At 50.1% G+C, this 230,686-nt stretch carries 195 protein-coding genes and 20 pseudogenes (1 of these 215 cut by a window edge); 111 read left to right on the forward strand and 104 right to left on the reverse strand.

What is annotated here, in order from left to right; all coding sequences use genetic code 11:
* Nucleotides 1-69: 69 nt before the first annotated feature.
* Nucleotides 70-498: a hypothetical protein gene (locus ACFQJB_RS13110; protein WP_379728073.1), complete on the forward strand. Its 429-nt coding sequence runs from the start codon at nt 70-72 to the stop codon at nt 496-498.
* Nucleotides 499-513: 15 nt separating this feature from the next.
* Here ACFQJB_RS13110 and ACFQJB_RS13115 read toward each other — a convergent pair whose 3' ends face one another.
* Nucleotides 514-1,170: a hypothetical protein gene (locus tag ACFQJB_RS13115; RefSeq protein WP_379728075.1), complete on the reverse strand. Its 657-nt coding sequence runs from the start codon at nt 1,168-1,170 to the stop codon at nt 514-516.
* A 108-nt stretch (nt 1,171-1,278) separates the two neighbouring features.
* On the opposite strand from ACFQJB_RS13115, the gene ACFQJB_RS13120 reads away from it, so the two are divergent.
* Both ACFQJB_RS13120 and ACFQJB_RS13125 read left to right on the forward strand, forming a co-directional pair.
* The gene (locus ACFQJB_RS13120; RefSeq protein ID WP_379728077.1) at nt 1,279-1,545 is read left to right on the forward strand and encodes a hypothetical protein; all 267 of its coding nucleotides are present in this window, start codon (nt 1,279-1,281) and stop codon (nt 1,543-1,545) included.
* 1,540 nt (nt 1,546-3,085) lie between these two features.
* Nucleotides 3,086-3,436: a hypothetical protein gene (locus ACFQJB_RS13125; protein ID WP_379728079.1), complete on the forward strand. Its 351-nt coding sequence runs from the start codon at nt 3,086-3,088 to the stop codon at nt 3,434-3,436.
* Between the two features lie 102 nt (nt 3,437-3,538).
* Here the strand turns inward: ACFQJB_RS13125 and ACFQJB_RS13130 are convergent, their stop codons facing one another.
* Together ACFQJB_RS13130 and ACFQJB_RS13135 are read right to left on the reverse strand one after the other, a co-directional pair.
* A complete protein-coding gene (locus tag ACFQJB_RS13130) occupies nt 3,539-3,844 on the reverse strand; it encodes a PIN domain-containing protein (RefSeq protein WP_379728081.1) in 306 nt (101 codons plus the stop codon).
* A gap of 135 nt (nt 3,845-3,979) precedes the next feature.
* Nucleotides 3,980-4,237, reverse strand: a complete 258-nt coding sequence (locus tag ACFQJB_RS13135; RefSeq protein WP_379728083.1) for an AbrB family transcriptional regulator — start codon at nt 4,235-4,237, stop codon at nt 3,980-3,982.
* 271 nt (nt 4,238-4,508) lie between these two features.
* Between ACFQJB_RS13135 and ACFQJB_RS13140 the strand changes: the two genes are divergently transcribed.
* The 4 genes from ACFQJB_RS13140 to ACFQJB_RS13155 all read left to right on the forward strand — a co-directional run bounded on the left by ACFQJB_RS13140 (nt 4,509) and on the right by ACFQJB_RS13155 (nt 12,670).
* Nucleotides 4,509-6,170: a transcriptional regulator gene (locus tag ACFQJB_RS13140; protein ID WP_379728085.1), complete on the forward strand. Its 1,662-nt coding sequence runs from the start codon at nt 4,509-4,511 to the stop codon at nt 6,168-6,170.
* Between the two features lie 266 nt (nt 6,171-6,436).
* A complete protein-coding gene (locus tag ACFQJB_RS13145; RefSeq protein WP_379728087.1) occupies nt 6,437-7,894 on the forward strand; it encodes a hypothetical protein in 1,458 nt (485 codons plus the stop codon).
* A 20-nt stretch (nt 7,895-7,914) separates the two neighbouring features.
* Complete coding sequence (locus ACFQJB_RS13150) at nt 7,915-11,613, forward strand: RecQ family ATP-dependent DNA helicase (protein WP_379728089.1); 3,699 nt, start codon at nt 7,915-7,917, stop codon at nt 11,611-11,613.
* Nucleotides 11,614-11,617: 4 nt separating this feature from the next.
* Nucleotides 11,618-12,670 (forward strand): DNA-processing protein DprA, encoded by a 1,053-nt coding sequence (locus tag ACFQJB_RS13155; RefSeq protein ID WP_379728091.1) that lies wholly within the window; start codon nt 11,618-11,620, stop codon nt 12,668-12,670.
* A 149-nt stretch (nt 12,671-12,819) separates the two neighbouring features.
* Here the strand turns inward: ACFQJB_RS13155 and ACFQJB_RS13160 are convergent, their stop codons facing one another.
* Nucleotides 12,820-13,647: a hypothetical protein gene (locus tag ACFQJB_RS13160; protein ID WP_379728093.1), complete on the reverse strand. Its 828-nt coding sequence runs from the start codon at nt 13,645-13,647 to the stop codon at nt 12,820-12,822.
* The gene (locus ACFQJB_RS13165; protein ID WP_379728095.1) at nt 13,644-14,228 is read right to left on the reverse strand and encodes a hypothetical protein; all 585 of its coding nucleotides are present in this window, start codon (nt 14,226-14,228) and stop codon (nt 13,644-13,646) included. The genes ACFQJB_RS13160 and ACFQJB_RS13165 overlap by 4 nt, the downstream gene beginning before the upstream one ends.
* Before the next feature lie 334 nt (nt 14,229-14,562).
* On the opposite strand from ACFQJB_RS13165, the gene ACFQJB_RS13170 reads away from it, so the two are divergent.
* The gene (locus tag ACFQJB_RS13170; RefSeq protein ID WP_379728097.1) at nt 14,563-15,555 is read left to right on the forward strand and encodes a hypothetical protein; all 993 of its coding nucleotides are present in this window, start codon (nt 14,563-14,565) and stop codon (nt 15,553-15,555) included.
* A 24-nt stretch (nt 15,556-15,579) separates the two neighbouring features.
* On the opposite strand, the gene ACFQJB_RS13175 is transcribed toward ACFQJB_RS13170, so the two are convergent.
* The 8 genes from ACFQJB_RS13175 to ACFQJB_RS13210 all read right to left on the reverse strand — a co-directional run bounded on the left by ACFQJB_RS13175 (nt 15,580) and on the right by ACFQJB_RS13210 (nt 25,205).
* Nucleotides 15,580-16,062, reverse strand: a complete 483-nt coding sequence (locus ACFQJB_RS13175) for a hypothetical protein (protein ID WP_379728099.1) — start codon at nt 16,060-16,062, stop codon at nt 15,580-15,582.
* Between the two features lie 277 nt (nt 16,063-16,339).
* Nucleotides 16,340-17,062 carry a hypothetical protein gene (locus tag ACFQJB_RS13180; protein WP_379728101.1) on the reverse strand — a complete coding sequence of 241 codons (723 nt, stop codon included), beginning with the start codon at nt 17,060-17,062 and terminating at the stop codon, nt 16,340-16,342.
* A 1,140-nt stretch (nt 17,063-18,202) separates the two neighbouring features.
* Nucleotides 18,203-19,753, reverse strand: coding sequence for a GLUG motif-containing protein (locus ACFQJB_RS13185; RefSeq protein WP_379728103.1), 1,551 nt, complete (start codon nt 19,751-19,753; stop codon nt 18,203-18,205).
* 392 nt (nt 19,754-20,145) lie between these two features.
* The gene (locus tag ACFQJB_RS13190; RefSeq protein WP_379726828.1) at nt 20,146-21,291 is read right to left on the reverse strand and encodes an ISH3 family transposase; all 1,146 of its coding nucleotides are present in this window, start codon (nt 21,289-21,291) and stop codon (nt 20,146-20,148) included.
* 283 nt (nt 21,292-21,574) lie between these two features.
* Complete coding sequence (locus tag ACFQJB_RS13195) at nt 21,575-22,969, reverse strand: PAS domain S-box protein (protein WP_379728105.1); 1,395 nt, start codon at nt 22,967-22,969, stop codon at nt 21,575-21,577.
* A gap of 279 nt (nt 22,970-23,248) precedes the next feature.
* Nucleotides 23,249-23,998, reverse strand: coding sequence for a hypothetical protein (locus ACFQJB_RS13200; protein WP_379728107.1), 750 nt, complete (start codon nt 23,996-23,998; stop codon nt 23,249-23,251).
* Nucleotides 23,999-24,414: 416 nt separating this feature from the next.
* Nucleotides 24,415-24,591, reverse strand: a complete 177-nt coding sequence (locus ACFQJB_RS13205; protein WP_379728109.1) for a pentapeptide repeat-containing protein — start codon at nt 24,589-24,591, stop codon at nt 24,415-24,417.
* A complete protein-coding gene (locus ACFQJB_RS13210) occupies nt 24,591-25,205 on the reverse strand; it encodes a pentapeptide repeat-containing protein (protein ID WP_379728111.1) in 615 nt (204 codons plus the stop codon). The genes ACFQJB_RS13205 and ACFQJB_RS13210 overlap by 1 nt, the downstream gene beginning before the upstream one ends.
* A gap of 202 nt (nt 25,206-25,407) precedes the next feature.
* On the opposite strand from ACFQJB_RS13210, the gene ACFQJB_RS13215 reads away from it, so the two are divergent.
* Nucleotides 25,408-25,737: a hypothetical protein gene (locus ACFQJB_RS13215; protein ID WP_379728113.1), complete on the forward strand. Its 330-nt coding sequence runs from the start codon at nt 25,408-25,410 to the stop codon at nt 25,735-25,737.
* A 54-nt stretch (nt 25,738-25,791) separates the two neighbouring features.
* On the opposite strand, the gene ACFQJB_RS13220 is transcribed toward ACFQJB_RS13215, so the two are convergent.
* On the reverse strand, nt 25,792-26,844 hold the full coding sequence (locus tag ACFQJB_RS13220; RefSeq protein WP_379728115.1) for a PQQ-binding-like beta-propeller repeat protein: 1,053 nt from the start codon (nt 26,842-26,844) through the stop codon (nt 25,792-25,794).
* A 756-nt stretch (nt 26,845-27,600) separates the two neighbouring features.
* Between ACFQJB_RS13220 and ACFQJB_RS13225 the strand changes: the two genes are divergently transcribed.
* Nucleotides 27,601-27,909, forward strand: coding sequence for a hypothetical protein (locus ACFQJB_RS13225; protein WP_379728117.1), 309 nt, complete (start codon nt 27,601-27,603; stop codon nt 27,907-27,909).
* A gap of 619 nt (nt 27,910-28,528) precedes the next feature.
* On the opposite strand, the pseudogene ACFQJB_RS13230 reads toward ACFQJB_RS13225, so the two are convergent.
* Nucleotides 28,529-28,850: pseudogene (locus ACFQJB_RS13230) on the reverse strand (DNA polymerase I); the annotation flags it as partial.
* Nucleotides 28,851-29,054: 204 nt separating this feature from the next.
* Between ACFQJB_RS13230 and ACFQJB_RS13235 the strand changes: the two are divergent.
* The 5 genes from ACFQJB_RS13235 to ACFQJB_RS13255 all read left to right on the forward strand — a co-directional run bounded on the left by ACFQJB_RS13235 (nt 29,055) and on the right by ACFQJB_RS13255 (nt 33,892).
* Nucleotides 29,055-29,906, forward strand: a complete 852-nt coding sequence (locus ACFQJB_RS13235) for a hypothetical protein (RefSeq protein ID WP_379728119.1) — start codon at nt 29,055-29,057, stop codon at nt 29,904-29,906.
* Nucleotides 29,907-30,432: 526 nt separating this feature from the next.
* A complete protein-coding gene (locus tag ACFQJB_RS13240) occupies nt 30,433-30,708 on the forward strand; it encodes a helix-turn-helix domain-containing protein (protein WP_379728466.1) in 276 nt (91 codons plus the stop codon).
* Between the two features lie 73 nt (nt 30,709-30,781).
* On the forward strand, nt 30,782-31,411 hold the full coding sequence (locus tag ACFQJB_RS13245) for an IS630 family transposase (RefSeq protein ID WP_379728121.1): 630 nt from the start codon (nt 30,782-30,784) through the stop codon (nt 31,409-31,411).
* A gap of 427 nt (nt 31,412-31,838) precedes the next feature.
* Nucleotides 31,839-33,266 (forward strand): AAA family ATPase, encoded by a 1,428-nt coding sequence (locus ACFQJB_RS13250; RefSeq protein ID WP_379728468.1) that lies wholly within the window; start codon nt 31,839-31,841, stop codon nt 33,264-33,266.
* Nucleotides 33,267-33,763: 497 nt separating this feature from the next.
* Nucleotides 33,764-33,892, forward strand: a complete 129-nt coding sequence (locus ACFQJB_RS13255) for a hypothetical protein (protein ID WP_379728123.1) — start codon at nt 33,764-33,766, stop codon at nt 33,890-33,892.
* A 186-nt stretch (nt 33,893-34,078) separates the two neighbouring features.
* Here the strand turns inward: ACFQJB_RS13255 and ACFQJB_RS13260 are convergent.
* The 3 genes and pseudogenes from ACFQJB_RS13260 to ACFQJB_RS13270 all read right to left on the reverse strand — a co-directional run bounded on the left by ACFQJB_RS13260 (nt 34,079) and on the right by ACFQJB_RS13270 (nt 35,983).
* Nucleotides 34,079-34,759 (reverse strand): annotated as a pseudogene (locus ACFQJB_RS13260) (IS6 family transposase).
* Between the two features lie 125 nt (nt 34,760-34,884).
* Nucleotides 34,885-35,145 carry a PQQ-binding-like beta-propeller repeat protein gene (locus ACFQJB_RS13265; protein ID WP_379728125.1) on the reverse strand — a complete coding sequence of 87 codons (261 nt, stop codon included), beginning with the start codon at nt 35,143-35,145 and terminating at the stop codon, nt 34,885-34,887.
* On the reverse strand, nt 35,066-35,983 hold the full coding sequence (locus ACFQJB_RS13270) for a PQQ-binding-like beta-propeller repeat protein (RefSeq protein WP_379728127.1): 918 nt from the start codon (nt 35,981-35,983) through the stop codon (nt 35,066-35,068). Before ACFQJB_RS13270 ends, ACFQJB_RS13265 begins: the two co-directional genes overlap by 80 nt.
* Nucleotides 35,984-36,040: 57 nt before the next feature.
* Here ACFQJB_RS13270 and ACFQJB_RS13275 point away from each other — a divergent pair, with 57 nt between their 5' ends.
* Nucleotides 36,041-36,502 carry a hypothetical protein gene (locus ACFQJB_RS13275; RefSeq protein WP_379728129.1) on the forward strand — a complete coding sequence of 154 codons (462 nt, stop codon included), beginning with the start codon at nt 36,041-36,043 and terminating at the stop codon, nt 36,500-36,502.
* A 133-nt stretch (nt 36,503-36,635) separates the two neighbouring features.
* On the forward strand, nt 36,636-37,280 hold the full coding sequence (locus tag ACFQJB_RS13280) for an SIMPL domain-containing protein (RefSeq protein ID WP_379728131.1): 645 nt from the start codon (nt 36,636-36,638) through the stop codon (nt 37,278-37,280).
* A gap of 812 nt (nt 37,281-38,092) precedes the next feature.
* Here ACFQJB_RS13280 and ACFQJB_RS13285 read toward each other — a convergent pair.
* The 7 genes and pseudogenes from ACFQJB_RS13285 to ACFQJB_RS13315 form a co-directional block, all read right to left on the reverse strand.
* A complete protein-coding gene (locus ACFQJB_RS13285) occupies nt 38,093-39,238 on the reverse strand; it encodes an ISH3 family transposase (RefSeq protein WP_379726828.1) in 1,146 nt (381 codons plus the stop codon).
* A complete protein-coding gene (locus ACFQJB_RS13290; protein WP_379728133.1) occupies nt 39,208-40,356 on the reverse strand; it encodes a vWA domain-containing protein in 1,149 nt (382 codons plus the stop codon). The genes ACFQJB_RS13285 and ACFQJB_RS13290 overlap by 31 nt, the downstream gene beginning before the upstream one ends.
* A gap of 71 nt (nt 40,357-40,427) precedes the next feature.
* Nucleotides 40,428-40,898 carry a hypothetical protein gene (locus tag ACFQJB_RS13295; protein ID WP_379728135.1) on the reverse strand — a complete coding sequence of 157 codons (471 nt, stop codon included), beginning with the start codon at nt 40,896-40,898 and terminating at the stop codon, nt 40,428-40,430.
* Nucleotides 40,899-41,933: 1,035 nt separating this feature from the next.
* Complete coding sequence (locus tag ACFQJB_RS13300) at nt 41,934-42,674, reverse strand: hypothetical protein (protein ID WP_379728137.1); 741 nt, start codon at nt 42,672-42,674, stop codon at nt 41,934-41,936.
* The gene (locus ACFQJB_RS13305) at nt 42,671-43,138 is read right to left on the reverse strand and encodes a hypothetical protein (protein ID WP_379728139.1); all 468 of its coding nucleotides are present in this window, start codon (nt 43,136-43,138) and stop codon (nt 42,671-42,673) included. Before ACFQJB_RS13305 ends, ACFQJB_RS13300 begins: the two co-directional genes overlap by 4 nt.
* Nucleotides 43,135-43,470, reverse strand: coding sequence for a hypothetical protein (locus ACFQJB_RS13310; protein ID WP_379728483.1), 336 nt, complete (start codon nt 43,468-43,470; stop codon nt 43,135-43,137). The genes ACFQJB_RS13305 and ACFQJB_RS13310 overlap by 4 nt, the downstream gene beginning before the upstream one ends.
* 106 nt (nt 43,471-43,576) lie before the next feature.
* Nucleotides 43,577-44,173 (reverse strand): annotated as a pseudogene (locus tag ACFQJB_RS13315) (hypothetical protein); the annotation flags it as partial.
* A gap of 265 nt (nt 44,174-44,438) precedes the next feature.
* On the opposite strand from ACFQJB_RS13315, the gene ACFQJB_RS13320 reads away from it, so the two are divergent.
* Nucleotides 44,439-44,681: a winged helix-turn-helix domain-containing protein gene (locus ACFQJB_RS13320; RefSeq protein ID WP_379728141.1), complete on the forward strand. Its 243-nt coding sequence runs from the start codon at nt 44,439-44,441 to the stop codon at nt 44,679-44,681.
* A gap of 89 nt (nt 44,682-44,770) precedes the next feature.
* On the opposite strand, the gene ACFQJB_RS13325 is transcribed toward ACFQJB_RS13320, so the two are convergent.
* Nucleotides 44,771-44,956, reverse strand: coding sequence for a hypothetical protein (locus tag ACFQJB_RS13325; protein ID WP_379728143.1), 186 nt, complete (start codon nt 44,954-44,956; stop codon nt 44,771-44,773).
* 340 nt (nt 44,957-45,296) lie between these two features.
* Between ACFQJB_RS13325 and ACFQJB_RS13330 the strand changes: the two genes are divergently transcribed.
* Entirely contained in the window at nt 45,297-45,545 is a 249-nt protein-coding gene (locus tag ACFQJB_RS13330; protein WP_379728145.1) for a hypothetical protein, read from the forward strand.
* Nucleotides 45,546-46,083: 538 nt separating this feature from the next.
* Here ACFQJB_RS13330 and ACFQJB_RS13335 read toward each other — a convergent pair.
* The 5 genes from ACFQJB_RS13335 to ACFQJB_RS13355 are packed head-to-tail and all read right to left on the reverse strand — an operon-like array spanning nt 46,084 to nt 55,597.
* The gene (locus ACFQJB_RS13335; RefSeq protein WP_379728147.1) at nt 46,084-46,914 is read right to left on the reverse strand and encodes a PD-(D/E)XK nuclease family protein; all 831 of its coding nucleotides are present in this window, start codon (nt 46,912-46,914) and stop codon (nt 46,084-46,086) included.
* Nucleotides 46,915-46,916: 2 nt separating this feature from the next.
* Complete coding sequence (locus tag ACFQJB_RS13340) at nt 46,917-51,206, reverse strand: DUF1998 domain-containing protein (RefSeq protein WP_379728149.1); 4,290 nt, start codon at nt 51,204-51,206, stop codon at nt 46,917-46,919.
* Nucleotides 51,110-52,288: a DEAD/DEAH box helicase gene (locus tag ACFQJB_RS13345; RefSeq protein WP_379728151.1), complete on the reverse strand. Its 1,179-nt coding sequence runs from the start codon at nt 52,286-52,288 to the stop codon at nt 51,110-51,112. The genes ACFQJB_RS13340 and ACFQJB_RS13345 overlap by 97 nt, the downstream gene beginning before the upstream one ends.
* Nucleotides 52,254-54,077 (reverse strand): hypothetical protein, encoded by a 1,824-nt coding sequence (locus ACFQJB_RS13350; RefSeq protein ID WP_379728153.1) that lies wholly within the window; start codon nt 54,075-54,077, stop codon nt 52,254-52,256. Before ACFQJB_RS13350 ends, ACFQJB_RS13345 begins: the two co-directional genes overlap by 35 nt.
* A gap of 35 nt (nt 54,078-54,112) precedes the next feature.
* The gene (locus tag ACFQJB_RS13355) at nt 54,113-55,597 is read right to left on the reverse strand and encodes a hypothetical protein (protein ID WP_379728155.1); all 1,485 of its coding nucleotides are present in this window, start codon (nt 55,595-55,597) and stop codon (nt 54,113-54,115) included.
* Nucleotides 55,598-56,007: 410 nt separating this feature from the next.
* Between ACFQJB_RS13355 and ACFQJB_RS13360 the strand changes: the two genes are divergently transcribed.
* Nucleotides 56,008-56,157, forward strand: a complete 150-nt coding sequence (locus tag ACFQJB_RS13360) for a hypothetical protein (RefSeq protein WP_379728157.1) — start codon at nt 56,008-56,010, stop codon at nt 56,155-56,157.
* Nucleotides 56,158-56,502: 345 nt separating this feature from the next.
* Here ACFQJB_RS13360 and ACFQJB_RS13365 read toward each other — a convergent pair whose 3' ends face one another.
* The 4 genes from ACFQJB_RS13365 to ACFQJB_RS13380 all read right to left on the reverse strand — a co-directional run bounded on the left by ACFQJB_RS13365 (nt 56,503) and on the right by ACFQJB_RS13380 (nt 66,359).
* The gene (locus ACFQJB_RS13365; RefSeq protein WP_379728159.1) at nt 56,503-60,333 is read right to left on the reverse strand and encodes a DNA translocase FtsK; all 3,831 of its coding nucleotides are present in this window, start codon (nt 60,331-60,333) and stop codon (nt 56,503-56,505) included.
* Between the two features lie 875 nt (nt 60,334-61,208).
* Nucleotides 61,209-62,594 carry a hypothetical protein gene (locus ACFQJB_RS13370; RefSeq protein ID WP_379728161.1) on the reverse strand — a complete coding sequence of 462 codons (1,386 nt, stop codon included), beginning with the start codon at nt 62,592-62,594 and terminating at the stop codon, nt 61,209-61,211.
* A gap of 553 nt (nt 62,595-63,147) precedes the next feature.
* Entirely contained in the window at nt 63,148-64,233 is a 1,086-nt protein-coding gene (locus ACFQJB_RS13375) for a hypothetical protein (RefSeq protein ID WP_379728163.1), read from the reverse strand.
* Between the two features lie 71 nt (nt 64,234-64,304).
* A complete protein-coding gene (locus ACFQJB_RS13380) occupies nt 64,305-66,359 on the reverse strand; it encodes a Druantia anti-phage system protein DruA (RefSeq protein WP_379728165.1) in 2,055 nt (684 codons plus the stop codon).
* Between the two features lie 416 nt (nt 66,360-66,775).
* On the opposite strand from ACFQJB_RS13380, the gene ACFQJB_RS13385 reads away from it, so the two are divergent.
* The 3 genes from ACFQJB_RS13385 to ACFQJB_RS13395 all read left to right on the forward strand — a co-directional run bounded on the left by ACFQJB_RS13385 (nt 66,776) and on the right by ACFQJB_RS13395 (nt 68,673).
* Nucleotides 66,776-67,120 (forward strand): hypothetical protein, encoded by a 345-nt coding sequence (locus ACFQJB_RS13385; RefSeq protein ID WP_379728167.1) that lies wholly within the window; start codon nt 66,776-66,778, stop codon nt 67,118-67,120.
* Nucleotides 67,121-67,275: 155 nt separating this feature from the next.
* Nucleotides 67,276-67,491, forward strand: a complete 216-nt coding sequence (locus tag ACFQJB_RS13390; RefSeq protein ID WP_379728169.1) for a hypothetical protein — start codon at nt 67,276-67,278, stop codon at nt 67,489-67,491.
* Nucleotides 67,492-68,484: 993 nt separating this feature from the next.
* Entirely contained in the window at nt 68,485-68,673 is a 189-nt protein-coding gene (locus tag ACFQJB_RS13395; protein WP_379728171.1) for a hypothetical protein, read from the forward strand.
* 21 nt (nt 68,674-68,694) lie between these two features.
* On the opposite strand, the gene ACFQJB_RS13400 is transcribed toward ACFQJB_RS13395, so the two are convergent.
* From ACFQJB_RS13400 to ACFQJB_RS13435, 8 genes are all read right to left on the reverse strand, one after another.
* On the reverse strand, nt 68,695-70,497 hold the full coding sequence (locus ACFQJB_RS13400) for an ATP-binding protein (RefSeq protein ID WP_379728173.1): 1,803 nt from the start codon (nt 70,495-70,497) through the stop codon (nt 68,695-68,697).
* A 6-nt stretch (nt 70,498-70,503) separates the two neighbouring features.
* The gene (locus ACFQJB_RS13405; protein WP_379728175.1) at nt 70,504-71,142 is read right to left on the reverse strand and encodes a DNA double-strand break repair nuclease NurA; all 639 of its coding nucleotides are present in this window, start codon (nt 71,140-71,142) and stop codon (nt 70,504-70,506) included.
* Nucleotides 71,139-71,789, reverse strand: coding sequence for a hypothetical protein (locus tag ACFQJB_RS13410; protein ID WP_379728177.1), 651 nt, complete (start codon nt 71,787-71,789; stop codon nt 71,139-71,141). Before ACFQJB_RS13410 ends, ACFQJB_RS13405 begins: the two co-directional genes overlap by 4 nt.
* Complete coding sequence (locus ACFQJB_RS13415) at nt 71,782-72,906, reverse strand: hypothetical protein (RefSeq protein WP_379728179.1); 1,125 nt, start codon at nt 72,904-72,906, stop codon at nt 71,782-71,784. The genes ACFQJB_RS13410 and ACFQJB_RS13415 overlap by 8 nt, the downstream gene beginning before the upstream one ends.
* Before the next feature lie 77 nt (nt 72,907-72,983).
* Entirely contained in the window at nt 72,984-73,769 is a 786-nt protein-coding gene (locus ACFQJB_RS13420; protein WP_379728181.1) for a hypothetical protein, read from the reverse strand.
* On the reverse strand, nt 73,736-74,500 hold the full coding sequence (locus ACFQJB_RS13425) for an AAA family ATPase (protein WP_379728183.1): 765 nt from the start codon (nt 74,498-74,500) through the stop codon (nt 73,736-73,738). Before ACFQJB_RS13425 ends, ACFQJB_RS13420 begins: the two co-directional genes overlap by 34 nt.
* On the reverse strand, nt 74,500-75,036 hold the full coding sequence (locus ACFQJB_RS13430; protein ID WP_379728185.1) for a hypothetical protein: 537 nt from the start codon (nt 75,034-75,036) through the stop codon (nt 74,500-74,502). Before ACFQJB_RS13430 ends, ACFQJB_RS13425 begins: the two co-directional genes overlap by 1 nt.
* Nucleotides 75,037-75,182: 146 nt before the next feature.
* Nucleotides 75,183-75,698, reverse strand: a complete 516-nt coding sequence (locus tag ACFQJB_RS13435; RefSeq protein ID WP_379728187.1) for a metallophosphoesterase — start codon at nt 75,696-75,698, stop codon at nt 75,183-75,185.
* 134 nt (nt 75,699-75,832) lie between these two features.
* Between ACFQJB_RS13435 and ACFQJB_RS13440 the strand changes: the two genes are divergently transcribed.
* Nucleotides 75,833-76,678 (forward strand): TM1812 family CRISPR-associated protein, encoded by an 846-nt coding sequence (locus ACFQJB_RS13440; RefSeq protein WP_379728189.1) that lies wholly within the window; start codon nt 75,833-75,835, stop codon nt 76,676-76,678.
* 2 nt (nt 76,679-76,680) lie between these two features.
* Nucleotides 76,681-77,061 (forward strand): hypothetical protein, encoded by a 381-nt coding sequence (locus ACFQJB_RS13445; RefSeq protein WP_379728191.1) that lies wholly within the window; start codon nt 76,681-76,683, stop codon nt 77,059-77,061.
* Nucleotides 77,062-77,119: 58 nt separating this feature from the next.
* Here the strand turns inward: ACFQJB_RS13445 and ACFQJB_RS13450 are convergent, their stop codons facing one another.
* Both ACFQJB_RS13450 and ACFQJB_RS13455 read right to left on the reverse strand, forming a co-directional pair.
* Nucleotides 77,120-77,461, reverse strand: a complete 342-nt coding sequence (locus tag ACFQJB_RS13450) for a hypothetical protein (protein ID WP_379728193.1) — start codon at nt 77,459-77,461, stop codon at nt 77,120-77,122.
* Between the two features lie 48 nt (nt 77,462-77,509).
* Nucleotides 77,510-78,136, reverse strand: coding sequence for a CBS domain-containing protein (locus ACFQJB_RS13455; protein WP_379728195.1), 627 nt, complete (start codon nt 78,134-78,136; stop codon nt 77,510-77,512).
* A 146-nt stretch (nt 78,137-78,282) separates the two neighbouring features.
* On the opposite strand from ACFQJB_RS13455, the gene ACFQJB_RS13460 reads away from it, so the two are divergent.
* Both ACFQJB_RS13460 and ACFQJB_RS13465 read left to right on the forward strand, forming a co-directional pair.
* On the forward strand, nt 78,283-78,912 hold the full coding sequence (locus tag ACFQJB_RS13460; RefSeq protein WP_379728197.1) for a vWA domain-containing protein: 630 nt from the start codon (nt 78,283-78,285) through the stop codon (nt 78,910-78,912).
* A gap of 110 nt (nt 78,913-79,022) precedes the next feature.
* Entirely contained in the window at nt 79,023-79,556 is a 534-nt protein-coding gene (locus tag ACFQJB_RS13465) for a protein-tyrosine phosphatase family protein (RefSeq protein WP_379728199.1), read from the forward strand.
* Here ACFQJB_RS13465 and ACFQJB_RS13470 read toward each other — a convergent pair.
* The gene (locus ACFQJB_RS13470) at nt 79,515-80,021 is read right to left on the reverse strand and encodes an HD domain-containing protein (protein WP_379728201.1); all 507 of its coding nucleotides are present in this window, start codon (nt 80,019-80,021) and stop codon (nt 79,515-79,517) included. The two genes, ACFQJB_RS13465 and ACFQJB_RS13470, sit on opposite strands and share 42 nt — an antisense overlap.
* Before the next feature lie 147 nt (nt 80,022-80,168).
* Here ACFQJB_RS13470 and ACFQJB_RS13475 point away from each other — a divergent pair, with 147 nt between their 5' ends.
* Nucleotides 80,169-81,893 carry a pentapeptide repeat-containing protein gene (locus ACFQJB_RS13475; RefSeq protein ID WP_379728203.1) on the forward strand — a complete coding sequence of 575 codons (1,725 nt, stop codon included), beginning with the start codon at nt 80,169-80,171 and terminating at the stop codon, nt 81,891-81,893.
* A gap of 10 nt (nt 81,894-81,903) precedes the next feature.
* Complete coding sequence (locus ACFQJB_RS13480; RefSeq protein ID WP_379728205.1) at nt 81,904-82,236, forward strand: hypothetical protein; 333 nt, start codon at nt 81,904-81,906, stop codon at nt 82,234-82,236.
* 60 nt (nt 82,237-82,296) lie between these two features.
* Here ACFQJB_RS13480 and ACFQJB_RS13485 read toward each other — a convergent pair whose 3' ends face one another.
* Both ACFQJB_RS13485 and ACFQJB_RS13490 read right to left on the reverse strand, forming a co-directional pair.
* Entirely contained in the window at nt 82,297-83,163 is an 867-nt protein-coding gene (locus tag ACFQJB_RS13485; RefSeq protein WP_379728207.1) for a hypothetical protein, read from the reverse strand.
* Between the two features lie 174 nt (nt 83,164-83,337).
* Nucleotides 83,338-83,829, reverse strand: coding sequence for a hypothetical protein (locus tag ACFQJB_RS13490; protein WP_379728209.1), 492 nt, complete (start codon nt 83,827-83,829; stop codon nt 83,338-83,340).
* A gap of 159 nt (nt 83,830-83,988) precedes the next feature.
* On the opposite strand from ACFQJB_RS13490, the gene ACFQJB_RS13495 reads away from it, so the two are divergent.
* Together ACFQJB_RS13495 and ACFQJB_RS13500 are read left to right on the forward strand one after the other, a co-directional pair.
* Complete coding sequence (locus tag ACFQJB_RS13495) at nt 83,989-84,969, forward strand: HNH endonuclease (RefSeq protein WP_379728211.1); 981 nt, start codon at nt 83,989-83,991, stop codon at nt 84,967-84,969.
* Nucleotides 84,970-85,106: 137 nt separating this feature from the next.
* Entirely contained in the window at nt 85,107-85,517 is a 411-nt protein-coding gene (locus tag ACFQJB_RS13500) for an iron-sulfur cluster assembly scaffold protein (RefSeq protein ID WP_379728213.1), read from the forward strand.
* Nucleotides 85,518-85,633: 116 nt separating this feature from the next.
* On the opposite strand, the gene ACFQJB_RS13505 is transcribed toward ACFQJB_RS13500, so the two are convergent.
* The 3 genes from ACFQJB_RS13505 to ACFQJB_RS13515 form a co-directional block, all read right to left on the reverse strand.
* Nucleotides 85,634-86,242, reverse strand: a complete 609-nt coding sequence (locus ACFQJB_RS13505) for a protein-tyrosine phosphatase family protein (protein ID WP_379728215.1) — start codon at nt 86,240-86,242, stop codon at nt 85,634-85,636.
* A gap of 37 nt (nt 86,243-86,279) precedes the next feature.
* Nucleotides 86,280-87,182, reverse strand: a complete 903-nt coding sequence (gene uvsE, locus ACFQJB_RS13510) for a UV DNA damage repair endonuclease UvsE (RefSeq protein ID WP_379728217.1) — start codon at nt 87,180-87,182, stop codon at nt 86,280-86,282.
* Nucleotides 87,183-87,662: 480 nt separating this feature from the next.
* A complete protein-coding gene (locus ACFQJB_RS13515) occupies nt 87,663-88,670 on the reverse strand; it encodes a hypothetical protein (protein ID WP_379728219.1) in 1,008 nt (335 codons plus the stop codon).
* Between ACFQJB_RS13515 and ACFQJB_RS13520 the strand changes: the two genes are divergently transcribed.
* Entirely contained in the window at nt 88,653-89,480 is an 828-nt protein-coding gene (locus ACFQJB_RS13520) for a spore cortex biosynthesis protein YabQ (RefSeq protein WP_379728221.1), read from the forward strand. The two genes, ACFQJB_RS13515 and ACFQJB_RS13520, sit on opposite strands and share 18 nt — an antisense overlap.
* Complete coding sequence (locus tag ACFQJB_RS13525) at nt 89,477-92,017, forward strand: UvrD-helicase domain-containing protein (RefSeq protein ID WP_379728223.1); 2,541 nt, start codon at nt 89,477-89,479, stop codon at nt 92,015-92,017. The genes ACFQJB_RS13520 and ACFQJB_RS13525 overlap by 4 nt, the downstream gene beginning before the upstream one ends.
* 289 nt (nt 92,018-92,306) lie before the next feature.
* Here the strand turns inward: ACFQJB_RS13525 and ACFQJB_RS13530 are convergent, their stop codons facing one another.
* Entirely contained in the window at nt 92,307-92,633 is a 327-nt protein-coding gene (locus ACFQJB_RS13530) for a hypothetical protein (protein ID WP_379728225.1), read from the reverse strand.
* 935 nt (nt 92,634-93,568) lie between these two features.
* On the opposite strand from ACFQJB_RS13530, the gene ACFQJB_RS13535 reads away from it, so the two are divergent.
* Nucleotides 93,569-94,771, forward strand: coding sequence for an AAA family ATPase (locus ACFQJB_RS13535; protein WP_379728227.1), 1,203 nt, complete (start codon nt 93,569-93,571; stop codon nt 94,769-94,771).
* Between the two features lie 61 nt (nt 94,772-94,832).
* Nucleotides 94,833-96,941, forward strand: coding sequence for a hypothetical protein (locus ACFQJB_RS13540; RefSeq protein ID WP_379728229.1), 2,109 nt, complete (start codon nt 94,833-94,835; stop codon nt 96,939-96,941).
* A gap of 389 nt (nt 96,942-97,330) precedes the next feature.
* Here the strand turns inward: ACFQJB_RS13540 and ACFQJB_RS13545 are convergent, their stop codons facing one another.
* Nucleotides 97,331-97,705: a hypothetical protein gene (locus ACFQJB_RS13545; RefSeq protein WP_379728231.1), complete on the reverse strand. Its 375-nt coding sequence runs from the start codon at nt 97,703-97,705 to the stop codon at nt 97,331-97,333.
* A gap of 135 nt (nt 97,706-97,840) precedes the next feature.
* Between ACFQJB_RS13545 and ACFQJB_RS13550 the strand changes: the two genes are divergently transcribed.
* Nucleotides 97,841-99,085 carry an RNA-guided endonuclease InsQ/TnpB family protein gene (locus tag ACFQJB_RS13550; protein WP_379728233.1) on the forward strand — a complete coding sequence of 415 codons (1,245 nt, stop codon included), beginning with the start codon at nt 97,841-97,843 and terminating at the stop codon, nt 99,083-99,085.
* On the opposite strand, the gene ACFQJB_RS13555 is transcribed toward ACFQJB_RS13550, so the two are convergent.
* A complete protein-coding gene (locus tag ACFQJB_RS13555) occupies nt 99,082-99,294 on the reverse strand; it encodes a hypothetical protein (protein ID WP_379728235.1) in 213 nt (70 codons plus the stop codon). The genes ACFQJB_RS13550 and ACFQJB_RS13555 overlap by 4 nt on opposite strands.
* 17 nt (nt 99,295-99,311) lie before the next feature.
* Nucleotides 99,312-100,961, reverse strand: a complete 1,650-nt coding sequence (locus tag ACFQJB_RS13560; protein WP_379728237.1) for a hypothetical protein — start codon at nt 100,959-100,961, stop codon at nt 99,312-99,314.
* Nucleotides 100,962-101,101: 140 nt separating this feature from the next.
* Between ACFQJB_RS13560 and ACFQJB_RS13565 the strand changes: the two genes are divergently transcribed.
* The gene (locus tag ACFQJB_RS13565; RefSeq protein ID WP_379728239.1) at nt 101,102-103,342 is read left to right on the forward strand and encodes an AAA domain-containing protein; all 2,241 of its coding nucleotides are present in this window, start codon (nt 101,102-101,104) and stop codon (nt 103,340-103,342) included.
* 71 nt (nt 103,343-103,413) lie between these two features.
* Here the strand turns inward: ACFQJB_RS13565 and ACFQJB_RS13570 are convergent, their stop codons facing one another.
* Both ACFQJB_RS13570 and ACFQJB_RS13575 read right to left on the reverse strand, forming a co-directional pair.
* Nucleotides 103,414-103,875 carry a hypothetical protein gene (locus ACFQJB_RS13570; RefSeq protein ID WP_379728241.1) on the reverse strand — a complete coding sequence of 154 codons (462 nt, stop codon included), beginning with the start codon at nt 103,873-103,875 and terminating at the stop codon, nt 103,414-103,416.
* Between the two features lie 986 nt (nt 103,876-104,861).
* The gene (locus tag ACFQJB_RS13575; protein ID WP_379728243.1) at nt 104,862-106,826 is read right to left on the reverse strand and encodes a pentapeptide repeat-containing protein; all 1,965 of its coding nucleotides are present in this window, start codon (nt 106,824-106,826) and stop codon (nt 104,862-104,864) included.
* A gap of 201 nt (nt 106,827-107,027) precedes the next feature.
* On the opposite strand from ACFQJB_RS13575, the pseudogene ACFQJB_RS13580 reads away from it, so the two are divergent.
* Nucleotides 107,028-107,694, forward strand: a pseudogene (locus ACFQJB_RS13580) (transposase); the annotation flags it as partial.
* Between the two features lie 26 nt (nt 107,695-107,720).
* On the opposite strand, the pseudogene ACFQJB_RS13585 reads toward ACFQJB_RS13580, so the two are convergent.
* From ACFQJB_RS13585 to ACFQJB_RS13605, 5 genes and pseudogenes are all read right to left on the reverse strand, one after another.
* Nucleotides 107,721-108,826 (reverse strand): annotated as a pseudogene (locus tag ACFQJB_RS13585) (IS630 family transposase).
* Nucleotides 108,827-109,435: 609 nt separating this feature from the next.
* A complete protein-coding gene (locus ACFQJB_RS13590) occupies nt 109,436-110,005 on the reverse strand; it encodes a pentapeptide repeat-containing protein (protein WP_379728245.1) in 570 nt (189 codons plus the stop codon).
* A gap of 132 nt (nt 110,006-110,137) precedes the next feature.
* Nucleotides 110,138-110,479, reverse strand: coding sequence for a hypothetical protein (locus ACFQJB_RS13595; RefSeq protein WP_379728247.1), 342 nt, complete (start codon nt 110,477-110,479; stop codon nt 110,138-110,140).
* A gap of 304 nt (nt 110,480-110,783) precedes the next feature.
* Entirely contained in the window at nt 110,784-112,094 is a 1,311-nt protein-coding gene (locus tag ACFQJB_RS13600) for a HEAT repeat domain-containing protein (protein ID WP_379728249.1), read from the reverse strand.
* 337 nt (nt 112,095-112,431) lie between these two features.
* The gene (locus ACFQJB_RS13605; protein WP_379728251.1) at nt 112,432-112,746 is read right to left on the reverse strand and encodes a hypothetical protein; all 315 of its coding nucleotides are present in this window, start codon (nt 112,744-112,746) and stop codon (nt 112,432-112,434) included.
* A 91-nt stretch (nt 112,747-112,837) separates the two neighbouring features.
* Here ACFQJB_RS13605 and ACFQJB_RS13610 point away from each other — a divergent pair, with 91 nt between their 5' ends.
* Nucleotides 112,838-113,017: a hypothetical protein gene (locus tag ACFQJB_RS13610; RefSeq protein ID WP_379728253.1), complete on the forward strand. Its 180-nt coding sequence runs from the start codon at nt 112,838-112,840 to the stop codon at nt 113,015-113,017.
* Between the two features lie 268 nt (nt 113,018-113,285).
* Here ACFQJB_RS13610 and ACFQJB_RS13615 read toward each other — a convergent pair whose 3' ends face one another.
* Nucleotides 113,286-113,429: a hypothetical protein gene (locus ACFQJB_RS13615; protein ID WP_379728255.1), complete on the reverse strand. Its 144-nt coding sequence runs from the start codon at nt 113,427-113,429 to the stop codon at nt 113,286-113,288.
* 103 nt (nt 113,430-113,532) lie between these two features.
* Nucleotides 113,533-113,946: a hypothetical protein gene (locus ACFQJB_RS13620; protein WP_379728257.1), complete on the reverse strand. Its 414-nt coding sequence runs from the start codon at nt 113,944-113,946 to the stop codon at nt 113,533-113,535.
* Between the two features lie 393 nt (nt 113,947-114,339).
* On the opposite strand from ACFQJB_RS13620, the gene ACFQJB_RS13625 reads away from it, so the two are divergent.
* The gene (locus ACFQJB_RS13625) at nt 114,340-114,765 is read left to right on the forward strand and encodes a hypothetical protein (protein ID WP_379728259.1); all 426 of its coding nucleotides are present in this window, start codon (nt 114,340-114,342) and stop codon (nt 114,763-114,765) included.
* A 68-nt stretch (nt 114,766-114,833) separates the two neighbouring features.
* On the opposite strand, the pseudogene ACFQJB_RS13630 reads toward ACFQJB_RS13625, so the two are convergent.
* Nucleotides 114,834-115,958, reverse strand: a pseudogene (locus tag ACFQJB_RS13630) (ISH3 family transposase).
* 172 nt (nt 115,959-116,130) lie between these two features.
* A complete protein-coding gene (locus ACFQJB_RS13635) occupies nt 116,131-117,255 on the reverse strand; it encodes a protein kinase domain-containing protein (RefSeq protein WP_379728261.1) in 1,125 nt (374 codons plus the stop codon).
* 163 nt (nt 117,256-117,418) lie between these two features.
* Between ACFQJB_RS13635 and ACFQJB_RS13640 the strand changes: the two are divergent.
* The 5 genes and pseudogenes from ACFQJB_RS13640 to ACFQJB_RS13660 all read left to right on the forward strand — a co-directional run.
* A pseudogene (locus tag ACFQJB_RS13640) lies at nt 117,419-118,000 on the forward strand (IS630 family transposase); the annotation flags it as partial.
* Between the two features lie 601 nt (nt 118,001-118,601).
* A complete protein-coding gene (locus tag ACFQJB_RS13645; protein WP_379728263.1) occupies nt 118,602-119,042 on the forward strand; it encodes a hypothetical protein in 441 nt (146 codons plus the stop codon).
* A gap of 20 nt (nt 119,043-119,062) precedes the next feature.
* Nucleotides 119,063-120,106, forward strand: coding sequence for a tubulin-like doman-containing protein (locus ACFQJB_RS13650; protein WP_379728265.1), 1,044 nt, complete (start codon nt 119,063-119,065; stop codon nt 120,104-120,106).
* A complete protein-coding gene (locus ACFQJB_RS13655) occupies nt 120,003-122,054 on the forward strand; it encodes a hypothetical protein (protein WP_379728267.1) in 2,052 nt (683 codons plus the stop codon). The genes ACFQJB_RS13650 and ACFQJB_RS13655 overlap by 104 nt, the downstream gene beginning before the upstream one ends.
* Nucleotides 122,055-122,106: 52 nt before the next feature.
* On the forward strand, nt 122,107-123,513 hold the full coding sequence (locus tag ACFQJB_RS13660; protein WP_379728269.1) for a hypothetical protein: 1,407 nt from the start codon (nt 122,107-122,109) through the stop codon (nt 123,511-123,513).
* A 143-nt stretch (nt 123,514-123,656) separates the two neighbouring features.
* Here ACFQJB_RS13660 and ACFQJB_RS13665 read toward each other — a convergent pair.
* Nucleotides 123,657-124,295, reverse strand: a pseudogene (locus ACFQJB_RS13665) (site-specific integrase); the annotation flags it as partial.
* Nucleotides 124,296-124,353: 58 nt separating this feature from the next.
* Between ACFQJB_RS13665 and ACFQJB_RS13670 the strand changes: the two are divergent.
* Nucleotides 124,354-125,238 carry an IS1595 family transposase gene (locus ACFQJB_RS13670; RefSeq protein ID WP_379728470.1) on the forward strand — a complete coding sequence of 295 codons (885 nt, stop codon included), beginning with the start codon at nt 124,354-124,356 and terminating at the stop codon, nt 125,236-125,238.
* A gap of 2 nt (nt 125,239-125,240) precedes the next feature.
* Here ACFQJB_RS13670 and ACFQJB_RS13675 read toward each other — a convergent pair.
* Nucleotides 125,241-125,513: pseudogene (locus tag ACFQJB_RS13675) on the reverse strand (site-specific integrase); the annotation flags it as partial.
* 329 nt (nt 125,514-125,842) lie between these two features.
* Here ACFQJB_RS13675 and ACFQJB_RS13680 point away from each other — a divergent pair.
* Entirely contained in the window at nt 125,843-126,076 is a 234-nt protein-coding gene (locus ACFQJB_RS13680; protein WP_379728472.1) for a transposase, read from the forward strand.
* 357 nt (nt 126,077-126,433) lie between these two features.
* On the opposite strand, the gene ACFQJB_RS13685 is transcribed toward ACFQJB_RS13680, so the two are convergent.
* Together ACFQJB_RS13685 and ACFQJB_RS13690 are read right to left on the reverse strand one after the other, a co-directional pair.
* Nucleotides 126,434-127,408, reverse strand: coding sequence for a hypothetical protein (locus ACFQJB_RS13685; RefSeq protein ID WP_379728271.1), 975 nt, complete (start codon nt 127,406-127,408; stop codon nt 126,434-126,436).
* Between the two features lie 446 nt (nt 127,409-127,854).
* On the reverse strand, nt 127,855-128,424 hold the full coding sequence (locus tag ACFQJB_RS13690; protein WP_379728273.1) for a hypothetical protein: 570 nt from the start codon (nt 128,422-128,424) through the stop codon (nt 127,855-127,857).
* A 942-nt stretch (nt 128,425-129,366) separates the two neighbouring features.
* Between ACFQJB_RS13690 and ACFQJB_RS13695 the strand changes: the two genes are divergently transcribed.
* Together ACFQJB_RS13695 and ACFQJB_RS13700 are read left to right on the forward strand one after the other, a co-directional pair.
* Nucleotides 129,367-130,365 (forward strand): transposase, encoded by a 999-nt coding sequence (locus ACFQJB_RS13695; RefSeq protein ID WP_379728275.1) that lies wholly within the window; start codon nt 129,367-129,369, stop codon nt 130,363-130,365.
* A gap of 525 nt (nt 130,366-130,890) precedes the next feature.
* Nucleotides 130,891-132,164: pseudogene (locus tag ACFQJB_RS13700) on the forward strand (IS4 family transposase).
* A 128-nt stretch (nt 132,165-132,292) separates the two neighbouring features.
* On the opposite strand, the gene ACFQJB_RS13705 reads toward ACFQJB_RS13700, so the two are convergent.
* The 3 genes from ACFQJB_RS13705 to ACFQJB_RS13715 form a co-directional block, all read right to left on the reverse strand.
* The gene (locus ACFQJB_RS13705) at nt 132,293-132,589 is read right to left on the reverse strand and encodes a hypothetical protein (protein WP_379728277.1); all 297 of its coding nucleotides are present in this window, start codon (nt 132,587-132,589) and stop codon (nt 132,293-132,295) included.
* Between the two features lie 481 nt (nt 132,590-133,070).
* Nucleotides 133,071-134,033 carry a pentapeptide repeat-containing protein gene (locus tag ACFQJB_RS13710; RefSeq protein ID WP_379728279.1) on the reverse strand — a complete coding sequence of 321 codons (963 nt, stop codon included), beginning with the start codon at nt 134,031-134,033 and terminating at the stop codon, nt 133,071-133,073.
* The gene (locus tag ACFQJB_RS13715) at nt 134,015-134,983 is read right to left on the reverse strand and encodes a pentapeptide repeat-containing protein (RefSeq protein WP_379728281.1); all 969 of its coding nucleotides are present in this window, start codon (nt 134,981-134,983) and stop codon (nt 134,015-134,017) included. The genes ACFQJB_RS13710 and ACFQJB_RS13715 overlap by 19 nt, the downstream gene beginning before the upstream one ends.
* A gap of 1,057 nt (nt 134,984-136,040) precedes the next feature.
* Between ACFQJB_RS13715 and ACFQJB_RS13720 the strand changes: the two are divergent.
* Nucleotides 136,041-137,350, forward strand: a pseudogene (locus ACFQJB_RS13720) (IS4 family transposase).
* Between the two features lie 131 nt (nt 137,351-137,481).
* Here ACFQJB_RS13720 and ACFQJB_RS13725 read toward each other — a convergent pair.
* The gene (locus ACFQJB_RS13725; RefSeq protein ID WP_379728283.1) at nt 137,482-137,844 is read right to left on the reverse strand and encodes a vWA domain-containing protein; all 363 of its coding nucleotides are present in this window, start codon (nt 137,842-137,844) and stop codon (nt 137,482-137,484) included.
* 44 nt (nt 137,845-137,888) lie between these two features.
* On the reverse strand, nt 137,889-138,122 hold the full coding sequence (locus tag ACFQJB_RS13730) for a hypothetical protein (protein WP_379728285.1): 234 nt from the start codon (nt 138,120-138,122) through the stop codon (nt 137,889-137,891).
* 380 nt (nt 138,123-138,502) lie between these two features.
* On the opposite strand from ACFQJB_RS13730, the pseudogene ACFQJB_RS13735 reads away from it, so the two are divergent.
* Nucleotides 138,503-138,955 (forward strand): annotated as a pseudogene (locus ACFQJB_RS13735) (IS5/IS1182 family transposase); the annotation flags it as partial.
* Nucleotides 138,956-139,505: 550 nt separating this feature from the next.
* Here the strand turns inward: ACFQJB_RS13735 and ACFQJB_RS13740 are convergent.
* Together ACFQJB_RS13740 and ACFQJB_RS13745 are read right to left on the reverse strand one after the other, a co-directional pair.
* A complete protein-coding gene (locus tag ACFQJB_RS13740; protein ID WP_379728287.1) occupies nt 139,506-139,637 on the reverse strand; it encodes a hypothetical protein in 132 nt (43 codons plus the stop codon).
* A gap of 125 nt (nt 139,638-139,762) precedes the next feature.
* On the reverse strand, nt 139,763-139,870 hold the full coding sequence (locus tag ACFQJB_RS13745) for a helicase-related protein (protein ID WP_379728289.1): 108 nt from the start codon (nt 139,868-139,870) through the stop codon (nt 139,763-139,765).
* 73 nt (nt 139,871-139,943) lie between these two features.
* Here ACFQJB_RS13745 and ACFQJB_RS13750 point away from each other — a divergent pair.
* From ACFQJB_RS13750 to ACFQJB_RS13800, 11 genes and pseudogenes are all read left to right on the forward strand, one after another.
* Nucleotides 139,944-140,500, forward strand: a pseudogene (locus ACFQJB_RS13750) (transposase); the annotation flags it as partial.
* 7 nt (nt 140,501-140,507) lie between these two features.
* Nucleotides 140,508-140,891 (forward strand): annotated as a pseudogene (locus tag ACFQJB_RS13755) (ISH3 family transposase); the annotation flags it as partial.
* Nucleotides 140,892-141,584: 693 nt separating this feature from the next.
* Complete coding sequence (locus ACFQJB_RS13760; RefSeq protein WP_379728291.1) at nt 141,585-143,036, forward strand: hypothetical protein; 1,452 nt, start codon at nt 141,585-141,587, stop codon at nt 143,034-143,036.
* Nucleotides 143,037-143,065: 29 nt separating this feature from the next.
* Nucleotides 143,066-143,650, forward strand: coding sequence for a hypothetical protein (locus tag ACFQJB_RS13765; protein WP_379728293.1), 585 nt, complete (start codon nt 143,066-143,068; stop codon nt 143,648-143,650).
* A gap of 283 nt (nt 143,651-143,933) precedes the next feature.
* Nucleotides 143,934-144,500, forward strand: coding sequence for an AAA family ATPase (locus ACFQJB_RS13770; RefSeq protein ID WP_379728295.1), 567 nt, complete (start codon nt 143,934-143,936; stop codon nt 144,498-144,500).
* A gap of 263 nt (nt 144,501-144,763) precedes the next feature.
* A complete protein-coding gene (locus ACFQJB_RS13775; protein ID WP_379728297.1) occupies nt 144,764-145,516 on the forward strand; it encodes a methyltransferase domain-containing protein in 753 nt (250 codons plus the stop codon).
* A 382-nt stretch (nt 145,517-145,898) separates the two neighbouring features.
* Nucleotides 145,899-147,005 (forward strand): hypothetical protein, encoded by a 1,107-nt coding sequence (locus ACFQJB_RS13780; protein WP_379728299.1) that lies wholly within the window; start codon nt 145,899-145,901, stop codon nt 147,003-147,005.
* Nucleotides 147,006-147,421: 416 nt separating this feature from the next.
* Complete coding sequence (locus ACFQJB_RS13785; RefSeq protein ID WP_379728301.1) at nt 147,422-147,856, forward strand: hypothetical protein; 435 nt, start codon at nt 147,422-147,424, stop codon at nt 147,854-147,856.
* 149 nt (nt 147,857-148,005) lie between these two features.
* Nucleotides 148,006-148,482, forward strand: a complete 477-nt coding sequence (locus ACFQJB_RS13790) for a hypothetical protein (protein ID WP_379728303.1) — start codon at nt 148,006-148,008, stop codon at nt 148,480-148,482.
* A gap of 187 nt (nt 148,483-148,669) precedes the next feature.
* Nucleotides 148,670-150,105, forward strand: a pseudogene (tnpC, locus tag ACFQJB_RS13795) (IS66 family transposase).
* A gap of 133 nt (nt 150,106-150,238) precedes the next feature.
* Nucleotides 150,239-151,065 (forward strand): annotated as a pseudogene (locus ACFQJB_RS13800) (IS1595 family transposase); the annotation flags it as partial.
* Between the two features lie 102 nt (nt 151,066-151,167).
* Here the strand turns inward: ACFQJB_RS13800 and ACFQJB_RS13805 are convergent.
* The 3 genes from ACFQJB_RS13805 to ACFQJB_RS13815 are packed head-to-tail and all read right to left on the reverse strand — an operon-like array spanning nt 151,168 to nt 155,654.
* Nucleotides 151,168-152,406, reverse strand: a complete 1,239-nt coding sequence (locus ACFQJB_RS13805; protein WP_379728305.1) for a hypothetical protein — start codon at nt 152,404-152,406, stop codon at nt 151,168-151,170.
* On the reverse strand, nt 152,360-154,174 hold the full coding sequence (locus tag ACFQJB_RS13810; RefSeq protein ID WP_379728307.1) for a hypothetical protein: 1,815 nt from the start codon (nt 154,172-154,174) through the stop codon (nt 152,360-152,362). Before ACFQJB_RS13810 ends, ACFQJB_RS13805 begins: the two co-directional genes overlap by 47 nt.
* A gap of 4 nt (nt 154,175-154,178) precedes the next feature.
* Nucleotides 154,179-155,654: a hypothetical protein gene (locus tag ACFQJB_RS13815; protein WP_379728309.1), complete on the reverse strand. Its 1,476-nt coding sequence runs from the start codon at nt 155,652-155,654 to the stop codon at nt 154,179-154,181.
* Nucleotides 155,655-156,284: 630 nt separating this feature from the next.
* Between ACFQJB_RS13815 and ACFQJB_RS13820 the strand changes: the two genes are divergently transcribed.
* The 3 genes from ACFQJB_RS13820 to ACFQJB_RS13830 all read left to right on the forward strand — a co-directional run bounded on the left by ACFQJB_RS13820 (nt 156,285) and on the right by ACFQJB_RS13830 (nt 158,517).
* Nucleotides 156,285-156,491 (forward strand): hypothetical protein, encoded by a 207-nt coding sequence (locus tag ACFQJB_RS13820; protein WP_379728311.1) that lies wholly within the window; start codon nt 156,285-156,287, stop codon nt 156,489-156,491.
* A gap of 282 nt (nt 156,492-156,773) precedes the next feature.
* Nucleotides 156,774-157,235, forward strand: coding sequence for a pyruvoyl-dependent arginine decarboxylase (locus ACFQJB_RS13825; protein ID WP_379728313.1), 462 nt, complete (start codon nt 156,774-156,776; stop codon nt 157,233-157,235).
* Between the two features lie 145 nt (nt 157,236-157,380).
* Complete coding sequence (locus ACFQJB_RS13830) at nt 157,381-158,517, forward strand: protein kinase domain-containing protein (protein WP_379728315.1); 1,137 nt, start codon at nt 157,381-157,383, stop codon at nt 158,515-158,517.
* 33 nt (nt 158,518-158,550) lie between these two features.
* Here the strand turns inward: ACFQJB_RS13830 and ACFQJB_RS13835 are convergent, their stop codons facing one another.
* Nucleotides 158,551-159,123 carry a hypothetical protein gene (locus ACFQJB_RS13835; protein WP_379728317.1) on the reverse strand — a complete coding sequence of 191 codons (573 nt, stop codon included), beginning with the start codon at nt 159,121-159,123 and terminating at the stop codon, nt 158,551-158,553.
* A gap of 1,433 nt (nt 159,124-160,556) precedes the next feature.
* Between ACFQJB_RS13835 and ACFQJB_RS13840 the strand changes: the two genes are divergently transcribed.
* From ACFQJB_RS13840 to ACFQJB_RS13855, 4 genes are all read left to right on the forward strand, one after another.
* Complete coding sequence (locus ACFQJB_RS13840; RefSeq protein WP_379728319.1) at nt 160,557-161,300, forward strand: vWA domain-containing protein; 744 nt, start codon at nt 160,557-160,559, stop codon at nt 161,298-161,300.
* A gap of 51 nt (nt 161,301-161,351) precedes the next feature.
* Nucleotides 161,352-161,624, forward strand: coding sequence for a protein phosphatase 2C domain-containing protein (locus ACFQJB_RS13845; RefSeq protein ID WP_379728321.1), 273 nt, complete (start codon nt 161,352-161,354; stop codon nt 161,622-161,624).
* Nucleotides 161,590-163,137: a protein phosphatase 2C domain-containing protein gene (locus ACFQJB_RS13850; RefSeq protein ID WP_379728473.1), complete on the forward strand. Its 1,548-nt coding sequence runs from the start codon at nt 161,590-161,592 to the stop codon at nt 163,135-163,137. Before ACFQJB_RS13845 ends, ACFQJB_RS13850 begins: the two co-directional genes overlap by 35 nt.
* Before the next feature lie 242 nt (nt 163,138-163,379).
* Nucleotides 163,380-165,431 carry a PQQ-binding-like beta-propeller repeat protein gene (locus ACFQJB_RS13855; protein WP_379728475.1) on the forward strand — a complete coding sequence of 684 codons (2,052 nt, stop codon included), beginning with the start codon at nt 163,380-163,382 and terminating at the stop codon, nt 165,429-165,431.
* Between the two features lie 219 nt (nt 165,432-165,650).
* Here the strand turns inward: ACFQJB_RS13855 and ACFQJB_RS13860 are convergent, their stop codons facing one another.
* Entirely contained in the window at nt 165,651-166,001 is a 351-nt protein-coding gene (locus ACFQJB_RS13860; RefSeq protein ID WP_379728323.1) for a calcium-binding protein, read from the reverse strand.
* 329 nt (nt 166,002-166,330) lie between these two features.
* Here ACFQJB_RS13860 and ACFQJB_RS13865 point away from each other — a divergent pair, with 329 nt between their 5' ends.
* Both ACFQJB_RS13865 and ACFQJB_RS13870 read left to right on the forward strand, forming a co-directional pair.
* Complete coding sequence (locus ACFQJB_RS13865) at nt 166,331-166,504, forward strand: hypothetical protein (protein WP_379728325.1); 174 nt, start codon at nt 166,331-166,333, stop codon at nt 166,502-166,504.
* Nucleotides 166,505-166,685: 181 nt separating this feature from the next.
* Nucleotides 166,686-166,853 carry a DUF1931 domain-containing protein gene (locus ACFQJB_RS13870; RefSeq protein WP_379728327.1) on the forward strand — a complete coding sequence of 56 codons (168 nt, stop codon included), beginning with the start codon at nt 166,686-166,688 and terminating at the stop codon, nt 166,851-166,853.
* A gap of 385 nt (nt 166,854-167,238) precedes the next feature.
* Here ACFQJB_RS13870 and ACFQJB_RS13875 read toward each other — a convergent pair whose 3' ends face one another.
* The 4 genes from ACFQJB_RS13875 to ACFQJB_RS13890 are packed head-to-tail and all read right to left on the reverse strand — an operon-like array spanning nt 167,239 to nt 171,093.
* Nucleotides 167,239-168,291, reverse strand: a complete 1,053-nt coding sequence (locus ACFQJB_RS13875) for a HEAT repeat domain-containing protein (RefSeq protein WP_379728329.1) — start codon at nt 168,289-168,291, stop codon at nt 167,239-167,241.
* Between the two features lie 23 nt (nt 168,292-168,314).
* A complete protein-coding gene (locus tag ACFQJB_RS13880) occupies nt 168,315-169,007 on the reverse strand; it encodes a hypothetical protein (protein WP_379728331.1) in 693 nt (230 codons plus the stop codon).
* The gene (locus ACFQJB_RS13885) at nt 169,004-170,086 is read right to left on the reverse strand and encodes a vWA domain-containing protein (protein ID WP_379728333.1); all 1,083 of its coding nucleotides are present in this window, start codon (nt 170,084-170,086) and stop codon (nt 169,004-169,006) included. Before ACFQJB_RS13885 ends, ACFQJB_RS13880 begins: the two co-directional genes overlap by 4 nt.
* Nucleotides 170,041-171,093 (reverse strand): hypothetical protein, encoded by a 1,053-nt coding sequence (locus tag ACFQJB_RS13890; RefSeq protein WP_379728335.1) that lies wholly within the window; start codon nt 171,091-171,093, stop codon nt 170,041-170,043. Before ACFQJB_RS13890 ends, ACFQJB_RS13885 begins: the two co-directional genes overlap by 46 nt.
* Nucleotides 171,094-171,592: 499 nt before the next feature.
* Between ACFQJB_RS13890 and ACFQJB_RS13895 the strand changes: the two are divergent.
* Both ACFQJB_RS13895 and ACFQJB_RS13900 read left to right on the forward strand, forming a co-directional pair.
* A pseudogene (locus tag ACFQJB_RS13895) lies at nt 171,593-171,952 on the forward strand (AAA family ATPase); the annotation flags it as partial.
* 408 nt (nt 171,953-172,360) lie between these two features.
* A complete protein-coding gene (locus tag ACFQJB_RS13900; RefSeq protein ID WP_379728476.1) occupies nt 172,361-172,996 on the forward strand; it encodes a DUF4143 domain-containing protein in 636 nt (211 codons plus the stop codon).
* Between the two features lie 11 nt (nt 172,997-173,007).
* Here ACFQJB_RS13900 and ACFQJB_RS13905 read toward each other — a convergent pair whose 3' ends face one another.
* On the reverse strand, nt 173,008-174,174 hold the full coding sequence (locus tag ACFQJB_RS13905) for a Fic family protein (RefSeq protein WP_379728337.1): 1,167 nt from the start codon (nt 174,172-174,174) through the stop codon (nt 173,008-173,010).
* Nucleotides 174,175-174,393: 219 nt separating this feature from the next.
* Between ACFQJB_RS13905 and ACFQJB_RS13910 the strand changes: the two are divergent.
* Together ACFQJB_RS13910 and ACFQJB_RS13915 are read left to right on the forward strand one after the other, a co-directional pair.
* Nucleotides 174,394-175,181: pseudogene (locus tag ACFQJB_RS13910) on the forward strand (PHP domain-containing protein).
* Nucleotides 175,182-175,184: 3 nt separating this feature from the next.
* Nucleotides 175,185-176,048, forward strand: a complete 864-nt coding sequence (locus ACFQJB_RS13915; protein WP_379728339.1) for a metallophosphoesterase — start codon at nt 175,185-175,187, stop codon at nt 176,046-176,048.
* 142 nt (nt 176,049-176,190) lie between these two features.
* Here the strand turns inward: ACFQJB_RS13915 and ACFQJB_RS13920 are convergent, their stop codons facing one another.
* Nucleotides 176,191-177,438, reverse strand: coding sequence for an RNA-guided endonuclease InsQ/TnpB family protein (locus tag ACFQJB_RS13920; protein WP_379728341.1), 1,248 nt, complete (start codon nt 177,436-177,438; stop codon nt 176,191-176,193).
* Between the two features lie 556 nt (nt 177,439-177,994).
* Between ACFQJB_RS13920 and ACFQJB_RS13925 the strand changes: the two genes are divergently transcribed.
* A complete protein-coding gene (locus ACFQJB_RS13925) occupies nt 177,995-179,578 on the forward strand; it encodes a methyl-accepting chemotaxis protein (RefSeq protein ID WP_379728343.1) in 1,584 nt (527 codons plus the stop codon).
* A 10-nt stretch (nt 179,579-179,588) separates the two neighbouring features.
* On the opposite strand, the gene ACFQJB_RS13930 is transcribed toward ACFQJB_RS13925, so the two are convergent.
* The 3 genes from ACFQJB_RS13930 to ACFQJB_RS13940 all read right to left on the reverse strand — a co-directional run bounded on the left by ACFQJB_RS13930 (nt 179,589) and on the right by ACFQJB_RS13940 (nt 183,655).
* Nucleotides 179,589-180,566 (reverse strand): transcription initiation factor IIB, encoded by a 978-nt coding sequence (locus tag ACFQJB_RS13930; RefSeq protein WP_379728345.1) that lies wholly within the window; start codon nt 180,564-180,566, stop codon nt 179,589-179,591.
* Nucleotides 180,567-180,832: 266 nt separating this feature from the next.
* Nucleotides 180,833-182,083, reverse strand: coding sequence for a saccharopine dehydrogenase family protein (locus tag ACFQJB_RS13935; RefSeq protein WP_379728347.1), 1,251 nt, complete (start codon nt 182,081-182,083; stop codon nt 180,833-180,835).
* Nucleotides 182,084-182,290: 207 nt separating this feature from the next.
* On the reverse strand, nt 182,291-183,655 hold the full coding sequence (locus tag ACFQJB_RS13940; RefSeq protein WP_379728349.1) for a PAS domain-containing sensor histidine kinase: 1,365 nt from the start codon (nt 183,653-183,655) through the stop codon (nt 182,291-182,293).
* 362 nt (nt 183,656-184,017) lie between these two features.
* On the opposite strand from ACFQJB_RS13940, the gene ACFQJB_RS13945 reads away from it, so the two are divergent.
* The 17 genes from ACFQJB_RS13945 (at nt 184,018) to ACFQJB_RS14025 (ending at nt 201,626) form a co-directional block, all read left to right on the forward strand.
* Complete coding sequence (locus ACFQJB_RS13945) at nt 184,018-185,097, forward strand: sensor histidine kinase (RefSeq protein WP_379728351.1); 1,080 nt, start codon at nt 184,018-184,020, stop codon at nt 185,095-185,097.
* Between the two features lie 272 nt (nt 185,098-185,369).
* Nucleotides 185,370-187,736 (forward strand): ATP-binding protein, encoded by a 2,367-nt coding sequence (locus ACFQJB_RS13950; RefSeq protein ID WP_379728353.1) that lies wholly within the window; start codon nt 185,370-185,372, stop codon nt 187,734-187,736.
* 74 nt (nt 187,737-187,810) lie between these two features.
* Nucleotides 187,811-189,448, forward strand: coding sequence for a response regulator (locus tag ACFQJB_RS13955; RefSeq protein ID WP_379728355.1), 1,638 nt, complete (start codon nt 187,811-187,813; stop codon nt 189,446-189,448).
* Between the two features lie 136 nt (nt 189,449-189,584).
* On the forward strand, nt 189,585-190,889 hold the full coding sequence (locus ACFQJB_RS13960; RefSeq protein ID WP_379728357.1) for a methyl-accepting chemotaxis protein: 1,305 nt from the start codon (nt 189,585-189,587) through the stop codon (nt 190,887-190,889).
* Nucleotides 190,890-190,898: 9 nt separating this feature from the next.
* Nucleotides 190,899-191,342, forward strand: a complete 444-nt coding sequence (locus ACFQJB_RS13965) for a chemotaxis protein CheW (protein WP_379728359.1) — start codon at nt 190,899-190,901, stop codon at nt 191,340-191,342.
* Between the two features lie 93 nt (nt 191,343-191,435).
* Nucleotides 191,436-191,948, forward strand: coding sequence for a hypothetical protein (locus ACFQJB_RS13970; protein WP_379728361.1), 513 nt, complete (start codon nt 191,436-191,438; stop codon nt 191,946-191,948).
* A gap of 77 nt (nt 191,949-192,025) precedes the next feature.
* On the forward strand, nt 192,026-192,253 hold the full coding sequence (locus ACFQJB_RS13975) for a hypothetical protein (protein WP_379728363.1): 228 nt from the start codon (nt 192,026-192,028) through the stop codon (nt 192,251-192,253).
* Nucleotides 192,250-194,382 (forward strand): PAS domain-containing protein, encoded by a 2,133-nt coding sequence (locus tag ACFQJB_RS13980; RefSeq protein WP_379728365.1) that lies wholly within the window; start codon nt 192,250-192,252, stop codon nt 194,380-194,382. The genes ACFQJB_RS13975 and ACFQJB_RS13980 overlap by 4 nt, the downstream gene beginning before the upstream one ends.
* A 158-nt stretch (nt 194,383-194,540) precedes the next feature.
* Nucleotides 194,541-195,302: a DICT sensory domain-containing protein gene (locus ACFQJB_RS13985; RefSeq protein ID WP_379728367.1), complete on the forward strand. Its 762-nt coding sequence runs from the start codon at nt 194,541-194,543 to the stop codon at nt 195,300-195,302.
* A gap of 372 nt (nt 195,303-195,674) precedes the next feature.
* Entirely contained in the window at nt 195,675-196,400 is a 726-nt protein-coding gene (locus ACFQJB_RS13990) for a histidine kinase (RefSeq protein WP_379728369.1), read from the forward strand.
* Nucleotides 196,401-196,742: 342 nt separating this feature from the next.
* Nucleotides 196,743-197,132 carry a hypothetical protein gene (locus tag ACFQJB_RS13995; protein WP_379728371.1) on the forward strand — a complete coding sequence of 130 codons (390 nt, stop codon included), beginning with the start codon at nt 196,743-196,745 and terminating at the stop codon, nt 197,130-197,132.
* Entirely contained in the window at nt 197,129-197,401 is a 273-nt protein-coding gene (locus ACFQJB_RS14000) for a hypothetical protein (RefSeq protein ID WP_379728373.1), read from the forward strand. The genes ACFQJB_RS13995 and ACFQJB_RS14000 overlap by 4 nt, the downstream gene beginning before the upstream one ends.
* Before the next feature lie 66 nt (nt 197,402-197,467).
* Complete coding sequence (locus tag ACFQJB_RS14005) at nt 197,468-198,904, forward strand: lamin tail domain-containing protein (RefSeq protein ID WP_379728375.1); 1,437 nt, start codon at nt 197,468-197,470, stop codon at nt 198,902-198,904.
* Nucleotides 198,904-199,209: a DUF3006 domain-containing protein gene (locus ACFQJB_RS14010; protein ID WP_379728377.1), complete on the forward strand. Its 306-nt coding sequence runs from the start codon at nt 198,904-198,906 to the stop codon at nt 199,207-199,209. The genes ACFQJB_RS14005 and ACFQJB_RS14010 overlap by 1 nt, the downstream gene beginning before the upstream one ends.
* A gap of 100 nt (nt 199,210-199,309) precedes the next feature.
* Complete coding sequence (locus ACFQJB_RS14015; RefSeq protein WP_379728477.1) at nt 199,310-199,576, forward strand: metallophosphoesterase; 267 nt, start codon at nt 199,310-199,312, stop codon at nt 199,574-199,576.
* Entirely contained in the window at nt 199,573-200,118 is a 546-nt protein-coding gene (locus ACFQJB_RS14020; protein ID WP_379728379.1) for a hypothetical protein, read from the forward strand. Before ACFQJB_RS14015 ends, ACFQJB_RS14020 begins: the two co-directional genes overlap by 4 nt.
* A 146-nt stretch (nt 200,119-200,264) precedes the next feature.
* Complete coding sequence (locus tag ACFQJB_RS14025) at nt 200,265-201,626, forward strand: protein adenylyltransferase SelO (protein ID WP_379728381.1); 1,362 nt, start codon at nt 200,265-200,267, stop codon at nt 201,624-201,626.
* 643 nt (nt 201,627-202,269) lie between these two features.
* On the opposite strand, the gene ACFQJB_RS14030 is transcribed toward ACFQJB_RS14025, so the two are convergent.
* Nucleotides 202,270-202,734, reverse strand: coding sequence for a group I intron-associated PD-(D/E)XK endonuclease (locus ACFQJB_RS14030; protein WP_379728383.1), 465 nt, complete (start codon nt 202,732-202,734; stop codon nt 202,270-202,272).
* Between the two features lie 486 nt (nt 202,735-203,220).
* Between ACFQJB_RS14030 and ACFQJB_RS14035 the strand changes: the two genes are divergently transcribed.
* From ACFQJB_RS14035 to ACFQJB_RS14055, 5 genes are all read left to right on the forward strand, one after another.
* Entirely contained in the window at nt 203,221-203,802 is a 582-nt protein-coding gene (locus ACFQJB_RS14035; RefSeq protein ID WP_379728385.1) for a hypothetical protein, read from the forward strand.
* Between the two features lie 2 nt (nt 203,803-203,804).
* Nucleotides 203,805-204,242: a hypothetical protein gene (locus ACFQJB_RS14040; protein WP_379728387.1), complete on the forward strand. Its 438-nt coding sequence runs from the start codon at nt 203,805-203,807 to the stop codon at nt 204,240-204,242.
* A 197-nt stretch (nt 204,243-204,439) separates the two neighbouring features.
* On the forward strand, nt 204,440-204,634 hold the full coding sequence (locus ACFQJB_RS14045; protein WP_379728389.1) for a hypothetical protein: 195 nt from the start codon (nt 204,440-204,442) through the stop codon (nt 204,632-204,634).
* 32 nt (nt 204,635-204,666) lie between these two features.
* The gene (locus ACFQJB_RS14050; RefSeq protein WP_379728391.1) at nt 204,667-205,320 is read left to right on the forward strand and encodes a hypothetical protein; all 654 of its coding nucleotides are present in this window, start codon (nt 204,667-204,669) and stop codon (nt 205,318-205,320) included.
* Between the two features lie 68 nt (nt 205,321-205,388).
* Nucleotides 205,389-206,417, forward strand: coding sequence for a Cdc6/Cdc18 family protein (locus ACFQJB_RS14055; protein ID WP_379728393.1), 1,029 nt, complete (start codon nt 205,389-205,391; stop codon nt 206,415-206,417).
* Nucleotides 206,418-206,438: 21 nt separating this feature from the next.
* Here ACFQJB_RS14055 and ACFQJB_RS14060 read toward each other — a convergent pair whose 3' ends face one another.
* The 4 genes from ACFQJB_RS14060 to ACFQJB_RS14075 form a co-directional block, all read right to left on the reverse strand.
* Nucleotides 206,439-206,867, reverse strand: coding sequence for a dual specificity protein phosphatase family protein (locus ACFQJB_RS14060; RefSeq protein ID WP_379728395.1), 429 nt, complete (start codon nt 206,865-206,867; stop codon nt 206,439-206,441).
* An 83-nt stretch (nt 206,868-206,950) separates the two neighbouring features.
* Complete coding sequence (xseB, locus tag ACFQJB_RS14065) at nt 206,951-207,130, reverse strand: exodeoxyribonuclease VII small subunit (RefSeq protein WP_379728397.1); 180 nt, start codon at nt 207,128-207,130, stop codon at nt 206,951-206,953.
* Entirely contained in the window at nt 207,127-208,365 is a 1,239-nt protein-coding gene (gene xseA / locus ACFQJB_RS14070; protein ID WP_379728399.1) for an exodeoxyribonuclease VII large subunit, read from the reverse strand. Before xseA ends, xseB begins: the two co-directional genes overlap by 4 nt.
* A gap of 209 nt (nt 208,366-208,574) precedes the next feature.
* Nucleotides 208,575-208,844 carry a hypothetical protein gene (locus ACFQJB_RS14075; RefSeq protein ID WP_379728401.1) on the reverse strand — a complete coding sequence of 90 codons (270 nt, stop codon included), beginning with the start codon at nt 208,842-208,844 and terminating at the stop codon, nt 208,575-208,577.
* Between the two features lie 316 nt (nt 208,845-209,160).
* Between ACFQJB_RS14075 and ACFQJB_RS14080 the strand changes: the two genes are divergently transcribed.
* From ACFQJB_RS14080 to ACFQJB_RS14090, 3 genes are all read left to right on the forward strand, one after another.
* Nucleotides 209,161-209,538 carry a hypothetical protein gene (locus tag ACFQJB_RS14080; RefSeq protein WP_379728403.1) on the forward strand — a complete coding sequence of 126 codons (378 nt, stop codon included), beginning with the start codon at nt 209,161-209,163 and terminating at the stop codon, nt 209,536-209,538.
* 460 nt (nt 209,539-209,998) lie between these two features.
* Entirely contained in the window at nt 209,999-210,922 is a 924-nt protein-coding gene (locus tag ACFQJB_RS14085) for a hypothetical protein (RefSeq protein WP_379728405.1), read from the forward strand.
* Nucleotides 210,923-210,924: 2 nt separating this feature from the next.
* The gene (locus ACFQJB_RS14090; RefSeq protein ID WP_379728407.1) at nt 210,925-211,233 is read left to right on the forward strand and encodes a hypothetical protein; all 309 of its coding nucleotides are present in this window, start codon (nt 210,925-210,927) and stop codon (nt 211,231-211,233) included.
* Nucleotides 211,234-211,262: 29 nt separating this feature from the next.
* Here ACFQJB_RS14090 and ACFQJB_RS14095 read toward each other — a convergent pair whose 3' ends face one another.
* Both ACFQJB_RS14095 and ACFQJB_RS14100 read right to left on the reverse strand, forming a co-directional pair.
* Entirely contained in the window at nt 211,263-211,745 is a 483-nt protein-coding gene (locus ACFQJB_RS14095) for a hypothetical protein (RefSeq protein WP_379728409.1), read from the reverse strand.
* The gene (locus ACFQJB_RS14100) at nt 211,742-212,353 is read right to left on the reverse strand and encodes a winged helix-turn-helix domain-containing protein (protein ID WP_379728411.1); all 612 of its coding nucleotides are present in this window, start codon (nt 212,351-212,353) and stop codon (nt 211,742-211,744) included. Before ACFQJB_RS14100 ends, ACFQJB_RS14095 begins: the two co-directional genes overlap by 4 nt.
* Before the next feature lie 289 nt (nt 212,354-212,642).
* Here ACFQJB_RS14100 and ACFQJB_RS14105 point away from each other — a divergent pair, with 289 nt between their 5' ends.
* Entirely contained in the window at nt 212,643-214,793 is a 2,151-nt protein-coding gene (locus tag ACFQJB_RS14105; protein WP_379728413.1) for a type B DNA-directed DNA polymerase, read from the forward strand.
* 596 nt (nt 214,794-215,389) lie between these two features.
* Here the strand turns inward: ACFQJB_RS14105 and ACFQJB_RS14110 are convergent.
* From ACFQJB_RS14110 to ACFQJB_RS14120, 3 genes are all read right to left on the reverse strand, one after another.
* The gene (locus tag ACFQJB_RS14110; RefSeq protein WP_379728415.1) at nt 215,390-215,764 is read right to left on the reverse strand and encodes a hypothetical protein; all 375 of its coding nucleotides are present in this window, start codon (nt 215,762-215,764) and stop codon (nt 215,390-215,392) included.
* A 39-nt stretch (nt 215,765-215,803) separates the two neighbouring features.
* The gene (locus ACFQJB_RS14115) at nt 215,804-216,928 is read right to left on the reverse strand and encodes a tyrosine-type recombinase/integrase (protein WP_379728417.1); all 1,125 of its coding nucleotides are present in this window, start codon (nt 216,926-216,928) and stop codon (nt 215,804-215,806) included.
* Between the two features lie 292 nt (nt 216,929-217,220).
* A complete protein-coding gene (locus ACFQJB_RS14120) occupies nt 217,221-217,811 on the reverse strand; it encodes a DJ-1/PfpI family protein (RefSeq protein ID WP_379728419.1) in 591 nt (196 codons plus the stop codon).
* Between the two features lie 221 nt (nt 217,812-218,032).
* On the opposite strand from ACFQJB_RS14120, the pseudogene ACFQJB_RS14125 reads away from it, so the two are divergent.
* The 4 genes and pseudogenes from ACFQJB_RS14125 (at nt 218,033) to ACFQJB_RS14140 (ending at nt 222,837) form a co-directional block, all read left to right on the forward strand.
* Nucleotides 218,033-218,906: pseudogene (locus ACFQJB_RS14125) on the forward strand (ParA family protein).
* Nucleotides 218,903-219,307, forward strand: coding sequence for a hypothetical protein (locus ACFQJB_RS14130; protein ID WP_379728421.1), 405 nt, complete (start codon nt 218,903-218,905; stop codon nt 219,305-219,307). The pseudogene ACFQJB_RS14125 and the gene ACFQJB_RS14130 overlap by 4 nt, the downstream one beginning before the upstream one ends.
* 748 nt (nt 219,308-220,055) lie before the next feature.
* Nucleotides 220,056-221,329, forward strand: a pseudogene (locus tag ACFQJB_RS14135) (orc1/cdc6 family replication initiation protein).
* Nucleotides 221,330-222,012: 683 nt separating this feature from the next.
* Nucleotides 222,013-222,837, forward strand: coding sequence for a response regulator (locus ACFQJB_RS14140; RefSeq protein WP_379728423.1), 825 nt, complete (start codon nt 222,013-222,015; stop codon nt 222,835-222,837).
* A 104-nt stretch (nt 222,838-222,941) separates the two neighbouring features.
* Here ACFQJB_RS14140 and ACFQJB_RS14145 read toward each other — a convergent pair whose 3' ends face one another.
* Nucleotides 222,942-223,229, reverse strand: a complete 288-nt coding sequence (locus ACFQJB_RS14145; protein WP_379728425.1) for a PadR family transcriptional regulator — start codon at nt 223,227-223,229, stop codon at nt 222,942-222,944.
* A gap of 487 nt (nt 223,230-223,716) precedes the next feature.
* Between ACFQJB_RS14145 and ACFQJB_RS14150 the strand changes: the two genes are divergently transcribed.
* Nucleotides 223,717-225,693, forward strand: a complete 1,977-nt coding sequence (locus ACFQJB_RS14150) for a beta-propeller domain-containing protein (protein ID WP_379728427.1) — start codon at nt 223,717-223,719, stop codon at nt 225,691-225,693.
* Between the two features lie 208 nt (nt 225,694-225,901).
* On the opposite strand, the gene ACFQJB_RS14155 is transcribed toward ACFQJB_RS14150, so the two are convergent.
* A complete protein-coding gene (locus ACFQJB_RS14155; RefSeq protein ID WP_379728479.1) occupies nt 225,902-226,318 on the reverse strand; it encodes a winged helix-turn-helix domain-containing protein in 417 nt (138 codons plus the stop codon).
* Between the two features lie 219 nt (nt 226,319-226,537).
* Here ACFQJB_RS14155 and ACFQJB_RS14160 point away from each other — a divergent pair, with 219 nt between their 5' ends.
* The 3 genes from ACFQJB_RS14160 to ACFQJB_RS14170 all read left to right on the forward strand — a co-directional run bounded on the left by ACFQJB_RS14160 (nt 226,538) and on the right by ACFQJB_RS14170 (nt 227,718).
* Entirely contained in the window at nt 226,538-227,026 is a 489-nt protein-coding gene (locus ACFQJB_RS14160) for a hypothetical protein (RefSeq protein ID WP_379728429.1), read from the forward strand.
* Nucleotides 227,027-227,120: 94 nt separating this feature from the next.
* Entirely contained in the window at nt 227,121-227,552 is a 432-nt protein-coding gene (locus tag ACFQJB_RS14165) for a TRAM domain-containing protein (RefSeq protein WP_379728431.1), read from the forward strand.
* A 25-nt stretch (nt 227,553-227,577) separates the two neighbouring features.
* On the forward strand, nt 227,578-227,718 hold the full coding sequence (locus ACFQJB_RS14170) for a hypothetical protein (RefSeq protein ID WP_379728433.1): 141 nt from the start codon (nt 227,578-227,580) through the stop codon (nt 227,716-227,718).
* A gap of 161 nt (nt 227,719-227,879) precedes the next feature.
* Here the strand turns inward: ACFQJB_RS14170 and ACFQJB_RS14175 are convergent, their stop codons facing one another.
* The gene (locus ACFQJB_RS14175; protein ID WP_379728435.1) at nt 227,880-228,956 is read right to left on the reverse strand and encodes a tubulin/FtsZ family protein; all 1,077 of its coding nucleotides are present in this window, start codon (nt 228,954-228,956) and stop codon (nt 227,880-227,882) included.
* 800 nt (nt 228,957-229,756) lie between these two features.
* Here ACFQJB_RS14175 and ACFQJB_RS14180 point away from each other — a divergent pair.
* Nucleotides 229,757-230,686 carry the start of an ATP-binding protein gene (locus ACFQJB_RS14180; RefSeq protein WP_379728437.1) on the forward strand. The gene runs 2,121 nt beyond the window's last position, so 930 of the gene's 3,051 nt are visible here — the first part of the coding sequence; the start codon lies at nt 229,757-229,759; its stop codon lies beyond the right edge, outside the window.

The raw sequence follows: 230,686 nt of genomic DNA on the forward strand, positions 1-230,686 counted from the left end.
AGAGTGGCCGAAAGCCAGTACCTGACTCCATTCCAAATATGATGCTTGAGTTGGTATTGGCTACTAACAATGGCGAACAGCATCAAGAAATCAGCCGGCGGGTTGGCTCTCCAGATCACGAAAGAGGCACGCAAGGCAGGGCTAGCCGTTGAAGATAGCGAAGGAACAGCTACTCGACGTGCCGAAGTCTACGTATACGGGTTTGATGATCTGCTATTGCTCATTGACAGTGAGAATGTGGCTGTCTCCCATCGAGCAGAATTAGTCGCTGCTGCTGCTCGCGATAGTAGTTCAATCCATCGAGGAGAGGTTGCGACGGTTGAAATTGCAGGAAACGGCTATCAGATCCAACTCCCTGGCTGCCGAGATGCTGGGTTTGAGGTCGGTGACAGTGCACCGGTGGCAGTTGGGAAGGCCGTGATCTTCGTCTACAATGGGAGTAAGCGTCGGCTCGCCCAGGATCTCTTGAGTATCCATACTGAACAAGTTAGTAGCTAATACTAACAAATTTCACTAGTGGTTGGGCGGTTGGAGATTCTTCATCGAGAAGTCGGACTTAGGGACGAACCGGCCTGCCAATCGTGCGAGCTCACGAGTCCGTTGAACATCGGCAAGGTTGTGTTTGAGGAGTGGCAGCCACTCAGACGCCTCAAAGGCGGCCACAGCTTCTTCGCTATCTTCGAATGGGGCACACGTTTCATCGGTAAGCAAAGCATCGTAGACGCCAACAAGGTCGCTGTGACACTTTGTATCGAAGCGATCCACGATCTGCATCATATCTGCGTAGGCAAGGTCGCCGAACGGCCACGACATATCGTGCTGGAGGAACCGTGTGCGACAGAACGGGAGATCGAAGCCACCATTCCACGTCTCGCCGTTGAAAGCGGTGAGATAGTGGCGGTCGCCATCTAGCTGCTCGGTCGCAAACGAGGCTACTGTGTCTAGTAACTCTCGTTCGTCAGCGACGATATCCAACTGGACTGTCCCGCTCGAACATTCGTCGAGTGTGCCGACAAGCAGTTTCCGATCAATATCATCTCGTCCGGCAGTATTGAGCACGAGTGATTCGCCGAGTGTGTGACTAAAGCCAGCGGCTGTGATCACCGCATCGTCTTCGAATCCGGAGGTCTCGATATCGAACGCAACCGGAGAGAGTTCGGAATCACTCATCGAGAAGATTGATGATGGGCTCGTTCTCAAATCGCTCTCGTGAGACACCAGCTTCTTTAAGAGCAATCGCCACGATATCTGACGATTCTTCTTTGATCCCATCGTCACATGATCACTAACCAGCCACGTGTTGAGTACGTCGTCGACCATCTCAACCGGGGCCACAAGTTTCCCTATTTCTTTTTCAATGCTATGTTCAACGGTGTAAACAACGAAGAAGTAAAGCCCTCCTTGGCCGTGTTCGGCCAGTTTTTCATGCTCTTCAAGGATGCGGTCGTGGTGTGGCTTCCAAATTCGGAACTGTCCATATCCTCCCTCCTCACCAGAAGCCGTCTCATACCTGTCTATGCAGGATTTAACTTCAACTTCGTATGACATGTTATCGGTTGACAACACATAATCATCATACCACGATTCGAAGGAAACTGATCTGAACCCTAGCTGATTCATGACGACATGCGCGAGGCGTTCAGCATTGTATCCTCTGCTGGATGCAGTTTCCCGCCCACGTCCGTCGCAGGTGTTTGATCTATCGTGCCATCGGACGTCTTCTAATCTTACTTCTGGGTTAGAAACAACAGAGCACGCCGAGGAGTCACTCATGATTCTACCCTCTTGATGAGCCAGTAGCTGGGAGCCAGATCGATACTGAAAGTGTCCCGTACTACCGCGTTCTTTGCGTCGAATTCTCCGTTCTGAGCGTGTCGGTGGTGGCAACTTTTCGAGCCGTCTTCAGCACGGACAATCTGACGGTTCCGATCGTCCGTGGAATCAGCACGCTGGGAGTTATCCCCGCGATCTCTATGTACGTCGAGAGGGTGAACGATACCGGTCTCACCCACACTACGGTTCGCTGTGATCTCGGCACCCCTGAGTGTGCGATCTATCTGCTGGTCGGCGACTGTTGCCAGAACAGCGTTGTGGCTCGCTGTAGGCGTCGTCGGAGCAGCTGTCAGTGAGAGGCCTCCCAGAAGCGGCCGATCCGATGGGTGCCTCCAGGGATAGTGATCACACTGCTCCAAGTGGTGGCAGCTGTTGATTTTATCGCCCACGCAGTTGGGCTGCTGGTCAATCAGGTGTGGCTGCCAACAGCGTTGCTTGGAAGGCAATTCCATTCCGGCTGTGACCGCTGTTCTTGTGGCGGCCAATGTGGGTGCTAGCATTGGCGTTGTGAGACGACGCCACCAACGCGTGTCGAGGCTCACTCTCAGTCGTCGATGTTGATACCTCGCTATTTCGTCCAGTAGCGTCGTTATGTAACACCATATGATGGCCGCCACTAATAGTTTTGGTATCAAAAGTATTAGTACCGAACCGGCTAAGAAGATAGATAGAAATTACTAGGTATGGGATCACCTGGGCCAAAGCGGCAGGTGTCCGATACGCGATTACTATTCGAGATCCTCATCTCTGAAGATCGATCCGTATTAGCTGCTGAAATACAATCAAACGTTGCTCTTGGAACGGTGCAAGCTGTCCGTGACCGTCTCAATAATTTGGCCACAGATACGGGGTTTGTTGAAGTCAAAACTGTATCTAGCCGTAATATGTACCGTCTTACTGCAGCGGGCCGACAACGAGTGGCGGTAGCTGTTCGTGAAAATCTTGAGTGATCGGCCGATTACAACTATTCCCACCGAAGCGTTCCAGAATTTTAGTCCGGCTCAGTTGTGGGTTGATTTCGCGGTTGTGTGGGCATCTCACTTCGTAAAGCTCTATGTAGCCGGTGACCAGGGATTTTCTCTACCTTGCTGCTCCTCTCTCAGCTTCGTATCGTCATCTGTTATCCGTTCGAGTCTCGACATAATATAAACAAAAAGATTTGCAGCCAAATCTAATTGGTGGTTGTTATAATGTGCTATCTGAAATAAAAGCGAATGACTAAGCCGCAAGGCGATAGCAAATAATTAGAGCTATGGATACCGAGAAAAGAAAAAAATTCACGTCATATATCCCTCAAGATAGGTACGATCAAATTGAGGAATTAGCTACCAATTTGGATGTTTCAAAAAGCAAGGCCCACAATATGATATTGACGGCCGGATTATCAAATTGGGAAACTACCATTCGGATCGTCCAGTTGGAAGCAAAACTTGATCTCATAATAGAGTCCTTCGCCGAAGAACCGGCCGCTAGAGAGAAAATGAAAGAGGCTGTTGAAGACTTTTACGAGGAGAAATCAATGGATGTCTCAACGAGTGACACACAAGAACCAACTGATGCAATGAAGTCAGTCGGGATCACGCCCGAAGAGTGGAGCAATTGAAGTACCACGGGCACGGTGGCCCGTGGCTTCCGCGTTTACTCCACCGAGCTGATAAATCGATCCCAGACGGCGGCGAGTAACTGACTTTGCTTCACAGAACTCTCAATCTGGCTTGAATGGGTTTGTCGCCGTCGTGAGTCGGGTCACATCATCAAACACGTCGAAATCATCGTCAAACGAGTAGATGTATTCGATGTCTTCACTCTGCATGTACGCAGCGAGGATCGAATCGACCCATTCTGGCCCTGATGACGCCTCATATATCCGGAACAACTGTTCGCCGTATAGATTAACGGCTTTCGAGCCGTAGACAAATTCGAACCCGCGACTCGATTGCAGGCGATCAAGAGTCTCGGATGCAGCCCTTGCTGATACGTTTCTGGAGTGGATGGAGAATTTCGGGGACAACGTAGTTTACCAGTCTCGCACGGGGCAACTCCCCGGTATCGATCCCGCTGAATATCGCCGCAGCGGTGTCGTGACGCTCCGCATTCGCATTTCGCGCGGCGAGAACAATATTTGAATCAATACAGACTGCCTGCATTACTCGCTCCAAGCACTCTCAGCCGCAGCTTCGCTCTCCCATGCCGGCCCGTCGAACGGGTCGGCGTCTTCGAACGCACCGTATTCTTCGTGGACGATCTCAAGCGAAAGTTCTCCATCTGAGATAACCCACCGAACTGTATCTCCCGGCTCAAGCGCGTCATCGAGTGCGTGCCGAATTGGTGCTGGGATCGTCGTTCCATAACTGTCGTTGATCGTGGATTCCGCCTCCACGCGTGGGTCTGAGTCACTTGACATACGCAGTTGTTGTACCCCGAGTGCAATAAATTGGGCGGCTAATTGGTGGTTCAAACTGTATCGCTCAGTTGTAGTAGATTGGCTTGACTATATTCAAACTGACAGTAACACGTTAGTAGGTTCTACTAATAACCGGTTCCGGTGACAATGAAGATGCCAGGTACGAAATTGAAGCGGATACAACATCGGGCATACTGTATTTGGAGTTTAGTATAAATTTTATTCCAATCTAAGCGATATATTTATAAATAAATCGGTCAAATTGGAATATATGAGACGGACAGCAATACAAATCATCGAGTGTCTACGCGACCGATCGTACGCTGTCGGCGAGTTAGCTGATGCGATCGACAAGAGTCAGAATTGGACTTCGGAGGTCGTGAGCGACCTAGCTGACGAGCATCTCGTAGAACGGGATAATGGCGTACAGCTGGCCGATACGTATGAAGCAACGCTCTGTGCTGACTTGATCGATAGATATGCACTCAGTAAAGTGCTGACAGGAACGAAAGAAGATGTTCTCAGTGCACTCCTTTCGGATCCGAAAACCATCGGCGAGTTACAACAAGCGGGCTTTGCAAAATCGACGCTTTATGAACATCTAAACGAGATCCAAGAAACCGGCGCGATCGCCAACACCGATAACGGGTATGCTATTACTGATGAGACACTGCGCTCATTTCTCAGGGCCAGAACGCGAGGCAACCCGTTTGAAACAGTGTATCAAGCAAACGGAGCCCGACTCATCGAAACGAGAAATGACGATGACGATGGGACACCGACTGCGTTCTCTGCGTTCACTCGCTACGGTGTTGAGTTTCACTCCGCGACAACCTACCACTATGAGGGAGATCGGCAACTCGATCTTGAGGCGGTCTTGATCCATGCAGTGGCTGTTGCAGAAACCAAGAAACAGATGGCGATGGCTGGCGTCTTCTATCTCACCCACCGCGGGACGCTTGATACCAGTGAGTGCTGGCGGCTGGCCAACAAGTGGGAGTGTGTCGAGCAGTGGGCGGATCTGTTGGCCTATGTTGACCAGCGAGCGGTTCACGACGCCGATCTATTTCTTCCGTGGGCGGAATTCATTGATCTTGCCAATGACTACGGCGTCTACCCCCGCGGGCAGCATCCGGAAGATAGTCTCCAGCGGGGCCTCGAAGAACTTGGCGAGAGCCTTGCAACGAGTGTTGATGTGTATCTCCTCGGCGGTGGCAACCTCATCTTGCGGGGTCTGAAAGACGCAACAAAGGATGTCGACCTTGTCGTTGAGGACAAACAGACGTTTCTGACGACGGCTGAGACACTACAGGAGTTAGGCTACGAGGAACGAGGAGCGTTGGAGACAGCATACGCCCAACTCGATCCGAACATCGTTCTTGAGAAGGAGGGGTTTCCACGATGGGATATTTTTGTCGAGGCGGTCGCAGGCCAACTCCAGCTGACCGAGGCGATGATACAGCGGTGTGATGAGTCACTCACGTATGGGAATCTCACCGTTCATCTGCTCTCGTTAACGGATATCTTTCTGTTCAAATCGATCACAGAGCGGGAAGGCGATCTCGAAGATGTTGCATTGATTGCTAAGCAAGCGTCGCTTGATTGGGACGGGATCTTCGAGGAGATCAAAACACAGGAGCGACTCACGAAGCAATTGTTTTCCTTTGCGGTACTGGATACGCTTGATATCCTTGCGGAGCGGTATGATATTGTCGCGCCAATCAAACGAGAGCTTGTTTCCTACTGTCTTGAGAATGCATTGCTTGTCTCATTGGAGACGCCAAAAACAATCGAAGACCTCCGTACGGAACTCGACTTCCCCGACCACCGAATCTACAACAAACTTCGGCAGCTGGAGGACGACAGACAGATTTCTGTTGATCGGAGTGGTCGCCTCAACACGTATCAACGGGATGGGCCACTCGATCGTTGATATCTCTGTTCTGTTGAATTTTGCTCGAAAAGTGGGAAGAGCAAACCGAATTTCGCACACTATTTGCGTATGAAATCTTGAATCACAATAGAGAAGTCTCATAGTCTATATCTTCGCATCTAAAGTCATTCCCCGCGATACCGGTAGGTCTTCACAGGTGTCGCAGCTTCCGCGTGTGTCACTCCAACCTGATCGAAACCACGAAACGAGAAATCATTCGCTCTCTTCAAAAATATTATATACCAATTACATTAAAATCCACATCAATGGTAGATTTTGGCACGCATGAACATAATGACTTGATCTCAATAGAGGTCAGAATAGACGAAATCCTTCGATCTGAAGGAGACAACCGTGCGTACAAATTTACTGTATCTACCACAGACGAAACGCAACTCAAGTTGAGCATCTGGGATGAGTGTCCAGCTGTAGATACTGATTGGAAGGTCGGAAATTGGTATCGGCTGGAGGGTGCGTTAGTGAAGAAATGGTCTTCTACGATCGAATTAAATGGGGCGAACAAAACGACCGCAGAACAAATCGATATACCAGACGCCGCAGATGACTATTCCAATACCGGTCATAATTTCACCTCGAATCAAGACACGAGCTTGATGCATGTAGGGCCGGTGAATTACGCCTCATCGAATATCACAGCGAGGCGGAAACAAGAATTTCAGCGGGCACTCGATGCGGCGATTGAGACCGCTATTCAACAGGACGTTGACTCGATTGTCTTAACCGGACAACTATTTGCAACGCAAAGCCCGGCAAAAAAGGATATTCGGGCCCTGCGCGAGTCACTCAATGAATTGCGTAACAATGACATTCCACTTTTATTAGCGGGGTCGCCACGCGATAATGAATTTGCGTTGGTAGATGAATTGACTGCGGATGGCCTGGTGAAACCATTGTCCAGTTCACCTGTTGTAATCGGTGATGTGGCGATCTATGGAACTTCTCCGGTTGACTCTAAAAATGTGCTGTCTGAGATTCGTACACTCGATCCAATGCCCCATAACGTGGAGTCGGCAGTCCTTGCAGTGCCCGGTACAATTGCTCCACCGGTGTCTGATACAGGGTTGAGTGTTGACGACATACAGTCAGCTTCTTCAGTTCCATTTGAGGCGATTATGGCTGGCGATCGCCGACATCGTCAATCACATGCCCCAACCGAGGTCTCTGACTGTCAAGTGTTCCAAGCTGGGCCAATTGAATACCTACTACGAAAGTGGGCACTTGAAGAGCCACCAGAGTATCCTTGTTCAATCCGGATTATTGAGCCATCAACAACTGAGCAGGTCTCAATCCCGCATCGTCCATTTGTGTTGTACCGTATTGAAAGCCCTAGTGCTGAAGATCTTCAACTGCTAAAAAACGGTATTGAAGCAGCTGACCGAACTGTATTGATGCAGTTGGCAGGCCCCAAAGGCTCTGAGCCTCTCTCGAAGAACAGCTTGGAGAAGTGGTTACAGGAACAGACATCGGTGAGTAAGATCTGGGATGAACGATCAAAGTCAACAGAAGATCAGCCGCTTTGCGTAGAAACTCTCACATCCGAGCCCCCGTGGAATTATCCAATAACCTACCCACCGAATCCCGTGAAACGTCCTCTACAGAAGGCCCCTCTACGTCCCCAGAAACGGAAGGCGGTGCAACCGATCCAGACTCTCAGACAGCAGATTCAAGACTCTATTTTGCTCCCTGTGATAACCCTATTTTAGCTCAATATTTTGAAGAGACTGTGCTTACTGGAATCACTGGAAAGATTGATATAGATGTCACAGCCGACAACGCAAGTGATCCATTCCATGTCTGGGGAATCCCTGAGCAAAAGGCAGAGAAATATAGAAACATGGGAGCTGGTGACTTTGTTCTATTTTACACTGATAATGGAAAGTATGAGTATGCTGCCGAGATTACTGCCATAGAGCAGAATCCAAACGTAGTCGAGTCCCTGGAACGAGCATTCTCAAACAACGACATTGACACAAAAGCCCTCGATCGGTGGGACTACTGTCTGTATTTGCAATCACCATTCGACGTGGCTATTGAGGGCGAAAGTGTTCATGGGTACGCTGGTCACACACGTAACAAACCTTTCAATTTCTCAAGATTAAATAAACAGGGACGAGAAGCGATCAGACAGGAATACGGGAGTATTAGAAGTTATCTTCAGTCTCACGGTGTTGAAGATCACAGAGATACGCTCAAGAACAATGACTCCGAAATCGACACCGAGTTTGATTCTTCAGAGGAGGTGATTGAGTTAGTCTCTGAAAAAACCGGGGCGACTACATCCTCTATTGGGCGTGACGTGTCAAAATTAGATAAAAGGGACATTTCACTCTCTACTATATTTACCGTTCTACGAAAAAAATATGATTCAGATAGTACTTCATCAATTCTTTCAGTTGATGCGGTAGGGGTAGTACGTGCTGCTCGCTTCCAAGAGGCAGGGTATACCACGATCACAGACTTAGCTACGACCCCGGTTTCTGAGCTTTCTGCTGTTACTGAAATCTCAAAAAGTGCAGCGGAGGTAATGAGAGGTCATGCAAAAGAATTGCAATCCGATGAGAACACCGCAGAGCAAATCGCATCGCAATCTGGTTGTGATATTGAGTCAGTGGAAAAAACACTGAAAGTTGTAGGTGCAACAGGCGTTCCACGTTCAGAGGCCCGGCAAATCGTAACTGACCTCCATACGAATCTATCGTTACTTGATATCGACGGGCTACAACGTCGAGCCGCATATCACCTCGTTGATCACGGCTACAAGACGCCAAGTGCTATTGCAAGAGCAGATGCGGATGAGCTTATTGAAGTCCCGCAAATCGGGGAAGGAAATGTAGATACTATTCAGGACAATGCTGCAGACATTGCAGATACAGACGATGACGACCCAGAGGATCACTCAGAGACACAAACTTCAGAGAATCCTTCGGACGACGGTGTAGATAATTCCGATCCGACCTTCGGGGATCCTCCAGCAATTGAAAAATTAGCAGCAATTAGCGGGCTAGATCAGGGTCATATCCAAGATACACTCAGACAGATTGAATTCGCTGGCTGTTCACCTGAGGAAGCAAGAGAGTGGTACTGTCAGTATCTTGCAGATATGCTCCGTGAGCAGGGCATATTTGCTCTTGAGGGTGTAGGGCCATTGAGTGGGCGACAGCTGGTAGAATCTGGCATCACTCAAATCGATGATCTTCAAACCGCTGTTCCAGAACGGATCGCAAGCGAAACTCAATTTTCAGTTGACCGAGTAAAGGAGCTTCAGCAGGCAGCCCGAGATGAAAGATACGAGAGTTTAGACGCAGATACTTCTGAATTGACTGACTATCTAATCAAGACATACAGCACAGAAATCACTGACAAACGGATTACCCGAAACCGAGCCAATGAGCTACTTGCCCAAAGTGTTGGTCATCAAGCAGAATTTAGACCTCAACAATGGGAAGCGATTGACAAACTGGCCAATGAGAGAGACCAATTGCTTCTCGTCCAACGGACAGGATGGGGCAAAAGCACAGTCTACTTTATCGCTACCAAAGCAATCCGGAACGACGGCGGAGGCCCAACGCTAATAATCAGTCCATTGCTGTCATTGATGCGAGATCAGATCAAGAATGCTGAAGAAGAACTTGGATTGTCAGCTCGGACAATCAATTCACGAAATGAGGATAACTGGGAGCAAATATATGAGGATATCATCGAGGGTGACTGCGATTTAGTATTAGTTTCTCCAGAACGCCTGGGGAATCAGGAGTTCCGAGACCAGGTACTGAGTCAGATGGACGATGGATTTGGTATGTTAGTTGTCGATGAAGCTCACTGCATTTCTGATTGGGGTCATGACTTCCGCCCTGATTATCAACGCGTCACAAGAATCCTTGACCGCCTCCCATCTAATGTTCCTGTGGCAGCGACTACTGCAACGGCGAATGATCGCGTCGTCGATGATATTACGACTCAGTTACCGGGATTAGAACCAATTCGGGGTAATTTGGTTCGAGACTCCTTACGTATCCAGGCGATCAATATGGGTGACCGGCAAAAACGGTTAGCATGGCTGGCGGAGAATCTCCCAGAGGGTGACCGTGCAGGAATTGTATACTGTTTGACTATCGATGATGTAACCCGGGTTACGGAGTGGTTGTCGAAAAAGGGATACAATGTTAACTCCTACCATGGGCGTCTCGATACTGACAAACGACAAGAACGAGAGCAAATGTTACTCAACAACGATGTTGATGCATTAGTGGCGACTAACGCTCTCGGAATGGGTTTTGACAAACCCGATTTGAAGTATGTTATTCATTTCCAACGGCCACAGAATCTCATTCGATACTATCAGGAGATCGGACGTGCTGGACGGGATCTAGACACGGCGGATGCTGTCGTTCTTTCAGGCTCTGACGATGATGAGACAGCTGAGTACTTCATTGAATCCTCGTTCCCATCCGCCAGTAACTTCGAGGCTGTTCTTGAGGCGATCAGCGATGCAGAAGAGCCGCTCTCCAAATGGGATCTCCGGATAGAATCTGATGCATCTCAAGTATATCGGTGCGTCCAAATGCTCGAAGTAGATGGTGCGCTTGAACGAACTGATGAGGGATATTTCCGAACCGCGAATCCATGGACGTATGATGAGGACAAGTATAATCGAATCACTGAGCAACGGTATACAGAATTGGAACGAATTCAGGAGTTCATGCGAACAGATCAATGCCTGACGCTGTTTATTGATCAACAGCTTGATGGCCAGATGAGCGACCCCTGTGGGAGGTGTGCAAACTGTACTGGTAACTTCTATCCACAAACAGTCACAGATCAGAGTCTGATTGATGAAGCTGTAAAACACTATCAGAGCAGTGGAATAGAGACCATTAGCAATCGAGTGTATCGATACTTGGAGAGCGGGGGTCGTGAAAAAATACCTCCCGAAAACCAACTCGAAACTGGGCGGAGTCTATCCGTCTATGAGGAGCCTGGTTGGGGAACTGCTGTCAGAGAAGGCAAATACGAGACTGGTCAGTTTGAAGAATCACTCGTAACCGGCGCAGTAGATATGATCGAAAACAAGTGGGATCCATCCCCAGCCCCAACGTGGATTACATATGTCCCCTCAGAATCGAATGAGGGGCTTGTAGCTGATTATGCAAGCCGGTTAGCTGATGATTTAGGGTTGAAGATTGTTGATTGTATACAGAAAGTGGATGATACAGTCCCACAAAAAGAGCTGAGTGGATCAGCTGAGAAATGTGACAACGTCCGAGGAGCATTCGAGATTACTGACGACGTGAGATCCGGCCCAGTCTTACTGATCGATGATATTGTGGCTTCGCGGTGGACGCTTACGGAAGTTGGTCGACAACTTAGTAAGTCGGGGAGCGGTTCAGTATACCCATTCGCATTAGCTAAACGGAGAGGATAGATCGATGGAACAACCTACCTTATCGGACGAGAGCAATGTTACATTGCTGCTCACATCACATCTGGGAGCCGCTGTCGATGAGACGAGTGATGATACACTCGGGCCCACACAGTGGCATGACTTTACTAGGGCTGTCAATGAATCCTCACTAGACTCAATTGGTGAGCTTCTTTCGCTTGACACCAGTGAGTTGCCAGCGACGCCCTTCTCAGATAAGATTAGTCGTGAATGGGTCACAGAGCGGCTGTCAAATGCATCTCGATTGGCGTTGGAGCTCGAGGACTTGAATCAAAGCGGGATATGGGTGACAACAGAATTTGAGCACTCATTTCCCTCTCAATTAACCGAGACACTCGGACGAAAAGCTCCGCCGTTCCTCTATGTTGCCGGAGATGCTGAGAATTTCCAGCCGGAGGCTGCGGGATTTGTTGGCTCACGTGAGGCAACTGACGCTGACCTAGAATATACGAGAGATCTTGCTGATATGGCACTGAAAGATGGATTTGCTGTTGTCTCAGGAGGAGCGAAAGGGGTTGACAGTGCTGCTGAGGAAGCAGGGTTGAATGCTGCGGGGCCGGTTATTGAATTCCCCGCTGAAGGAATCAAGAACGCACTTTCAAACAACAACCTGCGAGAGTCGGTACTCAATGGGGATCTCACACTTGCTTCGATGTATAGACCTGATGCTTCCTGGAGTATTGGAGGGGCTATGGGCCGAAATAAACTCATACACGGGTATGGGAAATATACATTCGTCATTCGGAGTGGAGATGAGACCGGTGGTACATGGGAAGGTGCAACAGAGAACCTCTCAAATGAGTTTTCAGAGCTATTCGTTTGCACCCATCAAGACGATGCCCCAGGCAATGAGAAGTTAATTTCTAAGGGCGGTGTTCCGATCGATCCTGAGTCAAAACCCGCTGGGATGTCGTTTGCAGAATGGGCAACTAGTAAAATCGACGACAATCAGAATGAAACTGACCCTTCCAACAAGGATTCATCAGAATCTGTTGGCGAAACAGATGCCGATCATCAGTCATCTCTCGAAGAGTTCTGACCAAAATGCAAAGTGGTTAACGACAAAGGATCAACCAAGGCTAAGGATTTTCTGGCGAGGATCGTGTCGAAGACTTATCCTATCCTCTGGCAATCGAATCGAGGCTAAACTGACTTGAGGGCAAGCTCTGAGGAGGTTCTGCCATCACTCTAGATAATCTTGGATTGTTCGGTGATTCGGATCAGCAGAAGTAAACGCAAACTCTCGACTGTTCGCAGGAGCCTCGCTCGGAACTTCGTTATGATTGAGCAACTGTTCAGGATACGCCTCATATGCGAGTCCAACCAGCAGCGGCTCAATCTCCGCGAGGTATGCTGGATAGCCATATGGCCCTGGATTGGTCTTCGGATCCCACGCTTTGATCCAGAGATATGTTTGATCTGTAAGTCGTGTCGTTCCTTGTTCGAAAAGTTCGCTGCCCAACTGAGTTTCTTCGAGTCCTTGCCATATACCGTTCGTGAAAGCTCTCCTATGTGCCAAGCGTTACCGTCACCCCAACGTGCAAAGCTCCTTGTCGATGAATAGTCCTTTGCAATCTCCTCAAAGTTCGCGCTTAATTCGTTTTTCTTCCCGTATGCTTCTGCTTTTCCAATATATCGTGGAATGATATCCTCCGGTGACGGCTCTTTAGCATCCGATGTGAGCTGGTAGAGTACATATATCAATCCGCTTGCCCCTCTTTTGACCCCATCTTCATCCACGCATTTCTTTCCCTCATGCCGAATTCTTCGATCAATCCCTTCGCTACGTCTCAGAATCGTTGTATCACCGCTTATTTTGGTCTCGACAACGAGGTTTTCATTCGTTTCGAACAGTTCGATCGGATCTGCCTCTGCTGAGCTGTTGATATCCTGTAAGATTGTGTTCTCAACCCATTCGTGCCAGAGTCCGATCTTAGAGTCCGCACTTGGTTCTCTCACAGGTGCCTCTGCGATCTGTTGTGCTTCTTCGTTCGAGGTATTGTGACTATCGCTCACCCACCAGGGCCGACTTTTCCCATCTCATGAACGACCCGATTCGGGACAAAATCTCGATTGGCGAAGACCTGATCGAACCGGGGGAGTGAATGCACAAGCCCGACTAATTTTCCTTCAAGTTCGTGTCGGTACGTTGGTAATCCATATGGCCCAGTCTCTAGTTCATCGACATCAATTACCCATGCGTATAGTGGGGAGTCAGTGCGGTCATAAACGGTCGCAATATGATCATACTTTCCGTAACTCCCCCATGAACCATCATCTTCCCACTCCGAGATGGGAAGCGCATCTCGAAGCCTCCTAAAGTGATCTAACAGCCGACTGGTAACCTTGCTGGATTCACCAATATATACTGGAATAATATCAGATGGGGATTCAACGGGTTCGTTTAGAGTGTACAAGAGATACAAATATTCTCCACGTCCTCGTCCTAGGCGGTAAGAGTCGTACTCGTCGGTCATCGCTAACTCACTTCTTGAGTGGTCAATCATCGGGACGGGATCTGGAGTTCCTGCTGACTGGATATCAGAGAGAATGGTCTGCGCTACCCAATTATCCCATACCTCCTCTTTGCCGAACATCTTTGATAGTTCTAACCAGTTCACCGGCTATAATTAATATTGACCCCTATGGCTCTTACCGAAGACAGCGAAACAAAGAAATCTGGATTCTGGCAGAACGTGTCGTGCAAGATGCAACGCGCGAATACGACACCAACCTCAATTATAACCTCAGCACAAATTTATCACAGTCCTCATCGTTGCAATGTGTATGCAGTCGAAGGCACACACAGCGATCGTAGCCGGTACGAGCTCCTGTGTCGTTGCCAGTTGGATTCGGTCACGAACGGTTTCCGAATTCGATCCAACAGCTGAACCGCCACAGAGATCCGAATTGATATCGCGGAGACTTCCAATGGTGGCGGCAGGTATCGGATTCACCGGGCTCAGTGCCACAGTCTCTGGGTATTTTGATACTGCCGAACTGGAGGTTCTCTCGGATCCTGCCGATGGACGCCCACTACATCAACGATTAGAACATCACCGTGAACTACACTCATTGCCCCTGCTTGGGAAGGCAATGACGACGGCACATTTGTTACGACACAGTGCCAGCCACTTCGGCCAGTGGCTGACCACTAGACTTGATTTATCCGATCACACTGCAGCAGTGATTGACGCATTAGAATCATTATCCGATTGGGTCATCAATGCCGTTGGAACCGGTATCTTCGGACACATTCTGGGCGACGTTCCAACAAAGGGTACCGGAGGCACTGCGCTTCAGTTGTTGAAACCGTTCACCGATCACAACTTTGCGCTGGGTTGGGTAAGTGCCGATTCCACTGGGGCCAACGAGCATCTCACATTGGCGGGGACGGCGTTAACTGGAGCAGCTTGGGCATTGGTTGGTGCACATGTCTTTTGTTGGAAGCCCCCGGAGCAGCATTTGACATCGTATCTCAACCGACTCAGAAAACAGGAATCGGTGACAGCCGCAGCGTCGATGATTCGGGACGATATCGCTCGACTTTTTGAGCGAATATTCGATCGATTCAAAGAATCGCTGTTCGATGACAGTGCGTCTTCGCAGCCGCTCACCCAAGATTATCCCTCTGAGACGAGCTGGATCAACACCTCCCACGACCCTCAGGATAGTTGCGGGATTGACTCTTTCTCACCGGAGTCGCTCCATCAGAACGGGATTCTCCCCGAAGATATCCTTGAGTTGCAAAATGGTTCCGCACTCTATTCCGCTGAAACTCTTGGGGAAGGACGAGGTTCATTAATGTCTTCAGACTCTACTACTAGTGAACAGAATCTTCGGAAAGATAGCGATGACAAGCCACTGGAAGGGTCTGAGGAAGACACTAAATCTCTGTTTGAGGAGCCGGATTGGGATTCGTAACTCAAATCCACAAACAAGGGGTGATCAAATTACGAAATAATCATCTGCGTTGTCCTTCATTTCAGTCAGGTGAGTCACTTTGTGCTTCATCGATACGCTTCCGGATTTGAGTCTCGACTCTTCAAGATCGATCAATACAGGCAAAAAGAACCCACCAAATGAGTCTCCGATTGAGAACTTTTTCGAGCCACGTTTCGTCGCGACACGTAACGCTCTTGAAGCCGATCGCGTCACTGCGACGAAATACCACTGCCGCTTGGCGAGTGTTTGATCTTTAGAGAATACTGCCTGCCCAGAATCTATCACGTCATCAAAGTGAGCTTTGAAATCATCCACGTCATTCGATTCTAATTCGGTGATAAATACAAGCTCTTCTTGTTCTCTTAGTAACCGACTTCTCACCCTACGAAAACAGATGTATCCGGACTGCTCAACGATATCGACTTTCTCGAAGTCGTAGGCTTTGAGTTGTTCTTTGACTGATTCAATATACTTCTCGGTGTCCATTTACATCATTAGCTGATGTCTAACATGTTATATCTTGGTGCTGACCCAAACCCTGCTTAATTCATATGGCTCTTGCCGAAGTTGGTGAAACAAGTTTATCGTATTTCTATCAGGATGAGTAGTGCAAGATGGAACGCGCGTATCTTGCACAGACCGAGATTCCCCAATGTTAGAGACGTATACTGCCGTTTCGCTGTCTTGGGTAAGAGACGAGTGCAATAGATCTGTTTTCGGGTTCGATTCGCGATGGCTACGTTCGGTTGCACTCTGAACCAGATTAGGCAAGATCCCCGATAGCTTCGGTAGCAACGCGTCTGACTTCTTCGTCGTCACTTTCGTTCCTGACTTGTTGAAGCGTCTCCCGCGCTTTATCTCCACCGAGCTCGCCGAGAAGATTGACGAACAGCGTCGTCTCGGCTAACTGTATATTGAATACCTCATCCTCATTACTGACGAGATGAGTCAGTTCGGAGGAAACCCAGTCGACAAATGGGTCTCGTGAGAGGCCAGTCTGACCGGATTGATCGGCTACGACGTGTGCCAAAGCGAGGTACGACGCGGGTTCAAGCGCGTCTGACTTCTCGAATTTCTTGACAAGGTCATCGACGACTGGATCTAGATAGGCTGGATCGTCTTTAGCGAGCTCTAATAGTATCTCTCCACGAGTGAGATCCTGCATGAACTCGTCGGACATGTCACGAATGGGTGTGTCACTCCACTCGGTTGGGGGTCGGTTTGCGAGGTCACCAACGATGTTAGGTGTTGCTTTGGTGACCAGGTCTGGTTGGTCACTTGCGACTGCTGAGAGCGCATGCAGTGCGTCGGTGACGACATCAGGGTCTACCTCAGATAAGAGCTCAATCAACGCGTTAATATCTCCCTCGTCAATCGATGCAGGGTCTTCCATAGCGGTTTGTTTCAACGCTTCTGCTTGTTCGTCTGCTGATTTTCCGATGATCGTTTTTCGAAGGGTGCTGAAAACAGACTCGTCATCCGACATATCGGGCTGATGAGTGTCGATCATCTTAGTGTTGTCGTTAGGCTGGAAAGTCTGCTCTGTCGGCACTCTCTATATTATTTTTCCGACATTCACAGTGCGTATCCAGCAGCGATGAAACCAAGATTTTGATTATTGGGAGGCTAAAACCGATCTATCGTCTTGGACGTATGTATTGGACTATTCCAACATCCCGACCCCAAGGGCCGCTGAAAAAGTTGTTATTCAACAATCGAATTCCCAAGGAGTTACGATGCCGTCTCGGATCTTCGCAATCGGGAGTGAATTATCATCTTCGCCCAACGAATATGGATAGATCGCATCGTCCTCAATCTCCGCAATCGGAGTGGATTATCATCTCCAAAGAGTGGATAGATCTCATCGCCCTCAATCTTTGAGGTCGATATTTCCGCAAGAAGGTCATTTCCATCTGCGGTACGTGACGTGTTACTGCCATCTAATGGTGGTTCGTCAATGCGCCGATCATAACCCCGCCAAGCCTGCCGTACCTTTTCTTTGGCCAACTTATCCAACGCTTGCCACTCTCCCTCAAGTGTCAGTTGACCTTCTAATCGTCACATAGGCAGAATAATTATATGACAGGTTAAAATGTTTTTGCCTAAAGTATAGGGGCCGTTTTGTAAAGTCAAAATAGTAAAACTTGTTCCACTGGGTAGTTTGGGCTCAGGATCAAGCCTCTGTTTGGCAAGCGCTTCAAGAATATCTCATTTGAAACATCTTGCCTCAGGCCCAGAGACGGATTCTATTCCACCCCATGTCAGGTAAAGTATTTTAGAATTCGCTTTTGGGAAGCAGATTGTTGGTAGCATTGGCGAGACTCGTTCTAATGGACTAGAAACCCGTCTTCAGCTGGTGACAAACTCAATCTGACTCAGCCAAATGTGATTTCAGTACTCCATGAATCGCAAGACAGTTCTCCACCAACAAGGTACTTCACAAGAGCGTAATTCAGTTTGCTGAATCCAGGCTCCCTATCGGTCAGTCGGTGTCTGTCAACTACTGTATGAGTTGGTTCGCCAACTGCTGAATAGTTCGCGCGTATCTCGCACAGAATCTCTTCGGGAATCCAGATAGTCGGATAGATTGATACAGAGAACTCACGTATCGCTACGTACAGGGAATTTATTCGTCAACCTGATCTCCAGTTAGACGACGTTTGATCATGTACCCAGCACCACCGAAGGCAACTATACTACCTGTTATTCCGAATCCTGGCGTTGAGTCGCTGGAAGTATCATCAGTTGCCTCCTGTTGGGTGGATTCGTTTTCTGTTACAGATTCCTGTGTTCCTGACTCGTTAAGTTCCTCTGAATCTTGTTCGGAAGATTCAGTTTCTCCTGCTGATTGCTGTTCGGTTGGTACATCGTCCCTATATGATTGTTGTTGTAGGTGTTGAATATCTCTATTATCCGTTAGTGAGGATAAAACGGGATAGTCAGCCGGGTTTTTAACGGCTTTCCATGTCCCGTCAAAATCAAGTGCCGACATATTTTTCTCGGCCACTTTCCCCTGCATTTCTACTGTTGACAATCCGGTGATGTTGTTGCTGTCGCCATTCTGTCGACCAATACTTTCAGATTGATCGCTACCGGCCAAGTCCCAGTAGCTATCTGTTACCTCCCCAGAATTACTCCCAAGAAACCCGCCAATCTGTTGGTCTCCGGTGACTGCACCACACGAGAAGGAGTTGCTTATTGTATTTTTGTTATATCCAGCAAAGCCGCCCACATCTTCCGTACCAGTAACCTGACCAAGAGCCACGGAATTTGTAATTATTGTACTGGCACTAGTTGAACCAATAAGACCTCCAACCTCAGATTCACCAGTGACAGTACCGCTGGCTGCGGACGTCATTATTTCACCTTCCAAATCATTATGGAAGCTCCCACCGACAAGCCCACCAACAGTACTGTCTCCCTCAACGTCTCCACTAGCCCACGACTCAATTATCGTCCCCGGCGTGAAACCGGTATAACTGTGGAGTCCAACAAGACCACCAACACTTGAATCGCCAGTGACCTCACCAGTAGCCCACGAATTTCTGATTTTATTATCGTTTTTGCCAACAAGTCCGCCGACATTCGATTCGCCAGTGATCGTGACACCAGCTGCTGAGTCTCTTATTGTGGCCTTCCTATTTCTGCCAACAATACCACCGACATTGCGCCTTCCAGAAACAGTACCGGTTACTGCTGAGGTCTTAATAGTACCATTGCCACCACCGATGAGAGCTCCGACATCGTAATCGCCAGTGACTTCAACACCGAAAAGTGTGATATTTTTTACAACCGCCCCATCACCAGCTAACCCGAATAGACCGACGAGTTCGCTATCTGGTTTTTTGATTACTAAGTCTCGAATTTCGTTTCCTTGGCCGTCGAATGTCCCGGTGAACTCTGTATGAGTTTTCCCAATTGGTTCGAACCCAGGTTCCGAATCACCGATATACTCCTCGTATCCGGCAGTGCTCTCGTCAAGATCGGTAGTCAATACATATTCTCCATTGAGATCATCTCGTATCGCATGGAGATCATTCCAATCCGAGATTTGTTGTGCCCCTGATTGGGCACTGACTGTCCCATTTCCGACGGCTCCTACGATCCCAATGGTACCAATTGATTTAATCATTCCTCGTCGGTTCGGTATCAGTAAATTTTGTCTCTCCTTAGCCATAGCGTATGTGTAATTTACCATTTGAAAACTACTTTGTAATCGGCTCGGGCTCAGTGTAGCTTCAGACTGCTCTGTTGAATAGCGGTCTCTGAGCCACAGTGAGACAGCACCTATCTTGAGATAACTATCGTCAGCCGCTAACAAGCCGATTCAGATTTCGATCCCCTCGGCCAGCACTGCTATTCAACAGGGCACTTCAGACTTAGACTCAGTCGATCACATTGCACTAATGAGAGCTCGGAGCTGACGAGGATATCAACCGGATAGACACCGATTCAATTCGTCCACTGGACGGTTCAGAGAAACTGGTCACTTGTGTAGTCGCTGTCGGCGGCGATCTGCCGCCGACGCGACGGCGTTGCCACTGGTCAACGCTCTTTCAGCTACCGAAGTTATCGCTTGAACCGATCGTCTGGAGGTTTGTTGGCTGGGACTGCCCTTCGGACGTTGAACGCTGCCCAGACGGCTCGGGTGAGCATTTCACAGAACTCAACGAAGGGCCATTTCCAGAGGCGACGCCCGCCACGGCGGGTCGTCGCCACAAATTCCCAGTGCACGTAACGCCAGACGTTCTGTAGGAGGAGACTCGTCACAAACAACAGATAGCGAAGGCCAGCGTCCCGAGAACTAGTCAGAGCGAGGCTCTCCTGAGCAAGTCGGTAGCTGGCTTCAATCCCGAAGCGTTTGCTGTAGTGTCTGCGTGCTTCGGCAGGCGTGTCGATGAACGGCGCGTCGACGGCGTAGCCGTGACGCGCCACGCCATGCTCGTCGTATCTGCCTTGTTGGTAGACGCAGTCGATGAATATCGGAAAGGTCACGCTGTCAGCAATGCTGTGCTGGATGATTCGACTCCAGCCGTTGTTGAGTTCTTCTTTGATTTCATCGCCCCATTTTACGATTGGCATGACGTAAGCGTAGTTGTACGCTGAGAGGAGGTCAATACAGTCGCTGTTGTAGAAACCACGGTCAAGGTAGACGGCCTTGACGCCGAGGTCAAGGCCGTCAAGGAGGGTGAGGAACTCTGTGAGGATATCACTGGTCGTCTCACCGTCGGTTACTTTTCGCAGAGCGAGCGTGTACCGCTTGTTGCGGACACGTGCGTAGAGTGTTGCGTACGCGTGGAAGGTAGTTGTTCCTCGTTTGGCCTCAGAGGAGTAGAGATGGGCTGTCTCGTCTTCGTTCCCGTAGTAGGGATCGAGGTGGAGGTCGGCGACGACCTCCACCGGTCGATTCGGAAGAACCTCGATGAGCTCCCGCTGAAGGAGCGTGTTTCCCGCGAGTTCGAGTGTTTCGAGGTCAAACTGATCGGTGAAATACTCACGAACAGTGTTATCGTGCGGTGAGTCATCAGTGGTCTCGCAGATATGTGTGATTGAGGTTCCGTCGGCGCATGCGCCGACGAGAACCTTGTAAAGCTCTGCTGGCGTTACTTCTACCTCTTCACCGAGGTCAAGCGGAAGTGTATCCTCAAGCCGGTTAACGACAAAATTAATCAGATGCTGTTCTTCTAATTCACTGTCTGCTTGGGGTTGTTGCACACCTCTTCCAAGCAGACCCGACTTCTAACCCGATGTGATCGACTGAGACTGTCTAGTTTAAGCTCTCTGGGAACGTATCTACAGGAATGAGCCGGGAGCAGCACGTTGTTGATCTCTCTGATGAGGAGCGAAGGACGCTTGAGTGATTCATTTCGACCGGTGAGCACAAAACTGAGGACATTACGCGGGCACGGATTCTCCTGAGGCTCTTGCCGAAGACAGCGAAACAGGTCTATCACGATTCTATCAAGATGGCCAGTGCAAGATGCACAGCGCGTATCTGTCACTGATCAATATCGACACCAGTGAACTCAAATCGTGCTCCGCCATCAATCCCCTCGACAATCTTCACCTCCCAGCCGTGGGCCTCTGCGATCCGTTTGACGATTGTCAACCCAAACCCGGTTCCGCCACTTGTCGAGGTATGCCCAGCATCAAACACTGCCTCACGGGCGTCTTCAGGAATCCCTGAACCAGTGTCTTCAACGTAAATTCCGTGTGTGTCGATTTGGCCGACTCGGATAGTTACGTCCGTCCCGCCGTGTTCAATCGCGTTCCGAAAGAGGTTCTCGAATATGTGTTGGAGTCGACCCGGATCACCGGTGATCACGACGTTGTCTTCAATCTCGATGGTGGCCTCATCTGACTGTACGTTCTTCCAGCACTTCCCGACTAAATTGACTACGTCTATCGGCTCTTGATCTGAGACAACTTGACCCTGTCTGGCAAGTGTAAGCGTATCAGCGATAATTTCTTCCATCCGGTCAAGTGATCTGATGATGGGAGGGAGATGATCGCTGTCGCATTCGGTTGCGAGTAGTTCTGCCCGGCCTTGTGCGACACCGAGTGGATTCCGCAGATCGTGGGATACGACGCTTGCGAACTCGTCAAGTTGCTCCTTCTGTCTCTGGAGCTGTCGCTCCTGTTTGACCCGCTCGGTGATATTCCGTGTGATACCGATAATCTGGGTCACTTCGCCGTTGGTAAGAACCGGTGTGAGAACCGTTTCCCAAAATCGTGCGCCCGTCTCGACTGGAACCTCTTCCTCATATGAGATCGGTTCCTGAACTTGGGCACACCGATGATAGTTTGCTTGGAGGTTTGACCCGAGATCCTCACCAAACACATCGGTTGGGGTCTTTCCTCGGACTTCCTCGGTCGAAATCTCGGTTTGTTCCTCGTAGGCTCGGTTCAAACGCTCGAACCGGAACACGTACTCCGTATCTACTGACTCGACGTTTATGAAGAAAATACTATCATCGACATTCTCTAGAAGTGTTTTGTACTCTTTGGCAAGCTCCTGATGTTGGTGTTCCTGTCGTTTTCGCTTGGAGATGTCACGGCTATTCACGAGGATTCCATTGAAATCTGGATCGTCAAGCCGGTTTTGTAGTGTCGCCTCGATCCAACACCACGAGCCATCGGCACGACGAAACCGTGTCTCGATTATCTGGGTGTCGTCGGGATTCGTCTGGATCGTCTCAATGGCGTCGGCAACACTATCACGGTCGTCCGGATGTTGATATTCGTAGCCGACCTCCCCGACTAGTTCCGCAGGCTCATATCCGAGCATCCGGGTGACCGAGGGGCTCACATACGTAATCGTCCCGTCTGAATCGATAATCGTCGCTATATCAGAGAACTCTTGGACAAGCTTTCGATGCATTTCACCTTCCATGTGAGCGGTATGACTGGAGGAAATATAAACAGGACTCCCAAATCCAGAAAAATAACTTCGAGAAGTATATGCTCTGCATCGGTCGCCGGCTCAAATTCATCTTAGAATACCCTCACAATTCGGGTCATAAATAGAAAGCGCGAATGTGGTACAAGGCGAGATCAGTCCACGATGCTCCCTACGAGGGATTTGTCGTCATCGCCGACCCATCTTTACCGGTGTTGTTATTCGTACAGACTCTCGCTGAAATTTATGTGGCGACAGCCACCATAGGCAATTTCAGTGACGAGTCCGCAATATATACCGGACAAAGATATAACCGATTGCGGCTATGGCTCCGCTTGCCAATAGAACCGAGGTAAAATCGATCCCACTATACATCTCGAGATACGGCGTAAGGAAGCCGAGGACGGCAAAAATCGCTCCTGCACCGACAAGGGCAGAGTATCTACTCCCGTCACCATCCGTCCAACGGTCTGAGAGCCGAATAACTGTGGCAGTAATAATCGCTCCACCGAGGAGAAGCGTCAGAGCACGGAAGAAAAACGCCAAAATCGCAATGAGAAAGTTCTCCCCAGCACCGGGTGATAAGACGCCAGTTTGAAGGAGGTATTGACTGCCGTTGAACTCGATAATCGAGTAGTAAAGTTCGTCTTCTTCCCATGCTGCACCGTATTTGAATTCTGACGGGAGGTCGTGTTTGTAGTAGCTGTCACAAACAAGCACATATTCTTCACACACGACTGGAGTGTGCGTCAGCGATTCGGCGTTCAGAGTCCGCTCGAACAACACTTGTGCTATTGGGGACAGTTCCTCGTATTCATACGTGATATGTTCCACGTCGGTCTCCCCACCAAGATCCAAATTGCCGGTAACATTCTCTGTAGGCCCTTCTTCGATCTGATGTTTGTACTTATACGAATTTGGGTCGTGTCCTGGACTGAAAGTTCCGGGATAAAATGGGAGAGCAACAAGAAGGAGAGCCACCAAGACTGCGAACGACACAAGACGGGGCTTTTCAACATCCATTAGACAGCTCAAGATACGAGAAACGCCGTATAATCTTTGTGACTGGTGGGTAGGATTCAACCTTACCATGAGATTTGATTGATGCTGCGTCGCCCAATACGCCCGTCTGTTGATCAGGTGACACAGCTGAGACCTACCGAAGCAGAGGAAGGCGTTGTGCTGTACTCATCCTCTATATTCATCACTCAGATATTCCCATATCAAACATCGGATGATTGTTTCACCAAATTAGGCAAGAGCCTCTCCTGAAAGCAGACCCTTGGCGGTAGCCCTTTTCCCTAAAGCCCAACACGACTATGGGCTAATTCCTCTTTATCGGTGGTGCAGATGTATAAGAGATAATTAGCAATTATACTTGGGTACTACCGGTATCGGTGAACGATTCGTCAAGGCGCTAGTACAATGTATGATCGTCGTTAGTCCAATCGACCACCAGAGCGCTCTATGACCTCCGTATCGACACTCTCGTCTTCCATCGTGGCATGTTCGAAGTCACAGCCAGAGAAATATGCATCTGTCAACTTGGCTCCATCCAGAGTCACGTGGCCGAGGGTGGTTTCCGAAAGGTCAGATTCAGAGAGATCGGTTTCCATTAGGTCGGCATGCGACAGGTCGCTCCTCTCAGGTCACAGTCCATACAATCGGCCGCCGAGAGATCTGAGTGATCGAAGGTGGAATAAGCCATGTACGAGTTTGCCATAGTCACCTCTCGGAGCGTTGCGTTGCTCAGGGTACCGTGGAGACACTTGATGTTCGACAAATCAGCGTTGAGGAAGTTTGCCCCTCTGCAATCCGTAAACGACAGACAGGACCCCGAGAAGTCTGCAGCCTCCGCATCGATATTGATCAAGGAGGAATGGATCAAATTTGCATTCTGCAGTGAACTGGTGGTAAAATCGGCCCCGTAGAAGTCAGTCGTTTCGACATCGTGGTATGCATCTATCCGGGTCAAATCGGCATTCACGAACGTCGCGTTCACGAAACTGCCACCACCCAATGTAGATTCCACCAATTTCGCCCCGGAGAAATCGACCCTATCGAACTGTCCGCCACTGAGATCACATTCGGAGAGGTCTGCATTCGATAAATCCGCCCCGGTAAGATCGATTCCTCTCAAATTGAACCCAGACAGATTCGCCCCGCCGAGGTCGGCGTGCGGTGTCAGATCCGACTTCGTTAGATCCGTATCGTCGCCGAGGGAAGTCATAGTTACTTGTTCTATGCTGACCGTATATTATCATCGGACGTGAGAGGCCGATCCGTTCCATAGAGAGCTACTGTGGAAAATCACCCGGATCGGGTAGGCTTTTGCCCTGCTACCGCTGTACGCATCCGTGCCCTCCGTTGGTTTCAGCAACTCACGTCCGAGACCAACGCTTATAATCTCACACCCTATTTGATCTAACAGTATGAAGTCCATTTTCCAGAGTGGAACCACCGCCCGCAGGAAATTACTCTCCCTTATCGGGGCTGCCGTGTTTGGGGTCGGGAGTACAAAATCGGCTGCATCCGCTGTCTCGATAGACGATTGGGACAGTGATACGTGGGAGGCCGGGACTCATTATTGGCGGCGGCATCGTGACGGGACGCTGTTTCTTCAGTACAAAGACTACGGTGAGCATGATTTCGTCAGTGTTCAAAAATTCAGTGTTGACGGAGGCTTGGAACGTCGAATAGTTCCCCAAATGGATGTAGCCTCCAAGGAAGAAGCGCGGAAAATATTATCAAAGTACCAGTAGCGTTCGCACCCGTATGTAGTAATTAAACAGTTAGTGGGTGTGACATCAACGGATCTATAGCTTGGAAACATCGAGAGCGGAAACGGCTCCGTGTTCATCCCCGATGTAGAGGATCCCATCTACGATCACCGGAGACGCCTGAACCCACTCTCCGGTATCAAATGTCCAACACTCATCACCGGTGTCTGCAGCTATCGCATAGACACTCCCATCGATGCCGTTGACGATGACTGTGTCATTGACGACGACTGGCGAAGATTCCACAAATCCATCTGTATTCGAGGAGATTTTGAAGCTCCACTGCTCAGTAACCGTGGTAGCCCCGATTGCATAGAGATGGTCATCCTGATTCTCGACGAACACGGTATCACCCACCACCGCCGGTGAAGACCTCACTGCCGCACCCGTATCGAAGCGCCACTCTTCACTCCCAGATGTAGCATCCAGTGCGTAGACATACCCGTCGCCACTCCCGATGAAGACGGTGCCATTTGACACCGTCGGCGACGACTCAACGACACCTTCAGTTTTGAAATTCCACATGCTATCGCCAGTTACTGCATTCAGGGCGTAGGCGTGACCGTCTGCGCTGCCGACATATACGGTTTCACCCATCACTGCTGGCGAGGAGTCCACGAATCCACTGGTCTCGACGGCCCACTGTTCGTGGCCGGTCGTCGCATCGAGCGCGTAGAGATGGTGATCGAAACTCCCGACATAGACAGTCCCATCGACCACAGCCGGCGAGGAGCCGACTCGACCATCGGTTTCGAAACACCACCGTCGGTCGCCAGTGGCTGCATCCAGCACGTAGAGGTGCCCGTCGGCACTACCGACGAATACTGATCCATCGACCACAGCCGGGGAAGAGTACACCACCCCATCCGTGTCGAATCGCCAGCGTTTCTCGTTGGTTGTTTGCAAATCAGACACCGTTATACTATGACCCTGGGCCACATACAGCGCGTCGTCCCAAATTGCTATTTCGTGAATCCCCCGGTGAAACTGTAGTGATCGCTCGATTGTGGGTTCAGTCGTCTGGACTGTCTCGGTGGCCACGTCGAACCGATGGGTGGGGTTGTACATCCGGACAGAACGGTCATCCATTGTCACCATCGTGTCGACCCAGCATCTTATTGGTGGCCTCTTCAACTTAGGAAGATTACAAAATCGCCTCGTACACGCGAGATTCGGGAATGCTCACCATCTTCACGGGCTGGGCCTGACCATCGATGCGATCACCATACCTGATTTCGTAATGACGGGTCTCCCGGTCGTGAGAAATCGAGAGCACCCCTGGTCATCGGTCGTGATCCAAACTTTGCCGTCGGGTGTTTCGTACCTGATCGAATCCATGGCTCGAGGTACTGACGTTCGTTTTCGTGTTGGATTCTTTTGATTCTGTGGTAGAGATCGACTCGAAGACTGACCGAGTACCGGTGCGGTGTCGTCTTTCGAACCGCCTATCGGTGTCTTTGAACTCGATTTCCACTCCGGCCAGATATTACTCGTCCGTGTCGACGGCGATTCCATCCCCCTCGTGGGCGAATTGCACCACTTTGATGACCCGTTCACGAGGAATCAAAATTATATTTCCACAGTCTTCCTCGACACACCACGATTCGGTATCCTGCCTGTACAGACACGTGCCTTCTACTGTCCGAACCTCATCATCTCCTTCGAACTCGATTTTACCCACGAGTATCAAATTTCATTGGCCCATCCTATATTATTTGACTGATGTTGCCACACGAGCCCGTCGAACTGAAACCATCCTACTATATTTCATTCCTGACAGAGAGGTGCTAGGATTCCAGAATTTGCCTCCGAATCGATTATTCCACTCCGTGCACCATCTTCCGTATGGCCCCGACCGATAGATCCGAGGAGGAATGGGCAGAGCTGATCAGAGACCACGGGACTCCAGAGGAACAACTCCCGAGGCCCGGAGACGATCAAATCAAGGTTCTCTCAGAATATATGCTGAGCTTCGTCGAGGAACACACAGAACATGAGATACAGACGGTTTCGTTTTCGTATTTTGGACAAATTGAAAAGGACTATTTCGCACCCAGGGCGGTTCTCGATTCCTTCGATAAACCTCAGGCAACCGTCGAAACGATCGATGACGAGGAGAAAGCTATCACTCATTACACTACCGCAGTAGCTTAATCCGGATTGTGGCAACCAGTTTTCGATACAGTCGTTGAAATCATTGCCCTGTTGAATAGCAGTGCTGGCCGAGGGGATCGAAATCTGAATCGGCTTGTTAGCGGCTGACGATAGTTATCTCAAGATAGGTGCTGTCTCACTGTGGCTCAGAGACCGCTATTCAACAGAGCAGAAATCATTGTCTTGTAGTACTGTCAACCGCTATAAACGATTTCGAACACTGGGGAGTGCCCGATGGGTGGCATACGGCAGACTCGATGAAACTGGAGTCTGAAGGATGGATAGCTGGATTTTGGGCCGTGCAGAATAGAGGTGTGTTTCATCCAGATGTACGGATCGACGACGGATGGCTGTATACAAATGCTGGGGAGGTTGGATACCCGTCCTGAATCTGGCCGGTATCGGTGTCACTGAGCTCTCGAAAAGAACTGATAATTGAGTCGGCGATGCGTTGCAATCGAGATCGCCGCCAAGTGAGTTGGATCGCATACGGTAATTGTGTAGTGTAAGTATCACCGAGTTACTACAAATCTAATTCTTGGCCCTAGTCTTTTTCCTAAAGCCCAACACGACTATGGGCTAATCCCTCTCTATCGCTGGTGCAGATGTATAAGAAATACTAGATTTTCTCTTTGAACCCATCGAGGCTGCTGTTTTCTGTTTCACGAAGAGCCCGCTGTATATCGCCTCGGTTCCATCCCACCGGTGAGAGAATGCTCTCGACAGCACGAACCAATTGTGTCTCATAATAGTCGGGATCGTAGGTGTCAGTCGTCTCGTGGGCGAGGGTGACTCGTTCGCGCGACGATTTTTCGTCGTCAACGACCACGTATTCGATATCCTGTCCCGGATGGACGTTGATCTCTTGGTCGCGCGCGCTCAAGTGCTGCAACGTTCTGGGTGTATTGTGCGTAGCTCTCCAGCGGTTTCGAGATACGGTTTTAAATCAACATTTCTATCTAAAAAAGGGCTCTTGCCAAATTTGATGAAACAACTGTCTGAAGTGTGATATGGAAATGGGCGGAATGCTGAATATAGAGGTTTCATTCAGAACTCTGTCATTATTTGCTCCTAACATGGATATCAGAATAAACCACAGAAGTACCGATAGCAAATATTAAGTTGGCAATTCAGAATTATAACATATGTCGATCCATCAGTGTTCTCAAGGTCACTACGTTAATACAGATGATGAATGTCCGTCGTGTAATGATACGTCACTCTCGCCCTCACCGGCAGTTGAGTATCTTAAATGTGAATCTGGCCATTTTTTCACTCCAGATAATCTTAATTATGACTACAAATGTGACTGTGGTGACTTAGCTATTGAATCTGTTCAAAACGGTCCAGAGTATATGCAGTGTGAATCGGGGCATATCTTCACTCCCGATAATCTGAAATACGGATACAAGTGTGATTGTGGTGATTACATAATTGATTTCAGGCGATCCGGTGATCCAGAGTATATGCAGTGTGAATCAGGACATATCTTCACTCCCGATAATCTGAAATACGGATACAAGTGTGATTGTGGTGATTACATAATTGATTTCAGGCGATCCGGTGATCCAGAGTATATGCAGTGTGAATCAGGACATATCTTCACTCCCGATAATCTGAAATACGGATACAAGTGTGATTGTGGTGATTACATAATTGATTTCAGGCGATCCGGTGATCCAGAGTATATGCAGTGTGAATCAGGACATATCTTCACTCCCGATAATCTGAAATACGGATACAAGTGTGATTGTGGTGATTACATAATTGATTTCAGGCGATCCGGTGATCCAGAGTATATGCAGTGTGAATCGGGGCATATCTTCACTCCCGATAACCTGAAATACGGATACAAGTGTGATTGTGGTGATTACATAATTGATTTTATAACATCGAAATCTAATTCATTTACCTGTAAAGATGGGCACAACGTTGATAGTATGGACTACGGGTACAAGTGCCCAGAATGTAGTAAGTATATTGTCAACATTCAGTAGAACACAACTGATCGTATACAGGTTATTTACATTCTACCTCTTCTTTGTAAAGTGTTCAGCATCAACACTTACAATAATCAACCGAACTGTTGACGAAAACAGCTGTATCGAGCGATTTAAATAGCACTGATTCTGACCACCCATTGTAACCGATACGCTCTCCATCTCTGTCTCTTACCCACAAATACTATTCCCGCTGCTGACGGACTGAAGTGGGCATGAACAGCCCTCTCCAGCAGCGATCAGTGGATTTTGACGGTGATTGCTCATTCTGCGAAATGGACATATCAAGCCAAGTGCAAACAGAGTTTCAGCACGCTGAGTGTGGCTTCAGACTTAGACTCGATAGCTTAAGTTCTCTGAGACCGTATCTGCAGGAATGGGATGAAAGCAGCACGTTGTTAATCTCTCTGATGAAGAACGGAGAACGCTCGAATGGTTCATCTCGACTGGTGGGCACAAAGCCGAAGATATCACGCGAGCGCGTATTCTCCTGAAGGCTGACGAGGGGCTCACAGATGCGGCAATCTGTGAGCACGTCGGCTGTTCTATCGGAACACCGCACAACGCACGCAAAAACTACTGTGACAGAGGGCTCGCGGCGATTCATCGCCGCAAGCCCGACCGCGAATACGAGACCAAACTCGATGGCGATGCCGAAGCGCGACTGATCAAACTTGCCTGCAGCGAGCCACCAAAAGGACACTCTCGCTGGACGCTCCATCTCCTCGCTGATGAACTCGTGATGCTCGACGAGATCGACTTGAGTCGATCTCTCACGAAACTGTCCGACAGCGTGTAAAAAACGCCCTAAAACCGCATCTCTCCGCTGCTGGGAAATAACGCCTGACCAAGACGCTGACTTCGTTTACTGCATGGAGGACGTGCTTGCTCTTTACCACGAGCCATATGACGAAACCCGCCCAGTCACTTGTTTTGACGAGTCAAGCAAGGCACTTCGTAGGCATGAACGCGATCCGCTCCCGGCCGAACCGGGAGCGGTCGCTCGGGTCGATCATCGCTACGAACCTAACGGGAAACAGCGGCTACACATCACTACTGAACCGTTGACCGGCTGGGTGGCTGTCGAGGTGACAGACCGACGGCGAACGACCGAATGGATCGACAAGATGGTTGAACTGGCAGATGTTCACTACCCGGATGCTGATCGCATCCGGGTTGTGATGGATCAGCCTAATACGCACAAACCGGCTGCCTTCTACGATTTCTTCCCACCGGAGCAAGCGAAAGCGTATCTTGATCGATTCGAGTTCCACTACACGCCGAAGCGAGGAAGTTGGCTGAACATGGCCGAAATCAAGATTGGTGTGCTCAAACGGCAGTGTCTTGACCAGCGTATCTATGACGCAGCGACACTCCGAGCGGAGGTCGCTGCGTGGAAAGGGCGACACAATGCGGTTGATCGACCTATCGACTGGCAATTTACCACCGGTGACGCTCGTATCAAGCTACGGCAGCTGTATCCAGTTGAGCCGAGGAACTAGTCAGACCACATCTGAACCTACAGTTAGGCCTGAATCCCGCTATTTGTTGGTTAGCATGTTGATGGCTGACATCGTTGTCAGTGCTCACAGTTGGCTTCTCGTCTCTCTCACTCCGAACTACTACTCTAATATCCCAACCGCCGTCGGGATTCCTCCGCGTTCACGCGGAGGAGGATGTCAACTACGCCGCAACGAGGCATCAGAGAAAATTCTTCTGTCAACAGCAGGTATTTTCACGTCAGCCTGAGCTACTGATCCCAATGGAAGACGACTTCGATCCAGCACGCGAGTTCGAACCACAATCCCCCCAGCGATCGATTTCGAAGATATCTGCGGTCTCGAACCACAGAAAGTTGAGCTGCAAGAAACGATTCTCCAAACCGCCGATACGACCCTTCCAAACCAATTCCGCCCAATCAGTGCCACCATCTTCGGACCAGATGGGGCTGGAAAGCGACGGTTCCTACGAGCTACGGCCGGCGAGTTGGGCAAACACGGGTACGAGTTTATCCAGATAACGTCGCTCCACGAGTATCGGCCGCCGGGGCCAGAAATGATCACCTCGCTCTTCGAGGAGTGTGTCTCCAATCAGCCGGTCACGATTCTTCTGGATTGCTTAGATGGCATGTTCTCAGACGACGTGATCAGAACACTCGGACAACAACTTGATACCCTCCGTGAGGATGGCTCAGATATCGTCGTGTTGAGTTCGATGGCGGATCATCAACTACACGGGCACCTTCAGGAATATCTCCCACACATGGATGTCGTGGTCGAAATTGAGCGACCGGAGATATCCAGACGGGAAGCAATCATCAGAAACCGACTGGAAACGGTGGGTGGGGATATATCGGGACTTACACCTGAAGAGTACGATATCAAGCGACTCGCCAGAGAGACCGATCAGTTCGGTACCAAAGACCTCCAGCGGCTCATGCGACGACTCGCAGCCACCGCAACGACCACTGCCGGGACTGCCCCGCCGCTGGACGAATCCGACATCGTATCTGTTATTAAGCAAGTCAATACGGAACGTGTTGAAAAACTCGTCGACGAGGAAACACTGACCAATGTGGATGTGCCCGAAGTCACTTTCGACGATGTTGGCGGCCACGAGGAAGCAAAGCGACGACTCCTCGAACAAGTCGAACAAGCATTGACACACGAAGATATCGGTGCCAAAATGGGTGTGGAATTCGGCAGTGGAATCCTTTTGCATGGCCCACCGGGAACCGGCAAGACGATGTTGGTTCGGGCTCTCGCAAACGAGTTAGACTATACGTTCATCCCAGTCAACTCCTCATTGCTCAAGCGAAATGCCCAGCAGAAGATCCCCGGCCTATTTTACCGTGCACAACGGAACGCACCGACGATTCTATTCTTCGACGAGTTCGATTTATTGGGCGGTGAACGAGGTAACCTAGGCGAGGACACGACTGTCAATACGCTCTTGACTGAACTCGATGGGGTTGAGCAACTTAATCAAGTGATGGTGATTGCTGCCACGAACCGGCCGAAATCACTCGATCCGGCCCTGTTACGTCCGGGCCGGTTTGACTACCATCTAGAGATCGATCGCCCCAAAACCAGCGTACAGGAGGATATTTTTGAAACTCATACGCGTGATATTCCACTTACCGAGGATGTAACCCCAGAATGGTTCGCCGAGATGACGGAGACTGTCACTGGCGCTGAGATTGCAGCTATCTGTGAGCGGGCAGTAACGATCGGGATGCGTGATGACGATGTCGACGAGATGGTGCTGTCTCGAAGTCAATTCGAAGACGCATACACAGATTTCAAACGCGGTCGACTATTCACTGAAGATCTCAACTCGTCTCCTGCTTTTCAGTGACGCCCAACGAGATATCAGTTTGACGGACTGCTTAAATAAGACAAACCCAAATGTATCACATAGCGATTCAGGATCGCACGAGATAATCTCTTTTGATGTTCGTTAACACATCAACGATCACTCTTGCCATTCTAGAGTATGTATTCGTAGTTTCATCGATCACCCCGTACACAAAATCCTGCGCCGTATAGCAGTACTGGTGGTTAACGACCGTATATTCTCGTCCTTGAACTGTGAACGAGTCTCCCAAGTCGAATTTGAATTTGGATGGTTTTCTCACAGGTGGTAGAAATATAAGGCAGCCATAAGATAAGTACGTATGACCTCTCAAGGGTGTCAGGATTGTATTGGCGTCATTGAGTCACCACAACTCCTGATAGAGTTGCTCAATTGCGAAGTTCCAACTCAACAGGTCTATGAAACGGCCGTGGTTAATTACTTGACTGCGTCTGGTTAGGTCACCAGAATGACGGCGTTGATGCGAGAGACAGCGTAATGTGCCCACGCTAATCTCTCGCTTCACTGAACTCGTCGTTGAGAACCCAAAGCTAGTCGCTATCCTTGACGATATCCACGCCGACGCCGTCGCAGAGGTCTACAACACACAGATCACACTGGGTTCCTAATAAAACTGAGCCGAAACCCATAGCGATCTAGTTTACAAAACCGCCCCCGGTGATTTCTTCATCAATGGTATGGACAGGTAGCAGAATCTCATAGGTAAGTACGGATGTATCAGATTTTTCTAGCCATTTCATTAGGACTTCTGCATCACTGACAATGATATATCAAAACCTTTGTCAGGGCACTGTTTAGTTGAGCACCTCCTCAGCAGGAGTTCGTCCGTCGAGAGCTTGATTAGGTCGCTGCCGATTGTAATGGTATTTGAACCGGTTCAGCCAGCGGCGTGCGCTGGCTGAACTCCCCATCCAGATCGAGTGAAAGCGGTCGATTCGCATCGCCACCGTTTGGAACCATTTCTCGATATAGTTGCGGTCATTGTAGTCGAGATGACCGCTCAGATTGTGCCGAGCTAAAGCAGTCAAGTAGCCCATGCCGTCGACGAGAAATTCAGTATTGTCGACCTCATGCTCTTCAGTAAGTCAATGAAGGAACGCCGCCGCGGGGTCAGTCCCGCGGCGGCTGTACAAGTCGATGTCGAGGATACATTTTGAGTCTGTATCGATGGCTGCGTACAGCCATTTTGCTTCACCATCGACCTCAATTTGTTTCTCATCGACAGCGACCCGCGACGGTTCCACCGTCGGCGGGTCTGATTGCGTTTCGGCGAGATCGTGCGTCCAGTTCCACACCGCTCCATGAGAGCGATCGATTCCAAGTAAATCCAAGACAGCGACGACCTCCCGAAGCGACAATCCCATTGAATGGAGCCGCACCCCGAACACCCGCACGGGTGTCGGGGTGCGTTCATTCTCCCAAACCTCTTGCTCTGGTATATTTATCGTCTCTCTGAGCAGGTCTGCGAGTATCATGATCACCACTCACTACGGCCTGCTCATTGCTCAAACTCACTGAAATAGACAGTGCCGAATACCATTTCCTATCAGTATTTAGTCATTTTCGCCCGACCTATTGAATTGGGCCATGCAGAGCCCGTTTATGTCTTATTTTCAGTTGTGAGTGCGTACAAATACTGCTTATTACTCTCAACAAAAATTGTCTCATTGGCGATAGCCGGGGCAGAGAGTGAATCCCCACGCAATTTGACTGACCACTGTTCGTCTCCTGAAGATATATCAAGCGCATATAATCGCCCCCCATAGCCACTGATCACTGTTTCACCTACCACAACCGGAAGCTGACTGAATAGAAAATCGTGTGTCTCCGAATGACCATTTAATTGAGCCGTCTTGAGCATCTAACGCGTGAAGGGCATTATGTTCATCCCACAATCCGGCGTTCCCGACAACCACAACTCCGTTCGCTACTGCAGGCGCGGCTTCTATTTCATTACAGATTTCTTTAGTCCACCTTGTCTCCCCTCCGTTGGCATCGATAGCAGCAAGTGACCCATCTTCTCCACCAACAAAAACCGTCGTCTCATCGACAACAGGCGTCGTGGCAAACTCACAATCCACATTAGTAGTCCAGATTTCCGATCCGTCCTGTACATCAATGGCCTGCAACTCGGTGTCGTCGACAATATAGACTGTTTCCCCGAGAGCGGCTGGTGAGGTGGTCGTCTCTCCACTTGTTTCAGTAACCCATGCAATATCTCCACTCATCTGGTTGATTCCATACACGTTACCCCCGCTAATCACGACAAAATCATCGATGACCGTGGGCGATCCGTGAATAGACTCCCCATCGATCGTCACTGACCATTTTTGTGCTCCTGTCTCGGGATCCAATGCATACAGCGTATCATCGATACCGACGAAAAGAGTCTCTCCGGTAAGTGTAGGAGATGTGGTAGTATGAACGTTCTCATCGTCAGTATATACCCACCGTTGGGATCCGGTTTCGGTATCCAATGCAAATATAACGCCGGCATCGTTCGTGAAATACACTATCCCATCACCGACGACGGGTGATCCACTCCCGATGCCCTGAATTCCCCACTCATCATCACCTACTGACGTCGTATCAAAAGTCCATGCACACGAGAGTGGCTCCGCTGGTGGCTGCTGGGTGGGGTGGTAGCCACTCCGAGAAGCAGTCGCCTGATAGGTTGGCCACGAAGACGACGGAGTCATGTCTGGTATGATCACTCACCCCAACGAATTAAATTTCGTGGATGAGACATCACCGGTATGCCACTGATCCATGAACATCACTGCGACACCTGTGAGTTTTCGATGCCAACTGGCTGGGGGAGCTACATGTATGTGCGGGCGAAAATCTGTGCTGAGTGTGGCGAACGGGTCAACGAAATCGAAGATTTCTGTGTCGGGTGTGGAACGCCCACGGACTCTGTTGACGTGGCTGGCTATGAGCGCGTTACCTGCTCCCATCCAACTGAAGAACTGATGGTGAGACGAGTCATCGGCGAAGATTACTCCGACGAGAAACGTGATGAGCGGGTAGGATACATTTCCCATTGTGTCTGTCGGGACTGTGTCACCAAATTCAATGTGGATATCGAACGCGATGGGCGACAGTGTCCGGACTGTGGGAGCTCACGCGTCCAGACGCTGGTTGAACTAGTTGATGAGGAGTGCCCCAACTGCAGTGAGGGGACGTTCATCGAAGGGGAAAATCGGGGGCGGGCGTGATCGTTCGTTGAAAGGTGGATTGCCTGATCTCTTCGCTATGCTGGCATCGGTTCCTTCTTAGTTATTTCCGAGTAAATCCTCAGAAAGCCGCTGGAACCAACACTTACTATTGGTTTCGCTTGGCCCTTATGATATGGCCGAGTCAACGATTACAACTGAAGCGACTGGTAGTGTTGAGACCGCTCCTGAATCTGTTCAGCTGACGGTTGAAGCAACATCGATTGCAGAGGAAACCAACACCGCACGACAGAACGCATTTGATAAAGCCACCCGGATTCGCGAGCATATCTCTGAGACGTATGTAGACATTCACCATCTTGAGACCGAAAAATCAATACTCACAGATTCGTCTGATACATTCGACTCAAATTTGAACGACGGAGAATATCAAGCGACTGAACGATTGAGTGTCGAATGTTCTGCAGAAGACGCATCGAAGCTCGTTGCTGTTATCTCCGAAGTTGATGGTACGATTCCAACTGCCAAATTTGCAGTGTCAGATAACAAACGACAGACGCTCAAATCCCAGGCAGTCAGAAATGCTATGAGTGAGGCTCGAACTATCGCTGAAGCCATCGCTGATTCAGAAGGCCTTGACATAGTCGGGGTATCGCATGTTCGTCGACCCCCGGCCGATGACGATGAGGATCCGATGGAATCACTGAAGCATGCACCAGGGTTCAATTTCCACCCTGACACCATCACAATCGCCGAGCGAGTTACGGTGACCTATGATGTCGACTCACATGGGTCAGTTGATGGAACGGATCATTCTTAGAAATCTAGTTACATTGTTGGTGGGTGCAATCAGGCAATTTTGCAATCCAAGTCCATCATATTATAGTTCCAAGACGGCGACTACGATCGGCTGGAGAATCTTTCTCACCTCTTCAACAAAATCCGAGTACAACTACTAACAACCTACTTCGTCAGAGCATTGTAACTAGTCGATTCTAATGGCATCCCCCTCGAGACTTCTAACCCGTCGGGCCGGATCGTCTAGTCTGACGAGTTTTTTGTTCACTGATTGCCTCTGATACACTATGGAAGACCTGCCTGGACAGAGCTGTGTCTGCAGTGAGTCTCGACAAGATGAGAGCGCTTACTGCAGCGACTGCGGAACCCGGAAACAGTGGATTGATCGAGATCCTCACAGTCAAATCTTCGTGTGTCCAGACTGCACCCAAAACTAGCCGTGATTGCTTTTCGGTTCGTATTGCATCTTCCGACGATGAGTGTTTACTAAGCTGTTACTCCCCGATGACCCACTTGCGGATCCCGCCGTCGAAAGATACAGAAAAGAGCAGGCTAGCAGAATCACAGACTCGTATCGATTTCGAATACTAATGGATTCCTTGAGAAGACGCTGTTTAGTTAGGAACGAATCTCATCAAATAACGATCAATACTCAGTCGATCACATTGCACTAATGAGAGCTCGGCTGACGAGGATATCAACCGGATAGACACCGATTCAATTCGTCCACTGGACGGTTCAGAGAAACTGGTCACTTGTGTAGTCGCTGTCGGCGGCGATCTGCCGCCGACGCGACGGCGTTGCCACTGGTCAACGCTCTTTCAGCTACCGAAGTTATCGCTTGAACCGATCGTCTGGAGGTTTGTTGGCTGGGACTGCCCTTCGGACGTTGAACGCTGCCCAGACGGCTCGGGTGAGCATTTCACAGAACTCAACGAAGGGCCATTTCCAGAGGCGACGCCCGCCACGGCGGGTCGTCGCCACAAATTCCCAGTGCACGTAACGCCAGACGTTCTGTAGGAGGAGACTCGTCACAAACAACAGATAGCGAAGGCCAGCGTCCCGAGAACTAGTCAGAGCGAGGCTCTCCTGAGCAAGTCGGTAGCTGGCTTCAATCCCGAAGCGTTTGCTGTAGTGTCTGCGTGCTTCGGCAGGCGTGTCGATGAACGGCGCGTCGACGGCGTAGCCGTGACGCGCCACGCCATGCTCGTCGTATCTGCCTTGTTGGTAGACGCAGTCGATGAATATCGGAAAGGTCACGCTGTCAGCAATGCTGTGCTGGATGATTCGACTCCAGCCGTTGTTGAGTTCTTCTTTGATTTCATCGCCCCATTTTACGATTGGCATGACGTAAGCGTAGTTGTACGCTGAGAGGAGGTCAATACAGTCGCTGTTGTAGAAACCACGGTCAAGGTAGACGGCCTTGACGCCGAGGTCAAGGCCGTCAAGGAGGGTGAGGAACTCTGTGAGGATATCACTGGTCGTCTCACCGTCGGTTACTTTTCGCAGAGCGAGCGTGTACCGCTTGTTGCGGACACGTGCGTAGAGTGTTGCGTACGCGTGGAAGGTAGTTGTTCCTCGTTTGGCCTCAGAGGAGTAGAGATGGGCTGTCTCGTCTTCGTTCCCGTAGTAGGGATCGAGGTGGAGGTCGGCGACGACCTCCACCGGTCGATTCGGAAGAACCTCGATGAGCTCCCGCTGAAGGAGCGTGTTTCCCGCGAGTTCGAGTGTTTCGAGGTCAAACTGATCGGTGAAATACTCACGAACAGTGTTATCGTGCGGTGAGTCATCAGTGGTCTCGCAGATATGTGTGATTGAGGTTCCGTCGGCGCATGCGCCGACGAGAACCTTGTAAAGCTCTGCTGGCGTTACTTCTACCTCTTCACCGAGGTCAAGCGGAAGTGTATCCTCAAGCCGGTTAACGACAAAATTAATCAGATGCTGTTCTTCTAATTCACTGTCTGCTTGGGGTTGTTGCACACCTCTTCCAAGCAGACCCGACTTCTAACCCGATGTGATCGACTGATACTTGTTATCATATCACTATCTAAGCTTATGACCGTCGTTCGGGGAATGTCTGCATTAATAACCAATTGCTCCAATACGTCAATATTAGCTCTATCCCCGATTCCGAACAAGACCAATTCGAACTCGGAGTTCTGTGTTCCGTCCGTAATTAGATTGGTTACTTTCTGCCATGTCTTATCGCCCTCACACATATCAGTGGGATATCCACTTGTAATAACAAAAATAACAGGGGTAGCATGAGTAATATTATTAGATTCGTAATACTCTCGTCTATTGATGCCTAATTTGATACTTTCTTCAATTGCCTTTCCTAACGCTGTGGCACCATTTGGGAGTGGTTCTCTTAGTTTCCACTCATCCACCGAAACAAATTCTTGTTCAGGTATTACGGTGCTTCCAAATGATAGCACACTAATCTCAACAGCAATGTTTAGAATAGATGATACGGTTTCTAATTTATATTTGAACGTATTTAGTCCCTCATTCAGCAACTCTATTCGAGACCATCCATCAGTGACCGACACACCCATTGCAGCAGACGCCTCGATCGCAAACACAAGCGGGTGATGAGATGTTGTTGAATGCATAAAGGAGTCATTCTCATCACCGTACATGTTTCTTAGCACCATCTCTATGGGTGGTCTCACATCTGAACGAATGGTATCCACTTCATCCACCGACAGTTCCTCTGTCTCCGCGGTATCGGCATCGGATACGTCGCCGTCAGAGGGTTCAGTTTCCACCGCAGGCATCTCAACGGAGTCTGTAGGAGCGTCGCTATTTCTACGTCCTCGCCGTTGGCAAAACCGTTCGACACGATGAACATCGTCGATAATACTACTACGATGATGGTCGCTTATTGAACCGTCGTTAAACTCTCGCAGCCACTCTACATGCTCTGTTAGATTCTCATACAGCTTTTCGTCGAGATCACCTTCAAATTCTGTCTCATATATGATATCTTTTAGCTCAAGGAGATAACGTCGGAATTCGTCTGGATCGTCTGTATTCCGCAACGCAGACCGGACTGTTTCAGCCACTGAGGCGACAAGCAACGGATCCGGTGGCATTATCCTCCTTATGACGATGTTTTAGTATAACTGTATTGGTGACTGGGCAGCCTTCTCTGACGTTTAGAGTGTTAGCTACTCTGCGCAACTAACGCATCTATAATCTCTCGTTCGTCCGCCCAGTCATCTGGGGCAACCTTGTACTTCTGCTTTCGTTTCCAAGACTGCCCGTTTTTTTGCCAGAGATAGACCAATACGTCAGGTGAATTATAGCCTGATGCTAAGATCGCTCCTTTCCACCAGTCGTTGGTTTTGAAGATGGTCTTTCCATCGATGACCTCGATGTTGTCATGGACTGGGAAGTCTGGCACCGATGTTTTATATTCTGGTGTCGGGAAATCAATATCAAAACCGGAACTCGTCTCTTCGAACTCGAAGGTTGAGGGATCGAGATTCAAAATGTCGAGATTCGTTCGGAATACATCTGGCTCGATGTCAAGGTTCGTGCGGATCACCTCTGCGAGTCGTTGGGCCGCCGCTTCATCCAACGCTGTCTCTTCGAGCTGTTCCGCATCGGGTTCGAATTCATCCGATCCAAGCACCCCGGATTGATCAGTATAGACTAATCCAAGAGATCTGAGACTCTGGATGACACTCCAAGAGATTTGCTCTCCATCGACGACGCCGTAGGCATCGATAATCGAGTAGGCTTCAGGCTCAATTCACTCAAGACAAAGAGTGTTCGATAAATTTACTTATCTTACTACATGTTCTCAACTGGCCGCCATACCCGCCAGCGGCCACACAAGATCCACCGGATTTGAGAGGCACTCTCCTCTCGCCCACTCCTCTTCACAAACCTGCGAGGCTTGACTCAAAAACGGTTGAGGCTCACAGATCGTAAACGGGTCTGGGGTGTAGTGTTCTTGCCAAACAGCACATTTGTGAAAGGGTATCCGTTAGATAAGATGTCTATTTTCGAGGCTAACAGACACTATGTTCAACCTATTGAGGGTGGACAACGAGTCGAAGACAGAACCCATTGGCAGTGGTTCGGTTATGGACGACAAGAACAGACGAAACGTACTCTCCCCCAATCAGCCGATATATTGATACGCATCCTTACGTGGTCATTCACATGGGACACAGAAAGACAGCAGTGTACCGATTATTTGCAGGGTTCTATGCGTCAGTCGCTGAGGTAGTGGGATTGACTATTGGCGGGATAGTCGGAGTGGTCTATGGGTTGCTCTGGATCTTGTGGCAACTACTTACAGGAAAAGAGGCTAATACCGATGGGAAGATTGCGACTGCCGTCCAGCGGTTACTGCAGTGGCCGATCAATCTCTATATTTTTGCGTTCACAGGAAAAGGATCATTTCAGTGGTTCCCGTAGCTCTCAGATTTGTTCATATAACTGCCTGATAGCCTCTTGATAGAATACACCTGACAAAATCTCATCACACCGTTGTGACCACGGAGTTCCGACGAACAACCCTCGAAGTGCGATCAACTCTCTTCACACACTCTCACTGCAGAAGGTCGCTCCGGTGTTGCCACTCTTTCTAGAGGCGGTTATCGTCTTGGGAGGTTGGTTCCTACAGCGTGTGCCGCTTGGCGGTGTTGCTCATCACACCCTACACCTCTGTGGGAGTCACAACGTCGTGATCAGCTGTCTGCACCTTCACCAGCCGCTTGACCAACGCCTCGCCGAAGACGAGTTTCTGCTCACCGCGGCTGTCTTTGATTTCGACCTCGTCGTTTCCAAGGTCGGCGAGGATCTCCCGCACCCGATGACACGTCTGGGAGTGACCGGTATCGAAGGCGGCGTTCAACACCGTCCGGAGATCCTTCGGCGTTAACACCCACCCGGCGGGCGTCTTCGTTGCATACTCGGTGATGTCTGTCGCGACAAACCGCGCCCGGCGTTGGTTGGCCGTCAGTTGGGTTGCAACCATCTCGTTGGACATCGCCACAACCTGTTCGAGGGGTGTCTCCATCTCGACGGTGGGCTCGGTCGGCTGCTCGTCGGCGACGGCTTTGAGTTCGGCTCGGAGGTCGTCCAGTTCGGCATCGAGATCTGTTTGCCCCGGCTTGGAGGTGATCGCTTGGCCGACTGGAGCTCCCGCAATATGCAGTGAGCCAATCGGATCGGTTGGATCGTCGATCCGAATCTCGGGTTGGGCTTCCAGCTCGTCGATTCGTTCTTGGAGGGCCTCGTTGTCGGCCTCAAGACGTTGGGTTTCGGCTTCCAGCTCATCGACACGAGCCTGCAGTTCGTCGGTTTCCTGTTTGGTGGCGGTGAGTTCCGTTTCGAGGCGATCGGTTTGGGCCTCCAACTCCTCGATCCGGGTCTCCAGGTTTTCGACATCCGTCATTGCTCTTCACCACCGCTGTCGGCGGCTGATTCAGTGACTGCAGAACACCGTGCAGCCAAGACGGTCACTGCGGCCGTCGAGGCATCGAAAACAGCTTCAACAACTCGGTCGGTCTCGGTGGCCGCAACGGGAACGTCGGCGTGGTCAGGGCGAATCTGAATGGTTGGGTCGCCGTCGATACTCACGGTGGTGGTGTTAGTGTCGACGACCGGCGACGCCGACGGGGTGGACACAGGTTCGTTGGGTGGACAGTCGGCCACAGGGGTGCCACCATCGGTACGGAGGTCGTCGGATTCGTCGGTGGATGGCTCACTCTGGACGGTCGATAGATCCAACGCTGCGTATTGGTGCTGGAGCTGCTGGAGGACTGCCACGCCTGCGTCGGTCAGTGTTGTCCGGCTGACCCGATCGTCACGTGGGTCAGTCTGGCGGTCGATTAACTGCTTATCTTCGAGCACGTTCAAGATGTGATAGATGTGAGCGGTGTCGATTCCAGCGTGGGCGGCGATCTCGGTGCCTTTCGGGGGCGACCCTCGTGTAACTTGGCGATCGTCGCCAACACATCCCGGCGGCTGGCGGCTACGTCGGTGATATCGATCCCACCGTCGGTACGGAGGTCGTCATCGAGACAGCGATCTAACCATGTCTGGAGTTCGGTTGCGACGTCGTCGTCGTTGGTGGCCTCGATGTAGGTTTCGATGGCTTCTCGGGCTGCTGAGTCGGTCTGTGGCAGGAGCGTGAGGCCTTCGGTGAGGCCGTCGTCGTGGTCGACGAGCGTCCGGTGGGCGTCGGTCATGACCCCTCACCCCCTGGAGGGCGTCGGTGAGGCGGTGGGCGGCTGCTTGGAGGTGGGCCTCGCCGTGGTCGGTGAGGCTGTAGGCGTTTTCGCGATCGGTGACGCTGCGTTTGGTGATCAGGCCTTCGTCGGCCAGCTGATCGAGATTCTGGTAGACGCGGGCGTGGGTGAGATTCGGATAGTGGGCGTTCAGTTCGGCCTTGATCGCCAGTCCGTTCGGAGCATCGAGTGCTGCAAGCGTCCGGAGGAGATCACGTTTGAAACTCGTGAGATCACCCCAGACAGTGGGGTCGACATTGGAGCGTTGTGACTCATCATGGGGTGTGGATTCCATTAGCTGGCACCTCCAGTTAGGCGGGGTGGAGCTGGATCTCGTCGGGATCGATCTACCGGCCGGTTTTGCGATCGTGGAGTGCGCTGTGGGGTGGATCGCAGTCGTGGCGTTGAGCGCACTGTTGACACCAGCAGTGGTGGTTGGTGAGTTCCCAGGGGCGATGGCCGCGCGGGCAGGTGACTCGCCAGCGGTCGTGTTTCGAATGCCGGTTGATCGTCGGCAGGGATGCACGTAATAGGGAGATAACAACGTGGTGGAATCCGCAGGCCCACGGTGAAAAAGGCTGGATAGGTGGGAGTGGTTTGGGGTGAAGAGGGTGACATACCTACGGAAATGTGGCCGATAATAGTCGGTGTCGTTGGTTGCCATCGGTGGTTGGACAGCGTTGCCACTCGCGTCGTGACCGCCGTTCTTTTGACGGTCTGGATGATTGCTTGCATTGGCGTCGTTTTGCGATGCCCAGCGCGTTGACCGGGCCTACACCGGTCGACGTTTCTCAACGTCGGTGTGCGCGAAGCATCGCTCAGCTACAACCAATAGCTCCATACATAAATAAGTACATACGTATGTCTTAATACACTCGTGGTTCTTATTTAATCTACATGACTTTTCTGTTACCTCCCGTAGTAGGCACATGGCCACAGGCAGACCGCCAAAAGTCAGCGATGAAGAGATTCTGCGCGGGATTGCCACAGTCTATGGCCCTGCGACAGTTTCAGACTTAATCGAGGATATTGATATTAATCGCTCTGGAATGAATAAACGGTTAGATGATCTTGTTGAACGTGAGTTAGTCCGTGAAAAGACCGTAGGGGCCAACGCTGTAGTCTATTGGCTGAGTGATGACGGTCAAAAACATCTCGACAAAAGTCAGTAAGCGATGGACGAAATGGTTGATGAATCGTAGGTACTGAGGTACCCAATCAACGGTGGCAACTGCTGTGTGACTTTACTTAGTAGACTTAGTTAAGCGGTTGTCAGAAGAGACCCAATAGACAATAGCGTTGGCACCAGCCGTTTCTTATCCAATTCACCAGACTCAACCAGTTCTTTCAATCGGGGGTTGATCGCTTCTTTTGAGGGTTCCATGACTTCAGCCAAGTCGCGCAATGTGACAACTGGTTCATCCATCTCTTGGATCGCACTAAGCACCTCTTCGTTCAGAAACGTTCGCGGCCTACCTGTTGACATCAACTAATCCCCATGAGCAAATAAAGACACACGTATGTAAAAACTTATTGTGGTTCGTGTGTAGTAATTAGATAGACACACCTGGCTCTCATCGGGTGATTACAGTCAAAATCGCCCGCCTGCTTGAGACAGGCGAGCTGGTGTGTCAAGCAGACAAACCCATGCGATCAATAACAACCGCCGAACTTGAGCGTTCGGCATCGACAGGTGAACAACCCGGGTTCAACGCCCGAGATACGCTGACAGGCTCCATCGACGATACGACTGTTCGACAAGCCGTCCTCGCTGGGAGGGACATGTGATGAACTGTACCGTCGAACATCGGAACCAAGCGCGGCGTGTGATTCAGCAACTGGGCGAGCGGCCGGATGTGCTTGGGACAGATCTGGTGTCGCCAGCGATTGATCCCTCCGGTCGGTGGACGATCGAGTTCGCGTTGGATGCCGATGGGTTGCCACCGGAGATTGTCTCGCTGTTGGGCGATGCGGAAATGACGGTTCGCGACGTTGGCCCGCGGCAGTCTTGGTGGCACTGTACCGCTGTTGTCTAACGGGAGTTGTTTTCTTTTACACTAATCAGGTTTTGAACGGCTAACCAACAATAGATTTGAATAAGGGGATCTTGTTGGTTAGCGATCGAACTTGGCGATTCAGTTGCCATGTTTCAACACGGATGAATATCGCTATGCAAGATGTAGAGTGTGAAGTCAGCAGAACACAGAGTGTCTCATAGAGCCGTCCTGACATCCCTTAGTCGGTGGTGACAATTCAATAGGTGCAAATATACCGTATCATAGAACTGCTCTCATACTTGCTAACGATGGATGGTCACACATCTTCATTGTTCTTCGCCTTTGATTGGCTGTCACACTCGCCAATCACCATCGAGGAACCGATGTCGGTAATCCAACCACCACGCTATGAGAACAGTTCTACACCACCGCCACGGGAATCGTAATCAAGATGATCGGTGGAATTGTGCCGTGCTAACACGGTTAAGTAGCTCATGATGGATAAACACACCAAAGTTGACATATTAGATATAAGACACATCGATGGTAGTGTGTGCAAAAGTTCTATGCTGACTTCTCAAGAAAACTCCTGACCGGTTGGACAAGCCGCCTGATAGCTACATGATTGGCATTTCTCAGACTCGGGCTTTGTCGGAAATTTGGATTGTTTAGTGGGATGGCTCCATGCTTCGATATCTGTTCTGATCCGGTTACGGGTGTTTTCTAAGCTATCGTCAGTTACCGCCATAGACCGAAACTCGCCGGTACCCGTGAATCCAAGTTGTAATCGTAAATTCTCAATATCAGGTTCAAATTCAGTTTTGGCCCAAAGTGCATACGTTTGTAGTTGGAGACTGTGATCCTCGAAAACGTCCGGTTGACGGGTTTTCCAGTCTGTTACTACGAAGGTTCCCTCACGATCACGATGGCACAGATCAGGTCGCACCCATACTGCCGTATCTGCAACGGTGAATCGACTGGACTCCTCGTGAAGGATATAGCGTCCTGATCGTATTTGTGGCATCATAACCGAAAGAAACCGATCTAGGTGATCGGTGGCTGTCTCAATCAAAGATTGATATCTGGACTCGGAGACAGTCTCTCCGTTAAGTTCTGAAAATACGCCTGATTCGATCCGATTGCTGGCAGTTTCGTGAGCTTCAGTCCGACTTGTCGGTTGGCCACAACTCCACCGTTTAACTTGGCTACTAATACCTGCATGAACGGCGGTTCCAATCAGAGCTCCTGGAGTGGAGTACCAGACATTTTCTTCAGTGTATAACTCACCTGTCTCTTCGGAGTCACGTCGCTGGTGATGCCAGTAATGATAAAACAGCGAGCGTGGACACGACTCATACCGCATGGCATTGCTGTAAGACCAGTCAATGCCACTCTCGCTGTTATCCATGATTAACTGAGTTCTTCAGAGATTCGTGTTGCAATCTCAGGTAACTCGTTGGCCAACTCGTAATCCGAGACATCAAAGGCCATATCGGGATCTGATTGCGATACACGGAGACAACTACGGGCTCCGAAGGTCAATGACTCGTTTCCGTTGGACACCGTCCACCGGTTGTGCTGTCCAGATACCGAAGTGAGCTCAATGTCCGGATTCTGAAGCCGGAGTGACTGCCGAAGGCGGTCAATCAAAGAGTCCGTACGGTCAGGTTCAAGTGTTGGAATGGCTCCGTCTTTGGCGTACTCTAACAGCGTGCCACCGAGATACCGATTCAACAGCCCATGGAGGTGTCGATTATCATATCGGCGGAGACACTCATGGCAGGCCGATTCACACCCACACTCAGTAAGAATTTGACTTGCAGTGTCGATGACGGTATCAAACTCATCGTAGACCTTTGCCGAGAAGCCAGCCCCACCCGGCGTGGTATCGAAGAGGAACACTTCAACTAATCCATTGGCCCTGTCATCATCAATCAAATCAGCTGATCGGGTTCGGAATCCGCCTTCAAGTTCATCATCTTCGATGCCTAAGGCGTCTGAGGCACCCATCACGAGGGCTTCAGCTAATGATTGGGCGGCCGACTCGAACCAATTGGCATCTGGCACAAAGTGTAGTGGATCCGTTAGGGGAATCCGGAGAACAGTGAGGTCACTCGGGAATGAGTGGCTGAAACTTGTCGTCACCGTATCCCCGCTACATTGGTCATCGTATTCAGAGAGATCCATCCGTCTAATATCCTTAGGATATGGTCGATTGTGCGGATTACTCAGTCCGTCTGTCCCAACAGCCCCACACTCTGTACAAACATCGAAGCCCTCATCATCTGGTCCGAAGTTTGCGACAATCAACTGTTCGTCACTCATCTTCCCGATTGTAGAGGGCCCGACAGATTTCTTCGCTTCCAAGGCGTCGTCTTGCTGTGAGTCATCAGACGTTGGTGTCAGTGGGTACTTTGGTGGCGTTGCATAGACCCGATCGTCAGAATTCCGGCCACTCTGTTCTGGTTGATTTTGCTGATTAACCTCAGGTGCAAATGCTGGTGGCGTGAACTTTTGAACCGTCACAATGTCCGTCTCACCACAGACAGCACAGGGATCACCCTCGCCCGCCATATCTGTCTCCTCGTTATCAAAGACAGTCTCACAGACAGGACAGAAGTTGAGATATCGCAACTCATCCCACTCGACGTGACTGGCACGATTGATTTGATCGTCTGCGAATTTGAAGAATACACCGTATGAGTCGAACGTCTTCTTGTCGACGACGATCTCTCGACCCGGGACATATGTCGAGAGAGCTTGCTTCATATCCCGAGACATTTCATAGCGGGTTTTCGGCTGACCGGTATGCTTGTCTTCGCCCTTCACGACGAAATCGCAGACATCAATCGGGAACGAAAAGGTCGGGAGTAACGCACTGTCCAACAGCACTGACAGTAGATCCTCACCGCCGTCAGCATCTGGATCCCATCCGCCGTGCTGTTGTAACTGTGTGAGATCATCAAGGAAGTCTTCGGCTGCGTCTTGGACGAAGTCCGTCCGCCAATCGTCGGATCGTGTCTCACCGAGTTCCTCCGGTAACAATGCGCCGACTTTGGCGGCGACTGGTGAATCGGGTGTCAAGACATCCTCCCGAACCCAGGTATCGAAGGCGGAGTGTGTGTATTCCCCACTCCCGGCGAAGAATTCTGCTCCCGTGCCAAGTGATTCGAAGACGCTCGCCCCGGATTCGATATCTGAGGCATCGAAAAAGCGAGCCAAGAGTGAGGCATTCACATGCCGTTGGGCGATCTTCGTGTTCCCGGCGTAGATGATCGGTTCCGTGCCCGGATCGCTGATCATATCGCCTGGCTCTTCGAAATACCGTGTCTCATGTGGGGAGTTATCGGCGAATGTGAAGATGGTCGACAGCCCGGTTCCGCGCCTTCCGGCTCGCCCAGCTCGTTGTTCGTAATTTTCCGGAGCGGGAGGCACCGTCCGCATCGCAACGCCAGTGAGACTGCCAATATCAATCCCGACCTCCATGGTTGTGGTACAACTGAGAACATCGATCGGTTGCTCAGTCTCCCCACCGACGAGGATATCCTGGAAGAGTAACTCATACTCCTCAGATCGGGACATCGCCTCAGAGTTGTCCTTGGCGGTCAACTGAGCTGAGTGTTCCTCAGACCGGAGGGTGAACGGATCTTTGCCATCTTGGACGACCCGGCGAGGGGGTTCACGTAAGAAGCTTTTCCTAGCATTGAGATGTGGATCGTCATTACCGACGGTTTCAACAGCGCCCCCACAATCTGGGCGTGGACAATGGCCATCAAATGAGACGGCCGTAAACTGATGGCAACCTTGACAGCGGTACCAATCGTCGTCTAACTGTAGTTCTAAAACTGTTTTTGATGGGTGCACCATATACTGCATGTCACCCGCTGAGACGAATGGCCCATCATCACTGAGCAACGCTGTCCGCAGTTGTTGTAACTCCGACTCAGAGAGCGACTCACTCAGGATTTCGAGGACGTTATCAGGCAATAGTTCATCCCACTCAAGACCCTGATTGGCCTCTGAGAAGTATTCATAGGTTGTTGACTGGCTTCGTTGGAACGGTTTGATTTCTGGGTCGTAGGCCCGCTCCTGACACGCTTGCCACAGTGTTTCGATGACAGCCGCTTCGAGGAGATCTGGATCGATATCACTCAACTCGGCTTTGATCGCCTCCATACTCTCGTCGATTGGGCGGAGATAGCCGATGAGCGCGGCTGGGATAGAGAAATATTCGTCACCCAGGGATTTGAGGAGCACAGAATCAAACTGTCGCGGCCGTTTTGACAGTTCCGTCTTGGCAGCCGGATGATCCGGGATTTCGGTGATATCATCTAACCCGTATCGGTCTCTGATCGTTGCTAAATTATTGATCGTATTCTGTAAAACGGTTCGAGAGCCCTCGTATTCGACGCCCTCGCTCGAATAGTATTCGTCACTGTCGTCGAAGTACACGATATTGTTCTCATGACAATAGATGACGAACTCGCGATAAAGTCGATCCATCGTCATCGTGCCCTCGTGACTACTGACAATATCCGCAACGACCTCCCTGAATGAGTCGGTCTCCACGTTGGCTTGGACGTCTCTCGCCAAGCGGGCTGCCTTTTGCCGGCCATCTGAAAAACAGAGCACTTTTTTCCCCTTGTTTGGGAGATCCTCTTTCTCGGTGTTCGCGGGTTGGATCCCGAACATCGACCGCACGATGTTGGCAAAGGGCTCTTCTCCCTTCGTCTCGAGATCCATTATCTTGGTTCGCTCATTGTACCATTGTTCTTCGATCCCACAGACGGGACATTGAGTCCAACTGTACGGGAGGCCATCCGAGGGTGGCTCCTCTGGCGGAATCCGAACGTCAATATACCGCTCAGGAGCGTCATGGTCAACGAATCGATCTTCTAGAAGGTGGCCGGTCGAAATATCGAGTTTCCGTTGTGGCGCAACATCTTGTTGTTCTTGCCGGGGCTCCTCGACACACAGATGGACTTCTTCCAACGTATCTGACTGGCCTTCTTCTGACCACAGGAACGTGGGGCCAGTGGTAGCATTCTCTCGTCGGAACGCACGCAAATAAGCTGCCCCACATGTCCGGTGACTGAGCAATTCGAACACGCGACCACCACAATCACATTCCTCCTGCGGACTTGTATAGAACCGGCCTAGTAGGTTCTCACCCTCTGTGGCACGCCGTTCAGTACACTCAGGGTTGACACAGGCGAATTGCCGCGGCAGCCCCTTGAGGAACATGTGCAGTCGCGCTGGGAGGAGCGATTGGTCGTCGCTCGTTTGTGCCTCTGTGCACAAATAGAGGAAATTGCCGGTCGCTTCAGCGGCCACCTCGGAATCAACGTCTTCGAACAGCTGGTCTGCCAATTCGGATAACTTGAGTGGGGCCTCCTGCAGGTACTCATGCGCTTGCGCAAACAACTCGTCTGAAGGGAGCTGTTGTCCGAGGTATTTTCGAAGCTCTGCAGGTGAATCTCCCTCATAGGGATCCCAGTCTCGTTCGGCTGCGAGATTGCGGATTTTGGCTGGATCCAAGGTATATTCGATCGTCTCCAACAATTGGGCCGTCCGTTCAGCAGCTTGTGAGCCACCGGGATACGTCACTTCACTACCTTCGATAACAGCGAAGTCGTCTTCCTCGCCTGCAGTGAGTTGGGCAGCAAACTCCGGTGCTGCATCCTCAATATTATCGCCCATCGTTGCACTCGTGAGGATATACCGGACGCGATCCCGGGAGACCCTAGTTTTTGCAACAACCGACTCAGCAGCAGTCCTACTTCGGCTCCTTGGGCACCGCGGTAGAGATGCGCCTCGTCTAAGACGATATTCAATTCGTTTGCATCATCAGCGTCGAGCCACGATTTTGTCTCCTCAAAGAAGGGTTGCTCAATCGGCCGCAAGAGCATGTACTCAAGCATCGAGTAGTTCGTAATGAGGACATCTGGGATCCCACCGTGTGGGTTCTCCTCGCCGTGCATTTCCTGCCGCGTGTATAGTTCTGCATCCCCAGGTTGGGTTCGGAATTGGGTTTCACGGAGTTGTCCTTTGCTCCTGAATCCTTCGAGATCCTTCGCGGGAATCCGGCCCATATCGTCGAGTTCATCGTACAAATCCCTACGGTCTTCTTTCAAATTGAGATAGCGATCGATAACGGGTGTGAGTCGATTCGTATTCTTGTCGACATCAAATTCGCCGTGGTAGGGTGTGCGCCCAGTATACATGCCGAACTGTACCGTTCGTCCCATCCGGTCGGCGAGCGTTTCCCGTCCGTTTTCATCACCGAACAACTGTCGCATCCGAGCCAGTTGGTCGGCAACCAACGCGTTCATCGGATAGAGAACCAGGGTTCGAACTCCTCGCTGGTCAGTCGTATTATGTCGCTGTGCTTCTCGTGCTAATTGCCCCAAGATAGAATAAAGGAATATCTCCGTCTTTCCAGAACCGGTTCCCGTCGAAACGATGAGATCCTTTTCGTCGTTGAAGAATGATTGCAACCCATCTGCTTGATGTTTGTACGGCGGGTCATAGATATCCAGCCCATCGTCCTCAAGATCTTTGAGGAGGTCGACGATCTCCTGTGGGAGCCCTAAGTCGCTAAATTGCTCGCCGGTTTCATAGGTTGGCGTCGCCTCGACCCATGGCTCAGTCGATGTTTCACCACTGTTCATTAATTGCTCCCGTTCGTTGAGTAGTCGAGGATGGTGGAGGTGGTAGTTGGATTCGATATAGCGTTGGAGATCTTGTTCAACTTGTTCGGATACTTCTTTGATTGATTTCATGGATTTGTGGTAAGTGTGCGTTCGTCGCGAATTTCGACCGGCAGCCGCTCAAAGACGGTTTTGACGGAGTCAACGGTTGTTGGGGGATGATCCAGTGGATGCGATTGTTTTCGAACCCACGGAAGTCCGCTCCAATCGCTGCCAACCACCGGTATTGCGCTCGTGGTGGCGAGAAACTGCTCGCTAACTGGACGGCGTCCTTATCAGGCGTTTCCAGAATTTCTACGGTTCGTGGGATCTCACCAACGGCTTCGATCACCAAACTAAATGCTTTGAATTGTCCACGGGGAACCCTGAGGCCTGCAACCTCGGAGTCTTCTATTACTCGCAAGTGGTATTCATCCATACCATACTCTATTGGTTCACGCCAAAGGCTTACTCTCAAGTCGTTACCGATTGTAATTTCCAGTGGATCCTCACCCCACGCCATTCCGAATCCTCGGCTACCGACAAAGGCCTCCCAATCATCGCCTGCCTGCCACTCACTCAGTTCACTACCCTTGATGAAATCAAGGAGGTAGGCTCGATTGTATTCACTGACCGATTGTCCGACATATGCTTCTTGGGACTGGATTCGAATGTCATGCGCTTGGAGATCCGCCTTTGTCGCGTCGACGATCGCCCTCGAAAGCCCTCGAAGTTCCACGTCCAGGCCTTTTTTCACAAAGTATTCGCTGGGCAGCCCTGAAACGAGAATATTAGTTCCCTCAGAAACCGGGATTACTCGAGTGGGGCCGCTCGCATAGTACCCTTGGGAGAGTTTGATTATGTCCCCTTGGAATGTAAGTGTCGGCCCATCTCCTTCATCAAGCACTTCGCGGAACCAGTCGTCATCTTCGTCATCACTATCGCCGACAATGGCCGCTAATTTGTGGGTGATCCAATGGTGAATTCCAGTGACGTGGGCCCGGGGATACGTCTCTGTGCTATCTTCAGCCTTATCAGCCAAACATAATCGGATCGCTTCACCAATCAAAGCGGTCTGTAACCGTTCAGTGTCAGAGGGAAGGTACTCCTCGGGAAGCCCGATGAAGTCGGCGGCGACTGTTCGGAGCGGTGGATCATCGAAGCCGGCATCTCGGAGCCATTGCATCCGCGCCCAATGGCCTGGATTGTTAGTCCTCACGACCTCATCATAGACCTCGATAACCTCGCCAATTGCTGCACCAGCTTCGAACCCTGTTATCTCAACGTCCAGTTTTTGTCCAAGTTTGGCGTCACATTCCGCGACTCTGATAGGGATATTCTTTACGTAACAGATTCGAGTCTCGTCGTCAAATTCGGCTACCGCTGTGGTATATTCTTCTTCGACCGCAATTGGGAGTTTATCGATTTGGCCAGAGAGAATCCAGAAGCGGGTCTCATACTCATCACCCCAGAGTCCCTTATCTAATATTTTCGCGTGAGTATCGGTTATGACCTCGACTTGAACGAAATCATCGATATCGGCTGTCGTTGGGCCGACAATCAATTCTGACTCCCCGGCTGTTGCATGGCCAACACCATCGGAGTCAATGTCGGTGAGTCTGACATAGGTGATAGAGCCAACGTGAGGTGTTCCATCAGGCGTGAGAATATCGATGATTTGGTCAAGATACTCACTGTATTCTTTCGTGTCGATTGCATCTTGAGAGAGACAGATAGCATAACTCACATCCATATTCTCCAAGTCCCGCTCTCCAAGATACTTGAGTTCTACTTCTGTACCTTCTTCACACGTAACGGGGCCGACTGAAATCGTTTCATTGCCGACTCTTACACTCCCAGTTCCATTTCGCGTGATCTTCAACTCGCCTGAAAACCGATCCCCAGATGAAAGCGTCATCACTGATCACCGCCTCCTGTCGCTGACTCCATGTTTTGTGTGAACTGGAGGGCCACCGACCCGAGTCCATCAAAGGTGAATTCAGCCTCTTTGCAGCCTTGGGTCACCCAATGACCGACGTTCGGAAGGACGCTCTCAAGGGATCCTGGTGAGCGCCTAATGAACGGTGCCTCGGAGTGAGAATCTGGGAAATAAGCCGTTACTTCAACCTCCAAACCCGCAGGGCCATGGTATTCGATGGCCGATGGGAGCGACACCGGTGAAACCTCCGACTCAATCTTTAAGCAGTTTTGATCACCGATCGGTGAGACAATTGTCTCAGTCTCACCATCGGAATATAACAACCCAATTTCAGCATCTACTAATTGATCAGGGATCGACTCCGTGTCCTGGTCATCTGCATGCAGGTGGATAAGTCGGTGCCTACTCGAGTTGCGCTGGTGGACACTGATCCGTTTCGAACCCTGCTGTGGGACGGTTGTTTTGTAGAATCGAGTGTTACCTGGACCTGTCTGATCTAACTCTACAGTGTCTCCCTCTCGTTTTGGTATCGAGACGATCTCAAAAACAGGATCCAACTCTTCAGCTGGAGTCACTGCAATCAGAACCGTGGCTCTGGGGCTTGCGATGATTGGTTTATCTGCTGTTGGGTGTGCGTCAGCTGGTAACAACACATCGGCTTCAAACCCGTAATCGTCGGCCCGGAGACCGGTTCCGTAATCTTCCAGTAGGTTTTCAGTCTCCGGTCGCGCTGGGAACGCCAATAGTGTCCATTCTCCGAGAGAGTGCACGGACACCACCTGGTTGTGATCTGGTGGGTTCGAGTCAGTAACAATGTAGACCCACTCCCCATTTTTCACCTGTCGATTCGAGGTAAATCTGCGAGCTCGCGTCTGGTCGCCGACAAATAGATCCCCATCTTGGAGTAGACCGGTCGTCCATTCACCGTCTAAGTTACTCACCAATCCAGGCCCTGAAAAAGAGAGTTGATAGCGATCGGCTTGTGGATCCAATTCAAAGATCACTTCTGGCTCAGAGGGGTGAAAGCTTCTGGGGGTGGGAGGATGTTTGATCCCTACGGTGGATGGGATTTCACATTGGTCAATGAGGTCATCAACATCGGTGCCAGGAGGGAGTTGATCCCGATCAATTGAGGGAATAACGCCAAAGAGTCGATGACTTCCTCCTGGTTGTTCTCCAACGTAGGTGCGTATGAGGTTTTGAGATTCCTCTTGCTCAACGTCAGAGGTTCGTAGCTCGTCAACCATCCGCTCAACATCTTGATCAGATGATAGTTCGCACTCTACCTCCTCTAATTCTCCTTGTTTGTGAGCGAAGTATTGGCGTTTTTCACCTTTTCTAGGGTTAACGATTTTTTCGCACTCAGGACAGGTATAATAATTTGTTTTAAACCGGATTGCCTCTTTAATCGGAACCTCTCTACCATGCGGATCCAGCGCAAATGGGATCGACATTTCACCCATTTACTATCACACCCAGAACCTGTTGTGTGTTCATCAATACCTCACATGGTATCTTAACAACGCCTAATATAAAATTTTGTATTGATCCATTATAAAATATATTTGATAAGTTGTGTGATCATGTACCATACATTGGCAAGGTGACTCTGATAGATAACAATCGGTGTTGAGCCGCCGCTCCTTAGGATATTTATCAGATTTGGCCAATGGTTGAAACCGCAGATCAAATTTAGACTAGATTCAATCAACAGCGAAAATGGATCTAATAGCAATCAAGAGGAACTGAATTGCTTTGGTAATAAAACCGCAGACAAACCATCTATTAAAAAACCAGAGACAGGCACCCTGACGAATCTGATGATCCCGAAGATGGTGATACCCGCGACGGTGGTGATAGCGATGAGCCTGACATGGGAGATGAAGACGACCGACTGGTCGGGATGATCTATGCTCGGGTAAGTAGTGAAGGACAAACTGAAGACGATGACAGCGACAGTGACGATGAGGAAGACGGTGACGAGATCGACTCAGGTAGATTAAGGGCCAAATTGAGCAACTAAGAGAAGTTGTCGAGAAACTTGATATTCGGATTCTTTTTGACCCGTTCATCGATAAGACAAATAATTGGACGTGTTCGTCACCAAGCGTACCCTGGGGATACACTGAAACCGATAATGGATGGTTGACTGTTGATGCAGATGAAAAGCCGGTTGTCAGAGAAATATTCCGCAAATTCACCGAGTGTGAAACCTATGCGCGGAAACCAGACGCCGTATCAAATCAGAATTCGGTTCAGACGCTCTCAATGAACATCGGATTAAAACCGTGCTGCAACAGAAAGCTTACATCGGGAAGCCGCAGATTCCTGAAGTTGTCTAGACGAATCGGTAAATGGTCAGAAATCGTCACGAGATGTCGTCTACCAGATCTCGTAGGTAATCTGGTTCAACAAACGTTCCCTGCAGTCGTGTGACGTTGTCCGTTTCTTTGAACAGCATGTCACCGTCCCCGCCAAGATCCTCTGCTCCGGATTCATCTAGGATGACTTGCGAGTCAGACGCCGACGGGAGTCGGAAGGCCACTCGCATGTCAAGATTCGCCCGCAGATCGGTGTCGATAATCTTCGCACTCGGCCGCTGAGTGGAGATTACGAGATGAATACCGACGCTACGAGCTTTCTGTGCGATGCGGCGGACATTTGTCTCGAACTCGTTGCTCTCGTCGCCGAGGCTGTCGATGAGGTCTGCGTATTCATCGATCAATACAACGAGTGGCCGAAGCGGTTCGTCAGCACGCTCGTTATGATCTTTGATGTCGATGCTACCGCTTTCGCCCAAGAGCTTGGTTCGGCGGGGGATCTCCTCCTCAGTGATCCAACTGAACAACTCAGCGGCGTCTTGACTCTCCGTAATCACCTGATCATGTTCTAGGTTCGGGAGTTGATTGCAGAACATGAAGTTGGTCAGCTTCGGATCGACGATCGCCAGCCGTAACTCATCAGTGTCGAACCGCTGGAGGAAACAGGATAGAATGGAATACAGGAAGACGGTCTTTCCACTTCCAGTTGTCCCGCCGACGAGCATGTGTGGCGCCTCATCGAGGTAGGCGACATGGCTCGTCCCGGCAGGTTCGACGCCGGCGATGAACGGTAGTTCACTCACCGTCAACTCTTCGCGGCCTGGGAGATCGGGCAGATAGCTCTCAATTGGGACAATGGCTGTCTCTTCTCGGGGGACGTCGACGGCGACGTACTGCGTTCCGGGCAGGCGATGAACGTGTGGCTCTCGCTCGAGTGCCATCTCTCGAGCAATGTCTTCAGAACTACTCTCGATTGCCCCTTGCCCCTGACCACTCGCTAACTCGATCTTATACCGGACGAGGTTTGGACCGACCTCCACTTCGTCGGTGTCGATTCCGTCGATGTCGATGCTGAAGTCATGAAGTGCGCGTTTCAGGGACTCGACTTGGTCGGCGTACGCTTCGGGATCGCCAAACTCGACTGTCGATTCATCTGCAGACTGGCCCTCATCTTCAGCGGCATCTTCATTACTTATCGCGGAAGCTGGTTTTTCACCAGTTGCCGTCTCTGGTTCATCGCCTGATTCCTCTTCTGTCTCGTCTTCCGTTGTTTCCCTGACGATACCGTCACCGTCAGCCTCTTCATTGACTTCTTCCTCGAAGTCGTCAGTGCCGTTCATCAGGAGGCGGACGATCGTGTCTTTCGGGAGGCGAGTCACTTTGACCGATTTCATTTCGTCTGTGACACAGTTCTCCGTCGATTCACTCGCGTTCTGATTGTTGATCTCAACGGACGTGATCCGCGACGTTACGGTGAGTTGCTCATCGCCTCGGAAGACGTTGTTAATGCGTTCAACCCACTCGTTTTTGTTTCCAGAAACATCCCGGCCGATTAACTCATAGTAGAGTTGCTCACGGAGTGCTTCTCTACGTGGCGGAGTCGTGATGTTGTCTTCGCCTTCAAACAGACTGCGGATCGTGTTCGTTGTCTTCGTTAATTGCTCAACCGCGTCGCCTGAGACTTCGCCGTCATTGACTTCGAAGGCCTGGTTGGGCTCATCCAACGATTTGACTTCGACGATCTCCATCTCGAGCCCGTTCTCGTCGTCCGGTTGCAGGACGATGAAGTCTGCCCGTCGACTCATATCGCCGAAATTCAGCCATTTGCGTGTCCGTGGGTCGTCGATGGAGAAGATCAGTTTGGGCTCCTCGTACGTTTCCTCCAGCCAGTGGACGGCGATGATTGCCCCGAGGAGTCCCTTCGAGTTCCGTGACTGTTGGCTCCCGATCGTTTCTTCGGTAATCAACCGAAGCAGGCCACTTCGCTCGGTATTCGCGATTCGGGAAGCAACTCGTTCGACATCTGCTTTGTCAGGTGCAATCGGATATTCGTTCAGGATCCGCTGTAGTGTTCGCGTAAATAGGTCGAGATCTTTCGAATAGATGGCGTAGTCTCTGTCACCACGCCGCTCTTTCGATATCAAGTCCTCTTCCCAGAAGGGATCGGAGTTCATTGACGGCGTCGAAAGACAGGTCCAGATTGAGTGATCTTCGATTTGGTGGACGAGATCCTCTTCAATCGTCAGTTCGTGGACACCGGCTTTATGCAGCGTTTGCCGCGTACTGTTCCGCTGGTTAACGAGGTTCTGGTACTCGGAGAACAGTTCCCCCTCTGTGGATGGACTGATGTTGATCTCATCCTCAAACGCGTCGTATTTGTATTCCTTGGGGACGTATAGCGGATTGATCGAGGTATTCATATCTCGCTCGAACTCCTCGATGAAGAACGACGACTGGTCGTTGATAACAGCGATGTGGCGCTGATGATCAGTGAGGTAGTCGACAAAGGCTTCGTAGTGGACGCACTCCTTCGTGAGTATATTGAAGGAGTTTGCGTCTCCTTCCGGCCCGAATAGGTTGATTATCGATTCTTCCTCACTAGCAGTCGTCTCAGAGAGAATGCTCTTCTGTTCCCCGTCAATGTAGACGAACTCGACGGTTGCCCCACTGAGGACCCCACGATCAGTTGCGTCTACAATCGAGGTCAACAACTGATATGGCTTGATCGGGTCGACAACCGTTATTTTCAGATGCCGTTCTGCTGGCGGGTACGCGGCAGTGAACTTCTCAACGAGGTACTCCCAGAGGTACTGGTTGTCACCTGGTTCTGCTCGATCAGCTTCGGTGTATACGGGGAGAGTCCCCTCCTCCGCGGACTGAATGAAGTAGGTTTCCTCTTGAAGGAGCCGACCACCGCCGACGGTGATATTAGAGAGCACATGCGGCTGTTCCTCGACTGTTTCCCGCAGGAACTCTTTGTCCTCATCAGAAAGTTCGGATTCCCGCTCCTGTGCCTCTTTTGCGAGTTCAACATACTTCCAGAGGTGGAGCGGATGCAGCGGCGAGAGAACCAGCTCTCGCCCGCTATCCATATCGAGGACGACAGTATCGAGAAGGAGAAAATCAGCCAGCAAGCGCGGTGCCCCCTGGGCACTTGCTTCCTGCAGCGCGCGATATTTTTTATCGAGTTTATTCTGTGTCGTGCGGTAGTGTTCGAGATATTCGTCAGCTGCCTCAAGGAGGTTCTCATCCCCAAGCAGCTTAAGCAGCGGGCTATGGACGAGGGACGGCAGTGAATCAATCAGTTGCTCCCGTGACTCAATATACTCATCTAGCGAGTCGACGATGGACTGGAAGTCTTCGTTTCGTTCGGCGAATGATCGGAGCTTCTGGAAGCTCCCATCCTCTTCATCCACCTCGAAGTAGTCCACATCGAGTGTCGTGTAGTCGGTAATGACCTGTTCGCGTGATTCACCACCTCGAATAATGCCGCCAAACCGATCCTCAGTGACGAACGTATTCAGGAAGTGGTAGAAGTCAGAATCTGTATCGATCTCTAGTTTGTTGTCGTCGCCGTAATCAAGCTCAACCGTTTTCTCGTTCTTTTCAACAGCATCCTCGATCTCGTCGTCGAGATTACGCGACAGGGAACTCAGTTCCTCTTCACGGTCATTGAATGTCAATTCGACACCGACGCTCGAGTCATCGTTCCGGCGAATATACTTGCTCCGTCCCCGGCTGGAGCCCCCATCGTCGCCGCCGCCGTCGTCGACATCGGTCGATCCATCTTCTTCCCCACCATCGTCGTCTGAACTAGGTGTCGCGGGAATTCGCTTGGAGGTCGTACTGAACGCATCACGGACACGATCAAACTCCAACTCACTAAGTAGATCATCGTTGCTAGTCCGTTGGAACCGCCGAAGACGTTCGATGAATTGAGCTTGCTCTGTCTGGTCATCGTCTTTTGATCTTCGGATGCTGTTTATCAGTCGTTTTCGGTCACGGTTCGTGACGTGAACTGCTCTGTTAAGGAGTTCAGCGTTCTTTCGTAGACGTCCTCCGACCTCGGATGAATCCTCGAGTAACTGGGAATCCGTAAATAGCCCTAATGTATCCAATTCTTCCCCAAGGGCATCAATCGAATCCTGATCGGTTGATTTCAGGCAACTAACTGCGTACCGTGCAATCGCTCGAAGATCAAGATTGGCACCGATATCACTCTCGAGCGCGCTCCAAACCGCTTGTGACGGCTGGTTACCGGCGTATTCATCACGCTTTGCCATGAGCGCACAGATCGTTTTCCGAACTTCGCCCGGCGGCAAACTCGAGAGTCGGTGAAGCGACCCCAGCTTTGGAGGATCACCTCGAACCATTACGACGATTCTATCGGGCGTGATGTTCCCATCCCATTCGAACTCGGTTTGCGTTCCGTTCCGCCACTTAATCGCTGTCGAGAGTTCGTCAGTAGCCCGGATAGATGTCTCCGCACAGGTTGCAGAGAGCGAATCGAAGTCAATCTCTGAAAGGCCGACCATCGCCAACCCGACCGTCAAATTTGATTTCTCATCCAAGGCATCGACCATCGTTTCAGCTTCGAACTCAGGTGGCGACTCCACCATCACTCCAAGTTGTTTGTCTTCGATGGTTGTGGCAACAGTCACCCCATATGCCTCTCCGAGGAGGATTCGGCTCTGTTCTTCACGGCTCGACTCCTGGTCTTCACTCTGCTCCGAAGGAGGTAGGTCTCGTAATCTCATTGTGCTGTGGTAGAGACGATGGTAACGCCATCAGCGTATTCTTGAGCGAACCCAAGATCGATGACTGCTTGCTTGAATCCCTCGTAGTTTCGGTTTGATAGTGGGTCACTTTCAACGGCACTCGTTCCAATCGAAATATCCCACCCTGTCAGATGATCCCGATCCGACTCAGTCCCACCGACGATGATCCCATATCTCAACCGAAGCCGCTGACAGAGCTCCGGTAGTGAGATCTGTTCGCTTGGTTCTAACAACGACAGAATAATCGATTCGAGAACCTCTGGATCCGGCGAGAACCGTCGTTCGTTTGCCCGGTTGCCGCGGGGTTTCAGTAGCCCCGACCGCCATCCGAACGTTTGGATCGTGTCCACTGGGGTGTAGGTCTTAAATCGAGACTGATGGATCGCGTCATCCACCGAGTTCACGAGGCGATCGAAGACATCTTCAGCTGGATCACCGTCGAACAAATAGCGGAACGTCTCGTAATCCTCATCCAGTTTGGCGTCGCTTTTCCGGTTTAATTCAAGCAACTCCCGATTCTCGATTTTCTCGATGATCCTGGACTCATCGTATTCACTTTTGTCACGGTATCCGCGTCTATCCAATTCTGCCTCGATTCCGAGTCGTGAAGCGGACTGAACAGCCGAGTCGACCGCATCGTAGCATTCGAGACTGGCTTCAGCAACTGGACCGTCTTCTTTCCCCGTGTAGTTGAACACGAGTGGGAGTCGGCTATCTCGAGCGTTCTCTTCATCCCGAATCTCGTTGTGCCGGTTCGCCATGTAGAGATACAGGGCGAACCCACCAAATTTCACAACCCGCCGGAGATCGCGTGGATAGTTTGTTGCGCCGCCCTTTGGGGGCTTGAGATGCTCACTCATTGTTCCGAACCCTTCTGCAAGCGCAAATCCGGTTTTTCCTTCATCGAGTGGATCGTCAGCGTCTGGCCCCTCCCACGATTTGACCGTTGCTGAGTCTTTTTCGGCATCTTTGACGAGTGGCCGGAAGAGTACTGAGACGCTGTCGTGGTGGTCAGTCAGTTGATAGTTGAGTTTCTTTTCGATATCGCCCTCTGATTCAGTCGTTAAATGATGGAGGAACCGTCCGACAGAGACGCCAGCAGTAGGATTGATGACGAACCAGTCGCTGGTACATGTCGGCGCTGAGCCGCGCTGTGAGGCATAGAGTGCGTTATCGTTTGCGAGGACTTTACGAAGTGTCTGTCTGAGCTGATCAAGTCGCTCGTCTCGCTTCCGGGGGTCGATCTCGAACTTTTCCTTGATCTCGTCTGGTAGTTCCTCAGACGGTGTCTTCCCCGGCTTTTCGACAAACTTGAATAATTCATCCGGGGTGTGAACGTGGCCGAGTGAGTGACTAAACAAGACCTGGGCAACGTGGACGGGTTTTATCGATCGGCTCGTCGCTTTGAACCCGAATGCCCATTTTGATGCGTCCCCGTTTATTTTATTCAGTTCCATCGCCATTATCTATACACCCCGTCGTTGACGTCAACGTCTTCAACCCTGCCAGTCTCGGTGTCCTTCACTGAGACAAGGCCTGCCTCTTCGCTGTACGTTTCGTGGTATTCGACTTCTTCCATGAATTCCAGGATCTGTTGTTCGACATCCCGACTCCGCAGTGTGTAAGGGATATTTGCATCCAATGCGCCAAGCGATTGGTACAGTGATCGAGTTACTTTTAGCCGAATTGGGATCTCGTTTGCGACGTACTCCAGTGCTGTGTGACTATTCGTATACGAGATTGCGTCGGCAATTTTGGGGTGAAGTTTGGGTTCTTGAATCTCTAAATCAGACTTATCGACATTTGTCCGGGAGACAAGCGCAAGGGAACTCTTCGATCGGTAGTTGTGCGAAAGCCAGAGTTGGAGTTCCGATCGAGTGGAACTGTTGGGCCGGAAGTATCCATTCAACATCTTCACCAACTGTTCCTTAGTCCCCTTCTTCGACATTCCGTTCCGGTGGTGGAGGAAATCATACTCGATGTTCTGGAAGAGTTGCCGGCTCTCGTAATCAATTCCGAGCTGTTCATCCTCAAAGAGGAACTGACGTTTCTTCCGGTTGTATAGTGGTTCAACAACTTCTGCCGCGTCATCTCGATCGGCGAAATCAGCCTCCTGTTCTGATACTGCCCAGAGCCGACTATCAACGAAGGGATGCACCAACTCAGGTGAGTCAAATTTCTGTCGAGCAAGGTCGAAGACTCCCCCGACCCTTCAAACGCCAGGTTATAGTATTTGAGTTCCTCGCCAAATTTGGTCTGACACTCTTTCAGACCTGCAGTCAGGATGTAACAGAGGAAATTTAGCAGATCCCGTACCGTTGTGTGTACTTCGTAATTTCCGAGTTCAGTAAGGAAGTCAATGAGATTCTCCTGAATCCGGTCGTTTTGCATTTTCTCCGCATTATACTGGATGTGACATTGGCCAGAGTGATCGTGCCCTTCAAGTGCGAATTTATTAACAAAATTGCGTACTGCGCGGGTCACAATACCTGGCGACAACACATCCCGATTATTCAGGTCGACGACGACAAGATCAGAGAAATCGATATTGGGCGTATCCGAGTCGCTGTACACAATCTGGTTTTCGAGTTGGCGTTTCACCGTCTGCAGGAAGTCATACTCATCACTGTGTGATGTTGCCATCTCGTACAGTGGGCCATCGTTGATCGCCAGAACCCCCGGTTTATCATCAGTATATGCTTCGCTCCACTCATCGAGTAACTCCGTGTAGTCGGCATACTCGGACGCGTCAAGGAGATAGTAGTAGTCTTCCGGTGGGTACTGATCCTGGCGCATCAGAATATGTTGTGTTTTGCCGTCACCAGGGTTCCCAGTGAGAACTACCTGTTTGCCCTTTTCGAGGGAATTGATGAGGAATTCATCGAGATCAGTCGAAATATGAATCTGCCGCCGCTGATGCGGGGTTAGGCTCTCAGCAAAGCCTCCACGGGCTAACTCCGCAAGGAATTCTTTTCCAGATTGAGTCCGTTCAGTAGCCATATTCTCTGATTGTATATCCTCGACCTTCGCGAGGTAATATTATTAACGGAAACGAAATTGATCTAACAAAATCAAAAATCAAAGAGGGAGTGGTTAGGAAAGTCCACTTCGTGCCCGAGTCGAAGATCCTCATCCTTGTCGAAGGCACGGATGTCGTCAAGTACCCATTCTTTCTGTATCCGCTTACTCACCCACCGGTGTTTCCAGTGATCGTATATCTCCTGTTGTTCAGCTGTAGGATCTTCGAACTCCCACAGGTAATCGGGGTCGTCTGTTAGTCCAAAGAGGAACTCTCTGAAATCGCTGGCCAATGGTATGCTGTAGATGACTCGGGGAGATTCGTGTTTTAACAGTTCCCCGTCGAGATTGAGGTTCTCTAATCCTCGCCGAATCTTCCGCATCTTTGGAGCAATTCCCTCCCCAAATCGGCCTTTGACTGCTTGCCGATTCTCGAGCATCTCGGTTACCGCTGCTAGTCGCTGTCGAGCTTTTGGGCCGAACTGAACAGAACCATATCCACTTGTCTTTCCAATCTCCTTGTACTCGATCTGGCCGTTGGATGCCGGCACCCGAACGCGGTCGTATTGGGCGCTACCCACTTTGAACAGCCCCGTCGTGTCCAAGAACACTAACTCGTTGTTCTTCATCACGGGTTCCCCACTCATCGCGCTAGCGATTTTCGATTTGTAGCCTTCGTACTTCTCTCGATACTCGTTGATCACCTCAGGGCCGGTTAGCGTCATCGCGACTAACTTTCCACCAAGGATATGATTGTAAGGTGGGATCGCCCCGCAGACCTGGATGTTCATCATCCCCGCACCAACCCGCCGCTTCTTCGTTTCCTTAAGTGCTGTTCGAAGCGCACGGTTACCTCTCTTAGACTCGATTGCTGCTTCGATGAACTCTTTGTCGTCCTCAATGTCGTTCTCCAAGAAGTATTCCCGGTCTCGAAGTAGCTTCTGGAGGGTGTGGGCTCGTTTCTTCACGAAGAGCGCCGTTTCACTCTTCTTTTCCCAATCGTCCAATGATTCTGGATCGGTGTCGTTGATATCGATGTCGTCCAGATTCTCCGGCTTCAGATCGAACTCATCGGGATCGAAGAGATTCTCATAGTTATCCGGATTGTCTACCTCAGACACGAGTGGCGGCTTCTTTTTGAAGACGTACGTTCCCAAGCCTTCTAATTGGTTCAGCCGCTTAAACGCAGTATCACTCGCAGTCTGAAAATCTTCTTTTTTGAGATCATCAAATCGTGCGATGAAATCATCGAACCTGACTTGACCGATGCTCTCGTCAATCGCGGTCTCGACAGATGACCGGAGCATCGAACAATACTGCTGAACCCGTTCTTGCCACTCTTCTTCGGTCTCAAGGGTTTCGGTAACTTCCCGGGTCTGGGTTTCTTTTTCGGGCGTTCGCTCCTCTTTTGGGAGTTGTTCCTCGAATTCTAGAGTGCGACTTTTTTGCTCGAGTTCTTCTTCAACAGCATCAATCCGCCATCCGATAAACTTGTCACGTTCCCTGAGATTCATCATCGAACTCGCCAGTGAGGCAATGCCAATGACTGGATGATGTTCTCGAGCCGCGTCGCGGACAAGGAAATTGATGTTACGTCCCGGAACCTGATTATATGGAGTCAACCATGTATAGCGGAAATATCGCCAGATATCATGTAGATCCAGTCCGGTATGTTTGTCTTCGATCCCACGTTCTGCGTGTTGGACATACGGTTGAATCTCGGAATCAAGTTCGTTGACGATTTTCTCTCGGTCGAGATCTTGCAGTCGCTGTAGATCTTCATATAGCTCTTCCCCGTCGGCTATCAGATCAGTTATGTCAACACGCTTTCCGTTTTTCCGATCCGGAGTCTCCATTTCCCGGATGAACTTCCGGACAGACTCGTCCTCAAACTGGGTTCGACGTTCTTTCTGGAGGATATCCCTTTCGTGTTCTTTGTAGGCTTGCGGATCATCAGAATACCGCTCTGAGTCCGGGGGATATAGCCGAACCGAGGGGAAGCCTTCGATTTTATCTGGGTTCTTCTCAACGTGATACCCGATTTCTACCAAGTCATGGAGTGCCTCAAGGACGGCGAGATATTTGACCCGTTCTTGATATTCACTCATCAGACTTTGGTCGTGTTTGGGAGGTTCGGATGAAAGATCTGACTCGATATCACTAATCTTTGCCTCAATGACTGTTTCTCGGTCATTAGGGGCCTTGCAGATCCGGTCACAAAGGCGATCAAGATCCTTCAGGTACCCCCTTGGAGATCTGGTTGGAGGAGATATGTATTAGAGTCGTCGTAGACCTGAGTCATATTAAGAGGTAGTTTGGATGTTCCAATCTGAGTCAGCTCAGGTTGATAAGGGTACCGTTCGAAGAACCGTACAAAATAGAACACATCGCAGAAGGATTTCTGAGATATATATCTTCTATTATCTGAGAATCGTGATTTACCACTACAGATTTTATAGGAGTGCCTGTTGCGGAGTGATTTCAATTGTAGTAGATATTTATTGCAAGAACAAATAGTGGACGTATGACTTGGAGTTGGTTTGAGCGGGCGAGAGACAATGAGACAGATTGGAAAGATCAGTTGGATAAATCCGAAGAACGTCCCGCATTTGAAGAAATTTTAGATGCTGCAAAGAAAGTCAGTGATGTGTCTGGAGGCAGACTGGTAATAACAACCTATGATCCATATACTGGCGAGACGTACACGCGCGATGTGCGCGTCTATGAGACAGATGATTCAACAATTATCGGAGGTGACGGTCAAATTCGCATGTTTGTTTTACCAGATTTAACAGTTGGACACTTCGATACACAAGGAGGTACAGACAGAATGCCCGATCTCGTGGTAGACTACGAAGTTGAAATGTAAAATATAAAAATAATTCTGGCACCGCTAAGGCTCATCCTCTGTTGTGATAGATTAGTTTTGTTCGTCTCTCCCGCTGATTGAGTTTATTTCCTGAATAAGTGTGCTCTCACACATCAAAAACCATTTCCCAATTGTAAAACTATCCATGGTAAGAAATGAGTTCGCCTGCATCCAGTACTGAGGAGATAGTCGAGGAGTTAGCAGCAATCAGCGGAGTGATGCAAGATGATATACACGTCAGCGACAATACCGTCACCACGTACATTCCGAGAGATAAGATGGAAGATGCTGAGGCCTTGGAAAATATAGATGTGGAGATCCTCGAAGAGCACGATCACGAATACTTGATATCTGCTAACTCCTCCGGTTGAAGCCTTACGCAATACTTTGTTTCTGACTTGAAACCGCAACCGAAAGAGGTTTTTTGTATTAGAAACCTGTCGCACCAGTATGGAGAATATCCCCCAGCCTCCTGACACCCCATACGAAGTCGGGCAACAGGTTCGTATTTATTTGAGCGACGATGACATGGATGCATAATATCATGGCCTCGTCTGCGAAATTATCGGAGACGAACCTAATGACCTGGGGAATTAAACGGCCGAGATGTTGATAGCCATCACTACCGTCTTCGCCGAGTTGACACCGGTGACGGCTTCTCACCCTCTTTTCGACATGAAGATCTTGTAGCCGAGTCCGAATGGCCGGTACGTGAGTAACTGGTAGTCTTTTTCTTCAATTCTCTGAGTAATTTAGATAATGAGTGTCAGCGGTCGGTACGCAACCACATTCTGTCGGTTGATTCAGGATTTATAAATGAAAATGATGCAGTTCTTGTACCGGCTACAACATCTCTAAAACAGCGACCAACTAAACTGGCGGATTCGGATTTCTATATGTATTGGTGCCACCGGCGAAATCAATCAAGAATAGCTGAAAGGGTGGGGTTTGCGTAATCGACTTGTGTATCAAATCGCTAACGAAAACAAACTCGAACGTCTGAAACCGTCGAATTTGGGAAATCTATCGATACCAGTACGACCCGTCGTCAGGGAACAGGTATCGCTTTTTCATGACAAGTGGCTATGAGTCTACTCAATCAGAGTTCGATTCAACCGGTTGTTGAGCCATATCTGCGTCAATCTGTAGATGTTGCAGGTTCCACTTTGAAGCATTGTGCTGGAGGGTGGTGAGGAGAAGACCCCCAGATTAACACATTGAGTCGCCGAGGAGGGGAGGTTCAGTGGAGAGCATATATTATGAAGCTGGAAGTGGGGAATGGCTGTTCAGACCATACCTATCGACTCTATTCATCGAACATATCTAGGGCAAGAATCATCACCACAGTGACTCATTGCGAAAGCATGCCTCCAGATCGCCTGCGTAGTATCGTCCCGATGTTCGGTGGTGGTTCCCAGTACGTCCAAACCCTAAACGCCATCTTAGCTGTCGTCAATGACCATCAGCCAACCACCGATGAACTCGTGGGCTGGCATCGTGGCACGTTCCAGAACGTCCCCAGCCGTGAGTCGATTATGCGGCGTGTGAAATAATGATTGTGAGTGTTACGCGTTTCAATTTGAGTGGTATGTCAAGCAGACAGTTAGTCCCTGAACTTCGACTGGACGGACATCTGGGGCATCAACTACGGCTTGGCCTTTGTCGAAGGTCACAATCTGATCCTCATAGTCAGCAGGAATCCGGATACGATCGACTACCTCCGGCTGGAGACCGAGATAAATACGTGTGTTTGTCTGTTTGAGGATTTCGTCGTCAATGTCCTGTGGGTTTTGCGTGACCATGTAGAGTCCAAACTTGTCTTTTCGTCCACGCTTCGCCGCTTGGCGGAAGTTCTGGACAAGATATTGTTCACGGGGTCGATCCGTGCTAGAAAGATATTCGTGAGCTTCATCGACACAAAGCAGCAGTGGCGTCCCCTTGATCTGTGGATGTTGAACGCCGGTGTCGATCTTATTCTCAACGATGTGTGTCATCAATGCTAAGAGAACCAATTTCTCGGTTTCACCGCGAAGGTGGCCAGTCGGAACGACAGTCACTTGACCACGATTGAACATGTCGCTCGTGTATTCATCGAGGCTGGTGGTTCCGTGGTCGAAGACACGGTCGTAGATCGGGCCGGTGACGCGACGGTCGACTGCAGCCAGGATATTATCATTATCGACGATCTCGTCGCCATTCAGCTCAAGCCAGTTCTCGAAGTCGTTGTACGTTGGTTCCTCATCACCATCGTCGTCAAATTGGTTGAAGTACGCATTGAGAACGTTCCGAATCGCATTGAACGTCGGGTCTTGTGGTCGTGACGAAAGTAGGAGTTGGGGCCGGTTTTCGACGACAGAGAACGGGATGCCGAAAGTTCGGATGTTATTGAGTGTCGGCTGACTATTTGCCGTCACTGGTGCGAATGCTTGGAGATCGTCATCCAAACCGCCAACGGCCACGCCTTTATTTCTGAGCTCTCTGGCCTTTTCTGTAGAGAGGTTCGGGTTGTCATCACGCATTTCAACGTATTCGTCCTCGGGGTCAATGACAAACAGATTCAGATAGCGCTGGCGGATATCTTCGTCAATCCCGAAGGCTTCCTGCTCCTCAGGTGGGACTTCGATTGGATATTGTTTTGAGACGGCGCACTGCCGGAGAATATTTTTCGAGAAATGCGTTTTGCCCTTCCCGGTGCTGCCTGCGACAAGTACGTGCCGAAAGATTGCGGGTTCGCCCTCGTCTGCGGTGCCGTCTGTTGCATTCGGATTGGATAGAAGATATGTAAGCGGATTTTCCTCGTTGGGGATAAGGTCACCACTGACGGCCATGTCGCCAATGTAGATACCCTCACTTGGGATATTGAGCCCAACGCGGAGGACTTCTTCCCCCTCAATGAGATGAACGTCCTCGCCGGGTTTCGGCGGTCGATCAACAGTCTGCCTGGTCAGTGCATCTTCTATACGATCGTGTTCGACGATAGCAATTGGGTTGAGATGGGCGACGTATGCGAGATTCTGCTCACCGAAGTCACTGTAGCCGCCTCCATCCACCCAGTCGTTGACTTCCGTGATTGGCTGATATTCGAGGCGATCAATTGCGGCGAGCAATACTTCGTCTTCATTTGCTCCGGTGGTCGCATCAGGGTAAGGGACACAAACGTAGTTACCGACTCGAATACCGTCACGTTCACGCTGGTCGATGTATGCGACGATCTGGGTATCGCCGCGTCCGATGAACAGTTCCGAATCTTTGAGCGCGACGTGGCCGAGACTCTCATCACCGAGTACCGGCTCAGCCATTGATTCGTCGCTGGGCTCTTCCTCTGTCTCGTCTTGGTCACCGTACTTTGCTGCGATGTCGTCTGTTGAATCACTCATGTTGAGTTACTCCTGGTTGTTGAGGTCGTTGTAGCCGCGGAGTTCGTTATAGGTGCGGACTGATGTTGCGTGCTGGAGTTCTCGACGGAGTCGCTGACGGTTTTCGCGGCTGATCGTCGCAGCTTCGTCAGCTGCATCGATTGCGAAGGGAATACTTCGCGTCGCGGCGATCTCTCCGAGGACTTTCCGCTGAATTCGTTTTCGACTCGCGGCATCCCGCACCGTCATTACCGGAGCTTCGACGCGGACGACAGTATTCTGGAGCGGGATACGAGCATAGAAGAACGCTGTCTGGTACTCGGCTGCGTCACCGCGTCGGAAATTCACGCCGTCAAGGCCTTCCAGTGGAACGAACGCCGAATCAGCTTTTGCAGGCGTCATCTGTCGTTGGACGAGCCATGTCGTATAGCTGATAACGGCACCGTCGTCGCCGTACCAATCATCCGGGTTGTACAGTGCTTCACTGAAAAACAGATTATCGTTCCCCCAGCGAATCGGTGTTTCTACCTCGTCGGGTGCTTTCGCTTCAATCGCAGAGACCACCTGAGTGCTTGTCGGCGATTTGACTACGCCTGCTACCGGAAGATTAGCCCGATCCTGTCCTTCGACGACGCGAACGTAATTCGTAATGATATTCTCGATCATATCGGGCCAGAAGTCAAGCGGTGTCTCTCGGGAGTCCCCTGTTTGGGCAAACATCGTCCAGAGCAGGACACGACTCGGGTACAGTGGCCCATCAATGAGTAGTGGTCGTCAATATCACCAAGCAAACGGCGGGCATGGCGGCCTTCGGCGTAGGTTCGTCCAATCCCAGTGACCCAGTCGGCGAGATCCCGTTGGCGTGATGTGATCGTTGGGAAACGAAAAACGTGAGACTCAACGTTATCATATCCGGGGCGGAGATCCTCAATGTCGAAGTCTTCGTTTTCGAAGTAGACGACGGTTGTCAGCGTGCTCTCTTTCGCCAACCCGGCTTGATCGGTTTGACCACTGATTCCCAGTTTTGCATTTGCAGCACCAAGGAGGAGGCCATTGCTGAATTGAAGTGGTTGTGTCGTACTCGCATCGACGCCGTATGTCACAGGCCAGGGGTCGTCCCAGTCCTGAATCTCGTCTACGAGTTCGTGCTTGATACTCGGCGATTCCAGTGTATCGATATCTCCGCCGGGTTTGTCAAGATACTCGAAGAGAGCTGCAGCCGGTTGATCCTCGTCATTCGAGGCATCGTCAACGCGGCCATTGAGAGTGTTGAACACATCCCGGAGCGCACCGAGCGTGTTTGGATCAGTCATCGTCGTCGGCTATCCCTCCCGTGGGCCCATCGTGTGTGGCGGCAACCATGCTTGCGTCTTCAGCAGGATCTTTCTCTACGTGGAGCGCGGCGTCAGCGTTCTGGATCAGCTGGTCATTGTGGCTCACAACGAGGATCTGAGGCACGTTCCACTCGGAGATGGCCTGGATTACGGAGTGGAGTTCGTCTACGTGGTTATCATCAAGGAAGCTCGTTGGCTCATCGAGAATAAACGGTGGAAGACGATCACCGCCGGAGCTGTCGCGCTTGGCAACGAGACGATAGACGCCAGCGCGTAACGCGAGGTTGACAATCGTGCTCTCACCCCCGCTCGTGACTTCGGGCTTTATATAGGCTTCATCACTTGTCACGAGATTGATCGTGTAATCTTGTTCGATATGAACGCCAGTGTAACTCTGGTTCTGGTATAGGTCGTTGAAGACCTCGTTCGTGTAGGCGTTTAGCAGTTCGACGTTTTCTTCGCGTAGCTGAGCTTTGACATCCTCATAGCCAGCAATGATGTCGTTGATATCCTCAACGACGGTTTCGCCCCACTCTTTTTGATCAGTGAGCGTATCGACGCGCTCCTGCTGTTGTTCAACTGCATTGAGTGCTGCCTTCTTGTCTGCACGTTCCTGCACGATATTTTCGAGTTCTTCCTCAGCGGCTTCCTTATTTTCGACAGCAGTTTCACGGTACCCTTCGTACTCGTCGATGTTCGACTCCAACTCCTCAATGTCGATGTCCGCAAGCTCGTCATCTATCTCGTCGAGTTTCTCCTCAAGATCATCAAGATCATCGAGAAGCGTACGGCGCATATCCCGTGTGTGATCGATACGCTGATCATACTGTTCTATATCTCCTTCCAGATCATCGATTTTCTCGTGTTTTTTGCAGGCCTCCTCAACAGCGTCTTTGACTTCCCCTAATTCGTCGATTTTACTCTCTACGTCCTCCAATTCATCCTCAAGTATCGAGACGTGGTTCTGAGCGTCTGTTAGTTCTTCTTGAGTTGATTCGAGTTCTTCTTTGGCCTCCTCAACTGCTGTTTCCTGATCCTCAAGTTCGCTTTCTAACCGCTCGATTTCTGCTTCTACATCTCCTAGCTCATCTTCCAACTCGTCAACGGTGTCCTGCTTGGCCAGTGCATTGGTGACCTCCTCGCGGAGATCCGAGAGGGTATCTCGCTGCTCACTCAGCTGATCTCGCTTTTCGTGTAAGTTTTCGATATCAGTTTCCGTATCAGAGAGTGCCTGATCAACGCTCCGTCCGTCGGATGTGTGTCCCCCTCATGTTCCGTGCCACAAACGGGGCAGACCCCTTCATCGCCAAGATCACTCAGCTGTTCTTCTTTCGTTTGGAGGCGTCCAATCTGATTACCGAGCTTTTCGCGCTTATCTGCCAACTCGTCACGTGCGTCCGGGATTTCGTCGTCACGGAGCGTTTCCAACGTGGTATCCTCTGAGACAGGGAGGTCACCAGCTTGCTCTCGAACCTCTTCGATTACGGTTTCAGCCTCGGATTCGGCTTCTGTAATCTCCGACTCCAGTCGTTCCTTCTCTATGCGCTCTTCTTCCAGGTTTGTTTCGAGTTGCTCGTATTTGTCCTCAGCGTCGTCTAAGTCTGTTTTGTGATCGTTCTTCTCCTCTTCTAGTCGGTCAACTTCTTTCTTCGCGTTTCGGAGGTCAGCATCAATCCCCGCTTTTTTCTCCTGCTCATCGCTCAACTCGGATTCGATTTCTTCGAGTGCCGCCTCAGCGTCCTCAATCGAAGACACGTCGTACGCAGCAACGCTGTCGTTGAGTTCTGCTATTCGGTCACGCGCTTCCGTCTGTTTGGCTTCAGCTGTCTCTTTGTTTTCTTTCGCTTCCTCCAACTCCTCTCCATGGGACTCGTATTCATCTCGTTTTGCTTCTAATTCATCTGTTATTTCCTCGCGCTCCTCCTTCAGGTCGTCAACTGCTTCAGTTGCTCGCGCCAACCATCTAATTGCTCATCAATATCATCAATGTCGTCTTCGTACTCCTCGATATCGGCTTCAATCTGGTCAATTTCTTCGTCCAGATCAGCAATTTCTGATTCAAGCGTGTCTTTACTTGAGAAAGAATCGAGTCGGTCACGCGCCTCTGATAGGCGGTTCTCTGCTTCGTTGCGTTTGCTCTTTGCTTCTCTGCGCGCCTTGACTGCGCGGTCGATCAAATCATCGACGCGACTCAGACCGAGGAGCCCATCAAGAATCTCTTTCCGGGTATCTTCATCAGCGTGAACGAGGCGAGCGATGTTTCCTTGCTGGACGTAGACACTGCTGACGAACGACGACGCATTCATCCCAAGGAGATCTCGACTAACTGTGTTCTCTACGTTCCGAACACCTGACACTGGTTCAGTGAGTGCTTCAGATTGGAGCTCACAGGACTCCGTGCTACCATCAGCATTAATGACCCATTCGATGGTGTAATCCTGTCCACCGGCCTCGAACGTGAGTTCGATACGACCTTGATCTTCGTCGTGACGGACAAAGTCAGCGAGATTGAAATCCGATCCAATTTCGTATTTTCCGCCTTGAGGGAAGAGCGCGCCGAATACGCTCCGGAAAATCGTTGATTTACCGGCCCCGTTCTTTCCGTAGATGAGTGTCTCGCCGTCGTCGAAGTCAATTGTCTCGTACGTGTAGCTCTGGATGTTCTCGATGGTGAGTTCTCGCAGAAGCATTATGCATCACCCGTCGTTTGCTGCTCATCTTCGATGCTGTCGAACTGTTCGTCGCGCTCTTCCTCAAGAATTGCGCCGACATCGTTCCGGACATGGGAATCCTTGGTTGCGTCTGTCGCCCGTATAACTTCTTCAATTCGTGAACTCGTTGGTTCGATGTCTAACTCACTGATTGTCTCGTCAATGAGTGATTGAATCTCTGCAACATCCGTCTCCCCACCTTCGAATTCATGATCGATGCTTGCGCGGCGTTTGTCTTGGACGTGGACGACGCCTGCACCCCGGGAGTCAACCAGTTCATAGACATCCCGTTGGGAAACCGTCGTATTGTTTCCATGTAGTTGGACGACGACGAGTTGCTCGTCAAGATCCTTGTCGGCACCGAGTGCTTCATCCAGACGTTGGTCAACTAATTCGAGACCATCTTGTTCGCCGAACTGCACTGGAACTTGGAGGAACTCACGTGGTGCTTCGCCCGCTGGTGTATCAAGTGTGTGCCGACGGATCGTGAGGTTGCCAGATTCAACCTCAAGCATCAGCACGCCTCTCGGTGCTGATTCTCTTGTGGAACAGCGCTCTGTCGAACCAGGATAGAACGCCTGAACGCCGTCTACTGTCTCCTCTGTGTAGCCGTGATAGTCCCCGAGTGCGATTGCCGTTGGGGTGATATTCAGCCGGTCGATTACCTCCTGGAGCCGTAGTTTGCCTGCTGTGGGGGGACGAGTTCTTCGAAGAGATGGTGCATGCAGACGATAGTCACGTCGGCTGAAGTTGGAGGTTCACTCAATTCGAACTCGTAGCTCTTCCAGGACGGGGCCCGGATGGCGTCGATGCCATAGAGGGCGACATCGTCGTTTACGAGGACAGATGTTTCATCGAGATGATGAACAAGATCGAAGCGGTTGATGAGATCGAGCCACTGCTCGTCTAATTTCCGTTCATGATTACCGACGATCCCGTAGAAAGGGATTCCAGCGTCATTCAATTTCGCTAGCGTATCGAGACAGCGGTTCACATCTGGGACGCCTGGTTGTGGGTCATCAAATAAATCGCCAGTGTGGATAACGGCGTCTACCTGTTCATCAATGGCGAGGTCGATTGCTGCGTCAAAAGCGTCAGCGAAATCTTCACGACGGGTATCATCGCCGTATTGGCGATTCCCGAGGTGTGTATCGCTAACGTGGAGGACACGAGTCATGAATTGTGGGTGCACCAACAGGTGGGAGACTGATAATGGTGAGCCTACCGAGGTGAAAGTAAAGCTCACCTCACCTAACCCCACACCGGTTGAGGAAAGGTTATAATTATGATACTGCTGCTAATATAATCTCTATGGGCAACCCCGGTGACCTGCTTATCGGAAGCATTGGCACCTCCAATTACGACGAAGTCGTCTATGAGTTGGATGGAGAGAAGGCCAAGGCCGATGTCTCACCTACTGCGTTAACCAAACTATGCGATATAGGGCAAGCACTCATCTTCAGGACACCCGAGGCTGGTGAAAAAAATGATCATCGGCTAAGCGAGGCTTTCTCCGCAGCAGGCGTTGATTTCGAACTCATTGATATAGGCTTGATCGAAGAGCAAGAAGACGTAAATAAAATTCTCCAGAGAATTGTGGATACGACGCGAAGCAGCCGTTTTCGTGAAGATTCAATCATCTTAGATATCTCTCATTCATTTCGATCAATCCCGATAGTGTTCTTGTTATCGGTGATGCAACTAACCTCGCTCTACGAAAATGCGGCATTGAAAAAAATCTATTACAGTCGCTTTGCGGGCAGTAGTGATCATGAATCATCGCCGGTTATTGATATGACATATCTGCGAACGATGATAGAGTGGTACGATGCATTTGAGATGGCAGATCAAAATGGGACTTATCGAGGGATTCGGGTATTACTTGAAGAACGGAAAGAGGAGATTTGGACAGATAATGAATCGCATCCAGAGGGTCAAAATTTTTCAAAGGCAGTGGGCCAATTTGGGGCCGCTCAACAAGCTATCGATGCTGGGTTTCCTCTGGAAGCGGGTTTGAAAGCCAACGTGACACTTGAATCAATTTCTGGACTCGATGAGGAGGCATTTGTTGGGCCAGAAGGGATGGTTCTGAACTCCTTGGAACGGTTGCTCAATGGGTTTGATACGACCAAGACGTTAGTGATAAATCTGAATTGACATTGGACGAGAAGGAACTGCGTCGGCAGGCACATATAGTGCAGTACTATGTGGATAATGACCGCTACTGGATAGCGATTGAATGCGCACGTGAACTCATGATAAATCGGTTTTTGTACGATGCCGGACTAACCGAGGATTGGCTTGAACACGACAACAGAGCCCGGATCGCACCAGCCCGGGAGACAAGCACGAGCAATTCACCCATGATGTGGATGCTGTTCAGGCTCTATGGGATCAAATCAGAAAAGCTCGCAATCAGTATGCCCACGCCGGGTTCAAGACTGATGGACGTGAGGATGTGGACGATATCAATCAATGGATTGAGAAGTTATGCAATCGTATTGATGACGATGAATTTTGGAATGATAAATAAAATGTAATTCTGAGGAAAGATAAGATCAATTCGACTCTGTTTTGAACGAATTATCTTCTAATCCTTCAATTTTCAACCACCTGAATATCCGTTACCTCGCCTATTTCGTCTTTCTTCTTGCCGTCTTGATACAGCGTAGCGACAGGAGTCTTCCATTTAGGGAAGTCTTCAAATTGACCGCAAGTCACTTTCAGAGTCGTTGTATCCAGATTCAACCTTTCAACGGTATCCTGATCGAGATTTACACGTGCAGAGGCTCCTCCCGGGTCATACCACGGATCTACTGGGTCTTCTTTTCGCTCATCATATCCGTGATTGTCTACTGTACCGTGATATTCTGCTTCTTCGGTTGAAACTGTTATCTCCTGGCCAACTTCTAATTTTTTTATCACATGCCCCAATCCCATACTATGGATTTATTGATCAAGTATCTTTTATTTTTGCGTGTGGATAGCTCAGAGCTGCTCAATTCGGGCGAAATCTGCTGGTGTTAGAATACCTACGTAGGGATTCTCTTCTGTTTTAGAGAGATTGGTCTGGCCTGGGGTAATTAACACCGCTTCATTTGTATCTAACAGGTCACAGGCCAGAGTGGCTGGCGCATCAGCCGGAATTTCAGGGAATGGCGTCCGCATATGTTGTCGTACATCAGTAGTCAGGTCAGTCACCTCAAGCAGGTAGCGTTCAGTTAATCTACCCACGGATTGGCCACTCTGATCGATCACCGGAAGTTGTGAAATATTTAAATCTTCCATCTGCTCAATGGCTTTCTCTACGCTGTCATTCGGGGCAACAGAGACTAATTCGTAGGCTGGAGGACGGAAATCGTGTTTTTGTGCTAAGACATCCCTGACATAGGTGGTTGACTCAGAATCAATTAGCGTCAGTAATTCCTGTTGAACCCGGTAGAGCGTTTCATATCTTGCGCCGCCTTGCCGACTCTCGATCCTACTGATCTGGCTTGGGCTTACGTCCAATCGGTCTGCGAGTTCCGTCTGGGTGACGCCATGTTTAGAACGCGTCGCACGGAGCCACTCACCGAGTTCTTCCGGCGGTGGAAGCTCCATTCGAGGATCGTCCATATCCCGCCCTTAGGATACCACTGTAATCCATTTTTTGATTGATTCATATCGCATAGCGTCTTTGAGTGGGATACATAATTTGTGTTATAATCATAGGCCAAATATTTTTGAGTGTGAATCAACTATTGGTTAGTGAGGAGAAAATCATGAACACACACATCACGTTTGTTCTCGATTCCTCGGGGTCAATGTCTGCTATCCGAGAGGATACCATCGGCGGGTTCAACACCTTTCTCGAAGAACAGCAAGAAGAAGACGGGTCGGCAACGGTCTCACTGATCGACTTCAACACCACAGTTGAGATCAGCTACCGAGGCATGGCGATCGAAGGTGCAGAGAAACTGACCGCAGAGACGTACACGCCCGGTGGCAAGACAGCACTCTTTGACGCCATCGTCACAGCCATCGACGATACGACGGCCTTCCTCAGCAGTATCGACGCAGACGACCGGCCTGACAACGTCATCGTCGTCGTGTTGACTGACGGTAAAGAAAACGCCTCGGAGACCCCACAGGAGACTGTGCGGAAGCACATCGAAACCAAGCAGGACGAACACGATTGGGAGTTCCTGTTCATCGGGGCCAATCAGGATGCCGCACTTACCGCCGAAGGGGTCGGCATCGACAAGCAGAATTCCCTCAATATGGCTCACTCCGGTGAAGGAACCAAAGCAGCGTACGAATCCACATCTGATCGAGTCAGAGAGTACCGCCAGACTGGTGAGACAGACGGGTATACAGACGAAGATCGCCGCCGACAGGATGAGAGTTCGTAGCGACACGAGAGCCGTGGCTTATCGTTGAGGCCACCAGCATTCGATGCGTGATCGAGCAACCTGGAATCGCTGGTTAGAGAATCATCACTAATACACTCGAAGATATACCAATGAGCATGCCAACATGTCGATTCGAGACCGCAGCGCCCGATGAAGAGTACGTCTACGGTGCCTGTGAGCCTGAATGGGATTTTGGGGCATCAACGATCGACGCATGGATCAGTTTCATGCAAGAGAGAGATATCGAACGGGTGTGTTGTCTATTATCGGACGGACAGGTTGCAGACCACGACAACCTTATTGAACGATACCGTGAGGCGTTCGGGACTGATCAGGTTCTACACGCGCCCGTTAAAGACCATACACTCATTCCAGAGGCTACGTTCACTGATGATCTTCTTCCGTTTATTGAGGACTCCGTGGCGGTTGATGAATCAGTTGTCGTCCACTGCAAGGCTGGGATTGGCCGCACCGGGCAAGCCCTCGCAGGGTGGCTGGTGTATGCTCATGATTATACGCCCAAGCAGGCATTACAAACCGTTTCTGATCGGCATCGCACGCCAGACGATGCGATCAGAGCGGGAAATGCGACAAGATCCGAACTAATCAACCGGCTGGACAGTCTCAGCACGGTCGACAACTGACTCACGAACAACGGCAGACTTGCTACCGCATCGGTTGTTCGTTCGCCTCACTGTTCTGCAGTTTGAGCCACGCTTCGTGGTATATCTCCTGCTTTTCAGGACTGACTGCTCAACGCTGTGTAATCGCGTTAAGTCCATATTATCCTCAATATCAGCGAGTTTCACCTTCCGTGCGATCGGATGGGCCGCTGATCGCTCAACAAACTCCATGTACGATTCGTCACCACGTTTGGTAAGCGCATCGACGGCATCGCGGATATTCTCTCCAAACTTTGTCTCAATATCTTCCAGCGTATACTCACCGTCTTCCACGACATCATGAAGCACAGCTGCGATTCGTTCGTTCTCTGTGTCCATCTCTTCCATCAGACGTAGCGGATGGCGAATGTAGGTCGTGCCTGCTTTGTCTGTATCACCTTCGTGTGCATCCAGTGCCACGGAAATAGCTCGCTCTAAGTCATTCATAGAACCCTATTACTCTGGAAAACACAGATAACTTCCGGCCAGTTGGAACCACTCCGTATCCGCTGGATATGCAACGAACCCTGCCACTCACCCATCTTTGGCCGTCTGCTGCACTACTTATATTACATCTCAAACGAATGTCATTGTATGACGGATACGTCACCAGCCCAATGTAAATACGCATACGAACCACCTAACGATCTGCTAATTGATGATAAAATTGATCTACCGGAGATTGAGTACAATGGGTGTCCGCACGAAGCAGTTGATGTAGACGAGAGTCGGTGCTTGTTCCACCACCCGGAGACAGAATATCCTAGTGATCGGCTCACAGACCGCTTCCGAGAGACGCTCAGTGACGAAACCGTAGCCCCGACATTTGCCGGTGGTAGTTTAGAAACGATTGATCTTGCTGGTGAAACTGTTAGCACAGCCAGCGGTGCACCGATTGATCTGCGAGGCGTGCATATTGACGGTGATCTGATACTGACCGACGCAACCATTGAGGTACCACTGCTGCTTGACCGAGCTGCAGTCTCTGGATCACTACAAGCAGACAATGCTACCTTTCAGTCAGTAGTCAGTGTAGCTGGTGCCGATATCAACGGCCGGATCTCGTGTCACGGCACGACGATTAAAGAATCACTCGTCGGAATAGAGATGAATGCAGGATACGTTGATGGCCGAGATCTCACTGTTGAGGACAACCTCTATTTCAACGGTGCGTCGTTTGCATCCAACCTGCTCATGGCGCGAGCAACGGTTGGAGATGACTTGCTACTCACTGAGGCAACATTTGATTGGAACATTGACGCCACAAATGTCTCTGTGGGCGGCGATTTTGATGCAACAGATGTGAGTATTGATGCTGGATTTGATTGTATTGCCGCAGATATCGAGGGTGATGTTGAACTGCGTAATCTCACTGTTGGTGAGGATACCGATTGGAGCCACGCAGCGATCTCTGGCGACCTAACAGCTACTGATGCGTCGTTTGGTGATGAACTGAATTTCAAGGACGTCTCTGTTGGCGGTGATAGTCTTCGGTTTGATGGATCACACTTTGAGGGTAAAGCAGATTTCGGCACGCTGAGAGTTCCCAGAGGGAGTATCTCATACACTGAAGCCACGTTTGAGACCGAGGTGTGGTTCACCCATTCGAGGATCAATGCAATGAGTGACTTCAGTCAGGCAACCTTCCATGGCATGTCGCATCTCCGCGACGCCGCATTTGAAGATAACCTGAAACTCCGGTCTGTCAAGGCCACTGGCCAATTTTTCCTCCACGGATCAACGGTCGAAGGCGAATATGATTGTACGAACGCTTCATTTGAGCATTTTCAGTTTTCAGCAACTGTCAGAGGGAAAGCCGATTTCAGTAACGCTGAGTTCGTCGAAAAGGGGATCTTCCAGTCTAGCACATTCGAAGATCGTGTCTGGTTCGATGGCGTCAGTTTTGCTGGCCATCCAGATTTCAGTGATACTCGGTTTACTGGCAAGGTTACATTTGATGATGCCGAGTTCTTGGTTGATCCGACATTTGAGAACACCCGATTCGCTGTTGACCCTGATTTGAGTGCCGCAAACTATCCATTGGCAGAGGATGTCGATTTAGCAGACCGCCGTGAGCGAATGATTCTCGCTCATCCTGACTCTCTGAAAGGCGAAGGAGAATCATTTCCAGTCGATAAACTAGCTGGCGAGTTTACCATCCCTGCAGCCACTACTCATCTCATAGACAATAATCCCGCACTGACACAGGGAATTAGCAAAGCACTAACAGAATTTGATTCACCCACGTGGAATACTATTGTAGAGAAGCCACTGCGAACAGCCCGAACAAGCTGTGGCTCGACTTTCGAATCAGAGTGACGCGACGCTCGTGTTTGCGTTTACGATAAATCCAGAAGGGTCGCCGACAACCGAGTGGGTTGAGGATGTTATGTTGGCCGCAGTGTACACGCAGGAGGGACAAGAGATCGTTTTCGGTCATCTCGATTCAGGATTTGTTGAGTATGATTATCTTGTGCCTATTCCGGCTTCTGACGATGCGTTTGAATCAGGTGCCGCTGTCGCCACCAGTACAGAACTCCACAAGGCAACCATAAGGAACGAAATGTATCGTGCAGCATTACTTAGCGAACAAGAGGACAAAAGCCAGATGATACACAAGCCGCTTATCCCGATGCTCGTCGGAGCGGGAAATCAAGGGTAAGGAGGCACTGAGGGGTAGGTGAGATAGTAATACAGGCAGTCACGTTTATCACAAGTTCTGTCAGTTGTGGGCATCAACAATCGGCTTGTCACGTACCAATATTGTGTGTAGCTTATCGCTGCGGGGCTCAATTTTGAGTGCTTCCTGTTGCCAGTGCCGCGGTTGTTTCGATTCCCAGACGCCGTAAATCGTCGCCTTGGGGAGTATCACAACGCCGAAAATCACGGCGAGCATATACACCAAGGTCGCAATCTGATCCCACGATCCAGTGAGGTGCTGTGGCACGTCAATATCGAAATCGACGTGGACAGCTGGGATTTTCTGTTCACGAGCGGCATCGACGAACCCGAAATCATTCGAGAACAGGATCACACCCGTCGGTTCAGCCTCGTAATACTCTACGCACCCTTCGATGATCGCATCGTCGCCGCGATCACTCGCTACAATATCGTGTGGACGGGTCTCCCGGAGGCGACGATACTCCCGTAGTCCGAGTCGGGTTTCCCGGTTGGACTCATTTGGTTGGCCAGCGAACGCTGTACACTCATCCCCGAAGGACGTAGCCAACTGGTCAGCATCCATCGCATCGCCACCGTATCGATGACTGATGCTAAGTTCCTCGTCGACACCCTCAGGAAGTGTGTATCCGTTGACTGGGTTGCGGCCCTCTGAATCACCGTAGAGGGCTGGATCGATCTCAAGAACATCGTGCATCCGCCACGGGAGCAGATTGGTATCGATCCCCGCATACCGCGGTGGATGCCCAGCCTGGAGATCTTGATACCCATAGCGGTTGAGGAATTTATCGACCTCATCTCGGTTTCTGATATCGACCAGTTTGCTAGCTACAAACGTCTTCAGGTACGCTGGCGGATCTGGGAGTTCTTTCCGAACCCTTGAGCCGTACTCCCGTTCGATTACCTCCAAGGCCTCATCGTACGACAGTGCCCCCGTGGAGACAGATATCGAGCAGCTTCGGGCTCACCGGCTCTACGGTCAGCAATTCGCCAATCTCATCGGCTGGATGTCTGATTGGAAGCGTCCGTTCATCAAGCTCATAGTATGCGTTCAACAGCAGCGTCAATGCGTTCTTATTGAGTATCATGCCAGCACCTCAGTGAAATCGTAGAGTTCAGCCGCTGGCTTTGGGATATTCGGATAAATACGACTGTAGTATTCACTGGATTTCAGATAGAAATAGAAGATGTGATCGACATCAAATGTCGTACCTGCGTTGAACGCGATAACCGACATGAATTTTCTGCCCGGGGTTACATCGACAGCGACGTCTGCACCGTCCTCTTGGGCAGCTTCGATTGCAGTTTGATAATGCCCGACGATAGCGTCGAATTCCGTTTCGTGCTCAACAGTGGCCACTTCGATGGTAGGTTCATCAACCCCGTGCTGTCGGAGAATCGTCTGAGTCAACTCGCTTGCCGTGTCAATCGCATCATCAAGTCCAGGGTTATCAAGGAAATAGACGGTATCTGGAACATACGGTTCGGTGATGCCATCGCCGACACAGGCGGCAGCAATCGGATTGACCATCGCTTCGATGGTCGTGCTTCCTGAGCTTATCCAGACGTGTTCCATTTCAGTTAGTAGCTATTCCGACATGAGTTAAGCGTTCGGTGGATGCTTTTACCTGTTGTAAATATACCATTAATGGATCAGTGTTTGTTGGTACTTCAGCGAATTTAGAAGCGATACTTCACAGAAAGAATCATCACCACAGTGACTCATTGCGAAAGCATGCCTCCAGATCGCCTGCGTAGCATCGTGCCAATGTTTGGTGGCGGTTCCCAGTACGTTGAAACCCTAAACGCCATCTTAGCCGTCGTCGATAACCATCAGCCAACCACCGAGGAACTCGTGGGCTGGCATCGTGGCACATTCCAGAACGTCTCCAGCCGTGAGTCGATTATGCGGCGTGTGAGATACCTCGAAAACGTTGGCTTTCTTCACAAACCCGATGAAAACTGGCAGCTCGATACTCTCGGCGAAGAGTACCTCAATGACCAAGACACCGCGACTCTCCTACGGATCATGTGCGACCGGAATGTCGGCCTTCGAAGCTTACTGTATGCGCTCTCCGCAGCCCCGATGACACTCGCCAAGATCAGCACCCAACAACTCAATACCCATCCTGAGCTGGACTGGAGCCCAGAGCAGACCGATATGGCAAAACAGCGGGTGAACTGGCTCCGAAGCATGAGCCTCATCGAACAAACCGGCGACCAATATACTCTCACCGGTGAGGGACGACAATTCGTCGCCGACGCCGTCGAACAGTGGGCAGGAACGTACGATCCTGACCCAGAAGCTGACTATCAAGGTGGTACCTATGAGACAACGACTCAGGCCCGGGTTGTTGATCTGGAGTTTCGTGCTACCGTTCTCACACGGCATGATCACGAGTGCCCGATCTCGGGAGTTGATCATCCCGGATTGCTTGATGTCGCCCACGTCTTGTCATGGAGCGACTACCCCGAACACCGAGCGGACATGGCGAACGTATTGCCACTGAGCAAAACCCACCACGCTGCCTTCGACCGCAACCTCTTCACACTCGATGAGGAGTATCGTCTCCGTGTCAACCCGGAATTTGAGACTGACAGCCAGCTGCTCCAGCAAACGATCATTGAGCAGGCTGGTGAGCAAATGCAATTAGGCGAGGAGAGTATCGATCCGGAATATCTCACCCAACACAACTCGAACATCGTTTGGGTGTGAGTGTTGCTCAAATACCGTCTACCGTGAGAAATTGAGCCGGAACAGCTTCCGCCCAGGCAGTCTACTGTGACAACTTCAATCAAAGGTATGTCGGAGCCCACCAGTCATTTTTCTTTCTGTGAGCACTGAGACGCAGCATGGACAAGAAGTTCGTCCAGGAGTTGCTCGGGGATCACTCCCGAAACCCACGGAATTACGGCAAGTTGCCGGAACCCGATATTGAGGCGGAGATGACGAACCCACAGTGTGTCGGCCCAACTCACCCTGAAGGAGACCGGGTCAGAATTCAGGCAACCCTTAGCGACGACGAATCCACCGTTGAGACCGTTCGTTTCACCGGTGACGGATGCACCCTATCACAGGCCGCTGCCTCGTTGCTATCTACGAAGATGATCGGTGCCTCCGTATCAGAGATCACAGAGTGGGATGCGGAATATATCGAGGAGCGTGTTGGAATGGAGTTGACACCCTCTCGGCTGCAGTGTGCTGAGTTGATCCTCACAGCGTTTCGCCAAGCACTCGACGAGCCCACCGACTCATCCAATTGATCCGGGTGCTGTAGAACCACAGATAGCCGATACGTACTGGGATTTACTTGAACAGGACGACGCCAGTACCCACCCATTCAACCGACACCTGAAGAACACCCCACAGCATACGGAGCTCACGTCGATTCTGTCGAGAGCAACTCCTCGATAATATCGCCGTCCTGCGTTCTGAGCGGCGTGCTGTCAGCGAGGCTCCGCAACTGTCGGCGTGCTTCGGTGCGGTTCTCGATGTTAACAAGATATGCGTAGGCGTTGAGTTTGAGTTTCGGATGGGGGCGTGCTCGCGGCCGGGTTTCGTTGATCTCGTCGACGGCGGCCGCAAACGAACGATCCTCTTCGGCGGCAAGAGCAGTGGCAATCACGGTCGAACTCCGAGAGATGCCAGCCGCACAGTTCACGATGACCGTTCCGTCAGCTCGGATGTGTTCGCGTGTTGTCTCCACAGCAGCTGAAAACTCCGCTTGGTCGTTGACGTACCCGTCTTTCAGCGGATGATGATCGGTCGTCGCCCACGTTTCGTTTTTGTTGACGCTCACGACGTACTCGGGATCGAGATCCATCGCTGAGAGATGATTCGATTCGATAGCACCACCGTTGGCAATCCAGAGCTCACGGTCGCCAATCCGTGCCGCCAACGCCTGTGGGAACTTTTCCGGATCAACATCCCGGGGAACCGTTCGAACACGTCGCGTTGTGTCCGCCGTCGAATCATCGTCGGTGGTCATGGTCTTGTAATCCAGTTGTATCCTCATACTCGCTGCGCTAAGATGAGCGTTGTGAGTCCGATCTAAATTGGAGGAGTGCACGCTCTTTGCCATCGGCTTCAATCATCACATCAGCCTGTTGGTGCAGCCACTGAGGAAGATCAGCAACGTATTCAGCATGCTCTTGAGGGCGTGCGGTACCATCATGAAGCGAGTGTGGTTCCGAGTAGTGAACCGCAGGGCGCACACCGTCCCAAGTATCTGCGGCGACATCGAAGCCCTCTCTGTAACTCAGCCCGCGATCAGTGAAGCTGTGGTGATGATAATCGAAGACAACAGGGACATCAACACGTACCATGTCTGCAAGTTCACTCACACTCCACAGCCCGGGTTTGTCATCGTTTTCGACGGTGAGCCGCGCCCGTGCGCCCTCTGAGAGGGACTTCACGGCCTCGCAAAATCGATCAGCCGTCGCCGCTTTATTACCGTACGTGGCACCAATATGGACATTGATACCGAAGTACGGTGAGCGATCAACGCCGAGTAAGTCAAGCCAGTCTGCGTGATACTCAATCGCTGTGAGCGACCGCTCGACGGTTTCCTCAGACTCGCTTGCAAGTTTACACCAGTAATCCGGGTGGAAGGTCAGTCGCATTCCAGCGTCCGCAATGAGATCCCCGCATTGCTCAGCAACCGCTTTGATCGCATCATAGTCTGGGAGTTCCTCCAGTTCAAACTGGGAGTTCCACGGGACGAGTGTTGAAGTGCATCGATAAAACTGGATGTCGTGGTCTCGATTCCACTGGAGAATCGTCAGGAGATCAGTGAGATTCTGGAGAGTGAGTTCTGAGGCATAGGCGAGACCCTTCGATTCCCATGTCGCCTTTCGCATATCGCGGTTACACCGGACTGGATCATCTCGCTGCCGCAACGTTCGGTTCATACACGGATAGCCAAGCACAAGATATCCAAGTCACGGGAAGGGATAGCGGTTTTGACCGTGTGAGTGTCCTATCGTCAGTTCGTCAACGGCGGGTTGGAAGACCGACGGAAACACGGACAGCACTGAAAGATTGGGCTGACCCTCTCACTCGTAGCCAGCGCGCTTGCAACGCAGGCTTCGATCCACCCTCTTCACACTCGAAGCGGAGTATCATCTCCGAGTTAACCCAGGATTTAAAATCGACAGCCCGTTGCTCCAGCGTGCGATTATATACAGATATAACTTAGAAAGCGATTCATGCGACCAATGGTAAACAATAATGCAAAATAAATATTAAGACTATCGAGATCAAATTGGAAAGTAGGCCAATGGCAAAACACGATTACGATTTCCCTTCAGATTGGGACAAAATGACCGACGAGGAGAAATCCCGCTGGTACACACAAGAACGCTGTCGGCGACAGGCGATGCGACAAGACACCCCTGCAGGACGTGCGCTCAGAAGACAGGCTGAACGGGCCGAACAGTACAACGAGTGCGAAGAGACCCAATCACCACAGGACACAGAGAGTAACACAGCAGAAGGCTACGCCGCTTAGGCAAAAGCGATGCCGCATTTTTCGGGTGCTCACGAATACCTTGGCCACCGACATTTACGTTTTTGACAGCTATTTCGAAGCTAGTCCATGTCGATGCATCATCAAACCTCGCAAAGTCCTTTTTATTCGGTGAGACAGGAACTTTCGTAGGCTTGCCATTCCGCATCTCTGTCCGCCAACAGATCCACTGATCGTCGTTGCGGAGTTCGGACGGAATGCAATTGAGGTTAATGTCTTCTTTTGGTGTACTCGGCGACGACTCTGGCTGTGCAATCTCGCTTTCTTTTTGAGACAACTCAAGCTGGTGGGGTACCTGTTCTAATGGAGACTCACTTTCGAGAAATTCTGAAAGCAGTTCATAATCAGCACTCGTAAGATCGGCCACCCGATCACGGAGAAACGTTTGGAGTTTGCTTTGCTGGTCAGAATCAAGTTCACAGTATTCGACGGCAAGCTTCGGAATTCCATCTAATAATTCTCGCTTCGAATGGCCGTGAGGCTTGGTTTCTAAAACACCTGGGATGATGAGTGGCTTGGTTACGTCTCTCGGGACGTACTCATCATACTCATAGCCTAACTCCGAGAGGAGTACTTCAGCCGAGGGGGCGACCTGCAAAACCTGCGGCTGTCCTTCAATACTCGTTTGGATATACCCACCTGATTTTGATTGATGGCGTAGAATTTGGGCATAGAACCTGTTTGAGTACACCGGATCAAAAATACACCCTGTTAATCTTTCAGTAGCTTCCAGCAGTGGTCTATTTATATTATTTCCATATCTCTCGTAAATTTGTTTATGAGAAATTGTGGAGTCGATAAAGAAACTGAATTGGACTGTATTCGGAAACGAAAAATAAAATACAGAATAATGATTTGATAAGGAGTAATGGTGACACTGTCCCGCCAATCACTCAAATATCTCATTGCTATCGGGGTACTGGGTTTTCTCTTAGTATCGTTTCTTTCCACATTGGAAAGTGCGTATTCGTACTTCCGCGTTCTCACAGCAGCTGTCCCCAGTGTTTCACCAATAGCCATCGTGACCGACCCATTATTTTGGATCGTTGTTGCTCTATTGGTTTTTCTAATAGTTGGCTACGGTAAGATTGTGTTTGGTAATCTTGTTAGTTTTGCAGTCTGGTGTATCAAGACAGTCGACGCAATGTTGGGTGATCGCTGGTTCAGCGAACCAGTAGTTAAAGGGATTGTTCCTACTGACTCAGTAGCATGGAAGTTTGAGTATTGGACAGGTGGTGAGATCTCACCAATTGCCCCCTGTTGTCCGCGGTGTGGTACTGAACTTGAAGAGAAAATTTTGCCATCAGATGTCATTCACGGCTCCGAAGCGGGATTCAAATCCAATCAAGATTGGAAGGACACTGAAGCAGAGGTATGGAATTCAGTACACGGGGCTCCAAAATCAGAAACGACGAATGAACAGCTTGGACTTGCTTGTACTCGGTGTCGATTTACTTCCCCAGCAACACAATCAGAAAAAGTGGGCCGCGAGTCAGCAAAGAAATCGTTCAAACGACATATCGACCGCATGAAAAGTGGCAACCCTCGTAACGATCCATTCGTGGAGTACAAGCAAATTGCAGCTGAGAAAGATCGTGTCACAAAAGGTGAACCAAGTCCTGAGGGCGTTTGGGATGCCTACGTTTCGACCCGCGAGAACACAGAACTCCTCCCATTTGATACTTCGATTAACCAATGACAGCCGAACACGATTCCCACGATCAAGTAGTTGATGACGATGAAACCACTGGTACAGACGACTGGCGCGGCCAAACTTCACTTGCTGAGGGGCATCAAGGAACGTTTCCAGCGTTTGAGGAACATAAAGCAGAGGCGGGAGATCCTGAGTTCCTTCTTGAAATCACACCCGAGCCGTTTGACCAATTTCTCGAACGGTTCCTTGACACGGAGTACGTGGAGCAACGTAAGCAGATTCTAGAACAACGGGACGAGACAGAAACGGAATTCACCCGTCGGGTTGACCGGATCGAATCGGTCTATGGGGAAGTAATTAATCGCGTGCTTGATCGTCGACTTGACGGTGACTCTGTCTTATTCGATGTGGAGAACTACTGGCAACAAGTGAGTGATGTGCAGTCTGAGCTTGATTCGCTACGTGGAGCTGTCGATGAGGCGTACCTCACATATGCAGAACAAAGATATCTCTCGAATATAGAGGGGGATATCGTCAGCGCGCGGGAATATCTACGCAACAAACGAGCGTTTGATGATCATCAGGCTGATTTGAGGACTGATATTGAAAAATTCGATACCTTATTTGAACCGTATAGCGGTGGCAATCGGTACATGATTTCGTCGGATCAAGAGGAGTTGATTGAGTTAGCACATTCTATCCATCACGACCTCCAACAGACGGCCCGAGAACTCCAGATTCAGATTTTACCCGATGATGATATCGATTGGTTAGAAGAACAAAAAGCCCGATTTCAGAAACTCACCGAAGAACTCCCAGACTACAACACGGCGTTCGTGAAGCGTCAACGAGACCAGTATGAACATGTCTTCGAGACTTCTCACGGGCAGCTCAAACCTGCCCAACAGAAAGCGATCATCAGAAATAACCGACGGAATTTGGTTGATGCCAGTGCTGGAACAGGAAAAACACTCACGCTAACGCATCGGTTTGTCTACCTGCTCGAACGTGGCGTTTCACCCGCAGATATTGTTGCCGTCACGTTTACTGGTGATGCAGCTGAAGAAATGAAAGGCCGGATTGCTGACCGTGTCGATGATGTCCGAGAAGAATCTCTCCAGATTTCAACAATTCACTCCTTTGCTAACGGAATTACACAACAGTATAACTCCCAACAGTGGAGTACCGAACCCGGCGAGATGCAAGAACAACTTGCCGAGGAGTACTACAAAGCAGCCATCAATAATGAGCGGCCGGATACCGAACCTAATCCGGACGCTTTCGAAGTGTTTGCGACGCACATTAAGAAATATATCTCCGTCGAAGCTGAACGCAACGACGACGAACCGAGAGCCGGAGCGATCATAGAGGATCTCACTGACTTTATAGAGAAGGCGCAAACATTCGACCTCTCACCTGAGGAGATTAGACAACGAACACCAGATTCAAACAAGCGCGTAGCAGTCTTTGGCTTAGCTGGGGCAGCACTAGTTGAAGCATATCGAAGTGTTGCCGAGGATATTAACGGTCCTATCGACTACGATGCGATGCTGACAGATGCAATCGAGGTCATCAAAAAACACCCGAAGGAACTTGGAAACAGATACGATCACATTCTAGTTGACGAATTCCAAGACGTTTCTGAAACTGAGGTCACATTATTTAATCTGCTTGTCGAGAATGGAAGTGAGTCCCACCTGTTTTGCGTTGGAGATGACTGGCAAAGCATCTACGGGTTCCGTGGAAGCGACGTTCGTATTTTCACCGGGTTTCCAGATGATTATCCAGATACAACATACACGTCACTCGATGTCAACTTCCGGTGTCCACCAGCTATTGTTCAGGCTGGTGCGACGCTAATGGAGAACGCAACAGTCCCTCAGAATAGTAAAGCCGTCACTGCGCACTCAGATATTGAGATGTCTCCTATCGCCCACAAACTCCGTCTTTTCGAACAACGTGGTGTGAAGTATGTTGCGAACTTGATTGAAGACGCATTGAATATAGATAGCGGTAGGAGACTTTCAGCGGAACATCTCCACTCGGATGATCATCGAGATTACGGCGACGTTATGGTCATTTCGCAGAACGACAAAAATAGCAATTATCTCAGGCAACTACGTTCCGAACTAAAATCTCGGGGGCTCCCATTCAGGAATCCAAAATACATGAAAGATCACATCCCCGAATGGTATGAGGATTTGCTGGATCGGGAGATTACATACGATTCGGAACATTTCGTCGAATATGCTGACAAGGATGAGCGGCCGGATGAACCAGAAGCACCGCCGGTTATTCAACTGAAATCAATTTACTCGGCGAAAGGAACAGAAGCTCCTGTCGTTATTTTGGCTCCAGCTACAGACGGCCCCACAGATGGTATTCCACCGGAAGATCGGCCCAATGGCCTCTTTGAACCTGTTGTTGCGAATCCTGCAGAACACTTACCCGAACAACGGCGACTGTTTTATGTCGCCCTCACTCGGGCTGAAGAAGAATTTCATGCTGTCGGTGCCGATGGCCAATTCTCACGATTCATTCATGAGCCGATGACTTTTTCGAGGAAAAAGTACCTCCGTTAGAAGGGCGGTGCTCCGAGATTGAGGAACCCCACACCGAACGGGCACCATACAAGGTGTTTCTAGATAGCGAGGATTGTACCATTGAACTCGTCGGCTGGGATGAACCGACAGATTTCACAATCGATGAACCGTATCGTATCTCAGACCCAGAGATCGAACGAGACAAATATGGAACTGATATTCGATACGATAAATCACATATTGTACCGCTCGAAGGTGATTGATTGTGAGCCATGCCATCGTCACTAGTAATCTGCTCCACAAGAACGTCAGTTCAAGTTGAAGATGCTCACGATGGTAGAGGATTTTTTGGGAGGTTACGCAACCCACTGTAGTTTGGCACCCATATTTTCCCAGAGTACTCCAGATCTGGAAGCTGAGGGTGCCGGAAATCTTCTAAATTTTCAGTCCAACCAACAAGAATCAGTAATTTGTCACCCATTTTTACTGGATAATTAGTATGTGAATCATGTAGTTCAATAACAAATTTTTCGCCGTTTATCTCACTCGCTAAATGTTTTACCCTGAATTTGCTACCGTTTTTAGATTCATGTGTATCAGTGAGTGAAATTATCGTTTCGACCTCCGCAACAGTGACTAAAGATTCAATTCCCAATGTATCCAGTTCAGCTGGCTCCGGTACGAATCGTATCTCATCATTTATTTCAGAGAGACTTGTTTCTTCATCATCAAAGACAAGAACGTCGGTGATCTCACCATCATTTTCCGCAATAACACCAGTAACCTCGAGTACTGTGTGCGGATCATTATTTTGAAACCGTTCAATTTCATTTGATGCATCTTCCCAACAAGTAACCCGAAACCAGTCAGAACCGTTTCCAAGGAAAATTGTGCCAATTTCTATCCTATCATTCTCTTCTTCTCCACCAGCAATTAAGATGTGTGTAGGGACTACGGTAATAACAATTCCTTGGAAGGTATCAGTATTAATCCCACCTTCATCAGTATCTTTCTGATAAAGTTCTTTTTCCGGTTGGATTGGTGGGTTTACTTTTTTGTTTTTATTTTCTACTTTTTTCGGATTGGTTCTGGTGGATCAGGATATGCACCGTCTTCCCAATTGTAACCTGATCCAAATTCGTTAACTCCATTACCTTGATAACTCATATTATCCGATCTAAATTATATTGATAAAATATCACTGTATCACACATCGTGTTTACATCATCCAATTTCTCAATCTAAAACTCTCATAACCTGATGTTCTGTGTTATAGCTCGTACTGATATGGTTATGAATATATCGAAGAGTGTCACCTGATTTTAAATTATAAGTGGTTGAAGCCCCTACTAATATTGCCTATATTGCTCTTAGGATGAGATCTGGTGGTAGATGGTAGTGGGCCGTTTGAGCTGCAAGGCCAACCCCACTATACAGTTCTCACCGGATTGATGTACGCCCATTACTACCCTGTCTGGTTCGGTATGTAGCTACACAGAGTTCGTTTCTATCGCAGTTCATCTGAGTATAGATGCATCGATTGACGACCACATGAACCGCTTCGATCATGACACTGAAACCCCACACATAATGGCTACACGAGACGACATCATCCAAGCGATCGGAAACGGGAATTCGACTGCCACGGCGATTGCAGATGCTATCAACAAGGATCGTTCACACATCGCGCGGGAACTCAAAGCGATGAGCGACGAGGGAACATTGACGAGAACCAAACAGGGCCGTAGCTACCACTACGACTTCGTCGACGACCGATCTGAGGATGGGCTGTCAGTGAATAAAGGCTACGCGTGGAGCGAGTGGATGCCCGAAGATGTCCCCGAATACATCCCCTCGAAGCGTGAATACGAGGAGATCCAAGCGGAAGTCGACCATCGAGAGACCGCAGACAATCCTGCCCACATCCGCCTGACTGGCCCGACAGGGTGTGGCAAAACGCATCTGGCGCGAGCCTTGGCACAGGAGCTGGAAGCCCCGTTCTTCGATATCTCGGTGAAGTGGGCGACAGATACGACAGACCTCATTGGACGATTCGTCCTTGTCGACGGCGAGACGCAGTGGATCAATGGCCCGCTGACAAAGGCTATTCTCGCATCCAGAGAACGTCCGACCGTGCTCCTACTCGACGAGATAAACCGAGCGCGCCCGGAGACCAAATCGGCACTTTACGAGGCCCTCGACGACCGTGCCCAGATCACCATCGACGCACTGGGTGGTGAAGTCGTCCAAGGCGAGGCCGTAAATCTCGTCGTGATCTCCACGATGAACGTCGGGCAGGGCCACCACGTCGAGGAGTTAGATCTGGCCGAACAACGTCGGCTGGGCAACCGGTGGTCGATCGATTTCCTCGGGTTGAATCACCCCGACCGTGAATCACAACTGATAGCCGACCGAACGCCGGTCAGTGCCATGTTCGCCGCGAGACTCGTTGAGGCCGCAAACAATGTCCGACGACTGGCCAACGACCCCAGCGAACAACTTTCCAGAGGGATTCCCACCGGACTCTTGTTGGAGTTGGCCGCCTCGGCGTACAAATACGCTCAAGCCGGATTGGAAAATGCAGCACTGAGGGCGACCCGGACGGCCGTCGTCGATCCCTACTACCAGCGCGGGGATCGAGAGATTACCGGCCGTGATACCGTTATCTCCACGTTTCGGTCGTTCTTTGAGGGCATGCCCAGCGAGGCAGTAGTCGAAAACGCCGAACTCCAAGCGTGGGCCGACGAGGATATCGTCGACACCGACGCCGACCCCGAAGAGGCAGTTGGGTGAGTAAAAGTACGGGCACTGAGGGTACCGCCCGCGCACTGCAATTCTCTTTTCGAGTATCCACATGGACGCAAGCCAAGCACTTCGAGACACACTCGAATCGATGACGAAGGTGTATCACGAGGAAACTGTCCCGATCGAATTTGGGGCCGCGCCACGAGTCGTACCGAAAGATGAGACACTGCAGGGAGAGGCGGTGAAAGAGCCGACGGTCGTCGTCGATCCCGCCCCCGGTGACAAGTTCACCGACTCACTGTCCGGGCCCGAAGAACTGCGCTGTATCACCAACACCCTTTCACACGAACTCGAACACATCAGAGAGAGTGAGCTGACCTCTAAGGTCACTTTCCGGGAGCGATATCCAACCCACCCGGAGTTTGCCGGTGGTATCGTCAACATTCTGGAGGATCAGTATATCGACTATACCCGAACCCGTCGCTTTCCCGGGCTCAAGACAACCGAGGCGTTCGTCATCGAGAAGCTGTACCGCGACGACGACCTCTGGCCGCCGATAGACAGCATCGAGACGACGCCGAAGGTCATGTTAGAGGGCGTTCGTCAGGTGGCGTTTTGCGGCCACGCCAAGGGAATCACGGGCTGTGAAGACTGGATCCGTGAGTTCCTCGCACGGGTACGGCCACACATCAAAGAGGTGCGTCGGGAAGACAGCCAGCCCCGACGGGCTGAACTCGCACACGAAGTCATGGCGATTGCCAAGGAGTATCTCTCCGACAAAGACGTCCAGCTGCCCGACACCTGTGAGGTCTGTGATGAGTTACCACCCACGATCATCGCACCGATCCGCGGGCCAGTCTGTGAGGACTGCGTGCCAGAAGCTCACAGTCCACAGGAGCACGACATGGGTGACGAAGACATCGACGCGGAGACGGCCGACGACCAAGCGGCGACCGACGACGACACGAATTCCGCCGCTGGTGATTCGAACCCGTCCACCGATAACGCGGACAACACAGACGAATCCTCCACTGTGGGCGCAGGTGGAACAGCAGCGATAGATACGAGAGAGGGGTCGGCGGTGGACGGGAGCGGATCAACTGGGCATCTATCGACTCCCAATGGATCGTCGATAGAACCAACGGGAGCCTACCCGGGTGACGGGACGGGACACTCCGAAAGTGCCACGGACGGAGAGGTTTCTGCGGAGCTATCGACGATGGAGACGCTGGCTCGCAACGACAACGTTGCCTCGTGGTGGGACGTTCCCGAGGAGATCAATCACCGGTCTGTCAGTAGCAAGGATATCTCTCGGTACAAACGGATCAAACAGGCAACCGAGGTCGACGATGATCTGTTGACCGAACTTCGCAAGCGACGGGTGACGGCACAGGAGACTGATAACACACTCTCAGAGGATCAACACCTACACTCGACGAATCTCAGCAAGTCCGACGCTTGGCGGACACTCCGCGAGGATCACCGCCGGACGTTCCGCAAGATCACCACCCGTGATATGCCGGTTCCATCGCGGGTCGGCAACGAACTGAATATGGACAACGTCGTCCAACGAGCGGCCGGAGACACCTCCCGAGACAAACTGTACGATCGCTCCCAGACCATCGCCCGGGGCGGCCGTATCGTGGCGGTCTCGGCCGATATGTCCGGTTCAATGACCGAAAAGCAGGTGAAACTGGCACTAGCTGCCATCGCTGAGGCGGCAAGTATGGTCGGTGACGATTTCCTCGCCACATGTTGGACGCAGACCAGCAACTCCCGTGGCGGGTACGAGGTGAGACGAGACTCTACTGGGATCGGTGTCGTTTGCGATCACGACGAACTCTTCGAGTGGTCTCAACTCGATGCCTTCGACACCGGTGGGGGAACGCCGACGGCCGATGGTGTCGATATCACGAGCCAACTCATCGAAGATGTTCCCGCCCGCGAGAAGCTGTTGCTGGTCGTCACCGACGGCGCACCGAATAGCGTCTACGGTGACGGAGCCTCCTCCTTGACTGGATGCCCGGTCAAAGATGCACGAGAGGTAGTCCAGAAGATCCGATCGAAGAATATCAAGGTGATCGGACTGTTTGTCGGAGAATCTGCTGAAGAGACGGCGATGGCAGACATTTTCGGAGCCGACGGCTATGTTGAGGCATCGATGGACGACCTCGCTCAGGAGTTACTCAACGTGTATCGTGAGCAATTGCGAGTGTGAGCCCCCACGACCGGTGGCGGAAGGTTTCAAACACGGAGATCCTGTGTAGTATCCAAGACCCCATTGAATGTTGTAGGGGATAGAGTTCGTGGCAAACATTTGAAGTAGCTGTAGCCCCTTCGTACAATCATGCCTTAGTTCGCCGTCTGATGAAGCAAATCACCAGACGGCACCCCAAGTCTGTTCGATGGCCGGAACAGTAACCCCCTTTGTCGATTTTCTCAAATTGTTTAATTGCCGATTCTTCCTTGCTAACTCTCTTTTATATATCCGATCCCAGAACTGTGCGCGATTGTGCACACAGCACTGCGAGAAATAGCGGTTCGAGAGTTTATCGTGACATAATTAAAACAAAAGTCTTCGTCCGCAGCAATCGTGCCCCAAACAGTTCACTCCAACTGTCGGATCGCTACGCCACCATCGCTCTCTCTGAGCAGGGCACGCAAACCAGCTGGTGACTCAACGAAGACGCATTCCCCGCCGGGTGAGTCGATCGTGTCCCGAATGACGTTCTGGCAGTGGACGTTGCCCTTGGTTTGTGGTTCGTCGTCGCGGGTGTGGCCAACAACTTGCGACGGCGCGTCGGTGGGGATATACTGGAGGTCAAGCCAGATGAGGCCAGCTGGTGGGCTCTTGAAGTGGCCATCACCCGATCCCAAGATCAACGGATACTCTTCGAGAACGCGAGATTGGACGGTTCGATCCTCCATCGTCCCTTGAGCCTCCAACAGTCGCTTTGCAGCTTCGACGAGGTCGTCGTTCACAGCTGGAACATCATAGAAGCGCAAGGCGGAAACCCACCCGTTCACGGGTGGGAGGAAGCCGACATGAGCAGTGCCAAACCGATAGACGCCGACAGGCCGACTCCCCAATATTTATAAAATACTAACATATGATGTATGGAGAAGCGGCGCACTGTCCCCGTGAAGCTCAACGTGGACAGTGCCGACGCCGCACTCCTTGAGGACACCGTAGACGAGTTTCTGTGGGCTGCGAACTACGTGACGCGGCAGGCGTTTGACGGCGAATACGTCACCACCAGCAAGACCACGCTCCACGACGATACCTACAGTGAGGTGCGCGAGAACACGCGGTTGCATAGCAATCACGTTCAAGCCGCCCGCAACAAGGCCGCAGACGCCTGCAAGAGCGTAGTCGAAAAGTGGAAACAGGGCAAGCAGGCGTCGATGCCACAGTTCACCAGCCCACATCTCGTCTACGACCATCGAACAGCGACGTTCCACGACGAGTACGTGTCGCTGGCGACTGTTGGCGGGCGAATCGAAGCCGACTACGTACTCCCTGACAAGGAGCGAGACACGCCCCTCGCGGAATACCTGTTTTCTGACGACTACGAAACCACTGGGGCAGAACTACACTACACGAACGGTAATTGGATGCTCCACATCCATACCAAGACGGAAGTGGAGTCCGATACACCGGAGCAATCGACTACCGAGAACAGGACAGTTCTCGGGGTCGATCTCGGTGTGACCAATCTCGCCGTCGCTTCGACAGGCACGTTTTGGACTGGTGACGAGTTCGACCACTGGCGCAGAGAATACGAACAGCAGCGTGGTGATCTGCAAGCCTGCGGTTCACGCTGGGCACACGAGAATATGCAGGCGGTCGGACGCAAAGAAGAGGGCCGATTCAAACTCACCCTTCATCGGATCAGCAACGAGCTGGTCGCTGAAGCTCGTGACCACGGGTGTTCGGTCATCGCGTTCGAGGACTTGACCGACATACGTGAGCGCACCGGCGCGTCGTGGGGCCACAAGTGGGCCTTCAATCGCCTGTACGAATATGTTGAGTACAAGGCCGCAGAACACGGGATCGACGTGGAACAAGTTGACCCCGAGAACACGTCACGCCGTTGTTCGCACTGTGGGTTCACTCACCCGAATAACCGCGACAGTGACTCGTTTGCCTGTCAGAAGTGCGAGTACGAGAACCACACTGACTACAACGCCGCGAAAAACATCGGACTACGGTATCTTCGTCGCAACCAAACCGGAGGCGACGAAGGCGCACCCGTAGGCGTGCGCTTGAACAGCGGGACGCTGAACGCGAATGGAGAGTATGAGCCTCCTGCCGAGGAATCGGCCAGAGCGGGAGTCCACGCTGAAAGCTCACCCCTTTAGGGGTGGGTTAGCTTACTGTCTGCCCAATGCATAGTGCCGTCATCATCCACGGTAACGATTGGGTCGTAGTTATCGTGATCTGAGAGTGTCAACAGCGCACTCTGGGCCGCCTCAAGATGCCCGTGAATATCGCTGATGCTGACGATCAACGGTGACGTATCGTCACCTACTGATTCAACAAAATCCCGCTTGGACTGTGGAACACTCATCGATGGTAACTGTAACGTCATTCGTCGATTTCCTCAATCTCAGTGTGTTCGTTAAGATGAACTTCCCGTTGGCCCTCGAATTCCCGCACCCAAGCGTCTCTCAGAAGGTAGGTTTCGCCATCCGCAAATTCGACATCTGGGCCCCAATAATCTGAGCTCCAGATCACAAACCGGACGCGTCCTGACTCATCAACCAACTCACCAGCCTGATCGATCTCCTCAGTTGGAACCGATTCAACGTCCGCTACCGCACCTTGTATGGTAACAGACTGGTCGGGTTCAATCTCGGCAATTGAAGTCGGATCAGAGTCAGGGTCGGTATGCAACCGAGGATCATACTCATCGACATACTCAATGGCCTTCTGGAGAGTCAACTCGCCGTATGTTTGATCGCCACGTTGTTCGTCCCATTTGTCACGCATGAGCCCCGATCGTCGGAACAAAGCGTCCATCTGAGAACGATTATCGCCAGTATAGTACGCCAACAGCGTACACATCGCCATATCAGCTTCACTGTGTGATTCATACCCAGCAGTACTGCCGTCCCACAACCGGCGAAAAGTCTTGTTCTGTTTGGCATGCTCTAGAATACTGTCTGTATCGAGAACTTGGCCACTCGTCGCATCCAGTTGGTCGTCGGAACCTGTTTTCAATCCGCCAGAATCCACTCTTTCCTCTGGCTCCCGAGCGACATGTTTTTCGTGGATTGATCGAAGTTCGTCATGCCGAACGGCAACTGTGTCCGGATGATCGTCAAGGCGATCACCAGTGACCGTGAAGAATCGACCACGATCATAGAGTTCAATTCCGTCGTGTCGCTGCCGACCCTCTGGAACGAACCCACGAAGCAGAATATGCAGGCCACTTCCACTTGGTGAGACCTCAGTGTAGGAATTGACTGTCGTAATGATGTCTTGTGCCCGCTCCGAGAGTGAGCCTGTTTCTGGGTTCCGCATGTCATCCAAGTCGATGCCCGCGATCGTGTCCTCTTCAGTGAAAACGAACCCTAATCCATCGACATCGTCTCGCTGTGCGGCCTCAGCGGCTACACTGAAGTCTGCCCACGTGGATGGATCGTCGACACTGGCAAGCCCATCGTCGTGTGGAGACACCGGTATCTTCGTTTCTTTTCTGTTCCGGGTATCGATGCGCCAGCAGATCCACTGATCAAGATCCTGCAACATACTCGGAATAGCGTCGGTAGAAACCGATTCAACGTTGATCTCTTTAGCAGGATCTGGTGTGTGGTCGATATCACCCTGTTGACGCTCAGTGCCTCGATGAGAGATTGGTTCAAGCGGAGACTCGTTTTTCAAGAATTGTCGCAAGTATTCGTATTCGTCTGTAGAGAGATCTACAGTCCGCTCTTGGAGATACGCCCGAAGGTGGTTTTGTTGATCCGATGTCAACTCACAGTAATTGCTCGCCAAAGCGGGCATACCATCGAGCAGTTCGAACTTTGAGAGTCCATAGGGCTTGGTTCCGAGAACGCCGACGATGACAAGCGGCTTTGTTACATCTCGTGGAACATACTCATTGAACTCGAAGCCCAACTCCGATAACAAAGTCTCCGCAGAAGGTGCAACTTGCAGGGTCTGCGGCGAGTCGTTGATTTGTGTTTGTATATACCCACCAGAGCCAGATTTGTAGGCGTAGTACTTTGGCACACGCCCCCTGTTTGTGGGAAGTTAACAAATAAATTCCGTCACTATGCGCCCAACTACGTCGGCCTCCATGCTGGTATGATACCGGAGTATGTCTCTTGTTCAGATTTTTATTGGTGGGGTTGGATATCACAACAACCGGAATGTCCCTGCTATTCGAGCACGCGATTGAAGAATTCTCACTGTCGTCGGCGACACTCGTCGACCCCCAAGCGGAACATCTAGAACCAACCGACCAATCCGTTCCCGTTCGACCGGTTGCGGAATTTGCAGGGCACCACGACTCACTCAGCCACCCGACAAAGGAGTGGATCTGCATTCCACTGCATGGCACTGATAGCGCAGCCCCAACCGACGAATACATCGGCTATCTCGACCACGACCTCCGTGGTGAGTTGTTCTACATCAAGCAGAACGGAAGCGAAGAGACAATCGCTGCTGACGAATTTGCACAGACCAAGTTAGCGAATCGGATTCGATTCTGGCATTCTGATTACCTTCCCGAAACCTTCCCGCCGGGATACGACAGCCCGATTAACGACACAGAGCCGCCACGAAACCCCGTTGAGTCGACGACGCTGCTCGATGGCTTTGATGCCTACATCGAAGCCGAACGTACGGCGACCCAGCAACGCAACCGTGAACACGCTGAAAACGTGGCACCACGATCACAGTGGGCCCAAAATGAAGCTGCCATCCCGGCACTCCATTGCGTCGAAGAAACGAATGGTGAATACGAGTTTCGCCTTGATCTACCTGATGAACTCAAAGATCGACGAGACAATGATTGGGCCTACATCGTCGAAAACGAATTTGATATCCACGAAGGCAATGATGTGTTGCTCCACGCCAACTGGACAGACCCACCAGATAGCTTTCCGGTCGTCGGGACAGTCCAGCGAATCCGTGGTCGATCACTCTGGCTGTCCTTTGATTGGGCCGATATCGATCGGCCAGCCTCAATTAGATCGGCTCTCACGCAAGGTCGAGAGTGTGGATTATCGGGACTACTCAACCCTGTCCCCTTCGACCGAGAACAGGAGGCTGTCAAAGAGCTCAGAGACACACCGACCGAAGCGATTCTCACTGGCAACACAGAACTCACGTTCGCAAATAGCGCAGCGGCTCAAAGTACGCCATTCGATAGCGAATTGAATCAGGAACAACAGGCAGCCGTCAAATACGCGCTGTTGGCCGATGACCTGTTCTGTATTCATGGCCCACCTGGGACGGGGAAAACACGCACACTCATCGAGATCATCCGCCGTGCAGTCGAAGCTGGCGATGACGTGTTGGTTTGTGCAGATTCGAATCAGGCCGTCGATAACCTCGTTGCTGGCAGCTCAACCGACGGCGATGTTGACCAGACATCCTTGCACGCTCACAGTCAGCATGGTGAAGCAGAGTTCGTGCTGGATCGTATCAACGCTGATCGGTCAGCACGACCGCTCATCAGAGAGAACTACACCGATGTTGAGGCCACTCCGGAGATCGTCGCAGCGACAAACAGCAGTGCCGCACGCCTACACCGATCATTCGACCTCGTGGTGATTGATGAGGCGACCCAGGCCACCTGTACGGCCTCGTGTATTCCCCTCTCAAAGGCTGACCGAGTCGTATTAGCAGGCGACCACAAGCAGTTGCCACCATTCAGTTCGACTGAGGAGCCGCCGGACTCCAGTTACGGCCTTTCGTTGTTCGAACATCTGTACGCCTCCGGTGGCGTCTACGAGGGCGTCGGTGTCCAACTCAAAACCCAATACCGCATGCACCGGGATATCGCCTATTTCCCCAACCGAGAGTTCTACGACCGGAGTCTTCGGAATGGTCGTCGGGTTGAACCGCTTGCCGAACGAGCACCGATTGAGGCGTATAATGTCGGCGGCTCAGTCGATGTCGTTGATCATTCCCGGGCGAATCCAACCGAGGCGAAGGTGGTCGTTCATCTCGTCACCCAACTACTGGCTGAGACAGCCATCGAACCAGCCGATATCGGTGTGATCACTCCCTATTCGGCACAGGTTCGGACGATTACACAGTCGTTAGCGGATGCGGTTCCGGAGGCCACAGCAATCTCCGTCGATACGATCGATGCCTACCAAGGCAGTGAGAAACCAATCATCATCCTCTCGCTGGTCAGGAGTAACGCCACAGGTGAGATCGGCTTTCTCGGTCGAACACCTGATGGCCCCCGCCGATTGAATGTCGCATTGACCCGTGGACAGCGGTACACAGCTGTTGTTGGCGACTTCCATACACTCGCCTACGACCATGAGAGCACTCAGACCGATGTTTATCAAGAGCTTCACGAGCAGTTTGAATCGCGTGGGTTGATGAACAATGTTGATCCAGAGTTACTTCCGAGCTCATCTGTCTTTAGCTAATAGTGAAATCGCTTGACAGCAGTGGCTTGTCGTTATCATCTCAGACGCAAACCACCGCTATTTATGTTAAACTATTTTAAATCATTAAATACTGATATTGGTGCTTCTCCTTGGGCTTCTTTTTCCGCAAAAGCAAATATCATAGCCGTCATAAGAAGATGGCATACCCAAAATATGATAAAAAGTATGGAAAACATCCAGTGTATAAATCCCATAAACACAAGTACAAAAAATGGTATTATCGACGGAGTAATCAATAACCAAGCTATCGCGGTTATATCAAACCAATTAAAATCTTTGTAAATATCTAATGGGCGTCTGTTTGCGAATAAGAACACGCCTAAATGAATTGGTATAAGCAAAGTTAAATATATTACCAGTATGTTTGTAATTGCTTCAATATATTTTGTGGCAGATATTTGAGAATCCCACGGTATAATCACGAATATTAAACTGAGAAAAAGTAATGCTTTCACTTTGTCTTGTCGTAAAATACGATAGCAAGTTTTGAGTAGTGAGAGTAATTTATTCATTTGAATAGCTTTTTGTTTTCAACGAATTATAAAAATTATTTTATCTATCTTTAGTTAACACTTATAGCAATACTCAATGTTAAAATCATAACTTGAGATAGTCAAAAGGCCAGTTCTATTAGCTAAAACTCGTTCGCTACGAGATCAGCCGATAATCGAGGGTTAAAACCAGTATTTCCAGAGTGTACGAAGGGAAGACAGACAAAATTTGACCCAAACAGGGTCTGTTTAGTATTACTGAAAGTATTATCTAAAGACGAATGCTTCCGAGCTAGGAGTACAGCCGACTTGTATATCAAATCGCTAACTAAAACAAACCCAAACCGCTGAAACCGTCGAATTTGGGCGATCTATCGATACCAGTGCGACCGCCGTCAGGCAACAGGTATCGCTTTGTCATGACAAGCGGCTATGAGTCTACTCGATCAGAGTTCGATCCAACCGGTTGGTGAGCCATATCTGGGTCAAGCTGTAGATGTTGTAGGTGCCACTTTGAAGCATTGTGCTAGAGGTGGAGAGGGGAAGACCCCCAGCGTAACACACTGAGTCGGCGAGGACGGGATGTTCAATGGAGGGCGTGGATTATGGAATCCGGAAGCGGGGAATGGCTGTTTCAGAGCATACCTGCCGACTCTGCCACCTAATTGATTCGGGGAGGGCATAAACTGGGGGCGCGAGTTTCTCGTCTTGAAACACGCACCGTCGCTCGGGATGCTTCTCGTTAACTTTTGGACAATTCGGATTGAGTTGCGATTTGATCAATAAACTGAATAAGCAAAGAACCGACATACATATGCAAGACTCGCACGTTCTATCCATCAATCGCCGATTCAATTTATTCATTTGTTGATGAATGGTCGAATGATCGATAGAGAGCTTCTATCTTGCAGCCCGCCGACCAAGAACAAATATTAGCAGTGCCAATAGAATCGGAGCTATCAGTGCCTCAATTGACGTAAACAACTCACCGACGAAGCCAGTTGGGCTCAGTGACCAGTACCTGTTAGAAAGAGAAGTACACTGTGATAGAAAGAGTTCCACATCAATTCTGGTGATTCAGCGATGGCTCCGTATGTGAGTGTACCCGTCGAATCACTTTGGAACCATCCGCCTAATGGGAAAATAAACCCGAAGGCCACGATCGTCCCAACGCACCAGCCGACTACTCTGGAGAAACTTTCACCGTGTTTGAAAATAGCATTTTGCGCTTCTGCGAACCAGTAATTAACGCGTTGCCCTTCTTGACGTAGTTGAGATCGGCGCATATCCTGTCGCCGTTTGAAGAACGTGGATTGTTTATCGGGGAGGGTGTTCGCTTTCGTCAATTGTTCAAACAGATGATAAGCACCCATCGCCTTCGTGAGTCGATCTACAGTCTCGTCGTCGCCGGAGTCATACTCATACTCCGAATCAGGATCATAAACACACCTATTGGATCCTTTGTTATCAAAGACTGTTGCTGTGTTGATGGCAGCGTCACCGATGCGTGCCCCATAGATGCGAACTCCACTTAGATCGGATCCAAACAGATCCGCGTTCGAGAGCGTTGCGCGTTCCAGATTGGCTCCCGATAAGTCGGCTTCGGAAAAGTCTGAACTTTCAAGGCTTGATTGTTTGAAATTTGCGTCGGAGACGTTTGCCTCCACAAAGGACGCTCCAACTAGATTGGCATCAGCAAATATTGCTTCGGAGTTGAATGTTGCCCGGTCAAATATCACAGTATCATTGAACATCGATTGATGGAAATCGACCGGTCCATCAAAAGTTGCGTCGGCGAACGACGCGTGAGCATTGAACTCACCGAGCGTAAATACCACGTCTGACTCAAACGTACACTGAGAGATGTACACGTCGCCCCCAAACGCTACATTAGTAAACGCAGTCGTACCTTCAAATGTCGTCCCTTGAAACGAGACCTCGTTGTCGAACACTACACCACTGAAATCTGTGTCCGCTGTCTTTTCCATTATCTCCTCATACATTCCTACTTCACCGCCGCTCCCAAAGGTGATATCCTGAACGAACACGTCACCTCTAAAGATGGCGTTACAGAAGATTGCCTTTGATTCAAAGATGGCGTCAGGAAACTGCACGTCGGCGTTGAATGTAGCACCTTCGAAGTTTGAATCGTCCCCAAAGCGCGTCCCCTGGAAGTCCGTCCACCCGTTAAACTCGGTGGTATCGAAATTAACGCCTGACGCAAAGTCTGTCTCCCAAAAATTCGTTTCGCCGTTGAAAACGACATTTTGGAATGATGATTTCTCACAGAAGGTTGCCTCACCGTAGTATGCACTGCCGTTGTATTTGGTTCTGCGAAAATCGGCGTTATTGGTGAACGTTGTCCGTTCGAACGTGACGCTCTCAAACTCCGAGTTGACGAAGGTTGCACTATCGTTGAAAATTATATCTGATATATCTGTCCAATCAGTAAACGCTACATCTTGGAATCTGGCTCTTGAATGGAACTCAGATCCGCAGAATGACGCGCTACCACCGAATTTCACATCCGAAAAATTGCACCGATTACGAACAACAACGCCCTGGAATTCCACTCTTCCACCGAAGTGTACATCCGAACAGTCGAGGTGCTGTCTGAACCTGGAGTGTGACATATCGATGTCACAGTTAATACTGGCAACTTCCTCGCTAGTTGTAACTTCGCTAATATCGAACCTGTCGAATCGACCACCAAGAATTCGAACTGTCCTCTCTTTGCTTATTGATTCGTCTCCTTTACTGGGTGCTTCCACAATTTCCAGAAACGCCCGAACTACTTCTTTGTCGTTTTTCTTTCTAACAGGCAGATGGAAGGAACAGAGGTGTTCTCCTTCTACGGGTTCATATGGGCACGACCACACACCGTTCTGGTCAAGAGCTTCCCCCTCAACATAGCACTTGTCGTCTTCCTCACCCCCACGTTTCAGGGTCGTTTGGATTAAGCTCGTACTCACAGGTTCCATCCGCTGGTGGCATACCCAGTATAATCAATCCCGGTATATTCAAGGTTAATGTCAGTCTTGAGAACTCACTCCGCTTAGAAGGTCCTATTCATTTCATTTTTTGCTCTTACCGAACGCAGTGAAACAGCGTGAGAATCACGGCATCCCACCGAATAGGCATGGAGTGTGGACAACCAAACCGCATTCGGCGAGATGCTTCATCATCTTGTTGAGGTAACATCAATAGTCTTGCGTCCAGAGCCACTCGATCAAATCGAGCGGAACTGCAAGCAGCTGTGGGAAGAAGCACCCTGTCCAGATTGCGGCGAAACCACCATCAAGGCCGGGTACGAGTCCCCGGCTGTGGTGTACCAACTGCCGATATACATTCACATACACCCGTAACACACCTTTCGGAAGCCGGACGCTCACAACCGGTGAGATCCTCATCGCCTTCATCCTCTACGCTGATACGCTGCTTAGCATCAATCAAGTCACCCAGCTCTTCAAGACCGTCTACGATACGGTTCATACGACCATCCGTGAGGTGGAAGCCGCCTTTGAGCGCGGCTTCCACCTCGTCTGGACAGAGTTCCAAGAGGACGCTGACAGCCCAACCCAGATCGACGAAACCGGCCAGAAGTGCTCTGGCTACAAGAGACAATCGCCGCCCCGGGATGGCCTCTCCCGCGGCGGCTCAGGTGAACCGGGTCGATTACGCTGGTAAGGCGCACCAGGAGATACAATGACCCTTGTCGGAGCGTGTCGAGATACACTTCGCGTGCTTCGTGCGGAAGATGGTGCAAAACTGGACGAGCTTAGACAGACGCTTGACGAGGTAGAGATCCTCTCTGGAAAGATCGAGGAACTGTGGCACGACGGGTGGCACGGGAAAAAATTTAGTGATTAGGACATCTTACTGAAGAACCCGCTGAGATGATTTTCGATCCATGATTCAGCGAAGCTGAGCTTCTCTGTGAGGTTCCCAAATATCTCATCAAGCAGTGATCTGTACTCGTCTTCGCCGTCGACAATCAACGGCGAAGACTTCCATTTGAGGCTCTTCCAGACTAGCTCAATCGGATTGAGATGCGGTGACCCAACAGGGAGAAGGACCAGATCAATGCCTATCTCGTGAGCGCGCTTGCGTGTGTACTTGCAGATGTGTGAAGAGAAATTGTCCAAGACGGGCAGAATCCACTTGCCGGGATTCTGCTCGCGGATCGCCTCGAAGCACGCACAGATTTCTTCTTTCGTTTGATCTGGTGGAAATGATAACACACTCGTCCCATTGAGTGCGTAAAACCCGGCCGCTGGTGTGTCTACTTTCACCAGCGGCCGTTCGATGTGCGGCTCATCAACTGAGTATACTCGCTGTGAATTGTCCCATGGTTGCGGGTGAGAGATATGGAAAAATCCCACTGCGGTGCCACCGTCAGTGCAAATATCGTCGTCAGCATTCCAGTCTTCATTTTCTTCGTCATCCTCTCGTTTGCTGTGTGGTTCGTTGTGAGCGTCCTCGTCGAACGCGTATTCGACGCGTTCGTCGAGGATCTCTTCGGCATTCTCTGGTCGGTCAGGACGTTTTGTCCGAGGAATCGCGTAATGCAGTCCAAGCTCATCCAAGAGCGTCGGGAGGTAGTTTTTGTGGTACTCGACGTTGAACTCCTCGTCAAGAAAATGTTCGATCTCTTGTTTCTTCTATGGTTGATCCTCACGGAGGCATTCAATGAGTTGTTCTTGTTCGGTTTCATCGAGCTTCGGGGCCTGCCGCCCCCGAAGTTCGGGGTAAGTTTCCCAAGGCCTCCTTGATTCCAGCGACGCACCCAGTTACTAGCCGCTCCATTCGAGATACCGACCTTGTCAGCTGCCTCAGCTAACGTTTCACCGTCGTAGAGATGCTTGAGAAAGGTAAGCCGCTTGTAGGTCTTGAGATTGTCAGTCTCAGCTTGAAGTCGATCTAAATCCTCCCTACTGAGGTGCTTCACGACCTCTTTCTCACGACCAACCATACTACCCGCAATTAGCTCCAGCTATTCAGTATCTTCCCTGAGGTACTATGCCTGCAACAATCGGAGAATTGGTTCGAACTTGACTAACATGGTTGGATACGTTATGGAAACGCTCTTGTGAAGCACATTGTTGGTGGAGAGCCGTCTTGCGATTCAGGGGTGCTGAAAATCAGCTGTGGCTGAGTCGGATCAAGGTTGTCACCAGCTGAACGCGGGATTCTACTACCCCTACACGAGTTTCGCCAGTGCTACCAACAACGTGCTTCACATGAGCGTATGGAAAATATGATTAAAGCGGAATGGATTGAGGTATATAGGAGTTATGAGGTATTCAAGTGAGTGTCCAACCTGTGGTCTTGGTTGGGAAAGAGAGGGGATTTTAGAAAAGGGTATATTTTAGTTGATAAGGACATGGATGAAAAACAGCACTGTTAAAATGTAAACGATGTGGAGAAACGGAGTTCGAACACGGTTGGTAATACAAGAATAAGAAAAATATAAACCGGATTTTGACAGCTCTGCGCTTAAGAAACACGCTGGCATCTTGCACTCCCCATCCTGATTGAAATCTTATCTATCTCGCTATTTTCGGTAGGAGTTACGCCGTCTTCACTCACCCGAAGGTGTGTGGATGATTGCGCCGTTGTTATGCAGATCGGCCTTTGTTGCATTCGTCTCATCACCGTTTGTATCGAGCACTTGTGTCGCCTGGAGAGCTGTCGTGGCCATATCTGCTGATCTGAGATCGGCATTTTTGAGATTAGCACTAGTTAGGTAGACATGGCTACAATCAGTATATCTGAGACTGGCATCGAATAGGTCAGCATCGGTCAGATCGGCTGCACTGATATTTGCATTTCGAAGCCTGGTGTCGCTGAGGTCAGCACTTCGGAGGTCAGCTTCACTCAGATTCGCATTGAGGAAGTCGGCGGTGCTGAGGTCGGCATCATCAAGATTTGTCTTCCGGAGGGTGGCATAATGCACTTTTGCATTACTCAGATTGCTATTTTTCAGCGAGGCATCGGTGAGGTCGGCATCGGTCAGATCAGCATTGCTGAGGTTCGCATTGGTGAGATCGGCACCACTGAGATCAACTTCGCGGAGGTTAGTGTCGCTGAGGTCGGCATCGGGATGTACATCGCTTTCATCAATCGGGTCGTCTGGTTCTAAATCAACCATAGTACTCCGGACTCAGGCTTATCTATTGATTGTTTCACTACATATTGCCTCACAGTCGAATCCTGAAGAGCCCAATTACCCTCCCAGCCAGTCGATAAGTCATCTTTGCCAGCAGTCAGTCCAAAGCGGCTACTACTCGAATTCGACATCTGGCAGCTCCACGAGGCTATCCTCGCGTTTGGCTTCCTCCGCCAGTTCCGTTTGGAACCACTGTTTGATTGGCTCTACGTCTTGGGGACTTTGACAACAATAATAACCCCATCCAGTCTGGAAGAAGAGCACCGCCGAAAACTCAACCTCGGGCGGGTAGTAGACGGCCGCCTGGCCATTCATTCTATCCAGGAGATCATATTCATAGCTCCCTCGGCCATGCTCCCGCGGGTGGATATTCATGCCCAACGCCTGTACATGGATCCTGCCAATATTCGTCTCAAATTTTGAGGCGACGTTGTACTCATCAAGGAATTCTGTCACTGGTTCCGGTTCGTCGCCTAGATTAGTATCTCTCATGGACTATTCACTCAGCGGCAGCCTGTTCAGTTTTTCTGCCGCCATACCCCCTATGCATTCGGTCAGCTACCGTATATCCCTGCCACATATCCTTAGTGTACAATTGACTCACCATACCATGTCGGATCGATTGAAATATTGTACTGACAATGCCACTCTCGTCACAACTGAGGAGCTTGCTGAGGTCGTCTATAGGGTCGCCTCCTCGCTTCCTCACCCAGCTGGTCTCACGGACGTTACCCCTCCAAGCAATCCGTTTCAGAATCATTCACTCAGGTTTCGCAGACAGATCCTCGACCTGAATCTGGTCGGCTGACACGGCCTCGAGATCGGGCGTCTCAATATCGGTTTTGCCGTCGATGATGCGTTCGATGACCAGCTCAAGGACGGCTCTAGCCGCGTCCGTACTCACGGCATCAAACGTGGCTGCTGTCCCATCGGGGAAAATGAACACCGACGGGATTGTCTCGTCGCGATCCCACTCACTCTCGATTGGGAAATACACGAGCAGATCTGACTCATCGCCAGCCGTGAGGTCGGTCGTGTAGGCTGTCGGCGTCGTTCCAAGCGTTCCAACCATCAGTTCATCGAACAACAGCCGTTGATTGGCTTCGTACAATCGACTGGGATCGAGATTGAGCCACTCCGTCGATTGAAAGACACTGATGAGATCAGTGTCCCCAACGATATTGGTTGGGGCGAATTCAATATCCCGTGCTAATCGATGCCGTAAATCGAATGCAATGGTCTCACTTGTGGCTGGCTCGATCGAGACCGTCCGACCACTCTCTGCAAGTCGGTCGAGACAGCGTCGTAGCTGCTCGCCAGTCACGCGGAAGCTGGCTGGCTCGGGCGGCTCTTCATCGAAGGCGCGATTGGAGACTCTCTCCGCGGTGATGTCGGTCTCATCGAGCTGTACACCGATTGCCGACAACGCATCGTACGCGCTGACACGGGTGTGGCTGTCACCTTCTTCAAGCAATGTCCGCAGTTCAGATTCATACTCCGCGAGCGTTTGGGCGTACTCGCTATTTGGCTCGACATTGCTTGCTATATCAACGATGGCTGTCGGAATTTCAGTGGGTTCAGCGGCCAACTGATGGAACAATCCGGGGAGCACCGGTGTTACTGTGTGGAGGCGTTCATACCCGAGTATCGACAACCGCTCGGCCACTCGAATCCGCTCCGCTTCGGGGGTTTCGGTATCTGCCAGCGTGTTGTATTCCTCCTGGAGTGCATCCACATACGCCTGTGACGATGCCGCAGACAGATTCACAAGCAGCTGTGTGGCTGTCTGCATGTGGGAGAGATTCGATTCGTCCAACGTAGCGAAGATCTCACTCACAACCGGGTCGATCGCCGTTGGGGTATACTTCGAGAGTATCTCCAACGCATTGAGTGCGGCTCTCCGAGTCACCGTGTTTTCGTCGTTGAGGCAACGAGCCAGCGCTGGTACTGCTTCACCAGCGGCTGCAGGGTCGTAGCGAACAACATAGAGGATCGCCTCGGCTGCACGTTGTCTGACCTCGGAATCGCTATGGGACAACCCCGCTGTTATCGTCTCGACCGATTGGGTCACTGAGGCAGGGTCGAACTCGCTTGGTCGGCTAGCTCCAATATCGTTGATGCTGACACCGCTTGCTCCCCGCCATCGGTACGCAGCTCTGGTTTGCGTTCGCAACAATGGGTAGCCATCCTTCGTTGTGGCCGTCGACTGGGTCTCAAAATCGAGGGGTCGTCTTTGGATTCCGATTCATATTTTCGCATACTGTCTCTGTATTGGCATCTATCAAAAGAATTGCTGTGGTGATGACCCAGCTGCTTAGCACAGTTTCGTGATCCAAATTCTCGATTCCACGATTTATGTTGTTAAACCCACGCTCTACGGAGGATCTATCAGTTCTCTCACTAGCGTATCATCGGCCGTCGTACCCGGTGGCTTCATCAAGTCGATTCGCTGAGTCGTCTGACGGCGGTTTGCCAACTTCGATATCCCCGATCGACTCTGTCAGCTCATGCAAGACATCAGCGACTTCTGCCAATACTTCACGCCGATCCTCAATGGGAGTATTTTCGGGTAGGTCCAGCTGCTGCTGCAGCTCTTGTTTGTTCTTGCCAGCCTGTGCAAGCTCTGGCTCGACGCGTTCGATGTGGGTGTGAAGCCGGTCGACATACTGGGAGAATTCTGCTTCGCTGTCGATCTGCTCGGGGATTTCAGGTACGTCAGTCATCGTTATCAGTATCATCTGCCTTGGATTTATGACGAGTTAGTATTTCGCCATCTCCCGAGCATTGATCTACCTGCTGATGGATGCTGTAGGTATGGACGAGCAACTCTCCAGTGAAGACGTCGAAGCCTACATAACAGACCTTACGAACCGGTTTGGGTTTTTGGAGGAAGCGATAGCGGAATCGGAGACGACGATGGTGGAGCTCCAGCAGGAGCTAACACGGATCAGTGAATCACCCCCATGGAACAAGGTGAGCGGATTGATGCGGTAGTGGAGGAACTAACTGAAGCCATTGAACAGGCAGGGTCAAATCATGATTTGTCCGCCCTGAAACGAGAGTTAGCAGCTACTGATCGTGAGTGGAAGCGGTCTGTGACCGATGAGCCGGACGACCTCCTAGACAACTACAGCCGCGACGAGTAAGCCTCCCATCATGAATTTACTCTGGGTAGTTTCAACCTCAGTATATAGAAGTACTCGTGGAGCTTTCGGTGCAATGCTCGTGTAGGTGAGTACAGAAGCTGAGTGCTTAGTCCACTTTACACCTCGGCGAGTGCATCATACACATCCCGGTGTTTCTCCCTGCTCTTGCTCGCGAGTTGGCGGAGTATTAGGGTTCTTGCATCCTCGATAAACTCTTCTGGCGGCTCTGCACTGTTCGCTTCAATATATTTTGCCTGCACTGGGTCAAGCAGCTACTTGAACCGATTCTCCTGGGCGTCCATGTGAGGATTCTTTTCAGCAGCCATCGTTCATTTTGGTTCCATCGCTTCGGCATCTCAGTGATTATATTTCATTTGAACCAACTCCCTTACAAGTCGGACACTTACTTGTGTTGCTACTTTCATACCCATACTTACGCCCACTACCTTCACAGTAACCACACTCAGCTCTGGGGAAATTCTTGAAATGAACACCAATACCAGAGCAAATCGGACACTTGGAGGTATTACTACTATCGTATCCATATTTGCGCCCCGAACCTCTACAAAATTGACATTTTATGGGGTGTTTGTCACTTTTCCCAGATGCATCGACCTTGTTTAATCCTTTGCCGCTACAGATAGGACATTTCGATGTATTGCTGGAATTTTTCCCATATTTTCTTCCTGAACCTTTACAGTATTTGCACTCTAATAGATAATAGTCTGGTTCCTTTTCAACAATTACGGCAGTGAACTTCTTGATTTGTGTTGCCATATTTCATCCACAATCAGAGACATTATATAATTTTGTGCCATGAGCTTGATTCTTATTAGTATTTTTAGCACACATTGTAGAGTACGGGTGCCCCTACTCGCTGAATTAGTATTATTCGTACTAAGAACCTATTGAAACTCCTTCTTTTCCCCAATGTGGGTTCAACCAGAAGCCGTTATTCTTAGCTTAGAATATCTACTACTTTCACGAACCACTTTTAGTCACAGTAGTGTCTCTCACCCCAACCTAAACATGTCTGCAATCATTTTTCAATCTAAGTACGTTAAAGAATATATAAATTAAAATATAGTGAATAAAATTAGAAGACAGGTATTTACGACCAATGACCTGCCTAAGGGAAAACATATATGCTGCTATATCTGCAAGAATACTATGCAAACGGTTACAATCGATCGATATCGTAGATACCTCAATACAAACGATATTGAGCAATACAACGGGGACGCTGCTGCATATCTCGATTTAATCGAAGACGTATCGCTGAATGCTTTGGCTCTTGGTCTTGGTCGACAGGATATTCAGTATGACCCAGACGGGTTTCCTGCGATCAGGTATGATTTGAATAGTGATAAAACGACTCCAACACAAACAGAGTACTGTGCCACCGTACTGTTGTTCGAAAATGGATTATTGGTGACAGCTGATGCGCCTGATACTGACAAAGCTACGGATGCACTTCTGACAGTTGGCGACCAATTCGAAAATATCGGTGTATTTGATGTTCAAGTGAGTGACAAAGCTATTCATACTGATCCAAATCAAATTCCCCTCCCATTAGACATATTGAACGAGTTATAATTCATTGTTCATCAGATTAGTCTTCGAAAATACGACTGAGCCCCTGAGACTTATCAGAAATTAACTACTCAGGATTGATTCGCTGGAACGGATCGACGAACGCCAAGCACTGTCCACGCTGCTCGGAGCACCATAGCGCAAAATTCGATGAACGAACACTCCCAGAGGTGGCGGCCGCCGCGTCGCGGCGCCGCCACGTACTTCCAGTGAAGATATCGCCAACTGTTCTGGAGGACGAGACTCACGACAAACAGTAGTAGCCGAAGTCCAGCATCACGAGAACTGGTCAAAGCGAGGCTCTGCTTGGCTAATCGGTAGCTCGATTCGATGCCGAACCGTTTGCTGTAGTGGTGTCTGGCATCACGTGGTGTGTCAATGAACGACGCGTCAGCGGCGTAGCCGTGACGCGCCACTCCGTGTTCATCGTACCGTCCTCGCTGGTAGACACAGTCGATGAACACAGGAAACGTCACCTTCCCGGCGAGTTCGTGCTCAATTTCACGGCTCCAGCCGCTGTTAAGTTCGTCTTGGATCGTTTCGCCCCACTTGATGATCGGAATCACGTAGGCGTAGTTGTAGGCGTACAGCAGGGTGAGACAGGTGCTGTTGTAGAATCCACGGTCAAGGTAGACGGCCTTGACGACGAGGACAAGGCCGTCAAGCAGTTCAAGATACTCACCGAGGACATCACCGGTGGTTTCGCCAGCGGTCAGCTGGCGAACCGCCAGTGTATAGCGTTTGTTTCGAACTCGGACGTAGAGCGTCGCATAGGCATGAAATGACGTGGTACCGCGTTTCGCTTGCGAGGAGTACAGTGCCTCTGTTTCTTCCTCGTCGCCGTAGTACGGATCGAGGTGGAGGTCGGTACAGACCTCCACCGGTCGATCAGGCAGCGTCTCAAGCGTATCTCGTTAGAGGATCGTATCTCCAACCGAATCAACGGCGCCAAGATCGAATTGATCGGTGAGATATCCACGGACGGTATTGGCGTGGGGTGATTCATCTGTTGTCTCGCAGATCTGGTTGATCGAGGTTCCGCCGGCGCTGGCGCCGGCTAGAACCTCGTAGAGTTCCTCCTTCGTGGTCTCAACGTTCTCTCCGAGGTCAATCGGGAGTTCCTTATCGAGGTTGTTGACGACAAAATTAAGCGGATGTTCTTCTTTTAGCTCGTTGTCAGCTCGGGTTGGTTGCACATCTCCTCCGAGCGGACACTTCTACTAACCCGATGTGATCGACTGAGTTTAGTGAACAATCTTCATATTGCTTATCTCATATGATTCTCTGAACTCTCTCAATATCAAACCGTCATCAGTATTCCAAGAACCACTATAAGCGCAAATAGTCCTAAGTATGTCAGCATCCGTTTTAATTCGTTTTGAAGCGATACTGGGGCTGATGGAATACTAATTCTGGGCGAATTTTGCCCCCTGCTACATCTGCCGATACTGGCTCTGGATCTGATGAGTAATTCGTGGCTGAGGAACTAGGTTTTGTTGTTGAAGACTTTGTCTTCTTTGATTGGTTGGGCTTATTCTTCGTAGAATCACTTGACGAATTGACCGAAACTGATTCTGTCTCTACGTCTACGATTTCTTCAAAAACATCGATCCACTCGTCGGCTGTCGGTCTCCGAGATGGATCATTTTCTCCATGTAAGAAGCATTCTTTGAACAACTGCTTCACTTTTGGATGTAGCTGCTCATAATCTGGAGCCAAATCATGTGGGTTCTCAGCAGTCGAGTTAATATAGGGATAATCGTTTTCTATTATCATTTTTTCGTACTTTCCAACATAGCTGTTCTTTGGATCTGCTTGGTATGGATGAAATGCTTCCATGAGAAGTTGGAAGATGTGGACAGCCAAGCCGAACCTATCTGCAGTCTTTACTTCCCCAATCGATTGTCCTCGCCCTTCTGGTGGTGTGTATCTACCGAACACTGTATTACCCTCATATAATTTGTCACCCTTGATATGAAATGCATCGCAATCGATCAAAGAAATAATCGAATCTTTAATTAAGATATTTTGGTGATTTAGATCTCCCAATGCATGTCCCTGAACATGAATAGCTTTTATTACCAGAGTGAAATTAAGTGCGGTGATATATCTTTCATACGGCTTCGTAGAGTTCCATTTCAATTGGCTCCGGGCATAATCTCTGATATTGGTATATTCTGATAGGTCTTTGTACTCCATCTTATATCCTAAGAACCTACCTGATGAATCTGAGATGGAATCAATAGGCCAAACGATCGATCTTTCTTTTTTATTTTCATACGTTGGATCGACCGGGGCGTTCCGAATCATTGATTTTATTTTAGCTTCCTTTTCATTGTTATCAAATTCGCTGAATATTTTGATGGCGTATTCGGGTTGATTTTCTAATCTGTAAACAGCCCCTTCTTGTCCCTCGCCAATTTTTTCACCGACAGTGATTGATCCTGAGTCTTCTCCGTATACTTTAGAACTAGATAAATTAGTATTACTCATTCTTTTATTTACGACAGTGATATTTTGACTTGTGGTGCTCAATTGGAGCCTGTTGGTTAATGTACATTAGGGTGGCAATATTATACTTTCGCTCATCCGTAGGAGATTGTTGATACTGCTGAGCAGTTGCTACGGAGTCGAAGAGGACAAGGGCACCGCGTAGAAACCTCGGCCAGACCCGGCCTCACCTGATGAGGAAGACCTTGATCGATATGACGAAGAGCTCAAAAAAGTCGGGAGACGGGATGAAGACAGGCTGGTCATAACGATTGATCAGTTCAGGAAATCGGTTGGAGCTGATCTCAGATATGCGTGGTTTCCGATTGACGAGAGGCCGACAGTGAACGTGTCGGCCTCTCGTGATGGAATCAATTTCTTGGGCGGTCTCACCGAGAACGGCGAGACCATGTTTTTGGTATGCGCTGGTTCGTTCAACAAGGAAACGACGGTTCGATTCCTCCAGTCACTTCAGGCAAGATTCGGAGAGAAGCTGCTCGTGGTTCTCGACAAAGGTTCCTATTTCACAGCGAAGAAAGTCAAAGAATTTGCCGAGAAATCAGAGCTATAGCTTCTATATCTCCCGGCTGGGATGGCTAAGCTAAACCCAACCGAAGAGTGTTGGCGACAACTCAGATCAGCTCTTGGTAATCAGTATTTTGGAGAAGTTGACGAACTTCGAAGTGAGATCCGCTCAGCGATGAAAGAGATTAATCCGCCCGGAGTGTATCAGTATCTCTGTCGGTGAGTATAGTCGCAACCATCTCTCCGATCATGTACCTCTATTCGTCCGTTTACCCAGGCACGCGCTGCACGGGCCGCTGAGAGCCTCAACAGCGTGGGAAATGAGGGATCAACACGAACCGCACTTGGAAATTTTAGTAAAATTGTTTTGGAACAGTTATACTAAATCGTAATGTTTGGATATATTTAATAATAAGATTGAAAAGTATATTGAACGTACAGAACACGTTTGAGTATCGGCTTCACCTTTAGAGTTAAGCCTTGAGCATATGACTTGCTTATCTGTAGATTAGGATTTGGTTGCTCCGAAATTCATTGGGTTAACCTGGTGGTAAGGAGTAATCGAGTGAATATTTTGTTTCCGACAAACAGAGCCTGATAACAGCAGTGATAACAGAGCCTATGAATTTATTTTGTAAACCGAGACATTCGAAACTTATTCTTCACTCCTATTCTAGATACCACCGGATAACCTCTGAGTTATTTTTATTAACAATTGTTGGTGATTGAACAAGAATGTGAATGTTGTTATTTCATTACCGATGTCCCCCAATGGTTGATTCAACCCCTAAGTTATATATCCCAACGAGAGTTTCATGTCTCTAATGGCGACATACAGGATTCCCGATCACATCGTCTGCCTCGGTGGTGGTGGCACAAATCTCGGAAAAACATTCATTTCTCAAGATTGGGTGCTTGAAGAATTTGTTCAGCAAAATCCAAGAGATAGTGCACCTGATAATAGCAACGATCAACTCAAAACGTTCTTTGTAGATACGGATAACTCATCGCTTCCCTCTGAAGATTGGATTACTAGTCAAATTGGTGATCCAATATCAAGTATGGAGGAGGAGTATGATGTCGTAGATCCCAATATCGATGTTGAAACAATCAATATTAGCGAGGGTACTCATGAAAAGTATTTACGCCCTGCTCAAGTAACCTCTCCGAGTCGAATTCAAACTCTTGCCGATGATCAAGGTATCAAAGCTTGGTGGATAGACGATGATCCTGATAACAGAATTATCGGTCGCTGGATGGATTAAAAAGAGGTGGAGTTGATAGAATGCGGGCCCTCACTAAGGCAATTACCCGCATGAGTGAACACGGTAGTGATCCACTAGATACCATCATTCAGAGTATTGCAAATACTAATGAACCTGAAGTGGCCGTAGTCGTGGGGTTAGGTGGTGGCACAGGGTCTGGTATTCTAATCGATTTAGTCGAACGAATTGGTGAAGCAGGAGCAAATGTCACTCTATTTGGTATCCTCCCAAATCCGAGTGGGGATGATGGTGCTGACGTTTTAGCAAATGCGTATGCTACTCTTTCTGAATTAGAGTATTTAGCATTAACAGACGCCGGACTGTTTAGAAATCGAATCCTGTTGCCATATGATCCTGCGGTCAGCGACGACAACTTTGATAAGGCTGCCTGCTATACAATTTCATCTTTCTACAACATTCATGAGTATCAGTCAAATACATATAAAGATTTCGACGAAAACACTGACAATGGACCTCCAGCGTTCGCCCCGTTTACAATCGGCTCAACTCGATATTTACACTATCTGAAGGAAGATTACGATCAGATAGAAGAGAAATTCCGGAAATTCTTTGATATTAAGAGAGATCATGTTGACATCGAATCAGATCTATACGATAAAATTGAATCATTCATTGAATCGAACTATAACCCTGAGAGCGATTATCTACGTAGTACTGCGGCTAGTCCAGAGGATGCAAAACTTTCTAACGAGAAAGCGCTTGATCTGAGAGATCGACTTAATCGTATTGAAGACCTGTTGAATGAACCCTTCATGAAGGAAATTGGGTTCTTTTCGCCAGCTAAATTAGCTAAGACAGTATCAGATGTTAAAGATGACTCCAAAGGGGCAGTATCGTGGGACAACGAGAGAAATAAAGCTGCCGCAGTAGCAAGAGACCTGATACCAAGACTTGCTGATGCTGTTAATCCCAATAACGTAACTGAATTCGAACCCGCAGATGAGGGTTGGAATTCAGGTGAAAGAGAGTTCATTAAGAAAGTTATTGAGGAATTTGAACTTATTGCTAGACGCTGGAATTGTACAGGCAGTCAAAGCTATTGAAGATACGGGTAGGGATAAAAACGAAACTATCGCTGTCGATCTTCGCAGTGCTATAAGCCCGGACGATAGTGGTCACGCCGCTGGTGCTGAGAAAATAAAGGATGAGTTTGAGAATGAGATTACTGAATTGAATAATGAAAAATTGGCCTTAGATACAGTTATTCAGAATGCGGAATCTGCTATTGATAGTGAATATGCAGATCAAGATGGCTTAATTGTACAGTATGAAGATGCAGTCGGTGATACAATCTCTGAATACTATGCGCTGGCTGAAAAGAAGAATACCATCGACAACCTGCTCGGGGAACTAGAAAGTGAAATTGAGAATAAAACTGGCCGTGTCATACAAAAACAAACACCGGAAAATATCATCATAGAGGGTACTGACTTCGAAAAATACGATACGTTAAATAGGATCTTAAGAGAATTCGATATAGATGAAGTCAATAGTGAATCGATAGAATCTTCGGTCAAATCGGTTCAAAGGGCACGGAAGAAGCAACTTGAAGCACAAGAGAAGCAAGATTCGGTTGGAGAGAGTGTACGATCCCTATTAGGAAAAGGTACTATCGGGGGACTGAGATCGGATTATGATGGTATAAAAGACCGCGAAATACACCAGGATATAATCTCTATTTCAGACTGGTCAGATGCATTTGATGTAGTCGTACACGCCAAATACTTCGATGAGCGTAGGGAACAGATATCCAATGAGAAGGATGAGCTTGTTGGAACAATCAACAATATCACGGAAAATATTCTTCAAACTGCAGAACAATTGCAGGAGAGACCAACTAACTGGATTCCAGATCATGAAATGCAAGCACAGAAGATAGCGGAAAAAATTGAGGAACCAAGCACTTCTTACGACCGAACATTTATATCTGATTATCTAGACAACAATTCGATTGTTGATAATAATAAAAATCCCGATGAACTATTAAAAGGCCCGATTAAACAAGAACTACAAGAAGCCCTTCATGAGATTCTCATCAAACCGTATGAAACTAAACGATCAGATATCCAAGATCAAGTCAAAAGAGTAAAACATAAAAAGGATAAATTTGAAAAATTAGAAGATATTGTCAAAAATCCTGGCCAAGACTACTATTCGGTTACTGATGATTTGATCAGTGTCGATGAAATAGCTGAATCCGAAGAGATTGAAGAGTCAGGTAACTTTAAGATCAAAGCGAAACCGTATTCTCGCGGAAAACTTGGTGGCAGTGACGACCTCGGAGACACAGAGCTCTGGAGCAGAGACCGAGAAAAACGTGAATTACTTTCGACATTAGAGGATGTCGCTCCAAATATGGGCGATGATTACCTGCCAATCAATGAACGGTATATTGAAGACGGAAACACCTCACAGGTCGATTATGATTATCACAAGGTACATTCTGTGTTTTCCAGCACAATATTCGATGAATACGATGACAGTCCTTCCGCAGAGATCGATATATTGAGTAAACATTTCACCGAATTTAACGCAATGGAGGTTGGGCCTAAGAACAACAAAGAATATCATGCTACGAGAACAACTTTTGTGGATTCATATGATTTTTCGTTTACGACATTCCTAAGTGGAGTGTTCCTAGATAACTTGGAGATCTTCTCTGATGTTTGCAGAGATGTGTATGAAACCTCAAACGAGATCGATAAAACGGAGGGCAAGCATCACCACCAGGATTCCGTTCCAGAGACTGTACGACATCACACGTATGGGATAGATGGGCTATTGTACCATGATAGGTATCAGTTCTTCCCGGAAGAATCTGATGGGGGATACTGTTACAGAGACACGGTGATGAACTTTGATACTGACGGTGCTGAGCAATTACTTGATAATGGTGGGGATAATACTACCTTCGGTGAAGATGTCCGAGAAATGATCTTAGAAGAGTTCTATAGCTTCGTCGGCTATCCATCGACGATTGATTTGGAATAGATGAGTTTCCGACAAAATACTCGTGCCGAAGGGGTTCACAACCCGGTGGTCGTTGTCAACTCGACAGAAAGATTTCATTAAATTATTATTTTCAGTTATTCTACTAGGGGTGTTCTCAATTCGAGTTGGGTCTCTTCTAGATATCACTTGGGAAAGCAACGGGTTTGCCCGCACTTTGATTTATCAGCTAACCTCTGGATTTAATATAGACTTCATTATTCTCTTGCCGTTTGGAATTACTGTCGCCTGGATATTCCTGTTTACAATAGATAAAACAAAAAAGCTCCAGCGATGGCTTTTGCTCATAGCTTTTGGTAGCGTAGTTGGGTGGATCACAGTGATTGAGGGAAGATGGGGAACCGAGATGGTTGCCTGGCTTCGATTTTGGTATATTCTAGTAATAGGACTTATAATTGGACTTATTTCTGGTAGTCTCTCTCAGTTGTTAGGGGTAGGCCGAAGAAGGGAGTTTCCACCAGCTGCTGTTGGGCTTTTTTTGTTAGTGTTTGTCCTATGTACCACCGCATTTGTTGATACACACCTCATAAGTCCTGTTGTTGCTGATGATGGTGGTGTTTTTCCCAGTTCTAACTCCATGTTAGGGACGTTCATTGATGTTCTCACCACTGGTGGGTTCATCTCCTTGTTTGGCTGGTTCATATTCTACTCTGAGTTCCAATCGGTAACTATACTCTCATCTGAACCATCGTTATCGGTGGCGATCTTATCAGGCTTGCTTTATCACACTCAAGATGAATACTCGGGGAAGGCAGACATTGGTGGTGTATCTCTATCCAATTATTATCACACATTGCAAAACGGAACCCAGCCAAATATTCTTGACTCAAACCAAGGATCCGACAATTACTTTGAGATAACCTATTTGTCTCCTTCTAAACCATCGATATGGGTTCGGATTGGAACACATGCTTTGGATATTAGAACACTCACTCAATCTGGATTGGATCAAATTCAGGAACAGCTGACAAAAAGCAATATAATTGTTCGAATACGTGATTTTATAACTAACGAGATCTTCCCAGGGAAACTGAAGAAGGCAATTAAATCACAGACAGGGCTACTCGTGAGCAATATTGATCAGGCGGATATGCTGATATATGTTATGAGTGCCGATGAATTATCGAACAACGGTTCGTTAGGTGATTTGCGTATTAGCGACATCTCTCCTCCGAGTGAGTTAGAAATATTCACTCAGCTCGCTGAAAATGAAAATGGAAAAAAGTCAAAAATAATCGTAGTTACCGACGCTGAACAGGGTCTTCACTTGTCACAAGCAGATTCAATCTACGAGAGGTCTTACTCCAGATTTATTCGGGGACAGTTGTTAGACTTGTCTTCTGACTATTCAGTGATCCCAGTCAGTTGGGCTACTGAAGTAGAGAAAAACGGCGAGATAATCGGCGGAATCGAGAAGCTAAGACAAAAATTAGATAAATAACTGACCCCGCAAGCCCGACACACCTGTTGAACGCCTACCTATCAGTTTATCGCCCTTCGAAGAGACCAATGAGACGGGCCGAACAGTCGGAAAGCTGCAAGAATGATGTACGATGCTTATCTCATCTTCTGGGAAATTCTAGGCTACGTGGAGTCATCAATTTCTTCGAGGGGCCTCTGTGGCCACGTCGCCTAACTCGCCAGCCTCGATATGTGAGTACCGCTCTCGAACCATCTCCTCCGAGTTATCGAGATAGCGGGCTGCTAAGGTACAGCCAAATGCCCGAACGAGAACTTTTCCCATCCCTCGTCGGCCGCCGTGAGGGGCAAGATACTCATGTTTTGGATGGTCGATATCGATCTCTCCAGATTCTGAGAGTCGCTGGAGAATCGAACGTGCCCCATCTGTCGTGATCGATGGCGGTCGAATATCTGAATCAAGGGCCAACAGGAGCTCCGGAGTGCACTCCTCACGTCGATTCGCGATTGTTTCTGGAGTTCCACCTCTATCAGACAATCTTCCTATATGAGCTCTCCAAGCGTCCGCTGATCGAATGTTGGAAACACCGGCCACCGCTCACTCGGTGGATCCAGCAGCTTCCGATAACTGCGAAGCGGGGTGATGACTGGATCAGGCAGACTCGCAGCATCCCATTGCTGTTTTTTCGGATAGACATCCATACTTCCCTCCTCTAATGAGAGCTCTTCCCACCGAACGCCACGCCGGCGTGGGTCAATCCGATCTCGAAGCACTTCGCCAACTCTCACTGCCGTATAGGCGAGACGCTCATCTGTAGCAGTGCATACTTCCTTGTGAGTGGAGTTCGTAACTGGCCCTAAGATTGTCAGCAGAGAGAGCGTGGACGAGGTCTTTCTGCTTGACAAGGACGATTTTCTGGAATATCTCCGTAAGCAGCGATGGCCAGAAGAGGTGACGTGTCCGACCTGCGAAAGTGCGGACACAATCAAGAAGGGGACGACAAGAAAGGGTGCTCAACGCTACCGCTGTCACACCTGTTACAGCATTTTCAACGATCTTACCGAGACCATATTTTCCGAGCACAAGCTTTCACTCTCGGAGATGTTCTATATCATCCGGGGGATGGAAGAGGACAAGACAGCAGAGATAACTCAGGAACCTGACCGTACATACAAGACGGTCTTGAACTTCGTCCATGAAGTCCAAGACGCTCTTAACGACGATCCAGAGTTTGACCTCGCTGGTATCTGCGAAGCTGACGAGGTCTACGTCGTGGCTGGTGAGAAGGGTCTTGACCAAGATGAGCCGCGTGACCGTCGGCTCAAAAAAGGACGCGGAACCTTCGAGTCAGACAAACCGCCGGTCGTGACACTCGTCCGTCGGAGCGACGGACGAGTTCAGTTTCTCGTTCGTGAGGATCTCGAAAATGTAGACGAAGACATCGTCGAATATGGCGATGAAGACGATCCGACGATCGTCTGCACTGATCAGTACAGCATCTACGACGGAATCGACGAGTACGACAAGATTGATGGCCATCTCGCCATCAATCACGACGAACACTACGTCGTTGGTGACGCTCACACAAACAGCTGTGAGAACCGCCACAGCTTCCTTCGCAACTGGTTGCGAAGAGTCCGAGGCGTCTCAAAACACCACTTACAGGGCTATCTGAACTTCTTCAGCGTCACACTCAACACAGATCGCTGGTTCGAGAAAATCCTAAGTACTGACTTCTACAGATGAGCGTAGGCGAGAATGTACACACGCGCCCGATCACGAGCGGGTTTTTAATGTAGTATATCGGGTGCTTTGGGTCTCTTTAGACAGAGCCGTGTATGTCTCGATGGACTTGTGGGCTCTCTTGTCTACGTATCGAGTGATTGCGTGACGTTGTTCGCAGGTCCAAGCCTGCTGGTCGCCCGGATTTCGGCCGTCATCTCAGGAAGTGGTGCCATTGCACTCGCCCGCTGGGCAAAGTGGACTTCGAGGTACCCTTGGTTGACACACCAGCCACACCAAGTGTAGTTACGAATGACGAGAGATATGCACGGATTGGGCGGTACTGTTTTCGAGTGATTGACTGAGCGGGGAAGCACTCACTCGCTGTGGTCAAAAATGAGTTAGATCACACAACAGCTAGTGGTACTGACCGGTCTCATCGACCAATTGATGCGGAGATTGCGAATGCTGGCTCGGTCGCTGGAGGTCGCGTTCCCCAGCTGGGCAGGCCGCAGAGATTATTGATGAATCGACTGCCGCTGTCGAGGTGGTCAGCCACCTCGACTGCGAGAGCTACGCTACTGAAGACCACTATCCAGGATGGGTAGATTGTAAACCGTTTGGAGCAATGCTGAAAGCCGTGTTATTGGACGAACTCACAGGTGCGTCCGATGCTGCCGTGCATCGGACGCTCGGCTCTAACCCCGAAACAGCCGCTGCGATAGGATTTGCGCCGGATGATGTACCTGACCAAAGCACGTTGTCGCGAGCTTTCTCAGCCATGCGGTCGAGCATTGTTCGTTCACCAATCTGCTATAGCTCAGCCGCTTCTTTCACGCTAAGGTTGACACCCTCTGTTTAACAGTTACACCTCTTCCATATGTCACTACGGCCAATTCTACACCTATATATAATTGATCTTCATTGATTAATTCCTCCATTTTTGATTTGAATCACTGTAACCCATTATCAGTGCAGCAATTTGGTTTTTACTTAGGTTAGAAGTGTAGAATATAAATAATTATTCTTCTAACGGACAACCGACGGATATGGTTTGAATATAGTTCAGATGTCACTGATAACCGACTTCTTCATCAGATACGCTCTTGGGTAGCAGATTGTTGGTAGAGAGATATCTTGCGATTTTGGTGTCTGTTGTCTCAGTGATCGACACTCTCAGAACGCTCGGGGAAACGGGTGTACGGTGGATATTTTCTACTCAGCTTGTATCGAACCAATCCCACCGACAATCTACTTCACAAGGGCGATCGGATAATTGTCTCTCAAGGGTCTCAATCCAGTCGTTTGGTTTAGGACAGTATAGATATGGCATCGCCGGAGTGCTGAAACAATTGCTAAACAATTGTCTAATGGGCTCTGGAATCTGTTCATAGTTGGGGGCTTGCTCGGGCGGTCGGATTTTGCCAGTATCACTCCCATAGGGAAACTGGTTGTTTTGAATCATGTCTTCAAACGATCCAGCCACAGCATCAAAACCTTGTGCTTGGAAGGGGTGAAATCCTTCCATCAACAACTGGAAAATATGAACACTAAGACCGAAACAGTCATTCGTTTCAATATCAATTTCTCCGACGCTATCTAATCCTGCAAGTGGAGTGTACCGACTAGAGAATATATCGTGAGGATATGACGTATTGCCGGTAGTGATATAGAACCCGTCACAGTCGATGAGTGTGACGAAGCCATCCTCATCAACGAAGATGTTACCGTGGTTGAAATCCCCAATTGCATGACCCTGTTCACGGATGGCGGCGACTGTAACTGCTAAATTATGGGCAACTCCGTATCGCTCCTGAGGTGTACTGGTATCCCAATTTAGCTCAGTCCGTGCGTATGAATGGGCGTTGTTTATTTTCTTAAGGTCTCTGAATGGCATCCGGTAGCCAAGGAACTCTCCAGTTTCAGGATCCTCACCGACTGCTTCCGGCCAGAGAATTGAACGTTCGCCTGTCTGTTCAAATGTCGGATCCTGTGGAGGATTCTCCACCATCGCTTGAATCTTATCGGCCTTCTCATCACGCTTGTCCTTCGAAAATATCTTTACAACGGTTGATTCGTCTCCCTCTACATGGTGTACTGTGCCGGCTGCTCCACTTCCGATCCTCTCGCTGAGTTGTACCGTCTCGGTCGGGAAGTGGACAGACTGGCCTTCTAACATATCATCAGTATTCATATATTTATCACTACGTCTGAATATTATAAAACTAATCCAAAGACCGATTATTATCTTATCCGTTCGAGGACGTACTGCAGACCGCGCAAAGGATAGTGATCGTCATTCCAATCTAGTTTTGGTTTAAATTCACCATGAGAAGTTAGCGGATCGTCTGGATCCGGTTCGAAGTAGACAGGATACAGATGCTTGTGACTATCCATGTCAATGTGCCGTCCAGGTTCGAAAGGATCGGACATGTTCTGTATATGTTCCCAGACGTGTTCACGAAATGACTCCCATGATCTAAGTGGTGATTCCGGCTCAGATTCTGTTTCTCTGTAGGTCTGCAGGAATACATCACTCATTGTAGCCAAGAATATAAAGTCATTATTTTCACACAAATCGGCATATAGTTGTAAATACCCTTCATTATACTTATCAATTCGAGGAACAATTCTATCTGTTCAGCGAGTTTCAAGCTGATCTTGATCGAGATGTGCAGGTAATTCTTCCTTTGATAACCCCTCGGCAAAATCATCCATTGGAAGAACCAGGGCGAGTAAGTCTGCCTCATGGGCTAAAACAGAAAGTAGCACTGGAATTTGGTGTGCGTCAATATCTCCTGAGGAGTCACGTTCCATAAGTTTCTCAAATGAGGGAACAGTTTCAAAATCCCATTCACGTCTGAACCTGTCATATGCACGTTCTGGTTCTGTTATAATATTGGTGATATGTTCGCCAGCATAATCAACTGTATTGACAGTCGTTTGTTGTTGTCTAATCAATCCCTGTTGGTTCAAATTAAACTGGAGAAAATCAAACTCGTCCGGATTATGTACTGTAGGTAACTGCTGATCGAAGTCCTCTATTTTAAATATATTTGAAAGCTGTTTGAGTGGCTGATTCAGTTTTGGATTTGTCGTTTGGTTCTCCTCAGAATCAATCGCTGCAGCCTCAAGAGAGTATTCTGTGCCACCGATGAACCAGGTTTTTCCTGCTCTATCTGGACCCACAAAGAGACAGGTTTTTTTCATCAGTCCCGAGCATCAAGTGAGTTAATGAAATGCCATTTATTTAATATTTGTCAAAATTATAAAGAAAAGTATATGCCGATGTTAACCTATCCGAATCTGTAAACCGAATCGTCCTCACACCCAAGATACAGAAATTCATTTTCCGAGACACTTTTTAAATAGTGGTATGTTGCATCCTTATTAGCAACCCCACCACAAAAGCACAACGCCAAGAAGGTAGCACCACTCGACGGCGGGTGCTACGAGCCACAGGGGCCTCTATCGGACTCTCTACAGGTGCCATAGGAATAAGTGGAATCGGCAGTGCGCAATCTGACAGTCAAACCCAGCTCAGAGAAGGCCCTGTCGAGTTGATTGAACAGACAAGCGGTACAGCATTCAACTATCGCTATTTGTTGTATCGCCCTGATGTGAGTCAAAAGTACGAACGACCACTGTACGTTAAGCCACACAACCACCCAGAGGCAGCAGATAGAGATGCCCTGCGTGAGCAACTCATTGGTGGTCTAACGGCCGCCCGTCATCCGACGTTTGTGGGAGCCCGTCGCAATGGGTATCCCGGCATCGTTCCGGGGTTCCCACGAACACCCAACGACGGCCCAGATTACATTCAGACACTCGCACTACCGTCGTATCGCTCAGAGTTATTCGATGAGAGCTATCAACTCGATTCGATTGCCACAGAGACGTTTTCTGCAGAGTCCTTAGAGTGAATTGATAGCCAAAACAATTGACGCTTCTGGACGCATCTATATCTTGATCATCACCAGTCAGCGCGAAGAATTAGTGCGGCATTTGTCGGAAGCAGAGCTTGGAAGCGCCATCGCAGAGGTCCAATCGGCGGACGAGACGCGTCTCGTTGGGGCAAGGTTTCTCTGAATATAATACACACTGAGCGTGTCATAGAAAGCGTCACATACGAGGTAGCAGGGTGCGGAAGGTGTGTCCACCACCACCGCAACCCTGCAAGACGTGGCTTCAGTAGACGAGTTCTTGAATGTCGCGGCTACGGAAACAGTGCCGCTATTTGAGCATCTCTCATTCGAGTTTCTACGAGACTACGATGTGTTCGCCCCCGCTTCGAGGGGGCGAACACGAGTGCATCAGCCACCAGATCTCTTCTGTGCCTTCTTGCACTGCTATTACGAAGACGTCTACGGCACACGTCCAGTCACACGAGAACTCAAAGACGGTCTTGTCTGGTACTACTGCGGACTCGATAAACCACCATCCAGAGATACAATTGATCGATTTCTCACCGACCTCGAACACATCATCGATGACGTATTCGACCAACTCGTCGAGCAGGCCGCGATTCGCGGCCTGCTTGACGTTACGTACTCCATCGATTCGACACACATCACCGCGATCCAGTACAACGACGCTGCCTCCTGGAACTACGATCCAACAGCCGAAGAGTACTACTACGGCTTCGGCTGCACAATCGTCTCTACCGGCCCAAAGATTCCAATTGCTGCGGAGTTCACCCAGTCGAAACAGGCATCGAAAGAGACGGCGATGCGCGTCACTCGTGACGCCCTCGCCGTTAAGAAGCCGATGTGGATGCTCGGGGACAGTGCCTACGATGTGCTTGACTGGCACGACCACCTGCTTGCTGCAGGGGTCGTGCCGGTTGCTCCGTACAACCCACGAAACACTGACGACCCGAAAGACATCGAGTACAGGGTCGAAGCTCGTATCAACGAACACAGTGAGGACGTACAGCTCAAGCAATCCGTCTTAGACAAGCAGTATAATCACCGGACAGGAGTCGAACGAACCAACGATGCGACCAAGGACTGCGGCCTCGGGCACGTCCGCGCCCGAGGCCGCGTCCATGCACGAACAGAGGTCTTCCTCACTCTCTGTCTACGTGTTGTCGTGGCGATTACCAACCACGAGCGGGGAGATGATCCCGGCCGCGAGAAACTCACCCTATGAGACCGTTTCTATGACACGCTCTTTTGACCTATGGAACGTATATTGTCAACATGGGGGAACAAGCCGTGGAACCTGGCATCACAGAGGCAGCATTTTTTCGCTTGCGTGGTTGGTAGGCATCCTTTCTATAGCGTATTCGATGTGGACTGTCCATAATCTTATGAGCACGAAAAAGGAATCACGCATCCGAGAAATTGAAGACGAGATTCGAGACAAGTTCAAGAATCCATATGATATCAATTCATCTGAGCTGCCAGAAAACGAAGAAATAGAGAATCTGGAACGACGATTGACGGAGGTTCAATCGACAAGAGTATATCCAGCCACATTCACAATGTGATCTCAGATCATTATTAGCGTCGTCTTACCCCAAGCGTTACAGGTTACAGTCCAGACAACTTTCTGAGAATCATCCGTCTTTAGCTAAAGGTGAAATCGCCCGACAGCAGTAGCTTATCGAGATATCTTTGAGACAGTAGCGAGGAGGCGGCAAGTGTGCACCAGGACGCCTCCTCATCCCGCATTGTGAATCGACTCACTACCCTCTTTCCATCGACGATGCTCCAAGACCACGCCGAGGAACACGGCGTGGTCGAGCGAGAGGGGAAGCTTCAGATTCCCGCCCTCGTCTGGACATTTGTGTTCGGCTTCGCCACCGGCGAGAGCCGAACACTCGCAGGCTTTCGACGCAGCTACAACAGTACGGCCGACGAGACACTCACCGCTGGTGGTTTCTACCATCGGTTAACTCCACGACTCGCGGAGTTCCTCTGTGACCTCGTCGAACAGCGGCTCGACGAGGTCGCTGTCCCCCATACGATCACCGATGAGTTCGACCGATTCAGGGACATCATCGCCGCTGATGGCACCATTCTTCGGCTACACGAGTTCCTTGCTGATGAGTTTCAACCTCGGAAAGGGGAGCAGGGTGGAGCGCGGCTCCACCTGCTCCACAACGTCACTGACCAGACAATCGAGCAGTTCAGCATCACCGACGAGAAATCCCATGACAGCAATGGGTTCGATACCGGCCCGTGGCTCAAAGATCGGTTGGTGCTGTTTAATCAGGCGTATTTCAAATACCGCCGATTTGCACTGATCGATGAGAACGGCGGGTACTTCGTGAGTCGGCTGAAAGACAATGCGAACCCCGTGATAACCGAGGAATTCCGGGAATGGCGCGGCCGCGCCATTCCGCTGGAAGGCAAGCAGATTCAAGACTAACCGAAGACCTGCATCGAGAGATCATTGATGTAGAGGTTGAGGCCGAATTCAAACGACGAGTGTACGAGGAGACGCAATCGTTAGACACGAAGCGGTTCCGCGTCGTCGGCATCCTCGATGAGGACGCCGACGACTACCATTTCTACATCACAAATCTTCCGCGAGAGGAGATTCTCCCACGGGATATAGCGACGCTCTACCGATGTCGCTGGGAAGTAGAGCTGTTATTTCGTGAGCTGAAGACACGGTACGCGCTTGATGAGTTCGACACGACGAAGAAGCACGTCGTAGAGATTCTCGTGTATGCGGCGTTGTTGACGCTGTTAGTGAGCAGAGAGCTGCTTGATCTGGTGAGTGAGCACGCCGCAGAAGAGGCGGTGTTTCCGTCAGAACGCTGGGCGGCGACCTTCCGGTCGCACGCCCAGCTCATCCTCCATGAACTGAGCCAACATCTCGGGTATTCACCGCCGCCGTTGATCGACCGGATGGCTGAAGATGGCCAGAAAATATACCAGGAACGACCGATCCTCCAAGAAAGACTCGCTACCGCTACACAGCAGGAGATAGCGAATTAGCTAAAGACGAATGCTTTCTGAGAATATACAGACTCACAACAGGAGCAAGCTGAGACTATGGCTCCTCCAGAACCAGAACCTGAAACAGATCGAGACGGTGCTAAACTCCCTATTGCCACACAGCAAGATTAGTGTTTGTATTCAAATGCAATAACGTACTCGTCGTGGATTGATTTGTTTTCCGACCACCAGTGTTCGAGTTCGTCAGCGATCTGTTGCCACTCGCCGTCACGGGATTTCATCTCTGTGACGAATCGATCCACGATCCGGTCGGTGGTAACATCTGCAAGCTGAGGGTCAACAATGAGAATAGCATCATCTAGACTATCACCTACTCTCATCCGAAAGGCCTCTCCCTCACGGATTTTGTGATAGAGATCACGTGCGATTTTCCGGTCTGGATGATCATACGGAAAGTCCTTCACAGCATAATGGAATAGATGCTGAAGTACGTCCCGGTCGCGACTCTTGAAAAGTGGACAGGTTCTTGTAAAGGTTGGTGCAGACGAACGATTCGACATAGTCTAAGTGCTATATAGAAAATAAAAAATGTTGGCCCATAGTCAATATCGCTTATCAGCAGCGGTGTTGAGAACTTAGTTTCTGGCTATCGGTGGATACTCCGCGTGAGTGTGAACACAAACAGGCCAATGAGAAAGGCCCCCACGAACCCTTGACTGGCAGTGACAAGACTCCCTGCGAACCCCAACGATTCCGTATTCACGCCGAGGACGAGTGCTGCGAATGACTGGAAGCTAAAGACGATATATCCAACCGGCGTCCCAAACGGTGGCGATTCAAGCAGAGTTGAATAAACGATTGAGTACAGGCCAACTATACCGAGTGAGAAGGAAAGGGTGCGGTACGGTTTTTCACCGTATCCACAACTCACCGATAGCAACCAATTTAACACGGCAAGAACACTTGACCGACCCGGTTGAGGGGTGGTTCCGACGGTGCAGCAGCTCGTTTGAAGTGCGTGTATCGTCGATAATACATCTCTCGGATAAAAAAGGCCGACGCAGCACGACTATCCCCAACCTCGTCAGCCCCGTTTTTTGCCTTCAGATACGTTGTTTCCAGCCACGGCGCGTTCTGGATGAGTTGTAATACCGCTTGATATCGTTTTCGCGGGTCAAGGTATTCGGCCATCGCTTTGCGGACTCTTGTAAATCCGACAAACCCCCTGTCCTTCTCATTGGAGCCGTCTCCATCATCGCCTGTTTTAATCGGATCCTCGGTGGCTTCCCGCTGGCCCGACTGAAACCGCGAAGCCTCTGTCTCATGATCAAAGTTTGTCTCTCCTGCGAAGGTATGCAATGCCCACTCAGGTGAGAGTGCATAGTGGTACCGTGAAAAGTCGAACCCGTCGAAAGTTGTGTTCGAAACTAGAATATGCTCGAAAAGACGCTCCTCGGTTTGCATTTCTATGTCGATGTCCCCAATTGTCGTTTCGCGAAAGTTGTAGTACATCTCAACGTCAGTTGACTGTTCAATCCGGCCTTGCCGGAGCACACTAGCCTGAAAGTCCATGGTCAGTTCTTGCCCGTCCGTCTGCATATCGACAAATTGGACAACCTCGATTCGAGCCCGCTGAAACAGCGGCGTCTCATGAAATACGACTTCGCGAAAACTCGCCGTTTTGTGGAACACAGCATCCCGAAAATCACCTACACCAAAAAATTCGGACCGGCCGAAGTATGCTACCTCGCCGAATTCAGCATCCATGAACCGCCCGACATCGTTAAAAATAGCCCACCGGAAATCAGCAATGTCCTCAAATGCGGACTCGAAAAACGATGCGTAATTCTTGAAGGTAACGTGCTGGAAATAGGCGTTATCTTTGAAAGTTACATACGAGATCGACACTTCTCCGTCAAAGACAGCGAATTGGAATTTCGTCTTGCCGCCAAAGGTCGTTTCTGAGAAAGAGGCCTCGGTGGTAAAATTAGTCTGCTGGAAGTATGCATGGGAGACGAACCGAATTTTTTGAACAGCGCGGCCCGGTCGAAGTCGGCGTCGAGAAAGAGTGCCTCACGCTCGAACTCGGATTTCGAGAATCGTGAGACCCCTTCGAAAGTAACTCCACGGAAGTCGGCAAGCTGGTGGAAGGTTGCTGAAAAGAAATCTGCACGCCCATCAAACCGTGCCGACTGAAAGAGACAGTCCATTTCCCAGACGGTATTCCGAAACACAGAGTTAGCAACTGCTTCGAAACCATAGAAATCTGCTTTCCGCTGGAATTCAGAACCCTTGAAAGTAATCTCTCTCCGCACCGTCCCCTCCCTGAAACTTACAGTGTCAGCAAATGTGACGTCCTCAAACGTGCAGCTACCCCGTATGTCGATACCATCACAGTGTACCGCATACCCGAACTCCGCACCGGAGACATCAACCTGACCGTTGATGGTCGCTTGTTCCAACAGGAGTGGCTGATGTATGGCTGCCTCGACGGCTTGTAAATTTCCCTCGATTGTGGCGTGACGCAAGTCAATAGGGTTGTTAGTTGGTCTGTCGATTACCAACGTCGAAATGTCAAATCCGGGCAGTGTTGCGCCAACTAACCGCAAAGAGGGGCTATCCTTCGATACCAGTTCCGACCGTAACTGTTGACTCAATTCTTCGGAGTTGATACCGGCATTGGCGCGTTCGTCCGGTGATAGATGAAATGGACAGAACTCAGCATCCTCCACTGCATCCCGAGGACAGGACCATTCCTCTTGTAATGGTGATGGCTCATCGTGGGCTTCAGCCCACTCTGTCGGCTGGAACTCGTACCGACAGGTAGGTGGCATATCTTCATTCTTGTAGCTATTCATTACAAAAGTTGGGTTTGCACTCGTCATCTAACGCGGAACTTACTTCCGGGAGAGTTCTGTAACGAGCAATAATGTCTATCGCCATTCTATCGGACATCCATATGCGAGATGGTCATATCGGAGAGATTTCCGTAGAAGCTGGAGGCTGTCCTTGAGGAACTCAACACAGAGCACAATATCTCCCACGCATTCGTACTCGGCGATCTCATCGAGGATTGTGGGTCTATTGATGCAGACCGAGAGAATATCAAGCGGACACATTCGATATTTAAGAACTGGTCGCCACAGGTTACGTACTTGCTCGGGAATCACGATGTTGAGCATCTCTCGAAATCCGATCTCAATCAGTTGCTCGGACAGGACAAATTCCACGGTGTGCAAGAAATAGAAGACACGTCATTCGTCTATCTGGATTCGGCTTACCAGCAGGTTCGTGGAGCGACGGGGAAAGTCGGTCCGATCAATTAGAGTGGCTCAAGAATACCATTCCCTCGCTGTCCGATGCCGTGCTTCTCAGCCACCATCCTGTCGGCAACTTCAATCTGCGGGCCAACGAGTGGTTCTCTGAATACCCTGAAAGAGCGTATCTATGGGACCGGAAAGAGGTACTCGAATGTATTGACGGTAGTGCCGTCAGAGCGACTGTGAGTGGACATATCCACCAAACTGGGTACGACAAATTCTGGGATCTACCGCACGTCTCCATCAACGCATTCAGTAAGGAACTACCAGACGTCCCTCTGACGGGGACATATGCAGTCCTGGACACAGGAGATATCCCCAAAATTCGTGTCCGCACCCGCAGCAATCCTGGTATTTCCTACTCTCTCTCGTCCGACATTTGAACCGCTTTTCTGGAAGCATTAATTAACCACCCTTACACCTCCTATCCGCCTTCTGAGTCATCTGCTAAAGACAAGCAATGATCCGCTGAGGCCAACCTCGATGTCCGGCCCTGTCTGGTGTACCTACATCAATCATCCGTATTCGGTTAAGAGCCGAAATCGAGTGACTGCACTCTGATCACGTTATCACTGTAGACTGCGTGGGGAGAAGTGTGAAACCAGAATTCTCCCCAACCCTCATTCGACGCCGATTGACTTCTCTCTTTCCTGCGGAACTCATCGACGACTTCGCCCGCGAAGGCGAAGTCGTCGAACGGCATCGAACACTCGATGTTACCATATTCGTGTGGACGCTAATCGCGGGCTTCGCCGCCGGCGGCGAAGCACGCTCCATCGCTGCCTACCGCCGATCTTACAACCTCGCTACTGGGCACGGACTCTGTCCATCAAGCTTCTACGACCGATTTACCGAGGATGTGGCCGATCTTCTTGGCGACCTCCTCGAACACGCTGTCGAGGAGGTCGCCGTCCCGCATCATCTCTCACCAGCCTTCGACCGGTTCCGTGATGTCATCGCTGTTGACGCTACTATTGTCCGGTTACATCGCTTCCTCTCAGCGTTTCCAGCAACCCACGAGGGCGTTTCTGGACTCCAACTTTATCTCCTCCATCATGTGACTGACCAGTCGGTGATCTCGGCGGAGATCACCGACGAGCGCACCCATGAGAGCACGCTATTCAAAACCGGTGCATGGATGCGTGGACGGCTGTTCCTGCTCGATTTGGGCTATTTCAAGTATCGGCGGTTCGACCTAATTGACGAAAATGACGGCTTCTTCGTGAGCCGCCTCAAACGGAGTGCCAACCCACAGATTATCGAGGAACTGGAGGAATGGCTCGGTCGCGCCATTCCATTGGTCGGGGAGCGAGTATTCGACGTAATCGACAGCCTGCATCGGAAAGTAATCGATGTCACAGTCGAAGTCTCGGTCAAGCGCCGGCCGTACGATGGCCACCAATCAGTGACGCCCAAGTCGTTTCGAGTCGTCGGCGTCCGCGATGAGGAAGCCGACGACGGCTATCGCCTCTACATCACGAATCTGCCCAGTACCGAGTTCACAGTGAAGGAAGTGAGCGCGTTGTATCGTGCTCGGTGGAGCATTGAGCTGTTGTTTCGGGAGCTAAAGTCACGATATGAATTGGGTTCGTTCCAAACAGAGAAAGAGCACATCGTCCGTATACAGATGTTAGCGGCTCTGCTGACGCTAGTGGTCAGCAGAGCCCTCCTGCGGGTGTTCGTTGATCATGCCAGTGCTTCTGGGGATGGCACGACGTTTCCACCAGAACGCTGGCGACGACCTTTCCGTCGGTCGCCCAGCTAATCCTTCTCGAAATCGCAGCTGCTTACGGGTATCTGCGGCCAAATCTTCCCGAGTTCTTGTATCGTGAAGCACAGCAACCAGCTCCATCTCGGACTACACTGCTCGGGGTGGTGAATGCAGAGCTATGCAGCGATTTCTGAGCTTAACCGAATACAGATGGCTCTGACATGTACTAGTAGCCAAGCAAAGACCATATTAAGCGTTGCTTCCGTTAGACATCCACACCGACAACAAACTACTACTTTTTCAGTCAATAATACGATAAGAGGGTTTAACTCAAGTCATGACCAGGCATAAATTCTGCTACATAGGAACCAATTTCATATATATTACTATCATCTAATTGTATTATTTGTGCGTTTGATTGGTTTGTTTCACTTAATAAATCCTCTAACGTTTTCATATTCGGTTCACCTCCAATTCCGGTGATCAGCAAGTCAAAATGGGCATCATTTGTTCCTACACCGATGAGATCTTGAATTTCATTCCATTTTTCATCATCAGGACTCATATCAGTCGGTTCACCATCTGTAATTAAAATAATCGTAGGCGATCTGTAGTGTAGTCCTTCATTCTGATAATACTCTTTCCGATCCTCAACTAACTCTATAGATTCACGGATTGCCTTTCCCATAGGGGTAGTACCGTCTGGGGTTGGTGTTTCTGCTTTCCAATTTTCTATTGACCCAGATCTTGGTCAACAGCTACATTTTTTCCGAACGAAATAACGCCAATCTCAAATTCAACCCAATCTGAAAAGGGAGAGTATTCAGATTGTATCTCATCTTTGAAATTTTCTAATCCTTCCTCAAGCAATTCCATTCGAGTCTTGTTTCCCTCTACCGGCCAACTCATAGATCCTGATGCATCCACCGCAAGCACCAACGGATGATATGTTTTTGTTGGATCCATAATTTAAGCATATATTTCCATCAATATATTTCTTGAGAACATTTTCGAACTACCGTCGATTTATTGCGATTATAGCCTAATCATTTTACAATGTATGTGATATTTTGAGTTACCTAACAATTGTCCCTAATAAGTCCACTTATTTTGTCTGGGCTCGATGGAATCCTCGCTTAGAACTATGGCTACTCCTTCATGATCGAGCGGTTGCGTGTAAATAAATACCCAAATCCAACAACTTCAAGAGTCACTTGGGGCCCCATACCTACCACAGAAATCTTCAATTTCGTTCACTTGGCTATGGTGAATCGCTAGACAGCGTCGGTATGGGCCGTCAGAACTAGTGGGATGAAGCGAGAAATCGTCGATGCTCTATGTAGAAAATATCCCGCTTCACGAGCAAAGCGGTTCAATTAGCTAAAAATTCTGTCGTCGATTATGCCGTCGTATCGCTCCACTGTTTTCGAGTTTACTTGGAGGAGTCCTACCGAGAGGTGTTTGATCTGCTGAGTGAGATGCCACATATTCTCGGGAAGATCGGCTTCGAATCACCCGATCTCCCGCATCACTCGACGCTAGTGGAGTTTGACAGGATCAAGACAGCACTCTATCGAGAGCTGCTGCGTCTCTCGGCGCAGCTACACGTCCCGGGCGGACACGCTGCTATCGACGCGACGTTTTTCGACCGTGAAAAATGCAAGCAAACACTCCTGCCGTCGGACGAATTATCGCGTCCAGACACTCAGACGACCGCTCTTGTCGACACAGAAAGCCAAGCCATTCTGGACGTTCACTGTACGACCAAGAAACACCACGACACACGGCTCGGCTGGCGAGGTCGCCCGTCGCAGCGTCTTGCGGTTCGACAGCAATTTAGAAACAACCGGCCCATCAGGCCGACCGGCAATCGAATTGCCCTCGCCAATCCGATCGCCCAACTGTGTGTTGGGGTCATGATGAGCGAGATCGACAAACGTAGTCTCAAATGCTTCATGGATCACTTTTCCAGTGCCATCCTCGAAGCGAAGTCCATAAGTAAAGGTGATCCCAGGGCGATCTACGAATGGCAACTGCTTGAGACCCAAGCTCCCGCGATCATCATCCAACACATAGGTCATTAGTGCTTCCAAGGACTCGCCTTCGGGGGCGATGAAGATTCGATTCGTTCTCCATGGCATATTCTCGGCTGATGGTGACTGGGGCGTAGGTGTCTATGCCCGGCGGAAGGCCATCAGGAATGTGGATGAGATACTCTTAGGGAGTACGCTTCTCAAGATCGCCGCCCAACGCATCGAGTGCTCACGAACGCATTGCTTTATATCGGCTTGTGAGCCATAGACGGCCTCAGAATCATCGGTTACCTCTTGGATTCGTTTCTGACTCTCTTCATCGAAGGTGGTTATATGCAATAGACTTGCGGTCGTACCATTCCTCAAGCGTCTGTTGTCGATCCTCGATCAGTGCCTCGAGTTCTTCTTTATTTACACTCGCTGGTTCCTCAGTCTGGATAGAATCCATGAGCAAATCCTCGGTATCGATATCATCCAACATCCCCAACACGTCAGCAGTGTTCCCGTGTTGCTCACGAATAATCTCGACTTTCTCTTGTTATAATTCAAATATTTCGTCTTCCCGCGTATCCCTCAAAAGAGAATTTCCATCCTTTGACTTCTTTTTTCCCCGTATCGGTGGAGCCGATCGACCCGTTGTTCCAACCGATTGGGATTCCATGGGATTTCGTAGTTGATCATGATGTGGCAGCTCTCTTGGAACTCGGCTCTGCACGTTTAATTAAGGCCGCAATATAGATGGCGTTGACAGCTGATGCTGCCGATCACAGACTTTCTCTTGTGTACTGACCCGTTGGACGGGTTCGACTCGTTGTCGTATCATCAGACTCAGCATGCCAAAACGTACGTAACAGGTCTTGCTGCGGCAGCAGCAAGACCGTCACCGGTATTGCGCGAAAAGTCCTTCCGGCCGGAAGCGACCGGGCACTCAACAAGTTCATCACCGAGTACAATTGGAATGAAGACGAACTCAATCACGAACGGTTAGAGGAACTGCAAAATCATGGTGAGACACGGTGGTCGAAGGACGGCTACATTGTCATCGACGATTCAGTACTCCAGCGAACCGGGAAGGAACTTCCCGGCGCTGGATCGTTCTATGATCACAGCGAAGGCGAGCCTGTCTGGGGACAAGATATCGTCTATGCGTTCTATACCCATCAAAAGGACTGGATCGGCCCACTTCGGAGCAATCGACAGGTCACATTTGCTGACGAGGAGAAGCGGGTCGATGCGCTCGCAGAGAGCATCGACACCGAAGAACGGGAGATTGACGATGAGGTCTACAACATCTGGACGAAAACGCTGCCAGCGATGACGGTACGACGAGCACGGGGTGGCGTGTCACGGCTACGCCGCTGACGCGCCTTTCATCGACACTCCACGCGATACTAGACACCACTACAGCAAGCGGTTTGGTATCGAATCGAACTAGCGATCAGCCAAGCAGAGCCTCGCTTTGACTAGTTCTCGTGACACTGGCCTGAGATTACTGCTGCTTGTTGTGAGCCTCGTCCTCCAGAACAGCTGGCGATACCTCCATTGGAAGTACGTGGCGACGCCGCGACGCGGCGGCCGCCACCTCTGGGAGTGTTCGTTCGTCGAATTCTATGAGATGGTACTCCGAGCAGCATGGACAGCTCTCGGTGTTCGTAGATCTGTGCCAGCGAATCAAGCACTGGACGAGAGATTCTTCCGATAACTGTCGCCAACATAGCGACGGTCTTGAGTGGCGACTCTGTCGCGTCGGCGGCAGATCGCCGCCGACAGCGACTGCCGAGACCAGAAGATCCTGCTCACGACATATTAACGATCAGGTAGTCACCAAACCCACCGATTCAGCATCCGCTATCGGCAGTGGTGGGCTGCTCGACTTGATCGACTGAAACTCTGATCTGGCAGCAGAGTGTGGATAGAGCTAGTGGGTATGTCAAAATAGCGAATATTTTTATTGTAGAAAACTCAGTTCTACTCACAGAAGTATAAAACGAATGCCACAGTGCTTGGCCCGAGGCTGTTTACAAGCTTGGCCCGTTATACTCATAGTAAGTAATCTCACGTGCACACCAAAAGCAGCCGCAGCTATACGACCCACTTCGCCCAGTAAGGCCATCAGGATGAGAGATCTCTATGTTCTTCTCAAACTGCCTCACTAACTCATGGTAGCATTCACGCTCCAATCAAAAAGACTGGGCAGCATGAGACATCGTCAGAATATTATTGGCTATTCTATATAAGTATAGATGTTGGTTGAAAAACCTTATTTACCGTCCCATTAGTCAACGTGAATAATGGCAACTACCGACTCTGATGTACAGCAAGAGATAGAAGAAGTAATTAAAAATTGGGATAATTTGCAGCATTGGGCAAGTGAAGCTGTAAAAGGAGCCAATAATTGGTAGTAACCCTTCGAAATGCAGAGGACGAAGGTATTAAACCTTGGAGTGACCCCTTCGCTTCCCAACAGGGTAGTGGTGATAACGAAGATGACGAAGAAGAGGAACTTGGTGAAACAAATGGTATATTGAGCTATGCGGAGGGGTTAACAGCAATTACTCTAACAGATGAATTTGCGGAGGAGTATGGGTGGAAACGATTACAAGGTGATCTCTATGCAGAGGACGTTAAACAAATTATGGGGACAGTTGATGAAGACAAAAGACAGATACCAGGTATACTAACTGGAGAAAATGAAGATCCAGGCTATAGTCCCGCACCATACCTATCGCGGGATCTCACCAACAATTTCACTGACGCTGTTAGTTTCTCTACAACCGTTTTGATGGGGGCAATTGACCCCAATGAAGAAGTCCTACAAGAAAAACTGGTGGATGAAAATAATATCAAACAGGCCTTAGAACGTAACCTGGATTGGCTTCTGGAGAATCAAATTGACACAGACGAAGGGGCTGGCTGGGCTTGGATTGGAGGTAGTGCAGAAAAATATGATAAATATGAGAAGAATATAAAAACCCACAATTATTTCACATATTCTGCAGTAATTGCACTTGTCGATTACTACGATGGTGGATTAGGCAGTAGTTCAATTCCGGCTATCGAGGAGATACGTGATCAGCGCAAAGATGAAATCGAAGATGCCCTTGAGAAAGCAACGGAATTCCTGTTAAACCAATGGTGGAAAAAAGGGAGAGGTGGCAACGGTTGGGCTCTTCCAAAAAGGCCTGCAGAGCCAAATGCGATGGCTAGTTGTTATGCTATCATTGCGTTGTCCTACCTAGATTCGAAGGTTTCAGATGAGATCGAGGGTGTAAATATAAATAAAGATAGAGTTAATGAGGGAATGGATTATATATGGGGTCATATCAACTGGATCCAAGATGATCCTGATTCCACTCTTTGGTCAGAAAAAGAAGGATATAAGTGCCGATTAGGTAACCAAATGGAAGAAGAGTATCTCGACGGCTCTGGACCATATCTCTATTTAGATACGGTTTATGAATTCTTGAACTACGGTGCAGGCGATATAGAGGCTCTCGACGCCGATGAAGAAGAACTTCGAGAATGGGCAGACGAATTTGCAAAGAAAATACTACTGAAGTGTTGGGCTGGCGAAAAAGGATTTATAGATAAAGGATTCAGACATCTTGGTCTACCCGAAGAAGCACGTGATAATCCATATGACAATCCTACGGCACTGTATACTACTAATGTCGGTATTGAGACATTCTTGACAAACGTATTGTGGGATCCTGACGAAGAAGAGACGGTAATCTATGAAAAGGCGGATCAAGATAAAGAAACGGAGAAAACAAAAGAACAGGCGGCACCAACCAAACAAAACAATACCACCCAAACAGTCCAAGCTGACCCAAGAAAAAGACTGTAATCGTTAATTTGGAAGGCGAGAACGAGTCAATGTCGGGAGACAACTATCCCGATAAAATCGACAATCAACTTGAGAGCATAGAGAAGAAAGTCGACCATCTTTCCGAAGGTATTGAAGACTCCTCAGAGTTAGATCAAAATGATCTTGAGGAAATCCGAAGAAGGAATCGGAAATTCGGTGATGAGCTCGGATATTTAATGCAATCCCTGAGGGAAACATACGAAGATTGGACAGCAATTACCGATGTGCTTAGTACTGCGCAAAACTCAATGGTTGGAAGTGCTGGAGGTGATTGGGATGATGATCTCAAACGCATAAATATAGAAGACTTTGTTCGGTATATTGCAAAGGTCTACTATTGTACTGACCAAGAGACATATGAAGAGATCAAAATGGATGAAGATGATGTGAAATGGCTCTTTGTTCCTCAGCGTAAGATGGTTGATGAGATAGAAGACTGGGACAATGAAAAGTTTGCAGATGATGACGAAAGGAAGAGTATGATTGAGGAAAGGGTTGATGAGCTTATTGAGGATCCATGGGGCGGAAAAAGTATGAAACAATCTGTAATCGAGTTTGAAGAGAGGTATGAAGAGGAAGTGGTGAATAACTAATTGACCGGATACGTTGAGGTGCGAATTCTATTCGTAATGTAAGATTTGTGTAAATAGAATCGGGGATTTCGAGAGAACCTGCCAATACGCCGCGAAAAGGCCCGGTTAGTGACAGACTGTAGTTCATTGAGCGTATCAGATTTATCGAGCTGCCGCCCGCCATTACTCTGAGAGGGTTATAATAATATATCATACTATACTAATGCTAGATTTCATATTATAACTGATGCTAATATATTTTGTTCCGATAGGTTTTAGTTAAAAGAAAAGAGTGGGATTGCTAATGTCAATACCAACTAAAGTGGTGTCGTTCTACTCGTTCAAGGGTGGTACTGGGCGGACAACATCACTAGCCAATACATCATACGCGTTAGCAGACATGGGGAACAACGTTGGATGTATGGATTTGGACTTAGCAGCCCCTGGCTTACATATGGTTTTTCCCGAAATTGGGCGGGCACACGATAGTTCTCGTACAATCCATGACTATATTCTTGGAGATCACGATGATAATTCTAAGAATGATCTAAATATGGACAAATATACCATAGATGTGGGTGAAAAAATAGGTAATACTCGGGAATACAGGCAGCCAGATGGTGATCTGTTACTTCTATCTGGTGAGGTGAAAAAACCAGTAGACGACAATCCGAAAACAATGGTTCAAAAAACAATTGAGCTAATGAGAATGTTTATTTCTTATCACGATCTAGACTATTTGCTGCTTGATGCCAGATCCGGGTTGAGTAGTCACATAGTTCCGCTAATCACAGAATCAGATAAATTGTTTAGCTTCCACCGTTGGACAGCCCAACATAAGATGGGAACAAAAGAGCCGCTGAATGGCTAACCGAGAAAAATACGCCCGATGACCTTGTCAGTGTAGCCAGTAACGTTCCTGACTCAGTATCCGAATCAGAAGTCGAGACATGGGCCAAATCAAAATTATACACCCGAGATTTCAACGATTATCACGTTATAGGCAGATCAGACATACTAAAAAACGGGGAGGAAGTTATTACACTAACACAGCCTGACAATAAAGTATCAAAGCAGTATCAAGACTTAGCGGATAAAATCGCCAAAATATAAATCTCAGAAAATCCTACAATAATGTCTGAACAAAATAGCGATATATTCGCAGAATTATTCTCAAAAGAAGACGAGTCTGTAGAGACAGGGGCACCAACCCCAATAAAGGTATTAGAAGAAACAGGCTTTCTCGAGGATCCACTTGGAGAAGTGCTTCTAAAAGTCTATACAGAGGGAATGATGTCACTAAAAGAAGTGGCTAATGAAGTAGATCTTACTAAGTCACAAGCCAAACGTCACTTGGGTGAACTCCGACTTCAAGGCTATCTTGGTGTTGAATTTGAAGCTGGACAAAAATTCTATTATGTAAAATCTAGATGGGAGACCGAAGAATTCCCATCAGGTCCCGTTATTCCATTAGTGTATCAGTATAATTTACTGAGTGACGACCAACGACTCTCTACCATCAAAGAGGCCATTGACGAACATATCGAGACTGGTGATGTCGTGGCTGATCTTGGAGCGGGTGTGGGTGTGCTCTCGTATTTGGCATCAGATAAAGCAAAGAAAGTGTATGCCGTTGAGATGGATAGAGAAGTATTTGAAGAAGGGAGTCGGATAATGGAGAATGAGGGTCTGGATAATGTTGAGTATATAAGAGATGATGCCCGTGCTGTCGATTTACCTGAAAAGGTCGATGTAATACTATGTGAAATGCTCGATACTGCTCTTGTTGCAGAATTACAGGTGCCAGTGATGAATTATGCGATAGAAGAGCCACTAACGAAGATCCAACAGTCATACCACGCATTGCAAAAACGTCCGGAGCACTAATCAAAGCCGATTATGAATTCTATGATGGTAACTTTCGACTCCCTCATTTTGAGGAATACGGGAGTAGGACGAGTGAAAAATTCTCCAACAAAAAAGTCTATCATGAAGTTGATTTCAAAGAAGAGAATTCAAAATTAGTCGAAAAAAGAATAACTCTTGAAGCGACGCAATCTGGAACAGTAAATGGATTGCAGCTCAATACTGAAGTTAAATTCGGGAAGGATCTTGATTTCGTAGGGGCAAGTCCATGGTTGAACGCACCGCTGAATTTGCCCTTCGACTCTGATTATGACCTCGATGAGGGAGATGAGATCACGGTAGAACTCTCATATCAACTTGGTGGAGGCTTGAACAACATCACGTATGAAGTAATTGAACAAGAATGACAGAATGTAAACACTTCGATCTGTGGGATTCAGGCTCTGAAACGGTATCTGATTGGGGAGAAAAACTCGACCAAGCACATGACGATCATTTAAGAATACGTGATGAGTCAATCAACAATTTGCTAGAAAGAGAGGATATAGACCAAGAATGTCTTAATCTAAATAAGGAACAAAAATTGTGGTCTGCAGAGGAATATCGAGAGCAAGTAGGGTTGCCTATTACCTGCCCACACGAAACGGTTGATGGAAAAGACTACTGTATATTTCATTTATCACCGGAATCTCGTCAGAATTTAGGCATTACAAAAGAAGATGTTTTAAACGAATTAGTGAATAAAATTAAAAAATCAACTGGGGAAGATGAAGATAAAAAGAAGTGCTTCGCTGGGGCGTTTCTTGAAGATATTTCTATAAAGTATCGAGGGCTGAGTTCTGAATCAAATAAACCAGTTCAGTTTCATTTTGCAAAAATCGATAACTTAGATCTTAGTCACTCAGTCATCGACGAAAGGTTCGTTTTTAATGGTAGTGAAATCAATGAAATAAACTGCGAATCAACTCAATTTAAGAAATCTGTTTCTTTTAAAAAAGCCGAACTTAATTGCCAATCTGTATTATTTGATAGAGCAACATTTGAAGATAGGTTAGATATGAGTAACACAAAAATTAATACCAAGGAACTCAATTTTAAAGAATGCTCCTTTAGAAAACGTGTGAATTTATCGGGCATGAATGTGGAAATCGATTTAGATTCGAAAGATGATATAGACACACGAGTTCAATACAACAATTCGGTTTTTCACGATGAACTTCATCACAACAACATCACATTCTCTTTTGAAGATCCCGACAAATTAACAGAAATCTATGCGGAGTTCAAGCATTGTAGATTCTCATCTCGAGCTAATTTTTCTGATTGCGACTTCCAATCTACTCTAGATGATAATACAACTGACCCAAGCCCATACGATTTACTTGAGGTGAGCACGGATGATTTAAGTAAAGAAGATAGTGAGCACGAAATAGAGTGGTATGTTGATTTCTCCAAATCTGAATTTGAATCTGGCTTGTTGTTAAATGATCTTGATTTACTAGGGATCTAAAATTATTTGAAGCGACAGTGTCGAATGACCACTAGAATGTAGCAATATAACTATAGAAGGAGACCTCAACTCACAAAAAATATCACTGGTCAACGGAGATCTTCATTACAGTAATAGCACTGTAGACGGGGATTTCGATTGTGAGAAAATCACGGTCAATAATGGAGGAGTATTTTTCAAAAACATCACTATTGGCGGAGATAGTAATCTAAGTAAAAGTTCCTTTCAAGCCGAGGAAATTGAGTTTGATGAATCCACCATTGATGGATCCCTAAACCTGAAAAAAGTGAGATGTGATACCTCAGGCGGTGAAATAACTTTTAGCGGTATCACCGTTAAAGACAATCTCAACTTCCGGCAGTCACTATTCGCTGGAAGTCAAATAGACTTTTCTGGAGCAGATATATCAACTAACAATGTTAGAGGTAATACTGGCTGATTTCCGTGAGATAACCTGTAGTGGAGGACAGATAGACTTTTCAAACGTTTACATTGGCGACGATGCAAGATTTGACCTCGCAACCTTCTCTGGAGAAAGAGCAGTTTTCGAAGATGTTGAAGTGTCTGGGAATTTATCATTCGCTGAGGCAGAATTTAATATCCGAGATTCAAAATTCGCAGGCATCAATACCACTGGCGAGCAAATCGAGTTCAAACATGTTAAGCTGCCAAAAGGTAAATTTGAGATAAAGTTCTTTGATACGGTATATAATTTAGAAGAAGCAGTCATTGGTGATATTAAGATGGATTCCGATGAATTCGATAATGACAAGCAAAAAAATCTATATTCCACCACTTTATTTTCAAAAAAACAGAATTTGACGGGTTCAATTTCAATCAACCGAGAATAAAAGAAGGATTAGAGAACTCAAATGGCAAAATACATACTTCCTACGCAGATTCCGACAAGACAACCAGCCAAATCAAGAAGTATTATCGATTGATCAAGAGAGGATATTCTGATAGTGACTATACACCAAATGAATTAGAAACGACATATATGGAAGCAAAACTTGGAGCAAAGGAAAATGGCGATCCTAATGCTGTTTCGAAATTCTTCCAGAAGGAGTTGCATTATAGAAGACATGTGTACGCTAAACAATTTTGGGAAGGTGAATTAGCAGATGATCATTTATCAAACATAAAAAAGAGAACCAGACTTGCACGTGACTGGGTTGCAAACATGACGCTATGGATTACAGCGGGGTATGGCGAAAAACCAAGCAACCTTTTCATCACATCGTTAATTATTGTGCTAATCTTCGCTGTCGCATACCGAATAGTTGAAGGGTTGCCCACTGGAACTAGTCAAATCGATTATATCACCTACAGTTTTCAGGGATTCATTCAACTGGTAGTGGGGATAGAACCCACAGGTGGAACTGTGGTGAGCCTTCTAACTGCGTTCGAAGGATTCATAGGTGCATTCTTTATTGCCCTATTTGTTCTAACGCTAACGAGGTCAATCGAAAGATAACCCTTCATAGTCGGATTCACAAGGTTCTGCAATCAGTACGTGTTTACCCCCAGAACGATTTCGCCACGCTCTCGTAAGTTGCTCCTGACTTCACAGTAGAGCAATGCAGACGACAGAGCGTTTTTCGAGGACGGTCTCCGGCAGGGAGACCGTCCCGTATCGTCTGCACTGGCCGAGGAGAGTTGTGATGGTCACTGACGAGAAAGTGGAGCAACTGCTTAAGCGAATCACTGCTCTCGAAAATCGCGTTGACGAACTTGAGCAAGAGAAAGAAGAGCTTGAGCAAGAGAATCAGCAACTCCGTAAAGAGAACAAGCGGCTCAGAGCCAAGATCCGATGGTACGAAGGGCCGCATACACCGCCGAGCAAGGAACAAGCCGATGAAGAGGAGTCGTCCTCGTCCGGCGGTGACGAGGACGACGAACAACCACGTACCGACGGCGGTACACCTGGCCGAAAATCCGGTCATAAACCGGAATGGCGCGACGCTCCTGATCCAGATCGAGAAATCGAGGTCACCTGTGACTGCTGTCCAGAGTGTGGTGGAACATTTGACGAGTCGGCGGGCGTCAGCCCCCGATTCGTTGAGGAACTTCCCGATCCACAGCCGCCAGAAGTCACACAGTACAACCGGCACCACTACGAGTGCCACTCCTGTGGAACTGAGACCGTTGCTTCACACCCCGACTGCCCCGATGAGGGGCAGTTCGGGGTGAATGTCATCGCACAGGCAGCACTCTCTCGGTACGATCATCGTCTTCCCTACCGGAAGATCGGTGACCGGTTCGAGCAACTCCATGGACTGGAGTTGTCGGGCGCGGCCGCGTGGCACGCGACCGAGCGCGCTGCGCGCGCCGGTCGCTGTGAGTACGAGCAGATCCGTCACCAGATACAGCAAGCCGACGTTGTCCACGTTGACGAGACCGGAATCAAACGCGACGGCGAACAAGCGTGGATCTGGACGTTCACCACCGAAAACCACACGCTGTACGCGATCAGGGAGAGTCGAGGAAGCGATGTTCCCAAAGAAGTCCTCGGCGAGGACTTCTCGGGAACGGTCGTCTGTGATGGCTGGACGGCGTATCCGGCCTTCAGCAGCAACCTCCAGCGGTGTTGGGCGCACATTCTCCGGGAGGCTGAAGACGCCGCCGAGAAACAGACAGAAGGCGAACCGATCCACCGTTCCCTCAAACAGCTATACGTCGCTCTCCAGACTCGCCTGGAGAGCGACTTGACAGTCCGTGAGCGAGCAGAACTCCATCGTGTGGCGCGGGGGAGCTTAAATCGCTGATAGAGCTGTCAGTACCCGACGGACCAGTGGCAACACTACTCGGAAAGATAGAAGGCGGCCTCGACCACTGGCTCACCTTCGTCGGTGAGCCAGCGGTCTCCCCGACGAACAACGCCGCTGAAAATGCGCTTCGTGAGCCGGTGGTTCTCCGGAAACTCATCGGAACACTCCGGAACGACCGTGGCATGTTCGTGCATGAGACGCTGCTGTCCCTGCTGGCGACCTGCCGCCAGCAGGGACGCAATCCCTACGAAGAGTTCAAGCGAATCGCTCGAAACAACGAGATGATCTCCCGAGCTCAGGCCGTACCCGCTGTTGCGTCATCGGGGTAAACACGTACCCCTGCAGCATCCCGTCGAAGGCTGTTTGATTGCACATAGCAACTAGCGTACGGCGGGATGCTGTAATTCTCAGGGTGCTGTTTCACTCAGTTCGGTAAGAGCCCTCCATAACTTCTCCTACTCACTACAGCAGGTTCGCCGGCATGATGGCCCCTACTGCCCGCACTGCCGCAGTGAATCAGTGATCAACTACGGCAGTTATCGATTGTTCCAGCGATACCGCTGTAAGGATTGTGGACGCACATTCACCAACAAAACCGGCACGATCTTCCCCCACGCGAAGGTCGGCCTCGGGACGCTCCTGTTTGCCTTCTACTCATTGCTCAGGTTTAATACGAGTATCCACCAGTTAGACGCTGAAACAGACGTTTCATACCAATCACTTCGACAGCCCCTCGAGCAGTTCGCAGAACGCTCGACGCGCCAGTGCTTAACCTGCCAGGGCCTGTCGAAATCGACGAACTCTACCCTTCTGCTGGGCTCAAAGGCCGCGAGCGCGACGGCTAGTCGCACTCGCGTGGGCACCCGAAACGTGGCCGTGGAAATTACGCCGAGGACAAGCCACCGGTGTTCCACTGATCGCGGCACCGGTCAACGATACGCTATTCCAGCGAAATCCGCTGATGAATCGACCGTGCGACTCCTCCTCGATACCTGCGAGGATGAGTCGCTCACCGTCTACACTGATGGATTTCGAGCGTATGATCCACTTCAAGGCGACGAGACCTATCAACGGAACCAGTCATTCACGGTGAGGGCGAATATGTCGATGGAGACGCCCATGTGAATACCTGCGAGAGCCACGTGTCGCTGGTGCGACAGTGGCTCTCGCCGCACCGAGGCGTCTCTAAAGACAAGCTCACGCCGTATCCCAGAGCGTTCCAACTACGCCGCCGAATCTTGCGAAAATCTGGTCGAGATGTTATCAAAGAGATCGTCCGCACCGTGCTCAAACTCACCAACAACGTTCTTTACATGAGCGAATTTGTTAATCGGGAACGAGCATTCCTTCGACGACAACCTCAGAAAGAAATCTCAGAACGGTGTTGAAATCTATTTTTGATCTACAATTTTATCAAGCAAGGTAGAGCTCCCAATTACTTTATTTATAGGCTCATGTTGATTAGATGGAAGGTTTTTAGGTTGAATTTCTACCCTATCAACTGGGGGAATATCCTCTAAGGTGTTGTTATCAATCATGCCAATTAATTGGTTCCAGTCTTCCTTTTCGAATACCTTATCCATAATTTCTGATTGGAAATAATTCCAATTTTTGTCAACATCAATCGAATCTAAACTTTCGATTCCGTTTTCACTTACCCATTTATTACACTCATCTTCTATATCTCCGATGATCCCGATTACTAGTTTCTCATTTCCGATATTATTTAGTAAGTTCATATACTCATTAACATCAATTTTCGGTGAAAATACAACAATTATCATATCAGAGTCTTCAGCATCTTTAGCAATTTGTCCGAATATCCTTTGTCCTGGTTCTCCATTTTTAATAGAATTCTTTCTATCTTTCTTTAGAAATTCTTTAGAGGAATAATGATCTGTATTTTCAAGATTGGTTATAACTTGATTAAATATATTTCTCGAGGTATCCACACTCCAAATCGTGAATTGATTAGACGAAGTATCTTTGCACAAGAATTTTATTGGTTGTATCTCATCCTGCTGAACTTTCTCTCTATTTTTTATTAATTCTTGTGTCTTATTAGCACACGCATCGTTATTGGAAATAAACTCTGCGGACTCATTTGAATCACCAATTGAATTATAACTTAATAGGGCTACGTATTTCGCCAAGTCAATTTCATCAGGACCAAAGATGAACACGCTTTGTTTACCTTGGGCATCAAATTTGCGTCTTATCGAAACTCCCAACAGTGCTACCATTCCAATCGATACAATCGAATAAACACTACCTTCCAAAGGAGAAACAACTGATGAGAAAATTGGCAGATATTCAATCAGAAGCCACACTCCACCCAGTACTAGCAACAGGTGCGGGAAGACACCGACAGAACGATTATCAAAGAACCTAGCAGACATAGCAGTAAGTATCGCGCCAATACCGAGACCCAACAGCAACCCTAATACCATCCAGAGGTAAGGAGTAGTGTCGAGAGAGCCACTCAAAAGTGGGAGTCCTACACCAAGAGAAATTTCGGTGAACCCAGTTATAATTCCAGTGACTGTCCCTGCTAAAAGAGAGACATTGGTGATGAAATCTGGTTTATTCGGTGAATGCCCAAGAGTAGCGAAAAGTAGTCCTGCTACCACTGTGCCTGCATACACACAAAGTACATAAACGAGATAAATACCAACTGAAGGAAAGCCAGATAGTTTGCCAATAGACCATAGTGGGCCTCCAAATATAATCCGAAGGGCTGCCTTCTGTGACGAGTAGCTGGGATCCAATATTTGTAAGTAGAATCACTCCCACGAAGAAGATCAAACCTTGAGCTATCGGAATAATGGCCCCCGTGGACGTATTATCTGTAGAGCCCGGTTGCTTTGTTGTCTGCGTGCTTTGTCTTTCGGCAACTGTTTCAAGCACTTTCAGTAGTGACACAGAGAGAAGACCAAGGACAGATAACACTAAGAGTATACTCAAGAATTCTGTCCAGAAGCTAATAACCACTGAGCTGAAAACAATCCCAAGAGCTGAAACAAATCCTACCCCAACCGCGGTAGCTACTGTAGAGGATACTAGTTGTTTCAATTTGTCTATTTTGTAACCACGGTCGTCAAATACTTCAATAGAATCTATCTCCGTGAAGAGATCATTTTGTAATAGAGCAACCAAACCAGACGAGTCGTGGGCTGAAAAGCCAGGATGATCATTAAGTGTTCGAATATCTTGAAGAATTTCTTTCGCAGTGCTTTCTGGTTCTATCGGTTGAGTAGAAGGTGGAACGGCACCCTCTGGTTGAGCTTGTGCACCAACGTTGTCTTGTTGGCCAGACAGTAGGGCTCCTGTTATCATTGACTTGAGATTAGATCGCTTGAGTAGTATGTACCCAGATATTGCTACTACGACCAAGTTAGGAACGAATAGTATGTAGCTGCTAAGTGGAATTGCTGGAAGACTACTCCCTAATAGAGGAATACGATCAAATCGTATGAATACTTGAGTGGTTAACGCAGACTGGTATTCAGATATAACTCCTAAGAACCAGGCAATCGTTATTACTGATAATAGACTAATAATCGCAGAAATAGCTATATACTTTTGTCGTCTCGATTCTCTATCAGTTGAAGATAAGAGATTGACACCCAGTTCCGCAATAGAGTTACCCCTATTCGAAGGGAACTGAGAATTTGCAATTTCAACAAAGCGGTCAGCAGATATTGTTCTCGAATCAGACCGACTAGCAATCAAATTGGTGAGTTTTTCCCGAGTAGAATCCACTTGTTCGTGGAAGTTTCGGGAATCAATATCGCGCTTGGTGTCTCGTGTCGGGGCCCCTACTTCTTCAGTATCTTGAGGGATAATCAAAATATCACTCTCTGGAAGTCCATCAACAATACCGGAACCACATATGGTCACACTCAGATCTTCGGGTCTATTCATGAGATTTTTCCAGACACCCACAGCAGAGGCAAAATCAGGCGTTCCTAACTGGATAGGATGATCCTGGTAATCAGGATCATTTAGAAGAGTTGTTAAAACATCATCCTCAATAGCAAGTTCAGAAGATGAGACATCCAACAAATTTCCATATATTGCTTGTGCAGATTCATCTGATGAAGAAGATTGTAAGTCGATTTTACTGAGTGCCGATTCAGTTCGATTGAGGAAATCAGAAGCGATATCCGAACTATTGGAATCTCCGTAATAAACCGCGTAATACTGGTTGCTAATACCTCTCTCAGTTGCTGTAGCTTTAGTGAAACAAACAATGTGTTCGTCAGATGGTCGGTAATGGAAGTAGAATCCTTTAGGATTCAGATTTGGTATGGTGGTTGTATAATCATCTCGCTCTTGGACTGCTGACGAATCTGAGGGATAAACTATGTCTCCGCCGTTGTTGACTATGTAGAACATTTTTTTATCTCCCCATCCTTTTCAGTAGCAAATTCAACCCGCGCACCGGGAAGAACTCGTCATGTGGATCCTGAGGATTTAGCTCCGGCTTGAATTTACCCTGCTTGGTGTAATATGGTTTTTCCCCCGGTTCAAAGTAAATCGGATAATAATTTTCGAGGTTAGTCGCTTGATCTTCTATGAGGAAGCTTACCTCGGATCTACTATGCTCGTCATAAATATTATCTAAAACATGTTCACGAAAGGCTCTCCAATTGGGATTCCCCTTCGGATCTACGTGCTCATTATTTTCTTGCCTATATGTCTCTAGGAAGATATCTGCCATGGTGACAATAAAGAATACATCTTTCTTATCATATTTGGCCAGCAAGTTTTCATAAATACTGAAATACCCATCCTCCAAGCGACTTGATTTAATTGGATCACTTTTCCTTGCAGCATTGCGGTTTTGTATATCAGTTTCATTTAGATGATCAGGAAGCTCATTATCATTAAATTCAGTCGCAAATGTGTCTGCAGGGAGGGTTAGGCCTACTGTATCGTATTCACTAATCATAATTGAGAGGAGTGCAGGGATTTCATTCGCATCAATTTCATTAGCGTTATTCAATTCCTCAAGTAGATCAAAGTCCGGTAACTCACCGGGCTTAATTTCGTGATCGTTCCCTTGGGAGTCCGTATATGATTTTCCACCCCAAACCCGATCGAATTCATCCCAAGGATCATCGATAGTAACACCTTCCAGATGTTCACCAGCATAATCCACAGTAGTCACATTGATTATCCGTTTGGGCAAGACGCCGTGTTCGTATTGAAATCTGAAAAATTCGAACTCACTAGGATCATTAGCTTCTAATTTATTATGGTCAAATTCCTCATTAACGAATATATTATGATAACTCCGTAGGGAAGAGTTCAATTCTGGTTTGCCATAATCTGAACCCATTGCTTTTTCTCTGAGGCAGTACCCTGCCCCAGACATGAGCCATGTTTTGCCAGATCGGTCTGGCCCAAGAATCAAGATTTTTTTATCCATTTCGTATTCAGTAAAATCTTTCAAGTTTGTCACCATTGCAGAAAGAAACAGTGCGTAGAACACAAACGAGGCGATAGACCAGATAGGTTCGCCTGCAAAAGATATCGTATCGATTGTTCTTCCAATAGCGAATTCCATCGGTACGGCTAAACTTCCTATCTGTATCGGATCATTAAAATTCAACAAGAGAGGAGAGGTATAATCGAATGTCGCTTCAAATATCCCAAGAATTCCAATCAAACTAACAACAATAATTAACCGCATGAAACCCACATCCATTCTTTTATCACTCAATACTGTATCTAAGATCCCCCCATAGAGAAGGCCAACAATAACAGACCCAATTCCAGTTATTATTGTTAGAAAGGAGATAGCGATATTGAGCCGATCAAAGAAGAAGATGACACTGACAACCCCAAGAAACCCAGGAATAAGCAGAAGCAAACCCTGTAGGCGTTTAAACGAATCAAACCAGAAAATAGAGGCGAGCCCAAACAGGAATCCAAGCGGCGCAATGAAAATAGGGCCGGCGGCCCAGGAATCATATTAGATAGTATATACATAACATTCCAGGTTATTCCGCCTTCCCACCCGATAGCCCAAGCGTAAGTGAGTACGATAGAACAGGATGTAATGACGAAGAACGAAATGAATAAATCTTTAAGATCGTCTTTATTATAGATAATAACTTGACGTATCCAATCATTAATTATTCTTGAAGTATCCCTCTGTCTCGTAGACATTTTCATCAGAATGACTACACCAGTTGGTATTAAAACCTTGGATAAGTACGAATCCGAGGTTGTCAACCTTAGCGTGAAGGAAGCGGCCGAGCTATAGGAGATTGTTGAATTAGCAATGCTCGACCACATGACTGAGAAAGCACGCGAGCAGGAAATATTCTGCCGAGAGGACACGCCGACCGAGCGGCGTGCCCTCGGAGTATTTCTCTATCATGCCGGCTTGTCCTACCGACGAATCGAACCGTTCGTCAAGCGATCACATGAAACTGTTCGGCAATGGTTCCACCGGTTAGAGCATCTCTTCGAGCCAGACTGCCAAAATTAACCTGAGATGGCCGCCGACGAGACAAAAGTCGAAGTCGACGGCACCAAGGTTTTCGTCTGGGCAGCAATCGACTGCGAGACACTGGAAGTACCATATTTTGATGTTGCGCCCGGCCGTTCCAGCCTCGATGCACTCCTTTTTATTCAAGAAGTGTTACTACTGTGCCGCGGTCGCCCGCTGCTGCGGGCTGACCGCGGCCCCTGGTATGACTGACCACTGAAGTTGCTAGACTGTGACTCCCAACGAGAAACATGGGGAAATCGATCACTGATCGAAGCCTGGTTCGGTCTACTCAAGTACCGAACCAGGCGATTTTGGCACCGATTTCCCCTCCACAGCACCACGGACTCAACCAGATCATAGCTCAAAGCATTTGCCGCCTGCCACAACGCGACACTCTAACCTTGACACCGCCGTATGAATCCGTCCCGTACTCCAGCCTTTCCCGAAATTTCATACCCCAACTGACTTACCACTAGCTTAATGAGTACCAATATGTCTGAAATCGAAATCGTATGGGGAACTGGTGAAGGACAAACCGAATTAAGTGCATTCGATCAAGCTTTGCATTCTGGTGGCATCCATAATTACAATTTAGTAACTTTATCTTCGGTAATCCCCAAAGATGCAGATCTGCAAATAGTGGGAACTCATCAGCAAGAGTGGGATGTAGGAGAATTAGTGGCTGTAATTCTGGCTGAGAATGGATCCTTAGCACAAGGTGAGACGATAGTTGCAGGATTAGGATGGGCAGAGGCAGAAGAGGGAGGTATTTTCTTCGAGGGAAGTGGAGAAAATAGGAAAAATGTAGAAAAAAGAATCACACGAGGTATTGAAACGGCGAAATCTACTCGAGATTCTTGGAATTGGGATGAAACGATTCAAACAAAGGTCGTTGAACATACGGTCGAAACAGCCGGTGCAGTCATTGTTTCTGCGGTTCACCGTCCAGTATAATTGACGGCAGCCTCAATTATTCCTACATGAATAAAGTAACGCTCATTTTAGTACAAAATAGACTGATTAGTGGTTTTTTCCAATCCAGTCGAAAAATACCCCACAGTCAAAAATATTATATTCGTTGATATGATTCTACCGAGCCATGGGAGTTCAAGATCTTCAATCTGAGAGGTTTGATAGTCAGAATGGGCAAGTCACACTTGGAGAATTAGTAGGATCGGGAGCTGAAGGAGCAGTATACGAATTAGAACAGGATGCGGATTTAGTGGCTAAAATATTCGAAGATGGCGAAAAAAATGATAAAAAAGGGAAAATAGAGGCAATGATTAAGAACAAACCGACAGATCCAACTAAAAATAAGGAGGGTATACTATCACTAGTTTGGCCAGAGGACATGTTGTATGATAGATCAACTAACCAGTTCGTCGGATACCTCATGCCGTACAAAGATCTAGAGCAGAATAGTAACATAAGACAGTATGCAAGACAGGAGCTAGATTGGACTAGTAAACCCCCTGAAAAAATATATGCAATTGGATATAATTTAGCAGTTGCAGTGAAAAATATTCACAGTCAGGGTCATGCGCTTGGAGATATGAATCATCAGAATATATTTGTGAATAATAGTGGATACATCTCGCTAATTGATTGCGATGGATTCCAAATTCAGGGAAGTACCAAAACATATCGTGAAAGCCTACAGTTTCAGAGATACGCGCCACCAGAAGGGCGAGGTTCTACATTAGAAGAAGTACAACTCAGCGATAGATTCGGTTTAGGGGTTCATATCTTCCAGTTGTTAATGAACGGTTTCCACCCCTTCCAAGCGAAAGGTAGTGAAGCCGTTGTCAGGGGGATCAGAGACATGATCGTTGAAAATGAATTTGTCTATGGAAATCCGCAACCTGGGAAGATGGAACCACACCATCTTACGCCCGATTATTCCAAGTTGCCTTCAGATGTTAGAGATCTTTTCAGTGATTGTTTCTCAGGTGGAAAAAATATATACAAAACATCTCGACCAACACCGAGTGAGTGGATAGATACCTTTGGCGATATTCTAGGAGAGACAGAATCAGAACCACCCCGAAATAATGGTGGTTCCACTGGAGAGAATGAAACTAGAATTACCGGTCCAGATTGGTTCGACGAAGAAACCGCATCTGGAAATAACAATAATAAGAGTGGTAGCGCCCACTCGAAAATGTCAAACGATAGCAATGATTCAACTGACGATGCTGAAAAAAATGAAGTCAATGGCCCGGATGATCTTTTTTAGTTAGTCAGTACTTTTCAATAAGACTCATATAGGCTATCCAAACATATCATCGGTATCTGTAATATCATTTGAATTTGAGTCCTCGTCACTAGATGATTGCTCTGTGGATGAACTTTGAGTTGTGGCACCGAACATATCTTGAACATCAGTTACTGATGAAACTTCGCCGTCAGAATCTTTAGTCTCAGATTCAAGTGTGATATCTGTCTGTCTATCAAATAGGTCTTCTACCTCCGAAATCGTTCCAGGATCTGGACTTACATCGGTATCGACGACATCTCCAGTTGTCGGCGAGGTCTCTGGCGGAACCTCTGTACCGTAGACAGCAGCATGAAGGTTCGTTTCGATAGTGTTAATCAGGGTATCATCATTGGCTGATCCGATTATGTCATTGATAATGTCCAGAAAACTATCGAGAGTGAGTCTGTCATGGGTGCTGCTTGGATTTGTAGAGTTAGTCGGGATATCCGTGATTGACCCATCGTACTCAGCATTTATCGCATCCAGAACATCAACTAAAGACGCACTTGTGTTGGTCGTAATTGATGATCTAACCAATGAATTACACGACTCCCCTTTCGATAGGGCACCCTCTGAGAACTCCATTGAGAGGGTTCTCCGAGGTGATCAGATTGATATCGAGATGTGTTCAATGCTGCATGGCACTCCTCAGGTGAGATCATATCTTGGTTAAAAGTCAAATAAGCACCATAATAAACGGCCATCGCCTCAATAAGCCATTGCATGGATGCATCAGTTGAGAATTTTTGACAGGTATGAATATACTCGTGAACCCAGGTGTTATTTGCGACATCGAGACGAGCGTCGTCCCGAACCCAGTACGCATTACCGCCGGCATGTACCCCTCCTGGCCCCCAATTTACCGGGGCTGTTGGTGCCGCTATACACACCACTTCATCGTTACGACCGCTTACTCGAAACCACCTCGCTGCATAAGATATAGCATCAAGAATATCGTCAGGTGACTCGCTTAATGATGCTGCATCGGGTTCGATGAGTCTGAATCGTTGTCCAGCTGATCGGCGAGTATGTTCAGTATAGGACCCAAATACACTAGTCCGCCATCCTCACTTGCCACACCCTTGTCATCAACTGTTAATTGTCGCTCCATCGTAGTCCGTTGCTGGCAAGATCGCCATTTTGTCATAAGGTGTGGGGCTTCTAATATCGCCCACTCACCCAAATCAGCCATACTAGTCCCGGCGACTCCAAGCCGCGGACGCTCCGCTGGAATGGTGAGAGTCAATGATGGGTGGCGGCTATTATTTTGACAGATGAACGTTGAATCCCCCGTCTGCTTGAACCCATCAAAGTCATCAACGGTAGACCATTCAGGAACCTTTACTGCGATTTCTGTGATATTAGAGGGAACGGTATACTCTATGTGAGATTTTGCGTAACCCTCTTTATCTAGAATGCGAGATAGCGCGATTTTCTGAATTAATTGATCGCTCATAGTTTGGTTTGTCTGAATTTCCAGTCGGGTTCTTTTGAGAACTCAGTAAATGTGTCTTTTGGTTATGTCGTTTGATCAGAACTTGTCGAAGAGTTCTGTTGGATATCAGATTGTGTGGAGCTTGATCCATTGGTTGTAGTTTGATTTGTGGAAGATCGGGACTCATTAGAGGAATTTTGCGTAGGTTCCTTTTGAGGTGGATTCTCCGTTATGCAGCCGCCAAACGCGATTATAGTAACTATGCCAACAGCCCGCAAAAGGGAGCGACGTGTTTTCGAAGTCATGTATCTCTATCCGACAAACTCATACATAAATGTCTGTGATTGATCACTCTTGTGAACTACCCTACTCGATCCGGGCCGGCACCGTGAGATCTTAAAGAAATAGTAACAACGAAAGTAAATCCTGTTGAGATACTAAACGAGATTAGATCAAATTCATCATCAGGAAGTGGAGCTGTGGATTGTAGTTCTATATTAAATCTTTGGGAGTGTACATAATATTCGCTACCACCACAAACGATTTATACAAATATCCTAACAGTTGAGATGCAATACTCACCATGAGTGAAGATACACCTTCATTGACCAAGGATGAGGATCTCGACCCCACAGTAGCTCGTACTCCTACAGTCTTGATTTTGGATACTTCGGGGTCGATGGACTGGGATATTGACGGTATGGACAAGAGCCGAATTGACTTTCTCAATGATGGCCAAGAATACTTCAAGGATGAAATCGAGAATAACAATCATGCAGCAGTACGAGTAGATATTGGAGTAGTAACGTTTGGTAGTGGGGTAACTGTAGACCAAGAAATGATAAATATTGAGGATTGGGAGCCAACAGAACTCAAACCAAGTGGAAGAACACCGATGGGGGAAGCAATTGACGAGGGCTTACAGTTACTCGAAGAGAGAAAAGACGAATACAAAAACGATGCTCTCCCGTACAATCGACCCCTTGTATGGCTACTAACAGATGGAGAGCCGACAGATATGGAGGTCGGAGATCAGACGTGGGATAAGGTGCAAAATTTGATTGATGTCGGAACTGATGATAAACACTTCCTCTTCTTTGCAGTTGGTGTTGGAGACGATGCAAATATGGATAAACTAAATAAATTAACATCTGTCGTCGGTAAAGGCCAAGGCAAAACGTTCCCACTGGAGGAAGGGATGTTCGATGAGTTCTTCCGAATCGTATCAGAGACGTCGCAAAAGGCGTCCGAACAGGATTCTGAAGCAGAAGATGTGGCAGAGGAAGTAGAAGAAGTTGCATCGCAGGTTGATGCAAACAGCGCATAGACGCTAATGTCTCATAGCTTTTCACGAAATCCCAAACTGGTAGGATGTTCTGTGCAGGGCCCCGGCCACGAGGAGGAAGATTTGCCGTGTCAAGATTCATGGAATAAAACCCAGTTGGACGATGGAAGTTTCGCAATCGCTGTTGGAGATGGTCTCGGAAGTGCAAGCCATTCCGACATCGGGTCTGAAGTAGCTACAGAGAGAGCGACGGAGTACCTCGAGAACTTTTTGTCAACGACAGATTCAATCTCAGAGAAGGAAGGAAAAGAAGAAGCTGAAAAATGCATTCATCGCCGCAAGAGAAGCCGTAAAGAAGGAAGCTGAGAGTCGTGATGAAACTGTGAGCGATTTAGAAACCACGTTATTGGTTGTAGCTGCGGATACGACGGGTATTGTAGGGGGAGTCGTCGGCGATGGTGGGATCGTGAGTTGTAAAGCTGGCTCGTATGAGGCCTTTGTACCCAGAGAAATGTCGATATTGGATATTGAGGAACAACATAAAACAGTTCCTTTAATGACAGAAAATTGGGAGGAGTCTTTTCGATGTCGGTATCAAGACGGCGTAGACTCGATCGCGTTGTTCTCTGATGGAATTGATCCTTGGGCCTGGGACGGACTGGATGGAGTGAAGACCGAATATTTTGATAAAGTGATATCCTTTATTAGGGCTATTGAGGACACGGAGGAAGCAAAAAAGGAACTTTGTGCGTTTCTTGATAATGATCATCATCGTAAATACAAAGCTGATGATAAAACCCTCGCAGTAGGCGTCTTCTCAAAAACAGAAGAGCCCTCGGAGCCCACAGAGGATGATAGTATCGAAGAGGCAGACTCCGAAGATGAGGGTAGCGTAGAAAAACCAGACACCCAAAAGGATAATCAAAATAGTGATGAGGAAGTTGAACCAGAATCTGGTGTCCAAGAAGACTTTCAAGAAGAAATAGAGGAGGATGAGAAGGAGCAAACCGCCGGAAAGAAACACGATCAATCCTCAAAACTGGAATCAGAAGATACTGAAAACTATCTTTCGTTTGAAGGAACCCTGGTTCCTGATGAAAAGGTAGTGTTTGAATTTCACTCGGAGGAAACGGATGTCAAGGGAAAATGGGTGGCCATTAATGATAGTAAGTTAAAAAGAATAGATGAAGTTGGAGAGGTGGAGTTTGAAATTCCATTTGCCGATCAATTAGAAATTGGAGTTTACGCTGACAGTGTCTCAAATACCGATCCGGAAGATAGCGAAACCACCTGTTACTTTCATACAGTAATTGATCTTAACTCAACAATTAATATCGAAGTAACAGATGAACGGAATCAAAACGAATTTCTGAATATCACCCTCGGGAATGCCGACAAGAGAGTTCAAGGCGCGGATGTTTTCATAGATGATGAACACTATGGTGAAACTAATGAGTCGGGGATGATAGAATGCGAAGTAGACAGCGAAATCACTAACCCGACAATTAGAATTGAGAAGGGAAATATAGTAAAAAAAAGAAGCGTTTTTTTAGAGGATTTTAATATAAACGTGTCATGTTGGCCGATTGTCTTGCCCTACAGAGATGCAACTGTAAGTATTGTAAACAATAACGGAAAACCTAAAGAGAGTGTTAGTCTATATGTAGACGGCAACAAAGTCGGAGACACAAATAAAAGCGGAAATATATCTATTACCATTCCGTTTACGTTCAATTCCAGAATAAAAGCAAAGTATGATCGATCTGAGACGGAAAAGACTGTATCTCCGTTAAGAAATCTCCTGATTGTAGTAGTCATGATCGCAGTTATAATCGCAACACCACTGATATTACTTACTAAAGGACAAACTATAATATGATAATGACCGACAACTAATAATACAGGATCTAATGAACGTGAAGCCTACAAGACGCTCATTGCTCGCAGGAGTAATCGGGTCAATCTCACTGTTTTCTATACGGGGTTGCACAAGCAGGATCAGCCACTGAAACAGACTGGAGTAGGTATCCTTGGCTGTCAGACGGGTTTGATATCGCCAATACGCGGTCAGCGACTGAATATGAATTAGGAGACGAAACAGATGACTCATGGAACCGTGCTATAGATGACCCTCGTGGAGATAGCTCCCTCCAGACGAATCTATCTAGTCCCATCCGGTCACATCGATCGATTATTTATACAACAGAAAAGGCGGTAGTGGTTCGTGGAAGTAGTGATGGAGCATTAATCTGGCGGAAGGAAAGTCCACAACATTGCAACCCTGATACAGCCCCAACAGTCGCTGAAAATACTATCGTAACCGCCGATAAGCGAGTTGCCGGGTGGGATATTAGCACAGGTGACAGAAAGTGGGAGGTTGAGTTACCAGGAGCATCAGCCGCAGCACAAATCAAGAATAGTAACGGCAGTATCTATGTGCCTTATGCTGGCGGACTGAATGGTGGAGTAATTTCAATAACACCTGGAGAAAAAATAACCACTTGGTCGGTTTCAATGGATCACGCTGTATCCAGTGGTGCTGTAGATAATACAGGTATATACATTATTGACGATGATGGCCTGCTACGGCACATTTCGAATGGTGAAGTAATTTGGGAGATTTATATGAGTGGCAATTCGTTTGGTAGTCCCGACATAGCAGGCTACGAGGTTCAAGCTCCCATATTAACAGACAATGAGGTAGTGATTCCCGGAATAGAAATTCCCTCTGAAGGCACCCGTCGTGGCGCAATATTCAGATTTGACCAAGACGATGGTGACTATCTTGGCGCAAACAGAGATGTACCGGTTATACAGTTTGATGGTGTTGTTTACAATGATACAATCATTGTCGCAAACGAGTCTGGAGTCATCGCTTCAGTCGATTATCAAGGGTATGGAACAGATTGGGAGAGATCACTCGATCAAAGTATAACGACTGACCCCATTGTGGTCGATAAAACCGTTATTGTTGGAACTGGAGACGGAATCATATATGGATTTAATGCGGATGACGGCAATACACTGTGGGACTATCAGGTATTGAATGAAAGAATCTCAGGAGTAATCGGTGGTCAAGATTCGATCTACACAGGAGGCTTCTACAATTCTATTGGAGGTATACATGATAGTCAAACAGTGAGTGCGCGGTCTGAATTTCAGAATTCGCTACGACAGTTACATACGGGAAAGACATACGGGATCGATACTGCAAAGGCCACAGCAAAACTCTCAGAAGCTTCTGAAAGCCTCTCAAATAGAGAATATGAGGCTGCGATCGAACATGCCAAAGAAGCTCGTGAAGTGATTGGCAATGGGGTTTCAATAGTTCGAGAAACCCAAGATACGATACGGTCGGTTAGACAATCCGCCAATACTATTGGGAATCAAACAAGTTACAACACGGCAGAAACGCTAACTAAAATAAATAAAGCAGAAACTGAACTCCAGAATCGTAACGTCCAAGCTGCGAATGAGTTAGCATTGGAAGCAGAGTCAGAAATCAAAAATATAGAATCAGAATTTAAGAACGCCACCACTGAAATAGATAATTTAAATCAATCAATTAGTGAAGCACGGGAAAAAAATATAACAGTCACAAATGCAACCAGCACCCTCACAACAGCAAGAGACCAGCTACAGAATGGTGCATTTAACGAGGCCACTAGAACAGCGAATAATTCGAGAGTCGAGTTATCAATGCGAATCGAATATATCGAACGGTATCGTAATAAAAGACAAGAGTTGACCGAGTCGTTTGAAACTGCAAGCAATGAAGCGATCAACGTAACCGAAGGTGAGAAATTGTATACTCAGGCCTCACAGAATTTTTCACAACAGGATTATGAGAATGCGAATGATAAGATATCACAGGCGGTAAATGTAACTCAAAACACCATCGAAAACGCCCAAATTGCAACACAACTAATCAAAAAAGTCGAGGGTTTTTCACCAATTCAACCATTTGTTCAAACCTTAGCAAAAAACATGGGTAGTCAAGATCACCTCACTACCGCCAAAGAAGCATACAACAATGCCCAATATGCGAAAGCAGTCGAATCCGCCGAAGCTGCGCGATCAGCGCAACGGAATGCAAGAATTATTGTTTTAGCTGGTGGAGTTTCTACAGTCAGTGGCTACGGATATTACCGATATAATGATAGATCGTCTTAGTCTCAAAACATCTGACATCGTTGTCAGTGCTCACAGTTGGCTTCTCGTCTCTCTCACTCCGAACTACTACTCTTAATAGCCTGCAACTCCCTAATGTTGCCACCTCCAGTATCCCACTGATCAGTACAATTCGAAAACGGAGGGTGTCGGTTGCGAGGCGTCAGTCAGTAATTAGTAGAATATGCTAACATATGGCCGTACTCACTTGAACCGGCAGTATCACCGATCAAGCCAGTAATGCCAATCGGAGACGGCCTGTTCGGTATCGTCGCTGGCCTCAACAGGTTCCAGTTGGCTCAACGGGACGCCGAACTCTCGATCCATCCAATCAATCGTCACGAACTGCTGGCTAAGAGATGGTTCTGAGGATGGCTTGCCGATGACGCGAACCGTCTCACCTTTTTCGAGCGGCGATACTTCTTGCTGTTCAATACACCGGGCGTCAAACGGGAAGTCCATCGTCTCCTCCAAGTAGATATGCCACCCCATAGCCTGTTCGTCTTGGTAATAGGCGTCCACAATGATCTCCATCTGTATCCGCTCTTCACGTTCTTCGTCTCGTTCAACCATATCTCTGCATTCACATCTCAGTCCTAAGGACTTCGGGCTGTCAGCCAGCAACTGCTGGGAGTATTAGGACACACCGTTTGCAAAATGAAACACCCCATCTGGTGTTGAGGTCAGGTAGGTCTTCACCATGTTCAACACTGAAGAACCGAGACACCAGATGGGCGCTGAAACTAACGTTAGCGGTGGTAATAAAATCGTCTCTTAACCAGATCAAGTGATTTAGCTTGGAACAGCACTGGATACCAGTGTGTGCTGCCCCTACTCTATCACTCTTACCGCCAGACGAACTATTTGAATCTGTAATCAGATCGATCACTAATCAGTGAATCATGTCAGAGACACGATCAAGCCTCTATGAGAACCCCGAGACAGGAACCCGACAGTCAGTCTACGACCTCGCAATTGGTGCAAGACACGCGCCATTAGACAAGAATCCAGAGACAGGCCCTGACGATGCTATTCGGTTCAACGGTGATCTCTACGTCCCGGTCGTTGAATCATAGTCGGTGAGAGAGTGAGACCATCGAAATCGGACATTCTCATGGCGAACCTTCTGTGTTCTACCGGAGTAATTGTGAACCTCCAACACTGGGCCGGTACGTTCTCGATAATCTCCACGCTGCCAAATCTGCTGGCACAGGATATCAAACGCTTATATACAACCACGAAGAATTCCAATCCGAAATGACTGACCTCATTGTCAAATCAGGTGTGAAGGAAGTACTGGCAGATCACGCAGTCTCAAGCGACTTCTACGACGCATTCAACGAAGAGGTCGCTGACCTGATTGAAGAAGCCGCCGAACGCGCTGAGGCAAACGACCGGAAAACAGTCCAGCCGCGGGATCTCTAATCCGGAGAACAGCCGTCCTACTTACCAATTAAAAGACCCATAGCGTCTGCTCCTTTCACCACTAGTCCCGCCCAACTGCAAGTTTTCCAGAATTTGTCGGCTCCAAAGACTTCAGACCAGTCGAAACAACACACCCCGTCATCGATATGTAATCGACCACAAGCAGTAGCACGTTTTCATAGTACCAGCATATCGAAAGAGGCAGTACGGGAGGGAGCAGAGACCACCGCCTGCCTCACCAAGCTGGCAAAGTGAGTCTACGGTGTGGCTGTAAGTTCCTACCAGCCACGTGAAGTTCTCGAATGTAGTGATAAAATTCTTGTTGTAAAAATTAGATGTCTAATACAAAAACGAGTAGCCCCATTTGTTGGAATATAACGGACTCTCACTGCCGGATTTGTGTCAGAGCCCACGACGCTGTTGATCGAACATCTGGTTCCTCGTCGTCAATGGCACACTCCTCAAGCCGAGCAGTCGCATCTTCAGCACTGAGGTATCCAAGTCCCCAACAAGCATTCTCCCGGACGATTTGATCATCATCATTCAGCAACTCGATTAGGGTGGGGGTGAGTGGCTCGACGGCCGCCGGGAAATCCTCAGCGACACGACTCAGAGCACCTGAGGCGTTGATCCTGGTGTAGGCATCATCCGTCTCCAGTAACGGTGCAATGTCATCAACATACGGCTCAATGACATCCGTATGCACCGCCGCAACATCAACGATCAGCCCAATTGCGTTGTTCCGGAGTTTTGTGTGCTCGGCGTCGAACAACGCAACCAACTCGTCGACCATGTCAACCCCGACGCTTGGATCTTCGCTGACAATGCGGCCCAGTGCAGCCGTGGCATTCAGTCGAACTTCATCGGCTACATCATCGTCCAACACAACAGTTTTCAGCGATTCTGCATGCGGTTGTACCGCCTCAGGGTACTCACCTGTGATTCTGGAGAGCGCGTAGACCGCTTGTTTCCGACACTCGGCGTCGGTTTCGCTTTCGACAATAGCGGCCAACGGAGAGACTGCTTCAACGACATCGTCGGGATTCTCCACAGCAACGACTGCCAGACAGCGAGCTGCTGCGGTTCGAGCGAGCGTTGCTTCAGCCTCCAGATATGGCATGATATCGTCACTCACTGGAGCAATCGCTTCAGCTTCTGTCCCCCCAATCCGAGCTAGTGTGAGTAACACATCCACTTTTCCGGGCGTCTCATCAAGCGTCAGCAGGGTTCGAAGGATTGGGATGGCTGGGGTGCAGTCTTCGGGTCGGACTGCAGCAACCCGCTGGAGGGCTTTGAGAGCGTCTTCGTCTCGTGATCGAGGGCCATCGGCCCGATCCAAAATGCCCAGCAGAGCGGAGATATCAATCGCCTCTGGATGGATATCGGCGAGTCGGCGAAAGGCAGTCGCTTTCTCGGTAAGCGAATCGAAATCCGACATGAATGCCTCAGGAGTAGGCCGAACTACTGAGAGCAACTCGATGTTCTCGAACTCGACACTGAAGCCCGAAGCCGCCGGATCAATCGGTGTACACTGCAGTGTCGAGTCAGCGCGAGGCTCATCACCAATCGAAATATCGTGGCACAGTACTGATCGCTCCGTGCCCTCCTCCATGTAATCGGCTCGTAGGCGGGAGCCTCAGCGTATTCATTGAGAAACGAGACAAGATCGTTCGGATCGGCTGGCATGATCCCGGCCATCGTCGGCAGGCCGCCATCAGTCGACATATCCTGGACCCACGGCAGATCAGGATCGATTAGTCCCTGCTTGACCGCCGGGACAAACTCCCAGGCGTGGTAATGCTCCCAGCCACTCACGTCGCTCAGATCCAGATCGTCGATGACAACGAACTCGTCAGCCTCTGGATGGAGATCAGCGATCAGCGAGAGCCGTTCTCGCCGCTTCGGGAACTGTTCGTATCGCCCACTGGGTAGTTTTGCACCTAACCACTGCTCCCAGTCATCCTCGTGTCGGCCAACGATATCCACAACACCCGGGATCGCCGCTTCCTCGGCCAAGTCCTGGTTACCGATTGCGTAGACGGCATGCGATGTCTCGTGGGCGAGATATCGAACCCACTCCAATGGAACGGCCTCATGCCGAGGGTGAGGATTCACATCGACCGTCCAGTCGCGGTCGAACGCAAATACAGTCACGACTCAGTAACCTCCTGTGGTGTTGCTGGAGCGTCTTCACAGAGCGTCCCAAGCAGATCCACTTCCTGTTGGAGCGTCTCGTCATCGACGGCCTCAATCTCGTCGGTCAGATAGTTACGTAACTCTGCGAACTGCTCGTTATACTCATCGGGCACGACCAATGGCACGGATTCTCGTTCGTGTTGGCCACGCTGGTCGGGGAGTAGCCAGTCGTCAACACCGGTGGCATTGTCGGCCCGACTATGCACCTCGCTGGCCCAGGAGCGCAGACTACGGGCGTACCGCGCCAACGCAATCGCCTTCCGGACGCCGGCATGTCCGTAGGTCTCGGTTGTCTCCGGCACAGTAACGCTTACTCGTTCAGTGTGCTGACCACCGTTTCGTTCCGTCCAAGAGGCCTGTAGTTCCAAGTCGGGATCTGAGCTCGTCTGGGTCAGCCGGACGAGAATAACGCCACCACGAGCCTCTCCCTCCTGTTTGGCTGATGGGAACAGCGTCCCAACATGCATCAGTCGCTCAGTGGCATCCTCAGCAGTCGGCGACCCATGGACAGCCGCGATCTCGTACCCGTCGGCCTCAACCTCAAGGGTAAGATCGTAGACCAGCGGTGTGACCATGTAGTCGAACTCGTCACCAAGTCGCTGTTTGAACTCCTCCGCTGAGTGGATGAAGTAGTGATTCGCCCCACGAATCCCCGACAATGTCTCTGCTAACTCGGCGTTAGCGTCCAATCCCATCCCAACAAATGTTGTGTGGATGCCTTCGACAGCAGCCTCCGCAAACAGCTCAGTTAGGGCATCCTCACCAGTCGTCCCGGCATTCGGCATCATGTCGGTCATGAAAACGACTCGTTGCTCACTATCGCCCTGCAGTGTTTCATCGACCAGCATATCAACGGCAGCTTCGAATCCATCAGCCAGGTTCGTACTTCCGCCAGCCGTGATCTCACGAATGTGTCGCCGAATCGCGGGCATGTCTGTACTGCCGACATCACGGAGCGGCTTTGCGACGTGGGCCCTGTGGTCGTATAGCACTACCCCAGGCGGTCTTCGGGATGTAGTTGCTCGGTCAACGCACACAGTGACTCGATTGCCGCCTCCAGCTTCGTTGCGGTGGCCTGTTCGGCTTCCTGCTTGCGACCATGCTCGTCGTAATAATACTGATCGAACGCACTGTCCATCGACCCTGAGATATCAAGGACAGCCACGAGGTCAAGCCGTGGTCGGTGGAAGTCCTCGACAGAAAGCGACGAGTCCAGCCCAACAGAGAGATACTGTTCTGTCTCACCGGTGATTGGGTGATCACTAACGGCAGCTGCATACCGTGGTGCGAACAGGGCCTCGGTCTCGGCCCGTTGTCCTGTCTCGAAGTGATAGTCGTAGAACAACCCCTCGTCGCTGATTGCTTCGGGTTGTGGCGTATGGCCTGCCGCGATGTTCTCTCGGAAATTGGCGACATCTTTCGCCCCACCGGCGGCGAGTCCAACCGTCTCTTGACTCGCCATGCTTGCGTCAGCAGTTGGGGCTGGTTCCGCCAAAGCGTCCGTAACGATGTTATCGACGTGACCGCCGCCCCGGAGGTCTCGTTCGTTCAACTGCCGACCACACGACGTACAGACGTATTCCGGTGGTGTGACCGATGAGTCACTCCCCATTGGAATCCAATCATCGACCATATCGCCGTCATCGTCGATGGCTTGCATCGACGACTCACTATCGAGGATTCCGTACTGATCATCAAGGGACAATTCAACGCTCGCTTGCTGTAGTTCGGCGTCAACCGCATCGGCGATAGACCCTGGTCGAACCGTCCCATCACAGTGCGGACAGTCCTCGGAGATGGTCGCCGCTGCAGCCACCGGTGATGCGCCAAGCACTCCAGCAATGCGATACTGTTCGCCGGTTTGGAGCCCACGGATGGGGTTTCTGTCGGGTGCCACAAGGAGGGTGAACTGCGTATCCGACCGGTCGGCGACCACCAGCCGTTGGACGGACTCGTCCTCACAGTCGACCGTCCGCTGTGAAATGAATTCGACCGCGAGTGTATGTCGCGTTCCGTCGGTGATGTCAGCGTGCGTTGTATTCATGGGTATTGATGACTGCCATCTCCCGGGCAGCCAGCGGGTAGTTGGTAGCGGTGACCTCGCGTTTCCCGGAACCAAGGGAAACAAACACCATTGCAGTGTCTCTTATTTCGTATCTACACTCATCACTCAGAACCAAGACTGTATAAATCCATCGCCCAAGAACACTTAGATGACTGTATAAAAATTATTACCTGCACTGCAGTGTAGTTTCTCTAAATTGTGCGACAGAGCCAGAGTACAAAATAGGTTATCTGCTGTATTTGCTACGTTACACTGTAGAGTATTGATCCGAAACAGTCATTGCGACGGTGATCATAGATGAACCAACGCTACAATGTCGATTGACGCTGGAGATGCGCTTGTTCGTTCTCTACAGGAACATAATCCATGGTGGGAAGACGGACGCGATGGGGTTGACTTGCCTACTCGCAAGAAGAGTGACTTCTATCCACTTGCTCGACCAGATGAACCTGGCAGCCGAGTTGAGGATTATCAACTGTTAGCACTCGTCGGTCGCCGTGGTGTTGGGAAGACGACGCTGCTGCACCAATTTATTCACCACCAGATCGAGGCTGGTATCGATCCAGAACGGTTTCTCTATCTTCCGTTTGATGCTGATCCGCTGTATCAACTCCAGTCCGATGAGCAACTCCAACGAGCGGTGCGATACTATGAGAGCCGTATCTTGGGTCGCATTGACTCCAATGAGCCCCACTTCATCGTTATCGATGATATCCACCTGATTGAGCATGCGAATAAGCCAACCATCGACGGCTGGGGGAGAGCTGTCGGCGGATTGCTTGAGGATACACCGGGGCGACACCTACTAAGTGACTGCCAGTGCCGGGCTGCAGATTGAACGTGAACTTGGGTCAGCTTCGATCCCAGACAGTGAGTATACTATCCAACCGGTGCTCCCCGAGAAGTTCCGTGATTATCTATTCTCGTTGTATCCAGAACTCGAAGAAGATGATGATACCCGCGTAAGCCCGTCGTCGCTACGAAGTGGTGACGAAAGTCTCCCAACAGCACTGCAAACCGGAGATGTTGAGCCTCTCATCGAGAATCTACAAGCCAAATACGAGCAGGTTGCTGATGACGAGCGTCGAATTCAGTCACAAGTTGTCGAGTTCCTTGCGATGGGTGGGACGCTCAGTTACGATCTCGATGGGCCAACAAAATCGGCCAGTGAGGTCTCTGCAAGTGACTACACCCGCCTACGCAACGATGTCCGAAATGCGTTGTATCAGGAGGTACCTGGCTTTGAATCGATTCAGACTATCGCCGACCTGAGCGACTTTGTGCCCTCGCAGCTCGTAATGGTGGGGCCGAACCGTTCCGATACCAGGAACTCGTGGAGCTATTCGACGTTGATCGGCGGACGATTGCCGATAGCTATCTGCCAGCGCTCGCAGAGCTCTACTTGCTAACAGGGATCACAGAGTACGACAACAGTCGCCCCCGATCCGTCCGGCTATATCTTCGAGATACTGGCTTGGTGACAGCACTCGCTGACGGTGATGCGGCAGCAGTGCGAAATGATTTCGACCGAGAGGCAGATCTTGCCCGTGTCGCTGCCTTTGATCATACGATGCGATTCGCCTACGGGATGCAGGTAGCAGTCGGCGACGCTGCTTCCCCATCAGTCAAATATTGGCGTGGTCGTGAGGGTGAGGTTGATTTTGTCTTCGAAATAGAGGGAACACCGGTGCCGGTTGGACTGGCCTATCAGTCAGGGCAATACGACTCAACGGTGGCAGCACTTCGAGAATTCAAACAAGAGTATGATGCACCGGTTGGGTTTGTACTCGCTGGCAATACAGTCGGAGGCTCCCAGCCGATTGAACATCTCGGCGAAGGGGTTGTTCAGCTGCCGTATTGGTTGTATCTGCTGCTCTGCTGAAAATGGACGATTTAGTATGTCTGCGGCGGTCTCTCAAGAATATCGAAGATTTCCTTGGCTCGGTATTCCTTGTTACGCTGTTTACCTGTGACCTCCTCTAAGACACCGTCTGCTTCGAGATCGCCGATGGCACGATAGGCAGTTGACCGCTCAATATCGAGCATTGCCGCAACGGTCTTTGTGGTCACGTATGGTTGCTCAAAGAGGCGGCACGCTAAGCGGTTTTTTGCGTACTGGACGCCACCATATTCCTCCTCATAGCGACGACGTAACGTGTCTAATGCCACGGTCCGATTAACAGACTCCTCGGCTTGCTGAGCCACCCCTTTGATGAAAAACGATACCCAGTCCTCCCAGTTGCCGTGGGCTCTCACCCCGTCCATTCGGTCAACATACGTGGCTTTGTTCCGGTTGAAATACTCGCTGAGGTAGAGATTCGGCCGTGCAAGCAGTTCGGCATCGTATAATTGTAGCGTGATGAGAAGGCGACCAAGCCGCCCGTTCCCGTCACCATACGGGTGAATCGTTTCAAATTGGTAGTGGAAGAGCGCGATATCCACAAGCGGATGATAGTTGCCTCCAGTTCGGTAATACGTGATGAGTGCATCCATCAACCCCTCAACTTCACCCGGGACTGGAGGCAGGAAGTCGCCAAGATAGTTTGGCACGGTCTTATATCCACCAATCGTGTCAGTCTCGATCCGATCCGCTGGAACATCTGTGAGAAGCGTCTCGTGTAGATCATGCAGGAGTGCAACAGAAATCTCACCGCCGTCCGCAAGTGTTTCAATGCCCTCCTTGATAGCCTGCTCGTAGTTGAGAACCTCTTGGGTATCTTTTGTCTCCGCTTGGCTGGTCGTTGGGTCTAGCTCCGAATCGAGACGGTGAGTTTCGAGGCTGTAGAGGGCGTTGTAGTCGATATCAGCGCCTTCAATTTCGGCTGATTCCATCGCTTCTTTCCGGAGCAGAGACGTATACAGGATTGGCGGAAAGTCGATTTCAAGGCTGATGCCGCTGAGTTTGCCGAGCCAGAAGGTTGCCTCGGCAAGCAGGTCGTAAAACTCGTCATCTAGTGCAAGATCTCTTGCGGGCGGGAGCGGTTCCGGCCGATAATATGACTCTCTCCCATAGGAGATGAGTTTCCCGGGCGCAGCGTCTTCAATTTCCAACTCTCTCATGCACGTACCTACTTCATGTACCAGAAGCAAATGAATTTAATGGCTCTAAATGCAAAGAATAAGAATAGACTTGCCCTCTTATTGTTATTTAAGAATTCATGCGCAAATAGTGTGCGGAATTATCTTTACTCTTCTCACATTCTTCGCACAGTTCAATGTGATCCGGCTACAGAGATGTCGCTCGGAAGTGTTTTTTAGCTCACTGGCATCGCTATTCACATGTCGTCCTCCGTTGTTGCTGACCTCCATTCACATACGACAGCTTCTGATGGCACCCTAACCATTGAGGAAATCCCTACGGCCGCGAAAGAGGTAGGAGTCAACTGGGTTGCTGTCACTGATCATGATCGTATCCACTCCGGACTAGACGACCCAATTACGACCATTGATGGAATCAATATCATCCGAGGAATCGAACTTCGTGTCCAGACAGACACGCAGCGAATCGATCTCTTAGGGTACCATGTCGAACCCACAGAAGAACTCACAAGCGAGATTGCGCGACTCCAAGAAAACCGCATCAACCGTGCTCAAAAAATAATTGCCTGTGTCGAAGCAGAGCCGGAGTCTCGCTGGATATCGACCCAAGCTCTGGGATTGGACGACCGCACATTGCAACTGCTATCGATGAAAGCGATGCGCCGTATGGCTACAAGGAAGCATTTGAGGAACTCATTGGGAATGATTGCGACTGTTATTTTGCCAGAGAGATCACTGATGTTGATGAGGGCATCAGACTCCTGAAAGACGCTTGTTCTGTCGTTGGATTGGCGCATCCGTTGCGATACGATGATCCAGAAGCCGCACTTAAGATTACAGACAAACTTGATGCCGTCGAACGATATTACCCATACGGAACAGAGGTCAATACGAGCATCGTAGATCGTGCTATCGAACGCAACGATTTACTGGTGACCGGAGGGAGTGACGCACATAACAAACGCCTCGGACAAGCTGGGCTATCCAAATCACAGTTTGAGGAATTCAGCACAATGCTCCATCCATAATATATGACCGATACCGCAGATTCAGTCTCCGAGTTCGACGGCCGTCCCCCAATCGTCGAGATCAGCGATATTCACGGCTACCTCGAAGATGCCCGGAGTGCACTCCTGACTATCGGCGATACCGACGGACATGAACCGATCATCACTGTCGACGACAGCGACACAATCCACTGGGCTGACAACGACTACGTGCTCGTGATCAATGGCGATGTCATCGACAGAGGCCCCGACAACAAAGCGTCCCTAGAGATGGTCTTGCGGCTTATTTCAGAGGCCCCGGCGGGTCGTGTTCAATACCATATCGGCAACCACGAAATGCCGATCTTGGTACCAGCAGTACTCAGTTGGCGCGATACATACTCACATGCGATGGCTCAATCAAACCGTGAATCGTTCCTCAATCGTGTTATTGAGGGAGAAGTGACAGCAGCATTCGAGGGCCATTCGTATGTCTACAGCCACGCTGGGAGCAACGAAGCCTTTGACCCACAGGAGATCAACGAACAGCTTCGGGCGGCCGCTGAGGAACTCCTCGATGCCATCGGCGAACCTCATGAACCAGCAATCCAAGAAGAGATCGTCGAGCAGTATAATCGGATCTTCGAGTTAGGCGAAGGCGGTGGGAGAGGGCCGTCTGCTGGACTGTGTTGGCTTGATTTCAGGCATATCGAGGAGTCAGCACCACCACAAATTGTGGGCCACTCGATGCATACCAAGGCGACCAGAAAGGGCGATGTGGTCTGTGGGAATGTAATCCGACAAAATCAACGTTCTCAGGGTGGTGAAGGGGTGTTAATGGAAACGCCTGGTGAGGTCAAGTTCTTCCATCGAACCCCCAATGGATCGGTTGGCGTAGAGGTAATCTAGCTCGCAGTGATCGGCGATTGAATGGCTGATTCCCGTAATATGAGCAATGGAGATTTTGATAGTTAACACCGGTAGCTGGTGACATCCTCCGCGTCGTGAACGACGCGGCTTCCCGTACCGCAACGTTGGGATATTTGCTGGTCTACGGTACTACCTGTTCTTGTGGGACTATTTCACCCGTTGATTTGTCGAACAGGTAGACCGAGGGCTGTGTCAGACAGCCGTTACTCCTATCCTGAGACGGATTCGGAGTTATCTTTTGTCTAATATTCTCTGCGCCATTGCAGTCGGCGTTAGCTACCAGTCCGCAAGAATCGCACACGTACAGTCCACGTTCAACACGGTTGCTATCGGCTGTATCACCACACTCACAACATGTTTTCGACGTGTTCCATTCGTTTTCTTTCAGCACCTCAATACCGTGTGCTTCGCCCTTGTAGTTGAGATACTGATACAGCCGGTCAAAGGCCCATGTATGTAGCCACTTGTTCGCCGTCTTCCCGAGATCGTCTGACCGGACATCTTCGGGCCAGCCAACAACGAGTGTCCCGACACCACGATCTACGCACTCCTCGATGATCGTTTTCGTGAGCGTGTGGTAGAAGTGTGTCTCACGCCGGGTTCGCTTCTGTCGCAGGCGTTGGGCTTCTTCTGATGGGCCGTTTTCACCTTCAGTATCGTACTCTTGTTGCTGGAAGTAGTGGTTGTCCTGCTTGATTGTATTGCCGGGGTACAACACGTACTCGTCGGGGAAGGCGACAGCAGCAATGTTCGACACACCGAGATCGACACCGGCAACGCCATCGCCGGGTGAATCAGGTGTCTCCATCGTCTCTTTGACGACAAAGTGGACTTCCCACTCGTCACCGTTCCAGACCGCTCGCACGTTCTGGACGGTATCAACCTCGCTGAGAGCAACGTCGTTGCGGGCTTCAAACTCACAGAGTATGAAATCACCCCAGCCATCCTTCAGGTTCTCACCTTTCGAGAGGCGCACCTGATCGTGCTTAGTGTCGAGTTTGAACCCGTCTTCTTTGAATGTGACTGTTGAACGTGGCCGTGTATCGTACTCCTTACGGTAGCCGGGCGGGTTCACTGTCTGGTCTGTGTGTCGCACGTCAAACCACGACTGGAAGCTGTCTGACAATTCTTCAATGATTGCCTGACTTGATTGTGAGTTGAGGTTCTTCCAGCACTCTCTGGTTTTCATGTAGGCTTTGAGTGAACTAACATCAGGTATCTCACCAATGGCGTCCCACACACGATCAACCGTCCACCGTGCGACGTTCCAGAGTTTCGAGGCAGCGTCCCCGAGCGCATCCAAATCACTCTGCACTCGGTGCTGGTTTGTGATATGACCAACATAGGTGCGAGTGACCTGAATCGCCATACATAGACTATATTGTTTGTCTAACTTATTTCTATCGGTGGAATATCCAGTCGGCCATCGTTCGTGGTTTAGGAAACACTCATGTCGGATTCACGCCCGGCCTGAAGGCCGGGATTCTCTCCTTGTTACAGATAGCCTTTCAATATAGGCCAGTGGCATGGTAGGCAATACCTATCAGCATAGTTATTGCCATTATGATTGTTCGGTTCGTTTTGATGTATATCTCACAGATGGTGACTACAAAAGCCTCCACTCTGGATGAGATCGTTGCAAAGGTGACCCGGTTTGTTGAGAATATACCTGATGGGAGTCGGATATCGGAAAGTTCGTTTAAATCGAGACACCGGGCGGTTCTCGTCGCTACTGGGCTCTTTGTCCCGTTCATTTTCGGTGTGAGCCGATTGACCGGCGTTGAGTCAGTCACTGGAGCTGAGTTGCCAGTTATCCCGCTTTCACACTCAATTGCCGGTGTCGGTATCGTCGTCGGGCTGCTCGTGGCTGCGCTGTCCCCTCTTTCCACAGACGGGTGCGAACGGCCCTCTCATCGTTTGCATTCATGACGAATGCGGCAGTGCTGGCGTACTTCTCGGGTGGGTTCATCGAAGCCCACTTCCTCTATTTCGTTGGTGTCGGTGTCGTTGCTCTGTATGAAGACTGGGTTCCGTTTGGCGTTGCGATTGGATATGTAGCCGGACAACACAGTGTGTTCGGCCTTATCGAGTGGTTCACAGTGTACAACCACCCAGCCGCGATGACAAAACCAGTGGTGTGGGGCGGTATTCACGCTGTGTTTGTGAGTATGCTTTCCGTGTCGATCCTCTTCCATTGGCAATCACTGGCGAAAGCACGCGATGAAGTCGAAGCCCAGATCGCTGATGTCGAACAGGCCAAACGAGAGGTTGAGCAAGAACGCGAGCGAGCGGAACAACAACAGCAGCAAGCAGAGAAACAGCGCGAGCAGATGGTTCAACTGAAAGAGGAATTAGAGGCGACAGCAGAAGCCTACGAGGATACGATTACTGCCTGTGCTGCTGGTGACCTCACCCAACGGCTGGATGAAGATGTGGATAATGAAGCCATGGAAGCCATCGCCCAGTCGTTCAACAGGATGGTCGAAGAGTGGGAACAGACGGTTGTCGATATTCAGTCGTTCGCCGATACGGTCTCCGAATCAAGCCGGGACGTAGCCGAGACGACCGACAATGTCGAAGCGTCGAGCACAGAAGTTGCTCACTCTGTCGATGAGATTGCCGACCGTGCAGCCGATCAGAACAACCGCCTACAGAGTGTTGCTGGGGAGGTTAGTGATATGTCTGCGACGATTGAAGAAATTGCGTCATCTGCCGAAGAAGTATCGGCGACCGCAAACACGGCAGTCGAACGTGGCGAAACGGGCCGACAGCATGCGGCCGACGCAACAGCTGAAGTAAACGAGATCAAGGCCCAGACAGCAGAAGTAACTGAGCAGGTCGAAACACTCAGTGACAAGGTGGAGGAGATCAGTGAAGTAGTCACACTGATTTCTGATATTGCCGAACAGACAAACATTCTCGCACTGAACGCATCGGTCGAAGCCGCCCGTGCGGGTGAGGCTGGTGAGGGATTCGCTGTCGTCGCAGACGAGGTCAAATCCTTAGCTGAAGAGTCCGAAGTGGCCACAAGCGAGATTGAATCCGAGATCGAATCCATCCAGTCGGTGACCGATGAAACTGTTGCGGACATCCAACAGATGGAGGAACGAGTCACTCGTGGTGCTGAGACAATCGAAGAAACAATAGAGTTGTTTGACGAAATCGCTGATTCGATTGCGGAAGCTGAAAACGGAATTACCGAGATAAGCAGTGCGACAGACGACCAAGCTGCTTCCTCTGAAGAAGTGGCTGCGATGGTTGATGAAGTCTCAGCGATGAGTGAAACGACAGCAAATGAGGCAGACACCGTCTCGACCGCTACGGAAGAGCAATCCGAGTCGCTCTCAGCTGCCGCAGACCGGGTCGATGAACTCGCTGAGCTTGCTACCGAACTCTCCGATCAGGTAAGCACATTCACTACGAGCCAGGTGTCTGAAGAGATGCAACTCACAATGGATCAAACCCAGCCGTCAGTAGCAGCCGCAGATGGTGGTAGAAATATGGAATAGACGGAATCTGTTACATCTCGAAACCCATCGCTTCCATCTGTTCTTGATACCGGGTTCTGATCGTCACTTCAGTGACGTTAGCAGCATCTGCTACCGTGCGTTGGGTGACCTTCTCATTACAGAGCAGTGAGGCTGCGTAGATCGCGGCGGCCGCAAATCCAGTCGGCGATTTTCCTGACAACAATCCCGCTTCTGTACTCACGTCGATGACTTCTTTGGCCTTTTGTTGAACCTCAGCGCTCACATCTAATTTCGAGGCAAACCGTGGAACGTACTGTTTGGGATCAGCCGGTTCGATCTCCAAGCCCAATTCATTCGAGATATATCGATATGTGCGGCCGACCTCTTTCCGATTTACCCGCGATACAGGCGTAATTTCGCTTAAGCTCCGTGGGATATTCTCCTGGCGGCAGGCCGCATACAATGCTGCTGTCGAAACCGATTCAATAGACCGCCCACGCAACAAATCTTCGCTGAGTGCGCGGCGATAGATCACCGACGCCATCTCCCGAGTTGCGTCCGGAACGCCTAACGCTGAAGCCATTCGATCAATCTCTCCGAGAGCGTGCTGGAGGTTGCGCTCTTTGGCGTCTTGGGTGCGAATTCGATTCTGCCATTTCCGCAGGCGATGCATCTGACTCCGTTTCTCCGATGAGATTGACCGGCCGTGGGCGTCTTTATCTTGCCAGCCGATAGTCGTCGTCAGCCCCCGATCATGCATCATTTCAGTCATCGGTGCCCCAACGCGAGACTTCTCATCGCGCTCAGTCTGAGTGAACGACCGCCACTCCGGGCCGTGATCGATTTGTTCGTCTTCAAGAATCAGCCCGGTCGGTTCATGCATCAACTCGCCGTCGTCGGTTTTGATGATCTCATCTTGATCAACTGTTGACGGATCAATCGCTTCAGCATCCCGTTCGGAAGTTGACTGCTCAGGTTGTGTTTCGGTTGTCGATGCAGTCTGTCGCTGACGGGTTGGGCCTGCCATTGTGAACTACTGGATGATTGATCGATATAAAGGCTGATGGGGGCATCTCACTAGCAGATGCGTATGCTGTAGGACTCGCCCACGAACGTGAGGCAACGCTTGTTGCCGGTGCTGACGATGACTTTGCGGAACTCCCTGTGGAGATTGATCTACTCCGTTTTCGTGAATACAGCGCTTGAAACGCAGAATTAATCTTGTTGGCTTTTCACTAAGCGATTGAAGATCAACAGTAGCTCCCGAGAGTGATCGCAGGTGTGTTTCGCTTCTCACCACTCGCCAGCGGTCACAGCGAAGCCAACATCCCGAAGTCGATCACCGAGTGGATCGCCAATCCCCGAAGCGGGCGTCAGAATCCCACCGTCCAACGGTGACTCCGTCTCACCTCGTAGCAAACACATCCCAGCCTCTCCAAGCATCCGGGCGGTTGCGCCATAGCCAGGATCCAGTTCGGCCCCGATCTCGCTTGTGACAGTGAACGGCCCGTCGGTCGTTGTCCCACGACCGATAACACGAACCGAGAAATGCCCTGATTCCATCTCCGCTTTCGAGGGCCCTGTGCCCGGTTCAGGAAAGACGAACCGACGCAATCCACGTCGAAGCAGCCGACTCTTCATTGCAGCCGTTCCAACGCCCAAGCCGAGTGCAATCCCACCGGCGGCTGCGGCACCGCTGATCCCAGCACTGGTTGGGATGACCTCTGTACACCGGAACTCCCGGCCCCACGGATACGCTAGGAGGGCATTGCTCCGTCTGATGACTCGTTCGTTGACGGCTGCCATCGGCGAGGGAGCTGTCCATATCGAGCGGATGGAATCTCGTTGTGGTCGTCGTTGCTCGCCTGTATCTACACCGTGCCGTTCGCCCGGTGGAGCCAATGAGTACGGATTCGACAGTGTTTCTCGGGCAATCGGATCAGTTGCGGCCGCTTCGAATAACTCGGCTGCACTGGCCAAGGTGCCGCCGCTCACCCCACCCTCTCCATCTTCGAGATAGATCTGAACGAACTCACAGGGGTCACCAAACTCCTCGACAGCGTACGATTGCAGCAGTTTGACCCCGAGGTCGGCTGGGATCGAATCAAACCCACAGCTGTGGACGATTTTCACGTCGGCAGCCATAGCCTCGTCGTGATAGCGGTCGATCATTTCTCGAACCCAGTTGATCTCTCCGGTGAGATCACAGTATTCGGTGCCAGCCTCAATGCAGGCTTCGACGAGTGCTGTCCCGTATGTTGTGTAGGGCCCGACGGTCGTGCAGACGACCTCCGTTTGGGCGGCCATCTCGCGAAGGCTCGCCGGGTCAGTCGCATCACCGACGACGATGGGGATTTCTGCTTGATCAGACTCGCCTGTAAGCTCTGCTGCCAGTCGGCGGAGCTTGGATTTATTTCGACCACCGAGAGCAACAGACAGTTCAGCAGCAGGGTAGTGACTGGTAAGATGTTCGGCGACAAGTCGACCAGCGAAGCCGGTGGCTCCCCAGACCACGATATCGTATTTGCTTGTTGTTGATGACACGGGTTTGTACTACCATTAGGACGCGCAGTACCTCAACTGTTCGGGCCAGTTCTGACCGGAGATAGTGAGCCTATCCCATATGGTTTCTATCAGGAACTGCTGTGCCAGATGTAGAGGTTCCATGCAGCACACAGAGTAATCGAACGGACAGAACCAATTTCGGGATGTGTGAAGGCTTCTAAAGCTCAGCAGAGCCAATATGTGTAGCTATGTGTTTTTCAGGGTGACACTATCGAACTCAAACCGTGCACCACCGGCACGACTCTCCGTAATACTCATTTTCCAGCCGTGGGCTTCGGCGATCCGCTTGACGATTGTGAGACCAAACCCAGTTCCACCGGTAGAAGATGTGTGTCCAGCTTTGAGTACCGTTTCGCGTTTATCTGGTGGGATGCCTGGGCCATCATCCTCGACATAGAGTCGCCCATCCTCGGTGCAGCCAACGTGGATCGTCACGTCGTCGCCGCCGTAGTCGATTGCATTGCGAAACAGATTCTCGAACACATGCCGAAGCCGGTCGCTGTCGGCCAGCAGCGTTACATCGTCGTCCACTTCAAGCGATGCCGAGTCTGTTTTGACGGTGGCCCAGCACTTCCCGACCAACTCGACAAGTGATGCTGGATTCTTTTCGCCGACAGTGTCCCCCTGTCGGGCAAGCGTTAGCGAATCTGAGATAATCTGTTCCATTCGATCCAGCGCGTCACCAAGTGGTCTGATATGTTCCTGATACTGGTCTTCCGTTTCCTCTTCTAATATTGCAGTTCGCCCCTGTGCGATTTCCAGTGGGTTTCGGAGGTCGTGTGAAAGTACGTTGACGAACTCTTCTAACCGCTCGTTCTGTGTTTCGAGTTCCTGCTCGTTGGCTTTGCGTACAGAGATATCTTCGATAATGCCAATAATGTACACCTCACCGTCTATTTCCGCGATTTTTGCGGTTATTGACGCCCAAAACAGATCTCCCTCAAGAGTCGTGAGCTGTACTTCGTACTGATCGATAGTGCCCTCCTCCCGCAATCGTTCACTGAACTGCTTACGTTCATCTTCATTGGCGTACATATCTGCCGGAGAGTACTCTTTCAGTTCGGCCTTGGATTCTGCGTCAAACAAGTCGACAGCAGCCTGATTAACAAACTCAAATTTGCCTTCTTTGCCGGGTCTGTTCATTCCGGCAGCGACTGGCAAGGTTTTAATTAATTCCTCGTAGCGTTCGAGTTCTGCCTCACGTTCCTTCCGCTCGGAAATGTCAGTGAAAAATATTGAGAGCCCTTCGTTGTCTGGAAATATCCGGAGTTCGAACCAGCGGTCGAGTGTGTCATTGTATCGTTCGTAGCTCTGTTCCTGCCCTGTTTCGAGCGCGTTCCGAATGTTTGTTTCAGCGATGGTGTCGGCAGTTTCTGGAAATGCCTCCCAGATGGTCTCGCCTAGTAATGAGTCCTCATCCGTGTCAAGCAGCTGTTCGGCCTGCGTATTCGCAAAGGTATATTCGAAGTCTGAATTAACGCCGACAACAGCGTCAGAAACTCGGTTAAGGACGTTACCTCCCCGTATTGTTTTATTCTCTAGCTCAGACATGTGAACAACCCACTGTAACAGCGTCAAACGAATAAATACGTGCCTCCAGTTTTGATTATGGCATCATATCGAATGACAGTGTCAGCGGGACGCTCAAAATATGAGTTGAGTTTGCTCCTATTTCCACTAATCACCTCCAGAGAGATTGCTGAATATGCGCGTTGCTTTCGGTAACTCTTCTGCGTCTTCAGCCGTGAAACGCTAGATCTGTGGGCCACAACGTCTGTCACCCAATTCTAGCAGTTCAGAACTGAGGCGGCACTGGGTATTTCTCCGTAACAGTACAGAATGTCCAAATGAGTGTGTGGATTGTTTCAGACGTACACTAACATATAAATACATATTTGACGAAGACTGATTCAATGAACGATCTATCGACTTCCCAATATAAATCACTCATCAAACAAGGCTCTGACGTGGTTTCAATTGTTGCGGAGGATGGCACAATACGCTACCAGTCACCGAATTCTCCCCATATCAAAGGCTGGGAGCGCGACGAGTTGGTTGGCGAGAATATCCTTGAGTATATCCACCCGGATGATCGCTCCCACGTGATAGAGGAGTTTCAGTCGCTCGTTGAGGCCAGCGGATACATTGAAAAACAGATCGAATTTCGCTTCCAGACAAAGGAGAGTGGATGGATCTGGTTAGAAGTTACAGGGACGGCCCCCGGATCAGAGATCCCTATTGATGGATATATTACCACCAGTCGAGATGCTTCTGCGAGGAAGGAACGCGAACGCGAACTGAGAGAGGCCAAAGAAGAACTCGAACAGTCGAATGAGCGACTCGAACAGTTCGCTTACGTCGCCTCTCACGATCTACAAGAGCCACTCCGAATGATCTCCAGTTACATGGAGTTGCTTGAAGCTGAACTCGGCGACGAACTTGAAGACGAGACACAGGAATACATGGAGTTCGCCACGGAGGGGGCAGACAGAATGCAGGCGATGATCGATGGGCTGCTCACGTATTCACGAGTCCAGACTGACGGTGATTCGTTTGAATCGGTGGATAGCGACGTCGTACTCGACGGTATTTTACAGGATCTCGAACTCAAAATCGCGGAATCGAGCGTCGAGATCAACCGTGAAACCTTGCCGACAGTAACTGCTGACAAATCCCAGCTTGGGCAACTCTTTCAGAACCTGATTACGAATGCGATCGAACACGGCGATAGTAACACTGTCATAGAAATCACGGTGACCGATCACGAGAATACCACTGAGTTTACCGTCGCCGACAACGGCCCTGGCATTCCCAAAGACCGCCAAGACGATATCTTCGACATCTTCAACAAAGGTGGCGACAGCGATGGCACTGGTATCGGACTCGCCGTCTGCCAGCAAATCGTTGAGCGACATGGGGGCGACATATGGGTCGAGTCTACCGAGGGGGAGGGAACAATGTTCAAATTCACGATTCTCGATAGACCGGAGTGACCGATTGGAGAAGGGTCGGATAGCTACGCATCTATATTGATAGTGTTATAGCAACCACTGACCCCTATTACGATAGCATCTACAGCTACATACAGGGCTCTCAAACAGACAATTAACGAGTTGGAGAGCAATTAAATGTCAGCAAGTGAAACAACAGATACAATCATAGGATGTGCAGGGCGCGTCAGCCACCTGCGACGACAGGAGCCGACTAGCGGCCAATCGGTTCCGCTGGCGACGCCTCTTGAGGTGCAACATCAATGATGCTAGCTATGGACGACCGCCACAGTGATTCGACCGATGATACGTTGTTTACGGCAGTTGAGCGGCTCGTCGGCGTCGGCGGCTGGGTGTACGACAGTGAACGCAGAACCCTGTCAGCGACCGATGAAGCCACCCAAATCTGCGGCTGTGAGTCGCCGATGACGCTCGATGCGGTCGTTGACTGTTTTCACCCAAACGAGCAGCCGGCGGTGCAGGCCACTTTTGCCGACGCCATCGAGACGGGGACAGCCTTCGAGAAAGAGTGGCAACTCGACAGCGAGGAGCCACAGTGGGTGCGAGTTTACGGCGAGCCCGCCGACACCGATGGGCCGCCTCGACTTCGTGGTGCGATCGAGGAGATCACCGACCAGCGACGCCACGAAGGGCGGCTAAACGCGCTGTTCGAAACAAACCGACGGCTGCTTAACGCCGAGACGCCGACGGCGGTTGCGGAGGTCGCCGTCAACGCCGCCGCGGAGGTACTGGGCTTATCGCTCAACGGTGTTCACCTCTACGATCCGACCGTCGACGCACTCAAATCCGCGGCGATGAGCGACGCGGCATGGGAAACGTTCGGCGAGGCACCAACCTTCGAGGCCGGCGAAGGGATCGCGTGGGCAGTTTTCGACCGCGGCGAGACTCATGTATTCGACGACGTTCGAGAGGCTGACGCGGTGTACAACGAAGACACAGCGGTTCGCAGCGAGATTGTTGTTCCGCTGGGCGACCACGGTGTCTTTCTTGTGGCGGCCCCGACGACGAACGCCTTCGACGAGCGAACCGTCTCACTGGCGAAGCTGTTGGGGGCGACTGTCGAGACCGCACTCGACCAACTGGAACAAACCCGCCAACTGAAGCAACAAAACGAGCGGTTGGAGGCGTTCGCTGGCATCGTCTCTCACGACCTTCGAAGTCCCTTGTCGGTAGCGAAAACCGGGATCGAAGTTGCCCGCAGGCAGGACACTGAGGCCGACGCACTCGACCGGGTCGAAACTGCCCACGAGCGGATGGAGACACTGATTGACGACCTGTTGACGCTGGCACAAACCGGACAGGATCTCGATCCTGACGCGCTCGAAACGGTCGCACTGTCCGCTGTCGCCGACGACGCGTGGGCGACGGTTGAAGCCGGCGGCGCGTCGCTTGTTGTCGACGACGATGCGCGCGTGATCGCGGATGCCTCCAGACTTCAGCAACTGCTGGAAAACATCTTCCGTAACAGCGTGGAGCATGGCTCCACAAGCAGTCCGACGAGCGCTGACGACAGCGTCACGGATGGGTCGACCAACAACGAGACGATGGGCGACAACAGCCTCGATTCCGACGACACTGAGATCACAATCACTGTCGGATCGCTCCCGGACGGATTCTACATCGCCGACGACGGCCCCGGTATTGCCCCGGCCGACCGCGAGGCCGTCTTCGAGGCGGGATACTCGACCCGCGAGGACGGAACCGGACTGGGACTACAGATAGTTCGGACGATCGTCGCCGCCCACGGCTGGACGGTCGGCTCGGTGAGTCGACCGATGGCGGCGCGCGCTTCGATATCACCGGTGTCGACCGCGCTAGCGACCACAATTAAATCGATCTGGCCCATACAGCCGACGATGCGCCGTCCATTTGAGCGACTCTCACCGACATCGGCGACGATCCGGGTCGATCCGTCGGCGTCGGTCGCACCACTACGGGACGCGCTCTTACGGCTCTTCGACGATCAACAGGTGTCAGTGACGACCGACAGCGAGCAGACCGACGAGGTCGTGGTTGTCCGCGATGGTCAGGTCGTTGCCACGTCCTCAGCGGCAGCGATCATGGAGTCGCTGCTGTTGGTCAACTCCGATGTGTACATCACCGGCAGCCGCGGGCTTGACAACGCCGCGCTGCCGCCGACAGTGCAGGCCCTCCACGATCTGCCGTTTCGGCTGGCAGGATATCCCGAATCCGACTCCGAGAAGTTGCTGTTGATCGCACTCTCGCGGGCAATCGAACGTCGCGTGCTTGATGCCGGCCGGGGGACACTCCGGGTCGGCTTCCAGCGGCTCTCGCGGCTCGTCGATGAGCCCGGAACCCGTCGTGTCTACGAGCGACTTGCCACCACTGAACTCGATGTTTACGCTTACGGTGTTGGTGACACCGCGCTGCCAGAATCTCAGGGGTTCAACGTCCATACCGGCACCACCGAACTCCACCGCCGAGGTTGGTTTGTTGTCTTCCAGCCACCCGCTGCAATCGATGTCGAGCCGGCGGCACTGTATGCCATCGAGATGAATGATAACTACTGGGACGGGTTTTGGACATACACGCCAGAACGGATCAACGAGATCGCTGAGGTCATTACCGATATCGGCATGTCACCATCGGAACCACGGTGAACCTTCTTGGCAGCGGAACCGCAGACAGCAGTAAGTAATTTTATAAATGTTGGCTCAGAACCACGAACAAACTTGTGAGCGAAGTACACTCACGTAACCGGACGGGCTCATCAACCGACGACGGTGACGGTATCTCTCTCCTGCTTGTCGACGACGATCAAGACTTTGTCGCCCTTGCATCGACGCTGTTAGAGGCCGAAAACGACCGAATCGAAACGACTACTGAAACGCGACCAGCCGATGCTCTCGACGGAGTCGATCTTGACACCATCGACTGCATCGTCAGTGACTACCGAATGCCCGATATGGATGGCATCGAATTCCTCAAAACAGTCCGAGCCGACTACCCGGATCTCCCGTTCATCCTCTTTACAGCGAAGGGAGACGAGGAAGTCGCTACACAAGCGATCTCAGCGGATGTAAGCGACTATATCGTCAAAGATGGCTCATCCGAGCAGTACGCCATCTCGGCGACCCGGATCGAAAACCTCGTCGACCAGTATCGCACTCGCCAGCGGAGCCAGCATCGCCAACAGCTTGACGCACTCAGCCAGTGCGTTGTCGAAGCCGTGTTGACTGAGCCGACGGCTGATGCCATCGAGCGGGCAGTCTGTGATTGTCTCGTCGGCGAGCTCTACGGCGCGGCGTGGATCGGCCGGCGTGATCCACGCAACGGAACATTTCAGCCAGCCGCGAGTGCCGGCACGGCCGCGCTGTTCGACGACCTGTCGATCACGACCGACCGTGAGCCCGAATCCGTCGAGGAACATGCCATCGCCGACGGTAAGCGACATATCACCGAGGCACTGTCAATGCGGGACAGTGAGTGGGCCCAAACAGTCGCCGACCACGGCTTTGGGGCGGCTGTCGCCATGCCAATCATTGCTGAAGAGGTTCCGTATGGCATCCTCGGAATCTACACGCACCGCTCCGAGGTTGACGACATCGAGATCGAGACGCTCTCTCGGTTGGCGGATCTGACAGCCTTCGCTATCGGAGCCAGCAAGCGACGCCATGGTGACACCAGTGGACAGGTGGTCGAGCTTACCGTTGATGCCTCCGCCGCCGACCTCCCGTTCGTCCGACTGGCCGAGGTGCTGGGCGAGGGTGTCGAGCTTGTCGAGACGAGCCAACGGGACGACGGAACATCTCTGACGCTGTACCGCCTCGATACTGACGGAGACGTCGATGCGAGTGACCTCGCGGCAGTGCGAGAGACATTGGCGGCTGAGACGGTCGAGGCTGTCGACGGCGATGGAACCGCCGATCTCGCAGTCGTGACCGCCGACCCGTGGTGGGAGCCGTTGGTCGACGGCTACGGAGCAAACATCCGGACGGCCACCGCTGGCGACGATGGGGCGACGTTGGTAATCGAACTGCCGCCGAGTGTGACCGTCCGGAGCGTTGTCGATCATTTCAACGAGTGCCATCCGGGACTGGAATTAATCGGTCGGCAGGTACTTCGTCGCGAGGATCGGTCGATCGAGACAGTCACTGCCGAGGTGAACGAGGCATTGACCGATCGCCAACAGGAGGTCGTCGAGACGGCCTACCAGGCAGGCTACTACGAATGGCCCCACGAGACCTCAACCGAGGCTGTTGCTGAGCTCTTGGGGATCACCCAGCCCACGTTCTCTACACACTTTTGGAGGGCCCAACGAAAGATCATAGAGACTCTGCTCGACTCCAACGAGGAATTGTCCACCGACTGAGCCACTGCCATCCAGCGTGGAGGGCACTGTAGGTGCTCGTGGTCGGGCGATTGTTATTGATGTCGCACTTCGCATCTATAATGATAGGCACCTCTCTCGGCTGTGTCCACTATCTACATAGCGAGTAAGCTTAGGTGTGTTTCCCCTAACACATGAAATGATGATCGACACCATCAGTGACCTACTGTCCGACGACGAGTCGACAACTGACCACTCCGCTGACGATCAATCCGAACTTGACCTGTCTGGTGCGACCGACGAACCGACCAGCACGGGCGCGGAAGAAAACGGTGCTGAGTCTCAGGAATCACCGGCAGCCGACGCAGCCGACAGTTCTCAACCCATGGACGACAAAACCGACACCCAAAACGCATCGCCCGCCGACAGTCCCGACGCGACAGCCTCAGCCGGCAGCGAGCAGCCGATGGCGGCCGACGGCGGCATGCAGTCACAGCCCGCACCCCAACAGTCGAACGGCGAGGGGGCGATCGAGCCGGCAACACCCCAGATGGATCCGATCGAAGCGGTCGAAGCCAAAGATGATGTGGTCGTCCTCGAACGCGATCGTCTTGAGGAGCTCCAAGCCGCGACACAGGAACTCGCGTCGGCGGCTGCCCAGATTTCCGAGAGTACCGAGGAGGTCAACGGCGTCGCCGCCGAGCAGGCCGAAAACATGGCGGAAGTCTCAAATGAGGCCTCGGGCCTCTCAGCGACCATCGAGGAGATCGCCTCCAGCTCCGATCAGGTGCGCGCCGAAAGTCAGAACGCTCGCGCGCTCGCTGAGGAAAGTCGGGAGGCAGCCGACGATGCGGTCGACGCAATGGACGCCGTCGATGAGGCCGCCGGCGAGGTCGCCGACGATGTCTCAAATCTTCGGGAGCGCGTCGACGAGATCGATGATGTCGTCGAGGTGATTCAGGATATCGCTGAGCAGACGAACCTGCTCGCGCTCAACGCCAACATCGAGGCCGCACGTGCAGGCGAGGCTGGCGAGGGCTTCGCCGTCGTCGCCGACGAGATCAAACAGCTCGCCGAGGAGACCCAAGAGCAGGCTGTCGACATCGAGGAGATGGCTAACACGATCAAGGCCAACACCGACGACACGGTCGATAGTATCGAGCGCGCCAACGAGCGGATCGATGACGGGATCGGCAAGGTCGACACCGCTATCGACAGCCTCAACCAGATCACCGAGGCAGTCGAGGAGGTCAACGACGGCATCGAGGAGGTCGCTGACGCGACCGACGAGCAGGCCGCCAGCACCGAGGAGATCGCTGCGATGACCGAGGACGCCAACGATAACGCACGGATGGTGGCCGACGAGATTGATGAGTTGGCTGCTGCCAACGAGGAACAGACCAGTCAGGTGACTGAGATCGCTGAACTGGTCGAGAGCTTTGGCGAGGAGACCGAGGTCAGCTTCGAGGCCAGCCGCAACTGAGGTGATTCCATGAGCGACACAACCCAGGTGCTGACGTTCACTCTCGGCGAAGAGGAGTACTGCGTGCCGATCGACTACGTCGCCGAGATCGTCGACGACAACACCGTTCAATCAGTGCCGAACACCGAGTCCCACGTCGAGGGCGTCACCGACCTTCGCGGGGAGACAACGACGATCATCGATCCCAGCGAACTACTGGAGGTCGACACTGAGGAAATGTTGACCGACGGTGGCCAGACCCGTAACCGGATCGTCGTCCTTGATGGAGAATCGCTCGACGCTGACTCCTCGATCGGCTGGCTCGTCTCGGCGGTCAACGAGGTCAGTGAGGTCGCTACTGACGCCATCGAGGCAGGAACAGTCACCGACAGCGACCTGCTGCGCGGCTTCCTGAAAAACGAGGACGACGACGAGTTCACGATCTGGCTCGATCCACACGAACTGACTGCCTGAACTGACACACTACCACGACACCACGCTCCACACCCACCCGCTGGTTGTGATCACGCAGCCCACCAGCAGCATCTCCATCACCCCGCTTCAATCATGAACGCATCAACGACATCTTCGACCGAACAGTGGACGACGAAGAGCGGTTCGACCACAACTGACGGAACCGAGACGACGACCACAGCGGACGCGACAGCGACGACGGCTGTACACGGATCGACGACCGCGGCCGTCGACGGCGAACTCGACATCCCGACGCAGCCGCCTGCACCGGAAACGACGGTCTACCGGGACACCGAGACGGTGATCCGGCTGCTGCAGACACAGACGATGGACGATAAACTCGAAGTCCGCGTCTACCACACCGATGACGCGACCACCGCCACCGGCGCGACGATTGCCACCGACGGCGGCCAGCCGGGCCATACTGGCCTTGATGCGCTGCCGACTGCGACCCGCGACCGTGTTGAGTCTGTCGTTGAGACGGCTGCCGAGCGATTCGATCTCCGGCCCGAGCAGACGGCCGGCGAGTACGGTCACTTCAAAACGCGATGGACCGATCGCGGGTTCGACGGGATTGCCGAATTCGCAGTCACACTCCACGAATAGCATATCGAACGGCCGTTTCTGCCTAGTCCCATTATGACTCACAGTACTCTCAGACGACATGGCTTGGGTGATAGCTAATGGCAACACAGGACAGTTTGGTGTCCAACGAGTCGCTCCGCTCGCAACTGTATTCGATTAGCGACGATCCGGAGCTGTCCCTCAGGGAAAAACAACGGCAGGTGCTCGAACTAGGACGGCAGGCACTTGATGTGTCGACCGCTCACATTCAACACCAGCGCGACGACGACACCCATGAAGTCCTCGCTGCGTCGGCTCGTCGCCGGCGAAGATCCCTGAAGGGGTGACACTTGATCGAGCGACGACGTACTGCCGGCGAACCATCGAGACGACATCACCGCTCGCACTCTCAAACGCGCCTGAGGAGGGGTGGGCCGACGATCCTGCCTACGAGAAACACGGCTGGGACTGTTATCTCGGCACAACGATTTTCGTTGCTGGCGACAGCTACGGCACCGTCTGTTTCGTCGCAGAAACGGCCCGAGAAACAGCGTTTTCGGCCGACGAGAAGGCACTCGTCGAACTGATCGCTCGCCTGGTTGGTCGTGCGATCGAGACAGCCCAGCATCAACAGGAGCTCGAAGCAACGACGAAAGCGAAACAACGGGCAGCCGAAACATACGAGGCACTCCTCCAGCTGTCCCCGAACGCCGTTGTCGTCGCCGACGCTGACACAGGTCGGATCGAGACGGCCAACAGCGAAGCGGCCAGTCTGACTGGCTATACGGTTGCTGAACTCCGTGGGATGTCCGTCCTTGAGTTACATCCGGACTCCGCCCGCGAGCAGTACGCCGAGCTGCTCGGTTCGTCCCACGAGGTGACGATCAAAGACCGGTTTGATGACGGGGAGCCGCTGTACATCAGACGCGACGACGGCACCGATGTCCCGATCGAACTCGGCTGTCGGACGGTCGAACTCGCTGACCAGCAGCTCCAACTGGGTGTCATTCGGGATCTTACCGAGCAACGCGAACGCGAGGCAGCACTCAAACGGCAGCATGCATTTTTGGAGCAGACGCAGGAAACCGCAAACCTCGGTGGCTGGGAACTCGATTTCGAGACTGGCTTTTCACAGGTAACCGATGAGGTTTTCCGGATCTTCGACCAGCCGCTCGATACCGAGCTTTCCATCGAGGCTGTCTACGATCGGCTGCACCCGGATGACAGGGCGAGCCTCAAGCAGGCGTTCGGGCGACTCGAAACAGCGGGTGAGTCGTTCGATCTCACACTCCGGCTTGACAGCGACGATGGTGTTCGGTGTGTGGAGATGATCGGGAACCCCATCGAGGACGACGATGCCCCGAATGATGCGCGCGGAATCGTCCACGATATTACCGACCGGAAAGCACAACAACGCGATCTCCGCCTGAAAGACCGTGCGATCGAGGAATCCAGTATCGGGATCACTGTCGCCGATGCGGACGATCCCGAACTGCCGATCGTGTACGCTAACCAAGGGTTCGAGGAGATGACTGGCTACGACCGAAGCGAGATCATCGGCCGCAACTGTCGGTTCCTGCAGGGAGGCGGAACCGACGAGGCGACAGTCGAGGAGATCCGGGCAGCTGTCGACAACAAGGAATCGATTCAGACGGATCTGTTGAACTACCGGGCCGACGGGACGCCGTTTTGGAACCGGCTCACGCTCAGTCCGGTAACGGGCGTCGACACTGACGAAGTAACCCATTTTGTCGGTGTTCAAAAAGACATCACGGCCCAGAAACGACGCGACAGGCTGATTACCGTGCTTGATCGCGTGCTTCGACACAACATCCGCAACGATATGAACGTGATCAGTGGCTACAGCGACACAATCGCCGAGCGCGCCGATGGTGAGATTGCCAGTGTCGCTCGCCGGATCAGGCGGACAGCGGGAGAGTTGACCGAACTCACTGAGACGGTTCGGGACTTTGAGACTGAAATAAGTGATACTGAACCGCTCGCTGATCGGGATGTCGTTGCCGATGTGGAAACCGTCGTTGCGGATCTCCGCACTGAGTATCCTGCGACTGACTTTCGCGTCACCAGCGAGGCGGAACTCTCCGTCCGAGCAACCCAGCAACTGCAGGTCGCACTCAAGGAACTCGGTGACAACGCAGCCAAACACACCGACTCGGAGATCCGATTTGCCATTACAACTGAGAAGGATGGAACCGTCTCCATTCGCGTTCACGACGAGGGTGCAGGACTTCCAGACGGTGAACGGCACGTTCTCGAAACCGGGCAGGAAACACCACTTAAACACGGTTCGGGACTCGGCTTGTGGTTAGTCAACTGGATTGTAACGAGTCTTGGCGGAGAGATTGCAGTAACATGCGACGGCGGAACCACTGTAACGATTCGGCTGCCGAAAGCCGCCGAGACTGATACCGACCGACCCGCAGCGACGGGCGAGCGCGGCAATGGGATCGCCTAACAGCTCTCACTTGGCTTAATTCGTTTGATTAATTTCAACGTATATCACGATTATATAGCTATATATAATAAATTTAGGCTACTATCTACCAAATACGAGGAGTATCTCTTGCTACTATACAAATATTTAATACCTGTTAGCGTAGATGTAAGTTCACCGTGAAAGATGAGTTGTTCACACAGCTCCCAAACAGATCGTATACAATCCGGGTCAACTCGGCGACGACCGAGGTTCCGATCCAAGCCTGTTTGGATCGGCTGTTCGAGAAACAACCAGTAGCGGTAACCGATGCCACAGACACACAGGAAGCTGATCTCGTCGTCGTCCGTGATGGCGAACCGGTGGCTCGCTCCGATGCCGAGGACGTACTAGAATCAGTACTCCTGGTCAACTCGGACGTGTACACCACGGGGAGCCGTGGTCTGACCGACGCCAAGCTCCCTGCGGTGTTGGAGGCCCTCCAAGAGGTTCCGTTTTTGGTTCGTGGCTATCCAGAATCGAACAGCGAAAAAATGCTGTTACTTGCAGTTTCACGGGCAATAGAGCGACGCGCCTACGAGGCCGGCTCCGGTACACTACATGTCGGCTTTCAAGAGCTCTCACGGCTCGTTGACGAACACGGAACCTACCGGGTGTATGAACAACTCTCGACAACGGGGATGGAGATTCACCTCTACGGGAATGGTGATGTCGCCGCGGCCGATGATCTCGAGGTCACCGTCCACACCGACGACTCGTGGTTTCACCGCCATGCTTGGTTCGTTGTGTTCACGCCTGAGGAAACCGAGCGTACGCCGGCTGCCCTCTACTCCGTTGAACGCGAGCCAAACCGGTGGGGTGGCTTCTGGACGTTTCAGTCCGAACGTGTCAAAGCAATCAGAACCGAGATCACTAACCGAACCCAGCCACCGCAGCCGTAGACAGCGGTATCGTTGACAAGCGGGGACAGCGGTATCGATATAGACCGTGCCGGCTGTGGGGTTATTTTAATGCCATGACAGAACAGGCAACAGCTTCTGGAAACTGCGTCACTAGCTCTCAACTGATACTGCTGTGATTGTTAATCCTAATATTACGATAACGGTCGAGGAGTGGCCTTGCTTTACTTGGTCGGATGCACTCATTGATATCACCAATATCTCACTGCCACTGGATTCTGAGCTGTAACACGACTGAGAAACCAAGGTTGCCGGCTCAATTCCTACAACAGATCATCTACTAATGAAAACTCAGCAACTGAATTCCTAGGTGGTATTATTGACGAGGTCGACCAGTCGAAAAAATCGCTGCTTATGATCAATCTCACCGATGATGCTGCACATCTCCAACTACAGATATTGGAAGATGTATTTGATACGGAGTCGGTGCGGGTTGGTACTCGGAACCTGACCGAAGGACAACGCAATTTAATTTGTCTTATTGAGGATGGTGAAGTTGTGGCCACGTCTCCATGGGGAGAACTAACCGAGGCGTTTCTGCAGGTCAACTCGGATCGGTATAAAACCGGAACAAAATCCATCAAACGTGAAACTTTCCCGGACGTACTGACCGGATTAGATGAGATTGAGTTTACTGTTCGTGGCTATCCTGCATCGAACAACGAAAAGTTACTACTGATCCTCATTTCGCGGTTTATCGAGTTCCAAGCACTGTCACATGGTTCCGGTGAGTTCGATGTCTCGTTTCAGTACCTCTCACGGCTCGATGACGAGTTCGGCACCCAGCAGATTTATAAATGGCTTGGCGAGTCAGAAATTGAAACCCACGTTTATGGGATCCGTGATGACCCAAGCGTCGTCAACGAGTTGGATGCACAAATCCATGCTGATCATGCTCCTGAACTTAGCAACTTGTGGTTCGTTGTCTTTCAACCACCAGCATCTCCTCAGAGTACCGCATCGGTAGATCCAGTTGCATTGGTTGCTGAGGAAACTGGATCAAACGTGTGGCGCGGTCTCTGGACGTACGATCCAGATCGAGTCCAGCAAATCAAGTCGTACGTACGACAGACGTTTTAGTTACCTCATTGCTTCATTGGTGTACATAAAACCGAACTCAAAGCTGTTGTAATGCGTTTTTGATCAGATATTCTCACTGCGGTAACAATCGATCTGCCTCATATATCAGCTTGGTTTCTATGTTGGATTTGCTGACTATGCGCGTTCCATCTTGCACGTTAACCGGCCCCAATATCAAATTTCAACAACAGTTTCACCAGATGAGCCAAGTGTTATCGGACACAATAGTGGCCAAGCTACGGTAGTCATGTCTTGGTTCCACTACTGGCAGCCACATTTGTTTCAACCCGACAAGTACAGAGTACCCAGCGGGTTGATGCACCTTCGTCCCCATTTACCTCTGTGTCGCAGGAATCACCAGAAGACCACCTCGATAGCGAAACCAAGGCCGCAGTCACCGAATATGCGAAAGCCCATGACCAATCAGCCAGTCATGCGCTCAATGAATTGGTTGATGCAGGCCTCACAGCAAGCAAACACGATACCTCAGCAGGAACTGGCGAGAAAGAGCTCACCCCGGCGCAACTTGAATCACGGCAACAAACGATTGCGAGTCAACAACGACAGATCGTCCGGTTTCAGAAGATCACTATCTTCGGTGGACTCGGGTGGGCCGTCCTGACCTTTGCTACTGGTGCGAACGGCCCAGTGTGGACAGCCGTTGGGATGGCTATCATCGTATTGATGGCGGCTTCAACGTATGTCTGGGAGTACATTCCTGGATTCCAATGACGACCAAAATCAAACTCACTGACTGGGAAACAGTAACGGCCGAACTCCAACAGTTCGGAGCCGCCGGTGAGGTTAACATCAGCGACGACAGCATTCGCGTTGAGTTTGGGAGTGCGTATATCGAGGTGACAAAAGAAGGCACCATCAGGACGGGCATGCCACTCCATGAGCTTGAGCACGAAGGCGACGTAACACTCCTCGTCGACCACGAAAACAATGCGATTTCGATCCAAACAGACGAATTGGACTATACCTTCCGGCGTCCTTGATTTCGTTTTTCGCTGAGAAACCGTTAACGAACGCAGACTTAACACCGTGGGTGCTCAGATACTGGTATGTTCCCCTCCGGCCGTCGAGCACATATTCTGGTGGTAGTTGGGCTCATCTTCCTCGCTGGCTGTAGCGGTGCTGTTCCGGGCGATCCAACGGCTAGCGATACGGAACCCGAAACGAGCCCAACAGTCGAACCCCAGCCTGCCAACGGAACGCTCGAAGTCCACTACATCAACGTCGGCCAATCAGTTAGTACGCTCATCATCGGCCCAGATGGCGACACCATGCTCGTCGATACCGGCCACTACAATGATGACGGCGAGTACGTCTTGGAGTATCTCCAAGCCCGCGATATCACCCGGATCGATCATCTCGTCACCTCGCACAACGATGCTGATCACATTGGCGGGAACGCAGCCATCATCGAGTATTTCGAGACGGAAGCGGATGGCATCGGCGCAATCTACGATCCAGGAATCGCAGCCAGCACCCAAACCTATGAGGAATACCTCGATGCAGTCGAGACCCACGACGTGACGCTCTATGAAACGCGAGAAGGGGACACAATCGACTTTGGGACAACCGATATAGCAGTCCTCGGCCCTCCAGATCCGTATCTCGAAAATCGAGCTCGCAACGAGAATAGCATCGTCTTGAATATCACCCACGGCGAGACGAGTTTCTTGCTCTCGGGAGATGCTGAAGACGATCAGGAAGCCTACCTCGTCGATACATACGGGAACCAATTGGAATCGACCGTGCTGAAGGCTGGCCATCACGGCTCGTCGAGTTCATCGAGTGAGCCGTTCGTCGATACGGTTGCTCCACAGACAGTCGTTATCTCCAGTGCCTACGACTCACAGTACGGTCATCCGACGGAAACGGTGCTCCAGCGGTTTGCCGACCGGTCGATCCCAGCCTTTTGGACGGCGACCCACGGTAACACCATCTTTGTTAGCAATGGCACGGCCGTGTCGGCACAGACCCAACAAGCCGCGCCGACTGCCCCAACTGCACTCCGAGAGGGCTCAGCCATCCCACCGGGGACGACCGGCGAAGTAACCGAGCGACTGCTGTTCACAAGCAGTGGTACAACAACGGTCGATACAGACGACACTGAGAGCTCCGATAGCAGTGATGAGGAAACGACCACCGCTGATGGTTCGGCGACGAACTTCGAAATCGCAGACATCAACGCAGATGCCGAGGGCGACGATAGAGAGAACCTCAACGACGAGTACGTTACCTTCGAAAACACCGGTGAGCAACCACTCGATATCAGCGGGTGGACACTCGAAGATGCAGCGGATCACAGCTATAGGTTCCCCGAAGGCACTACCGTCGATCCCCAAGCGACGATCACTGTGCGAACTGGTAGTGGGACTAATACCGACACCGATCTCTACTGGGGGTCTGGCTCGCCGATTTGGAACAATGGTGGCGACACGGTCATCGTTCAGACGGCTGATGGTACCACTGTCTTGGAGGAAACATACTGATGACTGCTATTGAGCTCCCGGACGGCGAGTATACAGCCGTCGTAGATGGCATTGAGGATGGCCTCGCAAGGGTATTCTTCGAACAAGACGACGAAGAGAAAGGAAATGCAGTGCTCGAAGCAGACGCACTGCCAGATTCGGGCCAGCACGCCGATACGATCCTCTCGGTTACTATCGAGGATGGAACAATCGAGACAGCGACGTATCAGCCAGCAGAGACAGCTGACAGAGAAACCAAAGCACAGGATCGATTCGATTCATTGTCCGAACGACCGCCATCGAAAGACGACGAGACCGAGAACTAGCCATGCCACTCCCCATCGACTCTAACCCGATCTCGTCGCCGCTCCGGGATACCGTCGACGCAGTACCCCACGAAGAGGCCAACCCCCGGCTATCGTCAGTATCAGCGATATCCATGGCTACTTAGAGGACGCCCGGCAGGCACTGCTGACTTTGTGTGATCATCCAGACTATGAGCCTGTCGTCACCGCGGATAGCGATGGCCAATTGCACTGGGCTGACGAGAACTATGTGCTCGTGTTCAACGGCGATCTCGTCGACCGTGGGCCGAACAATGAGGAAGTACTGGCGATGGTCGCCCGACTCATTGAGGAGGCTCCGCCCGGCCGTGTTCGGGTCACTCAGGCAACCATGAGTGGATGTTCATGATCGCGGATGCATACCAGTACGCCGATTGGTATTCGACAACGGTGAGTGACGAGGAACGAGTAGAGTATCTTCAGCAGATTGCCGATGGCCACGTCGTGGCTGCTTACGAGGGCTACACGTTCACGTATGCACATGCTGGAGCCGCCGAGTCCTACCAGGTCAGCACCGTCAACGAATCGCTCATTGAAGCTGCCGCCGAACTGGAGACGGCAATTGGCACTCCGGAGGATTCGGTCGTACAATCCAAGCTACCGGAAAAATATCCGGACGTGCTGGCGAGGGGAGATCGTAGCGTGAAAGGCCCTGGTGCGGGGCTTGTCTGGATTAAATTTGATCACCTCCCAGCCGATGCCCCTCCACAGGTTGTCGGCCACACTCGTCAGACTCGACCACAGACAACCGGGAACGTCCATTGTCAAGATCTGCTCTTAGAGAATCGTGGCTCACCGGGTGGGCAGGGTATCTTCGTCGAAACACCAGAGTCACTGGTCGCACTTCTCAGCGGACAGGAACAGGGTGTTGATCGGGTCGCTCTTGCGTAGTGCAAATCATATCGCGCAAAGGTATCATAAGCTATTCGCTGAAACGGACAGATGATAATACTTTGAACGAACAACTTATTAAAAGACGGTCAACTGAGTTCCTGTTACAGTAGATGGTATTTTCTTTTGATACGAGTTACAAAGATTTGGACGCGAAACTCTACTCCAGAGTGACGCCTGAACAAGTAGATAACCCCGACATACTCGTGTTTAACAGGGCTTTGTCTGATGATCTTGGGATAGATACTGAGGAGATCACTGGTCAGATTCTATCAGGGCAAGATCTTCTGGAAGAACCGATTGCCCAAGCATATGCCGGCCATCAATATGGGAGTTTCACGGTATTAGGCGATGGCCGAGCGATGATATTGGGCGAACACGTCCACAATGGCAACAGATATGATATTCAATTGAAGGGGTCTGGTCGGACGCCCTACTCGGGACGAGGCGATGGAAAGGCAACTGTCAGCTCCATGCTCAGAGAGTATCTGTACTCGTATGCGATGGCCAATCTTCGGATTAACACCTCCCGCAGTCTAGCAGTCGTCGAGACAGACGAATCTATTGAGCGACGCCAAACAGAGCCCGGAGCTATCCTCGTCCGGGTGATGAATAGCCATATCAGATACGGTACATTCCAATACGTTGCCTCCCGAGCCCCCGGCGAACTTGAGGCATTTACCGAGTATGTAATCGACCGCCACTACCCGCATCTGAATAATTCCGACCGAAAATACGTCGAGTTCTTCGATGAAGTAATGGAAGCTTCTGTAGAGATGGTCGTCGATTGGCTTCGTGTCGGGTTCATCCATGGCGTCATGAATACAGACAACATGAGCATCGACGGGGAGACATTCGATTACGGCCCTTGTGCATTCATGAATTACTACGACGAAGATGCGGTCTTCAGTTCAATCGATAAACACGGGAGATATGCTTTCGGGAACCAACAGAAAATTCTGAAATGGAATCTTGAACGCTTCGCTGAATCACTCGAACCACTATGCAGTGACTCAACGGTCACATTCGACGAGATCCAAGCCAAGCTAGACTCCTTCGAGGATATATTTGAAGCGAAATACTACACGATGATGCGACAGAAACTTGGGATTACATCAGACGGAGCGGAAGCAGTAGTTGATGAGGTCTTAGACTGGCTTCGCACATCGGGAGCAGACTATACGAATACCTTCCTCGAACTCGAAAATCCCGGCTCGTTCGATGATCCGATCTATTCATCTCCGGAGTTCGAGCAGATCCAAGAGAAAGTGGCTGAGGTCGGTCTCGATGAGAACTTGATGAAACAAGCCAACCCTCGGTACATCCCCCGCAACTACCTGGTGGAAAACGCTCTCACACAGTACGTCGAAGGGAAGGATCTCTCGCGGTTCAAGGCTTTGCTCAACGTGTTGCAAAACCCGTATGAATCGAACGAAGCGACATCACGGTTTCAAGAACCACCGCCGAAAGAATTCGATTCAGAGTACACGACCTATTGCAATACCTGATCAAACAACGGTCTCGAAATCAGATCTTTACTTCCAGTTATACCGGTTTTCTCGGCAAATGGCGAAATAGAATTGTCTGGCCTCTGTCCGGATGGGTGTAGAAAATAGCCTCTGCATCGGTCGCCAGCTCAAATTACTCTAAGAATACTATCACAATTCGAGTGATGAATAGACAGCGCGTATCTTGCAGCCGATTGCTGCTGAATTCCCTGTAAAGCAGATATGCGGATTGAACGAATAATTGAACGGTATAAATCCGTAGGGGAACTATTAATTGGCTTAGTTTACGACGGTTCTGCGCTGCCAGAGATACACTCCGCCAGTGATCAGTGATCAAATTATTTTCTCTGAGACTTTCACAAGTAGTTTTATTAGAGGTTTCTCATACAATACAGATACCGTCTGACCTCTTCCGGGCAGGCGGAATCCGCCACCTTTCCGGGCAGGCGGGTTGAACAGTCAACGCACGTTGACACTGGTTTGGTATCGCCTGACCCCGTCTTACAGGCGGGAAGGCGGTTTTCGTGGAAGGCTCTTACCGAAGATAGCGAAACAGGCTTGTCGGATTTCTATTAGGATAGGTATTGCAAGATGCAACGCGCGAGTCTTGCTACGGTGGTGGTTATCCCCAATCGATCCGGAGTCACATTTTACGCTCGATAAAATCACCTTCACGCCACCGTTTCAGGGCATCTTCGAACCTATAGTCCGAAATATGGAACGCGTCTTCACGGGTGCGTTTGGTGGGCATATTTTCAAGCGGAGTATAGGTAACGTGGATGCTCGGATTTCCAGCTTCTAAATCCACTTCTTGGCACGGGACAAAAAATGGCTCTTGGTCACTTTTTGATTGGCCTGCAAATAAATCAACATTTTCTGGTGTATATCGATCCGGGTTGTTTAGCACTCTCCCCACCTGATTACCCTGCAGAGGACTGACTGTCTTTACCTGAATTTTCAATAGATCCCCATCTGCATCGACGACCAAGTCGTAAGGATGGGAGTGACCGAAGGTCTGGGAGACTCTACAACGATGCTCTTCTATCAAATAGGTAGCCACCTCCAATTCAGAGACTTCACCCCTTATCTGCCTGTTATTCTCCGACATTAGTGCTATCAGACTTTATCTGAGAGAAATATAAAAGTCATCAATGCATCAACCTCGTTTCGTGATGTCCTTGAGACGAAGGATTCGACTTCCGTCCATGAGTACTCCTTCGATAGAGGACTGAACTTTTCGAACCCAAGCGCGTATACATTGATAGGGATCAGCAGAGTAGTTCATGGTTTCTCGCATCTATTGGTTTTCTCGTATATCATTTGCTTCGTGAGAATCTCCGAACATCAGTGCTGATCCCTATGAGAAGCCACAGCGGGCGCGTAGTGAGCGTCGTTTTTTCTGCGACCCAACAACATCTTCGAAATCGAAACCAATCTGGGGCGTAGATTTTTACCTCGTTGGATTCTGCACCTTACCAGATATAACAATCTCATCAATTAAATTCAAATATATATTAATAATATAGCCCAAATTCGGCATACGATTCACTGAAACCACCGAAAAGTAAATACAACTATATTCATACCAACTGTTATGAAACGTCGAAAAGTCATTTCGGCCGGTTCGCTAATTTCTCTTAGTATAATTGCTGGTTGTTCGCAATTAAACCGTAGAACGGAGGAGGAAAATTCTATTATAGAGCAACATCTAACCAAAGGTAGTAGTCTCTCAATTAGCGGTGTTTCAATAACTGCAAATGATTTCTTGATAAAAGACGAGATCACGACTGAGGGTGGACATAATACGCACACTCCGACAGAAAATAAACTATATTTTTTAACACTATTAAAATTTGAAAACAATAGCGAGTCAGAGTTCGAACTTCCATCAGCTTCTGAATTTGTGATGGAGTATAACAACGAGGAAATGCCTCTTGCTGAACTTTCTGGAGTCATTGAAACAGAAGGTGGCAGAAATCGAGAAGTACTTGAGCAAAAAACAATTATACCCAATCAATCACATTCCGCGTGGATTGTTCATACACTACCCAGAAACTACCGACTAAACCAAATAGAGATTTCTTTCTTATTTGAAAGAGAAGATAGGACTATTCGGGTACTCTGGAGTCCCCGAGAAAGAGATATTGAATCTCGGCGTGAGGGGGTGGACAACTAATAGTGTATGATTCCATCACTGATTTACTACCAGATGTTGAAAATTTCCCGGAAGGAAATTGGGAAATTGACTATATAGATGAGACTCCCGATTCAGATCTGCATTTTGATGTTGAAGCACGTTATGAGAGCGAATCTGAAGAGGATACCAAGATTGCAATTATTTCTGTTGCGGGCTATGATAATCTTGAGGATGCAAAAGAACGATACAACTCCTCCTTTTCTCGCGCAGAATCTCAAAATAAAATTGAAAAATCGTTGGACGAAAGTCCTGACGAAGGTTATGTGTTAGAATCCGACGAATTTAACATTCGTGTTTGGAGAGATATGAATATCGTGTTTAAATTATCTACAAAGCGGGAATCCCAATATGATCTGCCAGATCTATCTGATGATATTAGAGTAATCGTACAAGATAATTGGCAGAAACAGTTTATGTGATTGAGGCAGAACCTCAACGGGGCTAGACTGATTGGGTATGGGCAAATTGCAAAAGCAGTGCTGACTACATCCTCTGTATGCAGTACTCCAAACATCCTCATATCACACTTCAAACAGTTGTTTCATCAGAGAAGCCACGATCTTCAGCACCACCACTCGACGAAGGTTTATAAACGATAACGGCAGCACGCCCGGGTATGACCGAAGCAAAAGATGACCTCATTCGAACCGTCGCCTTGGCTTGTCTCAGCTACGAATACGAGACTATCGATCAAGAGATCGCTGATCGGGCCTGGGAGTTAGCAATCGACCACGCAGCAAGACAGGGATTGACCCCCATTGAAGCCCAGACACAACTGTGGGAAGGTAACTGGTCACCTCGGCGTCACTAACTTATACTCTGGGTGGCTCCCCACAAGTGCGTATGAACGATCTCTATGAGGCGATGGGCTCGATTGCGGCTGCCGCCCACGCCAACGGCGACACCATTGATGAGAATATTCGCCCGGAAGATAATCACAACGTTGAGCACGGGTTCGATATCTTTCATAGATCGAATTACATGCGCATCGGCAAACGATCCGATGAACAGCGATTCGAGATCACCTCGCCGTATGTGTTTCTGAATGTTTTAGAACAGAACTATAGCGATGCTGAGTTGGACGCACGGGTCGATATTGATCTCTCAGCACTGCCACCCCAAGAGCGGCGGCAGGCAATCCAGTCGGCATTAGAAGCAGACCTCCGAGAGGCTTCAACCCAATATGACGAATTTGCTGAAGCCTACAGCCAAGAGATCGAACCCAACGATACAGATCTCATCAGGATCACCCATGGCGAGGACGAGCTCTGGAATGGATTCTACGTGCGAGATCACCTTTATCCGTTCGAAGAGTCGTTTTCGATTTCGGAGTACCGTCAGGCCGTCTCGAAAGTCCGCAGAATACGGATACAGACAACGAAGATAGCTCACGACATCGTCGATGTGTTAGACACAGCCGGGTCGGAAGAGCTCTCTGAAGAACCAGCGACCGAAACACAAAGCGATCACCAACCGTCTCCTCCAGGCTTCCAATAACAGTATTCAGGAAGTTCCCGGAAACAACCCGGATACGCTTTTAGTCTCTGCAGCGAGTTGAGTGAGGTATGATCCGTGATGCTCGTGTCCTCCGTGCTGGTTTCGTTCCCCAGGAGGTTGAGCATCGTGACGCCGAAGTAAACCACCTCTCTAGTGTCCTGAAACCGCTCACCGAAGGAGAACCAGCTGACACCGCGGTCGTTACTGGCCCCAGTGGCGTCGGGAAGACCTGTATCTCGCAGTTCGTTACTGAACGGCTGCGAGAGGAAGCCCTCGACGTTGAGGCAACCTACATCAACTGTTGGCGGAACCACACACGGTTCCGGACGCTGTATCAACTCTTGGATGATATCGGGAAGACAATCGATATTCACCGGCAGTCAACTCCCCACGACGAATTGATTGACCGTCTCCAACAGTACGATGGCAATCGCACGGTTGTGATTCTCGATGAAGCTGATCAACTTGAAGATACGAGTGTCATCTATGACTTGCATAGCCTCCCACAGTTCGCTGTCATCTGTATCACCAACAACGAGGAGGATCTCTTCGGCCGTGTCGACGACCGGCTTGTGAGCCGCCTGCGGGCCAGCGAACACGTCCGGATGGACAAATACGCTGACGAGCAACTGTTCGATATTCTCTCTGCCCGAGTTCGGTGTGGCCTCGAAGAGGGCGTCATCACCGACGAACAGTTGTACTCGATTGCCGATGCAGCCGCCGGTGACGCCCGACTAGCGATTGGCATCCTGCGGACAGCGGCCAGCACCGCGAATCGAGAAAACCATGACCACATTACCGACGAAATGCTGACTAATGCAGCAACAGATGCCAGAACCCAGATTCGACAGAAGAGTCTTGATTCACTGACACCGCAGCAACGAATCGTCTATGATATCATCAAAGATGACGGCCCACTGAGCCCGACTAAAATCTACGAGCAGTACGTTGAGGAAGTCGAAGATCCACGAACGAAGCGAACCGTTCGGACGTATCTCTCGAAGATGAGTCAGTATAATCTGCTCACGGCTGATGGAACGAGTCGAGATCGGCAGTACTCGGTTATAACAGAGGCTACGCCGTCACCGACGACGTGAGTGCCACCGACTCAATCGTATTCAAGAACTGGAGTCGAGTTCCGTATACACATGCGCGGCCTGCCGGAGGAGTGCTTCGTGAGGATCAACAGCATCTCTGTTATCGGCTACCTGTTGGAGTGCATCCTCCAACTCCATGTCCTGAGAGAGGGCCAGAGCAGTCGCAGCCACCGTCGGACTTCGAGAAGCTCCGGCCGAACAGTGGACAAGAACACCGCCCTCGGCAGTCAATGCGGCAACTGTTTCTTCGACCGCTTTAGTGAACTGCTCACGACTGTTCTGTGGCCCATCGATGAGTGGAATCGAACGGATAGAGAGAGACTGGATAGCAGGACTCGGTGTCTCGTGGGTGAGCGATATAATAGTCGTTATCCCGTGAGTTTCGAGAGAAGAGTTATCGGCTGCATCCTCAGCAGTTCCCACAAATAGATCATCGCCGACTGAATCCATTATCAAGACAACTCACCTGAGAGCTATTCAATCTCAGTCAGACGCACTGTCGCTGATCCCTGTGCTGGACAACACTAAGAGACTCACTGCTCAATGATCTCTCCGTCACCGACCGCAAGTGTGTCCTCAAGCTCAGCAAGGATTTCTTTGCCTTCCTCCCGAAGTTCTTGAGCTTCTTCAAGTGAAACCTCACCGTCTTCGAGCTGCTCGATGATTGCTTCGATACGATCCACCTTGTCGCTGATTGGAGTGTTGTCGGTCATGGTATCAAGTAGAGAGCGGCGAGACCAAGCACGACCAGCACTAGTACCGCGATGGCGATCTTGTAGCGTCGCTGCTGTCTGGCTACTTTGGCCTCGGCTTCGCTCAGTGCCTCATCACGAACTTCTTCGACTGTTTCTTCGAGTTCTTCTTCGTGTTCCTTCTCCTGTTCGAGTGCCTGGTAGGCGGTATCCAGTTGATTTCGCAACTCCAGAATCTCTGCCTCGACATGGCGGTCAGCGGCATTCGCAAGCGAGGCTTCCAACTCCTGTAGCCGACTGGCAACCACACCCTCATAGGCGTTATCGAGCGCGGTTTTCGAGGCGGTAAGTTGGGCGTTGACGGTACTCAAGTAGGCCGTATCGAGCCGCTCCGATAGCTGGGCGCACTCCTTATCGAGATCGGCTCGCTTCGGGACGACCTCACCAGCATGCGTCGGCGTCATGAAGCGATAATCGGCCACCTCGTCGGCGAGTGTCTGATCATCCTCGTGACCGATGCCAACTGCCGTTGGAGTGTCGGTGTCGGCGATCACCCGACAGATCGGCGTCTCATTGAAGATCCGGAGTGTTTTGTCCGCACCACCGCCGCGGGTGACGACGATCACATCAACGGTAGCATCTTTATCGAAGGCTGAAACACCGCTCATCAGCTCTTCAAGCGCATCCGGGCCTTGGACACTGGCGTCGTTGATTTTGATATCGACTTGGGGATACCGGTCATGGATTGCGGTGACAGCATCAATCCGTGCATCGCTATCAGCCGATGTGACGAGGCCGACTGTCGTAGGTAGCTCCGGGAGTGTCTGTTTTTGTTCGTCGTCTAGCAGGCCATCATCTGCGAGTTTCTCTTTGTTTTCAGCGTAGACCTGGCTGTACTCGCTTTCGCCCATATTGACGACATCCTCGACAATGAGAGAGCACGATCCCTGTGGCTCGTAATAGGAGAGCTCGCCGCGAACGGCGACGTGCATCTCCTCGTCAGGTTTTGCGTTCAATCCCTTGTATCGGAACCCGAAGACGACACAGTGGATGGATGCGTCGCCTGAAACGAGATCGAAGTGGAGGTGACCGTTAGCCTCTCGACAATCCGACGCATCGCCGACGACGTAGTCATGCGTAAGCTCTTGCTTCTCATCAATGACGGCGGCTATCTCGTCGTTGAGTGTGGCTACGGTGACGATATCATCGCTATCAAGTTCAACCGTCCCGGCCGCCGTGCCATCTGCTTCTACCATCCACTTTGTGGAACACCCGACAGCATCAAAAAGCTACCCGGGTCGTTTCATGGAAATCTGGATCAACAGCAACAGTCGGAGAGCCAAGATAGATAGCGATCAGATGACGATTAAATATCATATTAGTTATTATTAGCTAAACCCGTGCAAGATGCACAGCGCGTATCTTGCACAATCTGATTCGTCACTTACAGATGGATAACTCTGTTTCACTGTGTATCGGATGTGTCATAATACAGTACACCGACAAATCCAGATGCAGTGAAGAATATTGCAACGTACATCCACGTGATCAGGGTAGAATGTGTTTTTCGTGCCGTGGTTGAATAGTCGGATACAGAGTTGGCTATACTCGGGTCTGTAATAAGATACAAGCCCATCGCAACAATAAAACAGGTAGTTGCGATCCCAGCGAAGTACCCAGCTAAATACTTTCTATCCAACATGACGCTATTGGTTTCTCCAGAATTTTCTTCCATTGTCGTTAGGCAGTATGTTAGAAATAAAGAATGTGTCGGTTGTTTGTGACCTATCAATACTCTGTATCGGTCACTCAGCTATCTATCAATCGTTGTATGAATTGCTTCGACAAGTGCTGAATAGCACGCGCATATTATGCAACGAACTCATGGCGGCTCCAATTTGAAACGCCGAACCACGTCATCGAGATTGCTGGGAATAATACGGTACAGATCCATTGAACTCAATCGCTGAGTTCGTCGTTATATTTGAATGTGTTTTAGGATAAAAACTTAGTTAGTCGCTGTTGGGATTAGCCATATGAACCGACGTAACATGATAAAATCTGCCGGATGCGTTTGTGGAATATCAGTTATTGCTGGTTGTTCAACTGGTGGAGGTCCTGACTCTGGAATAGAAGAAGAAGTCCAAGAGCAAGTTGGTCCTGATCTTACTGTAACCGGTGATACAGCTGAGACAACTACATTCGGTAACGTTGAAATAGCAACGAGAGTTTGCAATGAGGGTGCAGAAAGAGGGTCAGCCACCCTATGGGCAGAGGTTATCATCGAAGGTGGTGAAACATATCAAGAAAGTAGGCAGGTGGCTATGGGCGTTGATGAGTGCCGCGACTTTGAATTTGGGTTTGATATTCCAGCTACTACTTCTCTGTCTGGTGCAAGCTATAGTTACCAAACTTGGGTTGAGCAGTAAGATGTAAAAAAGTAAAATTGGCCGTAAAAAATAAGCTGTCGAATTATTATTGTTTACCATGGCTGAAGATCCGAGTTACATTGAGACAATAGGAATTCTAATAGGAGCGGGGATTCTTTTTGTGGCAGGTACAGTGCTCCCGGTGCTCTTGGCATCGCACTGTTTGTTTTTGCGGGAGGTTTGCTTGTTCTTTGGATTGCAAAGTACGTAATGCAAGGAGCAGCTGACTCCGTTCAGAACTAATTGGTGGCTATGCTCTTGTCTAACTAAGCGGACAATATTGATCATGTCAGCGTTGTAAGTTGGCATGCAAGATGGAACCTCTGTATCGGTCACTGCCAACCTAACAATACACAGTCATATACAACCCATCTTTCAGTGAGACCACGCCTAAGTTGCTTTCCTGAAACGTGGAAATGACACGCCGCGGCTTATTGGATCGCTCAGTATCTATGCGAGTATGCCAACGAACTCACCGAGAAACCAGATCGCAACGAGTCAGCCAGTTCGAGGTGCAGATCGCAACCAAGACCTCGTTGAACAGGCCGACCCAGCGAATGAAACCACGCTGTTTCCCACACTTGAGGAAGAGATCACACTGCTCGATATCAGTGAGACCCGTGGTGTCCCCATCCTCCAATCAGTCGTCGTTGATCACCTATTGTTGAACGACGGCCCGGCGTTTTGGGTTGATGCAAACGGCCATGCAACAACCACAACGCTCGCTCGAATCGCTCCGAGCCGACGGCTCCTCAACCGTATTCACGTTGCACGTGGATTCACCGCCTATCAACACTACGCTGCGGTGTCACATCTTTCTGGCACTGTTGAGCAACCGGATCGTACAACCCCCACCGCCGGGAGTGCAATAGATCCGGAGTCTCACAATCACTCACAACCTACCTCACCATCACTGATCGTTGCCCCGGCCGTTGACGCCCGCTATCGAGACGAAGATAATCTGGCTGCGGGCGACAGTAAGACCCTGCAGGCACGAACACTGGCCCAACTCTCGACATACGCGAGCGAATATGAGGTCCCCATCCTCATTACGCGAACAGCGAACGACCGGTTCACCGAACCGATTGCGACTGCCGCCGACCAGCATATCGAATGCGAACAGACGGAGATGGGGCCACGGTTTGTCGGCGACGATTTCGAGACACTGGTGTACCCCGTCGACGGCGGCACATACTACCAGACGACGTTTGCCTACTGGCGGCAACTGCTTGCTGCCCGGGCGAAACACGTTGGGATCGAACCGACGAAAATAGAATCTCAACCGTCGGTAACAGACAATCAGGACGGCATCAGCACCACCGAAATGAACCCACTGGGTGTCGATACGCTGGCGTCAACGTGGGGTTCGAACGGAGGTTGGTGACGATGGGTCGCACGAATCCAACCTACCGTGATGCACTGCGGGCAATCAGAGAGCGATGGGACGACTTCAGGCGTGCCCTCCGGAACCGCGACCAACCCCGGTTCGATCAACTCTTCGCGTACGCGAGAGAGCACGCAGACGCAAGCGGACTCTTGAACCACGAAAACCCGCTGCTACCGGCGTTATTCAGTATCGACCTCGAACAGGAAGCCCGGCTTGATGACCACGAACAACGGCTTGCTGAGATTGAAGCGATACTCACAGCAGGTGAGCAACCCGATACGGAATCGGAATCAGACCAATCAACGTAGTGACCCTCCATCTTGAAGCTGGTCGCAGTTCACGGTGGATTCTCCGCATCGTTGAGTCCATCCAAGGTTTCGTTGTTGTACGCATATCGCCAGCGTTGGAGAATCGCTCGTGTTACGAGTGAGACTTCAGATACAGTAATACAGGACGGCTCAACGGGGCGACTCGGAGCATCGGGTGGGGGATGGAAGTGTTTTTGCGGTGCATCGGGTTTTGGATGGCAATCAAACCGGAAGTTCCGCTCTTGATCATCGGTATAGTGTGCAGCGTAGTTTCCTGTTAGACTCCACCGTACATCGATTCGAGCAGTTGTGGCCGCTCCGATACCATCAGACAGCTCCAGTGACACCATCTGCGGATTCAACGGGTCGTCAAAAGAGGCATCCTGAACCAGTGGCTCCTGTTCGACGAACACATCCCGTATCTCGCGTAGTGCCCCAGCATCGATTGGCCCGAACACCTCAGTGTATTCGGTCGATTGAGGTAGCTGTGAAAATCTCTCGTCGTCGGTCATACGATGGTTGAGGTGCTCCCATCGCCATCATAATCTGTTTCGCTGCCAGTCAAATGGCCAGTCTGGCTGGCTTCACCAATCGCAAGTGCTGCTTGTGCAAGCGCAAGGTTACGTCGTGTTGTTTGCCATTCTCTGAGAAGCCCACCGTGATTGGTGTCGGCGTCGTCAATCTCTAATTCACGAGCGAATTCCTCAGGTGAATCGACATCATACTTCTCGCGCCATTCCTGTATTTGGGCCTTCATATCAGCGATGCCAGCGGCGATCTCGTCCGGTGTCTGTTCTGCGAGAAGCGACTGTGCATTTTCCGTTACGATGGCTGTTTCCGAACGTCGGTACTGTGTTGTCTGTCCGTCCTGCGAGGTCGCCACTTCGCCAGCACTCTCAAGCGTACGGAGGTGTTTTCGGGCTGTGGTCGGCGATACCCGAGCGCGTTCGGCTATCTCTCCGGCGGACGCAGGCTCGTAGGCACGACGAACGATTGCGTAGACTCGCTCAAAGGGTGTCGTATCGTCAACCCATTCGGCTTCAACGACCTCGTTTACATCCCAATGTTCGGAGCCGCCGTCTGGTCGTATTTCGTGGGGCAAGGGTGTCGCATCGGCCATTATGTGTTACCGACGGCAGCCAGGAATAATAATCTGTGGGTCAGTATGTTGTGTTTTGTTGTTCGTTGGACTGATCCACAGCGGATTCCGGAGCCGATTCCGGAAACAACCGAGGATAGACCTGTGACATCCTCCACGCCGTGAACGGTGGCATTCTCTTCTTGTACGGAGAAGGTGCTATTCCTCGGTAGCGGTGCTACCAAACCCCTTCTCTGAATTGCGGAAACGACACGCCACTATCTATCCAGCCCCGGAAGGTTCGGTTTGTTGGAGGTTCGACAACCCACAGATGCCGTTCACAATCGACTTCTTGAACGATGGCCGAATCCTCGAATGGGAAGCAACCACCAACGGTGCCGTCGTAACTGAACGAGACAGTTACACGCCGCGCTTCTATGTCGGCTCTCGTGAGCCAGAAACCGACCTCGATCTCACCACACTCCGGTCGGTGTACGATCAGCACCCTGATGTTGTCAGTACTGAGATGGTATCCCGACGGCCCGGATTTCGACGAGACGAAGAGCTAGTCCTTGCGGTCGACATCAGCCACATTGACCGTATTACCTCGCTTGCCAAACAGACACGGCAGCTATCGGAGCATCCGATTGGTAATCTCGCCTGCTTCAACGTCGATCTCTCACGGGAATTCCGCTATTGTCTGGAGAACAGTGTCGATCCAACACCAACGACTGAGCTGTCGACGCTCCGGCTCAGCGTCCCGATGAGCGAAACGAGTAACGATGTCTACGGAGAGCTATCTATCGGTGGTGACACTGTCTCTGGATCGCCGGTAGAGATACTGACTACTGTCCAAGCAACCCTTGAAGAACACGATCCAGATATCTTGATCTGCTCAACGGGCGACATCATTCCAACATTACACCAGATGGCGAGGGCTAGCGATATCGACGATTTCGCGTTAAGTCGGTGGCCGGATGTGGACTACCAAGAGCTGGCGAGTCGTTCAACATATTCGAGTTACGGACAGGTGGGCCACTCTCCAGCGCGGTACAACATCCCCGGTCGGGTAATCATCGACGAGTCAAACACGTTCTTCTACGAGGAAACGAACCTCGACGGCGTCATCGACCTCGTGTCCCGATCCCGGAAACCACTCCAAGAGCTTGCATGGGCCTCAATCGGGAACGTTCTCACAGCGATGCAGATCGTCGAAGCCTCCAACCGAGACGTGTTGGTACCGTGGAACTCCTGGCGACATGAATTCTTCAAGCCGATGGGGACACTCCACGATGGTGACCGCGGTGGATTCATCTTTGCTCCCGAGGTCGGTCTTCATGAGAACGTCCACGAACTCGATTTTTCGAGTCTGTATCCGAATATCATCTGCACACGAAACATCTCGCCGGATGTGATCCGGTGTGACTGCCACAACGACCACGAGGACGTGCCGGAACTAGACTATTCGATTTGTGAAGAGAAAGGATATCTAGTGGATGTCCTCCAGCCACTCATCGACGCCCGCGACGAAATCAAAGCCGAGATCCAACGCGAATCCAAGCGAGACGACCCCGACCAGCAGCGACTCGAAGCACTGGAGGGTCAGTCGAGTGCGTTGAAGTGGATCCTCGTCGCCTGTTTTGGCTACCAAGGGTTTAGCAACGCGAAGTTCGGGCGGATCGAGTGTCATGAAGCGATCAACGCCTTCGCGCGGGAGATTCTGCTGACGGCCAAACAGCGACTTGAGGCCGGTGGTTGGCGCGTTGTCCATGGCATCGTCGACTCAATCTGGGTAACGCCTGATCCCACTGTCGACGATGCTGATCGTGAGGGTCTCGACGTGCTCGCAACGGAGATCACTGACCGCGTCGAGATTCGGCTTGAGCATGAGGCCCACTACGAGTGGGTAGCGTTTGTTCCCCAGCGTGACAGCGATGCTGGTGCGTTAACGAAGTACTTCGGGAAAGTCGCCGACAAAGATGAGTTCAAACTCAGAGGGATTGAAGCCCGACAGCGGTCGACGCCGGCGTTTATCGAGGCCGTTCAGCGAGACTGTCTGGAACAGTTCGATGCGACGCGCTCCCCGGATATCGTCCTTGATTGCCTCCGAGACGCTATTGAGCGACTCCACGCTGAAGGAGTGCCAGTCGAACAACTCATCGAACGGAATCGTGTCACTAAGCCGCTGGAGGGATACACCCAGAACACCCAAAACGTGGCGGCACTGAAGCGGGCCCGCGATCAAGATCTCGCTGTCCATCCGGGACAAGACATTGAGTATGTGGTCGTCGACGACGAGAAGACCTCCCGTGATCGCGTTGCGTTGGCCCACGAGGAGATCGATAGCTACGACACATCGTACTACGAGACACAGCTTGTTCGCGCTGTCGAGAGTCTCTTGGCTCCACTCGGATGGGATCGCACGGATATTCAAGAAGCACTTTCAGGAACCCGTGAGCCAGTCCTATCCGAGTTTCATTGACATCCTCACCCGCCAATGGCTGGTTATTATGGCTGATATTCTGGCCGGTATCTATTTTTATACTTCCGACCAACGCAAAGCTGTCGCTACTCAGTGAAGGCGACGACCCCTAAAACAAGCGTGGAAGTCTCCCCCGACTTCCACTCCTTGAGAGATGGCGACATTGACCCCTAGAACCCTGCTACTCCACTGAACATGGTGGTAGCACTGCAGTTTATTTTCAGTGCATCTGGTCTTATAGCTTCGGGAGCCAATATCAAGTCTAGTAACTACGAGTTTCTCGATACGTCCGTCGTATATCGACGATTAGTCCATGGCACACTCATTTTTCGAAAATCAGATGACGGCACAAAGTCACTAGAAACCGACCCAAACAGTGATGAAAGTCATCGGTGTCCTTTCCCGACATGTTGATATAGCTTGTCGACATATGATTGACTGACCACCCTGTTCCGGGTGGTCGTAGCATTTGACCCCGCTACCAGCACACTACGTTTGCGCCGTCGGCCAGTTTTTGGCTGACGGCGTCCCTAATTGATGAGTGGTGACTCTGTCGTGACCACTATGCTTTTGCGTCAATATGGTTTCGGTCGCAATTAAGTCTCAGCCGGTACCACGGGTGCGACATACTGCGATTTAATTTTCGAACCCTCCCGCCACTGTAGGTAAAAATAGTCCCGCCCATCGATAGTTTTCGTGGTGAGTGTCCCCTTTGAGGCAGGGAGATCGGCATCTTTGCGAGCATCGTCAACAGCCTCTTCCCACTCGTCGTCATCCCATTCTTCGGGGGTCTCTGTGGCCGACTGGTCAGCCCGTTCTTCAAGCTCGCGTTGTGCCTCGGCTTCCATCCACTCAGCCATCCGCTCTGCGTAAGCAGCGAGGTCACGGAGACCTTCAGGCGATTGCTTCTCAACACCAGTGGCGAGATACTGCGGGAGGTTGGAAGGAGGATTTGGTTTATCATCGACCATGCTAACCAACAATAGCCTGTGCAATATTAGATATGTTGGTTAGCTATTGTCGAAGGCTTCACTAGTGTCTTCGGCCAGTTCGCTCGCATCAATGTGTGAGTACATTTTCGAAGTCGTCGCCGGGTCTTTGTGCCGAAGGGCTCGCTGCGCTGCGGCAGCATCTAGCTCTCGGTAGAGCGTTTCCCCAGCTCCACGCCGCCCTCCATGTGGCTTCAGATACTCACCGTCGATATCGAGGTCTGCCTCGTCACAAATTCGTTTGAGGACGTTCCGACCACCGTTCGTCGACAATGCTGGCGGCATCACGCTAAGAGATCGACAGTGGTCAAGCAGGCTCTGGTCATCATCTGCTGGTCGTTCCCACTCGTCAGGAAGCTTACTATAGATGGAGGGGGCATGGTTCGAGGGAAATACTGGCCACTCCTCTGCCGGAGGATCAAGTGCTCGGCGGAGTTGTCTAAGCGGGTGATGGGTTTGCTTGGGGAGCTGTGCCGACTCCCACTGTTGATCTTTCCCGAGTACAGTGATCCGATTGTCTTCGATCTCGACGTGCTTCCATCGGAGGCCGACACGTCGATCATCACGAGGGTCGGCAAGGATTTCACCGCCACGTACTCCCGAGTATGCCAATACATACACGAGCGCGCGGTCTCGAAGTGTGGTCACTGCCTGTAGGCCGCCCTCGTCGATAGCCTCAACCGCCTGGTCGTCGACATAGGTGATTAGTTCCTCGCGATTACCAGGCGACCAGAATTGTTGAGCACTACTGTCACTTGTGGGGCGATCTGGGAGTTCGCCCTTCACGATCCCTTTCTGAGCCGGGTTGTGAGGAATGTAGTCCCACTCGACGCAGTAATCAAGGAACGCGGAGATGTAATCGAGGTACGTCCATGCGGTCGCCGCACTGATCCCACCGTCGATAGTTGGAGTTTGTCCGGCAGTGATCCGTTGGTGGAGGTGTTCAGCGTAGTTCGCCATCACTCGCTTGTCAACTGCGTTGAGTTCGGTGATGCCGCGATCAGTGAGCCACCCGTACCATTTCTCTAAGACAGATCGAAGGTTCGATTTGTAGTTCCCCGACTTCGTACCAGAATTGAGAAACTCCTCGATGGCGTCTTCGACGGTCTGAGGGCCAGGGGAAGAATCCTGAGTGTCGGGTTCCATCGTTCGTGCTCCCCCTACAGCGCGGGGGCACCTAAATCCAGTGTGTATTACTGGACTAATACACAGTGGATTCCAATTAACACTATACTGCTTTTCTGGGGTCAGAACCAATTGATATCGTGGGTTTCATCATGATTTCTCGTTCCATGAATCGTATAATGCTATATAAAATATCTGCCGCGGGGATATAATATCCATTTCAATTGGTTGGAGAGTCCGAGTCAGCAGAAGCTAATTAGCAGATTGTTCTATCGACACCCAGACAACGGATAATTGGATTCCGCAGTTTAATTCAATCGTCTGCAGCCGTCGGCTCCTCCGCTGCAACGTCAGATTCGAGCAATTCCAGAAAAGCTGACAGCCATTCTGGATGATCTGGCCAAGCTTGACCAGTCACAAGATTCTGGTCAACAGTCACTTCATCAACCCACGAACAACCAGCTGACTCGACTTCCGCTCGAACAGCTGGGTAAGCTGTCATCTCATACCCATCAAGAACGTCGGCAGCAGCCAATATCTGCGGCCCATGGCATAATGCTGCAACCGGTTTGTCCGCTTCGAAGAAGTGCTGTACTGTATCAAGCACAATATCGTACGTGCGGAGATATTCCGGTGCTCGTCCCCCTGGTACTACCAGTGCATCGTACTCGGATGGATCGATCTCGTCAAAGGTCGTGTTAACATTGAAATTGTGTCCACGTTCTTCGAGGTAGGTCTGGTCACCCCGGAAATCATGAATGGCTGTTTTAACCGTCTCGCCTGCCTCTTTATCTGGGCAGACAGTATCAACACTGTGGCCTACAGTTTCCAGAGTTTGGTATGGAACCATCAGTTCGTAGTCCTCTCCGAAGTCGCCGACAATCATCAGTATCTGTTTACTCATTATTGTCCCTCACGTCAGAATTCACTTCTATAATCATAATGGTTGTGCACACCACAACCTCGAAGATCATGCGGTGTGTATATAATAGTATTCAATAGTTTTGTTCATTGTGTGTGTTCAGTGTATACACTCATTGCATGTATTCATTGTTTGTTGTACTTGTAACTAACCATACATATGTCTGACGAAGATTAAAGATGAACACATGCAATGAACACACCATGTTAACGTACTCAACATACAGTGAAGCCGGTGGAGTCGGTAAAACAACCACTGCAGCCAATCTAGCTGTTGCGCACGCACGTGCAGGACTGAAACCACTTGTTGTCCCACTCGATCCACAAGATGGCGATCTATCTCGTCTGTTTGGGGTCGATGATCAGCGAACAGATTCAATTGATAATCTCGTCCGGCACATGATTCGTCGGCCGCAGGGAGATATTCACGATTTGATTCGCACTGTTGAAGGCGTCGACATCATCCCAGAGCACAACATGCTATCTGACCTCGCAGAGTACCTCCAACGCGAAAAAGACCAAGCCGAAGCCATGGGTGAGGCCTTCGGCATGCATGCGCAACTCCTGCGTGTACTTCGGGATGCTGGTATCCCTGATGAGTATGATGTCTTAATTTGTGACCCGCCGGCGACTGAGGACCGCATCTATACAATGCTATCCATGCCACACGGTCGTTAGTAATTCCTGTCGAGCCCTCTGCTAAGGGCGCGCTGCAGTAGAAGGATTGGAATCACTCGTAGCAGGGCTCGAAGAGCAACTAGATGTTGAAGTCGGCGTTATGGCAGCAGTTCCAATCGGATTCAAAAACACACGTGACCAGCAAGCCATTCTCGATGAAATAGAGTACACAATCCCGGAGATTATCGGCGAACGGGCTTCCCTGATGGAGGGGTGTTGGATGCAACAGTGTTCGGCGTTCCGGTATGTTCGTGAATTCAGAGATCGGCAACGAGATTACGAACTAGATACACTCGCACAGTTCGATCAAATTGCTCGCCATCTCGAAGAGCAGGCTGGGATTGAGGCACCGAACCCACCTGAACCAGGCGATCTCGATCACGAGGTGATCAAAGCATGACTGGCATGAAAGAGGGTGCCGGTGAAGATCCCTTTGCAGACGAGGGGGATGTCGCCGTTGAAAAATCAGAATCATCTGCTCCAGACCCAGCAATGGAAGGTGGATCAGAACCAGATGATATAGCGGAAGACGATTCATCACAGTCGACAGAGCAGGCGATGAATATTCCTTACAAGTTCCGCCGTGACAGTGTCCAAGACAATCGAGATAGAGTTCCACTCTTCTTGCAAGCTGAGACAAAGACAGCTGAACGAGAGGCAATGCGAGAACTGGAAGAGCGATTTGATGACAACGTCTCTATGACTGATCTGAGGGAGGCTCTTGTGAAGGTCGGGTTAGAGCACCTCGATGAAACAGAAGCGACGTTAGAGGAGTGGGGCTACGGACTCACGTTCGATTGATCGGCTCAAGTTTGCTGATTAGCTTTTTTAATCAGACACACCCCTCTATCGATGTGTTCCCGGATGTTTTCGAAGGGAGAAAATAATCTATGTGAGAGTTCACGGTTGTACAAACAGCCAGTAGAGGCCGTGATACCCGAGATAACCTACAAATCTACAATAGAAGGGAAAAACAAACTCGCCTGGCGGCTTCGAACATCTCGAACACTTCGATAGAGGTGTGTCTGTCTATCTATCTAGTCTAGTTTTAGAAAGAAGAAGAAGGAAGAATAAACGGGCTACAGAGACCTATTCCACCGAGAATATAGCAAGTACGGCTAATTCGAGTGTCTGTAGCAATTTTCTCCCCCGCCTCATTATCCTAGAAAACACATCGATAGAGGGGTGTGTCTGTCCGAGATCTTGTTATATATTCAACATTACCTCCTTCGATCACACTTCGTCACTGGTTACGAGTTTATGACTTACCTATAGATCAAACCCCGTCAGAAACAGCAATATAAGCCTTCCAAAGTCTAATCACACTTCGATATAGGTAACAAAGTTTTTGTCATAGGGTTGTATGGGGTGACGTATGGATGGAGACGACTCCGGGGGAGACAACACAGATCTTCAATCGGAGACGACACAAATAGATTTGTCAGGTGGTGATGATCCAAGTACGGCTGATAGCTCATCAGTTAATTCATCGACACCAAGAGAAAGTGAGTCCACTAAACCCACGACAACATCACAATCCATTGAAGAGATGCTGTTGGAATTCGACGAGCAAGAGGGGTTAATTCGTGATCGAGCACTCCTTGATCCTAACCACGTCGTCTCGGAGGATCGAATCGTCGGCCGTGATGAGCAACTCCAGGAAGTAACGAAGATGCTCAGAGTGGCTCTTGGCGACAACCGGCCACCGAACTTGTTTTTGTATGGCCCTTCCGGTACGGGAAAGTCACTCATTACGAAGGCAGTCTGTAAGAATATCAGTCAGATCTGTGAGAACCGTGGCATCGAATTTGGAACTATTGAGGTCAACTGCCAAGATCTCGATACCCTTGGTGTCGCCGTGTATGAACTCGCTGAACAAGCAGCTGATGAAGCTGGAGTCTCTGTACAGGTTCCGAAACACGGCGTCTCGACAAAGGAGAAATGGGATGAACTCTACCGGATTGTCAACGAGAACTTTGATTCCGTGGTTTTCGTGTTAGATGAACTTGATATGCTGGTTGGCCGCCGTGATAAACAAGATCCGGCCTTTTCGCGACTGTTGTATCAGCTTTCACGAGCTGGAGCTAACGACGAATTAACTGCCTATCTCTCGGTTGTGGCGATCTCGAATGACACGAAGATGATGGAAGAGGTCGGAAGTCGAGCATTGAGTTCCTTTACACCGGAAGATGTTCATTTCGACGACTATGATGCGATGCAACTCAAATCAATCCTCCGTCGACGAGAAGATGCCTTCCATGAGGGTGCTCTCTCAGAGGACGTGATACCATTGGCAGCGGCGTTTGCTGCCCAAACACACGGTGATGCCAGAAAGGCAATCGATCTCATGCGTGTCGCCGGTGAATTAGCTGAGCGAGAAGGCGATGATAGAGTACAAGAAAGCCATATTCGGTCGGCACAAGACAAGGTCGAAAAGAACCGTGTTCTTGAGGTGGTTCGTGGTATCAGCACTCAAAAGAAGCTCTGTCTGTACGCGACTGCAGCCGTAGCATCGCAAGCAGATAATGAGGCTGCTCGCAGCACAACGGGATATCGGGTTTATCAGTATCTTACCGATTCAATTGATGCCGACCAGTATCATCAAGAGACCTACGTGAACAAAATGAAGGAGATGACGACGTATTCGCTGGTTGATTTTGAGCGACGCAGTCACGGCCCTGCTCCGGCATGTTTCTGGAGTTTCAGTTTGGTGAACGACCTGAAACGATTATTGAGACGCTACATGAAGATTCCCGAATCGATATGGTCGCGCCTGAAACGGTCGGGTCAGTCGTGGAAGCACAGATCAGAGAGGAGACATAGTATTTCAATAATACACCCCTCTATCGATGTGTTTCGCTGGGTCGATATGGTTGAACAAAACAGTGAGGATACCCCTCTATCGATGTGTTTTGTGAGAGCAACGTGTAAACACGTGGGAATTTAAGCACACACCCCTATCGATGTGTGATATTGAAATAGGTTTTGTCGAAATCGAAATTTGCACTGATAATAGTAGCTATTCATAACACCCCTCTATCGATGTGAATTCTACGTCCAGAAGCTTTCTATGGTGTATTATAGCCCATTTACGTGTTTGATCATCGCCTTTTTCGAGTGGAGGTTTGCTAAACACAGATGTTCTCGTCAATATCTACAGGCGGAGCAGGCCGAGTGCCTCGGGGCTTGACCCCGAGGCGGTTCACTTCTCGTATATAAGCGTTTGAGGTTCTGAGCTAGTAGATTTGCTATTCCGCAACTGGAACTCGTCCTGTCGAATAATACAGAGGCTGATCATCTATCTTGTTATTAATACGGCCGTGTTTAATCACTAGCGTGCATCGGGTTAGGTCGGTAGAATAACGGCATTAAAGCGGGAGACCACGGAATGTGACAACTCTAATCTCTCGCATCACTGAACGAGTTACCTTCGCAGTCAAAATAGTTCAGTAATAGTTACTTTTTTGTCTATTCTTTCAGACTAATGATCATGGGGTCGTAAGAGATTGACAAGCAATCAAATACGGGTGTTGCATGTTGATGATGATCCCCACTTTGGTAAGTTGGTCGCTGATCGTCTCGGACGCGAGGCTGATCAAATCACCGTCCAGGCTGCAACAACCCCAGAAGAAGGGTTGTCAATACTAACAACTGATCCTGTGGACTGTATTCTCTCGGATTATGAGATGCCAGCCCAAGATGGGCTGGAATTTTTAGAAACGATTCGAGATGACTATCCAGATCTCCCATTCATTCTGTACACGTCAAGAGGTTCAGAGGAGGTTGCCAGCGAGGCTATTTCTGCCGGTGTAACCGACTATCTACAGAAAGATGTAGGCCCAAGTCATTATGAACTACTGTCGAACCGAATCACAAACGCCGTCAGCCAGTACCGGGCACAAAAAGAGCTTACGCGAAATGAGGATTTGCTCGCCTCTACGGAACGACTCGCCAACACCGGTGGGTGGGAGTTAGATGTTCAGACCGGTGACACACACTGGACTGACGGAACGTACGCAATATACGGGCTTGACCCCGACGCTGAGCTAACCAAGCAAGAAGCAATCGAATTTTATTATCCTGATGATCGCGGTGAAATCAAACGACTGGTCGAACGTTGTATCGACACTGGTGAGTCCTATGAGGCGACACTCCGACTGATTGATGCTGACGATCAAATCCGTTGGGTACACACAAACGGTGAGGCAATTCGAAAAAATGGTGAAATCGTCGCTATCAGAGGGGCCATTCAAGATATCACAGACCTCAAAGAGAGTCAAGAACACCCCGTAACCGCCGAAAATAGTTCTGGTCGCCGCAGGGAGACATAGCTCGGCGATCAAAATACACATCGAGCACCTGATAAAAAGCTGCAGGTAGCCTGCGGGCAAACACTTCTTTGGACACAGCGAGTGCCGTTATCTAAACAGGAAAGCTACCTTGTTGGTGTCTCAGGGAGGCGATCAGCTTCCCATTCTTGTCGTTCAACAAGTAGTGCTTCCCCTTCGGCAGTCGAGCCGTAGCTGTTTTTCCGGTCGTTGATACGCCCTTTGGTGACGTAGCCTTTCTCAACGAGCGTATCTAGATTTGAATATAAACGGCCGTGATTGATATCGATCTCTCTGTACGACTCAAGCGTCTGTTTAACGCCGAGCCCGTGGGGTTTCTCATCTGTGGCGATGCAGTACAGGACATCGCGCTGAAAAGCGGTTAGATCATACATTATTTGCTTGTGCGTTTGAAGCAATAATATATAACTGCAGCTATCATTTCAATTATAATTTATTTTCATATGCTTTTTAATCCCGATTAAGATAGCCTCGCCAATTATCAGTTTGCATGAATCAACGGGAATTTTTATATTTCAAACCTGGTTTTCTGTGTGTATGAATAATACGTCTGAATGCTCTAATTGTGGGCGTACGTACGATCACACTGTAACTACACGTTGTCCTAAGTGCAAAAACACCAGCAAAAGATCAGAACGACCGAGTTCTATATCCTCTCAATTCTAACTGAACACAGGCTATCCAACATTTACAAATTCTAAGCGTGCACCGTCATCAAGGCTATCGGTAAGCGCAACCAGTTTTGTGACTGCGAATGTCACCAATATGCATCTACGGTGATACTAACTACCAGAATACATCACTAAAATCCACGCTGTACCCGACCAAATTGGTATATTTAGATAGTATAAAGATAGCCGTATGAACAGAAAAGTTGGCGTATTAATTGTCATAGCAATAGTGGCTACTGGTATTGGGCTCGCAGCAGCGGATGCTTTCGATGGTGAAAGTGAGACGCAGTCCACAGCTGAGTTTGAAGGAGATTTTGAGACGTTCGACTCCAAGGCAGCATTCGATGCCTATCTTGCTCGGACTGATGAAACCCGTAGGATAGCATTGCAACTCCACCGACCCCCACGTGTGAGTACTACCGAAGAACGGACAGTGGCGGAAACGGAGGATGTCGCCATGGATGCACCCCAACAGGCGGCGGGGGATGATGGAGCCGGACGCACGAAAACTACGCTTACCTTTGATACCCGGCAGACTAATGTCCAAGAAACAGGCGTCGGTGAGCCTGATATCGTGAAGGTCACTGACGGGCGTACCTACTATGCCCAAGAGCCGACGTATATTCGCTCAGAGCCTCGTCTGCGAGAGGACGTTGAATCACTCCCACCGCAGGCGCCGCAGTCAACACATGGCGGCCTTCATACCATCCAAAATCCGAATACAGGGCGGTTGAACGTCACGAACACGAGTAGCACAACCGGAAAATTACTACGAACCGACACCCGGCTAGTTGTCTACAACGAGAGCCGTATTACAGGATACGACATTACGACCGACAGGAAGGCAAAGCTGTGGGCGCTTCCACTGAACGACTCTAATTCAATCGTTACAACCCGCCGAATAGGTGATATCGCTTATTTTGTCGTTCGTGAACGGGCAGCCACATGTCCAGTGCAACCTATCGACTCACGTGCTGTCGTCGAGTGTACCGATATCCATCGGCCGCCGACAACCGCGAGAACAAACAGTAATACCGTCTACACTACTTTCGCCGTCGATATGGGCGATGGAACTGTCAAAGACGAACTGACGTTCCTCGGCTCGGATGCAGATTCTGCAGTCTACATGTCCGACGACTCGTTGTACGTCTCGTATGAAACAAACTCGTTCAACATTGATGACGCGATCACTGTCGTCCTGGAGGGCGATGAGATCGAGGCCGGGTCGGCCACTGCAGAGGAGTTACAACAACTCCGAGGTTACGATTTGTCCCCGCAAGCGAAACGAGTTGAGTTTGAGACCATCATCAGCCAAATGGAAAACCCACGGGAAGTACGACAGAACATTTCCGAGGATATCGACGCCCATCTCGCTGCGAACAAACGCGATCTGTTTCGGTCTCATATTGTGAAGATTTCCGCTAGCGACGGGGAGTTATCACAGTCTGCGATGGGATCGGTACCGGGAGTGCCGCTGAATCAGTTTGCCTTCGATGAGGAAGACGGTAAATTGCGGATTGCAACAACGGTGATGGAAGACGACAGAGCGCAGTCGGAAAACGATCTGTATGTGCTTGACGAAAACTTAGAGATGCAGGGTTCAGTCCAAGGAATGGCTGCTGGCCAGCGAGTCTATGCGGTTCGATACATTGGCGACCGCGGGTATGTGATCACCTACCGACAGGTAGACCCACTCCACGTGATTGATCTGAGCGACTCAAACACGCCTGAAGAGGTCGGAACGCTGAAACTCCCCGGCTTTTCCGAATACCTCCATCCAGTTGGAGATGATCAGTTGTTGGGTGTCGGTGAAAGTCAGAGAGGTAATGGAAAAGTGGTGCTGTTCGATGTTGCAGATCCATCGGTACCGCAGGTCGCTGACTCGCTCGTGTTGGAGAATACGTATTCAACTACTGTCTCCGAGTCACATCATGCGTTCATGAACGATGCCGCTCAACAGAATGCATACGTCCCTGCTGGGGATGATATGTACGTCATCAACTACAGTGGATCCACGCTCGGTAAAGATCAGGTCATTAAAACTGGCCAGTCAGCCAAACGGACACGGCTGTACGGTGATCAGATAGTAGTGTTCTCAGAGACCCAACTTACAGCTGTGGATAGAACGTCCTACAATGTCAAGACCAACATCTCACTGATTGGTTGAGCATTATCTGATCTTAATCCGCTTGTTGACACGGGTTACAGCGCCAAGAGTGGTATCGATGACCGCACAAACACTACGAATTGACTGCTGGAAGGCGAGCGTTGCTTGCCGACCGCTACGTTTCGCGCAGTGTGTGAGCGGAGCTGGTTGCATGCGCCGATGGGCATTCTGGGGGCTGGAGGATTGATTTCTCCACTATAGCGAGAAATTAGCTCAAAGCCGTGATTTCAATCCCGCTGCTGTCGAATGTGAGATTTGCGCTGTCCACGATAACGTGGAATCGTTTGCGATGATGACCGTCAGCGTCGAGTGCAACGGTACTTTCGATCAGCCCAGCTGACTCAAGAGAGTTCAGCCGACGATAGACGGTCGGTCGTGATGCATCCAGTTCGTCGGCTAACGTGGCGGCGGCTGTCGGACGATCAGCCAGAGTCGTCAAGATATTCCGTGCATACGTGTCGGAGAGCACCTCCAGAAAACACTCTGCATCGATGGACTCTGTCGTGTGTGGTTCCGTACTGTGCTGAGAGTTCGGTGGTGAGGCCGGCGGTTCGCTCTTGGGCTCTATCGCTGACATCGTAGTTGTACAGTCCGACGGATCCCCGGTATAGCCCGCTGCTATCATGCTCAATCGAACTCTGAAGCAACTCTAGTTATCTTCAGCATGTTAGCTTTCAATGATATATTTTACATTTCTGATGGGTGACTGCAAAGCAAGGGACAGACAAATCATGCTGGGAACCTGTGGACTTTCTCAGCCGGGAGATACTTGATGGACGGCTCATTTTGAACAACTAAGATGGCCCCCGAGCAATCAGCCGTGACATTCTCTGTTGGCGATTCAGTGGCTGATACTGACGATGATGACCCCGACGAAGCCATCGTCGTGAACTGCCCCGCAGACAAGACAATCGCCGATTGGGAACACGAAACGGATTCAGGAACGACCACGGCTGCTACGGAAAATCCAGACTATCCTGCCGACGAACCCCTCGTGATCGTGGCGTTTCGAGATGCCCTTGCCGGTGCAATCCACGAGTGGCAAGATCTTGATCCAGACACGCTCTTCGAACAGATCGTCGAACACGAGATCAATCAGTATGGCTTTCCAGCAGGTCGCTTGGAACAGATCGAACCTGGCGATTTAGACGCAGAATGGCTTGACAGTCTTGCTGAGCGGTTTACTGACGCTGGCTGGGATGTCACCCACAAGACGACTGAACTACATCTCACCCAATACGATGAAGAGTATCGGATTACCGCAGATGGAACGGTTGTCGGCGAAGGTGAGTATCGAGAGCCACTCGAAAATATCGTTGCGATTGAACGATGATCAACCGTAACCATACCGCTCTCTCCGTGGGTATCGCTGCACTTCACAGTACCAAATTGAATTAACTTTTCACCCTTGGCGGTGTATTTACCGCATGGAAATTTCGGATGACTTGCTTTGCCTCTTCACTGCGCAAGTGAGTGCTGAAGACGATTCATATCACATTGAGATTCCTGACCGAGAGATAGAAAACGGCTCGATAGACACGGCTGAAACATACCGCGTGGCGATTCTGCGGGGAGAACCAGACACTATATCTGACTCCTCAGCTGATCAACCAGCCGAACCAGCACCTGAACAGGAAGAAGACCAACAACCGCCTGTTGATGTCGGCGAAACACGTGAAGTCGAGATTGACAGCATCGGTGACCAAGGCGACGGGATTGCCCGGATTGATCGAGGTTACGTTGTCATCGTTCCGGACACAGAGGTTGGCGACCGAGCAACCGTTCGGATTGAAACTGCAAAAGAGAATGTTGCCTTTGGAGAGGTTGTTGAACGACATCACAGGCCACAACACAACTGAGATACTCTCCTAGATATCTACGAGTATGACCGCGTTCAGCACTGGAGACACGGTTCGCATCGATATCCCTGACGAGACAGACCCTGATCATGACCAGTATCACGGCGACCATGGCCACATCATCGATGTCGTCAAAGACGAGCTAACGACAATCACCGGCGAGTAAATAGAGGAACCCCGCTACCGGATACGACTGCCAGACGGTGAAGAACTTGAGCTACCAGCCCACGCCATCCGGCCACCACTTCAATAGCTGCCCCAACAAGTAGCCACGAGAAATTGGATCTGGACAGTGCTTTCACACCCCTTATTATCAGTAATGTGGGGTTAGAGGCCATCAAGCTCGTCGTTTTGGAACATCTTTGCGTCGTCATCCTCCGTTTCAGTCGGTGCTGCTGCAGCCTCTTTGGCTCGCTCGAAGAAGCCCTCGATCCGGTCGGAATGCTGAATCCCACCCAGGAGCACGAGCGCACCGATCTGCTCGCTGTCAGTCGGGAAGTCACCGCCTCGAACCTGCATACTCTCGGTTTCATCTTCCAGCCATCGGCGAGATTTTTCGACGCCCTTCCGCGAAATCCGATCTGGTTGGCCAGTAATGACGAGTAAGGCTCTTTCTGCAGTCGTCTCACCGGTGATACTCAATCCTGACAATAACGCACTGCGGGTTGCAGTCATGACGGTGTTGATGTTCTCTTCGGTGGTTTCGGCGGCTTGGACTTCATTATAGCCTATCGCTGCCATCCCGCCGGTGCGGAGTGTGTTAATCACCTCACTAGAGTCAACGACACTCTCGGCGACACCGTCTGTCATCTCACCAGCGGCCAACAGGAGGCCAATTCGTTTGGCGAACTGTTGGTTAATCCGTTCGTAGCCCTCAGTTAGACTCTCACCGGTGGCTTTCCATGCGTCATTATCGATCACAAGCGTGGCATCTGCCGTGTCGGTGATCGTTTTGAGCGACCGTCCAGCATTGACCTGTGCAAGATTCGATTCATCAGTACTCGGGAGAATCGCAAGCACATAAACTGGGATCTCGTAGATTTCACGAAGGCGGCGGGCCAGTACCGGCGTCCCACCCGAGCCAGTGCCCCCACCGAGGCCTGTCGTGAGGATGATCGACCCGGCCTCGGTGGTAATGCGGCTACCGACTTTCTGTTGTATCTCTTCAATATCGGCATCCATGATCTCGGCAGCAAGTTCGTTGTCACCGCCGACACCATGACCCTTGACACGATCTTGTCCAATCAAAACGGTATCAATCGACAGTGGTTGGAGGTCTGTTTTGGCCGTATTGATCGCAACGGCATTCTGGATCGAGTCATAGCCTCGCTTGTAATCGAAGGCAACCAGCTCATCGGCTAGTTTCCCGCCAGCTTGCCCGACGCCAATGAGGACTGTCTTCATGCAAGAACGGACGAGGTTCCGAAGTTTCAATCTGGGGATGGCTAAAACGCACTTTCCAGTCGCTTCGGTTCATTGAATTAATCTGCGTGTCGCTATTTCTGCGTGACTCCGTGGTGTTGTCTCATTCAGGATGGACGGGTTCATCACATTCGCTACACTGCGCGTAGACACGTCGTTGGCCATCAACCTCGTACTCAAGAATAATCGACCCAGCTTCGAGTGTCGAACCGCAGAACGGACACACGCCCAGTGTCGAGTTTCGTGTCGCCATAGGGGAGAAACTTGGAGCGTGTGACGTGATTCCAAGTTCCATATAGACATAGACGTTGTTTCTATAAAATACTCAGCCAGCCGCGGTGAAACTGAATTCACGGGGTATGTCTACGTTTGGAATGTAATTGACCGTCTGCGAGATGGAGGTATATACTTGGAACACGGGGTATAAATAAAGGAGATTATTGGTTCTCTATTCCTTTCTTGACGAATTATAAATATATTAAAATGGGATGTTTTCGAATGAGATAATAATAAATCTTATAAATATATTCTTTGTACAGATTGTATATTCAGTGATTTTGTTGTAACAATGTGTGCAGTATTCGCTGTTTATTTTGTATGAAGATAGATTTGCGCAGTAGATCTGAGCAGTATCTGTCGATTCCCTCATAATCTGCCGGAGTGATGATCTCGTGTGACGCCAGATAAATCACAAACTGACCAAGACAAAGAGAGCGGCCTCGGAGTTTGGGGCCATGATTGGAACGGCTCTGGCCCGATTGACGAAGAACTAAGCAGTGAAGATGGGTCAGGCGAACAATCTCCGTCAAGTGAAGACAGTACGCGAAATTCACAGAGAAGAGAGAGTCACGAGCAACACAGAAGCGAAGAATCGCTCTCACCCACACCCACTCCAGAAGACGCCACACACGGCCAGCAAGACGATTCACCACCAACGCTTCAGGAAAGCCATGAACGCTCAGATCGGTCTCCAACTGACGAGCAAGAGGCAGCTTACACGGATGTTCTCGATACTATCGACACTGGCACTCGTAACAGTGCCAGACCCGAACCCACTACCGAGACAAGCTGAGGCGACTCCCTCTGGAACAGTCGAGATCGACACGCCAGACGAACCCCACGTGGAGGAAAGAGAGAAGAGTGATTACAGCACTCCGAAACGCGAAGATGGCGAAGAAATTGCCGACTTCATCGAACGCGTCGACAGCAACCAAGAGTACATCAAGATCACACCCGTTCGCTGTGACCTCAACGCAGAGACAATTGCCCGAGAACTGTTTGGACTACACGAGTATGGCGGCGGTAAGAAACTGCCACTAGACATTGAGAAACACATCGGCATGGTCGAAGGGGTGAGTAACTTTGAATTCATCATCCACAAGCCCGCCGACAGTAACGAATTTGATTTCTATATTGGGCCTGGCGAAAGAGGCGACGTTGACTGTGATCGGCTCTCATCGAATATCCGAGCGCAGTATCCAGAGGACTACAGGTTTGATCGCGAGGAGTTTGACCTCTCTGAGGGGTTCACCGAAGTTCCTCACATGGTTCGGTTCAACGGTGTCGAAAAGAAACGCAAAGACTGGATGACCCGACTCGTCGGGCTTGAAGACAACGACATTGAACGGTCGCCGCTCGCAAATTTGCTTGAAACGGCAATCCAAAGCGATGGCGAAGTGGTCTATCAAGTCGTTATGGAGCCCCGCCAGGAC

Source organism: Halonotius sp. GCM10025705, from assembly GCF_042662885.1.
Classification (GTDB): Archaea; Halobacteriota; Halobacteria; order Halobacteriales; family Haloferacaceae; genus Halonotius; species Halonotius aquaticus.

Coding starts and splice junctions, on each gene's coding strand:
- ACFQJB_RS13110 (WP_379728073.1), top strand. CDS start 70: ATGGCGAACAGCATCAAGAAATCAGCCGGCGGGTTGGCTCTCCAGATC.
- ACFQJB_RS13115 (WP_379728075.1), bottom strand. CDS start 1,170: ATGAGTGATTCCGAACTCTCTCCGGTTGCGTTCGATATCGAGACCTCC.
- ACFQJB_RS13120 (WP_379728077.1), top strand. CDS start 1,279: ATGATCACTAACCAGCCACGTGTTGAGTACGTCGTCGACCATCTCAAC.
- ACFQJB_RS13125 (WP_379728079.1), top strand. CDS start 3,086: ATGGATACCGAGAAAAGAAAAAAATTCACGTCATATATCCCTCAAGAT.
- ACFQJB_RS13135 (WP_379728083.1), bottom strand. CDS start 4,237: ATGTCAAGTGACTCAGACCCACGCGTGGAGGCGGAATCCACGATCAAC.
- ACFQJB_RS13140 (WP_379728085.1), top strand. CDS start 4,509: ATGAGACGGACAGCAATACAAATCATCGAGTGTCTACGCGACCGATCG.
- ACFQJB_RS13145 (WP_379728087.1), top strand. CDS start 6,437: ATGGTAGATTTTGGCACGCATGAACATAATGACTTGATCTCAATAGAG.
- ACFQJB_RS13155 (WP_379728091.1), top strand. CDS start 11,618: ATGGAACAACCTACCTTATCGGACGAGAGCAATGTTACATTGCTGCTC.
- ACFQJB_RS13165 (WP_379728095.1), bottom strand. CDS start 14,228: ATGTTCGGCAAAGAGGAGGTATGGGATAATTGGGTAGCGCAGACCATT.
- ACFQJB_RS13170 (WP_379728097.1), top strand. CDS start 14,563: ATGGTGGCGGCAGGTATCGGATTCACCGGGCTCAGTGCCACAGTCTCT.
- ACFQJB_RS13175 (WP_379728099.1), bottom strand. CDS start 16,062: ATGGACACCGAGAAGTATATTGAATCAGTCAAAGAACAACTCAAAGCC.
- ACFQJB_RS13180 (WP_379728101.1), bottom strand. CDS start 17,062: ATGTCGGATGACGAGTCTGTTTTCAGCACCCTTCGAAAAACGATCATC.
- ACFQJB_RS13185 (WP_379728103.1), bottom strand. CDS start 19,753: ATGGCTAAGGAGAGACAAAATTTACTGATACCGAACCGACGAGGAATG.
- ACFQJB_RS13195 (WP_379728105.1), bottom strand. CDS start 22,969: ATGGAAGGTGAAATGCATCGAAAGCTTGTCCAAGAGTTCTCTGATATA.
- ACFQJB_RS13200 (WP_379728107.1), bottom strand. CDS start 23,998: ATGGATGTTGAAAAGCCCCGTCTTGTGTCGTTCGCAGTCTTGGTGGCT.
- ACFQJB_RS13205 (WP_379728109.1), bottom strand. CDS start 24,591: ATGGAAACCGATCTCTCTGAATCTGACCTTTCGGAAACCACCCTCGGC.
- ACFQJB_RS13210 (WP_379728111.1), bottom strand. CDS start 25,205: ATGACTTCCCTCGGCGACGATACGGATCTAACGAAGTCGGATCTGACA.
- ACFQJB_RS13215 (WP_379728113.1), top strand. CDS start 25,408: ATGAAGTCCATTTTCCAGAGTGGAACCACCGCCCGCAGGAAATTACTC.
- ACFQJB_RS13220 (WP_379728115.1), bottom strand. CDS start 26,844: ATGGATGACCGTTCTGTCCGGATGTACAACCCCACCCATCGGTTCGAC.
- ACFQJB_RS13225 (WP_379728117.1), top strand. CDS start 27,601: ATGGCCCCGACCGATAGATCCGAGGAGGAATGGGCAGAGCTGATCAGA.
- ACFQJB_RS13235 (WP_379728119.1), top strand. CDS start 29,055: ATGTCGATCCATCAGTGTTCTCAAGGTCACTACGTTAATACAGATGAT.
- ACFQJB_RS13245 (WP_379728121.1), top strand. CDS start 30,782: ATGGAGGACGTGCTTGCTCTTTACCACGAGCCATATGACGAAACCCGC.
- ACFQJB_RS13265 (WP_379728125.1), bottom strand. CDS start 35,145: ATGCTCAAGACGGCTCAATTAAATGGTCATTCGGAGACACACGATTTT.
- ACFQJB_RS13270 (WP_379728127.1), bottom strand. CDS start 35,983: ATGACTCCGTCGTCTTCGTGGCCAACCTATCAGGCGACTGCTTCTCGG.
- ACFQJB_RS13275 (WP_379728129.1), top strand. CDS start 36,041: ATGCCACTGATCCATGAACATCACTGCGACACCTGTGAGTTTTCGATG.
- ACFQJB_RS13280 (WP_379728131.1), top strand. CDS start 36,636: ATGGCCGAGTCAACGATTACAACTGAAGCGACTGGTAGTGTTGAGACC.
- ACFQJB_RS13290 (WP_379728133.1), bottom strand. CDS start 40,356: ATGCCACCGGATCCGTTGCTTGTCGCCTCAGTGGCTGAAACAGTCCGG.
- ACFQJB_RS13300 (WP_379728137.1), bottom strand. CDS start 42,674: ATGACGGATGTCGAAAACCTGGAGACCCGGATCGAGGAGTTGGAGGCC.
- ACFQJB_RS13310 (WP_379728483.1), bottom strand. CDS start 43,470: ATGACCGACGCCCACCGGACGCTCGTCGACCACGACGACGGCCTCACC.
- ACFQJB_RS13320 (WP_379728141.1), top strand. CDS start 44,439: ATGGCCACAGGCAGACCGCCAAAAGTCAGCGATGAAGAGATTCTGCGC.
- ACFQJB_RS13330 (WP_379728145.1), top strand. CDS start 45,297: ATGAACTGTACCGTCGAACATCGGAACCAAGCGCGGCGTGTGATTCAG.
- ACFQJB_RS13335 (WP_379728147.1), bottom strand. CDS start 46,914: ATGGATAACAGCGAGAGTGGCATTGACTGGTCTTACAGCAATGCCATG.
- ACFQJB_RS13340 (WP_379728149.1), bottom strand. CDS start 51,206: ATGGGCGATAATATTGAGGATGCAGCACCGGAGTTTGCTGCCCAACTC.
- ACFQJB_RS13345 (WP_379728151.1), bottom strand. CDS start 52,288: ATGAAATCAATCAAAGAAGTATCCGAACAAGTTGAACAAGATCTCCAA.
- ACFQJB_RS13355 (WP_379728155.1), bottom strand. CDS start 55,597: ATGGGTGAAATGTCGATCCCATTTGCGCTGGATCCGCATGGTAGAGAG.
- ACFQJB_RS13360 (WP_379728157.1), top strand. CDS start 56,008: ATGGGAGATGAAGACGACCGACTGGTCGGGATGATCTATGCTCGGGTA.
- ACFQJB_RS13375 (WP_379728163.1), bottom strand. CDS start 64,233: ATGGCTACTGAACGGACTCAATCTGGAAAAGAATTCCTTGCGGAGTTA.
- ACFQJB_RS13380 (WP_379728165.1), bottom strand. CDS start 66,359: ATGAGTGAATATCAAGAACGGGTCAAATATCTCGCCGTCCTTGAGGCA.
- ACFQJB_RS13385 (WP_379728167.1), top strand. CDS start 66,776: ATGACTTGGAGTTGGTTTGAGCGGGCGAGAGACAATGAGACAGATTGG.
- ACFQJB_RS13390 (WP_379728169.1), top strand. CDS start 67,276: ATGAGTTCGCCTGCATCCAGTACTGAGGAGATAGTCGAGGAGTTAGCA.
- ACFQJB_RS13395 (WP_379728171.1), top strand. CDS start 68,485: ATGCCTCCAGATCGCCTGCGTAGTATCGTCCCGATGTTCGGTGGTGGT.
- ACFQJB_RS13400 (WP_379728173.1), bottom strand. CDS start 70,497: ATGAGTGATTCAACAGACGACATCGCAGCAAAGTACGGTGACCAAGAC.
- ACFQJB_RS13405 (WP_379728175.1), bottom strand. CDS start 71,142: ATGATCGAGAATATCATTACGAATTACGTTCGCGTCGTCGAAGGACAG.
- ACFQJB_RS13410 (WP_379728177.1), bottom strand. CDS start 71,789: ATGACTGATCCAAACACGCTCGGTGCGCTCCGGGATGTGTTCAACACT.
- ACFQJB_RS13425 (WP_379728183.1), bottom strand. CDS start 74,500: ATGCTTCTGCGAGAACTCACCATCGAGAACATCCAGAGCTACACGTAC.
- ACFQJB_RS13430 (WP_379728185.1), bottom strand. CDS start 75,036: ATGCTTGAGGTTGAATCTGGCAACCTCACGATCCGTCGGCACACACTT.
- ACFQJB_RS13435 (WP_379728187.1), bottom strand. CDS start 75,698: ATGACTCGTGTCCTCCACGTTAGCGATACACACCTCGGGAATCGCCAA.
- ACFQJB_RS13440 (WP_379728189.1), top strand. CDS start 75,833: ATGGGCAACCCCGGTGACCTGCTTATCGGAAGCATTGGCACCTCCAAT.
- ACFQJB_RS13450 (WP_379728193.1), bottom strand. CDS start 77,461: ATGGGATTGGGGCATGTGATAAAAAAATTAGAAGTTGGCCAGGAGATA.
- ACFQJB_RS13455 (WP_379728195.1), bottom strand. CDS start 78,136: ATGGACGATCCTCGAATGGAGCTTCCACCGCCGGAAGAACTCGGTGAG.
- ACFQJB_RS13460 (WP_379728197.1), top strand. CDS start 78,283: ATGAACACACACATCACGTTTGTTCTCGATTCCTCGGGGTCAATGTCT.
- ACFQJB_RS13465 (WP_379728199.1), top strand. CDS start 79,023: ATGAGCATGCCAACATGTCGATTCGAGACCGCAGCGCCCGATGAAGAG.
- ACFQJB_RS13470 (WP_379728201.1), bottom strand. CDS start 80,021: ATGAATGACTTAGAGCGAGCTATTTCCGTGGCACTGGATGCACACGAA.
- ACFQJB_RS13475 (WP_379728203.1), top strand. CDS start 80,169: ATGACGGATACGTCACCAGCCCAATGTAAATACGCATACGAACCACCT.
- ACFQJB_RS13490 (WP_379728209.1), bottom strand. CDS start 83,829: ATGGAACACGTCTGGATAAGCTCAGGAAGCACGACCATCGAAGCGATG.
- ACFQJB_RS13495 (WP_379728211.1), top strand. CDS start 83,989: ATGCCTCCAGATCGCCTGCGTAGCATCGTGCCAATGTTTGGTGGCGGT.
- ACFQJB_RS13500 (WP_379728213.1), top strand. CDS start 85,107: ATGGACAAGAAGTTCGTCCAGGAGTTGCTCGGGGATCACTCCCGAAAC.
- ACFQJB_RS13505 (WP_379728215.1), bottom strand. CDS start 86,242: ATGACCACCGACGATGATTCGACGGCGGACACAACGCGACGTGTTCGA.
- ACFQJB_RS13525 (WP_379728223.1), top strand. CDS start 89,477: ATGACAGCCGAACACGATTCCCACGATCAAGTAGTTGATGACGATGAA.
- ACFQJB_RS13535 (WP_379728227.1), top strand. CDS start 93,569: ATGGCTACACGAGACGACATCATCCAAGCGATCGGAAACGGGAATTCG.
- ACFQJB_RS13540 (WP_379728229.1), top strand. CDS start 94,833: ATGGACGCAAGCCAAGCACTTCGAGACACACTCGAATCGATGACGAAG.
- ACFQJB_RS13550 (WP_379728233.1), top strand. CDS start 97,841: ATGGAGAAGCGGCGCACTGTCCCCGTGAAGCTCAACGTGGACAGTGCC.
- ACFQJB_RS13555 (WP_379728235.1), bottom strand. CDS start 99,294: ATGAGTGTTCCACAGTCCAAGCGGGATTTTGTTGAATCAGTAGGTGAC.
- ACFQJB_RS13565 (WP_379728239.1), top strand. CDS start 101,102: ATGTCCCTGCTATTCGAGCACGCGATTGAAGAATTCTCACTGTCGTCG.
- ACFQJB_RS13570 (WP_379728241.1), bottom strand. CDS start 103,875: ATGAATAAATTACTCTCACTACTCAAAACTTGCTATCGTATTTTACGA.
- ACFQJB_RS13590 (WP_379728245.1), bottom strand. CDS start 110,005: ATGGTTGATTTAGAACCAGACGACCCGATTGATGAAAGCGATGTACAT.
- ACFQJB_RS13605 (WP_379728251.1), bottom strand. CDS start 112,746: ATGACTGACGTACCTGAAATCCCCGAGCAGATCGACAGCGAAGCAGAA.
- ACFQJB_RS13610 (WP_379728253.1), top strand. CDS start 112,838: ATGGACGAGCAACTCTCCAGTGAAGACGTCGAAGCCTACATAACAGAC.
- ACFQJB_RS13620 (WP_379728257.1), bottom strand. CDS start 113,946: ATGGCAACACAAATCAAGAAGTTCACTGCCGTAATTGTTGAAAAGGAA.
- ACFQJB_RS13625 (WP_379728259.1), top strand. CDS start 114,340: ATGCAAACGGTTACAATCGATCGATATCGTAGATACCTCAATACAAAC.
- ACFQJB_RS13635 (WP_379728261.1), bottom strand. CDS start 117,255: ATGAGTAATACTAATTTATCTAGTTCTAAAGTATACGGAGAAGACTCA.
- ACFQJB_RS13645 (WP_379728263.1), top strand. CDS start 118,602: ATGGCGACATACAGGATTCCCGATCACATCGTCTGCCTCGGTGGTGGT.
- ACFQJB_RS13650 (WP_379728265.1), top strand. CDS start 119,063: ATGCGGGCCCTCACTAAGGCAATTACCCGCATGAGTGAACACGGTAGT.
- ACFQJB_RS13655 (WP_379728267.1), top strand. CDS start 120,003: ATGAGGGTTGGAATTCAGGTGAAAGAGAGTTCATTAAGAAAGTTATTG.
- ACFQJB_RS13680 (WP_379728472.1), top strand. CDS start 125,843: ATGCTGAAAGCCGTGTTATTGGACGAACTCACAGGTGCGTCCGATGCT.
- ACFQJB_RS13685 (WP_379728271.1), bottom strand. CDS start 127,408: ATGAATACTGATGATATGTTAGAAGGCCAGTCTGTCCACTTCCCGACC.
- ACFQJB_RS13690 (WP_379728273.1), bottom strand. CDS start 128,424: ATGAAAAAAACCTGTCTCTTTGTGGGTCCAGATAGAGCAGGAAAAACC.
- ACFQJB_RS13715 (WP_379728281.1), bottom strand. CDS start 134,983: ATGAATAGCTACAAGAATGAAGATATGCCACCTACCTGTCGGTACGAG.
- ACFQJB_RS13725 (WP_379728283.1), bottom strand. CDS start 137,844: ATGGGAAAGGCAATCCGTGAATCTATAGAGTTAGTTGAGGATCGGAAA.
- ACFQJB_RS13730 (WP_379728285.1), bottom strand. CDS start 138,122: ATGGATCCAACAAAAACATATCATCCGTTGGTGCTTGCGGTGGATGCA.
- ACFQJB_RS13740 (WP_379728287.1), bottom strand. CDS start 139,637: ATGGATTCTATCCAGACTGAGGAACCAGCGAGTGTAAATAAAGAAGAA.
- ACFQJB_RS13745 (WP_379728289.1), bottom strand. CDS start 139,870: ATGATCAACTACGAAATCCCATGGAATCCCAATCGGTTGGAACAACGG.
- ACFQJB_RS13765 (WP_379728293.1), top strand. CDS start 143,066: ATGTCGGGAGACAACTATCCCGATAAAATCGACAATCAACTTGAGAGC.
- ACFQJB_RS13770 (WP_379728295.1), top strand. CDS start 143,934: ATGTCAATACCAACTAAAGTGGTGTCGTTCTACTCGTTCAAGGGTGGT.
- ACFQJB_RS13775 (WP_379728297.1), top strand. CDS start 144,764: ATGTCTGAACAAAATAGCGATATATTCGCAGAATTATTCTCAAAAGAA.
- ACFQJB_RS13780 (WP_379728299.1), top strand. CDS start 145,899: ATGACAGAATGTAAACACTTCGATCTGTGGGATTCAGGCTCTGAAACG.
- ACFQJB_RS13785 (WP_379728301.1), top strand. CDS start 147,422: ATGTTAGAGGTAATACTGGCTGATTTCCGTGAGATAACCTGTAGTGGA.
- ACFQJB_RS13790 (WP_379728303.1), top strand. CDS start 148,006: ATGGAAGCAAAACTTGGAGCAAAGGAAAATGGCGATCCTAATGCTGTT.
- ACFQJB_RS13810 (WP_379728307.1), bottom strand. CDS start 154,174: ATGTTCTACATAGTCAACAACGGCGGAGACATAGTTTATCCCTCAGAT.
- ACFQJB_RS13820 (WP_379728311.1), top strand. CDS start 156,285: ATGGCCGCCGACGAGACAAAAGTCGAAGTCGACGGCACCAAGGTTTTC.
- ACFQJB_RS13825 (WP_379728313.1), top strand. CDS start 156,774: ATGTCTGAAATCGAAATCGTATGGGGAACTGGTGAAGGACAAACCGAA.
- ACFQJB_RS13830 (WP_379728315.1), top strand. CDS start 157,381: ATGGGAGTTCAAGATCTTCAATCTGAGAGGTTTGATAGTCAGAATGGG.
- ACFQJB_RS13835 (WP_379728317.1), bottom strand. CDS start 159,123: ATGGAGTTCTCAGAGGGTGCCCTATCGAAAGGGGAGTCGTGTAATTCA.
- ACFQJB_RS13840 (WP_379728319.1), top strand. CDS start 160,557: ATGAGTGAAGATACACCTTCATTGACCAAGGATGAGGATCTCGACCCC.
- ACFQJB_RS13860 (WP_379728323.1), bottom strand. CDS start 166,001: ATGGTTGAACGAGACGAAGAACGTGAAGAGCGGATACAGATGGAGATC.
- ACFQJB_RS13865 (WP_379728325.1), top strand. CDS start 166,331: ATGTCAGAGACACGATCAAGCCTCTATGAGAACCCCGAGACAGGAACC.
- ACFQJB_RS13870 (WP_379728327.1), top strand. CDS start 166,686: ATGACTGACCTCATTGTCAAATCAGGTGTGAAGGAAGTACTGGCAGAT.
- ACFQJB_RS13875 (WP_379728329.1), bottom strand. CDS start 168,291: ATGTCGGATTTCGATTCGCTTACCGAGAAAGCGACTGCCTTTCGCCGA.
- ACFQJB_RS13890 (WP_379728335.1), bottom strand. CDS start 171,093: ATGAATACAACGCACGCTGACATCACCGACGGAACGCGACATACACTC.
- ACFQJB_RS13905 (WP_379728337.1), bottom strand. CDS start 174,174: ATGAGAGAGTTGGAAATTGAAGACGCTGCGCCCGGGAAACTCATCTCC.
- ACFQJB_RS13915 (WP_379728339.1), top strand. CDS start 175,185: ATGACCGATACCGCAGATTCAGTCTCCGAGTTCGACGGCCGTCCCCCA.
- ACFQJB_RS13920 (WP_379728341.1), bottom strand. CDS start 177,438: ATGGCGATTCAGGTCACTCGCACCTATGTTGGTCATATCACAAACCAG.
- ACFQJB_RS13925 (WP_379728343.1), top strand. CDS start 177,995: ATGACGAATGCGGCAGTGCTGGCGTACTTCTCGGGTGGGTTCATCGAA.
- ACFQJB_RS13930 (WP_379728345.1), bottom strand. CDS start 180,566: ATGGCAGGCCCAACCCGTCAGCGACAGACTGCATCGACAACCGAAACA.
- ACFQJB_RS13940 (WP_379728349.1), bottom strand. CDS start 183,655: ATGTCTGAGCTAGAGAATAAAACAATACGGGGAGGTAACGTCCTTAAC.
- ACFQJB_RS13945 (WP_379728351.1), top strand. CDS start 184,018: ATGAACGATCTATCGACTTCCCAATATAAATCACTCATCAAACAAGGC.
- ACFQJB_RS13950 (WP_379728353.1), top strand. CDS start 185,370: ATGGACGACCGCCACAGTGATTCGACCGATGATACGTTGTTTACGGCA.
- ACFQJB_RS13965 (WP_379728359.1), top strand. CDS start 190,899: ATGAGCGACACAACCCAGGTGCTGACGTTCACTCTCGGCGAAGAGGAG.
- ACFQJB_RS13970 (WP_379728361.1), top strand. CDS start 191,436: ATGAACGCATCAACGACATCTTCGACCGAACAGTGGACGACGAAGAGC.
- ACFQJB_RS13975 (WP_379728363.1), top strand. CDS start 192,026: ATGGCAACACAGGACAGTTTGGTGTCCAACGAGTCGCTCCGCTCGCAA.
- ACFQJB_RS13990 (WP_379728369.1), top strand. CDS start 195,675: ATGATCAATCTCACCGATGATGCTGCACATCTCCAACTACAGATATTG.
- ACFQJB_RS14000 (WP_379728373.1), top strand. CDS start 197,129: ATGACGACCAAAATCAAACTCACTGACTGGGAAACAGTAACGGCCGAA.
- ACFQJB_RS14005 (WP_379728375.1), top strand. CDS start 197,468: ATGTTCCCCTCCGGCCGTCGAGCACATATTCTGGTGGTAGTTGGGCTC.
- ACFQJB_RS14010 (WP_379728377.1), top strand. CDS start 198,904: ATGACTGCTATTGAGCTCCCGGACGGCGAGTATACAGCCGTCGTAGAT.
- ACFQJB_RS14020 (WP_379728379.1), top strand. CDS start 199,573: ATGATCGCGGATGCATACCAGTACGCCGATTGGTATTCGACAACGGTG.
- ACFQJB_RS14030 (WP_379728383.1), bottom strand. CDS start 202,734: ATGTCGGAGAATAACAGGCAGATAAGGGGTGAAGTCTCTGAATTGGAG.
- ACFQJB_RS14035 (WP_379728385.1), top strand. CDS start 203,221: ATGAAACGTCGAAAAGTCATTTCGGCCGGTTCGCTAATTTCTCTTAGT.
- ACFQJB_RS14045 (WP_379728389.1), top strand. CDS start 204,440: ATGACCGAAGCAAAAGATGACCTCATTCGAACCGTCGCCTTGGCTTGT.
- ACFQJB_RS14050 (WP_379728391.1), top strand. CDS start 204,667: ATGAACGATCTCTATGAGGCGATGGGCTCGATTGCGGCTGCCGCCCAC.
- ACFQJB_RS14055 (WP_379728393.1), top strand. CDS start 205,389: ATGATCCGTGATGCTCGTGTCCTCCGTGCTGGTTTCGTTCCCCAGGAG.
- ACFQJB_RS14060 (WP_379728395.1), bottom strand. CDS start 206,867: ATGGATTCAGTCGGCGATGATCTATTTGTGGGAACTGCTGAGGATGCA.
- xseB (WP_379728397.1), bottom strand. CDS start 207,130: ATGACCGACAACACTCCAATCAGCGACAAGGTGGATCGTATCGAAGCA.
- xseA (WP_379728399.1), bottom strand. CDS start 208,365: ATGGTAGAAGCAGATGGCACGGCGGCCGGGACGGTTGAACTTGATAGC.
- ACFQJB_RS14075 (WP_379728401.1), bottom strand. CDS start 208,844: ATGGAAGAAAATTCTGGAGAAACCAATAGCGTCATGTTGGATAGAAAG.
- ACFQJB_RS14080 (WP_379728403.1), top strand. CDS start 209,161: ATGATAAAATCTGCCGGATGCGTTTGTGGAATATCAGTTATTGCTGGT.
- ACFQJB_RS14085 (WP_379728405.1), top strand. CDS start 209,999: ATGCCAACGAACTCACCGAGAAACCAGATCGCAACGAGTCAGCCAGTT.
- ACFQJB_RS14090 (WP_379728407.1), top strand. CDS start 210,925: ATGGGTCGCACGAATCCAACCTACCGTGATGCACTGCGGGCAATCAGA.
- ACFQJB_RS14095 (WP_379728409.1), bottom strand. CDS start 211,745: ATGACCGACGACGAGAGATTTTCACAGCTACCTCAATCGACCGAATAC.
- ACFQJB_RS14100 (WP_379728411.1), bottom strand. CDS start 212,353: ATGGCCGATGCGACACCCTTGCCCCACGAAATACGACCAGACGGCGGC.
- ACFQJB_RS14105 (WP_379728413.1), top strand. CDS start 212,643: ATGCCGTTCACAATCGACTTCTTGAACGATGGCCGAATCCTCGAATGG.
- ACFQJB_RS14110 (WP_379728415.1), bottom strand. CDS start 215,764: ATGGTCGATGATAAACCAAATCCTCCTTCCAACCTCCCGCAGTATCTC.
- ACFQJB_RS14115 (WP_379728417.1), bottom strand. CDS start 216,928: ATGGAACCCGACACTCAGGATTCTTCCCCTGGCCCTCAGACCGTCGAA.
- ACFQJB_RS14120 (WP_379728419.1), bottom strand. CDS start 217,811: ATGAGTAAACAGATACTGATGATTGTCGGCGACTTCGGAGAGGACTAC.
- ACFQJB_RS14130 (WP_379728421.1), top strand. CDS start 218,903: ATGACTGGCATGAAAGAGGGTGCCGGTGAAGATCCCTTTGCAGACGAG.
- ACFQJB_RS14145 (WP_379728425.1), bottom strand. CDS start 223,229: ATGTATGATCTAACCGCTTTTCAGCGCGATGTCCTGTACTGCATCGCC.
- ACFQJB_RS14150 (WP_379728427.1), top strand. CDS start 223,717: ATGAACAGAAAAGTTGGCGTATTAATTGTCATAGCAATAGTGGCTACT.
- ACFQJB_RS14155 (WP_379728479.1), bottom strand. CDS start 226,318: ATGATAGCAGCGGGCTATACCGGGGATCCGTCGGACTGTACAACTACG.
- ACFQJB_RS14165 (WP_379728431.1), top strand. CDS start 227,121: ATGGAAATTTCGGATGACTTGCTTTGCCTCTTCACTGCGCAAGTGAGT.
- ACFQJB_RS14170 (WP_379728433.1), top strand. CDS start 227,578: ATGACCGCGTTCAGCACTGGAGACACGGTTCGCATCGATATCCCTGAC.
- ACFQJB_RS14175 (WP_379728435.1), bottom strand. CDS start 228,956: ATGAAGACAGTCCTCATTGGCGTCGGGCAAGCTGGCGGGAAACTAGCC.